Raw genomic sequence first — 230686 nt, forward strand, 5'->3', positions numbered from 1 at the left:
GTCAATGGTACCTGGGCCAATAACACAACCGTTCGGGCTCCTTCTCAAAATAGCAGTAAAGACTATTTTATCTTTGGTCTGACGAATAACGGGGTATCTATCCCCTATACGGCCAGTACAGAAACCATTTTATTCACCTTTCGGAATACGGGCAGTTGTGCAGGTGCTCTTGAGGTATGGGCGAGTACTGACCCATTTAAGCCCAATCCCCCAGTCCAGCCGATCAATGTAGGAAACGACCTGACCGCACAAGGATTTACCCTGGCAGGTGTCAGTAATGCCTGGCTCGGTAATTACGGAGTTGGCGGAGCCAACTGTTCGCTACTGCCTGTTGTGGCAATTCTGAGCCCATCAGCAGCTAGTTTGACCAACCTAACGCCTACTGTGAGTGGCACGGTTACGGCCAATTCGAGCGTAACCCTTACGGCACCGGGTGGTCAGTCATGCGTAGTAAGTGACGGCGGCACGGGCAACTGGTCGTGCAATTCGCTGACATTATTGGCAGGCCCCGTTACGCTGACGGCTGTAGTTCGAAATAGTGTAGGCCCCGGCAATACAGCTACCGTTAGCTTTACGGCGGTAGCCCCTCCTACTATTGTGATCACCAGTCCCGCTCTAAGCGCCCAGACCAATCAGTCACCCATTGTAAGTGGTACGGCTACCAGTGGCGCGAGTGTGACCGTTACCAGCCCCAACGGTTCGTCCTGTGTCACTACGGCCGACGGCAGCGGCAACTGGTCCTGTAGTTCCATCACGGTTCCAACCGGCCCGGTTACCCTTACCGCTACTGCCGGAAACGTGGGTGGACGAACAACAACAACGACGACATTTACGGCTAATCCGCCCCCTACAATCGCGATTCAGAGTCCAACTGCCGGTACCCAAATCAGCAACTCTCCTACCGTAAGCGGTACGGCTACGCCAAGTGCCAGTGTAACCTTACTGGGGCCCAATAGCCAATCGTGCGTTACAACCGCCAATGCCAGCACTGGCGCCTGGTCCTGTAGCTCATTTGCTTTACCAGCAGGTCCGGTTACGCTGACGGCCACAGCCAGCAATATTGGCGGAACCGCTACGGCTACAGCCAGCTATTCGGTACTGACTACGTTAGCCTCATGCGGCCAGACACTAAATTTCCTCTCCTCATTTACCGCTACAGCCCCCCGAACGGTCGACGCGTCAACGGTTCAGGTTGTTTCTCAACCCTCTACAGGCTATATCTATGTAAATAGTGATGGCACGATCCGATTCCAGCCCAACACATCAGCCGCCGGGATAGCTACCTTTACCTTACAGGCAGCCTCCGTTACGTCGACATCCTACATCACATCGTCGGCAGCCAATTTCGATAAAGACCTTACCTGTGCCCTTTGTAGCGTATCAAGTCTCGGCAGTCTGACATCGGCCAGTACAAGCGATTTTGCCACCATCAACCAGACAGTAGCTGTAGCTGGAACGGTATCCGTTCGGGCAAAACTGAACGGCACCGGGCAAAAAGGGGATCTGGCCGGTTTTGTCATCGGCAACAGTGGCTTACTCTCTGTATCCACCTTTCCCACGCTGACCATTCGAACGTACCTGGGTGGTGTCCAGAAAGACAGTTACACGGTGCCCAGCCTGGCTAATGTACAGCTTCTGAGTGGGTCACGCTACGAAATCAGTTTTCCAACCACATCGTCGAATTTTGATGAAGTTGAGTTAAGCGTGAAAGCAGGTTTAGGCTTATTGGCGACAACGGACGTCTATTATGGGTTTGCGAAACCGAATCCCCAGTACCAATCGCTCACCTTCAATGTAGCCTTCCCCGCCAATCTCTGTACGGATGTATTGTCCCAAACAGCCTGCCCTCAGTCGTTCAGCGTGTTGTCGAACGATATTCCCAGTGGGTCAGGAATAGTCGACCCCACTACGGTCAGCATCGTTTCTCAACCGGGCAATGGTACTGCCACCGCCAATACCAATGGGACGATTAACTTCCGACCATCTGACCCTAGTTCCGGAACCGCTGCATTTACCTATCAGGTATGCACGAAAGTAAATCCGACATCGGCACCCAACAATACCACTGTAGGTGTTTCGTCGAGCGGCTTTGTCAGTGCGGCCTGTGTTGGGTGCGCCATCACCAATGTATCGGCAGTGGGCGACGCCGATATAACCAATAGTGCCAGTATTACGACTACCGTTGGTGTATCGGGCTACGGCTACATTCGGGCTAAACTAAGTCGGATGGCTTCGGCTGGCGACTATGCCGGATTTGTCGTCGAAAATACATCACTGGTGCAGGCTACCCTTATCAATTCGCTCACAGTCGTTACCTATAAAGGAACGCTTCTTCAGGAGTTAGTCACCACCAGTGCCCTACTGGATGTATCGATTTTATCGACGGGCAAGTATAAAGTACGATTCCAGACGACCAAAGAATTTGACGAAGTAGAAATTCGCCTGGGGGCCTTAGGCACGATTGGCTCCTTGACAAATATCTACTACGGCTTTGCCGAGTTTGGACAGACCTGTTCCGTATACAACGCGTCGGTCAGTTTCCCGGCAGGGATGGCGTATCAATGTCCGGGTGCCTTTACGTTTGGCAACTGTGCTTCCTCAACGGTCAGCGGTACGCTCATCGTGGGCTATCCTTCTTCGGGCACACTAACGTTCCCATTGACTGTCAATCTGGCGGGAACCACCTCTGTATCTGTAGTGGGTAGTGGCATTACAGGGGTGAGTACCCAAACCATCCTGAGTGGTCAAACGTCGTTTACATTACCATTCAGCTACGATGGCAGCAGCCCGCGTGGGGTGCGGTCATTGACTGTTACGTCAGCCGAAGCAACAGGTAGTTGCTCAACAACCGTTCTGGTTCATGTTATACCCACTGTTGCGATCAATACTCCTACAGCCAGTAGCCAAACCAACCTGACACCGACCGTAAGCGGCACTGTTACAACAGGAGCAAGCGTGACGATTTTAGCCCCCGGCGGTCAATCCTGTACCCCAACCGTCGATGGAAGTGGCAACTGGTTATGTAACTCCCTGACCTTAACGGCTGGCCCAGTAACCTTAACGGCCGTAGCCGTCAATGAAGTGGGCAGTGCTACCGCTACAACAACTTTTCTGGCAGTAGCTCCACCTACCATTGCGATTCAGGTTCCAGCCCCCAATAGCCTGACCAGCCTTACCCCGCTGGTAAGTGGTAGCGTTACGGCCGGGGCATCTGTTACACTGCTGGCTCCTGGAGGGCAATCCTGCCTGCCAACTGTAGTAGGTACCAGTTGGTCATGTAGTTCGCTGGTGCTAACGGCTGGCCCTGTTACGTTAACCGCCATTGCCAGCAACATTGGTGGTACGGCTACAACGACCACTTCGTTTACAGCCATTAATCCACCCACCATTGCGATTCAGGTTCCGGCTCCTAATAGCCTGACCAGCCTTACGCCACTAGTAAGCGGTACCGTTACAGCCGGGGCATCTGTTACGCTGCTGGCCCCCGGTGGGCAATCCTGCCTGCCAACTGTAGCAGGCACCAGTTGGTCATGTAGTTCGCTGGTGTTAACGGCTGGTCCCGTTACGTTAACCGCTATTGCCAGCAATGTTGGTGGTACAGCCACGACGACCACTTCGTTTACGGCCGTTGCTCCCCCAACCATTGTGATCAGCACCCCAGCTGCCAATTCAACTACCTACCTTTATCCAGTAGTTAGCGGAACAGCCACGCCCAATAGCAGTGTGACGGTATTAGCACCCGGCAATGTCCCTTGTGTAGTAGCTGTATCAGGAGCCGGAAGTTGGTCGTGTACTTCGCTTACAATAACCCCTGGCACGGTAAGTGTCACCGCCCTTGTCACCACTATCGGCGGCTCCGCTTCGGCCGTTACGAGCTTCACCGTGGTAGCTCCCCCGTGTACAACGCCATCAGCACTTACATTATCCCCTTCAGCAGTATCGCTCAATATTGGAGAGAGTATTACCATTACAGCACAGGGAGGAACGCCTGGCGTATTGAGTTGGTCAGTCAGTCAGATTTCGGGGATTAGTCCAGCTACCAATGGTACCGGAACACCAACGGCTTCGCTGACCTTTGCTACAGCTGGCTCCTATACAATTTCTTACACAGCCACGAATGGCACCCTGCCGATCAACTGCGACAGTCCAGTAAGCGTTACGGCGAGCACAACCATTACGGTAACCGATCCACTGGTCGTTATTCGTCCTAAGGTGTTCCTGGGTGGGGCATACGATGCCACAACGGGGTTAATGCGCGATAACCTGCGCGAGCGAAATCTTTTACCTTTAATTCAGCCCTACTCTTCTGCTTTGCTTGTTGGTTCTGGATTCACGCACGTAGGTGGAGGAGGCAACGAATCAACCACTTCTGATGTACTCAGTACCACTGGTGCCAATGCCATTGTCGATTGGGTGTTTGTCGAGCTGCGAAGTCCATCCAGTGCGTCGACAGTAATCGCCACGAAGGCGGCACTGGTTCAACGCGACGGTGATGTTGTTGATGCAGATGGCACATCTCCCCTATCGTTCAGTGTCGGCGCGGGTAGCTATTATGTAGCCATCCGCCATCGAAACCACCTGGGTGTAGCCACATTGAATACGCTGGCATTAAGTAGTACAGCCGTAACGGTTGACTTCACCACCCTATCGACACTCACATACGGCACGAATGCCCAGCGGCTTATCAACAGTAAGCAAGTGCTATGGCCAGGTAACACCAATGGAGTCGACGGGTCATCCAAACGACGTGTCATTTATCAAGGCAATGGTAACGATCTCACCAACGTGTTTAGTCAGGTACTTCTGGAAAACGGCAACACACTTTCATTGCCAACTTACATTGTACAACGCTACCAAACAGGCGATGTAAACCTGGATGGCGAAATAAGGTATCAGGGTCCGGATAACGACTTACTGACAATTTTTTCGACTGTGATTCTGTACTCGGCGCTGGACAATACGTACGATATATCCTATATCGTTCAGGAGCAGATTCCCTAACATATGCCATGCCCGAGATACCCCTGTTCAGGCGGGTATCTCGGGCTAAACCATTTTCATTGCTTAACGAACACATAAATAACCTGCTGTACCCAGTTTATACGATGAATACACCAGGCCTACTAACGACCCAAAAATTCTTATGACTAGTTCTATACGGTTAAAGCAGTATCCGAAGCTTCTCCTCTTTTTGCTGATTGGGGCGGGTGGCATGCCGGTTTGTCTGGCTCAGGATGGCATTTATTATGCTGTTAAGCTCCTTCCCGATAAAGTCACTTACCAGGTATCATTAACAAGCACATTAAGCCTTTCGGGAGTCAATCGCCTGACGAACAGCGGCCAGGTGACTATAGTAGCCCCGACTAACAGTTTTACCGTAACCAACCTGCAAAGTAGCAATGGGATCTGGAGCAATAACACAACGGTTCGCCATCCCGTCGAAAATCCGGGCTATGATTATTTCATTTTCGGACTTACCCCAAGTGCACCCATGCTACCTTATAGTGCCACACAGGAGACTGTCCTGTTCACCTTCGCCAATAATGGTGCCTGTACCGGACCGATTGAGATATGGACTGCTAACGACCCATTTCAGCCTAATCCACCAACCCAACCGATCAACGTCGGCAATGATCTGACGGCGCTCGGTTTTGCGTCGAATGGGATGTTGTACAACGCCTGGAAAGGCAACTACAATGTGGGGAGTGCGACTTGTGCCCCTTCGCCCACCATCGCCATTCTAAGTCCAGTCGCCAATTCCACCCTCACCACAACCACCGTAACCGTCAGTGGTACAGCCACGGCAGGAGCTAGTGTAACCCTTCTTGAAGGCGGTAACCAGCTCTGCTCGACCAACGCGGCTCAGGATGGTAGCTGGTCCTGTAGCATTCCGTTTAGCACTGGCCTTCATACCCTTACAGGTCGAGCCAGTACAATAGCGGGCCTGAGTAACCTGGCAACCACAACGTTTACCGTGAGCAATAACTGCCAGCCAAAATGCATCCCTATTGTTATTACGGTACTTCACCGAAGGCGATGAACCTGACCAATAAAAAACAGCCCTTGCTTCTTAGCTATGTAAAGAAGCAAGGGCTGTTTCTATAAAGAGCCGGTCAATGTGCCGGGCTACCAATCAATCGACTATAACTGAGGCTGTTCAGCTACGAGTTTTTCATCGACATGACCAGGCTTGCGATTACGCATCCAGAACCACAGTACAACAAAGGCAACAATCAGGAAGATTGGGAACATGGTCATTTTGGCAAGTGTAGCCTGACCCGCAGCCAGTTCCAAGGCATCTCCAGTTAACCCAGTAGTCGCTTTTTCAACTTTGGCTGAATCAATCCAACCACCAATAATGGGTTGCCAGATGGAGGTAGAGAACATACCTACACCACCAATGATCGACATACCCAGCGCACCACTAGCCGGAATATTTTCGGCAACGAACCCAATCATGGTCGGCCAAAAATAACAGACGCCAATGGCAAAGAAAATAGCAGCCACGTAGGCCATAGATCCTGTTTGCGTGCTGAATAAGTAAATGCCGATAGTTGCAAAAACGGCACCACCCAGCAGTACGCCCGTTTGATTGAGCCGATGGATGATTGGGCCACCAAAATAACGGCCAATGGCCATCAGACCTGTTGTTAGAGCCAGGATATACATCGGCGTAGCACCACTCTTACTCATAATCAGGCCAACCCACTGCTGTGGACCGAATTCTGAAATGGCGGTGAAGGCCATACAAACGAACATAAACAGGAAAAGCGGGGTAAGCATGGCCTGAAAATTACTGCCCAGCGAAGTGGCCTTTACTTCTTTCGAGGTTGGGAACGCCTGGCCAAAAAACAGGAACGCATAAACCACGGTAGGGATCATAATGACCCAAACCTGGGTTTGCCACGACAGACCCGCATCGGTCATGAATTTAGAGAGCAGGCTACCGATCACGATACCACCGGGAAACCACATGTGGAAGCGATTCAGCATCTTGTTCATCTGAGCGCCCGTAAACATATCGGCAATCATCGGATTACAAGCGGCTTCTGTACAGCCATTCCCGATACCAATCAGCAGGGTCGAAATCAGCAGGGTCGAATAACTTCCCGCGTAGATCGTCAGCAGGATCCCCAGCGTATGGCAAAGAAAAGCCACATTCATAATGACCTTGGGCCCTACTGAGTAATAAACCAGCCCACCAACAATCATAGCAATCGGGAAGCCGAAGAACCACATGGAGTTGATGAAACCTAACTGCTCAGCCGATAGCCCAAGTTCGGTACCTAGCTGAGGCAGAATACCAGCCCGAATACTGAACGAAAAGGCAGTTGTGATCAGTGCGAAGCAACTGGCCAGAAACAGTCGCGATGGATTGACGGTTTGATTCATTTTCTACAAGAGAGGATTTAGTGAGTTTAAGTTAATTAACGAACAAAAGGCGAATGAACAGATAAACTCCCCGCTCTTCGACCGTTTTTGTGCAAAATTTCCGAAAAATAAGAGAAAACCGCTAATTTCCAGCCGCGAAAAAAGGGGCGCATGGAAAGACGTTCACCTGGTTCAGGTTGCAAGTTGCAGGTTTAATGAACAAAACGTCAAACTTGAAACCTGAAACTTGCCATAAACTATAGTAAACTGCCCCCTGTAAACCGCTTTTTTACCCTGTTTACTCTCAACTTCATTACCAATGCACAGAAAATTGCGAATGGGTATGGTTGGCGGAGGGCTCGATGCCTTCATTGGCGCTGTTCACCGCCGGGCCGCTAGCCTGGACAACGAAATTGAACTGGTTTGTGGCTGCTTCAGTTCATCGCCCGACAAATCAAAAGCGACTGGTCATGCGTTGTACCTGCCCGAAGACCGGGTTTATTCCTCCTATGAGGAAATGATCCAGAAAGAGAAAGCGCTGCCGGAAGGTGAGCGGATGGATTTTATTTCCATCGTAACGCCCAACCACATGCACTTTCCCCCCGCCAAGATGGCGCTCGAAAATGGGTTCCATGTGATGTGCGACAAACCCATGACCCTCAACCTAGAAGAAGCCAGAGAGCTGGCCGAAATCGTTGAAAAGTCGGGATTGGTATTTGGCTTAACGCATAACTACACGGGCTACCCAATGGTGAAAGAAGCCCGCGACATGGTGCGCAACGGGAAACTGGGAAAGATTCGGAAAGTAGTCGTAGAGTACCCACAGGGCTGGTTGTCGAAAAAAGAAGAAGACAACAACTACAAACAGGCCATCTGGCGTACCGACCCGTCGAAATCAGGAGCTGCGGGTTGTATGGGCGATATTGGTACTCATGCTGAAAACCTGGCCGAATACGTTACGGGGCTGCAAATTGCCGAACTCTGTGCTGATCTGAGCACTTTTGTTCCGGGTCGTCTGCTCGATGACGATGGAAACGTACTGCTTCGCTTCGAAGGTGGTGCCAAAGGAGTTCTGCACGCCAGCCAGATTGCCAATGGCGAAGAAAATGCGCTGAAAATTTTCGTATACGGCGAACTGGGCGGTCTGGAGTGGCACCAGATGGAACCCAATACGCTCAAATACAAAACACAGGAAGGTCAGCGCATCATCCGACCGAACGTCGGTGATCTGTCGGCGGCTGCCAAAGCGCACTGGCGGCTTCCATCGGGCCATCCCGAAGGGTTTTTCGAAGCGTTCGCTAACCTGTATCGCAACTTTGCCTATGCTGTGAAAGCGCACATGGAAGGCCGCGATCCTGACCCGATTTACGACTTCCCTTCGGTAGCGGATGGCGTTCGTGGTCTGGCTTTTATCGACACGGTGATTGCCTCCAGCCAGGACGACACGACTAAGTGGACGAAATTTAAAGAGTGAAAGAGCGAATGAGTGAAAGAGCGATATACAACAAGGAGACTGTAGAGGAACAGGATGAACTCATTCATGAGGCTTGGGTGGATTACGCTGTTCACTCGAAAAGCCAGTTTCTGGATGACCTTGAAAAGCGACTCAAGCTATTTATGCTTCGTTGTGTCAAGGTATATCGCACCCTTTCGAACGAATATGATGCGCAGCATTTTGGTCACCAACTCATTCGTTCATCCTCGTCGGCAGCCGCTAACTTTCGGGCCGTTCGTAGAGGGCGAAGCCAGAAAGAGTATTATGCTAAACTAAGTGTTACAATTGAAGAATTAGACGAATCACTGTTTTGGCTCGAAACTTTAGTTTTTACTGAACTAGTGGTCGAACATCGCTTGGCCGACTTGATGGATGAAGGCTATCAACTATTAAAAATTCTCTCTAAATCCCGTAAAACAGCGAGCGACTGAATTAAAGAGCGAAAGAGCGAATGAGTGAAAGAGTGATAGTGGCGGAAATCGCTCTTTCACTCATTCGCTCTTTCGCTCTTTAAACCGCTCTTTCGCTCTTTAAACCCCTTATGCAAAAAATCAATGTTGGTGTCGTTGGCACCGGATTCATCGGCCCCGCGCATATCGAAGCGCTACGTCGCCTACCCAACACGAATGTCCTTGCCCTTTGTGAAGTAACGCCCGAACTGGCTCGTCAGAAAGCCGACCAGTTAGGCATCGAACGTTCCTGTACGTTTGATGAATTGCTAGCGATGGACGACATCAAAGTCGTTCACATTTGCACCCCTAACTTCCTGCACTACTCGCAGTCGAAAGCGGCTTTGCTGGCAGGCAAGCACGTGGTCTGTGAAAAACCACTGGCCAAAGACCTGCACGAAGCCGAAGAGTTGGTGGCTCTGGCGAAAGAGACCGGCCTGGTCAATGCTGTTCACTTCAACCTACGCTATTACCCACTGGTTCGGCAGATGAAAGTGATGCGCGAGCAAAATGATCTGGGCGACGTGTATTCGGTAATCGGCTCGTACCTACAGGACTGGCTGTTCTACGATACCGATTACAACTGGCGGCTCGAACCCGACAAATCGGGCGATTCGCGAGCTATTGCCGACATTGGTTCACACTTGATGGACAGTCTGGAATACATCACAGGGCTGAAAACAGTAGCGGTTATGGCCGACTTCAACACCATCCATAAAGTACGGAAGAAGCCCCTGAAACCTGTAGAGACCTACTCGGGTAAAATGCTGAAGCCTGAAGATTATGCCGACGTTCCCATCAATACCGAAGACCACGCCAACGTACTGCTGCGGTTCGACAATGGCAACAAGGGTAGCATCACGGTATCGCAGGTATCGGCTGGCCGTAAAAATCAGATGAAACTGGAAATCGCTGGTTCGAAGAAAACCTACGCCTGGAATTCTGAAGCACCTAACGAAATGTGGATCGGTAACCGCGACGGTGCCAACGAAGCCTTCATGCGCGACCCATCGCTGGCCCACCCCGAAGCCCGTTCGGTCATTTCGTTCCCCGGTGGTCACAATGAAGGTTTTCCTGATACATCGAAACAGTTGTTTAAAGAGGTATACGAAGCTGTTGCTGCCGGTAAGATGCCTGAAAACCCAACCTTCCCCACCTTCGCCGACGGCTACCGCGAATTACTCATCTGCGAGAAAATCCTGGAGAGCAATCGCAAACAGGCATGGGTGGAAATTTAAAGAGTGAAAGAGCGAATGAGTGAAAGAACGATATACGACAGCAAGAATCTACAAGAGCAGGAAAACCTTGTTCAGGAGGCTTGGGTAGATTACTCAGGCCAATCGAAAAGTCAGTTTCTGGATGATCTTGAAAAACGACTGAAATTATTTATGCTTCGTTGTGTGAAGGTGTATCGTACCCTTTCGAAAGACTATGATGTCCAACATTTTGGTCATCAGCTTATTCGCTCGTCCTCTTCGGCAGCCGCCAACTTTCGGGCCGTTCGTAGGGGACGAAGCCAGAAGGAGTATTTTGCGAAGCTCAGTGTCACCATCGAAGAGTTAGACGAATCACTCTTTTGGCTCGAAACACTTATTTATACTGAACTGGTACCTGAGCATCGCCTGGCCGACTTAATAGATGAAGGCTATCAAATTCTAAAAATTCTCTCTAAATCTCGTAAATCAGTGAGCGACTGACATAAAGAGCGAAAGAGTGAAAGAGCGAAGTGATCGCGTCAGCTACTCTTTCACTCTTTCGCTCTTTCGCTCTTTAAAAAGGATGAAAACAATGAAAGGTCCGGGCATATTTCTTGCCCAATTTTTAGGCGATACAGAACCCTTCAACTCGCTCGATTCCATTGCCAGATACATGGCCGATCTGGGCTACAAAGGCATTCAGATCCCAACCTGGGATGCCCGTTTGATCGACCTGAAACAGGCGTCGGAGAGCCAAACGTACTGCGACGAGCTGAAAGGTAAACTGGCCGACATCGGCGTTGAAATCACCGAACTGGCTACACACCTGCAAGGGCAGTTAGTGGCTGTACACCCAGCCTATGGCCCCATGTTCGACGGTTTCGGACCAGCCGAACTGGCCGGGAAGCCAAAAGAACAACAAGCCTGGGCTACCGATCAGTTGATCATGACGGCTAAAGCCAGCAAAAACCTGGGTCTTAAAGCTAGCCCAACGTTTTCGGGCGCCCTGTTGTGGCCGTTTATCTACCCGTGGCCACAGCGTCCGGCAGGTCTGGTCGAAACCGGATTTACGGAACTGGCTACTCGCTGGAAGCCGATTCTGGATGCGTACGAAGACGCTGGGGTCGATCTGGCGTACGAATTGCACCCCGGCGAAGACCTGCACGATGGCATAACGTTCGAAATGTTCCTCGAAAAAACAGGGAATCACCCCCGCGTTGGTATCAACTACGATCCTAGCCACTTTGTCTTACAGCAACTTGATTACCTGCAATTCATCGATTTCTATCACGAGCGGATTTTCGCCTATCACGTAAAAGATGCCGAGTTTAACCCAACGGGCAAACAGGGCGTGTATGGTGGCTATCAGGGCTGGGTAGAACGCGCTGGCCGTTTCCGCTCACTGGGCGACGGACAGGTTGACTTCTCAGGTATCTTCTCGAAACTGGCGCAGTATGACTATGACCGCTGGGCGGTACTCGAATGGGAATGTGCCCTGAAACACCCCGAACAGGGAGCCGCCGAAGGAGCACCATTCATCGAAAGTCACATCATCCGCGTCACCGAGCGTGCCTTCGACGATTTCGCCGGAACAGGTGCCGATGAAGCGTTCAATAAAAAGGTACTCGGTCTGTAAGGCTTGATTACCTGTTCCGTTTTTTGTGGTGAAGTTTTTTGTGGTGTCGGGTTCTCAAACCCGACACTTTTTAATTCTACGCTTTTGTAAAATGTTATTGTATTGATGATCGAATCGTGAGTTTGTTATTCCGAGCAAAGGGAGGAATCTCAAGTTTTTATTATTAAAATTACCCCATTAATAGACAATGCTAGAAATCTCAGAGCTACAAATATTTCTAACGGATCAATCTAACATAATAATTGACCTGAATATTTCTATGTCAAATATGAATAGGTTAGTGATTGAAAAATATGAATATGAAAATCAGATAAAAAGGCATGGTTTCTTTGCGCATCATATATACCAGTTGAAATTCATAATGATAATTCAATTGTCAAAAATATTCAGTGATAAAAAAGGGGAGAAACGTAGTTTTCATAAGTTATGCAATAAGTTAGAAAGCTCAGATTATGGGTCTAGTTTAAAGAAACTTTTCGAAGACAATAAAGATAAATTCACGGCCGAAGTTAAGTCAAGAGAGGATCTCTTGACTGTCATAACTGAAGTTCGTTCGCTATTAAATACTCACAATAGCCTGATCAAAAGAGTAGAGGCATTAAGGGACAAAGTTTACGCTCATATTGACAAAAGTGCCCAAGTACAAAATGTAACTTTTGACGAATTAAAACTATTAGTAGAGCTTGCTAATAGAATACATAATTTAGTACGTTTCAGGCTCTTCTTTTGGCAAACCATGTTTGATCATACAAGAGATTGGGACATAGATTATATTTTATGGTATATGTCAGAATTCAGAAAGAAGGATTTGGAAGAACTTGAAAGAAAAAAGAAGGGGACAACTGAAACAAATTAAATGATATTGGAATTTTATTAAAAAACAATAAACACCATGTCAGGACAATCTTCGGGTGAAAATGTATTAGCCACCCTTTGTCGTTTCTTTATTCCGGGATTAGGGCAGTTGTTGCAGGGGCGATTGCTGATGGCCATAATGGCCTACCGATGTCTGTGAAGCCACAGATACCTTTACGTCAGCCATGTTTATTATCCGGAAAGATGTCTGTGTGGGCACAGACACCGGAATTTGCAGAAGCCATTAGACAAAAAATTAGATGATTATCAGGTTGGTCGTGATTAAAGCTAGTCCCCCCCAATAATTCTCCAGTTGATGATTAGCTCAATGAGGCTAATTTTGGTAAAAAGAAAACAGTAAGCGCCCAGAACGAATTACTTGTTAGAAAGTCTACAGACGATGGCTTGGTGGTTTAGGTACCTTGGCCCCATACCCAACCCGAATTACTCATGACAAAACAGCGCATATTTTTTACTGGAGGCTCCGGAAAAGCCGGAAAGCACGTTATTCCTTACCTACTCGATCAGGGGCATACGGTATTGAATGTAGACCTTACCCCCTTGAATCATCCAGGCGTCTATAATCTGATGGCCGATATTACGGATTCCGGGCAAATGTTTAATGCCATGAGTTCGTATGCCGGTCTGGATGAACTGGAGCCGGGTACGGGCGTACCCCGGTTTGATGCGGTTGTTCATTTTGCCGCCATCCCCAGAATTTTAATTAAACCGGATAATGAAACGTTCCGTGTCAACACCATTGGTACTTATAATGTGATTGAAGCGGCCGTTAAACTAGGGATCCCAAAGATCATCATTGCTTCGTCAGAAACCACGTACGGTATCTGTTTTTCTGATGGCCAGACAGACCCCACGTCTCTGCCGCTGGAAGAGGATTATGATGTTGATCCGATGGATAGCTATGGATTATCAAAGGTGGTCAATGAAAAAACAGCCCGTGCCTTCCAGCGCCGGTCAGGGATTGACATCTATGCGCTTCGTATCGGTAATGTGATTGAACCCCACGAATATGCCGACCTGTTTCCCTACTATTTTCGGCACCCTGAAGTACGACGTCGGAACGCCTTCTGCTATATCGACGCCCGTGATCTAGGGCAAATTGTGCATTTATGCTTACAAAAAGACAAGCTTGGTTTTCAGATTTTCAATGCCGGAAACGATCACAATGGGGCCGTCATGCCGAGCAAAGAACTGGCTGAAACATTCTTTCCCGGTGTGCCTATCACGCGCGAGCTGGGCGAACATGAAGCCTTGTTTTCAAACCGTAAAATCCGGGAAGTGCTGGGATTCAGCGAACAACACAACTGGCGAAACTACGTCAACTGGCCATCGTAACCTATTCTCTGGACCGGCATGATCGTGGACTGTAGGTACACAAACCGTGGCGATAAATTGCCTAAATAGATCAACTTTAGTAATAATATAAAACAGCCATCATTATGGCAGGACAGGCTATTTTTGTGGCATGCAAACCTTTCCTGTCTCCTCCTCTATCCTCTCTCCGGCTCATCTCGCACAGTTCCTACAGAAAGCCTACTCGTTTGGTACAGACACTACCTGCCAATTGCTAAAAGCGGGCGTTAATCATTCGTATCTGGTCGTTGATGGCGTCAACAAAGCCGTTTTCCGAATCTACAGCCTGAACTGGCGAACCCAAACCGACATTCTGGAAGAAATCCGACTACTGAAGCTTGTCAAGGATGCAGGTATTTCGGTCTCTTATCCTATTCCAGATGGTACAGGCAACTACATTCAGGAGTTGAATGCCCCTGAGGGAACTCGTTTTGGTGTGCTATTCTCCTATGCTGAAGGCGAAAAGCTACTGACATTCTCGGAAGAACTGCACTACAAAATCGGTCAGATTATGGCTCGGTTTCACCAGTTGACGCACAATCTGACGCTGGATCGAGTGACGTACACCCCAGAGATTCTGCTGGTAGATTCGATTGACAAGTTCAGGCCATTTCTGCCAGCCGATACCCCCGAAATGCAGTTTATGCTCTCTACGCAGCAATATTTGCTGGACCAGTTTGCAGCTATCGACCAATCCCAAACCCGACAGGGTGTTGTTCATCTGGACATCTGGTTCGATAATCTGAACATTGCACAAGACGGCACTGTCACCCTGTTCGACTTTGATTTCTGTGGCAACGGTCTGCTCTGCTTCGACATTGCCTACTATATCCTGCAAATTCACAGCACTGAAACCGATGTGGCGGAGTTCTATAAAAAGAAAGAAAGTTTCCTGCGTGGGTACGAATCCATCACGCCCATTAGCGACGAAGAAAGGCGGCTTTTGCCCATGCTTGGCGAAAGCATCTACTTTTTTTACATCGGTGTGCAATGCGAGCGTTTTGAAAACTGGTCGAACACGTTCCTGAACGAGATGTACCTGAAGCGATTTATTAACTTGCGAATCAAACGCTGGTTCGACTTTAATCAGTTGAGCCAGTAACGCGGCTGGAAATCCGCGATTCATTACTCATAATCGCGGATTTCCAGCCGCGTTACAGCAAACAGATACGTATAGATATGGGTAAATTTCACGATTTCATTAAGCCTGCTCACAAGAAATTCATTGAAGAGCAGCATATTTTTTTCGTTGCTACGGCCCCACTTAGTCCTGCTGGGCACGTCAACCTGTCGCCCAAAGGGCTTGATTGCTTTCGGGTTCTGTCGGAGAGCAAAGTGGCTTATATGGACCTCGTCAGCAGCGGCAACGAAACATCAGCGCACACGCTCGAAAACGGCCGGATTACGTTCATGTTCTGTTCGTTCGAAGGAGCGCCCAATATTCTCCGTTTGTATGGCAAAGGCACTACCATTCTACCCGATACACCGGAGTGGGCCGAATACGCTCCGCACTTTACCATTTACCCCAGCACGCGCCAGCTCATCGTAGCCGATATTCATCTGGTACAAACCTCCTGTGGCTTTGGGGTGCCCCTGTTCGATTATGCGGGCGAACGCGATATTCATTTCGACTGGGCCGAGAAAAAAGGCAAGGATGGTCTTGCCGATTATATGCAGGAAAAGAATCTGGTTAGTCTCGACGGCCTGCCAACTACGCTCGGACTAGTGCCATGAGCCCCACCTTTTTCGCCACTCAGGCTGAATTTCGGGAATGGCTAGCCGACAACTACGATAAGCAGAAAGAGTTACTGGTTGGCTTTTATAAAGTCGGTTCGGGCAAACCCAGCATGACCTGGCCGGAGTCGGTCGATCAGGCGCTTTGTTTTGGCTGGATCGATGGCATCCGCAAATCATACGACGAAACCAGCTATACCATTCGGTTCACTCCCCGAAAATCGAGCAGTATCTGGAGTGCAGTCAATATTCAGAAAGTTGAGGAGTTAACGCGCCAGGGATTGATGCAACCGGCAGGGCTGGCGGCCTTCGAGAAACGACAGGAACATAAGTCGAAAGTATATGCCTATGAACAAGCCGAAGTCGGTTTCTCGGCCGAGTTTGAGCAGGCATTCAGGGCGCAGGAGAAATCCTGGGCATTTTTCAAAAAACAGGCCAACTGGTACCGTAAAGTGATGATAAACTGGGTTATGTCGGCCAAACAACCCGCCACCCGCCAAAATCGGCTCGACAAGCTAATCGCCTATAGCGCCGAAGGGAAACGAATTTAAACATAACGAGTTTAGGGTCAGGCAACCTTTCCTGATGCTCAATCGTATTGGCCGAAAAAAACCGTATATTCGGTACCCGTTTTCCTAACCTGATTAGCGTATTGTAAACGTTATGCTGAGCGGATTACTCCGAACCTCTATCTGGCTTGTTCTCTGCTTGCCTGGCATGGCTATTGGCCAGAATCTGGTTCGGAATGGCAGTTTTGAAACCTTTCGGGATTGTCCTCATCACGACAACCAACTGGAGGAAGCTGTTCCCTGGTACAACCCCAACAAAGCCACCCCCGATTTCTACCATCACTGCTTCGACTTTGGCCAGTTGATACTTCCCCCGCATTCGGGTAATGGGGTCGCACATTTGTTTTTCGACGTCGATTGGGCCGAATACCTGGGTATTGAACTGACGGAGCCGCTTACAGCCAATCAATGCTACTATTTCGAGATGTACATCGCAACCAACACCCCCGGCAAGGTCATTCCCGAAACCGTTGGCGCGTACGTATCCAGCCAGCCGATCAGCGGAACCACAACAGGCATGCTGAAAGCGCGACCGCAAGTGCTCGACCATATCCCCAGAAATAGCATGGGGAATCTGCAATGGCAGCGGGTTTCAGGAGTGATCAATGCCGACGGGGGCGAACGCTACCTGACCATTGGCAGTTTTGTGACCCTACCCGGTTTTCTAGGCTATTATTACCTGTTTGTCGATGATGTATCACTGGTGCAAATCAAGCTCGATCTGGGTCGGGACAGTACCCTGTGCAGCCGGAAAGATACCTACCAACTCGACGCGACTACGCCGGGCGCTATCGACTATCGCTGGCAGGATGGCAGCACGAAACCAACCTTTCTGGTTACCAAGCCTGGCAAATACGCGGTTACAGCCGTTACGGCCTGCCGAACCTTAAAAGATTCCATCACCATCAATTACGCGCTTGATTTCGACCTGGGTAACGACACAACGCTCTGTAATGCACAAACCCTGAGCCTGAAAGTGCCTTACGATTCGGCTTCGACGTATCGTTGGCAGGACGGTTCCAACCAAACGACGTTTACAGTCAAACAGGAGGGCACATACACCATTCGGGTCGAAAAGGCTCAATGCGTAGCCACAGATACCATTCGCGTGCGATTCATACGCCCTCCTACCCTCGACTTAGGCCCCGATACCGAACTCTGTGGTGCTCAGACCTTCACGATCAAGCCCACTGTAACAGACGGAACATTTAGCTGGTTCGACGGTTTTGAAGCCGCCAACCGTACCGTGTCGGCTTCAGGTGTGTATTGGGGGCGTGTAAAAAACGATTGTGCCACCGTGACTGACTCCATCGAGATTGATTATGGTGCCTGCGACTGTTTATTATATGCTCCTAATAGCTTCTCCCCCAATGGCGATGGCCAAAACGATGTGTTTCTGGCATACGGCTGTGGCGATATTACCATTACCTCATTGGCGATTTATAGCCGCTGGGGCGAAGTTATTTTTAAAACGGATCAGGCTCCTTTTCAATGGGACGGCTACTACCGGGGTGACGTTTGTGAGATCGGGGTTTACGCCTGGCATGTTACTTACCGATTGAAAAGCAGACAAAAAGTTAAATATTTGCAGGAACATGGCTCTCTAAGTCTGATTCGGTGAGCCATTCCTAGATGGTTAAGCAAGATCTACACCAGTACGAAGAATTTGTTCGCCGTAAAAGCCGTCGTCCTTTAGTGGATGCGTACAGTGCCTTTCAGCCGTTCAATGAAGCCACAAAGGCCTTTTATCCATTCATTCACTTAGTAAAGGAGCGAATAAAACCCGGTGATGTCATTCTGAATCTTTGGGACCGATCGGGGTGGTTTACCTCCTTGCTGTCAGGCTTGTTTCCAGCCCAGAAAATCCTGACTATCTGGGAAGGCGACCGCGACGTGTTGGGCTACAAAGGCTATGCATTCTGGTTTTCAGGCCCCGAAGCCCCCACAAACGTAGAGGTTCTCTTCCACGATTTACATACTCCTATTCCATTACCCGACCATAGCGCTGCACTGGTTGTGGGTATGGATGTGTTACATCGACACGAGTTAGCTGGCTTTCTGGGTGAATTAACGCGTATCCTACAGGACGATGGTGCCATGATTTTCCCGCATGTCCATTTAGCCAACGCGGAACCGGTGCCCTATTTCAAACGGGGTGGACATTTACGGACGGGACATACTTATGAAGAACTGATTGCACAAGTCAGCCAGATTGGCAACCGCCGAACGTTCATTTTTTCGGAGCCTGATCTATTCACGTTCAATCGAACAGCTTCAGCCGATACTTGCCTATCCTTGCAAAGTACACCTGACACGACAGCCTATAATGCACTGATCGCTGTATTACCAGAAGCCTGGATTGGTAGCTCCCTTACCCCTTTTCGATTTCACGAAGACCCTGATTGGGCAAACGGTCGGATTTTGGTAAATCCTATGGTTTGCCTGAACTATACCTCGGGTCTTGTGCAATGTCGACCCGACCACCTCTCCGGTATTGTCGGTCATCTGCTGGAACGCCATCCGGTCTATCATGAAGTGATTCAGGCGTCCGATGGTTATGTACTTTCTGAACGGGCCTTACAATTGTTGTATTGGGCATCCCGCCAATTGACCGTTGCGGATATGGCGGCTCGGCTAGATGAGTCTCTCGATCAACTACGCCCAGTTGTTGAGGAGTTAGCGAAACGGGATCTGATCCTGTTGGCCCCCGTTAGCGGGTCAGGCGCACGACTGCAACAGTATCTCAGCTTCCAGACCTATGAACTACCCTATCCTGAACAAACGCTCTCCTGGCTTTGGCAACGAGCGGTCAGCCTACATGGTGATCGGCCTGCTTTAGTTAATCTGGACGACGATAGTGCATTTAGTTATGCCGAAGCCGATCAGATAATCAGCCAGATACGAAATCAACTCCAAAATGACGGGCTTAAATCTGGCGACCGCGTACTACTGGTTGCTCCCTTACATATCGAGGGCGTGCTACTAAGCTGGGCTTGCTGGCAATTGGGTTTGATTATCGTTCCGGTCGGTCAGGAAATTACAGATTTGGCCCTGACCACCATTATCGATTCGGTTCAGCCTTCGCTTGTGATAACTACGGCCGATACACCATTTTTTAATAGTAGCACACAGCCCGTCATTTGGCTGGACACCGATTCTGCCACCGAACTCCCCCCAACAGCCCAATGGTTTGCCGACTGGATTACTCAGGAAAATACTGAATCGGAACCTGTCACATGCACGTCGGAGACGATCGCAGCCATTCTGTTCACGTCAGGATCAACGGGTCAGCCTAAGGGCGTTCCGCTGACCCATGGGCAACTTTACCGGAGTGGTCGACTCATAACCGAGACCTTCCTTTGGGATAAAGCAGATCGGTTTTTGGCCACGGGCAATCTCGATGCCATGAGCGGCCTTCGGCATGCGACCAGTGCTCCCGCCGAAATCGGAGCCGCTGTCGTTATTCCAACGGCTGCACAACAGCAATCGGGAGCCGGTTTAGCGGAAGCCATTGCAGCAGGGCAGGCCACCCTACTGGCTACCAACCCGTCTTTATTGCGGCAATGGTTGCATTATAACAAGCGAGTAGTAACGAATTTACGCTCACTTCGGCTCGTGATGAGCACAGGAAGCCCCCTGTCAATAGATTTACGTCAGGCCTTTCACCAGGCTTTTCATCTGCCTATCCTTAACTACTACGGCTTAACCGAAACGGCTGGTATCTGTCTGGCTGAACGACCAGGCCAGGCCCAACTAAATCAGGATACCATTGGCTGGCCAGTTGGCTGTCTGGTACAAATCGTTGATGAGCAGCATCGGCCCGTCCCTACTGGACAGGTTGGAGAGCTACGCGTTTACAGCGAAAACAACATGGCTGGCAGCTACATCGGTGCTTCTACGGATTCACCGAATACAGATGGCTGGCTCTATACCGGCGATCTGGCCGTTGTTAATCCGACTGGAAGCCTCACCCTTTGCGGCCGACGGAGTGACCGCATCAAAAACGCTCACAGCGAGATCGTATATCTGTCGGAGGTGGAAGCTCAATTAATCAATCATCCAGCGATTAGTGATGCCGCCATATGCTCGTATGTACGATACGATACCGAATCCATGGCCGCTTTTGTAACGATTAAACCGACCTGGCCAGCCGACGACAACCTGATTACCGATGTATCGAACTTTCTGCGAGACCGTGTCGGATCTCGTAAATTGCCAACGATTTTCAAAGTTCTGGACACCTTACCCCGAACGGCTGGTGGGAAAGTTTCCAAACAAACCTTACTTAGCTTACTCCACCTGGAATGACCACACCGTCCTCGTATACCAACGCCACAACCTTGTTCGAACGACTCAATGCTCCGTCCAACGCAAACGCTTTATTTGTTGAAACAGCCAGTCAACGGATCACGTATGCCCAATTGAGCGAACGAATTCGTAAAGCAGCTACTTTGTTCGGGCAATATGGACTGGTTGAGGGTGATCGAATTGTTGTATCGATTGCCGATGAACAGGAAACTATCCTGACCTTTCTATCGCTCCTGGCCAACGGCTTAACTGCCATTTTGCTGGATCCAGATACCAAAACCAGTCGTACGGAATCCATACTCCAGATGGCGCAGCCTAAAGGAGTGATTGCCGATGCCGTTTTTTTTGAACAGTTCCCTGGAGCAAACGCCTATTCCATGGCCCTATCGGTGAAACCGGAACAGCTACAAAAAGGCCAGCTTTTTCGGAAACTATTGGGCAAATCAGCCCCAGTTACCAATACAAACGCCTACCCGGCTCTACTCCAGTCACTACCTGTCGGTACATTACCTACTCGGATTGATCCAGGCACGGTAGCGTATATTCTCTTTACATCGGGCACAACCTCCGACATGAAAGGCGTACAAATTACGCATCGGGGTTTATTTAGTCATTTGCAGACACTCAGCCAGGTGTATGGTCTAACTGGCGAATCACGCTTGTTAAACAATTTACTGCTCTACCATGCCGACGGCATCATACAAGGGCCGGTTCTGGCGGCATACACGGCATCGGTATGCGTTCGTCCATTCGGCTTCGAAATCAACCGGATTGGTGAGTTGCTCGATTCCATTTACAAGTATCGGATTACCCATTTTATAGCCGTCCCGACGATGCTGGCCCTGATTCAACGGTTTGCCGATGGCTATGAGGATAGTTTCCAGACCAGCGACTTCCAGTTTATTATCTCGGTCTCCTCGCATCTGGAAGAATCTCTTTGGCGGGCTTTCTCCGAGCGGTATGGTGTTCGAATCGTTAATGTGTATGGCCTGACCGAGACCGTAGCCGGAGGGCTATTCAGCGGCCCATCCGACGACAGTTATCAGATTGGCACCGTAGGCAAACCCGTCGATATGGACGCCCGTATTGTTAACGAAGCTGGCCAGGAAGTGCCCGATGGCGAAGCCGGTGAGCTACTTCTTCGCGGTAGCAATATCATGAAAGGTTACCTGCACAACGAAGCCGCCACAGTAGCCGTACTGCAACAGGGCTGGCTGCACACGGGTGATATAGCCATCCGTACAACCGACGGCTTCTATCGAATTACGGGTCGCCTGAAAAATATCATTGTGTCGGGAGGGGTCAATATCCATCCTGAGGAAGTGACTGAAATAATCAATACCCATCCCGACGTTGTGGAAAGCGTGAGTTTTGGTATTGCCGATGACGTTTTTGGGGAACGCCTGATTAGCTGCGTAGTCCTTAAACCAGATAGTGCACTCAACGAATTGGGCTTAACTGCCTTTTGTCGGGAACACCTGGAAGAACGAAAGATCCCTAGCGCTATTTTTCTATTCGATGATCTGCCGAAAGGTCTGTCGGGAAAAGTTCAGCTCAACGTAATGCGCGATCGAATTCGCCAACTCGATAATCAGGCAGCTTCTACAACCCTTGATTATACAAAACTGGTACTGGAAGCGGCATCACAGGCGTTTAAAGTGCCCGTATCAGCGCTCAAACCAACCGATACCTCCCGAACCATTGCGGGTTGGGATTCAATGGCCCACCTCGATTTTGTAATCCGGCTCGAAAAAGCACTGGGTTTAGAGTTCGACACAGCCGAAATTATGGTGATGAACAGTCTACAAAATGCCGAATCCATTGCCCGTCAAAAAAACAGTTCCCGCTAATCGTCAAATGCCTAGGGTAACGCCACCTTTGTGGGTTTGGGGCCTTACTGGCGTTGGTGCCCTGATCGGCTTTGGTTTGTTGTATATAATGGCCAATCGGTCAGAAAAACAATTGAGCCAGCAATTGGCAACGGACGCCGAAACGGTACTACGCCGGGAGTGGGCTATGCGTTCGGACTCCGTCACTCGTGTAGTTGTTCTGGGCACGTCACTGGTAGAGTATGGTGTGGCAGATACAGGATTTTTCGAGAATCGTTGTGGCAAACGAATACGGGTTATAAAACTGTACCGAGAATCAGTAACTATCAATGCCTTCACTGAAGAGGCCCCGATCTTTAAAATCCTGGAACGCTACCCACCTGACATTCTATGCCTTGAGGAAAACCTGTTGGTATTCCGTCTACCTTATTCCCTTAATCCCATGCTTGAGGCCGTTAATCGACACCTGGTGCTACAGATAAAAGCTGTTAAAACTCAGCTTGGCTGGCGAGCAGCTGATCCTAAGCGAGGATTATTTCAAGGCTTCCCACGGGAGCAGCATGCGCTTAATCAGATGGATACGATAAACCTAGCGACTACCCTTGCTGAAATCAAAAAAAGAGAAGTACGCACACAAACCGAACTACCTGCTCTATATAACTCTCTCCAGCGGCTTCACCAACTTGGCACCCACCTTGTTTTATTGCATTTTCCACGACCAGCTATTTTAGAAGCAGCTATTTATAGTAAAAGTCGGGCACCACAACTACGCGACCTGATGAACTATTACCATCAACGCTACCAACTGGATTACTGGCAATTTAATCGCCCCATGCCGTTTCGCTATTTTGCCGACCAAGCCCATCTAAATCACATTGGCAATCCCATTTATTCGGCCTGGCTAGCCGATAAAATCTGCCAGACAGCCGCACTTCCTCCACGATGACTGAACTTACCTGGATTATGGCGTTTTGTGCAGTAGGGCTAGTCCCAATGGGCTGGCTGCTTCCCAATCGCTGGCAGCTTCCGGCCGTATCAGCACTTACGGCCGGGTTCATGCTGGTATTTTCCCCACTATCAGCGCTTAGTTTGCTCGTTACTGCCAGTTTGAGCTACGGATTGTTTCGAATCAACACCATGACGCCTTCCTGGCGCGTTATCCTATCAATTAGCCAGTCGGTGATCGTCTGGATACTATTCAAATCAGAATGGCTCGTGCACCAGGGGTGGCAAACTTCCGTTGGTGTTCCACTGGGCTTATCCTACTATACGTTCCGGCAGATTCATTACGCCATTGAACGTTACAAACAGACCTTACCCGTTCATACGTTTGTCGACTATTTAACCTATCTGTTCTTCCTACCTACACTCTTGATTGGCCCCATTAATCGGTTTCCCGACTTTTATCGGGATAGCCGTCGCCGACGTTGGGATTCAGCCTTGTTCTCGGCTGGACTGGAACGGGTTCTGTACGGTTATGCCAAGATTGTGATCATCGGAAATTTGCTGTTAACCGATAAGCTGGCCCAGTTCATCCATCATCTACAAGCCCATCATCCATCGGTGGCTACGTATCTCTCCGTAATTCGGTTCGCCACAAATGCCTATGTCCAGTTTGCGGGTTTTTCGGATGTAGCCATCGGCCTCTCGTTGTTGATTGGGATTCGGGTGCCCGAAAACTTTCAGTCGCCATTTCTGGCTTCTAATCTGAATGAGTTCTGGAAACGATACCATATGTCATTGTCTAGCTGGTGTCGAGACTATGTATTTACCCCCTTACTCAGCCTGACCCGACAGCCCGTACTGGCTACATTGGGGGCTATGCTCGTGCTGGGCCTGTGGCACGAATGGTCTAGTCGGTATCTGGTATGGGGGGCTTTGCAGGGGCTGGGTATTCTGATATGGCATCGTTTTAAACAGCCCTCCAGCGAAATTATTCTACCGGCATGGCGCTCGAACATCGTTCATTGGCTGGGTGTTCTGCTAACATTCCATTATTTCTGCCTGACCTGTATCGTTATTCAGAAAACTTCCTGGCAGGCTGTCGGTCAAACCCTGACCCAACTTTTTCTCCTCTGAGGTTATGTATCAGTTTTTACAAAAATATATGGGTCTAAAGGCAGCCGGAATTCTAACGGCCTTATGGTATCTGCTGCTGCTGTTTCTGATCTTCTACTATTATTTTCTGCCCTCAGGCCAGTTCCGCTATGCCAACTGGTAAGCATCAAAGAATACTATTCACAACGGTAGTTTATGGTTTTGGATAGCTTTTGAAGGCGAATACCCAACTTAGTAGAAAACCTATAAGGCACTCATGCTTAGTTGTAAGCTACGTCAGCCCTTCTTTTTCATCTGCTTCTTTAGCTTACTGATCGGGTTTAATTCCTCCGTAGTTGGCCAGCATGAAAAACCTCGCTTTCGGGTCGTAGCCATTGCCGAAAAAGACGGGGGTGTTCATGCTCCGTTTGTAGCCGAAGCCAAAAAGTGGCTCGCTCAGCTAGCTAAAGAAGGTAACTTTACGATTGATTACATTGAAAATACAGACCCCATAAACGAAGCTTTTTTGGCTAAATACCAGCTTTTTCTTCAGTTGAATTATCCACCCTATATGTGGACCGATACGGCTAAAGAGGCTTTTCAGAAATACATTACCGAAGGCAAAGGAGGAGGTTGGGTTGGCCTTCATCACGCGTCTCTCCTAGGTGAATTCGACGGATACGCCATGTGGCCCTGGTTTTCCGAATTTATGGGCGGCATTCGCTACAAGAATTACATTCCGGATTTTGCCAGAGCCACCGTCCATGTCGAAGCGAATAATCACCCCTGCATGAAGGGGTTACCCGCCACGTTTGAGATCGAGAAAGAAGAGTGGTATACCTACAACAAAAACCCAAGACCTAACGTAAAGGTGCTAGCCACTGTGGATGAATCTACCTATACACCCGACTCGAATATCAAAATGGGGGGTGATCATCCGGTGATCTGGTCGAATGAACGCATGAAGGCCAGGAATGTCTATATTTTTATGGGGCACCACCCCAACCTGTTCAAAAACGATGCTTTCGTAACAGTTCTTCGTAACGCTATCTTTTGGGGAGCCGGTCATGACCGGCCCTAGCGTGAAGTTATGCCTTAAAACTCAATATCTTCTTCGGTTAACAAGGCCGCCAGATTGAGTGTGACGTCACGTCATCCAGAACGGGTACGGTGGCATCCCAGTTTTGCGTCAGCCAGGGCGATGTACGAGTAGCTACGAAAATCTTTTGGGGATAGGTTGTAATCCAGATCACTGTTTCGACGCCAAAGTCCAGCAGCCGTTCAGTTTTCGCGTACACATAGCCGGACTCTTTTCCTTCAAACTCTTCCGGTTCGATACGAACGTCTATTTCAATAGCTACCTTTGGCGGTACGCTAAAGTATTTATCAGTCAATACCAGCCCCATCGCTTTGTCGAAAATAGCAATGTCATTGGAGAGGTTGTTGCCTTTGTCGAGGTGAATACCCGATTCGTTGGTCGCTAGCAAATACCGCTTACGGTCAATATGCATGAATAAGAATCCATGTATCAGTGAAACCAACATGGCCTGTAACGAGCTGCTTCCCATAATTTCGGCGGGTTTTTTCTTACCAGACAACACATCCCGGTAACCGCGTCGATAGAGCGGACGTCCATTGAGCGTTTCGTAGATCAGGTAAGCGGGCACACCTGACTTTCTTCGCTTTTGGGGAGTGGTATTAACGGCAATAGTCATAACTTCTATTGGTTAGTCTGGATAACAATACTACGCAATTTGTGCATTAAATCGCATACGTATCAAACGGTTTCCTGCTATAGTGAGCCACTGATGGGGTCGTACTAAGACCTATTTCAATAAACGAGAAGCTTATAATCTATACGGGTTCGCGTTTTTACTCAGGCATTCTCAGAACAATTTCACAATGCGCGAAAGCCCCGCCGAAATGAGTAGAATAAAGGCCACTAAACCCAACCCATAATACAAACCAAACGATTCGGCCACGAAGCCAATAACGGGAGGCCCAGCCAGAAAACCGATGAAACTAAAGGTGGCAAAGGTAGCCAAACCAGCCGCTGGCGGAATACCCGGTACCCGCATCGAAGCGCTGTAAAGTATTGGAGCGCCTAATGAACAGCCAACGCCCAGCAAGGCAAAACCAACTAAGGCCGTTGCCGGATAGGGAAAAGCAATAGCAATTACTAACCCAAGTGCTCCCAAAAAACCACCTACCTGAAGCCAGCGTTTGGCGCCAATGCGGGGAATAATGCCATCGCCCAGAAATCGAAAGCTGGTCATAGTCAGCGAAAAGGCGCCGAACCCCAGCGCAGCTATCTGGCTACTGGCTCCCAGCGTTTCGTGCAGGTATACCGCACTCCAGTCCAGAGCAACTCCTTCGCCCATGGCTACTGCCAGACCGATAAAAATCATCAGCAGCAAATCCAGATTAGGCATCACAAAAGAAGCTCCGGTTTTCTCACCCGATTCGTTCCGGCTACTCGACGGAATGGTGTGTAGTATCGGTTGAAACAAAAACGTAGCGACAAGAATAATTCCCGCCATAATAGCCATGTGCATCGAAGGCGACACATGAAGGGCAATTACTGTACCAGCAATACCAGATCCCAGCAAACCGCCCAGGCTCCACATACCATGACACGACGACATGATTGAAATACCCTGTGAACGCTCCACATTCGTAGCCGATGTATTCATGGCCACATTCAGCAAGGCACTGGTTAAGCCTAGGAAAAATAAGCCCAGCGCCATAATCCCCATGTTGGGTGCGTTGATGGGAATACAGACAGCAAGCGTCAACCCGATTGCCGACCAGAAGCAAGCCTTGGCTTCACCAAGTCGGGATATAATGAGCCCCGTTAGTGGATTCATGATGATGAGCCCAATAGGCATGGCAAAGAGCGTCAGGCCCAATTCTGCATCGGAAAGGTGCAGCCTTTCTTTAACGTGTGGAATATGCGCTACCCAGCTACCAAACAGTAGGCTGTCGGATGCAAACACCAAACCCACAATCAGAGCCTGCCGATTCAGGAAGAACGTTTGCAGGTTTTGAACGAAAAGATTACGTTGAAGTCGATTGATTGTAACTGTTGTATTCATAACACAAAAATAGCCGGTGCGCACCGGCTATTTTAACGATCTATTGCCTTTTACTAATGCTCCATTACCATTTTATTGACTTTATTTAGTCAATCATTGTCAACGACGTATTATTTTTAAGATGCCCCGCCATCGCTTTACGCAATTTTTCGACCTTTGGCAGCGAAACAGAACGGATATACGGTTGATCGGGATGCAGGGCAAAATAGTTCTGGTGATAGGTTTCGGCAGGATAGAATACCGTAAACGGCACCACTTCCGTTACCACCGGATTTGCGTAATGTTTCGATTCGTTGGTCCGTTTGATGGCAGCCAGAATTTCGGCTTTTTCTTCGGGGGTCCGGTAGAAAGCAATCGACCGATAATCCCGGCCTACATCAGGGCCTTGTCGGTTGAGCGTCGTAGGATCATGACCGGCAAAAAAGGCATCTAGCAATTGAGCATAGCTAATGACTTTAGGATCATAATACACCTGAACCGTTTCAGCATGGCCCGTCTCATCAGAACAGACCTGTTCGTAGGTTGGATTTTTGACGGAGCCACCGGCATAACCCGAGATGACTTCCCGAACGCCTTTGAGCTGGTTCATACCTTCTTCCATAGCCCAGAAGCAGCCACCGGCAAAATTCGCGACGGCTTCACCGGGTTTGGGGGCAGGGAGTTTAGCAGGAGTACGATCTTTCGACTGACCTAATGCGCAGCCTGCCAGCAACAGACTCAACGCATAGACAACTATTGATTTCATAGGGTTTTCTGATAGCAGTATGTTGGCATATAAACGTTTAAAATCGATTTGCGGTTTCTTCATTAACCATTTATAACACAGAGATACATGGAGAATACGAGTGCGTCTCTGTGTTAGAATTCCCATGAAACTTCAGTTTGAAAAAATCGAGCCCGAAGTGGGTAGCTCGTTCCGGGTTATTCACAGCACAGAGCCGGAAACCTGCCGGGTCTACTGGCATCACCATCCAGAGTACGAGATTGTCTATATTCCGTTTGGTAATGGCCAGCGCCGAATCGGAACGAATGTATCCTGTTATGAGTCGGGCGAACTGGTGTTTATAGGTCCCGATTTACCGCATCTCAATTTCAGCTATGGCAAAGAAGGGCTGTATGAAGAAATTGTGGTGCAGTTGCGCGAGGACTTTATGGGTGAGCCGTTCTTAGAGAAACCCGAACTCGCTACAGTTAAACGACTGTTCGAACGCGCCCATCTGGGCCTTACGTTCGGCACCCGAACCAAGCAGCAGATTGGTCCCTGGCTGAAAGAGCTTCCTGGTCTCCCCCCCTTTGAGCGGTTTTTACTGCTCCTGCGAATTCTGCAGCACCTGGCCGACACAACAGATGTAGAGTTCTTACATGCTAATGGTGTTCGTTTCGATTTGAATCCAAAAGAACAGCAACGCATCAACCGAATCTGTCAATATGTAGAACATCACTACCCCCAGCCGATAGATATTCGCACAGTGGCCGACCTCGCCAACCTGACCATTCCCGCATTTAGCCGTTACTTCAAGCGAATGACCAACCTGACATTCACCGATTTTGTAAACGAATACCGGGTAAACCAGGCCCGGCAATTGCTACACTCTGCCCGTACCATTGCCGATGTTGGCTTTGCCGTAGGCTTCAACAACCTCTCCCACTTCAATAAAACCTTCCGCGCTGTAACTGGCCAAACACCAACTGCCTATCGGAAAGCATTTGCAGAATAAACAAAACTCCCCGACTGGTCTTAGCCGGGGAGTTTGTACTCTGCTAACTCATTTTAAAACCTATGCAAATTCGGTTTGCCTATCTGATAGTTAGCACCCTGAAAGGCAACAATGTATCTTTAAACGCCTGGATAACCTGGGTTTTGTGGACGCAGATTCGGGTTGTTCAGCATTTCCTGCTTAGGCAGTGGAAGCAGCAGATGCTTTTCCTGTAAGGGCTGATTCGAGCTTAGGTTAACGTGTCCAACGAAGCTATCGAAGCCATTGGTCTTTTCGTTGTACACTTTCCGCAACCGTACCATATCAAACCAGGTGATTTGCTCATAGGCCAGCTCATGCCAGCGCTCCCGCCAAACGGCTTCGCGGAAGGTGGCCTGTGTGTACTCACCCAGAGCGGGCGTGGTCAGTTGAGCCCGATCCCGAATCCGTTTGAAGGCATCGTAAGCAGCTTGTGTAGGTCCACCTACTTCGTTTTGCGCTTCGGCATACAGCAACAGCGTTTCAGCGTAACGAATTTGGGGTACGTTCAGGTTGTTTTGCCGAGTACCAGCAACGCCCGAAGTGCCATTGGCCGTCCGGTTAAAGTGCTTAAACACGTATGGCGCGCCCAGGCTGAACTGAGCCCCGTTACCGTTGGTATAGTAAGTCGTATAGAAATAACCATCCTGATCTTTAGCCCGCAGATCGCCTTTTTCGTACGAGTTGTAGAAGGAAGCCGTTGGTACTGAGCTACCCGTTCCACCAGGACCGTTATAGGTTACTGGCTTAAAGTTCGGATAGAAGTTATCCATTGGGTTACCGGCCACCACCGTATTGTACTGAATCATGAACAGGTGCTCAAGTTGATTCTTCTTCGATTCACTGTGCACGTCGTTGTAGGTCGTAAACAGGTTGATCGTGCTGGGGTTAGCGTTGGCGTAGGTAATCACCTCAAAGGCCTTGTCAGCCGCCAGTTTGTAGTAGGCTGCTCCTTTGTTAAGTGGGAAACCAGCCATGGTCAGGTATACCTTCGACAACTGCGTTTTGATAGCAGCCTGATTGACCCGGCCATTCGTTACATCCATCCATGGTAAACCAGCAGACTCAGCAGCAATCAGATCTTCAACGATCAGCTTATACACATCCTCTACCTTTGACCGCGTTGGCAGGAAATCGGCCGAAGCGGCTGTTTGCGGCTTGGTAATCAGCGGAATATCACCCCAAAGCTGAACGGTCGTAAAATAGGCCGAAGCCCGCAGGAACCGAGCCTCACCAAGAATTCTGGCTTTCTGGGCGGCATCCATAGGTGTGATACCAGGCACCTTATCCAGAACCTGATTCGCCTGGGCAATCACCTTATAGAGACCGTTCCAATAGTTAACGACGTGCCCCGTGTTGCCATCATGTACCAGTCCGTAGAGGTTGTTCAGGTCTGAGTTTTGGGCCGTTTCGGTAGTCGATGTACCGGTAAGAGCTTCCAGCAACTGCCAGTTGCTGGAGAAAATCCCAGCACCACCACCCATAAACCGGAGGTTATCGTACACAGACGCGATGGCCGCTTCGGCATGGTCAGGAATCGTGTAAAAACTAGTGGGTGTGAGGTTCGAAGGGGCCTGTTCTTTCAGGAAATCCGTACAACCGACGGGCCCCATCAACACAATACCGCCTACCAGAACTTTACTTATATTTTTTACGAGTGTATGTCTCATAACTTACTGAGGTATCAATGAATTTGAAAAGATTTTGATCAGTTGCTTTATGTTCTTCCTGAGGCTGACTCTAGCTGACATAAAGCAACTGACGACAAACGACCGTCCCGATTACAAACCAATCTGTAGGCCTAACATATACGTGGTTGGCTTTGGATAGTTATGCCAGATCTGACCTTGCGAGAATGCACTGCTGCCAGTCCCCTGGTTTGTTGGCGTTACTTCTGGATCGCCAACAATTGGATCTTCCAGCAACAGGAAGAAGTTTTGTGCCGACGCATACAGACGGAGCCGGTTTACCTTGATCTTGTTGGTAATAGCCGATGGGAAGTTATAGCCGACCAGCAGGTTTTTACCACGCAGGAATGAACCGTTCTTAATCCAGTGGCTATCTACGTTGGTTACATAACCTGCCCGTGTATCCCGGATTTCAGCAATCATGGTATTCTGGTTCTGTGGCGTCCAGGCATTCAGTACTGACTTGTAGCTGTTAGCTAGTGCCTGCCGGTCTTCGCTGGGGTGCAGGTTCATCAGCATCACATCGTTACCATACATGTACTGCAGTTCAAGCGTAGCGTCGAAATTACCTAGACGGAAATTGTTAGTCAGAGCGCCCCATCCTTTTGGACTACCGTTACCAATGATGCTACGGTCAGCATCGGTAATGGCTTTATCACCGTTCACATCCAGATACTTGATGTCACCAGGCAGCATGGTCAGACCATTCCGGTAACTGGTAAATTGAGCAGCCTGGTCACGTTCCGCTTCACTCCACACACCCACACGGGTCAAGCCCCAGAACGCACCAACTGGCTCACCAATACGAATGATGTTGGTCTGGTTGGTAAAGTTAGGTCCACCTACTCCGAAAATATCTGATGGCGTAGCCAGCGACAGTACTTTGTTGCGGTTCAGCGAAATGTTGAACGTGGTATTCCAGGTAAAACTACCCTTATTGACGTTTACGGTATTTACACTGAATTCAAAGCCTTTGTTCTCCATTGAGCCTACATTACGACGGATGGTTGCATAGCCACTCGTCTGTGGCACAGGCGCATCGAGCAGCATGTCAGTCGTCAGACGGTAGTAGTAATCCATTTCTACATTTACCCGTCCTTTAAACAAGCCAATTTCTACCCCTACATCAGTCTGCGCTGTTTTCTCCCATTTCAGATCCGGGTTAGCCAATCGGTTGATACCCGTTCCACCTACTTTTGTATTGCCATAAACAGCCGCATAGTTCGAGTTTAATGTCGAAAGCGATTGATAAGGCGGAATCTCCGAGTTACCTGTCAAACCATAGCTGGTACGCACTTTCAGGTTGGATATCACCGAGTTACCTTTCAGGAAGTCTTCTTCCGATACACGCCATGCTAAAGCTGCCGAGGGGAAGAAAGCGAATTTGTTATTCTCCCCGAACTTAGATGAACCATCGGCCCGGCCCGTAGCTGTGAACAGGTATTTGTTTCTAAAGCCGTAGTTGATACGACCGAAGTACGAGTTAAAGGCAAACCGCGATGCTCCTGATGAAACAGAGGGGTTGGTAGCACCAGCACCTAAGTTGTTGAAGCCAAAGTAGTCGGTAGCAAATCCGCTCACGCTGGCACCAATCCCAAACGTGTTGGTTTCCTGCCACGAAATACCCAATAAGCCCGTAAAGGAGTGATCCTGGCCAAACTGCTTGTTATACGTCAGGTAGTTTTCCAACGACCAGAATGAGGTACGGTTGTTAGCTGCCGAAGCATTACCGTTACCACCAATGTTCAGCGTGCGAGTCTGCGACTGGTTGATTTCTTGTGTTTGGATGTTAGTACCCAATACCGTACGCATTTCCAGACCTTTAGCGAAGGTGATATTCGTAAACAGGCTACCTAACACCGTCTGTGTATTCTGAATATACTTTCTGTCGAGCAGGCGGTGTACCGAGCTCATCGTTCCTTCTGCGTAGGGGTAATCGCGGTTTTCAGCCAGAACGCCTGTGTCAGGATAGCGTACAGGTAGGAAGGGGAAGTCTTCCACGATCTGACGGGCTACAGCGTCGTTAACATCGACCAGATTTTCTGACTGGTTATTGTAATTCAACGTACCACCGATTTTAAGCCAGCTCTTCACCTGATCGTCGATTGAGAAACGACCAGAATAACGCTTCATGTACGACGTTTTAAGCAGGCCCTGATCATCACGATAGTTAAGCGAGAGCGAGTATTGGGTCCGTTCGTTACCACCGCTGAAACCTAACTGGTGGTTTTGCGAAAGCACACTCTGCGCCGACTCCTTGAACCAGTCGGTATCGTACAATGGATTTAGGTTGGCATCAAATACACCGGGGTGCGCTGCGCTGAAGTCTTTACGACGCTGAACCGGGTTCAGATACGTCCATTTCCCAGCAGCCCAACCAACGGGATCGTATTTCGCCATATTGGCATAGGCCAGATCTTCTACGGCTAAATACTCTTTAGCGTTCAGAACCTGAGGCTTATTTGGCCCAATGGTGTTTACGCTAAACTGAGAATCATACGTAACCCGGCTTTCTCCAGCTTTCCCTTTCTTGGTGCTGATCAGGATAACGCCATTTGCACCCCGAGCTCCATAAATAGCCGTTGACGACGCATCTTTCAATACCTCAACATTAACAATATCGTTCGGGTTGATATAGTCAATTGGGTTGCTAAACTGATCGCCAGTACCCTGTGGAAGCATGACACCATCAACTACATACAGTGGGTTGTTGGACGAGTTGATCGAGCTGAATCCACGAATTCGAACGGTTGTCCGTCCACCTGGGCGACCTGAGTTGGTGTTTACCTGTACGCCTGGCAAACGACCCGACAGCTGCTGGTTGAGCGAAGGCGCAGGGCGTTCGGCCAACTCGGCTTCTTTAACGCCCGATACAGCCCCGGTCAAATCCGATTTACGGGTGGTACCGTAACCGATGACTACAATCTCATCCAGTGTTTTGTTATCGGCTTTCAGACTAACGTTGACCGCTGCCTGACTACCGACATTTACTTCCTGAGAAACATAGCCGACAAATGAGAATACAAGTGTGGCGTTTCCATCTGGCACTTCAATCCGATAACGCCCATCGGCGTCTGTTACAGTACCCCGCTGCGTACCTTTCAACAGGACTGTTACGCCTGGCAGCGCTTCACTTTTTTCATCGGTAACCCGCCCATTAATGGTACGGTCCGCCACATTGGCTAACCGATCACCGGGCAGGTTTAGATTTGGATTTTCCTTAGCATGACTTATGCTTAGGCAACAGGTAACCAGTAAAAGTTGAGTGACAGATAATCGGACAAGCCTGCCAAACAACCGTTGGGGAGGTAGGTGGTTCACCATAGGTAGTTGAGTTAAACGTGAAAAGCTTAGGTTTAAACGATAAGAATTAACACATTCCTAAGAATCTCATGGTAAAACTACCTTGACTTACAGAACTACTCGCTCAGATTATAAAAAAATTAAAAAACCCTTTAAATTCAATTAAAATAGCAACTTAAGTAACAAAGCACAAGCATTTTTTGCAGCCAAAACACACCAGATGCAGTAACTAAATTAGTTTACTCATTAAACAATGCAATTTTTGCAATTTTCAGACAAAGGCTTTTTGCTAGTAGATACAAGCCAGCTTTGAGTATGGTTAAATCAATATTACCATTCAATCATATAATTCTACCACTAGTAATAATAAGTTAAAATACTCATCAAAGATTTAGTCACTCTACCTGACAAGCACTAAAATTAGCTGGATATTTATGGCTCTCAGAACGCTTTAAAGAATATAGCGAACTATAGAATGGGCTATCAGTAAGAATGTTCAGTACTATTAAAACTTCCCCCTATTGAGCAACAAATTTTGTCATGAAAAAAACGTACTACCTACATGCTCTGCTTCTCTGTTTATCTACTGTAGTGGCTCAGGCTCAGCATTGGTACAAAGGCAATTTACACACGCATTCATTATGGAGCGATGGCGATGATTACCCTGAAATGATAATGGACTGGTACAAAGCTAATGGGTATCAGTTCGTTGGCTTATCTGACCATAATGTGATTCAGGACGTCGAGAAGTGGGTCAATGTGCCGCATCAGCAGGACCGACGCCGGACGTTCGACCGTTATCTGCGGACTTTTGGGCCGGATTGGGTCGTGTATAAGAAAGGAGGGAATGATTCACTCCGGGTGCGGCTGAAAAAGCTGGACGAATACCGAAGTTACTTTGAGGAGCCCGGTAAGTTCATGATTATCAAAAGCGAAGAAGTTTCGACCGGGTATCAGGGTAAACCCATCCACATGAATATTACCAACGTGAAAAACCTCGTTCGCCCTCTTCCCGGCAATAGTGTGGCTGAAGTGATGCAGAATAACATTGATATGGTGGTCGCCCAACGTCGGCAGACGGGCCAGCCCATGTTTCCACACATTAACCACCCGAACTTTTACTACGCCATTAAGGCCGAGGATTTGATGCAGCTACGGTACGAGCGCTTTTTTGAGGTGTTCAACGGGCACCATCTGGTAAATAACTATGGCGATAGTACGCACGAAGGTACCGAATCGATGTGGGATAAAATCAACCTCCATTTTGTGCAGCAGGGCCGTCCGCTGATGTATGGGCTTGGCACCGACGATAGCCATAATTACTATTTCTTTGGGCCATCGTTCAGCAATTCAGGTCGGGGTTGGGTAATGGTCAATGCGCCAGAATTAACCCCCAAAGCAATTGTTGAAGCGATGGAAGCTGGTCGGTTCTACGCTAGTTCGGGCGTTACGTTGAAACAACTACCTCAGGTGGGGAATTCGCTGGTTGTGCGCGTCAGTCCGGAGAAAGACGTAACCTATCGCATTCAGTTTTTCGGCATCCGAAAAGGAAGCCAGCAAGCTGAACTGCTTAAGGAATTGGCCGATTCAGCAGCAACCTACACGCTGACGGATGACCTTATACTACTCCGGGCCAAGATCATTTCCAGTAAACCAAAGTACAATCCCTTCATGCCCGGCGATGTCGAAACGGCCTGGACGCAACCCATTGCCAACAAGCAGATACCACAACAGTCAATTGCAAGTATTACGCCGTTGCTCAACGCCCACGCACACAACGATTATGAGCAATCGCGGCCACTGTGGGATGCACTGGAAAATGGGTTTACCAGCGTCGAAGCCGATGTTCATTTGATCGATGATACCCTATATGTGTCGCATGATCGGCCATCTTTTAAAAACGCTGCGGCAACCCTCGAAAATCTGTATCTGAAACCATTAGCAGAACGAATCCGTCAGCATAACGGGCAGGTGTTTCCAGGCTACAAAGGGCCATTTCACCTAATGATCGACGCGAAAACCGGAGCCGATAGTACGTATCAGGCACTCGCTAAACTCCTTCAACGCTATCGCTCGTTAATCGCTTCAGGTGGCAAAAATCAGACAGGGCCAGTGACCATCGTCTTGTCGGGAAATCGGCCTATATCGGCGGTGACGAAGGCAAACAATCACCTGGTAACGCTCGACGGTCGGCCATCCGATTTGGGAAAAGGCTTTTCAAAAACGGTTATGCCGATCATTAGTGATTCGTATCCCAATCAGCTTGGCTGGCGCGGACAAGGCGACATGCCATCGGCTGATTTTCAGAAGCTTCGCCAACTGGTTGACCGAGTGCATCAGGAAGGAAAGAAGATTCGTCTTTGGGCCAGCCCCGAAGATCCGGCAGTCTGGGCTAAGTTGCGCGAAGCGGGAGTTGATTTCCTAAGCACCGATCAGCAGGAACTGGTTCGGGATTTTCTGACAAAAAGAAACGACAATTAAGTATTTACCATTATTAGGTGACAAACTGAGAGGTATCAACTATCTTGCCCATCATTAGATAGGTATTTTAGGCTCTATGGCTAAAAAACAGGCCAACCAGTACGACCGTATTTTTAAGGAAAATATTGAAGCTGTTATTCCCGGTTTAATTGATAAGTTATTAGGGATTAAATCAGTCGTATCCGAAGAACTACCCGATGATATTCAGCATACTAAAGAACGAAAGCCGGATGTCCTAAAGAAAATAACGGATCTTGCTCAGAACACCTTTATTCTTCATCTGGAAATCCAATTGGCCGATGAACCCGATATGGTGTATCGAATGGCTGATTATGATCTGATGCTCCATCGGAAATACCGTTTACCGGTAGAGCAGTACGTTTTTTACATTGGTAGTAAAAAGCCTCAGATGCCGACACGGTATTCGACCAAACGACATCAGTTTGAATTCCCTTTGATTGTTCTGGCTGAAGTGGACTATCATCTCTTTTTGGATTCAGACAACCCAGAAGAAATCGTTTTTGCTATTCTGGGTGATTTCAAGAACGAAAAGCCCTTACAGGCCGTTGAAAATATACTAAATCGGGTTTACGCAACAACGAAAGGGGATTTTGCATTACGAAGGCACCTCGTACAATTGCGTATTTTGGCCCAACTTCGTAAATTGGAAGCAACAACCGAAACGGTCATGGAACGTATAAGCCAGTTTTTCAACGAGGAAAAAGATTTTCTATTTGCTAAAGGTCTCGATAAAGGTATGACGCAGAAAGAGCATGAGAAAAACCTTGCCTTTACAAAATCGCTTATTGTTGAGACTGCTTTTGACAATCAGAAAATTGCAGACCTTGTTGGAGTTCCCATATCGTTTGTCAAACAGGTACGTGAGTCCTTAACTGCTTAATCCTCTTGTTGATCCATCGCTTTTATTCTGTATACTTCCTGTTGGCTAGCCTATTGTTCAATTTTGCGGCCACCGCTCAAATGCGTTCGTCTACTAAAATCAACGACGAATTAATCAACTTCTTTGCCCAAATTCCTGATTTTAGTGGCGTTGTGCTGGTCGCCGACAAAGGTAAACCCGTGTATGAAAAAGCATTTGGCTATCGGGATTTTGAGACAAAATCGCCCATGACGACGGGGGCAATTTTTGAGCTGGCATCCGTCTCCAAGCAGTTTACGGCTATGACCATCCTGATGCTGAAGCAGGAAGGGAAACTAGCCTACGACGATCTGATCGAGAAATACATTCCGGGGTTACCCTACCCAGGCATTACCATTCGGCATCTGCTCAATCATACGTCGGGCCTGCCCGATTATCAGGATGTGATGGATAAGCATTGGGACAAGAGTAAAGTGGCCGGTAATGCTGATAACATTGCGTATCTGATCAAATACCACCCAGCTAAGTCGTTTGAGCCGGGGGCGAAGTACGAATACAGCAACACGGGCTATATGCTCCTGGCGAGTATTGCCGAAAAAGCATCGGGGCAGGATTTTATCCAGTTCTGTCGGACACGCATCTTCAAACCCGTGGGCATGACCCATACCGATATTCGTACCCGCGAGCAGAAAATTATACTACCCAATATAGCCTGGGGGCATATGTATGTGCCCGAAAAAAAACGGTATGTTAGGGCTGATTCGTTTCCCGAATTCAATTATGCCATCTGGCTTGGGAATCGCAAAGGGCCGGGACGTATCAGTTCAACGGCCGAGGATTTACTCAAATGGGATCGCGCGTTGTATACCAACAAACTGGTGAGTCAGCAAACGCTGGCGGAAGCATTTAAGCCCGCCAAGCTGACTACCGGTACGTGGTCACCTTATGGATTTGGCTGGGAGTTAGTACAGAACGATAAACTTGGAAAGGTTGTACAGCATAGTGGTGATAATCCCGGCTACAAAACCGAGATAATCCGTTTTATAGACGCCGATAAAACAATCATTGTTCTCTGCAACAACGCCCATGAAAAAATGCCGGAGGTACTCAAAACTCTTGAGCAGGCAGTTGCTGACCACGCAAAGTGAGCCAGGCAGAATTGAAAAGCAGATTGTGTTCTAAACGGATAAATAACCTTGCTCTGGTTACTGAATCAAATCAGTCAGTTTGCGCCTATTAGTCTGGAGGGACAACTGGCCCTGGCTAGTGTGTTGGTCAGGAAAGAAGTGCCTAAAGGGTATATGCTTCTGGAGCATGGAAAACTATGCAGGCATCTGTATATTTTGGAGAAAGGCTTTGCCCGAGGCTATTACACGCAGGATGGTCGGGACATAAGCCTTTGGTTCGCTTTCGAGGGCGATATACTAGCCTCGCTCTACTCGTTCGTATCGCACAAGCCAAGTTACACCACGATTGAGATTCTGGAAGATAGTGTCATTACCGGCATTAGTTATGACCAGCTACACGAACTCTACCGAAACTACCCCGAGTTTAATCTGATTGGGCGACTAATGACCGAAAAATATTTCATTGAGCTGGAAGAACGTACCCTGTCGTTCCAGTTTCAATCCGCTGCCGAACGCTACCACCAATTGATCGAAAAGCACCCCCAACTCCTGCAAAAAGCGTCGCTGGGGCACATTGCTTCTTTCCTGGGAATTTCGCAGGAAACCTTAAGCCGAATTCGGGCAAAAAAATAACGGGCACATTCCGATTTTGACTTTTGTCAAAAAAAATCTAAAGGCCGACGCTGAACTTTGTCCTGCTATCAGCTTCTGTTGAGACCGAACCGATGTGACGTATACAGCCCGTGGTTTTCTGATTCTAAGGGCATCGGCTGATAGCTAACTAAGCTGCCTCTATTTCGAAACCATGTTTGATTGTTTGACCCCGATTGTAGGGTCAAGCCATACCTCTTATTGTCCAAATGAAACCAGTCAATAACTTCATCTTAACCGGCTCAACGGGTGTTTTAGGGTCGCATATTGTTTACGAACTGATGGTACGCATCCACCAAAGGGGCTATGTCGGTAAACTAATCCTACTGATACGCAGTAAACGTACTAAGTCGGTGCAGGAACGATTTGAGGAGTTACTAAACCCTGATCTGATGCCTGACTATATGAACCAACTGGATATTGATCGGCTGAAAACAGACCATATTGATCTAATCAGCTACGACATCAGTAACGCTTCCGATTTAACGCAGTACCTGGCCGCCACAACGGAAAAATACCACCTGATTCATTGTGCCGCTTCGGTTAATCTGGGCACTACCCCGAGTGCGTGCGAAGAGATCAAAAAGACAAATTATTACGGAACTATCCAGCTAATTAATCAGCTCCAACCCTATATTTTTAAGGTTAGCTACATCAGCACCGCTTTCGCGTTCAGACCACAGTTCCTGAAAGAGCAGAACTTAGCCAGCTACCGAAATCATTACGAATCGTTTAAGGCTAAAATCGAGGAAGATATCCCTAACTTATGTGAACAGTATGGGCTGGAATGGCAAATCCTTCGGCCAAGTATTATTGCTGGTCGATTGATGGATGCGCCATACCACGTCATCTATCGGTTTTTGGTTTTCTATCTTTTTGGCGCCTTTTTTTACCGCGCAAAGGAGATGTATGGGCACATGAATATCCGGATTGCGTTGAATCCGAAAGCCGGATTGAACATGGTTCCCGTCGATTATGCGGCCAAGGTAATTGTACGGGCGTTATCTACAGAAATTAACGATTTGAACATCGTTCACAGTCGGTATGTCCCCAACACCTTTGCCGTGCCTAGAATGCTGGAAGCGGCTGGATGGGCTAATTACGAGTTCGTTACCGAAATCCCGACCGATCAGAACGAAATTGAAAAGCTATACTACCGTACTGCCGGTGCGCAACTCAGCCAGTACCTCCTGGCCGACGATTACACGTTCGACATGCAGATCCTTCGAGAACTGATGCACGATGTGGAAGAACCGAATCTGGAGGAAAATTTCACCGCCCTCTGCCGCTATGCCGCCGACCAAAAGTTTAAGCACATGATGGCCTATTGATTATCCGTTTTAGAGACGTGCTGATTACGGCTTGGGGATCGTGATGTTGGGTTGCCAGTTCCATTCGGGAGGATCTATACCCAGCAGGTGTTTTACGAAGAAATCACGTCGTTTGTGCTCACCATAGTCACCGCCGAGCGAATGGCCCATACCTGGAACCATCAGGAAATCGAAATTTTTATTGGCTTTGATTAGCGCATTGATGAACTGATAGGTCGAGGAGGGGTCTACGTTATCATCCATCTCGCCCAGAATCAATAAGAGTTTGCCTTTCAGGTTTTTAGCATGGGTTGTGTTGGACGATTCGGCATACTGTTCACCTATTGGATAGCCCATCCATTGCTCGTTCCACCATAGTTTATCCATACGGTTATCATGACAGCCCGACGACGAAACAGCCACTTTATAAAAGTCTGGATAGTGGAGCAATGCCGCTGCTGAGCTTTGACCTCCTGCCGAATTCCCCCAGATACCCACCCGGCTCAGGTCCATGTACGGGTACTTCTGGGCAGCTGCTTTCATCCAGGCGATCCGGTCGGGGAAGCCGCTGTCTTTCAGATTTTTCCAGCATACGTCGTGGAACGCTTTGGAACGATTAGCGGTACCCATACCGTCACATTGCACCACAATAAAGCCAAACTCAGCCATTTCGTGCAGGGAACCCCGCGAATCGGTTACGAAACTTTTTGGCACGAATGAATCGTGAGGCCCAGCGTAAATGTATTCGATAACGGGATAGGTTTTCTTCGGGTCAAAATTGGACGGGCGCACAATAATCCCCCAGATGTCTGTTTTGCCATCCCGACCTTTGGCCGCGAACACTTCCGGGAGTTTCCAACCCGTAGCCAATAGCGGCTGAATATCTCCCTTTTCCAGTTCCATCATTACCTTGCCCGTCGAAGTCTGCCGAAGGACGGTAGTGGGCGGTTCGTCGACGCGGGAATAGCTATCAACTACATATTGGTAATCGTCGGAGAAGATGAGTCGATGGTTCCCATTTTCGCGGGTTAAGGCCGTCAGGCCCGTTCCGTCGAAATTGACCCGGTAGAGTTGCGTAAAGTAGGGGTCCTGGCTGGCTTCCCGACCGCTACCTTCAAACAGAATGGTTCGTTTGGCTTCGTCGACATATACCACCCGACGCACCACCCATTCACCTTTGGTAATCTGGTTTTTTACTTTTCCATTTTCATCGTATAGGTACAGGTGGTTCCAGCCATCACGCTCCGACATCCAGATCATTTCCCGGCCATCGGCCAGATCATAGCGGTAGTTTTTCCCACTATAATGAATAAAGGTCTTACTCGTTTCGTCGATCAGGGGTCGCACATTTCCCGCAATATTCATCTCGAAAACGGTATATCGCTGATGCCCACGCTGGTTATATTCGAACGTAAACGCACGGCTGTCGTTCCGCCAGTGTGGCATCGTAATAGTATATTGATCAGGAATAACCGACGCGGGAATTGGAGTCTGTCGTTTCGAATCGATCAGGAACAAGGTAGGGAACCGCTGGGGTAGGGCATCACCCGGCTTCAGGTATTGGCGCGACTGCAATTTAGGCTGTAACTGGTCGGTTGGTGATGACTCGATCAGGTAAATCAGATGTGGAGTATTGGGGCGAACTTTATTGACCACCAGTTTCTTAGAATCGGGCGACCAGGCCATGTAGGTGGAATAAAACTCGCCTTCCGATCCATCGTAACTTAACGCAACTTCCTCGGCAGGACGACGGCTTGGACGAATGTACACGTTGTAATTTTTAATAAACGCTTCATAGACACCATCAGGCGACGGAACGGGTTTTCCTTCCCGTTCATTAACCTGATTACCCCAATACCGATTGGCTGATGGACTAATCACCCCGTTCAGTCGGCATTGGTAGGTATCGAAGGGGCAGGTGAACAAGGAGTCTTTAATTCTGAAGGAGACCTCAGCTGGTTGCAGCGTAATGTCAGAGAAGGGTAATTGATAAGGTAGAACCGGATAGCCTGTTAATTGACTCAGTGAGGTAGCCAGCCGTTTCTGGTCGAAAGCGGGCTCTTTTACGATTTTGTCGGCATCTACTTTGATGAATTCTTTACCGCTGGGTGTTGTCTTAAGGTACCAGAACGAATGCGCTTTGGGCACCCACTGAATCTTGTCGGGCGCATCAAATACCTTGTTTTGAAAAGCGCCGTTCAGCATTTCAGCCCGTTTGTAGTCGGCTAACGTCCCCTGCGTTCGACCTGTAAACGGCAAAAGAAAGGCGATTAAGCAAACAAATACGTGTCGACAGGACGAAGCGACTAGAGAAAGAGGCATAGCATTTGGCAGAGAACGTTCGGTCCTTAAAGATAAGGCATAGGAAGTCATGAACGAACAACCTGTGAAGACGTTAACTGGCTACATCCTATAGCGAAAGCTCTGATCTATAGTTGACCTTCCATTTTCATCGCCTTCAATCCCCAGTCCTGCATGACGTAAATCACAGGCATCAGCGACTCGCCATATTCGGTTAGTTTGTACTCGACGCGGGGCGGAATTTCAGGGTAAATCGTTCGTTCGATAATGCCGTCGTCTTCCAACTCCCGAAGTTGATTGACCAGCATTTGTTTGCTGATAGCGGGAATGGCGCGTTGCAGCTTACTGAACCGATTACAGTTTTTGCTGATACCATATATGATCAGTACTTTCCACTGGCCACCAATTCGGTTCAGACAGTGCGTAACAGGGCAGTTGTGCGGGTTAAAATCTTTGTTTTTGCGCGAATTTGCCATTAGTCTAAAAAGATGTACTAGCTAGTGTAAAACAGACTACTTGCCTCTTTTAGACGAAGGTAACAGCTTTGTGCTTCAACTACAGAAACAATGACAATCGAACAAATCAAACAAGTGATAGCGGGCGGTGAATGGGTTAGTATTGCCCCCGAAGTACGGCCAAGTCTTTCGCGAAACGACGATGGCAGTGCCAAACCTTTTTATTTATCCCGCCGATTTACATACCAGACCGACGATACCTTTACGCTGGAGATCATCAATTTTGCCGATGCCTACGGAAAAGTGCCTTTAGCCAAATTGTTCATTAAAGGCCATGTGCAATGGCAGGGCGACCATCCGATAGCTGCCGGTGCTCAGAAGGTCGATTTCAGCGCCGATGACGCATATGACGTAACGCCATTGCATCCGGGTTTTGTGGGCATTCTGAATCAGGTTGCCAGTGCCGGTTTCGATAAATGGGAGCTAAACAATACACAAAGCATTTTGGGTAAAGCGTTTGCACCGTTTGGCCTGGCCGAAGGGCAAATTTTTAAGGAATATGACCTGATGTATGTCCTGAATAACATGCTGTTCTGGGGAGCGAGGCACGTTGATAGGCGCGGCTTCGACACCGAAGAAAACCGGCCCACTAATTTGCAGATTCCGATGGTACGGACACATTGATTGGGGGAGCGGGTTTGGGAAAATAAGCTGGGTTTGCATACTGATACCCCGCGATTTTGGCGATGGGCAACGCTAAAAATTTAAGCGTTTTCACGACAAATGGCGGTGGTCCTTCTTTCAGATACGAATCGAAATCGCTGCCCCACGCAGCAAGTTGAAGCAGAAAGCGGGGGGAGGAAAAGATAGAAGGATCGTCGTGCATAAGGCCATATAGTTGCGTTAGCATCAATACAAACCCGGCTGGTGCGTCGCCTGTAGCGGTGGCCATCGAATCGGTCTCATTAAAAAATTTGTGATACGTTCCTCGTGGTACCGTAAACGACTCCCCGGCCCGAAGCCGTTTGATTTTACCATTGACCAATAGGGATAATGTCCCCTTAGAAACGGAAAATGGCTCGTCGAAGCCTGTGTGTACGTGTTCGGCAGGGCCTGCTGCGTGAGGGTTCACGTTACCCTGCACCTGAACCCGCCCATTCGCGTACCCCAGAATAATCTCCTCGTTGCCTTGTATGGCACTGCCAAATCGGCTGTTGGGTGTAAATATCTGAGCAAAATCAGGCCGGTTGGTTGGGAGAAATTGACAGATAATCGCTACAACCAGATAACCGGCTAAGGTATAGCCTAAAAAATATAGAGCGGTTTTCATTTGCTTAGTATGGTTGATTTTTGGGCAAACTAAACCAATAGCAGCCTGGTGCTGGCTGTAAAAAAACGACATTACGAAAAGCGGTTGCCCCAGTCGGGCGAAGCCATGTCCTGGGCCAAAAGCATTGAAGGGGGTACTTCGGCAAACTGCCGGAAATCGCGCATCATGTGTGAGTAGTCGAAATAACCACAGGTATAAGCCACGTCGTGCCAGTCGAGTTGGGGTTGTTGTTGTTTCAACTTAAAAGCACGGTCAAACCGGGCAATACGGGCATAAAATTTCGGACTCACGCCCATCCGTTCCTGAAATTTGCGTTCCAACTGCCTCGGACTCAAACAAGCCTGATCGGCCAACCAATCCAGCGAAAGCGGCTGATGCGTGTCTTTTAGTGCCAGAATAACCTTGTCGATGGGTAAAATTTCGGGGCGGAGCCGCGCCAGTTTTTTCAGCAGGTACGCTTCGATGCGGCCTATCATTCGGCCGTAATCGGTTTCTTCCCGCAGTTGCTCGTTGAGGTCTTTCATGCCTGTATCGGTCAGATACTCAGCATTCATTTCCTCATTTTGAAAGGAGTTAATGGGTATTTTGCCCAACAACTTATACAGAAAACCGGGCTGAAAACAGACCTGAATAATCAGATGATCGTCGCCAAACTGGATATTGATGCGCGAAGTCTGCTGGCCTACAAAAATGCTGGCTGCTGATGTACGACTTTCTGCGGTGCTATTGATTATTGCATTGACCGAACTGCGCGGATAAAAAAAGAGCGACTGATCGGCGTCGGGCGGAATGGGCTTGATGCGCTGATTTAGAGGAACCCCGTGCATTTGTACATGAAGCAACAGATAATGCCGCACATACGGACGCAGGGCAGGGTGAGGTGGTATGCGCGGCCGGAAAACCATTGTAAGACAGATAGATAGCTTGCCTAAAGATAACTAATTTCCCATCAATACTTACCTGTATGATAGTTAGCTTTATAGCTTTATGCCTTCTAAAAATTTGTCCTCGCTTGGATGCAGGTGCAGGCTAACTACCTTTCCGGCTGTATCGCGCTGAAACCGAATAAATGTATTGTAAAACGCCCACGAGGCAAACTCATCTTTAGCGTGCCAGAAGACCTCGGTTTTGGGCGAAAACGGTAATGTCATAAAGAGTTGAGCCCGCTCGGCGGTCAGTTCCAGGATGATCGTTTTAGCCGCAAATTCGGGGATATAGCTGGCCCATTCGTCAAATCCGTTGCCTTCGATTCGGAGCGCGTATCGGCCGACGTATTCCCGAAGCACTTTTTCGGGAACCTTGTTGGGCTGTACTGAGTCCAGTGTAATAGGAAATGAGATGGTTGGTGTTGCCGAATTGGTTACCAGCGGCCGGATAATCTGTAGCTGCTCTTCGTGCGTGAGGTAATTCAGAATACCGTCGGTTTTGTTACGTTCTTCACCTTCAAAAAAAAGCTGTGTGACCCGTTCGTGGTAGCCGCGTTTCGAGACTTTGAAGTGGATATGTCTCGCCCGACTCCCGTACAAACCGGGCAAAATGGTTTTGAAGCGGTATTCGCCCCTGGCGTTGGTAATGGCCTGTCCCCAGCCCTGAAAGTTAGGATCTTCCTGCCGTTCTGAATGATCGAATTCGTGCCGATACAGACCGTGGTGATTGGCCGACCAGATTTCGACCACTGCACCGGACAATGGTTTACAGGTTGCATCAGTTACTTTACCTTCCACTACGATGACCTTACCAGCAGCCACCCCCGATTGCCCGGCCATGCGTGTAAGATCAATATCGTGATCGGGCTGGGTTCGGTATTTCATAGTGGGATACGGGCCCAGTTCCAGAATCGGCGTAGGCTGACAACCAGGTTCTGATTTAGGCTCTTCCGACAATGAAATACCTGCTGTTGTGCTGCCTGCAGCCAGTCCAAGCAGTGTTCGTAACCAGTTTCGGCGTTGCATAGTCTACTTTTGGGCTATGATCGGTTTGGCTATTGGTACGTGCAGTAGTAGTCGAAGTTCAGGCTGTAGTCGAAAGGATTTTGGCCGTCGTCGTTGATTGTTCTTTTCGAAGGTGCGGTTACCAATAAACGATAATCATACCGGCAGCTCCATCGCCACCCGAAAGATCGCCACCACCACCTCCCCCGCCGGGGAAACTGCCCGTCTGTCCACGCCCTCCATTGACGGAGAACAGCAATGACGTTGAGTTTGTCAGTGAATACTGCGATCCATAGCCTCCCGGTTGCATACCATATGCGGTACCTCCATCGCCACACTGTACTATAAAAATATAGTCGGTAGCACTTTTCTGTCCATACGACATTTTGGCATTAGACCCATTACCTCCCTGGCAACCAAAGCCCAGATTAGACCCAAATGCAAACCCGCCTTGCTGGTTGGTGGAGCCACCGTAAGCGCCAATTGCCCCTGTAGCGCTATTAATTTGTGAATTCCCGCCATTAGAAGTAGGCGTGGTCCATGAACCACCATTTCCTTTGGCCCCAACTATCAGTGTCAATGCCGTTCCAGGTGTTACCTGCATGTAGCCACGACCATATCCTCCGGCACCTCCTCCCGATGCCGACAACGTTATTCCGTTGGTTTGTGCCCAGGTGCCTCCAGCTCCCGCTCCCCAAACTTCGGCCATAATTAAGGTTACATTAGTAGGTACAATCCATGTAGTACTAGTTGTAAACACCTGGCTATTCTGAAACTGGCTAGTTCCGGTTGAATAGGTGTTTACATATTGCCAGTTACTTCCGGTATGTATAGCCATCCTTTGCTGGTCGGTGTTGAATACCAGATTACCAGCCTGTTGAGGGGGGAGCTTGTTCTGTTCTGACGTAGAGAGTTGAGGAAGTTTAACGCTATTAGCTTTTAAGGCCCAGGCTGTCCGGGCCTGGTCTTCTGCTCTGGTCAGGCCAGTCAGCGTCAGTATAAATGAAGTTGATGTGGCTAAGGAAAAAGGACTACTACCATAGCAAAGGCCGCTTCCCGTGAACACCCCCGCTGTATAACTGAACGCATTACTAGTAGCCGGTGGCAGATTGCCTGTTACGACGGTTCCTGATAGGGTTCTGGCAGTGGTAAAGATGGTTCCATCGGGAGGTTGTGTAGCTGATGGGCTGGGCAATGGCACACTGGCAATCTTGGTGAGGTTAGAAATGCCAACACTGGTGCCTGATGGACATGTAATGGTATAGGAACCCGGCGGCTCGCCCTGATAAAACGTATTAGCCGATAATGTAATAACAGGCGGAGAGGGGGTTTGTGCTAGTAAGTCACCGGTAACAAATAGCCATAACAGAAAGTAGAGTCGCATAGTTGTGAATGGTTATAACCGCTCGGGCCAGAAAGCCACAGCGTTGCCTGAAAATGTAGGCTGGTTCAGCGCCAACTAGCGTAAACCACTTGTGTGCAATTTGCCGCTCATATCACTACGTTCACTGGTAAAAAATCGACATCTTTTGACCGTTCGCTCAAAGTTACCGGGTTGGCTATCTACCCAATTGACAACAGGTTGTATAGGTGCCAAGTCAGTTGGAAAGCCCATTGATTAGCCGCTGATTAGTTTCCGATTGGTAATTGCCGAACTCCCTTAAACATAGGTCATTAAAAAAATGGTTGCCAGACGTTCAGGACGAATAGTTGGAAATACTGCGTGAGGAACCCTATTTTTTGAGTAAGCCTCTACACACTTATGAGTCAGATGCCATCTAATAAGAGCCCCGGACTACTTCAGGTGACTCTTTAAATAGGCCAAAGCAAGGCTAGTCCTTAAAGCCATTGGGGATTATAGTAAGTAAAAGTACTTAGCCATTTTAAGGTAATATGCTTTATAGTGAACGATTTAGTAATAATCTTTTAGTGATCGGTTACGGTACATATACGTAGATTGTGTAAATTTTGGACTAAGAAACCATCGGTCAGTATGCTCCACCTGATTGTGCAACCGCATGAATCGCTGAGACTCTTTGTAAAGGAGTATTTGGTGGTGCATTTCGATTTTGCCAACATGACCGAAATTCCCTCGAAAGTATTTCCACCTCGCGCCGATTCAAGCCTTATTTTTTACCCAACCCATCAGTTCAGGAAAGTGAATCCGCAGTTAGGCCGGCAAGTAGACATTCCCCGTTCGGTGGTGCAGGGGCAATTACTGACCAATTGGTATCATCACTACGCACAGGAGTTCACCTGTGTCAAAATTGTTTTTCAGCCGGGCGGGCTGTATCATTTATTAGGCAAAATGCCCATGACCTACCTACTCGACGAAACCATAGAAGCCGAAAGTGTTGTCGGAAAAGAGGTCAACAGTCTCTTTCAGCAATTGATGGACATAGGCGACTACATGGGCATGATTCGGGCGCTTGAAGCCTACCTGCTTCAGAAATACCAGCGCATCAGACTGGTTATTGAGCCAATTGACAGACTAAGCCGGTTATTTACTAACCCTGGCGCTTATTATTCTCTCGACTATCTGGCTAGTCAGGCATGTTTGAGTATACGGCAGTTTGAACGAAAATTTAAGGAGCGTACTGGCGTAAGCCCCCGATTGTTTACCCGGCTGGTACGGTTCAATCAGGCGTTTGAACTGAAAGACGAACACCCCGACAAAGACTGGCTCGACATTGCTCTTAGCTGTGGTTATGCCGATTATCAGCACATGGTCAAAGATTTCAAACAGTTTGCGGGCCTTACACCGGTAGGGCTGATGCGGGAAAATGAGCAAAGCGTTGACAAACGGCTGGGCATTCCGAAAGTTGTCGTTTTTTGACCAATAGCCACCGTGTTAGGTCGCCTACTTTTGGTACATTACTTTAATCAACCAATTGTATGGAACACCAAACACGTCGAAAGGCACTCAAAAGCCTGTCTGTCGCCGTTGCAGGATCATCGCTCCTTCAAACTTCTTCATTTGCTATGGAAACCAACCCGAATCCGTTTGTATTACGGCAATCCGAAACCCGTTTTGGCGAGGTCTACAACGTCATGGGTATGGACAAATTCCTGAAAATTTCGGGGAAAGACACCAACGGCCAACTGTCGCTTTTCTTTGGCTATTATGTCAAAAATGACAGCGCACCCATGCACGTTCATTACAAAGAAGACGAACAGTTTTATGTCCTGAACGGCGAAGTGTTGTTTCAGGTAGGCGACGACCGGCACACGCTCAAAACCGGCGATCTGGTCTTTCTGCCGCGCAACATTCCGCATACGTATCTGGTCTTGAGCGATACCGCCCAAATGCTTTTTATGACCACGCCAAGCGGCAAAACCGAAGCATTTTTTAAGGCAATTTCACAGCTAAAAGGCCGCCCCTCGCCCGAACAGATGGAGCAGTTTTTTAAAGAGCACGATTTGGGTCTGGTTGGGCCACCGCTAACAAAGTAACTGCGTATAAAGTACCTCGACACTATTGTTCACCGCGAAGGCGCAAAGACGCAAGGATTAAAATATTGATAGTCAATTCTTTGCGCCCTCGCGTCCTTGCGGTGAATCAGTAATCATTCAGCCAGCATGTTCCTATGGGTTGATTCACCCAAAACAAACCTGCCACATCCGTTCAACCAGTGGCTGCCCAGCCAGAAACAGGCCCAGCAGTGGCAGAAATAAACCCAGAAATACAGCCAGTGAAATCAGGTACGGTTTGTAAATTTTCCGGTGAAAGCGTTCATATAGCAACAGTCCACCAATAATGAGCAGGTGCGGTACTCCTGGCGGAAATGGGATTTGTGGCAGTCGACCCAATGCCGGACCAATAAACGGCAGAATGGTCATGACCATAAATCGGGCATGGTAGGCTGGATTGTGTCGGTACGCAATAGCCAGCGCGTAAAACGCAATAAACTGGCTCACATCGAGAATATTGACCAGAAAAATGCCCAGGTGTTTCTGGTGCAACTGCCCAGACCGGGCTACTATTACCAGCAGAATAACCATTACGGGTACAAAGCCATAAGTGGCCTTCCCCAATAAACGGTGCAAGGCTACCTGCTTCCGAACAATCAGAATCGGCTGGATAATCAATAACGAAAGCCAGATGAGTACGGTGACGGCATGAATATGAATGAGACCATGTATGCCCACAAACTTCGGGAACAGCCCAAAATAGGTTTTGTAAAAGGCGACAAACACAAAGAGCAGAACGGCCCCAAACAGGTAACTGACGTTTCGGTAGGCTTTTTCCATGATGATCGAAAAAATTAGATTCAACCGAAACTACAGACAGGCCCTACCCCATTTCCACCTTTTCAATGCCAGCAGCCGAAACCAGCCTGCCAATGGCGGTTCTTTTTAGCGAAATGCTTCCCTCAAAAATCCGGTCGTTCAGCCGCTTCTGCCTACCATTCGCAAAGAAGCTCAAGGATTTACGTCGCTTTCTGTTGATATTCGGGGGTTTCTGACAGGATTAACAGGATGTACAGGATAAACTGCCAGGTCAACGCCTGGGGTAGAATTTTTGCTCATCGTGTTAATCCTGTCAATCCTGTCGAAAAAAATGATGCGGTGGACTCTCTGTCTTTTTCTGGCCTTTACCAGCCTGACGCTAGCGGCCCAATCGGTGCCGCCGGTTGAGGTTGGAAAACAGACGCCACCCCGAAACATTGGGCCATTTACGGAGTTTTTTGAAGATACTTCTGGCGATACACTTCCCCTTTCGGTTATTCAGCAGCAACGGTTTCGGCCCTTTGCCCAGAAACGTAACGAACGCACTACCAACGCTGAACAACCTTTGCTGGTAACCTGGCTCCGCTTTCGGATTCAGAACACCCACCCAACCGATACCATCCGGCTCTTTTACGACTGCTGGCAGGGGCTTTATATCAATGTGTATGAAAACAACCACCAACTGGCGCATGTAGGCGTAGGTGTTGTTCGACCTAAAGGCTCGCCCAATACCTCAGCGGTTTTGGTCCGAATTCCGCCGGGCCAAACCTACATCTATTACGTGCAATCCATCAGTCAGGTGATGAGTGTGCTCCCCATTGTATCGCTGCTATATACACCCGAAGCTATTTACAGGACGACCCTCGAAAACGCCTATCTCGAATCGCCTTTGCTGGTTTACCTATCGCTGTTGACGGGCAGTTTGCTGTTTATGAGCCTGTTTGCATTTTATTCGTACTGGCTCAACCGCGATAAGGCGTTTCTTTACTATGGTCTTTATACGTTAATGGGGTTTTACCTGACGGTTCAGCACATTGATGACCGCTTTGGGCTGGATCTATTCCGGTTACCCCGACTGCCACTGGCCCTGCTCATTGTATTCTACGCCTTTTTTATGAATCACTTGTTGGCTATTCGGTTGCAGCAGCCGCGTATCTGGCCGTGGGTGAAAGCGTTGCTGGGGCTGGCTTTTGTCGAGATTGTCTGGACAGGGCTGGAAGAACTTACGGGCGTCTTATTTCTTAGCAACAACTTCTTATACCGATTTAAACTGCTACCAGCGTGGTTGCTGCTGCTGCTAATTACCCTGGCCTTAATTCGCAGTCAGGTTCCGATCAAAAAGTATCTGTTGGTTGGTGTAGCCACGTTGATTGTATTGGCTTTCGTACCGCAGTTTCTGAATCCGTTTGTCCCAAACCTACCCGCACGAATCGAAATTTTTGTGAACAATCCCGGCTTTTGGAGCCTGACCGGAGTGGCTATCGAATCGCTCTGTTTTGCCATGGCGCTGGCTTATCGGAGCCGCTTGGTCGAACTGGAAAATACCTCGCTACATACGCACTACACGCAGGAGCTTGAAAAACAACTGACCGACCGAACCGCCGAAATTCAGATACAGAGTCAACGGTTGGAAGAACAGCGCATTCGGCAACTCGAACTGAGTTTTGAACAGAAACTGGCCGAAACCGAAATGACGGCCCTACGAGCGCAGATGAACCCGCATTTTATTTTCAACTGCCTGAACTCCATCAAGCTCTATGCTACCGAAAACAATGCCGCCAAAGCCTCCGACTACCTCACCAAATTCAGTCGGTTAATTCGGCTTGTACTCGAAAATTCCCGCTCCGAGCGCGTGACGCTCCGCAATGAACTCGATGCACTCCAGCTTTATCTGGACATGGAAGCCATGCGGTTTAAAACCAAACTGCGCTTTGCCATCGAAGTAGCCGAATCGATTGATACCGAGTTTGTCGAAATCCCGCCCCTACTGCTTCAGCCGTATGTCGAAAACGCCATCTGGCATGGGCTCATGCATAAGCTGGAAGGTGGCAGTGTACAGGTTCGAGTAGAGCAGCCAGCAGATAATCGGTTACGCATAATAATTACAGACGATGGTATCGGCCGGGCAAAGGCCGCCGAGCTCAAGAGTAAATCGGCCATGCCCCAAAAATCGTTTGGTATGAACGTAACAAGCGAGCGAATTGCTCTGATCAACCAGCTTTATAAAACCCAAACCCATATTCAACTCACGGATCTTATCGATCCCGAAGGCCACCCCGCCGGAACCGAAGTCGTTGTGGAGATACCGATTTAAAGAGCGAAAGAATGAAAGAGTGAAAGAGCGAAGCCATCCGGCAGTTTTTTCACTCTTTCACTCTTTCGCTCATTCACTCTTTGAACCATGTTGAAAGCGATCCTTATTGACGACGAACCTGACTGTGTGCGACTACTGGCGCATGAGCTTGGGGTGTATTGCCCACATATTCAGATAATTGGACAAACGACGAGCAGCGAAGATGGTCTACGGTTGATTCAGATTCTACAACCTGACGTGGTATTTCTGGATATTGAAATGCCCCGCATGAATGGGTTTCAGTTGCTGGAGAAGCTTGGCGCCATTTCGTTCAGCCTGATTTTTGTAACAGCTTATAACGAGTTTGCGGTCAAAGCGTTCCGGTTTTCGGCGCTCGACTATTTATTGAAACCCATCGATTCACAGGATTTGCAGGAGGCTGTTCGGAAAGCCGAACGACAGCACCGGGTCGATGTTCGCCAGCTCGACCTGCTCCGGCACCAATTGCAATCGCACCATGTCAGCGATAAAATTGCCGTTCCTTACCAACAGGGGGTTATTTTTCTGCCAATCAATGAGGTTATTTTCTGCGAGTCCGACAGCAATTACACCAAAGTTATTGCTACCCAGAACCGATCTTTTCTACTGACGCGTACCCTTCGCGAGGTGCAGGAGGTGCTGGAAGAACGAAACTTTTTGCGGGTACACCGGCAGTACGTTATCAACCTCGACCACATCAAACTCTTTATGAAAGGCGAAGGTGCTTACCTAGTTATGACCAACGATGTGAGTATTCCCGTTGCCCGCAACCAGAAAGAAAAACTAGCACAGCGGTTTGGGTGGTTGTAGCAAAATGAATCTTTTCGTAATTCAGAGATTGTAATCACCGGATTTATATAAATTTGGTGATTACAATCTCTGAATTTTCAGTTTATACAGTACCATTATTTGACTTTCAATAATCCCGCATCGTACACAATAGCCCCATTCACCATTGTCAGTATACTCTCAGTCTGGAGAAGTTTCGGAACGGGCACTTTAAAAATATTCTGGGATAGAACGGCTAAATCGGCCACTTTGCCAACGGTCAGCGTCCCTTTTTCCTGCTCGGCAAACTCGGCATAGGCGGCTGTGCGCGTATAGGCGATAACGGCCTGCTCCCGGCTGAGCGCTTCACCGGGCCGACGCGGGTGGGTCGTTGCAAACATAATATTCAGGTAGGGATTAAATGGGCCATCAGACCCAATAGCCAGTGGAATATGCTTGTTCAGCAACGTTTTCATAGCCATACCATGTGTAGGCGGTGGCCCCATCGGAACCCCTTCCATCGGTGCAAAATGCGTGGGATTCTGCACAATGATAATGCCCATCTGCTGCGCCTTCCTGATGTATTCGGGTGAATAGTCGATCTCGTCGCCATGCTCAAAGCGTGGCCGCAGTGGTTTCCAGTCTACGGGCATCGATGCCATCAGATCGAGCAATTTGCCAATCGATTTGGTGCCGCCGATATGGAAATGCAACTGGTCCTTACGGTCAATGGCTTCGCGGCACATCCGTTCGATTTCGGGGACAGTGTAATTCATCCGCCCATACCAGCCGGGTCGATTGGGATACGCATCAACCTGTTCGGCACCGCCTTCAATGGGCGTACCTTCGAGCAGCCATTTTGTACCGCTTATTGTCAATAACGGTAAATCTGACGTTGTTCCAGGCTGGTCTTTAGCCGGAATGCTCAGGCTGCCATCAGTGTTCATATCACCCCAGCGAATCAATCGAAGCCGAAACGGTAACCCGGCTTTTTTCCAGATTCGCGCGTAGTCGGCGGCTGTAGCGCCTGTACACATATTCTGATAGCTGGTAATTCCGGCTTTGAGCAACGCCTGAGTCATTCCCCTGAACTCACCAATCATGGCGTTCTCGTCGCGCAGAGAGGCCATTTTTGCATAGCTGGTATGCGGCCAGTAGGCATTCTTTTCATACCCTTTGCCCGTGAGGGTTTTACCATCGGGCATCCGTTCGTAAAAACCACCTTTGGGATCAGGCTGGTCTTCGGCAATACCCATTTCACGAAGCCCTAACGAATTATACAGCCCGACATGCCCCCACCACGAAAGCAGCCGAATTGGATGATTGGGCGCAATTTTATCCAGCACAAATCGGGTAGCCGCTGGCAAATTGGCGATTGAGGGGCCAATAGTACCCTCAATCCATTGGCCTTCGGGCGTTTGTCGAACGGCTTTTCTTATCGAATCCAGGACAGCCTCCCAGGAAGGGTCCATTCCTGCCGATGCAATTTTTGTTGCTTTCAAGCCACCGGGTAAATGGTTGTGGGCATCGTTGAAACCGGGCACAACGAGCATCCCGCCTAAATCGAGTCGTTTGGTTTGTCGGGTCGCCAGTTTTTCTATGTCCACAGTACGGCCAATAGCCGTTATGCGTCCGCTTTTAATCGCCAATGCTTCTACATACAACTGGCTGGTATCCGACGTAAAAATCTGCCCGTTCGTCAGAATCAGGTCGGGTTGTTGCGCAACGGCCCACAAGCTGATTATTTGGATAAGTAATGTGGCCAATACGATTCGCATGGAAAATATGTTTTGGTTTACCAGTCAAAACTATCGCAATGCGTTGGCGTGCCAGATGTAAAAAAACGACATTAATAAAGCGTCTGCCACCGGTCGGGCGAAGCCGTATTTTGTGCCATCAGCATGGTAGGTGACACCTCGGCAAACTGCCGAAAATCCCGCATCAGGTGCGAATAATCAAAATAGCCGCAAGCATAAGCCACATCGAGCCAGTCGAGTTGGGGTTGTTGTTGCTTCAATTTGAAAGCCCGGTCGAAGCGTGCGATACGGGCGTAAAACTTAGGACTCATGCCGAGCCGCTCCTGAAATTTACGTTCTAGTTGACGGCTGCTCAGGCAAGCCTGGTCGGCGAGCCAGTCGAGCGAAAGTGGCCGATTCGTCTCTTTAATGGCCAGAATCACCTTGTCGATGGGCTCGAGTGGCAATGTACGCCGGGCTAATGAATCCATTTTTTTCAGCAGGTACACTTCGATATGGTCAATCATCCGCCGATAATCCGTTTCTTCCCGCAGTCGATTGTTTAATTCGTTTATTTGGGCATCCATCAGGTATTCGGCATCGATTTCTTTTCCCTGAAATTCACCAGCTGGCATTCCGTCGAGCAGTTGATACAAAAATCCAGGCCGGAAGCAAACCTGGATAATCAGGTGATCTTCTCCAAAAAGAATGTTAATACGCGACGTTTGTTGGCCGACAAAAATACTCGACGAGTTGGGCCGGGTCTCTCCGTTTCGGTTGACAACGGTTCTGGATACACTTCGCGGATAAAAGAAGAGCGATTGATCAGCATCGGGCGGAATGGGCTTAATGCGTTGATCGGAAGGTATAGCGCCTAATGGGATATGTAGTAGTAAATAATGCCGCACATAAGGACGGAGAGCCAGGTGGGGTGGTATGTGCGGAAAGAAAACCATGACAAAATAGCGAGCAACTGGTTTGCTTAAAGATACAACATTCCTGACAGGTTTTTGAACGGTTTTTAATCCATTTGGCAGACAAATACGACCGACTGGCAGAACTGGTTTGGGGGTCTGCCCCAAACAGGACAATTTTAATGTTCTTATCCATCAAGCAGTTGTTCTGAATGAAACGATCATTTATCCTTACGCTACACGTTGGCTTTTGGTTATGTTACTGCCTGTTGGTGCTGCTGCTATTGGGCGTATTTTTCCGGAACAATGCCGACGAGGAGCAAGTCAATTACTACTTCGGGCTAATTTTCCGGATGGCTGTTGTTCCATCAGCTATTGGTTTTTACCTGTTCTACGTCTGGGTATTTTCAGCCTATGTGCGTACTCGAAACCTATGGAGTTCGGTTGGTTATGCGTTGCTGGGAGCTATACTGGCTGCCAGTGTTGGTTATATAGGCGTAACAAGCCGGTATGGCACCGCCTGCCTGAGTAAAACCGGGAGCGTGCTGGGTGGCTTTCTGCTTATGGCCTTCGCGGCTTTTGTAAGCGGAGTTGTGGCCCTGGTCATTCGGGGCTTTATTACCTGGTATTCAGAAATTAAGGTGAAAGAGGCCCTGGTGCAGAAAAACCACGAGATGGAACTGGCGCTGATCAAATCACAGCTCGATCCGCACTTTCTGTTCAATACCATCAACAACATTGATGTACTGATTCTGAAAAATGCCACTGCCGCATCGTCCTATCTGAATCAGTTGTCCGACATCATGCGGTTTATGCTCTACGAGACCAAAACAGATGTAATTCCTTTGTCAAAAGAGGTCGAATACATGGAGAAATACATTGCCCTTCAGAAAATCAGAACGGCTAATCCGAACTATATTCATTTCTCGGTGGAGGGGTCGTTATACGGCAAAACGATTGCGCCTATGAGCCTCATTCCGTTTGTTGAAAACGCGTTTAAGCATACCGGAAATAAGAAACTCGACCACGCGATTTCGGTAGCCATCTGTAGCCGTGAGAATGCCATTGAGTTCATCTGCAAAAACAGGACAAATCCTCACAAAACGAGCCTATCAGATGCCAATGGGCTGGGTAACGAGCTGATCCGAAAGCGTTTGAATCTGCTATATGCTGACCGACATACACTCGCTATCAGTCAACAGGAAAATCAGTATCAGGTGCAACTGACCATTAAAACCCCATGATTCATCGCTATACCTGCCTGATTATTGAAGACGAACCACTCGCGCTGGAACGGACGCAGGAGTTTGTCGGCAAAATTCCTTCACTAACGCTGTCTGCTACCTTCGACAATGCGCTCGATGGGCTGGCGTATCTGAAGCAACATCCCATCGACATCCTCTTTCTGGACATCAATATGGATGAACTGTCGGGCATTGAATTGCTGGAGAGTGCCCACATCGCTAGTCAGGTTATCATAACAACGGCCTACCCAGACTATGCGCTGAAAGGGTATGAACTGAATGTTTCCGATTATCTGCTGAAGCCGTTTACATTTAATCGGTTTGTACAGGCGGTCGATAAAGTGCAGGAAAAGCTGGCACTGCGTCGACCGAAACACCAGCCTGATTATATCTTCGTTAAAACCGAAAATCGACTGGAGAAAATTATGCTTTCCGACATTCTGTTCATCGAAGGCATGCGGGATTATCGACGTATTCATACCGTCGATAGGAAGATTATGACCCTGCAAAATTTCAGCGAATTCGAGCAGGTTATTCCGGCTACACTGGTCTGTCGGGTACATAAGTCATACATGGTGGCAATTCAGAAAATTGAGTCGATCGAACGCAGCCGTATCCGCATTGCCAACCAGCTTATTCCTATTTCGGATACCTACAAAGACCTGTTCTTTCAGCTTATCAACAGCACGGCCCAGTAGTGGCTTACCGATTGAAATCGACGGTTGGCAGACATCTCAAGCCCATTGGCATAATCAATTTCCAGCAGCCTAGTCACTCCCAGACATTTGCATAAACCAACAACAGGCTTATGCAAATGATCGACTCCACTAACCTATGGCAAAGAGGCTTCGTTTTGTTGACGATGCTTCTCCTGACGACCACAGGATTTACCCAATCCACTACCTGGGTAACCGAGAAATCGAAAGACGGCACAGTCACGGTACAAAGCTGTGTATCAAAACGAACAGATGCTCAGGGCCATTCCCATACCTGGATGGAATATGTGGCGACGATAACGGCTAATGTACGTGTTTCGGCCTGCGTAGCGGTATTAAAAGACATCGCCCGGCACAAGAATTTCCTGGATGCGAAGGCCAGTCGTCAACTCAGTGTGCTAACCACGGATAGCTGGTTGGTTTACTATTACTTTCATCTGCCCTGGCCCATGCCCGACTCCGATTGCGTAGCCAAAATGCAGATGGTAGAGGATGAACTTACCAAGACGGTAACCTTCACATTGTCGGCAGCCCCCACACTGTTCGAGAAAAAAGCCATCGACCGGATAACGCAGTATAACCTGACTTACCAGTTTAAAGACTTAGGCATTGGCCTAACAGCACTGACCATCACCTCTTCTGTGGTTCCAACAGCACAGGTACCCATCTGGATTATGCGCAACTATTTTCCGGAAGGCCCGGCAGACGTGCTGCATAAGCTTTTGCAAATGGCCAATCAACAGATCATTCATAACTAAAAGCCTACCTGATGACTACTTCACTCAAAACACCCCAATGGGGCAGTATACCCCGTTTCGGTACACACACCATCCGATTATTGGTTTTCCTTCTCTTCATTCTCGGGACAGAACAGGCGTTTTCGCAACAAACTTCGCTTAATCTGCTGCTCAATGGTGTAACCACTCATTTCAATTACGGTAGCCAGAACAGTACCTTAAAAGCGTATGAAAAAGGCGTTTTGGGCGCACAGGTAGGCGTCTCGTTTCAGGCCGGAATTACCGACAGATTCTCGCTGGTACCTGAACTTTATGCGGTGATGAAGGGAGGTAAGTTGCTAGTGAATAATCCGATAACCACCAATCCGTCAACTGTTCGACTATACACGCTGGAGCTGCCTGTGCTGGCACGATTCCACCTTGGCCGCTTTTACCTGAATGGTGGGCCTTATGTGAACTATACACTTGGCGGCAGAATGACGATCGAGGGAAGTGATGTAAGTCCACAAAAAAAGATGACACTCGACTTTGGGCATACCAGCGGGACATTCAATCGTTGGGAAACGGGCGCGCAGGTGGGCATTGGTTACGCCTTTCCCGTCCGACAAAAACGACTGGCTCTCGACCTGCGATACAGTTACGGACTCACCAGCGTATCGAATGGAATCGATCGTTACAACCGATTCCTGAACGTCAGCCTGCTTTTATCCCAGCCCTGGGCCACCAATCCGTTTGGTCGCAGCAGAGAATAAAGCCGCCCCTAATCCCAAATCAACTAATCATTACTGTTAAAGACGATGAAATCGACCCAGGTGCGCGCTACAATTGTCGGTGTGCTGTTTATTAGCGCGGCTGTCACGGCTATTGCAGGCCTCGCGTTATATGACCCTATTCTACATAACCCGACTTATATTCTAAACGGTTCTGCCCACGAAGACCAGGTAATTATGGGCGCCTTTTTTGAGATCCTGCTTGCCTTTTCTGTAATCGGCACATCCATTTCCGTATACCCGGTTCTGAAAATGCAAAACGAGAGTGTTGCCCTTGGCTACGTTTGCGGCCGACTGCTTGAAGCCGCGATCATTATCATTGGCATCATTAGCCTGTTGACCATCGTGAGCTTGAATCATCAATTTGCCACGGCATCAGCGTCTGATACAAATTCGTTGTTGATGGCGGGTAAGGTATTGGTAGCCGTCCACGACTGGACGTTCCTGTTCGGCCCCAATATTGCATTAGGCCCCAATACATTGATGCTAAGCTACCTACTTTACAAGTCAAAGCTCACCCCCCGGTTTATACCGATCCTGGGTTTCATTGGAGGGCCTTTGATTTTTCTGTCTGCTATGTGCGTGATGGCTGGATTGTATCCTCAGATTTCGGTGTGGGGGACTATTTGCGCCATTCCGGTATTTGCGTTTGAAATGTCGCTGGCTGTTCGATTAGTAGCGAAAGGCTTTGGTGTTTCGAAAGGCCATTCAATAGTAAGGCTTCTAGTCGGTTAATACCCGTTCTCGTTCACTGAAACCTGCGTAAGGAGCATGACCAATTTAGGTTTCTGCCACACCAAATACACGCTCGGGCGATTTAGCTTCGGCTTCGTAAAACGCGTTGGGTGTCAATTGAGTAAACTCCTTAAAATCACGCACCAGATGCTGATAATCGTAATACCCTAACTCGACCGCTACACTGAGCCAGTCGAGGTTGGGCCGGGCATTTTTCAGCTTCATTGCGTTTTCGAAACGGGCAATGCGACTATACAGTTTTGGGCTTGCGCCACTGGATTCCACAAACTGCCGGTAAAACTGCCGCTGCGATAAACAGGCCTGATCGGCCAGCCAATCCAGTCCGGGCACACCTGCCGGATAGTTTAGCAGATACTGTGCGGCTTTATCAATGGGTCGTGCGTATTTATGGCGGGCTTTATGGATAAGGTATATCAGAAAATCTTCCACAATCGGAATCATTTCGGTGTAGTGTCTGGTATAACTCAGCCGCTCATTGACCCGCTGGATTTCCGTCGAAAAAATAGCTTCAGCATCAATAAACGTATTGGTCAGCTCCGAAATGGGAAGCCCCGTCAGGCGAAACAAAGCGCCCGGCTGAAACTGGATCTGGAACACCATAAAATCGCGCCCGACATGCCGATTAGTAGCCAGCGTATGTTGGCCATACAATCGCGAGCGTGGACTTTCGAGGGGTTTGCCATCGAAGCCATATTCAATTTTCTCCGGGTCTTTGGGAAACAGTGACAGGCAGTTTTCGGCGCGGGGCCAATAGGCTTTCACTGGCAGAACAGCTAACGACGCCGGAAATTCACAGCCAATAATCTGGAACATACGCACGTATTCGCGTAAGGCCGGGCTGGGGAGTCGATAGTCGTAAATGCCGTTCATAGTGGAGCGGGGCAAAGTGCAGAGAGCTAGGTGCATGGAACAGGGAGCCAATAAATAACGCTCTTGCCCCATGCACCTAGCTCCTGGCCATTTTTATTTCAACGTTAGAGGTGGTCCAATGACGGTCATCCCATGTTCTTTGTGCAGTTTCTGGCTTAACTCCTCTGTCGGTGGGCCTGTCAACTCGTTCATTTTCAGAAAAAAATCTTCCAGTTTACCGGCGGGCTGTACCATGTATATCTGCTTGCCATGATCAGACAACTGAATCCAGGAATGTGGAATACCACGCGGAGCAAATACCGTATCGCCTGCCTTTACCGTGAACTGCTCGTTGCCTACCTGAAACAGATATTCACCCTCAATAATAGAGAACATCTCATCCTGATCGTGGTGAATATGTAGTGAGGGGCCTACCTTCTGATGCCCAATATACTCAAAGACAGCTAATTGACCACCTGTATCTTTGCCAGATATTTTAACGTCGTTGCCATTGATACCCCTATAGGGCGTATGAACGCCAAAACGAGCATCGCCCGATTTCACGACAAACGGTTTGGTAGGTATAATTGAACTAGCTGGCTCCGCCTGAACTAGCAGTACGGGTGTTGCCAGGGTTGATGTGAGAAATGTTCTGCGCTGCATAACTGTCTTTTGATAAGTCGTTATGCAAAATTTGGACACGAGTCAGGCAGTCTGGTGGTAAGAATCGGACATTTTAATGAACATCTAGCTATACAATAACTCTGTTCGGTCTAGCTAAAGCTATGTCGTTTGAATCGACGGACCACTGAGTTCTGTAGCTCGTTGCCAGGCGGCCAAGCCCAGTGCCATCCACGGGAACGCCCATAGGCCAATCATGGCTGGTGGCCGTGCTCCAGTGATAATTAATAAAGGAAACATGAACAGAAACGGAAAGCATCCAACAGCAAGCGGTGTATACCGTTTCCAATCTGTCCAAATCTTCGCTTTTAGAGTGGCAACTCCAACCAGTATCATACTCACTCCATTCATAAAGGCACCAAGTGGGGCGAAAGGAAGCGGCATCCAGGGGCCTAAAAAGTAGATACCGGCACCAATCATGGCTAGTACTAACCATTTTCGTCGTGGCCCAAATCCCGTAGGTTCACCGGCCTTCCAAAGCGAATACGCCCCTATAAACATACTGGCAATAGAAATCGGGGCTACCCAAAAGGTCGGTTCAAGTGAAAAAAGTACTTTGTTTACAAAAAGGAATGGCAATACAAATATCCCGTCCATAGCTTCGTCTTTAGCGCCTAAGAACCAGAACGGGTAACCAAAAATCAGGTAGCCAATTCCGGCCAGTACATAACAGATACCTGCCCTTTTGAGATGGTTAATCGAGTTAGTCATCATCGTGTGTTTTAGGCAAAGCTGAGAAAATGCGACACACAGGACATAGTAAAAAAACGACAACTTTACTCCCGTAAGCTAGCCTGTTCGCAAGCGGAAAAGAATTGCTGAAGTGCCAGCTCGTCGGCAAACAACTGGCTGGGCGTAGTGCCTGCAAATTGCTGAAAATCTTTAACCAGATGATTAGGGTCGTAGTAATCGCAGGCGTAGGCAATGTCGGCCCAGGAGCGGTCGGGGCTTGCTTCGCGGAGTTTATAGGCTTGACCGAATCGGGCGATACGCGTAAACAGTTTAGGGCTAACGCCGACCCGCTCACGGAACTTGCGCTCAAACTGGCGTGGACTGAGGCAGGCATCGTGGGCTAATCGGTCGAGTTGATGATAGGCCGATGAACGGAGCATTTGCCGGGCAACCCAATCAATGGGTAATGCATCCCGTTGGCATTGAGCCGCTTTTTTGAGCAGGAAGGTTTCTACCAACTGAATCATATCGGCATAACTGATGGCTTCAGGCAGTCGCTCGTTTACTTCCTTTAGTGTATGGCTCGTGATCGATTCCAGGTCGGCAACGCCATCAGCCAGCAGATACATCGGCACACCCAGTAACCGAAACAGCGCCCCCGGATGAAAGCTGACTTTGAGCATCAGATAATTGGGGTTGATGGTGATGTTCTGACGAGTGAGCTGCTGCCCGACAATATTACTCGATGCAGCCGACAAAGCCGTTTCGCTGCCAATTGGAACGCTATGGGGTAAATCGAACGGGTAAAAGTACAGGCATTGCTCCGTATTGGGCGGATAGGGTTTGGGCGATGGCGATTGGTTGAGTATGCGTGGGTCAAACTGGATGTGAATAATCCAATAGTGCCGGATGAAGTCGTGCAGGGCGGGGTGAGGAGAATATTCTTTAAAGAAAAACATGGCAGGAACAGCGTTTTCTTAAAGCTACTCACTTATACGTTCGTTTTACCTGCCATAGGTTGGTTATCTTGTTATATATCACGGTTTTTAGTTAACGGTTGGTGGTTTTGAAAATCACCTCACACCTGCCATTGATGCTGCGTATAGGCGTCGTTCCAGAAATACCACTCCAGTTGACTCGAGGTTCTAAATGCATCCCGCATTAGTTTTTGTTCGGTCGTTCCGGCCTGTTGAGCCAGCCGATCTGTAATGGTCAGCATCTGATTGACGGATACATCGAACGCGTCACCTGCATAGGTATCGATCCAGGTCTGGTATGGATTTTCCTGAATGGATCGCTGGTAAATGTGTTTGCCCACCTGCCGATAAATCCAGAAGCAGGGTAATACAGCCGCTGCCCCAACCGCCACGGATTGAAGCGATGTAGTTGCCAGCAGGTAATTGGTGTAGGCAAAGCAGGCAGGCATTTTGGCCGATGCAGGTTCAATACCATAAATCGAAAAATAAGTTTCGTGCAGCGCCCGCTCAACCAGGATGGCATTTTGTGCAAACTGAGTAAACTGCAACCCATCGTCCGTACTAATCGACCGCGCAGCCAGTAGATTGAGCGCACGGCTAAAATCGGCCAGATAGAGGGCGTCCTGCTGAATGTAGTACTGAAACAGGGCAGTTGGTAAGCTTCCTGCCATCAGTTCATCGACAAACCCGTGCTTCAGAATGGAGTCGTAAATAGGGTCGATGTCCTGCCAGAGTTGTTCGGTGAATGTCATACTGCTTATTGCCAGAAGTTATAAAAATGATGAACCGGCCCGTGTCCGTGCCCTAACGGGTAGTCGGCTCCGGCTTGTAGTGCCCCTGTCAGGTAGGTTTTAGCCATTGCAACGGCATCAACGACCGATAACCCTTTGGCCAGACCAGCTGCAATAGCCGACGAAAGCGTACAGCCCGTTCCATGCGAATTATTCGTTGGAATACGTGCTGTTGGAAACCAATGCTGTTCATCGGCCGAAACGTAAAGTAGATCCGTACTTTCATCGTCGGCTAAATGACCACCTTTCACCAGAATAGCACCCGGACAAAGCTTTGCCAGATCTGCAGCCGCAGGCAGCATGTCGGCTTTCGTCTCTACAGATCGGCCCAGCAACACACTGGCTTCGGGGAGGTTTGGCGTGATCACCAATGCGAGCGGTAACAGATACGTTTTCAAGGCATCAACGGCTTCGTCCTGCAAGAGCTTATCGCCACTTTTGGCTACCATAACCGGGTCAAGCACAATGGTCGACACATTGAACCCACGTAACGTTGTGGCTATCTGTTCAATAATATCTGGCGAGTGCAGCATACCGATTTTAATGGCATCAACACCAATGTCGCTCAGTACGGCGTTCAACTGCTCAACAATAAAAGAAGGCTCTACCGGAAAAATGCCCGTAACCGCTTTTGTATTCTGAGCCGTCAGAGCGGTCAGTACCGACATGCCGTAGCAGCCCAGCGCCGAAAAGGTTTTCAGATCGGCTTGAATACCAGCCCCGCCACCACTATCGGAGCCAGCAATGGTCAATGTTCGCGTGTATGTGTTCATAAGTATAAAGAGCGAAAGAGTGAATGAGTGAAAAAGCGAAGAGGTTTGCGTCAGCATTACACTCTTTCACTCATTCACTCTTTCGCTCTTTACTAGTAATTCTCTGCTGGCTTCATACGGCGACGAGTGGCCGCAAATAGCTGATACCACGGCAGCACCCGTTACGCCGGTTTGCATAACCAGTTGAACGTTTTGGGCGTTAATACCGCCAATCGCAAACGTGGGCAGGCTGGTCTGGGAGCAAATTTGCCGAAGCCCTTCCAGACCAAGTAAACTCGATGTGTCCTGTTTGGTGCCTGTTGGAAAAACGGTAGCAATGCCCAGATAGTCGAGTTCGTCGCTGTTAATGCCTTGTAATTCGGTCAGGTTGTTAATCGATAAGCCAATGATTTTATCTGGTCCAATCAGCGAGCGAACCATTGAGTAAGGCATATCGTCCTGACCGACATGAACACCATCCGCATCGAGTGCTAACGCTATATCGACCCGGTCGTTGATGATCAGGTTAGCCCCGTAAGTCTGCGTGATTGCTTTAATTTCAGTGGCAAGCTCCAGAAAAGCTCGTGTAGACAATTCCTTCTCGCGAAGTTGTACCCATCGGACACCCGCCCGACAGGCCTCTTCGACTACGAACGGAAGCGTATGCCCTGCCATTCGCGCTATGGTACTGTCCGTTACCAGATATAAGCGGTCCACGACTAAGCCAGGTTAAGTGTATTGGCAATATCAGCTTCACTCAACTGGTATAGCATATCCAGAAAATTGACCTGTAAACTACCGGGAGCAGCGTTTTTCGATACAGCCAGTTCGCCAGCAATACCCATAACAGCCATGGCATGTGTTGCTGCCTGAAAATAGTTGGTGTTCACAGCGGCAAACGCGCCGGTTAAGGCTGTAGCCGTGCAGCCCATGCCCGTCACTTTGGTCATCAGCGGATGCCCATTGGCAATTTTAGCGGTTTGGTCGCCGTGAATAATGTAGTCAGTTTCACCACTAATTACCACCACCGATCCCCACACCGAACTCAATCGCTGAGCCGCATCGACAGCCGCTTCCGATCCGTACAAACTATCGACCCCTTTGGTTTGGGCGTTCAAACCGGCCAGTGCCATAATTTCGGAGGCATTGCCGCGAATGATGTCAGGAGCCGCCAGCGTCAGTAACTCTTCACTAACCTGATTGCGAAACGAAGTAGCTCCTACGCCAACTGGATCAAAAACAATGGGTTTCCCCAAGGCTTTGGCTTGTTTCATGGCGCGTTTCATCCCGGCCACAAACGTGGCATCGAGCGTACCGATATTAACGACCAGGGCACTTGAAATGGAAACGAATTCTTCGACTTCTTCGGGCGCATGAACCATCGCAGGTGAAGCACCAAGCGCCAGCAGCGCGTTGGCCGTGTTGTTCATAACCACGAAGTTGGTAATGTTGTGAACCAGGGGAACCTGTGCGCGAATGCGTTCGACGTCGGTCCAGATTAGCGTTGCGGGTTCAGTCATGTTGCTGTTTATGAAATACGTATACAGCAACTTTAGAGGAGAGCAAACGAAGCTTCGTTAACTTTTCCCTACGGCAGTACGAACTGCATCAGGTAGTGAGGGTATTCTCTCAGTCTGAGCCGATTCGGTCAGACACCCCTAAAGTTGTGGGGCAAAGATAGTAGATAGTAACGTACCCGCTAATAAAAAACGAGCGACTTTCTCGGGTTTGGAAAGTTTGCAATAGCTTTACAAACCCGAGTCCTATTTCCTGAAACCGATGAAATTAATCACTATTCGTTACCTGTCTTTCCTGCTCCTATCATTAACAACGGTGTCGCAGATTATCGCCCAAGCATCCGGCGATACGTTTATTAATGGTGATCTGTTGCCCAATGCGCCAGAACTGGCGGCTCGTGGAAGCTATCCAGTTGGCGTACGAACCTTAAAACTAGTTCACAAAAATCAGGTGGATGTTCTTCATACAAAAGAGGGCAAGCACCCGCTGTATGATCGTCCACTTACGCTCGAAATCTGGTATCCAGCCCGAACTCCTGACAACAAATCGGCTATTGTACAGTATGAGTCGGTGCTTGGTCGATCGAATGATCCCAAACGCCCCATCGTTCCGTTTACGTTTCCGGGCCGTGCCAGCCGTGATGCCGAACCCGACCGAAGCGGAGGAGCGTACCCACTGGTTATTGTATCGCATGGCTATCCGGGGTCACGGTTATTATTGACCTATCTGACCGAAAATCTGGCCTCAAAAGGATATGTTGTCGTTGCTATCGATCATACCGAATCTACGTATAGCGATTTGGCCGCTTTCCCGAGTACGCTGGTGAATCGCCCGCTCGACGATCTCTTTGTCCTGAACGAAATGGCGCGACTGAGCGCAAAAACCAGTAACACATTTCTGGCTGGGTTGCTCAATGCTGACAATACGGCGCTGATTGGCTATTCGATGGGCGGTTATGGTGTGCTCAACACGACAGGGGCTGGTTTTAGTGCCGAAGCGTTGAAACTGTTTGGACAAATGACCAATGGAAGTACCGCACTGGAGCCCCGGACGATGAATTCACCTGCCTATAAACCAACACTCGACGCACGGATCAAGGCCGTGGTTGCGTTTGCGCCCTGGGGAATGGAAGGGGGTGTATGGGATGCGGCCGGATTAGCCGGGTTGACGTTACCCACACTGTTTGTAGCGGGAAGCAAGGATGATATTTCCGGCTATGAAAAGGGAATCAAAGCTATTTACGATGGGGCCGTCAATGCTGACCGCTACCTGCTCACGTACGTGAATGCCCGACATAATGTAGCACCGAATCCACCCCCAGCGGCAACGCTTCAGCCCGGTGTATCGCCTGAAGAATATGGTCATTATGCCGAGCCGGTCTGGAATGAGCATCGCATCAATAACATCAACCAGCATTTTGTAACCGCCTTTCTCGGCATTCATCTGAAGAAACAAGACTACGCCAGTTACCTGAATCTTCCAGAAACAGATGCTATTGGGCCCTGGGCTGGCTTCAAACCACGTACCTCCATTGGTCTGGAAATGCGTCATGCCAAACCGTAAATAGTGCCTCACCGATTTGTCAGTGAGCCACTGTTCATCAACCACAATTGAATGGTTCAACTACATACTCAACGCCTTCTGCTTCGTCCCTGGCAATCTGCGGATGCGGAGCTGTTTGCGGCTATGAATGCCGACCCAGCCGTAATGGAACACTTTCCCGCTTGCCTGACCCGCGCCGAAAGTGATGCGATGATCGAACGCATCAGCAATCACATAAACGCAAAAGGCTGGGGACTATGGGCGCTTGAAGCGCCAACTCTTGCGCCGTTCATTGGTTTTTGTGGCTTATGGACCGTTTCATTCGACGCTCCATTTACACCTGCGGTTGAGATCGGCTGGCGGCTGGCTCGTCCCTTTTGGGGCAACGGGTATGCGTTTGAAGCGGCACAGGCTGCTCTGGCATTTGGTTTTGATACACTTAGCCTGTCAGAAATTGTATCGTTCACCATTCCGGCCAATATCCGCTCCTGGCGATTGATGGAACGGCTCGGCATGACTCATAATCCCGACGACGATTTCGAACATCCTCGTTTACCCGAGGGCCATCCTATGCGTCCGCACGTTCTGTACCGAAAAACGCGCAGTGATTAGTTCCTGGCCTATCCCATTCTCATAGAAGCTTCTCAAATTCGTACCATATACCCGACCCACCAGGCTGGGCTTTTTCGTATGTGGCTGCGAATAGGGTAAAATAGCTGGCTTGCGGCTTTTTGGATAGAGATTGCCATTCCTTTACCTATGAAAAAAATTAGTATTGCGCTGGCTGTTGGCCTACTTGGCTTGCCGACCACATTCGTACAGGCGCAACAGAAACCGTCGGCTGGTAGTCGCTCCGCCCTGGCTTCTGTCCATTATCAGGATCTGCCATTGGGCGCTATCCGCCCTGAAGGCTGGTTGCAGCAGCAACTGGTAATCATGAAAAATGGAGCCACTGGGCATCTGGACGAATATTATCCGAAAGTAAAAAACGACAACGGCTGGCTGGGTGGCAAAGGCGATGGCTGGGAAGAAACTCCCTACTGGCTGGATGGTGCGTTGCCACTGGCCTATTTGCTCGACGATAAAGACCTGAAAGATAAAGTAGTAAAATACGTCAACTGGACGCTCGACCACCAGCGACCGAGCGGTTTTTTCGGGCCATTGACGAAGAAAGAACTGGAAGGTAAACCAATGGAATCCTGCGCTGATGGGGCCGACTGGTGGCCACGTATGATTATGCTCAAGGTGCTGCAGCAGTATTATACCGCTACGAATGATGCAAGGGTTATTCCGTTCATGACCAAGTACTTTCGCTACCAGTTTGACAACCTGAAAACCTGTCCGCTGAACAAGTGGACAGAGTGGTCGGAGTCGCGGGGGGGCGATAACATCATGAGCGTGTACTGGCTATACGAGCGAACAGGCGACCGTTTTTTGCTGGACCTGGCCGATATTCTCTATAAACAAACCACCGACTGGACCAGCCTGCTGGGCGGACGAAACTGGGCTATCGGGGCAGCCGTAAACCAGACGGGCGAAAAATGGATGGATCGTCATGCCGTCAATGTCGGTATGGGACTGAAAATGCCTGCGGAATATTATCGGGGTAAGAAAGATGTCAACTACCTCAACGCCGTACGGACCGGGTTTCATGACCTGATGACTCTGCATGGCTTACCACACGGTATGTTTTCGGGCGATGAAGATCTGCATGGAAACGAGCCTACCCAGGGCGTTGAACTCTGTGCAATTGTCGAAGCGATGTTCTCCCTCGAAGAAATAATCGGTATCACGGGTGAGCCTGCCTACATGGATGCGCTGGAACGGATAACCTTCAATGCCTTGCCTACCCAAACGACGGACGATTATCGCTCACGACAGTATTTTCAGATCGCCAATCAGGTACAGGTATCGCGGGGGGTATTCGATTTTTCGCTTCCCTTCGGTCGGGGTATGAACAATGTGTTTGGGCCTTACGCAGGCTATACGTGCTGTACCGCCAACATGCATCAGGGCTGGACAAAGTTTGCGTCTCATCTCTGGTATGCCACACCCACCAAAGGCGTTGCTGCGCTGGAGTATGCCCCCAATACATTGAAAACGAAAGTAGCAGGCGGCACTGACGTCACCATTCAGGAAACGACCAATTACCCGTTCGATGATCAGATAACGTTTACGATCAACTTACCCAAACCGACCGCATTTCCACTCGACTTACGCATTCCTGGCTGGTGTACCGAAGCAACCATTTTGTTGAATGGGCAACCGTTGCGTACGGATAAAGGCGGTCAGGTAGTTAGTTTGAATCGTTCCTGGAAGAATGGAGATAAGTTGACCCTGAAACTGCCCATGTCGGTTCGGACCAGCAACTGGGCCAAAAACTCCCGTGCTATTGAGCGTGGTCCTCTGGTCTATGCGCTGAAAATAGAATCGACGGTAGCAGAAAAGACAGAAAAAACGGAGGGGACATATTATGAGTATCAGCCGAAAAGCACCTGGAATTATGGGCTTCCAAAAACAATAATCGAAGATCCTGCCAAGAACACAACGGTGACCATTAAGCCAATGCCTGCTAATTTTGTCTGGAATGAAGCTAGTGCGCCTATCGAGATCAAAACCACGGGTCGGCAAATTCCGAACTGGAAACTGGTGGACGGAGTGGCTCGACAACCCGTTACCACCCGCGAGGGCATTTATCAGGGTGAGGTCGCCAATGAAGTAGAAACGCTAACGTTGATTCCTTATGGTTGTACCAAACTACGGGTAGTAGCGTTTCCGGTGGTGAAATAATGTTTGCTTACTTACCTGTATTAACCGAAACAATAACCAATGCTAATTCCCAAGATGACACGTACAACTTTGTTTTTGATTGCCCTGCTGGCCGGTTCATTCATCAGTCAGGCGCAACCCTTTGGTAAACTGGTTCCGAAAACCCCCGGTATCGTTTCCTATACCTTACGCGAGAAACTTGGCAAGGATGTTCCCGGTACGCTGGACCTGATCAAGTCATGGGGAATTACCGACATTGAGTTTTCGGGACTGTTTGGCAAAACGGCTCCTGAACTTCGTAAGTTACTGGACGAACGCGGGTTGCATTGCAGCAGCTATGGCGTGAGCTATGACGCTATCGATCACAAGCCCGACTCCATTCTGGCCAATGCCAAGGCACTGGGCGTGAAATACATTCGTATCGGCTCCATCCCGCACAAAGGTCCAGCTACGCTCGAAATTATGGATAAAGCCATTGAAGTTTTTAACCGCTTTGGCAAACAGGCGCACGATAAAGGCTTTATGTTTTGCTATCACAATCATGGCTTTGAGTTTCAGCCGTATGAGAACGGTACCTTGTTCGATTACCTGGTCACCAAAACCAATCCTGACCACGTAGGATACGAAATGGATGTTACCTGGACATTTCTACCCGGTCAGGACCCCGCCAAACTGCTGGAAAAATACCCCAAACGGTTCCGGCTCATGCACCTGAAAGATGTGAAAAAAGGTGTTCCCCATAGCGATAAAGGTGGCATGACGGCCGAAGAGTGTGTGGTTATGGGAACTGGGCAAATTGACTGGCCAGCCGTATTGAAAGCCGCCCGTAAATCATCCGTCGATCATTTCTACATCGAAGACGAAAGCCGAATTCCTGAGCAGCAGGTGCCGCAGAGTATGGCTTATCTGAAAAGCTTGTAAGCCTACGTATTATAGACAGGAGCGGATTATGATCTGTTTTGCCTATCATGGAAACAGATCATAATCCGCTCTTCATTATTGTTTTTGTAACCTATCCTTTTGATTTACGGCTGTTATTTCATAAGTTTAGGTTATGATGAGTGAAGAACGAATTCTCGAATTATTGGCCGAAACCCTTCAGCGCATGGATCGCCGTGATGCTGAAATTCAGAGCATTTGGAAACGACTGGAATTGCTTGATCAAAAGACAGATCGGACTATTGAGTTAATTGAACAGCAGGGGGAACGAATTGATCGCCAACAAGATGAGATCAACATGCTGATTGCCCAGATGCTGAAGCACCAGGAGCGACTGGACCGTCATGGCGAAGCTTTTGGGAACCTTCGGGAGCGTACTGAAGCCATACATCAATCCTCCCTTGAACAGCAAAAAGCGTATCAGGCCATTACAGAACTGGTCATGTATCATAACCGGGCGTTGGCGGCTAAAGGAATTTTATAACGCCCATTTAATATATACTGTGCATGATTTTACGGGTCTTTTCGTTAGCTAAGAGCAAAGGGACTTCAGCCTATAAAGAATGCATAGTCTATGAAAGCAACTGTTACGACCGGACTATTACTCATATTCGTTATCGGAATTGCCGTTCTGGCTTGTACGGATACCTCAACAGACCCCATAAACACCGGAAAACTTCGGATTGCGTTTGACAATGTCGTGAGTTCGTCCGATTTAAAACTGGGTACAGGTACGTACCAAAACGCAGCCGGTGAATCCTTCACCATTACAAAATTCAACTACTTCATCAGTAACATCAAGCTCCGTAAAGCAGACGGCAGCGAATACACAATTCCCCAGGATAGCAGCTACTTTCTGATTCAGGAAGAGAAACCAGCCTCTCAAACCATTACGCTTTCTAAAATCCCTACGGGCAATTATACTGGCCTGTCGTTTATGATTGGGGTAGATAGCGCCCGAAGCCTGGCCAATATCAGTCTCCGAACCGGCGCTCTCGATCCTGCCCTCAACGATGGGATGTACTGGGACTGGAATTCAGGCTATATATTTATGAAGATTGAAGGCACTTCACCTGTTGCACCCGCAGCACAGAATAATGCCTTCTTTTATCATATTGGCGGATTTGGTGGTGGGTATAATGGGAAAAAGACGCTCAATAACCTTCGCACCGTTGCCCTTGTTTTTACGGATAGTGGTGCCAATGTGCAGACCAATGCCACCCCTTCGGTTCGAATCGTAACCGACGCCATGAAGATCTTTAACGGGTCAACCAAACTCAGTATTGCCCAGCATCCCTCGGTTATGTTCGACGATTACTCGCCTAATATTGCCAATAACTACGCGCAAATGTTTAGTTACGACCGGACGCTGGCTACCCCATGATTCGGCCCACTTCCATATCGCCTGTACAGATTGGACTCCTGGGTAGTCTGATGGTGTTTCTATTGGTCATCAGTTGCCAGAAAGCCGACAGCCCTGATCCAGACCCTGGTCCTGGCCCAACCGATCCAGGTGGTGGGGGCGTGGTCTATAAACCGACTCCGGTTACGCTTCGCCAGCCCGCTAATTTCCCGGCCATGGTGTATGATCTGAGCCAGAATCCGCTGACTGTGGAAGGTGTTGCCTTAGGCAAAACATTATTTTATGACGCGCAACTCTCACGGGATACCACCGTGAGCTGCGGGTTCTGTCATCAGCAGTTTGCCGGGTTTGGGCATTCCGATCATGCGCTAAGCCATGGAATTGGAAGCCAGTTTGGCACACGTAATGTACCTGGTTTGCAAAATCTGGGTTGGGATCGTGAGTTCTTTTGGGATGGGGGCGTTACGAGCCTCGATGAACTTCCTATTGCGCCTATTCAAAATCCGGTGGAGATGGATTTGAAATTCTCGGAAGCCCTCAGCCGCGTTCAGAAAAGTCCCAAATATCCGCCTATGTTTCAGGCGGCTTTCGGCTCCGATACCGTCACTACAGCTCGATTCCTGAAAGCCATTTCGCAGTTCTTACTGACGCTGGTTTCGGCCGATTCCCGCTATGACAAGTATGTTCGAAAGGAAGCCGGTAGCGATTTGACCAGCGATGAATTGGCTGGCCTGACACTGTTTCAGCAAAAATGTGCTACCTGCCACGCAACGGATTTATTCACCGATAAAAGCTATCGAAACAACGGTTTGCCAGTCAGTTCAATCAACGATCAGGGTCGTTATCGGATTACACTCAACGAATCTGATCGGCTGAAATTCAAAGTGCCAAGCCTTCGCAATGTGGAAAAAACCTTTCCATATATGCACGATGGGCGTTTTACAACGCTGGAACAGGTCATTGAGCATTACCGAACGGGTGTTCAGGATAGCCCCACCCTCGACTCGGCGTTGAAACCTAATGGCCAATTAGGTATTTCCCTGACCGACACACAGAAAAATCAGCTCGTCGCCTTCCTGAAGACTCTGACCGACAATACCTTTATCAGTAACAGAGCATTCAGTCCCAATTAAAACCGGGATTCAACGGATTTTAGGATTAAACAGATTCTGTTCTACTCCGATGAAGCTAAGCAAAATCTGTTTAATCCTAAAATCCGCTGAATCCCGGTTTAGATTAATGCACGTGACTTAGCCGATGCTGGCGAATATTCAGGAAGTGCGTGATGACCAGTCCAGCGGAGGCCAGATAGGCAATGTATTCGAAAACAGGAGCGGTTTCTTCCAGTAAGAGGGCAATGCTGAATAGGCTCAGGAACCCCCAAAGACTCCATTTAACGATCGGCGCAGCAAAATGCCGGGTGGCAAAATAAACAGCTACGATGTTAACCCCGATAAACACATAATCCAGGCTGAGATAACTGACTCGAAGCGTTGAATTCTGCATTAGCGACGTAGTTAAGAGCATAACTGGCGTAATCATGCAGTGAATAATGCATAATATAGAGCCGGTAATACCTATATAGTCAGCTTTGCGGGAAAGAATATCTGTTTTCATAAGCGGATACAAAAGTACGATACGATTAAGAATCGTACGTCTCCTTAACCCACTTTTTTGCAACTAAGTTGCGTAAAGACTGACAAATTGTGAGGGAAATAATCCAGTAGCCAATAGATCAGCGCCTATCAATTGACTTTGGTAAGTACGGATGAGCCGAGCAATTTGCCGTTTTTATTATACGTTTCTGATTTTATGTCAAAAATATTGTTGTCGGTCCGATAGCTCACCACGCGCATAGAGCTGCGGATAGGGATGCCCATAGCTCTGTTTTCAAAACTAACATCCGACGAGATCTTATACGTGTCGAACGTTCCGGCTGGTGTCGTAATCGATTCTTTCCCATCTACTTGTCGGTTTGTCATGGTCATGTTCATGGTCATCATGGTGGTGCCATTGTTTAGCATGTCGGCCTCCATTTTTCCGTCATCCAGTTTCTGCCCCACGCTAAGCTTGGCTGGATACACCAATTTATTGGACTTCAACCGCATTTCCATGTCTTTCATAGTTGACTGCATCGACTGGAGCATGCCCGACATGTCGGCTACCAGTTCATTGCCTGAGCAGGTATACCGAATCGTATAGGGAGGGCGTTGTTTGCCTTTGTCATCTTCAAACAGCGCCGTTATATCTACCACGGTCGATCCGCCTTCCTTGCGAACATCTTTTACCTGATAATTCACCTTACCCGTCAGTTTTTCTTTTGCATTGAAGTGGCTAAGTTCGAAACTCATACCACTTTTAAACGGGATCCCCAGACATTCCTGAGCCTGAGCGTTTATCAGTATTGAAAAAATCAGAAGCAGCGATAACGTGAGCGTTTTCATGCAGATAGAGCCGTTAAGTGTTAAGTCTCAAAGCTAATGAAAGACCGCACCGAATAGTCAAATGCTTTAGGGAACGGCGTAGGAGTTTATGTATGATATAGGATGTATAATGCATGGACGCTACTGATCATACATTATACATCCTATATCATACATAAACTCCTACGCCCACACCATACTAACGATACCCAACAGTATGATAACCTTGCAGAGGTTGCTGAGGTAACCGAAATCTCGACGGGTATCGGCCAGTATGAGCCGGTAAACCAACCAGCCCATTGGTAGGAGCAAAAGCAGGAAAATCAACGTAAGTCGCGGGTTATGGAGAGAGCCAGCGATGACGAAGAGAGAACAGGTAAATAGGCCGATCAGCACATACAATACATATTTGGTTTGGCGTAACCCCAGCACAATGGGCAGAGTACGGCAACCAAATCGAGCATCCCCCCGAATATCCTGCATATCTTTGATGATTTCACGAATAATCGAAATACCAAACGAAAAGAGGGCATACATCAACACCAGATCGGTATTATGCCGATAATAGATGGCCATAACCAGCAGCGAAAGGGCTGACAGGAAGGAAATGACGATATTACCAATCAGCATCTGGCGTTTGAACAGAGCCGAATAAAACCACAATAATGTAACAGCAACTACATCAATCAGGAACACCCATTTGCTCAAATAGAGCCCTATCAGACAGCCAATCACATTCAAAACCTGGTGTACACCCATAGCCACCCGGCGTTTCAAATACCGCCCGATAATGACTCGATCAGGCTTATTAACCAGGTCGATTTTAACATCGAAATAATCATTGATGATATAGCCTGCCGCAGCAATACAGACCGTCGATAGGCAGAGTAGCCAGATACCGGGATCGATCAGAAGCTGTAGGCCCTCCTGACGGGGACCCACTAAAAACAGACGCGCCATTACCTGCATCAGCACAACGATCAACAGATTCTGCAGCCGGATGAGCCGCAAAAAACCGAACGTAAACGCAGAAAAAGTAGCCTGTTGACGCGCAAGCATGATGAGTTATTTGAATCAAAATTAAGGCTTTTAGATGAAAGAGTGATAAACTCTTCCAATGAACATTACCTAACTAACCTGTGGCGATATAAAGACGCTATCATTGCCGAATCGCTGCACTGGGGACTTGTAAAAAACAGCAGCCAGACGTTATTTGTTAACCCTATCGAATCGTTCATTCATTTTCTTTTATATATCCTTCATCACCAATGGGATTCTTTTTGCATCCATTTGTTGTTGAGAGACAAACTCGTTCTCTTGCGCATGAAAATTGGCATTGTGTGCTACCCGACTTTTGGGGGCAGTGGCGTGGTGGCTACCGAACTTGGTAAAGCGTTAGCCAAAAATGGTCACCAGATTCATTTCATTACCTACCAGCAACCACCTCGACTCGACTTTTTCAACGAAAATGTTTTTTATCATGAAGTAAATATACCCTCATACCCACTCTTCCAGTATGCTCCGTATGAATCGGCGCTGGCGAGTGAAATGGTCAATGTGGTTCAGAACGAGAACGTTGATTTATTACATGTTCATTACGCCATTCCCCATGCATCGGCCGCTTACATGGCCAAAATGATTCTTCGTTCGCAGGGGCGGGTTGTACCTGTTGTAACGACGCTTCACGGAACGGACATCACGTTGGTCGGTAAGGATGCTTCCTACGAGCCCGTTGTTACATTTAGTATCAACGAGTCGGATGGTGTTACGTCGGTGTCGGAAGATTTGCGGCAGGATACCTACAAGCATTTCAAGGTCCATCGGGAAATTGAAGTTATTCCAAACTTTATTGATCTGGATCGGTTCAAACGGCAGCAGAAGGAGCATTTCAAAAAAGCGATTTGCCCCAATGGCGAAAAGTTGATTGTGCATACTTCCAACTTCCGGCGTGTGAAACGTATCGACGATGCCGTGATGGCCTTTTACCACATTCAACAGGGCATTCCTGCCAAGCTATTGCTGGTAGGCGATGGACCCGAGCGAGCCCGTATTGAGCGGCTTGTGCGTGATCTGGGTATTTACGATCAGGTACGCTTTCTGGGAAAGCTCGATCAGGTTGAAGAAGTTCTGTCGGTTGCCGATCTGTTTATTATGCCTTCCGAAAACGAAAGTTTTGGATTGGCTGCTCTGGAAGCCATGGCCTGTGAGGTACCGCTGATTACGTCGAATGCGGGTGGATTGCCTGAGTTGAACCTACATGGTATAACAGGATTTCTAAGCCCGGTTGGCGATGTGGAGGACATGGTCAGAAATGCCTTGTATATACTTGACGATAATCATCTGCCAACGTTCAAACAAAATGCCCTGGCAAGGGCTAAAGAGTTTGAGTTATCCCGTATCTTGCCCCGGTACGAAGCGTATTATGAGCGTGTTTTGCAGGAAGTGAAACCGCTGGTTAGTTAATAGGGTTACCAGTTTCGGTTTTCGTTAGCCGATGTGAGAATTAGAGACGCATCAACCATCGAAGATCAAGACTATAATCCGTAAACAGATACCCATGAATCCAAACATACCCCAAACGGATCGCAAACGTGTCGTTATTGTCGGTGCGGGTTTTGGCGGGCTTAAACTAGCTCGAAAATTATCGCATCGAAAAGAGTTTCAGGTAGTTCTTATCAATAAACAGAACTATCACGAATTCCAACCCCTTTATTATCAGGTAGCAACGGCAGGACTGGAAGCCAACTCCATATTATTCCCGTTACGGGCCGTATTTGGTGGCTGTAAAAACGTGCACATCCGGGTAACAACGGTAACGGGCATTCGTACGGCCGATAAAACTGTTGACACAGAGCTTGGTCCTGTCACGTACGATTATCTGGTCATGGCTACCGGGGCCGACACTAACTTTTTCAATCAGCAGAATATAATTGAAAAAGGATTGTCCATGAAGTCAGTGTCGGAAGCGATTGCGCTGCGAAACCGAATGCTTCAGAATTTTGAGGATGCCCTCAGCGTTGAAACGCAGGATGAGCGAGAAGGGTTGATGGATGTGGTCGTAGTAGGCGGAGGACCAACTGGGGTGGAACTCTGTGGCACGTTGGCCGAAATGCGGAGAACAGTGTTACCCGTCGATTATCCAGAACTGGATTTTAAGATGATGGATATTTTCCTCATCGAATCGGGCGGAGAGTTGCTGGGTCCTATGTCGGTACAATCCCAGGAGCACTCGCTGAACTATTTACAGGAGTTAGGCGTAATTGTGAAGCTCAATACCCGGGTAAAAGATTTCGATGGACGTATTGTGACAATGAATGACGGCTCAACGCTCCGTACAAACAACCTCATCTGGGCTGCCGGGGTAAAAGCCAATCCATTAGCAGGCCTACCGCCTGACGTACTGGGGCGAGGAGGGCGTGTGCTGGTAAATCGATATAGTCAGGTTCAGGGCTTTACCGACATCTTTGCCATCGGCGACGTAGCCTTGATGACGGAAGAGAAATGGCCGAACGGGCACCCCCAAGTAGCTCAGCCTGCTATTCAGCAAGGGCGGCACTTGGCAAAAAATCTACTCCACTGGGTACGCAACGAGCAACCTGAAGCGTTTACGTATAACGATCTGGGAACAATGGCTACTATTGGCCGCGGATTAGCTGTGGTTGACCTGCCGTATTTAAAATTTCAAGGATTTTTCGCCTGGTTGACCTGGCTCTTTGTTCACTTAATGTCGATTGTAGGCGTTAAAAACCGTTTATTTATTTTCCTAAACTGGATGGTCAACTATCTGACTTACAGTAACTCATTACGTCTTATCATAAAGCCTAAGCTACCAAAAGGCGATGTAAAGGCCATGCAGGAAAAACTTTCCGATCAGGTGGAAGTTAGGACATAACCAAGATGGTAAACTTATTTTACTATTGAATCGGGGCTAATGAACGGGTTTTCCTATTATTTTTGTGGTGTTAACTGAGTACGACTCTATGGAATCTGAAAAAGAGAAGTTACAGACAATGGCAGGGCATGGAAAAACCCGGCCCAAGAATAGTGGCACAAAACAGCTATTCGACAATCCAATTTTAGAGGCTTTGTCGAGAACGCATATTATGGTGCCTATTTCGATGTGGCTGATTTTATCAGCCTTTCTGGTTTGGTATGCGTTTACGTATACGGATATGGGCAACTGGACAATTGGTGGCCTTTTTGTAGTTGGATTGTTCTCGTTTACCCTGTTCGAGTACATTTTGCATCGGTATCTGTATCATCTGGCTCCCACAACACCGAGCCGTGCTAAAATACAGTACACATTTCATGGTGTTCACCACGAATATCCGAAAGATAAGACCCGGCTGGCTATGCCACCTGCACTAGCTGTTTTTGTTGCAGCCTTCTTTTTTGGCATGTTTTTCCTGTTGATGGGTGAGGCCGCTTATGCCTTCTTTCCTGGTTTTCTAGTGGGTTATTCGGGGTATCTGGCTACGCACTTCATCGTACATGCCTATGCACCGCCGAAGAATTTCTTCAAGCAGTTATGGGTAAACCACAGTGTCCATCACTATAAGAATCCAGAAAGTAACTACGGTGTGTCGTCACCAATGTGGGATTATGTATTTGGATCTTTCCAGAAGTAATTAACTGATTACGAGTCATTCGTGATGAAGCCCGTTCAGGATCCTGAACGGGCTTCGTTGTTTTTAAACATGGTTAACGATTATCGATCAAGGCTTCATGAGAAGACGTTCAAGGATTTGCTTAGTCTGAGGATATGTCAGTATTGTTTCATGCGTAGCCCCGGCCACGGCGACAAACTGGTCTTTGGTATGTGTGTACGGTTGGAGCTTGTACGCAGTGCTGTGGACGTTATCCGTACTGATAATTACCACTGGACGAGAAGCTTTTTGCACATCTTCTTCAGTATGAAAAGTAAATCCATTCACAGACGGCAATGGAAAATAAACCAGATCTGTAAAGCGATCACTAAAATCACCACCAGCCGAAGCAGGATCGATGAGTATGGTGAACTTAGGTCGGTTCGAAGCCGCCAGATGCGCAGCCACCCGGCCACCTAAGGAGTAGCCGCAAATCACAATCTCGTCTGGTGGGTAGCGATGGGCTAAGGAATCATAAACCGTTTGGGCATCACTGTAGAAATTGGTTAAACTGATAGCTCCTTTACTTTTACCATGTTGTCGATAGTCGGAGATCAATACATCATAATTGAATTGAAGAAAGGTTGGCGCTATCGCGCCCCAGTTGGCTAAATTTCCTCCGTTACCTTTCCAGAAGCAGACCACCCCTTTAGCCTGAGGAGCCTTAAAGAGCAAGGCATTTAACGAACCTGCTTTCGGAGTTTGAATGGTTAGCTCCTCAAAGTGTTGAGAAAATGTGTAGCGAAACGCATCCGGCAATGGCGTTGATCGATACCGATTGATCTGCTCATCTTTTCCGACGTAGAGGAATAGATAAATCCCAATGTATAGTAGAAGAATGGTTAGCCCTATCCATGCTCTCTTAAACCATCTTTTTTTAGTAACCATCGACTCAAGAATTCAAAGGAGCCAAATCTAATTGGTTGATAGGTAAATCCTTTCTTAACTAATGTTAAACGGAGCGGTTTAGAATTTTGCATTAACTATCGGTCTTCAAATAGGCTATATGCACGCTTGAGCAGTATATATACTAGGGTTCTGTTGGTAGAAGTAGTCTATTGGGCCATTGATGAAGACGAACCCAAATAAGAATCCGGCTGGTATAGGGGTAAAAAAGCTCAAGCTGCTTCTTTACGTATAGAATCTGACATTAATAAGCCTGGTTTATGAATGTGGTTTTAGTTATCGGGGCGTTATGTTGAGCCAATCGTTCTAACCTGATAACCAACACTCAATAGTTACTGAATCTGTTTATATCTGTTTTATGAATCTATCAGACAACTCAACGCCCAGCCAGAATAGCGAGGGCGCAACAACCCGACGCAAGTTTTTACAGGCTGGCGCTTTGGCTACGGCGGGATTTTTTATTGTTCCGCGCCATGTTCTGGGCGGTAAAGGCTTTATTGCCCCTAGTGATAAACTCAACATTGCCGGTGTTGGCTTTGGTGGTAAAGGGTTTAGCGATACCAATAATTCGTATAACAACGGGGCTAACAACATCGTAGCATTGTGCGATGTAGACTGGGGACTACCCCGCGTGAAGGAAAACTTTACCAAGCATCCGAATGCAAAACGCTATAAGGACTTCCGGGAGATGCTGGATAAAGAAGGAAAAACTATTGATGCCGTAACCGTATCAACAGCCGACCATACCCACGCTGTTGTCGCAATGGCAGCCATGATGCGGGGCAAACACGTGTATGTACAGAAACCACTGACACATAATATTTACGAAGCCCGGATGCTTACCGAAGCAGCTCGTAAATACAAAGTTGTGACTCAAATGGGGAACCAGGGTTCGTCGAATCCGCAGCAGAAGCAAATGGTGGAGTGGTTCGATAAAGGACTTCTGGGCACAGTGCATACTGTAAACCTCTGGACCAACCGGCCTGTTTGGCCACAAGGCATTCCTGTGCCAGCAGCAGTAGATCAGGTTCCCGTTGATCTGGATTGGGATCTCTGGTTAGGGCCCGCGCAGAAAGTTGGCTACACACCTGCTTATCACCCATTTAAATGGCGCGGCTGGTGGAATTTTGGCGCTGGTGCTCTGGGTGACATTGGTTGCCACATTATGGATACGCCATTCCGCGTACTTGGCCTTGGGTATCCAACCGAAGTTGAAACCAGTATTGGGCAGGTATTCATTAAAGACTGGACGCCCGAATACATTCCCGAAGGTTGCCCACCGTCGTCACACGTGGAGTTGAAATTCCCGGCAACGGCTAAAAATAAATCGGTGGTAAAAATGATCTGGGAAGATGGAGGGATTCGACCTTTCCGCCCGGATATGCTACCTGAAGGAGAACCAATGCCCGAAAATGGCGAAAATGGTGTTCTTATCCACGGCGATAAAGGCTTGCTGGTCTGTGGTATGTATGGCGAAGATCCAAAGCTTTATACCAAAGATGGCAAGAAAATAGTAGGTGATCCGAAACCAAAGCCTGCCGACGGCTCCAAGCCCCTGCCCGAAAATGGGCACCAGGTATTATGGACCGAAGCCTGTAAGGCGGGTTTTAATAGCAAAGAGCATAAAGCGCTTACCTCGTCTTTTGACTTTGCTGGCCCTCTAACCGAATCGGTTCTTATGGGTAACCTAGCGATTCGCAGTTATACCGTTCGTACGCCCAAGGCCGATGGAAAAGGCTTTAATTATCCTGGCCGTAAACGATTGACCTGGGATGGCAAAAACATGAAGATCACCAATTTCGACGAAGCGAACCAGTTTGTGAAGCGGGAATACCGCGAAGGCTGGTCGTTGAACGCGTAGGTAGAAAAGTATTGGGAGCGGGGAGTGAGTACCAGGAGTTGCAAACGCATCTTTTCTCCTGATACTCACTCCCCGCTCCCATTACTGCTTTAAACACGTCGTTTAACTAAACTCATCGCCATTGTCCGCAATCGATTATGAGCAATATACGCCCAGATAATGAGCATATACATCGAAAAATCCTGGTACGAAACGGGCAGGGCTGTGTTGTTGACATAGTAACGAGTTGAGGTAAACGTGAGAGTAGGCGTAAAGCCGATCAGGTTCTCGTAACCCAGAATGAGCGTTAAACCTAGCACATAAAACAAGTAGTCAGGCTTGCGAACAGCCCAAAGAACTATGGCCAGTAACGTAGCAGCAAAGCCAGCGTAATGTTTCCAGGTCAGCACTAAGTCGGTTGTTGTGGCCACATAAACCGAGTAAAGTTGTACGGCTAGTAAAGCGATGACAATAAGCCCATAACCATAAAATTCTTTGAGCTGAGAACGTTGCATAAAGTACGTGCGTTACGGTAAATTGAAACAAAAGATGATGTAAATGATAAATATACAATATATACTACTACATACATAGACTAAGAGCATAATTTTGCCTTACCTATTCACATTGGGCTGATTACAAACCCAGACCGAATGATGATATTGCAGGTAATTTTCTAACAATCTATGCGTAATTGTTCGGCGCACATCGTTGACTCCGACACAGCATCGATAATCTCATAATTCAGGGAATTGACTTTTAAACGAGAAACATAAATTAGCTATCCATCTTTTTAAACCACGTATTTGTGAGTACCCCATCCCCTACTCTTCGAACAGTCAACGTCATTCGCTACGTTACGCCGTTGCGTGAAGGTGGTTCGCTACCCGCCCTTGTCGAAGCCGATGACGATTTTTTGTACGTATTGAAGTTTCGCGGAGCTGGCCAGGGCACCAAAGCGTTGATTGCCGAATTGGTTGCGGGTGAAATCGCCCGATTACTGGGTCTCCGCGTGCCGGAAATCGTCTTTATCAATCTGGATGTTGCCTTTGGCCGCAGCGAACCCGACGAAGAAATTCAGGATTTGCTACGAGCGAGTGAAGGGCTGAATCTGGGGCTTCATTACCTGTCGGGAGCTATAACCTTCGACCCGATTCTGAACGACTTATCGCCCCGGCTGGCTTCGCAGATTGTCTGGCTCGATGCCTTTGTGATGAATGTAGACCGAACAGCCCGCAACACGAACATGCTCATGTGGCATAAGGAGTTGTGGCTGATCGATCATGGGGCTTCACTCTACGTACATCATACCGGCCCTACCTGGCCAGAGCAAAGCCGACGACCATTTACCCAGATCAAAGACCATGTATTACTGCCCAAGGCTACCGAACTGGATGCGGTCGATGCCGAATTCCGGCAGCTACTGACCCTAGGCTATATCCAGGCCATTGTATCACTCATACCCGACGACTGGCTGATGAACAATGGCTCAACAGACTCCCCCTCCGACCAGCGGCAGGTATACGCCCGTTTTTTAGAGGACCGACTGGCCTCATCTGAACTATTTGTCAACGAAGCGAAGAATGCCAGAAATGCACTTGTTTGAGTACGCCGTTATCCGGGTGGTTCCCTGCGTTGAGCGGCAGGAGTTTCTGAACGTCGGTGTCATTGTCTACTGCCGGGGGCAGGGCTTTTTACAAACACGATTTGCGCTGAATGAAGCTCGGCTTAAGGCATTTTCAGCGAAATTAGACCTGGACGAACTAACCGGACGGCTACAGGCTTTTGAACGAATCTGCGCAGGCAAAGCTGAGGGTGGCCCAATAGGGAAACTAGCCATTGCCGAACGATTTCGCTGGCTAACAGCAACCCGCAGTACCGTCGTGCAAACTTCGCCTGTACACCCCGGCTTGTGTACCAATGCAGCCGAAACGCTGGACAAACTGTTCGAGCAACTGGTGCTATGATTTCTTTTCGACAGGATTGACAAGATTTACAGGATTTTGCTGACATATTCACATTGTCGACCCCTATTCATCCTGTAAATCTTGTCAATCCTGTCGAAAAACGAATTGGTGTAATCCCTATGAAGCACTTCATCCTGATCCTTTTTCTCTGCCCACTCTTCACTGCGTTTGCGCAGCCCCGAACGGACGCTTTTCTGACGAAGTTACTGGCAACGAACCAAAGTGCTGTTTTTAAGGAAGTAATGCGGCATCCCGACACCTATCGGCTACAAATTATCTATACGCAGATTGATCGTGACAAAGCCAATAAGCCGTCGTTTAAACACTACTACTTTCGCGTCGACAGCACCGAATACTTCAACCCCGCATCGACCGTAAAACTGCCGCTAGCCCTGCTCTCGCTCGAAAAACTGAACCGGCTCAATAAACCCGGTGTCACCAAATACACCGCCATGCAGTTCGACAGTGCCTACAGCAAACAAACCCGAGAATGGACAGATACGACTTCGGAGAGCGGCTATCCATCCATTGCACACTGCATTAAAAAAGCGTTTCTGGTGAGTGAAAACGACCCCTACAGCCGTATGTATGAGTTTGTCGGACAAAGCGAAATCAATCGGTCGCTACACGCCAAAGGGTATCTGGACACGCGCATTACCCACCGATTTGTCCGCATGAACGCCGACGAAAATCGTCATACCAATCCCATCCGGTTTATTCGGCCAGATGGCCGTTTGATTTATGCCCAGCCAGCGGCTTTTAATACCGACCCATTTGATTTCCGACGCGAAGCCCGGCTTGGAACAGGCTATTATATGCGGGATAGTCTGGTGCATGAGCCGTTCAATTTCACCGAGCGGAATAAATTTCCGCTGGAAGCTTTTCAGCAAATTTTGCAATCGGTACTGTTTCCCGAATCGGTTACCCCCAACCAACGATTTAACCTGACTAATGACGACTATCGATTTGTTTACCAATACCTGTCGCAGTATCCGGGCGAGACAAATTATCCGAAATACGACGCCAAACAGTATTACGATAGCTATGTAAAATTTTTCTTTATGGACAGTCTGCACCATCAGATGCCTACCGATGTCCGGGTGTTCAACAAGGTGGGTTGGGCCTATGGTTTCCTGACCGATGCGTCGTATGTGGTGGATTTCAAAAATAAGGTCGAATACATGCTCACGGCCACGATTTATGTAAACAGCGATGGCATTCTGAACGACGACAAATATGAGTACGACACCGTTGGGCACCCGTTTCTGTACCAGTTGGGCCAAACGATCTATCAGTATGAACAAAGCCGCAAACGCCTTTATAAACCTGACCTGAGTAAGTTTAAAATCACTTACGAAAAGCGAATCAACGACAACCGCCCAACCGTAAAAAACGTTGACAATTAAACCGTTACGGAATAAGGCTTTTTACCCGTATGCATCTTCAATCTACTTTTCGCGCCTAGGGTGAGGGCAGATTCTTAAATCTGCCCTTGTGAGGTTTCTCAAAACCGAACGGTATGTCTGACTCGGTTTCGAGAAACCTCACGAGGCAGGTTCTTGCAACCTGCCCCCACTAAATCAAACAGTTCTTTAACTTTATGCATCTTCAATCTACATTTCGCACACTGGCGCTGATCGTGCTGACAGCACTGTCTGTGCAGGCCCAAACTGCCACAAAGCAAAATCCTCCACAATTAACGACAGCGACTCCTGAATCGGCGGGTTTCTCGTCGGAACGACTTAACCGGCTCGACGGGCTCCTTCAGTCGTACATCGACCAGGGAGCTTTTCCGGGCGCATCGGCCATTGTGGTTCGGGATGGCAAAATTGTGTATTACAAAGCCTTTGGCAAATCGGACCTCGACGACAATAAGCCTCTAGCTAAAGACGCCATTTACCGGATTGCGTCGATGACCAAAGCCATCACGTCGCTGGCCGTTATGATGCTGCACGAAGAGGGAAAAATAATGCTCGATGATCCCATCAGCAAATACATCCCTGAATTTACTAAACCCGTTGTGCTTGACAAATTCAACGAAAAAGATAGTACCTATACCACCGTACCAGCCAAGCGGGAAATTACCGTTCGGCATTTGCTGTCGCATATGTCGGGAATCAATTACAACGTCATCGCCAGCGATCCCCGGATGCGGGCTATTTACACCAAAGCGGGCGGTATCCCCGATGCCTTCGTGACTCAGAATTACACGCTCGGACAAATGGTGAAGCAACTGGCCAAACAACCCCTCAATCACCAGCCCGGCGAAAAATGGACCTACGGCCTGAGTATTGATGTGCTTGGTTATCTGGTCGAAGTCGTGTCGGGTCAAAGTCTGGCGCAGTTTTTCGAGAAGCGTATCTTTGAACCACTGGGCATGAAAGACACTTTCTTCTACTTACCCGACACCAAGAAAGACAGGTTGGTGAAATTGTATTCGGAAGACAAAGAGAAAAAGCTGGTCAAAACCTCCAGCCTCAAAACTCTCCCCGTCGATCCCGATTACCCAATTATGGGTGCCAAAACCTACTATTCGGGTGGTGGTGGCTTATCCAGTACAGCCTATGATTACGCTATTTTTCTACAAATGCTACTGAACAATGGCGTCTACAATGGCAAGCGATTCCTGAGCCGTAAAAGTATCGACCTGTTTACGCAAAGCAATCAGACCGGCACGCTGTTTCCAGACCCCGGCAACTACTTTAGCCTGGGCTTCCAGGTTGTTGGTGAAAAAGGGCATAACAATGACCTGAACAGTATTGGCACCTACGCCTGGGGCGGTGCGTTCAGCACACACTACATCGCTGATCCGAAAGAGAAAATTGCCATCGTCCTGATGAAACAGATGTGGGGCACTACTTACGGCGGTGAACTCGACAGAAAATTTGATGTGCTGGTGTATCAGGCACTGGATGATTAGTGCTTGCTAATGCTTTCCGGAAATGTGAAGGCCAATCCTTTTCCGTGAAGTCAGATTCTTAAATCTGACTTCGTGAGGTTTCTCAAACCTTCCCGCCCAAAAGACGGCTATCACGACGCATGTACTATTCGTATTAATCCCACTAAATCCCGAAAACACTTTCTGGCAAGAATCGCTTTCTACAATCAGACGGAAGTCGTAAACGTTACTAATTCAGCCTGGTTGAGTTCGATAGCATTCAGTACATGAAAAAAATAGCCTTTATTGTTCAACGGTATGGATTGGAAGTTAATGGGGGAGCCGAATATTATTGCCGGATTCTGGCCGAACGGTTAGCTGGGACTTACGAAGTGGATGTACTGACCAGTTGCGCACTGGACTACATTACCTGGGCCAACTGGTATCCGCCCGAAACGACAACGATCAATGGAGTCCGGGTTCACCGATTTGCTACCGAATACGAACGACAGGAAAAAGCCTGTGCCCGAGCCGAGCATAAAATCAAGAAATGGTCACGGCCCGAAGAATGGGAAGGCTTTGGCCGGATTCGGATGTGGGGGCGGGCGCTGGTCGGTAAAACCGTTCGGCGGTATAGCTGGTTATGGGCCAAAGCACAGGGGCCTTACGCACCCGATTTGATCACCTATCTACAACGCAACCACCACCAATACGACGCACTGATCTTTATTACGTATCTGTATTATCCAACCATCGTCGGTCTCAATGTTGCTCCGCACAAGTCGATTTTCATTCCAACCGCCCACGACGAAACACCCATTTACATACCTATTTTCCGACCAGTATTTCATAAACCCCGTGCCATTTTATTCCTTACGGAAGGCGAAAAACGCTTTGTTCATCAGTTCTTTAAAAACGAAGCCATTTACAATGATGTGATCGGCGTCGGTATCGAAACTTTACAGATACCGCCAACCGAAACAGCCGCTACGATTCTAAAAACCGATATACCATACCTGATTTATATTGGGCGGATTGCCGAAGCCAAGGGGTGCGATATGTTGTTCGAGTATTTTATTCAGTACAAACAGGCTCACCCATCGTCATTGAAACTCGTGCTAGTCGGTCAGGCGTTTATGACCATTCCTGAGCATCCAGACATTATCACGGCCGGTTTTGTGGACGAAGACGTAAAAGTCGCCTTGCTGAAAGGAGCCAAAGCGCTGGTGATTCCCTCGCAATATGAAAGTCTCTCCATGGTGACGCTGGAAAGCTTTGCCTATGGCATACCCGTGATCGCCAATGAAAAATGCGAGATTCTGAAAGATCATATCGAACTCAGCCAGGGAGGTCTTTTATTTGCCGAATACGACCGTTTTGAACAAGCCGTTCAGGAGTTGTCTGCCAGTAACTCGGACAAAATGGGAGAAAAAGCGCAGGCATACATCGAACAAAATTACACCTGGGATAAAGTGCTAAGCCGTTTCGATAAGGCGGTGAATTATGTAACTCAATAGAACACAGATTAGTATGATGATTATGATTTACACAGATCATAATCATCATACTAATCTGTGTTCTATCACTTTACTGAACCAGCTCCTGCATCATATTCAGTCGTTTATACACGCTATCCTGGCTGTTGATGAGTTCGTAGTGATTACCCCGCTCAATGATTTTCCCCCCTTCCATAATCAGGATTTCGTCGGCCTCTTTAATAGTACTCAGTCGGTGGGCAATCACAAGCGTTGTGCGTCCTTCCATCAGGTTGTTTAGTGCCTCCTGCACCGATTTCTCGGATTCGATATCCAGTGCCGATGTCGCTTCATCCAGGATTAGTATCGAGGGCTTTTTGAATACAGCACGGGCAATGCTTAACCGTTGCCGCTGACCACCACTTAGCCGAAGGCCTCTGTCGCCAATAACGGTATTGTAGCCATCTTCGGTATCCATGATAAACGTATGAGCGTTGGCAATTTTGGCCGCTTCGATTACCTCATCCAGACTGGCATCCGGCCGGCCGAGGGCAATGTTGTTGAAAATCGTGTCGTGAAATAAAATAATCTCCTGTGTAACAAAGCTCATCTGCTGCCGCAACGACTCCATCGTATAATCCCGAACATCAACGCCATCAATTTTTACACTGCCCCTCGTTACTTCATAAAATCGGGGAATCAGGTCGGCAATGGTTGATTTCCCAACCCCTGAAGGCCCTACCAGCGCTATTTTCTGCCCCTTGGCAATTCGGAAATTGATGTTTTTCAACACGGGTTTGTCACCATACTGAAAACTTACATCATCAAAAACAATGTCTCGCCGGAAGCTTTTCAGTTCCTGCGCCGTTGGTTTATCCTGTATTTCGATGGGTTTGTCCAGCAGCTCAATGATGCGTTCGCCCGCAGCCTGCCCCTGTTGAATATTCGTCAGAGCAACCACAATCGCCTTGGCGGGACGAATTACCTGCGAGAAAATAGCGATGAACGCAATGAACGAACTAGCCTGTAAATTGCTCTGGCTGCTTAACACCAGACTACCGCCATACACCAGAATACAGGCCACCACAAACACTCCCGATGCCTCCGAAAACGCTGGAGCCAGTTCGCGACGTTTAAACCCCTCCAGACTCGCCTGCCGATAAAAATCATTCTCCTGACTAAAGCGTTTGAGTACGAAACCCGTTGCGTTGAACGACCGGATAATCCGCATACCGAGCAGGGTTTCGTCCATCAGCGTCAGCATCCGCCCCATCGAGGACTGCACATCCTGCGCTTCTTTTTTGAGTTTTTTGGTCACAGCCGCGATACCAACCGCCGAAATCGGTATAATCACCAGCGTAAACAGAGTGAGTTTTACTGAAATCGCAAACAACGCCACGAAATAGCCAATCAGCAGGTATGGCTCCTTAAATACCACTTCGATAGAACTTCCGGCTACACTTTCGATAGCGTAGACATCGCCGTTCAGCCGGGATAGGAGGTCACCTTTATGCTCTTTGGTAAAATAGCCCAGGTGCAACGAATTGATCTTTTCGAACAGAGCCTCCCGCAATCGTTTGACAAGCAGCGTTCGAGCGTTTAGCAAACAACGCTGGGCCAGAAACCGAAACAGATTGGTCAGCACAACTGACACCACGATCATTCCTGCCAGAAAATAGAGCGCGTGTATAGGATTGGTCGTTTTGAACTGATAAATGAAATGGTAGAACGTATCTTTAAAATACGCTGGCGACAGTTGAAACTCAGGAGCTGAAGCAAACCGGGCGGCATCGGCCGTGTTGATCGGATCGAACAGAAAATTTAGCAACGGAATGATCAGCGCAAACTGAAATACGTTGAAAAACACCCCGATAAGGGTGAACACAAAAAATGGGACAACAAATTTTCCATAAGGCCGGGCGTATGCCATCAGCCGCCTATAAATCTTCATTCAGTGCGGTTCTATTTGCGATTGAGTGCATAAACAAAGAAATCCACCTCGCCTATAAACGTTTTCCCCCGAAGGGGTCATATAAAAGCAGTATAAACTTATTGCTGCTTGCCTATGGTGTCGCTTTCGCTCAATCACTCAATCGCTAATTCACTCAATTAATTATACTAGTGATCGGTACACATTCATATATTTTCGGGCCGAATCCTCCCAGTTAAACTGGGCGCTGTATGCCTTCAGAGCTTCCTTCATCTCGTTACCTGCCCGTTTATACTGCTGCATACCCATCATAAAATCATGATGCATATTGTCGAAGTCCTGGAAGTAAAACGCCAGGTCTTTCCCAATTTCAGGCAGCGCTGTGTGTCTCGATAAAAATACAGGCTTCCCTACCGACATAGCTTCCGTCACGGGCAAGCCAAAACCTTCGGCCAGGGAAGGCATCACCACAGCCTGACAATTGTGGTAATACCACGATTTTTCTTCTTCCGTAATTTCATTGACCAGATGCATCCGATCATCAACCCGTAGCTCCGAGGCATGTTGCCGCAGGAAATGCGCATAATCCTTATCCTCATGGCGCCCAGCCAGAATCAACTCAAGGGAAGGATTTTTTTGCAGTAACGGCAGAATCTGGTGCTGATTTTTCTTTCGGGTAATTACTCCTACGTTGAATAAAAACGGGATTCTGGGCCGATACGAACGAGGCATCAATACGGGCTGATGCAATCGGTTAGTACCGTTATAAATCACATAAACCGGCTTATTTCTTGTATCACAATGGGCCAGTACGTCCTTTTTGGTAAACTCCGAAATGCAAACGATGGCATCGCTCCGGTCAATGTTCTGTTGCAACTGAGCCAGGCAACGCGCTTTTTTATGCTCCGGTTTGTCCTCATGCAGAAAATTAAGGTCATGAATCGTCAGTAACACCTTGATTTTTCTGTTGCGCTGGGGTAGATACTGCGAGCTTTGATAGGTACTATGCCAAATGTTGTACTGACTCACCGATGGCATCAGAAACTTTTGCAGCGAGTGCTGGGCAATGCAGGCTGTTGTTGGCTCAAATGTGGCCCGAAGGTGGTCTGGAATAAAAACGGCCAGCTCCTCACGACTCATTGTATCCCGCAAAGCCTTACCCAAATTCAGACAATAATAGTAAAGCCCCGTGTTGACATACTTCATCCGCTCACAATCAAAAACGACACGCATCATATGATAAACCCTCCTAACGTTGAGATACTGGTTGAACTATTTTATAACTGACAGCCTACTCTTGGCGTTATACGAACAATAAGCAGGTTTTGCGGCCTGTTCGAACAAACCCTAGCCTCTCTGATTGAGGCAATTCAGTAAGAAACTGCGAGAAAAGGTGTAGGTGGTGCAACGAAGGGTTTAGTATTAACGGTACGGGTTGAGCGGGGTAAATGTTGCATAAAACGCAAAAAAGCGATTGTGCGGCCCTATTTCAATCCTCTTTTTAGGCTTATGTCCCGAATTATTTTTGACTGCAATCTGATGAAATTCCCCCATTCTGGCCTGTATCACTATTGCCAGAATCTGGGCGAGCATATCAATAAATTACTGGTGGAAACCGATCAGCCACACATGAGGATGTATTTACCTCCTCGTAAAAAGCTGTCGCTTCATCCAAAGCCGTATCACCTGATTGAGCAGAAGTGGCATAAACTGATTCAGCCGTTTCTGCTCAAGTGTCGGGTGTGGCATGCGCCGTTTCAGTCGGGACGAATTTTGCCCGACAAAAAGCGATTTCCACACCTGAAAGTCGTGCTAACTATTCATGATTTGAATGTACTGCACGAAGGTAAACCCGAAGAGGTTCAACAAAAAAGTCTAGCTCATACTCAATCGTTGATCGACCAGAGCGACGCGATTATCTGTATATCGGAATTCACCAAAAACGATGTACTGACGAATTGCCAGGTTGGCGATAAACCTGTTCATGTTATCCATAACGGGGTCAGTAAACTACCCGATTCTATAGAAGCCGATGCTAGCCAGTACAAGCCCAACCGGGAATTTATGCTGGGCATAGGCTATCTGAATAAAAAGAAGAATTTCCATGTGCTGTTGCCTCTACTCCAGTCGAATCCAGATCTGGAGTTGATTGTCATCGGCTGTCACGACGACCCTGATTACGTAACTGCCATGTGGCAACAGGCACAGCAGCTAGGCGTTACTGACCGGCTGCATCTGCCGGGTATGGTGTCGGAAGCGGCTAAAATCTGGTATCTGCAACACTGCAAAGCCCTGGTACACCCCTCACTGGCCGAAGGCTTTGGCCTCACCGTAATCGAAGCCATGCAGTTCGGTAAGCCTGTTTTCCTATCGCCCCTTACATCTTTACCCGAAGTGGGGGGCGAGGCAGCCTTTTACTTCCCCAGCTTCGACGCCGAGGCCATGCAGGAAACCTTTCGGCAAGGACTAAAAGCGTCCACCTGTTCCAACCATCAGAAAGCCATCTTAAAAAATGCCGCCCGCTTCGGCTGGGAGAAAACTGCTCAGCAATACCTGTCCGTTTACCAATCCATTGCGGGCTAGTTTCCGCTCTCCTAGGCTCGTCCGCAGTTGCATTGCGGACGAGCCTGCTAATCCTGTATGCTGGGCGATTAGAAAAACCTACACGTTCTGCTTTATCTTACCTGTTGGTGCGCATCTGTCAAACGTTTCAATTGGATGAGATTTCTTTTCTGCACATTCTATTGCTGTCTACTGGTCACTGCTGGATTCTCCCAAGCCCAGAAACTACCCGTCTATCAAGCCAACGCCTTTACAGCCGACTGGCTTATTTCACCCGTTACGCAGAAAGCAGGCGTCTATCAGGCCAATAATGGGAAAGATCTGGTTCTATCGAACGGATTAATTACACGTCGGTTCCGAATCAGCCCCAATCTGGCTACTGTCGATTATAAAAATCTGACGACAGGTGAGCAGTTTGTCCGCTCAGTCCGGCCCGAAGCCCTATTGGTTCTTAACGGCAAAACGTATCGGGTTGGCGGGCTTTATGGCCAGAAAGAGCATGCGTATCTGCTCGAAGAATGGGTCGATCAATTTACGGCCAATCCAACTGATTTCCAGTTCAAATCCTTTACTGTAGCCCCCATAAAGGCTTACCTAAACTGGCAGCCACGGACCTGGACTATGAACCGACAGCAGCCAACGGGTCAGGAATTACAACTGGTTTTTACCGCTAATTCGCCTGAGTTGAACGGCCTCGACGTAACAGTCCACTATGCGCTCTACGACGGTATTCCCAGTCTCTGCAAATGGGTAACGCTCGACAATAAATCAAGGGTACCCATCCATATTAATCAGATCATCAGCGAAGTACTCGCAACTCCCGAAGAAGAGTCGGCTGTGGTGGGGAAGCCTGAGCAGATGAAAAAACCGCAGCGGATTTACATAGAAAACAACTTTGCGTTCAACAACGCCATGCGGTACGATCTGTCCGATCAGGCCACGCATTGGCATACTGATTCGCTCTATACATCGCAGGTCAACTATAACTACGAAACACCCTGTCTGCTGGAAGTGTACCCAACTGTCGGGGTGGGTATTGATCTGGCTCCCACGCAAACTTATACCTCCATTCGTACCCACGAATTACTGCTCGACTCCTACGACCGCGAACGTAACGGACTGGCTCGTCGACGGTTTTATCAGGCTGTTGCGCCCTGGACGACGCAGAATCCGATATTTATGCACCTGGTTAGTACCGAACCGGCCGTAGTCAAAAACGCAATCGATCAATGTTCCCAAACGGGATATGAACTGGTCATCCTGAGTTTTGGCAGTGGCCTCAATATGGAAGATACGAGCCAGACCAACATTCAGAAATTTAAAGCCCTGGCCGATTATGCACACAGCAAAGGCATTTTACTAGGCGGCTATTCGCTCTTCAGCAGCCGCCGAATCGACGACGAAACCGACGTGATCGATCCCAAAACCGGGCTACCCGATAAAGGGGCATTTTTCGGTCATGCACCCTGTCTGGCCAGTCAATGGGGCATTCGTTACCTGAACAGCCTGAAAAAATTCATTACCGAAACCGGATTCGATCTGCTCGAACACGATGGCCCCTATCCGGGCGATGTTTGTGCATCGACCAAACACCCTGGTCATAAAGGTCTGGACGATTCGCAATGGGTGCAGATGGAGATGCAAAAGGGATTTTACCGATTCCTGAACGAGCGGGGTGTTTATATCAACGCGCCTGACTGGTATTTCATGGATGGTACCAACAAAATTGCCCTGGGCTATCGGGAAGTCAATTTCTCCCTCTCACGTGACCAGCAAAAACTCCTGAACCGACAGAATATTTTCGACGGAACCTGGGAAAAAACAGCCACCATGAGCTGGGGGTTCGTGCCGCTTACCAAATACCAGGGTGGTGGGCCTGAAGCCGTTCTGGAACCACTTAGTGAACATCTGACCGACTACGAACAACTCATGATGCAATATTATGGCGCGGGGGTTCAGGCTTGCTATCGGGGACCTCGGCTGTACGATACCGAAACGACGAAGCAAACCGTAACACGCGTAATCGACTGGTATAAAAAGTACCGCCTGATTCTGAACGCCGATCTGATTCACCTGCGCCGACCCGATGGCCGCGACTGGGATGGCATCCTGCATGTGAATCCAACAGGCAAAGAAAAAGGGCTGGTCATGCTATACAATCCGCTAAAAACCAGAATGACGCGAACCATAAAACTTCCCTTATATTACACGGGTCTTCGTCAGACAGCCCGGATCAGACAAGGAGAGGGAAAGGCACAACCGTACACCTTAAATCGGCAGTATGAAGTTGAACTGGCCGTTACGATTGAACCCGAAAGTTATGGTTGGTGGGTCATTGAATAATAGAAAATCGCTCGCCGTCCTCGTCAGATTCGCTCAGGGATTCGTGATAAGCTGTGATTTGATAGAGCACGTCTACGGCTATGGCGAAGTTATCTTCCCCAACCAGCGCTTTGTAGGTATCGGTTAGCTTCTTCTGTTCTTTTTTAGCCGTTAGCAACAGCTTTTGCCCTTCTTTGGTTAGCCTGATTTTGGAACTACGGCCATCGCGTTGGCTTCGTTCGGTGGTAATTAGCCCTTCCGCTTCCATCTCTTTTACTGTCCGGCTCATCGCCTGTTTAGGCTGCATGGCACGTCGGGCAAGTTCCTGATTGGTAACACCCTCCAGACTGATATTCGTCAAAAACCGCATAAAGGAGGTTTTGAACGGTATATCGGTTTTCTCGTTCATGGCTCGCTGCATCCACAAATCAGACAGACGCTTCACTACAGCAATCAGCCGCCCCCAATTGCGGTCGTTATGCTGCATATGGTCGGCTAACTCCTTCTCTAATTTCTTTTTTTTCATCTTATCTGGTAAGTGTTCCTGGAACAAATATACGTTCAATATATATAGTCAACAATGATTACTAACTAGTCAACAATTATGACTAATTTTGCTTTTATCGATAGAACGCAGATTTTTATGATTACTATGATTAATTATGATCTCCTACTCAAAACACACTGATTATCAGGGCACCTGTTTTATATCGAAGCTGTTTTAAACTTTTACAAATTGAGCCCCAATAGATGCATTTTTGTCATACTGAGGAACGAAGCATCTTCGGTAGATGGAGTTATAGTAGCTACCAAAGATGCTTCGTTCCTCAGCATGACAACCCAATTTCTGGCCTGAGCAGTAAAGTTTAAGCTACTTCATCATAATAAATCATATCGATCATAAAAATCTGTGTTCCATCATTACTTCGAATCAATCAACCAACACAATGTCGTTTAAACATCTGAATCTGGCTGTACCCGATGTGGTACAAACCAAAACCTTTTTTGAAACCTATTTCGGCTTCCAATGCCAGGAAGTAAAAGGCGATAACGTCATCGCTATTCTGGAAGACCAGGACGGATTTATTCTATCAATTAGTAATTTCTCAAAAAACGAAATTCCGCAGTACCCTACTGATTTTCACGTAGGCTTTGTACAGGATACCCCCGAACAGGTTATGGCAATTTATCAAACCATGAAAGCAGATGGTGTTGCGGTAGGGAAAGAGCCACGCAACTATGGGGGCCGTGGTACCATGTCCTTTTATGTTGAAGCGCCCGGTAAGGTACTGGTCGAAGTGTTATGCATAACGGCCGACTGACCCAATCATGACCTTTTGCTCAATTGATAGTCAATTGCTTGGGCCACATATGTGATAATGAGTACATTGTATCGTAAACCGAACGCACATATTTATGCCTCAACTCGACCAGCTTTTAGCCGAAGTAGCCGCAGCCCGCACGCAATACATAACCGAAGTAGGTAAACTAACCGAAGAGCAGGCGCAATGGAGGCCCTCACCCGATGTATGGAATGCTGTGGATAACACCGAACATTTGTACTGGGCCGAGCATGGGGGTATCTGGGGCATGTGGCGGGCCTATCACGCCCAAAAAGCGGGAACACCCATCTGGGAAGGCGAATTGGTAAATAAGGGCTTAACTGCCGATGAGATTGTTGCCCGAACCTGGCGCGAAAAAGAGCAGGTTCCGGCCATTGCGGCTCCTCGTATGGGGGGTTCATTGGCGTTCTGGCTATCGGCGCTGGATAGCCTACAACAGCCACTAGCCGATCTGGCAAACGCACTGGCTGATGAAGATCTGGAAACCATTATTCATCCCCATGTGCTGTCTGGCCCACTAGACATTCGGCAGCGGTTCCAGTTCCTGCGCTTCCACATCGACCGCCACCGAAATCAGGTTATGGCGCTGGGGTTAGTTTAAACAACTACTCTAAAAACGAATCGGGCGAAGATACCAAACTATCTCCGCCCGACCGTCAATTGGAAACCAAAAACTGTCTTATTAAACCTCTTCTGTCTGCAATTGTTTTTCGTAGAGTTCGCGATAGGCACCATTTAGCGCCAGCAATTCCTCATGTGTACCTTGCTCGATGATTTCGCCATCGTCGAGCATGATGATGTGGTCGGCTAGTTTGGCCGATGAAACCCGGTGCGAAATCACGACCGATGTACGGTCGGCCATGATGCGCTGGAGATTATTCAGAATGATATTTTCGGTGTTCGTATCAACAGCCGACAGGCAATCGTCCAGAATCAGAATTTTGGGGTCGCGGGCGATGGCACGAGCAATACTCAGTCGCTGCTTTTGTCCACCCGAAAGGGTAACGCCCCGTTCGCCCACGCGGGTGTCGAACTGCTCAGGAAAATCGATTACGTTCTGGTAGAGATCAGCGTCGCGGAGGGCCTGTTCAACGCGCTCCTGTGGCAGATCGGGCTTGCCGAAGCGAACGTTATTGCTGATGGTCTCGGAAAACAGAAATACATCCTGCGGCACATAGCCCATCTGTCCGCGTAACGACGTCAGATTGTAGTCTTTGATCGGAATACCATCAACCCTGATCTCGCCAAACGTCACATCGTACATGCGGGTCAGCAGGTTTGCCAGCGTACTCTTACCCGATCCGGTTGTACCCAGAATAGCCACCGTTTCGCCCGCCCGAACGTGCATGGAGAAATCTTTAATGGCCGTAATGCCCGAATCAGGATAAACAAACCGGACATTTTTGAATTCTATTTCACCCTGTATCGTGTGCTCAACATTTTTCTGCGATACGATGTCGGTTTTGATCGTCAGGAATTCGTTGATGCGCTGTTGTGAAGCCGCTGCCCGTTGGGTCTGACTAGTTGTCCAGCCCAGCGCCATCACCGGCCAGGTCAGCATATTTACGTAGAGGATAAACTCGGTGATGTTGCCCGGTGTCAGTTGCCCTGCAATAATTTCCTGACCACCCACATAAATGACCAGCACGTTACTCAGCCCGACGAGGATGGCGACCATCGGAAAAAACAATGAATCGACGCGCGTCAGTCCCAGCGATTTTGCCCGATACTCATCACTTTCAATTTCAAATTTGGCGGCCGAATTGGCTTCCTGCACAAACGATTTCAACACCCGAATACCCGAAAACGCTTCCTGCACATAGGTAGACAACCGCGACAGGCTCTTCTGAATTTCCTCGGACCGTTGAATAATTATGTTATTAACCAGGTAAATCGCTATTGACAAAACCGGCAGAGGCAACAGCACATAGAGCGACAAGCGGGCGTTGATACTCACCATGTAGCTGATCACTAGTATAAATAGCACGATCAGGTTCAAACCGTACATGATACTTGGCCCTATGTACATCCGCACTTTACTCACATCTTCCGAAATACGGGCCATCAAATCGCCCGTGTTATGCTGGCGATAAAAACTAAGCGGCAAGGTCTGGTAGTGTTCGTAAATCTCATTTTTCAGATCATACTCCACATGCCGCGACATCACAATCAGCGTTTGCCGAACCAGAAACAGGAAGAAGCCTTTCATGAGGGCCATGACCAACGTCAGCACGCCAAACAGCAAAATGCTCGTCCCAAATATCTCGTACAGCCCCGATTGCAATGGGGAACCATCATAGAGATAATAGACATCCAGCGTTTCGCGGACCAGATCAAGCGCATACCGAACCAGTTGCGCCGGAAAAATGCCGAACAGATTGGAGACCGCCGTAAAAATCGTCCCCAGAATCAGGTACCACTTGTATTTAAGAAGGTATTTATTAAGATAGGAAAGAGCTTTCACAGAGACCAAACAGCATTTTTTTCGTAACGGCTCAGCCTTCGGAAAAGTTGCAAAGAGCAGGGTGCGTGGGGTAGGGAGCGAGGAGCATGGAGCAAGATGCCAGGAGAGTTATTATAGAACGCTTGCCACACATTACGCCCCTTGCTCCCCGCCCCAGGCACCGCGCTCCTTGCACCTTGCCTAAAAAAGTCGTACTTTTGCACCCATATTCAGTTCTTTAAAATATCGGTAGAATTTAAGATTTAGGCGGATGCTCAACAGGCGACTACTCCGAATAAAGGTCATGCAGGCGTTATACGCACTTCGGCAGGCCGAATTTTCCAATCAACAACTAGCCCTCGACGGCATCAACGAACTCTTCCAACCCGACCTAAACTCGATGCAACCGCAGAATAAGCGGCAACTCGAAGGCTACCGAAAACTGGCCAGTGCGCTTTTTGAAGAAGCCATTAAAACTGGTCAACCTGCCCAGGACGATGATGCTCCCCGACAAGTGTTGAAAGCCGCCAACGACGGTTTTGTCTTTTACCAAAGTCGGACCAAGAAAGATCGTCAGCATATGGCTCAACTGATGATCACGCAGGTCAATGGTATATACGACGATTATCTACGGGTCATGCTGCTATTACCCGAACTGGCCCGTGCAGCCCGTATTGATCGCGAACGCCCCTACCGTGACCCCGACGAGACCCCATTCCCGTTCGAGTCGGACTTTGCCGACAACACGGTTATACAGGCGTTGGCGAACCATCAACCCCTGAAAAATGAAGTTCTTCGACACAACATTTCCTGGGCCGACGATCAGCCGTTCGTTCGGAAAGCGCTGCGTGAAGCGCTGAAAACCGACGAAACCTACCGAGCCTATTGCAGCCAGCAGACGCACACAGCCGACGAAGATCAGGCTTTGGCACAATACGTGTTGCGAACGCTGATATTCAAGCACGATACGATCCGGGATCACCTGGCCGAGATTGACCTGAGCTGGACCGAGAACAGTGAAGTAGTCCGGGGGTTAGCTATCCGTACCTTAAAATCGGTGCAGAGCGCAACAGGCTTACAGCTCGAACCACTGACCGACGACTGGGAAGAAGATGAGTTTTTCCTGAATACACTGTTTCAGAAATCGCTGGAGAACGACGCTGAGTACGAGCAACTCCTGGCCGAACAGCTCCAGAACTGGGATATGGAACGGGTAGCGATGATCGACAAAATCATTCTGAAACTGGCGGTTTGCGAATTAATGAGTTTTCCAAACATTCCAGTCAAAGTTACGATTAATGAATATATTGAGCTGGCAAAGGCCTATAGTACGCCTAAAAGCGGTAAGTTTGTCAATGGGATTTTAGACAATTTATCCGAAAAATTGCAGGCATCCGGTCATTTGCGCAAAAGTGGACGAGGCTTATTGGACAATAAATAGTTTATGGTTATGCGTTTACGGTTTATGGTTTTCAGTTTCAATGGCAGACTGTATTGATATAGTAACCCATTGAGAGCCGAAAACCGAAATCGAAACCCGAAAACTCCACAGAAATGAATAGACTTGGTCGTGACTTAACGTTTTTAGTGACAGGCATAGCTGTCGGGTCACTATTTGGCTTATTGTATGCGCCCGATAAGGGCAAAATTACCCGCGATCGGCTCTCGTTCCGCCTGTCGAAATACAGAGAGCAGATCAATGCATTGCTTCAGGACTTAGGTGGCTCAATCGATCAGCCCGAAAACTCGTCGAAGAATGAGGGCCAGCGCGTCGTAAACGATGCCCGCGAAAAAGCGGAACGGCTGCTCGAAGATGTAGACCGACTGATGGCCCAGATTAAGCAACAGAACGCATAAGAAAAATCGATGAAGCGTTTTTCATTTATAGCATTCATCAATGGAAAACGCTTCATCGTAAACCATACAAAAATGCACCTCAGAAGTTGGCTATTGGTAGCCATTACGGTTGGCGTCGGGTTTGGGCAGATTAGCTGCGACAATCGAAAACAAGGGGAGGCTTCAAAAGAAGTGGCTTCCGAAAAAATGCCGAAAATTACATTTGCCGAGAAAGGTATTTATGACTTCGGTACGCTTACCGAGGGCGACACCGTCGATCATGTGTTTACATTCACCAATACCGGCGAATTCCCTCTGATTATCAACAATATTACGGCATCCTGTGGATGTACCACGCCCGAATGGCCCCGCCAGCCCGTGGCACCGGGCGAAAAGTCGTCGGTACGCGTTCGATTCAATAGTCGGGGCAAAATGGGGCAGCAAAACAAAACCATTACCATCTTTGCCAACACGGAGCCCGCAATGACCGATCTTCAATTTAAAGCGATGGTCAATCCAAAACCTGACTCCGCTAAAAAATCGTAACTAACCTAACAAGACCATGCTTTCAATTTTATTACAGGCTCCGGCCGGCTCCAACACATCCATGATTTATAATGTGTTGCTCTGGGTGGGTATTATTGGTATTTTCTACTTCTTCATGATTCGTCCGCAACAAAAGAAGCAGAAAGATCAAAAGTCATTTATCGACAACCTCAAAAAAGGCGACACGGTGGTCACTATTGGCGGGCTGCACGGCAAAGTTGTTTCGGTAGAAGCCGCCACCGTTACGCTCGAAGTCGATAAAGGTACCAAACTGACTTTCGAACGCACGTCCATCTCGCGGGAAGCCAGTGTTAAGCCAGATGACGAGAAGAAGTAATTTCGAATACAGTATATTGAGGGGCAGTACGTAAACGAGTGTAATAAATGAACGTGCTGCCCTCACTATAGTTATTGCATTGATCCTGTGAATACACACGCACCCGATACCAAATCATTTCAGCCAACGAAGTTGCTACTCTGCCTGTTAGCCGCAACGTTATTCTGGTTTTTGAGTGCGCTTAATAAGCCGGGCTACACGCTCAATGTTGACTATCCGATACGGTTTATATACAATGATTCGCTCTACATTCCAACGACCCCTTTGCCTAAAACGGTACGGGTCAATGTGTCGAGCGATGGCTGGGGTTTATTGCGGCATACGTGGTTACCATTCCGGGTTGAACCTGTAACCTATACAATAAAGGCACCACTTCAGGCAACGACCATCAATACGTCTTTGTTAACAGCCGCATTAGCCGAACACATTAAAAAGCTTCATATCAATTACGTTGTATCGGATAAGCTCGATGTACATTTCGATCGGCGAATGCGGAAAACCATTCCGTTAAAAGCCGATAGTTTGCACATCAATATGCTTCCTCCTTTCGTGGTAACCAGTGTGATCAACTTAACTCCCCGAAATATTGAGGTCGATGGCCCCGCCAGACTGGTACGTGGTTTGCCCGATACATTGTGGGTAAAGATTCCCCGGAAACGTATTTCCGATAACTACGACGATGAGATTCCGCTAAATCAACTTCGCCACCCGCTTCTTCACACGAGTGCCGACCGCGTGGCTGTTAGTTTCGAAGTTGGCGAACTGCTCTCTCCACAACTCAAACTTAATACTGAGCGAGTAAAAGAGCGATAGAGCGAATAGGGAACTTACCCAGCTTCACTCTATCGCTCTTTCACCCCGACTCTGCGCTCCGATTTACGCTTTATGAAATCACCTCTTCAGATCGGTGTCACAGGTGGAATAGGCTCTGGAAAAACCATTGTTTGTCAAGTGTTTCGGGCATTAGGTATTCCCGTATACGAAGCCGATGAACGTGCCAAATGGCTAACCGAACATGACCCAATCCTGAAAGCAGATATTAAACGCGTGCTTGGACCGGAAGCCTATGATGTGTCGGGGCGCTATAATCGGGCTTGGGTGGCTTCACAGGTGTTTGGAAATCCCGAACGATTAACGGCCCTCAACGCTGTAATTCACCCCCGTGTTTTTGCCGATACAGCTTCCTGGATAACCCAGCAAACCGGTAAGTCGTATGTCATTAAAGAAGCCGCCCTGATGAAAGCTGCTGGTGATAACAACTCACTCGACAAAGTGGTGGTGGTTCAGGCGCCGGTTTCGCTGCGCATCGAACGGATTCGGAAACGTGATCCGCACCGACCCGAAAGCGAAATTCAGAACATTATTGCCCGGCAAATTAGTGATGATGACCGGATGAAAATTGCGGACTACGTCCTCGAAAACGACGAAAGCCAGTTACTCCTTCCACAGATTATTCATCTTCACGAGGAATTTCTGCGGATTGCTGCTAACTAATGCCCTTTCGGCTGTAATTTGTGGGCTATCACTCATCAATAGCCCAATCGAATGAAACACCGTTTCCTCTTCTTCGCTGGCTGTGCCAGTAGTTTTCTGCTGGGTGCTTTTGTGGCCAGCGACGATCCTAAAAAACCAATTACCTCCGATGTTGTTGACGTGGCATCTCGCATTTTCGATCTGGAATTTACGTCGGCTGAACGTGATTCGATGCTCGATAATCTGAACAACGCCCGACTGAACTACGAAGCCCTTCGCAAGATCGATTTACCGAACAACATAGCTCCAGCGCTCTATTTCAACCCATTACCAGCCGGTTTTACGATGCCAACCGGACCTTCGTCGTTTAAGGCATCCACACAAGCAAGCGTCACACTTCCCAAAAACCGCGATGAACTAGCCTATTATACCGTGGGCCAACTGGGTCAGTTAATTCGCTCCAAACAAATCAGCTCGGTCGAGTTAACGCAGTTTTTTCTGAATCGACTCAAAGCCTACGACCCAAAACTGCACTGTGTCATTACAACTACCGACGACCTGGCAATGGCTCAGGCTAAACGTGCGGATGCTGAACTGAAAGCAGGGAAATACCGGGGGCCATTACACGGAATTCCTTATGGGGCCAAAGACCTGTTAGCCACCAAAGGCTATAAAACAACCTGGGGCGCAAATCCATATAAAGACCAGACAATTGACATGGACGCCACCGTTATCAAAAAGCTTGAAGAAGCTGGTGCCGTACTATGCGCCAAAATGACACTGGGTGCTTTAGCTATGGGCGACGTATGGTATGGTGGCATGACACGAAATCCCTGGAATCCGGCTACTGGCTCAAGCGGCTCATCGGCAGGTTCAGCTTCCAGTGTATCGGCCGGTTTATTACCGTTTGCCATTGGCACCGAAACATTAGGCTCAATCGTTTCACCTTCAACGATTTGTGGCACCACGGGCCTTCGCCCGACGTTTGGCCGAGTGAGTCGTCATGGCGCGATGGCGTTAAGCTGGAGCATGGATAAAATCGGGCCGATTACCCGTTCGGTAGAGGATTGCGCACTGGTTTTCAACGCGATTTATGGCCCCGATGGCGCCGACCCGACAGTTATGGCTGCGCCTTTCCGGTATGCTCCCTTAACCACGCTGAAAGGTATGCGGATTGGCTATGTAAAAAAGGCGTTTGAAAGCAACTATCCCAATCGCGCCAATGATTCGCTAACGCTGCAAACCCTGCGTGATCTGGGAGCAGAACTGGTTCCCTTCGACTTGCCCACGAGCGTACCTGCCAACCGGATTTCATTTTTGCTGGGCGTTGAAGCGGCCGCAGCTTTCGACGAATTAACCCGCTCAGGTCGGGACGATTTATTGACCCGGCAGACCAAAAATGCCTGGCCCAACTCGTTTCGTTCGTCACGCTTTGTACCCGCCGTTGAATACGTTCAGGCCAACCGGGCCCGTACCAAACTCATCAATGACATGGCAGCCCAGTTAAAAGCGGCCAAGCTGGATGTGTATGTGTCGCCAGCCTACGCTGGTGGAAACCTGACACTAACCAACCTAACGGGTCATCCCTGTGTGGTTCTTCCTAACGGATTTACCAAACAGAATCTGCCGACCAGCATTACGTTTATGGGCCAGCTTTTTGAAGAAGGCAAAGTACTGGCTGTTGCCAAAGCCTATCAGGACGCTACCCAGTGGCATAAAAAGCACCCCGTTCTCTAACAGAGAGCCCTCTGAAAAGCAAACCTTTCCTAGAACAGTTCGTTTAGAAGGCATACTAAATGAACAGCGTTATGAAACGGTTATTGATTGTTGTAAGCTTATTGGCTGCGTCTTTCGGCTGCTCCCCTCGCGTGGCGGTTGATAGCAGTAGTCAAGCGGATTTTAGTAAATATAAAACGTTCGCCTGGATGGACTCAGACGTTAAGGCAGGACAGAATCCGCTCTACTATAATCAGCTGGCTACTGAAAGTGTCGAAAATACGATGAGTGATGTACTACGGCAGAAAGGTCTGACCGAGAGTAACTCGCAACCCGATTTGATAATTGGCTACCATTTCTTCGTAGAAAACAAAACCCGTACCGTTGCCAATCCGACTTCGCCTTTTTATGGTCCTTACCTGGGATGGGGCCGCTGGGGTTATCGCGGATGGGGTCCTGGCTGGTGGGGCTGGGGAGGTACGCAATACACGCAGGAGCAATACCAGGCAGGGACCCTGGTTGTCGATATGGTCGATGCCAGAACACACAAGTTGGTCTGGCGCGGATCGGTTCAAAATGCGGTAGCTGACCCCTCGCGTATTACCGCTCAGCTTACCAAAGAAGCCGAGCGTATTGTCGAAAAATTCCCGGAACGGACTAGTTAATCAATTAACTACTCGCTTTATAAACTGCTGTTGACTGGCTAGTCCGGTCAACAGCAGTTTTTTTATATACGTTTCTGACCAGTTAAAGTATCGATAAACGCCTTTACGTATAAATTCAACGCATGTCCTGTGACTAAAAACAGGCAAAGCGTCTAACTGCGTACCAAGCTCTCCAGTGCCTTAGGTCACCTATAATCGCCCATTCATGACTAGCTATTGCTCTTAACTTGTCGTTCACATGTCGTCCATAAATCTGTTAGAATCAGCCAACAGGTATCTTGACAGCCGCATCGTTAGTCAGGTTAGCAACCTATTGGATGAAAGCCAACAGCACACACAAAAGACATTTGAGGGGGCGCTATCCGCTCTTTTAAGTGGCTTGATTCAAAAATCGTCCGAACCAAGTGGGGCTATTCTAATCATGGATTTACTGGGCGAACTAATGCCGCCAGAGGAAGATGAAATGCTTACCCCCATTGATAACTTAATGAACCAATTAGCTGAATGGCTTATCAATCAGCAGGAATCCAGTAGCGTTATGCAAACGGGAGCAACGCTTGTACAGGGCATTTTTGAAGAAAAAAGCAGGACGTTGACCAACAGACTGGCCGCTTATAGTGGGGTCCGTCAATTCTCGTCTGCCACGATAACGAACCTTACAGCTTCTGTTCTGCTCAGCCTGTTGAGTGAGCAGATGAGCAATGAATACCATGGCCTGTCTGGCTTAACTGATTTGCTCAATAGTCAGGGAGAGTATGTAGCTTCTGCCTTTCCCTCCGGCCTCGGCTCACTACTGGCCAGCGATCCAGAGCTAAACAAGTTGAATGAGTTAATCGATACGGTACCCAGCCCAATACGCTCTGAATCAATTTATAGCGAGGAAGATTCTTCTCCCGGTATGGCTCGCTGGTTACTCTGGCTGCTGGTAGTCTTGGGAGGTATTTCCCTGTCAATTATCATCCGAGCTTACAATTAATATGGTTTATGGTAGCAGATTCAACATAGCTTTTGAATGTGCTACCATAAACCATATATCATAAACCACTTTACCAAAGTTTAGCCGGGTAAGCCCCTTCGTCATGCAGTTTTTTCAGGGCAGCCTGCACCGTTGGCTTATCGTCAGGATAGGTTACCCCAAACCAGGCCGACCGACTACGGAATACTTTACAATGCCCCGTATCGGTTTCGATCAGATTAGTCATCACCGTAGGTATGTAAAACTCAGCCTTTGGTGAGTCGATGTTGGCAATGGCGTAACTCTCAAACTGGTGTTGCACCAGTGGGAATACACTCGGCTTGAAGCCCCAGAAATTCATCGAAACCGGAGTTTCGGGCGATAATGGAGTTAGTCCATCCGCTTCTTCAAAGACAATCTTTGGCTGTTCACCCTTCTCCGTTTCGTAGATTTTCGTCCGCTCGATTACCGAAATCAGGTTGCCATTTTCAGCCACTTCGCAAACACCGCGCGATACCGACCCATTTTCGGAAAGCGTATTCTTAACTTCATAGCCGACCATAGCATGAAGCTCGTCATCCGTATCGGTTGTCAGGAAGTCGCTGATAAGCTGAAACGCTTCGAGGCCATAAAAATCATCGGCATTAATTACCGCAAAAGGTGTTTGCGTATGATTTTTAGCACAGAGCATGGCATGCCCAGTCCCCCAGGGTTTCGTCCGCTTAACAGGGCCAACTTCAGCAGGCACATAGGAGTCGAGTGCCTGAATGGCATAATCTATCTCGATTTTACCGGCCAGCTTCGCGCCAAAAACCTCTTCGAAATCCTGCCGAAGTTCTTCCCGAATAATAAACACAACCTTGCCGAAACCAGCCCGAATTGCATCGAAAAGTGAGTAATCTATGATGGTTTCGCCATTTGGCCCAAACTGATCAAGCTGTTTGATACCTCCGTAGCGGCTACCCATACCAGCCGCCAGAATCAAAAGGGTAGGTTGCATTTCTAGTCGTTAGTTATCTTTTGAGAGAAGGGAATTCCACAAAGATGCTTACCTAAACGATTCAAAGAAGAACGCTGTACATCTCCTTTTCCTCCATGCATCTCTGTGCAAAACCTTATCGCGAATTGAGTTCAGCCCAAAATTAGAAAAAAGGGCTATGTACTATCATCTAAACTGAATTACAACGCACTTTATCCCACAGAACACCATTTAATAGAAATTTTTCTAAACAATATACTATTTAATTTAGTTGTCGTTATAATTGTATGCTAAACAATAGTTGCTACAACAACTAAATATATTTCGAAGAACATGCCTTTTTATCATACCCTCGGCCAGATTCCTCCCAAGCGGCATACGCAGTTCGCTAAGCCCGACGGGCAAGGCTTGTACTACGAACAACTGTTTGGAACCATTGGCTTTGAGGGTATGTCGTCGCTGCTGTACCACGTTCACCGACCGACGATGGTACGTGAAGTGCTCGATAGCGTTGATGTAACGCCAAAACTGGCCGTCGCGAAAAATATGCTGTCGCGGAAGTTGATTGGCTTCACGATCGAACCAGCCGACGATTTTCTGGAAAGCCGGACTCCACTACTGGTTAACAACGATCTGATTTTTGGTCTGGCAGCCCCACGTCAATCGCTGACCAGTTATTTCTACAAAAATGCCGATTCCGATGAACTGCTATTTGTGCATAAAGGCACTGGCCGATTGCGAACGTTGCTGGGAACAATTCCTTTTCAGTATGGCGACTATCTGATTATTCCGCGGGGGATGATTTACCAGATCGAGTTTGATAGCGACAACAACCGATTGTTATATGTTGAATCGCATTCACCGATTTATACCCCCAAACGGTATCGAAATCATTTCGGTCAATTGCTCGAACACGCCCCCTTCTGCGAGCGGGATATTGTACAGCCACGCGATCTTGAAACGCATGATGAAACGGGCGATTTTCTGATCAAAATCAAAAAGCAGGGCGCGCTTCATTCGCTGGTATACGCTTCGCACCCATTCGATGTGGTCGGCTGGGATGGGTACAATTATCCGTATGCCTTCTCCATTTTAAATTTCGAACCCATTACAGGACGCGTTCATCAACCCCCGCCAGTGCATCAGACCTTCCAGACCGATTCGTTTGTCGTCTGTTCGTTTGTGCCCCGGCTGTTCGATTATCATCCACTGGCAATTCCGGCACCTTACAATCATTCCAACATCGACTCCGACGAGGTTATTTATTATGTCGATGGTGATTTTATGAGTCGGAACGACATTGCTCAGGGACACATTACCCTGCATCCCGGTGGTATTCCACACGGCCCGGCACCGGGTGCTATGGAGCGCAGTATTGGCAAGACAGAAACGCAGGAATACGCCGTCATGGTCGATACGTTCCGGCCCCTTATGCTGACCGAACAGGCACTCCGCATTGACGACGGTAAATACTATAAATCATGGCTGGAGTAACGCGGGTGGAAACCCGCGATTTAGCTATAACGTAGCGGGTTTTCACCCGCGCTACAAACATCAACAAACAACTATGGAAACCCTCGAACTCGTAGAACCCCAAACGACTTCTCCAACCAGCCAGGTGGATTTTTTACCCCTCAATGGCACGGATTATCTTGAACTGTACGTAGGCAACGCCCGGCAGTCGGCTCATTATTTCCAGACCGCTTTTGGTTTTCAGCCTGTTGCCCATGCGGGTTTGTCAACAGGATTGCGCGACCGCGAATCGTATGTGGTCCAGCAAGATAAAATCCGACTCGTGCTAACTTCACCCCTACATGACAATAGCGACATAGGCCGCCATATCGACCAGCATGGCGATGGCGTCCGGGTAGTCGCTCTATGGGTCGATGACGCAACCCGGGCTTTTACAGAAACGGTTAACCGGGGAGCCCGGCCATTTATGCAACCTACTCGTGAACAGGATGATACGGGGTACGTTGTCCGTTCAGGCATTCATACCTATGGCGATACGGTGCATATTTTTGTGGAGCGCAACAACTACAAGGGCGTATTTCTGCCGGGCTATGAGACTTGGCAACCTGACTACCATCCAAGCGATGTGGGCTTACAATATGTGGACCATATGGTCGGGAATGTAGGCTGGCACGAGATGAATGTGTGGATGAATTTTTATCACGATGTGATGGGTTTCCAGCAACTCGTTTCGTTCGATGACAAAGATATTTCAACGGAATATACGGCCCTGATGAGCAAGGTAATGAGCAATGGAAACGGTCGCGTCAAATTCCCGATCAACGAACCCGCCGAAGGTAAAAAGAAATCGCAGATTGAAGAGTATCTGGACTTTTATGGCGGACCGGGTGTACAGCACATCGCGGTGGCCACTGACAACATAGTGGAAACGGTACTGGCACTGCGCGAACGGGGAGTTGAGTTCCTGAGCGTACCAAGTTCGTATTACGACGAGCTGGCCCAGCGCGTTGGTAAAATTGACGAAGAAATTGATACCCTACGCCCGTTAGGTATCCTGGCCGACCGCGACGACGAAGGCTACCTGCTTCAGATTTTCACCAAACCCATTTGCCCACGCCCTACGCTTTTCTTCGAAATCATTCAGCGAAAAGGAGCCCGCTCTTTCGGCAAAGGCAACTTCAAAGCCCTCTTCGAAGCCATCGAACGTGAACAAGCCTTACGGGGAACACTTTAACAATGAGTGAAAGAGCGAAAGAGTGAATGAGTGATTCCATTCTATACCCTTCTTTTGCCCCTTCGCTCTTTCATTCTTTCGCTCTTTAAAATGAACCAGACCTATTCCCAGTATACTCCCGACGATCAGGCCGTTTGGCGGCTGTTGTTCGAACGGCAGATGGCCCAGTTGCCCGGTAAGGCAAGTCAGGCGTATCTGGATGGAATTGTTGCGACGGGCTTTCGGGCCGACCGTATACCGGATTTTGAACGGGATTTGAACCCACGATTGAAGGCCCTGACAGATTGGCGGGTTTGCGCTGTTGAAGGATTGATTCCGAACCGGACGTTTTTTGAACTGATGGCCAACCGGAATTTCCCGGCTACAACCTGGCTTCGTCGGCGTGACCAACTGGAGTACCTCCCCGAACCCGATATGTTTCATGATACCTTCGGGCATGTACCCATGCTATCAAATCAGGCGTTCTGTGATTTTCTGGCCGCTCTTAGCCGCATTGCCCTACATCACATCGAGAGCGAAGAAGCGATTGCCATGATTTCCCGACTGTACTGGTATACGGTCGAATTCGGGTTAATTCAGGAAGGCAGCGAACTGCGGATTTATGGCGGGGGAATCCTGTCGTCGCTGGGCGAAACAACGTACAGTTTGTACAGTCCCGTGCCTAAACGCGTGCCGTATAATGTCGAAATCCTGCTCAAAACACCCTATATCATCGACCATTTTCAGGAGCAGTATTTTGTGATCGACAGCTACGAGCAGCTTTATCATTCTGTACCGCAAATTGAATCGGTGCTGGACGAACTCCTGCAAATGAATCGCACGGGCAACCCCGAATGTGTAATGGATAATGTATAATTTTGGACTGCCGATTCAGCTCTTACTTAAATAGAGACTCATAACCAGGCCATTGTACATCGTACATTATTCATTAATCATTAATCGTGACGCATCCATCTGACACGCGTGCTTATTTTTTTAAGATTGATACCACAATCAAGAAGATTCGGAACGCCCTGCAAAAGCAATTCAACGATGCAGGCTTCGATCTAACTGTCGATCAGTGGGTTGTGATTGACCATCTTTATCGAAACCCTGGCATCAGTCAGAATACGATTTCGGAAATAACCACCAAAGATGCGCCGACTGTTACCCGGATTATTGATCTGCTTTCGCAGAAAGGGCTTACCGAACGACGCATGACCGATACGGATCGCCGAAAATTCCTGGTGTACCTGACCGACATGGGAGAGGCCAAATACCATGAAGTTTTACCTGTCGTATCCGCTATGCGACGCAAAGGCTGGGGCGATCTGAGCGACGAAGACTACCAGCATTTCGTCCGAATTATGGATTCGATTTATAGCAATATCAGTGATTGACGTAATGCGGGTGGAAACCCGCGCTTGACAACTACAGTTGCGGGTTTCCACCCGCATTACGCATTACCTATGTACGGCATTTTCAGTTATGGCATTGCTTCGCCCCGCGTCGGGTTCAAACACGGCAATTATGTGCTTGATCTGGAAGTGGTTGGGTTGCTAGGTTATTTCAACGATCTGGCCATTGACCCGGCCGTATTTGCTCAACCGGTACTGAATGCGTTCATCGCCCTGGGGAAGCCTACGCATCTTGCTGTTCGGCAACGACTGAAAGAGCTTTTAGCCGCTGAAGCCCACGCCTTTGCCGATGTGCATGATCAGGTTTTTATTCACCAATCGCGGGTACAGATGCACTTGCCGGTTCGCATTGGCGACTACACTGATTTTTATGCGGGCATCCATCATGCCGAGAATGTAGGGCGTATGTTCCGGCCCAATGCCGAACCGTTGCTATCCAACTATAGGCATATGCCGGTAGCTTACCATGGTCGATCTTCCTCCATCGTGGTATCTGGCACGCCTATTCGCCGACCGAATGGGCAGTTCCTTGGCGATGATAAACAACCCGTTTTCGGACCGTCGCAGAAGCTGGATTTTGAACTGGAACTGGGATTGGTTATTGGAAAATCAAATCCATTGGGCGAACCTATTTCGGTAGCTGAGGCCGAAGATTATATTTTTGGGATTACGCTCTTCAACGACTGGTCGGCCCGTGACATACAGCGGTGGGAGTACCAGCCGCTGGGCCCATTTCTGGGTAAAAATTTTGCCTCCAGTATCTCGGCCTGGGTGGTTCCTTTTGCGGATCTGGAGCCGTTTCGTGTAGCAGGCCCAACGCAGCAACCTACGCCCCTACCCTATCTGCGAAGCCATTACCCGGCTCATTTCGACATTGATCTGGAAATCTGGCTACAACCCGCCGATAGCACCGAAATTTGTATCAGCCGTACTAATACCCGTTATCTTTACTGGAGTTTTGCACAAATGATTGCGCACCATACCGTTAATGGCTGCAACCTGAATGTTGGTGATGTGCTGGCTACGGGTACAATTTCGGGGCCCGAAACGTCGGACCATTTGCCAGGTAGCTACGGTTCACTACTTGAACTAAGCTGGAACGGTGAACATCCGCTGCATATCTCCGAATCTGTAACCCGAACCTTCCTGGTCGATGGCGATCAGGTAACGTTCCGCGCTACAGCTCGAAACAAACATAGTATCATTGAACTTGGTGAAGTAGCAGGTAAACTCTATTCATGAAAACCGTCAACCCCGCCGACTTAGCCCCAAACGAATTTTATCGGTACATGATCGGTACTGTAGGGCCACGGCCCATTGCGTTTGCCAGTACCGTTGATTCGCAAGGCAATGTGAACCTGAGTCCGTTCAGTTTTTTCAATATCGCCGGATACAACCCACCGACGTTGATTTTTATTCCAACCATTAACCGACGTGGACACAAAAAGCACACATTACTCAATCTGGGTGAAGTAGGCGAAGTGGTGATCAATATTGTCAACTATGCGATGGTTGAGCAGATGTCGCTTACTAGTGCCGAATTTGAACGGGGCATCAATGAATTCGAAAAAGGCGGCTTCACAGCCATCCCCTCAGATCGGGTCCGTCCACCCCGCGTTGCCGAATCACCTGCGTCCTACGAATGCCTGGTCCGGCAGATCATTCCGATGAACCAACAGGCCGACTTACCTGGAGCAGGGCATTTAGTCGTCTGCGAAATTGTTATGGCTCATTTTCAGGATACTATTTTCGATGAGGCAGGTCTGATTGATCCTCACCGGATTGATCTGATCGGTCGTATGGGCGGAGACTGGTATGCACGGGCGCAAGGCGACGCCCTATTTGAAGTGACCCGCCCGAAAGTGGGGATTGGCGTTGATCAGCTTCCGGATTCAATTCGAAACAGCGCCATTTTATCCGGCAATGATCTGGGAAAATTGGGCAGTTTTTCGACTCTGCCTACATCAGAGGAAATCAGTACCTATCGGGAATCGGGAATTCTACATGAGTTATTCGAAGAAGCCAGATACGGTTGCCAGTACTTACCCGATTTGCTACACCTTCGGGCTAAAAAATTATTGGCCGATAACAATGTGAAAGACGCCTGGCTGACATTGCTACAACAGGCTTAAATAAATAGAACACAGACTTTTACGATGATTAAGATCTGGGTCAATGATAATCATCATAAAAATCCGTGTTCTATTTATTTGCCAGATAGTCCACCAAATCCTCAATAGTCTTAATCCCCAATTGATTAGCTTGCTCGCGTCGCATCATCAGGCAATAGCTATTGTTAAAGCCTAGCGGCCTCAGCCAATCCAATTGATACTGTTGCTGGAATTGCTGCCGGACATATTGATAAATTGTATCCGATTGCATCGGCAGATGATCCAACACGCTCGCTGAAGGCTGTAAAACCACCAGCAATCCCGTACCTGTGTATTCTGGATAAAAATCAATCGCTCCAGTTCGCAAGGCATCGAAACAGATTTGAGTGCCTCCCAGCCCCGTTTTGGTAACGACCCGAAGTTGTGTATGTCCTTCGATCAATTGCCGGTACATTTCGGCCAGAATGTATTGCTCCGTAAATACTTTCGAACCCATCACAACCGTTTCATCGCGTTCGCCCGGTTGTGGCGGTTTGAATAAGCCAATCTGGTTTAAAAAATTACGCGCCACAGCCTCCGTCGACTGCTTTTGATAATCGACCTGATAATTCAGTGCTGTCATAACCGAATCAGTCAACTGACCAGCCAGCCGATTCAAGATTTGCCCTAACGCTGGGAAACGATTCAATGTTGTCTGTCGAATAACCGGGGCCGCATCGTAGGGTGGAAAGGCATACCGATTATCGGTCAATACCAGCAGATCATACGCTTTAATTCGTCCATCGGTCGAGTAACCACTAATGATATCGACTTGGCCCCGATGAATGGCTTCATACATCAGGTTCTGATCGATCAGGCGCGGGCGAAGGGTCAGACCGTACGTTTTCTGTAAACCAGGGTAGCCATCGGCCCGACCGTAAAACTCATGCGCGAATCCGGCCACCAACTTGTCCTGCTGACCCGATAGCCAGTAAAAAGCGGATAAAAACGGCACAAGTAGTACAAAAACCAATGCACCAACGCGAAGCTTCCGTACCGACAATCGCTGCAATCGGGCGAGAGCCGCATCGAAACCAACCGCTAATAAGGCTGCCGGAATAGCACCCGACAGCATCATATTTACATTGCTAAGGGCAATACCGCTAAAAATAAATTCACCCAATCCACCGGCAGCCACATAAGCTGCCAGCGTAGCTACCCCTACATTTATGACCGTTGCGGTCCGAACTCCCGCGAAAATCACAGGCAGGGCAAGCGGTAACTCCACTTTTGTTAATACCTGCCCATCGGTCATGCCAATACCACGAGCGGCCTCTTTCACCGACGCATCCACTTCCTTAATGCCTACATATGTATTTCGGATTATAGGCAGAAGCGCATACAGAAAAAGCGCCATCAGTGCGGGGCCAACCCCGATACCTAAAACTGGAATCAGGAAACCAAGTAAGGCCACGCTAGGAACCGTTTGTAACACACCGGCAATACCTAATACGCTACCGGCTAATCGTGAGCGACGCGAAATGAGGATACCCAGCGGCACCCCCAACAACAGAGCCAGGAATAAAGACACAGCCGTTAGGCCGATATGCGTCAGCGTTTGCTCCAGCAATTTATCGGCATGCTCCCGAACAAACGTCACGAAATCAGTCATGCAAACGGTGGGGTTTATCGTCCATAAAATCCCGAACGAAATCAGAGACAGGTGATTTCAGCAACGTATCGGGCGTACCTATCTGCACAATCTGCCCAGCATCCATCAGGGCAATGCGGTCGGCCAGTTCCAGCGCTTCATTCACATCATGAGTCACCAGCACCACCGTTGTTTCGCGTAACTCATTCAGGCCGAATAATTCCCGACGAACCTGCCGACGTGTAAAAGGGTCAAGGGCGCCAAACGGCTCATCCATCAGCACAACAGGTGGCCGAACCGCCAATGCCCTCGCCAACCCCACCCGCTGACGCTGGCCCCCACTCAACTCGGCAGGATACCTAGACAACAGCGTTTGAGGTAGCCGCAGTTTATCAATCAATTCGCGAATACGTTCCTGAATAGTTTCTGGTTGCCAGCCAAGTAAGTTAGGGACGGTTGCAATGGCTTCGGCAACTGTATAATGCGGAAATAATCCTCCATCCTGAATAACATACCCAATCCGTCGCCGAAGTTCGAAAGCAGGCTGTTTCCTCACATCAACTCCACCCAAGCTGATTGAACCACTGGTCGGTTCGATCAGCCGATTAATCATTTTGAGTGTAGTGGTTTTGCCGCATCCACTCGTGCCTAATAAAACCAGTGTTTCGCCCTTCGCAACGTTGATCGAGAGATCAAAAACGGCCGTGTGTGTAGCAAACTGTTTGGTGAGGTTCCGAATCTCGATCATGTAGTAGAGCCAGCTTTATATACGTGGATTCGTCAACACTTGTGGCTTAATCACTGGATAGTCGTACATCCAATAAATAACTTTCATAAAAGCTCTACCAAAGCACCCACTTCACAGCAGGCGCCTTTTTTTAGTATTAGAAGTGGGAATGGCGGACGCATACTTTTTTATGTGTCCGCCATTCCCACTTCTAATACTAAACCTTACAGATCACGGGCTTTAACCCGAATGGGTTTTCCATCTCGCTCAATTACCAACGAATCATCTTCCCGTTTTGCCTTTTCTATCAACCGTTTATGAGCAAGTCGAAAACCTTGCATAATTTTCTCAGCCATGTCCTCCTTCTTTGTTTCCGTTTCCATACTTATTCTTCAACGAATTCCATAATACTAAGTTCTGTATTGTCTCACTGGCCAATATGCCGCCTTTTGCCACTTCGATAGGTTCTTCACCGCTATTATTGACGATCAGAAAGAAATCACAAATAGGCAGATACAGCGAAAACAAGTTCATTAATGCCCGCTCGTACCTACGATGAACAACGTCAGTCGGGATATGGTGTCCACCCATTGATACTCTTTTGGCCACTCGGCTAACAGCTAACTCCGCCGAAGATAAATATATAAAAATAAGCGTAACCTGATAACCAGTCCTCTTCGCTCGTTGAATCATTTGCACATACGAACGCGTGGACAGAGTTGTCTCAATAGCAAAATCGACATGTTGATACATAAGTTGTTCAATCCGATTTAGCATAATACGTCCGGCTTCAAACGCAACGTCTTCAACGTTGAATGGAGATAATCCTCTTGCTATCTCATCCGCATTAACAAACTCCCGAACATGTAAGACTTCGGGCAACAGTGTATAGGCAGTTGTTGTTTTCCCGGCTCCATTAGGTCCAGCCAGAATATACAGGTTCGGCATAGGTGCTAGTCCGTTTCTTCGAGCGTAAAGATATGCTCAACCGGTTTACCGAAAACCTGCGCCAGTTTTAGGGCCAATATCGTCGACGGTACGTAACGCCCTGCTTCAATGGAGTTGATCGTTTGGCGGCTCACCCCAATCCGATCAGCCAGATCAGCCTGCGACAGACTTTGCTCGGCTCGTTCAACTTTCAGTCGATTTTTCATAACGTACGATCGTGCTGCCAGACATGAGCCAGCGAAAGCGAATGATAAATACCAGCAACACCGTGAACATGTTGTAAATCATGACATTAAAGAATGCGCCATCATAAAATAACAAAATAGCAATGGCCAAAATAATATAGTTAGCATACACACTCCATTGTAATGACTCAAGTCGAAGCTGACTAATCATTTCGTCTTCCGTTTTCTCGCGCGAGAAAGCAATCAATAGAAGCCCTATAATAACGCCTATCGCTCCTACTTCATCAGTCATGTTATCGCTATTGAAGAAAGCACTCAGGCTATAGTTTTTTTCCTGGGCTAACTCCTTCTTGTTGAAGAGCGCTCCAACCAACGAAAAGATATTAAAATCAGCATATAGAGCAGCCAGCCCAAGAGTAGCTGACGGTACAAAAATCAACCAGCCAATCAGGCGGTATGAATGCGGAAAAAGCCACTTCGTTTTCATTAGCGTGTAAAGTTTGTTTTACACAACAAACGTAAAACGGATTTTCCATATTGTAAAATAAACTTTACATACCAGTAAAAAAATTATGAAATACACAGGATTTCTAAATCAAGGTGAAAATGAAGGATTTTGTCCTTACGACCGTAGGGAGTAGCCTTGAGATTCCTCCTTACAGTCGGAAGGACAAAAAAGAAGCTTTAGAAAATCATGAATAAATTACAGCTTAAATAGCTGGTTCATGAGTACCCATTTTTCGCCGGGTTTGGCCATAGGTAGGGCTTGTTGGTAAGACCACATCAACGTCTCCCACTCTTGCACTTTTGGGTTGGCGGCATCGGCAGCCGCTTTGGCATCAAACGAGAAGGTTTCGTCGGTCTCCATAATCATGAACAATCGATTACCAATCCGGTAAATCTCCATATCGGTAATGCCCGACTCACGAATACTCGCTTCGATTTCGGGGCGGAGACGCTCATGGTAACGTTCGTATTCAGCAATCAGCGTAGGGTCATCTTTCAGATCAAGGGCAAAACAATAGCGCATCAGAACCAGGATTAAACAGATTGATGGATTAAATAGATTTTGTTTTCGACAAAGGAAATGAACAAAATCTGTTTAATCCATCAATCGGCTAAATCCCGGTTCCTGGTTCCGACTTACGGTACATATGTTTCCAATACGGTCATATCGCCATCGGGTACGAGCGTTACGTTATTGATGGATGCCGGAATCAGGGCGCACTGGCCCATTTTGAGCGATACACTGTAGCCGCCGGTTGTTTCGATGGTTAAGCCACCCGCCACGCAGATCAGGATAACGAACGAGTCAATATGCGTATAATCGTGCGCCACTTCCTGATTGAAATTCAGCACATTCGTTACAAAATAGTCGCTTTTTACTGCGTTGACGCTTTCGTTAAGTTTCTTGTCGTACTGGGTTTTATATTGACCGTAATAGTGATAATCAATGGCATCGACGGCCTGTTCTGTATGGAGTTCGCGTTTTTTGCCCGTCGTAGCATCTACCCGGTCGAAGTCGTAAATTCGGTACGTTGTATCGGACGTCTGCTGAATTTCAGCCAGCAATAACCCTTTCCCAATGTAATGAACCCGACCCGCAGGCAGGAAGAATACATCACCAGGTTGAGCGGTTTCGATATTGAGCAAATCCTGAATGGTATTATCCTCAACGGCTTTCACATATTCATCTTTCGTTACCTCCCGATTGAAACCGGAGTTCAGTTTTGCCCCTTCATCGGCCTGCATGATGTACCACATCTCGGTTTTGCCGAAGCCCGTTCCACGCTCCTTCGCCAGCGCATCGTCTGGATGTACCTGAATCGACAGATCGTCGTTGGCATCAATGAATTTAATCAATAGTGGAAAGCGGTTTCCGTATTGCGCGTAGACATGTTCGCCAACCAGTTTTTCCTTGTATTGCTCGACCAGCTCGTGCAGCGATTTCCCTTGTAAGCTACCTTCCTTCACAATCGATTCATTCCCCTCTACATCCGATACTTCCCAGGTTTCACCACAATTGGGCAGTGGCGAAAAGTCTTTATCAAGAATGGTTTTGATTTTCTGTCCCCCCCAGATCTTGTCTTTATAAATCGTTTCGAAGGTTAGCGGATACAACATGAGTAGCGATTAATGGCTAAATGATACATCAAATAATTAACCGGCAAGGTACAGCATTTGTTGCTCGGGGGCAATTACCCATCCTAGAGGCAAAAATTTATCTATTAACAGGTAGATAAGCCCCAGCAGCTCGTTTATGAGAAATAGACAATAAGCATCTGAATAACCGGGGATTACCCCATTATCAAACGTCCGCTTTAGTTCATATTACAAAGCGGCTATTATAGATCGGCATGAAACCCTATTGGTTAGTTGGTATTCTGGGGGCACTTGTAGTAGCAGCTTTTACGGTACGCGGACTTTTCACAACCGAGAAGATTAGCTATAACCAGCACATTCGCCCGATTTTCAATGCCAAATGCATTACCTGTCATGGTGGCATTAAACAAAGCGGTGGTTTCAGTCTGTTGTTTCGTGAAGATGCATTAGGAAAGGCCAAGTCGGGGAAGTACGCTATTGTACCGGGCCACGCCGACGAATCGGAACTGATAAAACGGCTGGTGATCGATGATCCTGAACTGCGAATGCCACTTGAGCATGAACCCCTGACGAAGCAGGAAATCGACCTCATTAGCAACTGGATTGATCAGGGTGCCGAATGGGAAGACCACTGGGCCTACATCCCTCCTGACCGTAGCATTACCCCGCCCAACACAGGCGACTCCTTTGCTAAAAACGGGATTGATCGTTTCGTTTACGAACGATTGCAACAGGAAGGACTTAGCCCCTCGCCCGAAGCCGATAGAGCCACGCTGCTGCGTCGGGTGAGCCTGGATCTGACCGGACTACCGCCCACAACTCAGCAAGCGGCCGAATTTATGGCGGATAAATCACCGAATGCTTACGAAAAACTGGTCGATAAGCTCATTCAATCGCCCCATTTTGGCGAACGTTGGGCATCGATGTGGCTCGATCTGGCCCGGTATGCCGACTCCAAAGGGTACGAAAAAGACCTTGAACGAAGCATCTGGCTCTACCGCGACTGGGTCATTCGGGCGTTTAATCAGGATATGCCGTTTGACCGATTTACAGTCGAGCAACTGGCAGGCGATCTGTTACCGGCGAAGGATGCCCCAACCGCCGATAACCACCTGATTGCAACGGCCTTTCACCGGAATACAATGTCGAACGATGAAGGTGGGACCAACGATGAGGAATTCCGAAACATGGCCCTGATCGACCGGGTGAGTACAACCTGGGAGGTTTGGCAGGGGACGACAATGGCCTGTGTACAATGCCACAGCCACCCCTATGACCCCATCCGGCATGAAGAGTTCTACAAGTTTTTTGCCTATTTCAACAATAGTCAGGATGCCGATCTGTACAACGAAAAACCGAAACTGTACACCTTTACCCCCGAAAACGAACAAAAAGTAAAGGGGTTAATGACCTGGATCCAAACGCTGTCCAACAATCCAGTCGTTCAGTCACTCCATCGCCCGTTGAACCTGAATCTACAGCGTCAGGATTTACTGAGCCAGCTCGGTTACCGAAAAATTGAGGCCGAAGATTTCGACAGCACCAGCCGACACATTGAGCTATACGACAACCAGACCACCATTATGCAGACCACCGAAGGGGCTTTCTGCTCATATAATGATGTGGACTTAACCAACGTATCGAACATAGTTTACCGCTATACGACTTCGTTTCCGTCCTTCGTTGAACTGCACCTCGACCGGCCTGATGGCCCACTCATCAGCCGCGCCCATGTTCCAGCTACTCAGGAAGGTGATCCAGGAGCCTGGTACAAGTGGAAAACCTTTGGCACGTTCCGGGCACCTATCCAAAAAACGGTAGGTCGGCACGCGCTTTTTGTTGTGTTTCATAAGGACAAAGAGTTTCGGAGCGACTTGCTCCATATGGACTGGCTTCAGCTTGAGGTCGAAAACGCGCCTATCAATCGCAATCAAACGCTACGTAAGCTGGTCGATTCACTGGCTTTAATTCCGGCCACCGGCACACCAGTCATTCTCGAACGACCTGCGAGTCGAAGCCGGAAAACGAACGTTTTCATTCGGGGTAACTGGCTTACCAAAGGGAAGCAGGTCAACCCCGATGTTCCCCACTCGATTCGTAGGGAAGCCGGACAATTGGTAGACAATCGGTTAGCTATGGCCCGCTGGATGGTCAGTCAAAATAATCCGCTTACGGCGCGGGTGATGGTCAATCGGTTTTGGGAGCAGCTTTTCGGGTATGGATTAGTGGAAACGCTGGAAGATTTCGGTACGATGGGTGCCAAACCGACCCACCCGGAACTGCTTGATTGGCTGGCCGTGCGGTTTCAGGATGAGTACAAATGGAGTGTAAAAAAACTCCTGCGCGACATGGTGCTTTCGGCTACTTATCGGCAATCGGCTGTGGTTTCGCCCGAACTCCAGAAAAAAGACCCCCGTAATCTCCTGCTGGCTCGCGGCCCCCGCGTTCGCCTGACAGCCGAACAAATCCGCGATCAGGCACTAGCCGTCAGTGGTTTGCTCAATAATAAACTGTACGGCCCCAGTGTCCGACCGTTTAACCCAACCAATGGGTCCTGGAAAGATGAACAACCCGACAATCGCCATCGCCGGGCTTTGTACACCTTCTGGCAGCGCACCAATCCGTATCCGTCGATGGTCACGTTCGATACGCCCCAACGAAACCTTTGTGTATCCCGGCGCGTGCGGACGAATACCCCGTTGCAGGCACTGATTACACTGAACGATACGGTTTATACGGAAGCAGCGCATGGCCTGGCTTCGCTCATGAGTCATCAGAAAGGCGATTTATCCAGAAAGCTCACGTCTGGCTATGAACAAATTATGTATCGTAAACCGTCGGACGAAAAGCTGGCCTTGCTGGAAAAATTTTATCTGGATGCACTCCATCTGAATACGCAAAAAAAGCAATCCAAAACCATCCCGTCAACGCAACCACCTGAGTTCGGTGCGCTATCGATGGTGGCGAATGTGCTGTTGAACCTGGACGAAACACTAACCAAATGAAACGACTTACGCTCTTCGATGAGGCCGTATTGAATCAGGCAACGTTCAACACAAGACGGCATTTTCTGAAACAGTGTACATCGGGTTTAGGCTCGCTGGCGATGCTGTCGTTGCTGGATAGTTGTGGGTTGGGCAGTTCGCCAACCACCAACGAAAATCCGCTGAAGCCGATTAGTCCAATTCAGTCGCCCAAAGCAAAGCGGGTATTGTTTATGCACATGGAAGGAGCACCTTCGCAACTGGAACTGTTTGATTATAAACCCGACCTGGCCAAACTCGACGGACAACTCTGCCCTCCCTCGTTGCTGGAAGGCAAACGGTTCGCATTCATTAAAGGCGTTCCGAAAATGCTGGGGCCGCAGTCCTGCTTTGAGCAGCATGGCCAATCGGGGGCGTGGCTGTCTGACTATTTTCAGCACTGGCCCAAGATTGTTGATGAGCTTACCTTTCTGAAAGCGATGCACACCGACGAGTTCAATCATGCACCCGCTCAGCTGTTTATGCACACGGGTAGTCCACGGTTGGGCCGCCCAAGCCTGGGCGCTTGGGTTACGTATGGGCTAGGCTCCGAAAACCAGAACCTGCCGGGCTATGTGGTGCTGGTATCGGGTCAGGAGCCTAGTGCAGGCAAATCAGTTTGGGGTAGTGGGTTTCTGCCTACGGTATATCAGGGCGTACAATGCCGTTCCATGGGTGAGCCTGTGCTCTATATCAAAAACCCGGCGGAGGTTAGTGATTCGCTTCGCAAAAAATCCATCGACGTCATCAACCAGATCAACGAACTGGAGCATCAGGAAATCGGTGACCCCGAAATTCTGAGCCGGATTTCGCAGTATGAACTGGCCTATCGGATGCAATCGGAAGTTCCCGAAACGATGGATATTACCGATGAACCTCAATGGGTACAGGACTGGTATGGTGCCAAACCGGGCGCAGCTTCCTTTGCCAACAATTGCCTGCTGGCCCGTAAACTGCTGGAAAAAGGGGTTCGATTTGTTCAGCTCTTCGACCGACGCTGGGATTCGCACGGCACCGACGCGGGCAGTGGTGTTGACGAAGGTCTGCGCCGAAATATTCAGGTTATCGACAAGCCTATTACGGCACTGATTCAGGATTTGAAACAACGCGGTCTGCTCGACGACACGTTAGTGGTCTGGGGTGGCGAATTTGGCCGGACGCCCATGATGGAAAACCGGGCGGGGGATAATAATTCACCGTTTAAAGGGCGCGATCACCATATCGACGCGTTTACTATGTGGATGGCGGGTGGTGGTATTAAAGCTGGCTATTCCCACGGCGAAACCGACGAAATTGGTTATTATGGCGTTCGCAACAAAACCCACATTCACGATTTACAGGCCACAATTTTGCACGTACTGGGTTTCAACCACGAGAAATTTACGTTCCCCTTCCAGGGGCGCAACTTCCGGCTTACCGACGTACATGGCAAAGTTATTCACGATATTCTTGCCTAAACTGACCCAGCACCTGCACTGATAATTATCAGGATTCTACCTGTATACGCTCATAATACCAGCCCGAACGATACCCTTCCTTTGCATTGTCAACGTAAGATATTCATGGAAGGCATTAAGTAGATGTCTTCCCAACAAACAAGGTTATGGATCAGGACTTAGCAGGAAAAACAGCCTTAGTAACCGGAGCGGCTTCGGGTATTGGTAAAGCCACCGCCATCTTATACGCTCAACATGGCGCCAATGTAATACTATCGGATGTCGATGAGGTACAGGGCCAACAGGTTACCGAAGAAATACTGGCCAGCGGTGCCAAAGCCCGCTTTTTAAAAGCCGATGTAGGCGACCCAGCCCAGTGCCAGCAATTGATACAGGAAACAATTAAGACTTTTGGCACGCTTGATATTGCTTTCAACAACGCAGGCATTGGTGGTGAGATGAATATGACCGGCGATTACTCGATTGAAGGCTGGCACCACATCATCAATGTTAACCTCAACAGCGTATTCTATTGCCTGAAATACGAACTGGAAGCTATGCTTAGCCAGAATACGGGCGGTTCCATTATCAACATGGCGTCGATTTTAGGGCAGGTCGGTACGGCGTCGGCTCCCGGTTATGTGGCTGCCAAACATGGCATTCTGGGCTTAACCCAAACGGCTGCTATCGAGTATGCGCCCAAAGGTATTCGGATCAATTCGGTGGGTCCGGGTTATATCGATACGCCTTTGTTGCGCATCCTGCCCGACGAAGCCCGCAAGATGCTGGTTGCCCTTCACCCCATTGGTCGGCTGGGCCGGTCCGAAGAAGTGGCCGAACTGGTTGTCTGGCTTTCGTCCGATAAGGCTTCGTTCGTCACAGGCTCCTATTACCCCGTCGATGGCGGGTATCTAGCTCAGTAACGCGAGTGGAAACCCGCGATTGGGTCAACGATCACGGGTCTCCACCCGCGTTACTAGCCTCTAATGCATGCATGGGCTATGCCTCTCATTACTTACTGGGCATTTCACGCTGGAGCGCTTCAATGGCAGTCGTCAGATACACCATTGGGGCGTTCCAGTTGATGGCAATTTCGTTCGACGCATACGAGCACGACTGATCCAGATACACTTCGTCGGCGATGGTTGTGGTATAGCCCGAACACTTATCCTGCCGCGCGGCATTGGCGTTGGTACCACCCGATAGCAGACCGGGAACAGGTGCTTCGATGCCATCGGCTACCGAAGGGCGGTGGTGCGGATTCAGCGTTGACTTATACCCAAAACCCGTTAAAAACGAGTATCCTACGGCATTACGGCCCAATAAATAATCGAGATTGGTCAGGGCATACGTTAGGTATTTTTTATCCGCTGTCTGCCGATACGCCTGAATGAGCGCAATGCCCTGGTTAGCCGCCACCGAACTACTTCCCCAGATAAAATCCTTCGCCGATTTGCCCATAACGGTCCCAAATGCCTGTTCGTCGGTACCCGCAATCAATTCGTCCGCCAGTTTCAGGATATGCTTTCTGGCCGAAACGAGTTCGGTTCGACTCTGAAATGCCTTGTCTTTAGCAAAGCGACCCAGGGTATAATAGGCCAGCGTCCGAACCTGAGGCCAGGCGGGTAAAGGCGTATTATCGTCGGGAAACAGGTTCACGGCTGTGGCATACGTATCCTTTTTTGTCGTAACAAACAGTTCCGTAGCCGCCCAGATCCACTCGTCGCTGGCACTTCGGTCTTCGTAGCTTCCGGTGGTTACGTCGGGGTCGAACTGCTTGTTCATCTCGTTCTGCCGATAATACAGTTCAGGGTTCTTTTGCGCCCACTGCCAGGCTGTTTCAGCGGCTGTCAAGCAGGAGTCGGCCAGGCCGGGGAGTTCTCGGGAAAAGGGCCTATACACGCGGGCAGCTTGAGCCATGACAGCAGCAAAATCGAGGGTGGCCGTTATACTTTTCTGAACCACGTAGCGATCTTTAGTAGCCTTATCGGGCATAACCATCCCATCAAATCCGGCATTGGTCAGTTTATGGTATACACCGCCATCGGCCGGGTCCTGCATGGTCAGCATCCAGCGCAAATTCCAGAGCACTTCATCCAGCAAATCGGGGATGGCGTTCGAACTTTCGGGAATATTCGTTTTCAGAGATTTACAGTAGGCCGGAAAATCTTCGTACAACGACAGAAGCGTACCCATCGTAATGCCGGAATTGACGATGTACTTATTGTAATCACCTGCATCGTACCAACCACGGGGCGACGAAATGGTAGTCCCAACGGGCCGACTGGCCGAAGCCGCTGACGGATGGATGAACACCCGCGTATCGGGATGCCCCGCTGGGCGGCTCCATTTACCAGAAAAGGTTGCCGGTAAGTCAGTCGATACCCGTTGATAATAAAAGCCTTTCAACGACCCAATGGCAGCAGCCCGGTGTACATCCGGTTCAATCCGAAAAGGAGCCGAATGTCCTAGTCCGGGAATACTGACCACAAACGTACCGGCTGTTTTAAGGGCTGAAAAATCAGCCGTATGCGTCTTTTTGCCAGAGATGGCATTCGTCCGGGGTAGGCTGAGCATGCCTTTAAACACGACCTTTTTGCCATCGGAAGTTGTTATCTCAAACGCCCCTGACGCTTGCCCAACGACAATAGCGACCTTTGGTGCGTTTGGGTAAAAACCAAGCTGGTTCAGACGGATTGAATCAGATAAGGACTGCGCAGATACGCTTAACAGATTTCCCACAAGGAGAATCGTCAGCACAACGACAAATGGAGCTTTCACCGGCAATAAGGAAGGGTTTATAATACGCCCGAAAAGCTAAACCTTCCGGGAGAGCTCGCGTATGTTACTCTCGCGACGACGCTTTATAAACACCTACTTCAGCTAACTCTACTGATCCATTTGCATTATTAATGAACAAACGAAGCTTCGTTGATTTCACAGCCGGAAAGCGCAGCAGCCGTTTGTAGCCTACAGTTGTAAAGGTTTGCAGAGGTTGCCAATCGGAGCCATTCCAGTATTCGACCCGGCCACTAGCTATTCGTTGGCCGTTGGCGATATTTTCCTGAATCGAAATCCGGTCGAACTCTGCTTCTTTTCCCAACTCAATAACCAGTGGCTGATTCGCCGATAGAGTCGTAAACGTAGCCAGTTTTTTATCGGTCAGTTTAGGCTGCTTAGCTACCAGATTGGTCTTGAAGGTTTCGTCAAGAATACTCCGAAACTCCTTCAAACTGGCCAGATCAGGCTCCGAGAATAACCCCTCCCGATTGGGCGGCACATTGAGCAGCAGCAAACTGTTCCGGCCAACGGACTGGTAATACAAATTCACCAGGTTCTTACCCGAGCGCACTTTGGTGTCTTCGGATGCATGATAAAACCAGCCCGGACGGATCGATACGTCGGTTTCTGCCGGAACCCATTGCTTACCAGCCGCATCGCCCCGATTGAGGTATTTTGAATCCGCTACGCCCGGAGCCAATCCTTCCGTATTGATGGTCGACCAGCAGGTTTCTCCGGCGTTACCAGCTTCGTTGCCCACCCAGCGTACATCAGGGCCTGCATCGGAAAACATCACCGCATTCGGCTGTAACTCACGAACCAGTGCCCAATAGCCAGCAAAATCGTAGGTCATGTCTTTGGCATTTTCGCCTTTGGCACCATCGAACCAAACCTCCGAAACAGGACCGTAGTTGGTCAACAGTTCTCGAAGCTGGCTTTTATAATAATCGTTGTAAGCGGCTGTACCATAGCGTGGTTCATGACGATCCCAGGGTGAGAGATAAACACCAAATTTCAGCCCGAATTCACGGCAGGCATCGGAAACTTCTTTCACTACATCGCCTTTCCCGTTCTTCCAGGGGCTGTTTTTGACTGAATGTTCGGTCATTTTAGACGGCCACAGGCAAAATCCATCATGGTGTTTGGCGGTAATGATTGCCATCTTAAAACCAGCTTCTTTCAGCGCCTTAATCCACTGCCGGGCATCGAGTTTGGTCGGGTTAAAAATCGCTGGACTTTCGGTTCCGTCACCCCATTCCTTATCCGTAAAAGTATTGACCGTAAAGTGCAGAAATGCAGTGGTTTCGAGGGGTTGCCAAGCTAGTTGGCGAGGGGTAGGTTTAGGTTGTGCGTTTGCCATAAAAGCGGCTAATACCACCACACAACCCATTAAAAAGGAATGACGCATAAAGGAATAGAACTAGTAATCAGTGGTAAATTTTGGCTATAAAAGTACCCAAAAAATAAGATCTCAGCGCTCTGGGCACGCTAGTCACAGCACTTGTTCCAGCATTTGGATGTACCCTTGTACACCCTCATCTATTTCGCGCAGGTAAATAAATTCATCCGCTGAGTGCGAACGGCCCGAATGGCCTGGGCCACACTTGAGCGATGGACAACTTAACAGAGCCTGATCGGAGGTTGTGGGTGAACCGTAGGTGAATCGCCCCAGCGCCAGGCCAGCCTTCACAATCGGATGATCGGCCGGAATGCTGGATGGCTTCAGACGAATAGAGCGGGGCTTCACTTCTGCCTGAATATTTGCCTGGATGGTTTCAATTACTTCTTCTAGGGTGTACTGTTCCGTCACCCGAACATCAATGGTATATGTGCAGGCATCGGGTACTACGTTGTGCTGGGTTCCGGCATTGATGATGGTTACCGATAGCTTAATTGGCCCCAGTGTAGGTGATACTTTAGGAAACTGATAATTGATCAGCCAGTTAATATCCTGGATGGCTTTATAAATCGCATTATCCCCTTCATCACGAGCCGCATGTCCACTTACCCCGTGGGCTGTGCAATCGAGCACAAGTAATCCTTTTTCGGCAATGGCCAACTGCATTTCGGTTGGTTCGCCCACAATGGCAAAATCAATGGGGGGCAGTAATGGCAACACAAGTTCCAGGCCATCCCGTCCCGAAATTTCCTCTTCGGCGGTAGCAGCCATCACCACATTATACGCCATATCGGGGCGATTGTAGAAATAAACGAAGGTTGCCAGTAACGATACCAGACAACCCCCTGCGTCATTACTCCCCAAACCAAACAATTTTTCATCCTGCTCCAACGGCGTAAACGGGTCCAGCGTCCAGGATTTATTTGGCTTTACGGTATCATGGTGTGAATTGAGTAATAGCGTTGGCTTCGTTGCATCGAAATACTGATTCTGAGCCCAAAGGTTATTTTTCAGTCGTTGAAAAGGGATGTGTTTCTCCTGAAAAAACGCTTCGATAAGGGCTGCTGTCTGGGCCTCTTCCCGGCTGAACGAAGGGGTTGAAATCAGTCGTTTGAGCAAGGCGAGCGCTTCTGCCGAAAGAGTAGCCTGCGTTGAGTTGTTCGCGATTAGCTGAGACATAGAATAGAGCGTTGGCCGCCCAAAGATACGACCAATGCTTGATAAGCAGTCAGAACCTGTCAGAAGTAACCGGTTGATTGTTGTCAAGGCTGGAACCTTACAGTCGTCAACCCATTGTCATTCAGCTAGCCTTCGTAATAGTTGACGCCTTTCTCCCGCAGAAACGCTTTTATCACATCGACGTGCACACAACGACCTACGTTCAGAAATGGATAGTTGGAAACACGCCTTTTCCGACCATTAACCAGCACTTCGTGATCTTCAATATCAAAGCCCAGATGGAGGTGAGTCGTGGACGACTGCATACCAAAAATAAGGCCATTCGTATCGAAAAGCGGGCCGCCACTTTGGCCCCGCAATCCGGGCGTACTCATTTCAATACCTAGTACCCCTCGATTATCGGTCGTCAAACGGGTTACAATACCATCGATTGGAAACGACGGCGACAATATCCGTCCAGTTGTATCCCATTCGATATCATCTATGGATGGATTGTAGCGAAAGTTGGTAAACTCAGGAAAGGGGTAGCCTAATCGACACAAACTACGGCCCGGCTTTATGCGCGACGTATCACGCAGAAACGTGGCATAGGAATTATAGAGTACACGCTTATAGCCTTCAAACCGAAGAATTGCCAGATCCTGAGTGGGGTGTCGGTCAATATTGAGTCGCTGAAACTGGTCAACACAGCCAATGAAATTATTGCGGATACGAATAATCGTATCCGGGCTTAACTTGTATTTGGTTTCGAGCTGGCTGATCAGGTGATTCGCGTTTTTCTCCCGTAGTACATCGCGCCGAGCGCCCTGGAATTCACGATAATTCTGAAAAATGGCATCTGCCTGCGCCACTAAATCGGCCACATGCTTGCAGGTAATGGCGCACGCTTCTTCGTTTACAAAAAATAAGGTTGCCGTTCCTGGTATAATACCATCATGTCCGTACAGGCGAACAATCGAATGCAGTGGACGGGTAAATGAATCAACGCGTTCTATGGCGTCAACAAACATAATAAGTCAGTGTACAAGTGCGTAAATAAGGCTGCAAGTTAACCAATACCAAAGCACTCAGACACCAACTTATCGACCAGCCCGATTATTTTTTAGGTTTTACTTCAACCTCGTCGGGTACCACAGCTCCCCCAGCATTAGCACTATCGGGAGGGGCCTGCTCTGGTGCATTCAGCGTGTTGGTCGTCGTATCACTCTGCCAGCCAAATACCGAACTATCACTACCAGTTGTAGCGGTATCGCCCGATGTTTCTTTATTACCTGACGAACAACTCCAGCCTACTAAACTTTAGCCAATCAGTAAGAATGCCCATACCCAGATCCGCATTCGATTACTAATTTGATAGATCATACTTCAACGTTGAGAAAAAGTTGTGTTCCTAATTATCAATTACCTGATTGAAAATTGGCCGGCCGCTCATTACACTAGATGATTAGCGATTTGAGCCAGAAGAGTCACGCGTGCCTAATGGGCCAGATGCCGTTGAGTCGGTCGTTTGCCCATTGGCTTCCTCAATACTCTGTTTGGTAGCGGCCGATGTATCTTCAACGGCATTCGACTCTACGGTCCGGGTCGAGTCCGTGCTAACCCCGTCTGTGCCGTTCTGATTCTGGCTACATTTCTGAATCAACAGCGCCAATACCAGCACAGCAATCGCAACCATAGCCCATCGTAACCAGCGCACGTTTTCGTGACGACGTTCTCCTTCAGGGCTTTTCGGAATATTTGGATTAATGACGTTATTACTCAGATTATCTGTACCCTGCACCTCAGTCTGCGGCCCTGCGGGGGTTACAAGCTCATCAAATCCCATCAGCCTTCCAACCTCTTCCAGACCTTTGGGCAACATCTGACGAAACTCCGTGGCCTGACCCAGTAATAGTGTTTTCAGGTTTTCGGCCGTCAACCCTTTTTCCTGCTCTTGGCGACCCAAAATACCCATCAGAATTGTACTGATCTGCGCCAGCACTTCGAATGCAGACTGCGGTTTAGCTCCGCCATACAAGCTAATCAGCTCAGTAACGTTGGTCAGATTATCGCCAAAAATATGATTTAGAAAATCACGCCCGGATGCAGTAGCCTCGGCAGTTGCCAACTGATTACCAATCACCTGGCTCAGATCTAGTGGTGTATTTCGGTAATCGTTATTATCTAAAAAGTGAATAAGGGCTGTAGCTCCACCCGTAGCCTGAATACGACGAGTGAGACCGCCCAATAGTGTTGGCAGGGCTCCATCGATAACTTTCTGGATTGTAGCCGACGATTCGTTTAGTTCAAGGCCAAGCTGGTCAATTACAGCTGGCGTAAACTGTTCTTTCAGGTATGAAATTAAATGAACGGCCATGAGTTTTTAGTACGTTGAGACCAATAGAACCACTCATATGCCGAAATGTTATTTCTGTAATGTATTTGTCATGGTAAAGGGCCGAAGGAATATCCTGTTGATCAACAGGATATTCCTTCGGCCCTTTACCATGACAAATGTTGAAACGCTATTTTACAGTTGTGGAATCCGCAGAACCTGATCAGGATAGATCTTGTCGGGATCGCTCAACATAGGCTTATTGGCTTCGAAAATAATGCCGTACTTCATTGGGTCGCCATATACTTCCTTCGCGATTTTCGACAGGGAGTCGCCCGATTTTACGGTATAGTATTTTCCTTCAGGAGCTGGTGTGTCTACCGTCAGTTGGTTATCAACAGCCGATACCCCCTCAACGTTACCCACAGCCAATGCAATTTTCTCAGCATCTTCCTGCGTTTTGACTGAGCCTGTTATGGTAACTGTATCTCCTTTGGTTTTTACGGTCAGGCTATTGTACGCAAGTCCAAGTTGCTTCACATGGTCGAGTAATGCCTGTGCCCGAACAGGTTCTACTTTCTCTGCCTGAACTGGATCGGGGGCAGCTTCTTCCTTGTGAAAAATTTTTTCGCCTACTCCTTTGAAAAACGATAAAAGACCCATTGGTTTAGAATGATTTAAAATGAAACATGCAGTAACGGTTGGCAAGTACGCGAACCCATCTCAGACAAACAACAGTTGTGGATGATGGTTTGTTTACTACCTTCCGGTTCATCATTGTCATTTGACGCAGAATGAGTCGACTGGTAACAGAAAGCCGTTACTTTTGCGTTCTTTTTTTACAATTTCTTATTATTCAAATAAACTATACACCCGAATGCATGCTGCTAACCGATTTCGATGGGCTCTTATAGTAACCGTACTGGTTAGTGTAAATGCCTGTACGAATAATGACATTGATCCGAACGGGTCGGGCACAGGCGCTGCTCCGACGAAAGGTTCGGCTGATTTTACGAAGTATGTAGCCGTAGGTAATTCATTGACCTCTGGCTACGCCGACAATGGACTTTACCGCGACAGTCAGCTCAATTCGTATCCGAATATATTGGCAGGTCAATTCAAAACGGTTGGCGGTGGCGATTTTATTCAACCTTTGTTCTCAGAAGCGCAGGCCGCCGGGTCGGGCTATCTCAAGCTGATTAAAGTACCAAACCCTTCAGACCCGACCTCGCTGGCCAGTTCGCTGGGCCAGGTGGCTCCGGCAGCTATTCGGGGAACAAGCCCTGGAAGTGGCGGACCACTTTACACCAAATTTACGGGAGCCAACCAAAATCTGGGTGTCACTGGTATTCGGACGGCCGATATACTGTCACCGGGTTACGGCTCCTCCATTGGTAACCCGTACTTTGAACGCCTGTTGCCCGACCAAAGCTCGACAACCTATTTTCAGTATGCCAGTGATAACTTGAACGGAGCTACATTTTTCACCTGCTGGCTGGGTAACAACGATGCGTTAGGGTATGCGTTGGGGGGTGGAGTAAGTGCCGATAACCTGACCTCCACGACGCTCTTCACCACAAACTTCACCGCCATCATGAACAAACTGACCGAAGGCGGGCGAAAAGGTGTTGTAATTGGTATTCCCAATATCATGATAACCCCGTATTTTACAACCGCCACCGATCAGATTAACGCGTTATTGAAAGTACAGGGCTTATCAGGGCTGGCGATCAGCTCGAAATCGGCACCGGGTGGGGTACGGATGTCCGGATCGGGCGATTATTTTCTACTTTCTATTGCCTCAGTACTAACTAGTTTCATTGCCAAAGGCGTTGGACTTAGTGCCTCTAATCCGGTGCCCGATCAGTATGTGCTGGATGCCAGCGAGGTAACTACCCTGAACACCCGCATCAACGAATTCAATACCATTATGAAAACACAGGCCGATGCTAAAGGATTGGTGTATGTTGATGTGAACCCCATCTTTCAGCAACTGGCACAAACTGGTGGTTATAACCTGAACGGCATCACCTATTCATCAACCTATATTCAGGGGGGTGTTTTTAGTCTCGATGGTATTCACCTGACCCCTGCTGGCTATGCTATGGTGGCCAACGAGATCATAAAGGGCATAAATGCAAAATATAGTTCAACGATTCCTCAGGTCAATCCAGCCAACTACCGTCGGGTGTTGCTGCAACAATAAATTTATGAGATTATACCAGTTTTCATTCGTTCTATTACTTAGCCTGACAACATCGGCAGTAATGGCACAAACGTCGGGTCGTAGTATCGAACTCGGCATCAAAGGAGGAGGTACTTTTACACATGGTTTTACGACTGTCCCCGGCCAAACGGTAGGCAGTGTTAAAATACCGGATCTGGAAAATAAAAATAATGGAATCGGATACGGTTATTCAGGCGGTTTGTGGGTTCGTAAAAATTTTGAGAAATTTTTCATTCAGGCCGAAGTAACCTACAACCGATTTGTACTGAAACAAAAAGCAGCCATTACGGTCGATGTAAATGCCAATGCTGCACTGGCCAATGCACTACCCGTTAGTGTGCAACCGGGCTTACTAAATGCATCGTTAAATGTTGTCTCTGAATCAATTCTGGAAGCGGTAGATGTACCCATTCTGATCGGGAAACGCTGGATGAATGGAAAGCTTCGCGGGTATGCCGGGCCAAACTTTATTTTCGTTCAGAAAGCGCAGGCGAATCGAACCACTAGTGGGGCCATCAACGCCAATTCGAACATCAATTTTCCACAAACTGATATTCCGCCTACTACAGGTAGTACCAACCTACTCAATAAATACGAAGCGCAGAATCTGGAGGTAAAAGATTTCACGTATGCGCTGGAACTGGGAGTAGGTTATACTCCACTGCCATTTCTGGATGTTGATGTCCGTTATGCAGCACCCGTAGGTGGTGTTTATAAAGACTCGGGCATCAAGGGGTTTCTGGGAATAGCCACTGTTTCGCTTGGCTTCAAAGTATTTTAATTCAGATATGCATCAGTCGATAGTCAGCGGTTAAACCATGTATCGACTGATGCGTATAACTTATTCAGGAACAAGCGCATAATTTGGCCCGGCAGGCTGAAGATGATACTGCATCATACGATACCCTCCCGAGGGTTCAGCATTAGCGTCACCATCCTGATAGATCGGGTACTTTCGGCACAAAATATCTCGCTCTACCCAAAGGCTATCGTGTCCCATATAGCCAGGGGTCTTACTTAGTTGCCAGTTAGGTATCGCAATATCCGCTTTGCGTTCGGGCAAAAACTGCCAGGCGTATACCCGGCCAAATGAGCCACTGCCATCGCTGGTGCTATACACGTATAACTCCGGAAAACGGTTACCATCCAAGTCAGCCACTTCGGCCCCAACGACTGCCCCATCAATTCGAACCTGAAAATTGGTAAGCAATAACTCACCCCGGTACGCTTTAATCGTTGCCTGCCGTACCCTCCCGGTATCGGAAGAAGTCACCGAGAAGGTATAGATATTAAACCGAAGTTGTTTGCTGTATTGAGGGGCTACCACCAACGGATCGGCCAGATAAGTCATCGCATCAGCCGAAACCCATTTCGTACCAACGTGCTGTAGCCCGCCTTGCCCCAGTTGGATAAGCCCCAATAGACCCAGAAACAGACAACCCACTTGTATACTCATTGAATCCGCTCACGTTGTCAACTCATAACGACACGAATCCAAAAATAGTTGAATTCGCTGGTCAGGGCTGTAGAAACGCTTCACCAATAGCAGTTAACTCGAGCAAGTGGGGAAATATATGCAAGGTTGTTGCGGTAAGACTATACTCAACACGTGGCGGTACTTCGTTATACGACTTCTTTTCTATAACACCCAGTTCGACCAGTGCTTTAAGTTCCTGTATTAATACTTTTTCGCTCACTTCAGGGATCATACGCCTAAGTTCACCATATCGCCGGGCTTCAGTACCGATTTGATAAATAATGTATAACCGCCACTTTCCACAAATAATATCTAATGTTTTCTTCAGGGCTGGATGGTTAAAAAGATGGGGCTTGGGAGCGTTTATTGGTTCGTTCATGAGGAATCTTAATACTAACCTTTTGGTAAGTTAACTTACTGATTAAAAGGCACTTGTAACATCATGAGCAAATATAGATATTTTAATTTAATCTGCATCACAAACTACATTATGCCCGATTATTTGACCTTAAATCAGACACAGTAACTGTTTGTTTTTCAACAGGCAAATCAATCCAAAAATTGCTAGCATATGGTCCTATGAGAATCAAACTATAAAATGTATGTCCATAATTCCATTTTACAAGAAATAATTAACAGGCTACGGCTTACGTTGGTTTTTACCCCAACCAGTCAGTAAATAATCAACCATGTTGACCCGTTAAGCATAACCCTTTCGATGCTCAGAAAAGCCAAATAGCGCTTTACTTTGCAGCAGCATGTAGGCTTTGCTGTTAATGAAGCCAATCTTGCATACTCCCTTCGTGACAGGGTCAACCAAACGAATGATTTTGTGAAAACATTGCTTGTTATAGCTGGTCCAACAGCCGTCGGGAAAACGGCTCTGTGCGTTCGATTAGCGAAATCATTGCAAACAGATGTCGTATCGGCCGACTCCCGCCAGTTATACCGCGAATTGACCATTGGTACTGCGAAACCCACACCCGACGAAATGGAGGGCGTTCGGCATCATTTTATCAACTCACATTCTATTACCGATGCTGTAAACGCTGGGCGGTATGAACGGGAGTGCCTGGCTGTATTGGCCGACTTATTTCAGCAAAAAGATGTAGTTATTTTATCAGGAGGTACTGGCTTGTATATCAACGCGGTCTGTTTTGGACTCGATGATATGCCTACTGTCGACCCGCTACTCCGCGAGCATCTGTTAAGCCGTTTCCAAAACGAAGGGTTATCTCTGCTCCAGGAGGAGTTACGGCTGCTAGATCCGGTTTATGCCGAAACGGCCGATTTACAAAATCCAATCCGGGTGACGAGAGCACTCGAAGTCTGCTTATCGACGGGGCAACCGTATTCGTCATTTCGTCGTCGGCAGACGACCAAACGACCATTTCACCCGATTATGATTGCTCTTGACCGGCCACGCGACGAGTTATATGCTCGTATCGATGCTCGCATGGACGCCATGCTGGCCGCCGGACTAATTGATGAAGTTCAATCCCTTGCCCCCTATCGTGATCTGCCTGCCTTACAAACGGTAGGGTATCAGGAAATTTTTCCTTACCTCGATGGTACGTATGATTATGATGAAATGGTGCGTCTGCTGAAACGTAATTCCCGGCGTTACGCCAAACGCCAGTTAACCTGGTTTCGTAATCAAGGGAACTATACCTGGGTAGCTCCCGACGATGAGGAAAAAATACTAAGCTGTATGATGTGAGATGTATGCTATATTGAGGTATACATCTCACATCATATAGCATTTACTGTGCCCGATAAGCCAGCATACCACCAATTACATTCCGGACATTATTGAACCCATTTTGCTCCAGAATTTGCTGAGCCATTCCACTACGTTTCCCCGAACGGCAGAGAACAATTACCTCTTCATCTTGCAAGTCTTCAATCTCGTCCAGATTGTAGGGCAGATCGCCAAGTGGAATGAGTCGGGCACCAATATTATCGGCTTCATACTCATGTGGTTCACGCACATCAATCACATGGAGTGTTTCTCCTTTCTCAAGCCGTTCTTTCAATTCCTGTACGGAAATATCCATAATAGTCGATGGTCAGCAGTCAGTAATCAATCGGCACCACTACTTATCCTTAACGGATGGCAATCGATTAATGACTTGGGTTAATGTTGAATGATTAATTTTTGTACCACTGTCCGCTGGTCGGCAAAGAGACGAATCAAGTAAAGGCCATCGGGGAGGTGACTAAGGTCTAACGTTTGTTGCCCCCGACTTGGTTCGACAGACAATAGGGATTGCCCACCCGTATTCATTACCTCCAGCCGAGTCAATTTTGTGTTGTCCCATCGGATCAGACCAGCAGTTGGATTGGGATATACCTGAAGCAGGCTTAATGGTTCGGGCTCTGTAGTCGGAGTCAATACTCCTTTTTTATCCATTACGGGCCGAAGCATAAAAGCGCCGTTTATCTGGAAAGCGCCAAGTGGTTTCCCTGCATTGTCTTTGCGAAGATTTTGCTCCCAGTTGGCCCCTCCATTATAGAAAATATTTTCCCCAAACGGGCTATTCTTGTCAAAACCTATCCGCAACAAGCTTGTATCGGCACTGGCAATCTGCTGATAACCTACATAGAACGTATCCTGAACGATGACGTTTTTCGTAAACTTATAATCGACAAACCCATTCCGGGTTGACGGATACTGCATCGTAAATGATTGCTGATACAAAGCATTACCAGGCTTCCCTTTATTATTACCGTAAATAGAGATGACAAACGACTGTCCTGTCTGATCGGTTGTAAAAGGCACAAGACAGACTCTGACAGCCCCAACCGTATCGGGCTTGTTCAGGGCAAACCGAACCGCTACCTGCTCGCGCTGCCGGATTTGGTAGGCATATTCCCAGGCTCCATCGTCGTAAGCATAGTAATTATCGAGCACAGCTACTGCTGAAATAGTATCGTTACTAAGTAGTGTTTTGGGACTGGCGCTGAAAATTGGGTTTTGGGCATCGGCTGTTTCCAGATCGATTTCATAGCGCAATGAGGCCTTCGGCTGCGTCACATCAATCGTTATAGCTGGCTTTACGGTTCGACGCTGAAAACCATTGACAAACGTTGGTGCAGTAATGCTATTCTGCAATAGGCTACCCGTTAGTTCATCCCGCACAATAAACCGATGCGGTGTCGGTGTCGGGTTATTGATCAGGTTATTAATTACCGTACTTACTGTATCGGCAAGCTCAGCCTGTCCTTTCACTTTAAACTGTGACATGGGCATGGCTGTATACCGCTTTAATAAGGGCGTCAGCGCCTGTTGTGTCGCAATATCGATCATTTCCTTATCGTTCGCATTGCGCCCTTTATTCAAATAGACGTAATCGATATTCCAGGTATCGAACGGTCCAGAACGACGACCATAGGTTCGAAAACGGAATGCAAAAGAACCATGTAGATAATTGGCCGGAACCTGAACAAATGACTGACTAAATACGGTATCGGCCTGCCCACCGGCCTTTGCCCATATTGTTTTCCAGACACCGGCCGCATCCTTAAACTGTAACGTCAGCGAATCGGCCGTTTGAACTACGAGTGTGTCGATGTGAATCCACCGCGAAACACCACTGGCATCGACATATGGCTTGTCGTAGGGAGAGCGCCTGGTAGTTGATGTATCCGGTCTCTGAATTTGAAGAGCACCCGGATCAGGCAGTTCACCCAATCCTTTTGCCTGCCAGTAAAAGCTCAGAAAGACACCACTACTGGTTGTTAGACCCGCCAGATTAATTGGTTTTGATTCCAGCGTATCGGTATACCCTTGTTCAAGCGCAGCATTCCGCACATAAGGACGGCCGTTAGCTTGTAAACCATCGAAGGTGGCCACATTGATGGTTGGATGACCAATAGCCATCGTGTTGTTGATGTAAACCCCGCTACCTGCCACCCAACGCGCCGGATTAGGCTGAGTTGAGCCTGAACGTGCAGACGCAGAGGCAAAATCATCAAAAAATGGAAGTTGTAAGGCCGTCTGAGCCCGGGCCTCCTGGCCTAAAAAATGTATGACAGCCAGCACCAGGCCGCACAACAATTGACGGGAAATAGATGTGTATAGCAGACTACGTAACGAAATTCTCATGTGGCATTCGTGCCGGAAAGCGTTTATTGATCCGGCTCAATTGGACCCACGACCCACAAATCCATTGCTTCTCCAACGCGAATGCGTTCACCAGACCGGGCTTCGGGTCGTTGCCGAACTACTGTTCCTACTTCCTTCTCCGGGTCTTCAACAGAAATAATCGTGCCGACTTTCAGATTCGACCCCTGAATTGTCAGCTTGGCTTCGTCGAGCGGTAACCCTACAACGTTGGGCACCTCAAACATCGTACTTCCCAGGCCATCTCCCACCTCAAGATCGATCGTTGCTCCTTTTGGTACGGGAGTTCCGGGCGCAATTTCTTTACCATTATAGAGTTGCCGAAGAACTGAATTCTTCGCTACATCAGGGACATAAGTTGTTTCACCTTTTTCAAGGCCAAGCGATTTCAGATTTAACTCGGCACTTCGAAGCGTTAAATCTGTCAGATTAGGCATGGACACCATAGGTGCCATACGCTTGATGAGCGTTATGTATATTTTTCGGCCTTCTTTTACTTTAGCATTAGCCCTGGGATATTGCTGAAAAACCGTTAAAGGCTGCCAGCCAGCTACATACGCAGAATCTATTTCGTAACGAAGCCCCCGATCTTCGAGCAGGTTCTGCATTTCTTCGAAGCTAAGCTTGGTAACATCAGGCACTGTGATCGTTTGCCCGTGATTGGTTGTGAAAGGCAGGTAGACAAAGAAAAACCCCAGGAATAAAACTACCAGTAGTGACACAATGATGCCAAGTTGAATCAGCAGGTCAGAGACGGTACGAGTACTGATCTTGATCATTCAGGAGGTATAAGTCGATTTAGTAAAGTAAGTACAGGAAACGGCAACAAAGTCAGTAATTCTCATTTTACGACTTCGCCAGCTACAAAATAAGCGTTTCCCAGCATTTTTTTGATATACTTTCCAACAATATCGAACTCAAGATTAACCCGATCGCCCACAGTAAGGTCACGGAAGGTGGTATGTTCGTATGTGTACGGAATGATAGTAACCCGAAATTGATCGGGCTGTGAATTGAAAACGGTTAAACTAACGCCATTGATACAAATTGACCCTTTTTCGACCGTAATATTACCGGATTCGTCGGGTTCATACTGAAAGTCGAACAGCCAGCTCCCGTTCATATCCTGTATGTTGGTACAAACCCCCGTCTGGTCAACATGCCCCTGCACAATATGCCCATCAAATCGTCCATTAGCTGGCATACAACGTTCCAGGTTAACCCGATCGCCCACTTTCAACTGACCAAGGTTTGTTTTCCTCAGCGTTTCATCGACAGCCGTAACAGTGTAACTGCCATCGCTCACGCTAGTGACGGTCAGGCAAACTCCATTATGACTGACACTCTGATCAATTTTCAATTCGGAGGCCATATTCGATTCTATCCGAAACGTCAAGTTCGTCCCTTCTGATTCAATGGCCGATACAGTACCGGCTGTTTCTACAATACCTGTAAACATAAAATCAATAGTCAATAGCCATCACCGAGCCATTGGATCGGTAACAACTGTTATGAACAGCGAACTTCCGAACGGGGTTCGTTGAAACAGCTTTTGTTCCATTTCTGTGATCCAATACAGTGTTTCATTTAGCCAGGGCGCCGGTAAGTATACATCCGACTGAGCTTCTTCAACCGTACGCCAGCCCATCACCAACTGCAACCGCTGCCATTGCCGCATCAGCAAAATTGGGATGGAAAGCGTGAAACTCCAATAGGTCGAGTCGATAATCCGCATACCCATCTCAGGCATCATTCTGGCGAAATCACTCAAAACAAACCGTCGAATTACTCCCACAGCAATATCATGCTGGCCTTCAAAAGCGTTGAAAGCATTATTGTTGCTCATCAGGATTCCCGCAGGTTTCAAACGCTGCTGAAGTGCCTGTATTAATGGCAATAGATCAGCATCGGTAAAGTAACAAAATACGTCATTACAGATAATGGCATCATACTGAATGTGTGGTTCAAAATGGGCCAGATCATTTAGGTTAAGTGAAGTAACTGGCAGATTGTGTTGTTGGCAAAACGCAATGGCATCCGCAGACCCATCGATACCCCACAAATCGGTATAGCCTTTCTTACGAAGATACGCGAGCATACCACCTGTCCCGCAGCCTGCATCCAGGATTTTTATAGTCTTACGGTCGCCAAACTGCCGACGAAGAGCCGTTTCTACCCGCTTATGCAGACTACGATACCACCATAACTGCCCTTCCAGTCGGGCCATCTTCTCAAATTCTTCCGAATGGCCAATCATAGAGAACGTGTGAATAAGCGAGATGATGCATGAATTAAAGCAACCCGCGGATGTCTATTCTGTTGGTTGTCCGCGCTTTCGTTCTTTTTCAACATAGGCTGGAAGCCCGCTGTAAGCCATAAATAATTTACCGAGGTATTCACCCAATACACCTAAAAAGAGCATTTGTACCCCTAATCCTATTCCGATTGCACACACAATAATCCCCCAGCCAGGAATAGTGACGGACTTCGTGATCCAGCCTATTATGAAAAACAAACCGATGAAAAGACTCACAACAAACAAACCTGCACCAAACACCGTAAAAATTCGAATTGGCCAGAGCGAGTACCCAATAAACACATTCAGAAATAAACTGATAAGTTTCCGAATCGTATAACTAGAGCGCCCCTCAGCTCGCGCATGATGCGGCACTTCAACACTGGCGACATTCCGTGTTACCCGGAAAATAAGTCCGTCGATGTATGGATAAGGCCCTTTGTACCGAATAATTTCGTTGATCACGTCCCGTCGAATCAGTTTAAAGCTCGACAGGTATAAATCGCGTGGCTTGCCAATGGAGTAGGTTGTCAGCGTGTTGACGAGCCAACTGCCCAGGTTTCTGAACCAATGGTGTTCTTTTTGGGCATAGCGGCTGTATACCACATCATAATCACCCTGCTCAGCAGTCGTTACGAGCCTGAGAATTGCTTCTGGCGGATTCTGAAAATCATCGTCGATGATCACGGCATATTTTCCAGAAGCATGATTAAGCCCGCACAGAACCGCATTGAATTCACCAAAATTCGTTCGTAACGACACAAACGTCACGTTCGGATAGCGATTCTCCAGTTGCTGACAGACCGCTTCCGAATTATCCTGACTACCGTCATTGACGAGCACAACGTCAAACTCCTGCCCCAACAGGCAGTCCTGTAAACGCTCAACCAACGGCCCTATGGTTCGTTCGCTGTTGTAGACCGGAATAACGACGGAAAGCTCCATAAAAGAAAAAGCGATATGCTGAGGGCGAAGAAGAGTAGGCTGTAACTACGCAATTTTACTCCCTCCTCATTCACTAAATTGGTTAATCGAATCGATAATATAGGCAACTTCTACATCCGTCAAGGACGGATTGAGCGGTAGACTTAACACCTCCTGATGTAGTTGTTCCGAAATTGGAAACGAGAGGTTACCATACGACTCATAGGCCCGCTGTTTATGGGGTGGGATCGGATAATGAACATCGGTACTAATGCCTCGTCCACGCAGGTACGTCTGCAATTGATTACGTCGTGGATGGCGAATCACGAACAAATGCCAGACATCCTGATCAATCTGATCGGTAGGCGGTAAGCTTACTTCAGGATGCTGAATACCATTCAGGTACTGACGAGCTAGTGCCCGTCTGCGCTCATTATCAGTATCAAGACCAGGGAGTTTAGCGGAGAGGATAGCTGCCTGCAACTCATCCAGTCGACTATTATGTCCCTGATACTCATTGACGTATTTTTTTGCTGAACCATAGTTTCGGAGGGCACGCAAGCGCTGAGCCAATGCATCATCATTGGTCGTAATAGCTCCAGCATCACCCATAGCCCCAAGGTTTTTGCTCGGGTAAAAGCTCCATCCGGCAGCATCGCCCAGACTACCAGCCCGTTCTAGACCATACAACGCCCCATGCGCCTGCGCTGCATCTTCAAGAATCGTCAAGCCATATTGCTCTGCCAGCTTCCTGATAGGCTCCATAGTGCAACACCGACCATACAAATGAACCGGCAATATGGCCCTCGTTCGTTTGGTTATTGCTGCCTCAATACAAGTGGGATCAAGTAAGTAGGTTTGCGGGTCTGGTTCGACCAGTACAGGAGTTAAGCCAGCCAGCGTAATACTAAGCACTGATGCTATATAGGCATTCGACGCTACAATGACTTCGCTACCCGCCGGAAACTCCCAGGCTTTTAGTACGAGCGTCAACGCATCCAGCCCGTTGGCGACCCCAATACAATACTTTGTTTGGCAATAGGCCGCAAACGCTGCTTCAAAGGCTTCCACCTCCCGACCCAGTATGTACCATCCAGATTTCAGGACTCGGTCAGTAGCAGCCTGTATAGCTAATTCGTATGGCTCATTAACACGCTTAAGATCCAGAAAAGGAATCATTCGGAATCGGCCATGATCAGCCGACTATTGGGGTAAGGTTCGTAAATGTAGTCGTCTTTGTCGTAGGTTTCATTCGATACGACCAGCAAAATAGCGTCGCTTGAGAACTCATCCATGATATGCCAGTCTTCTGGCGCTAGCACCAGGCACTGACGGGGCGATTTCAGATGGAATGTAGTTTCTTCGTCTCCATTGTTAGTATAAATCCGGCAGCTGCCATTCAGGCATATAAGCGCATTCCAGGCACGAATATGTCGATGACCAGCCCTTGCCCCCTGGCCAGCTTCATAAATATAAAAAACTCGCTGAATCGCTCCTGGTATAATATCTTCAAAAACGGTAAGATTTCCGTTTCCAGACGTAAATGTTTTCAATTCGTGAAGCTCAGCCATATACGGAATAGAATTATCTACCGTGATGAAGTATCACAATTTTAGCGCATAAAGATATTAAAAAACAATTAAAGACCTCTATACTGATTGTAATGACATTGTAAACTTAACAACCTCTACGATTCAGGCAATGAAATAGCTATCGTCAGGCGATATTACTAATTAAATTATAAATTTTTGTTAGTTAATTATCAGATTATTCTGCTGTTTGTCATTGATCAAAAAGTTTTCAATGGACTGTTCTACATTACCATTCTTTATTTTTACAACCTCCGAGTAACAAATTGGCTTGAAGCTACTACTTAGCATATGATAAAAAATAAATTTTTCCTGGGAGGGCTGTTTCTAATCGCACTTGTGGTTTTATACTATTCATTTTTTGATGGCGGAAACGCATCATCGAATAATGATCTTGACGCAACGGTTAACCCGGAAGCTTATCGTCAGCAACTGGCAGATGCCCGAAAAAAGAAAGACGAGTTTTTTCGCACCGACGGTGAATCTCCTATTAAAGACAAAACCACTTTTCGAGGCCTAAGCTATTTCCCAGTTGATCCCTCCTATCGGGTTGTGGCACGGCTTGAACCGTTTGCTGATAAAACACAAAAATTAGTGGTTCGTATGAGCGACGGTAATGAAGAAGTGTACGACAAGTTTGCCCACGCGGTTTTTAAATTGAATGGCGAAACCTGTCGCCTATTAGTGGTCAAACTTGAGAATACCTATTCTATTTTATTTCGTGATGGTACATCAGGTAAGGAGACGTATGGTGGAGGGCGCTACCTTGAACTAGACCCGGCTCAATTGACCAGCAACGGCGCTATAGTCGATTTCAACAATGCCTATAATCCGTATTGTGCTTATAACCCTACTTATTCCTGCCCGATACCCCCAGCCGAAAATACATTAAGTGTACCTGTAAAGGCTGGAGAAACGTATCATTAAAGGCATCAGGGAATCATAAAGACCAACAGGATGAAAGGCAATACGTTACCTCTTCATCCTTTTTCCTTTCTTCAACTTCCTGCTTTCCTGCTTTCCTCCTTACCTTTGTAACAATTACCTGTTTCGCCTGTGTATGGAAATTTCCTATAAATGGTTACAAGATTTTATTGAATTACCGGAATTACCGGAAGAAGTTGGCAAAATGCTGACTGCAACGGGGCTTGAAGTTGAAGGAGTTGAGAAAATTGAAGCCATACCGGGTGGACTGGAAGGAGTAGTGGTTGGTGAAGTACTGACCTGCACTAAACACCCGGATGCCGATAAATTAAGTCTTACTACCGTGGATGTAGGTACCGGACAACCGTTACCTATTGTTTGTGGAGCACCTAATGTGGCCGCCGGGCAGAAAGTAGTGGTTGCCCTCGTTGGGGCAACGTTACACCCTGCTTCGGGCGAAGCGTTTCAGATCAAAAAAGCAAAAATTCGTGGTGCCGCTTCTGAAGGAATGATTTGTGCCGAAGATGAAATTGGCCTGGGAACATCGCACGCAGGGATTATGGTGCTGGATACTGACCTGCCCAATGGGACACCTGCGGCTCGGTACTTCAACATGGAAGCCGATTATCAGATTGCAATCGGCCTGACTCCTAACCGGATTGATGCCGCTTCGCACTATGGCACAGCCCGTGACCTAAAAGCCGCACTGAATCGTCCCCTTCGTTTACCCTCAGTGGATGCGTTTGCGGTCAACAATACGAACCTGACCCTGGATGTGCGCGTCGACGATACGGCTGCCTGCCCTCGCTATACCGGCCTGACTATTAGTGGGCTCACCGTAGCCGAATCGCCGGAATGGCTTAAACAGCGCCTGATTGCTATTGGCCAGAAACCGATCAACAACGTAGTCGACATTACGAATTTCGTTCTGCATGACCTCGGGCAACCGCTCCACGCGTTCGACGCAGACAGGATAGCCGGAAACCAGGTCATTGTCAAGACCTTGCCGGAAGGAACCCCATTTGTTACCCTTGATGGCGTTGAGCGAAAACTCAGCAGTACGGACCTGATGATCTGTGATGCTGAAAAGCCCATGTGTATTGCCGGTGTATTTGGAGGACAGTACTCGGGGGTTTCGATGCAGACCACCAGCATCTTTCTGGAATCAGCCTACTTCTCGGCCACGTCTGTTCGGAAAACCGCTCAATATCACGGGCTTAAAACCGATGCATCGTTCCGATTTGAGCGTGGGACGGACCCGAATATGCCCGTCTTCGCCCTCAAACGAGCAGCCTTGCTCATTCGGGAAATTGCAGGTGGTACGATCAGTTCGGCGATTACGGATATTTATCCAAATCCAATAGAGCCTTTCCGGGTACCCGTGCGCTATCGGAACATTGATCGACTAATCGGAATACAAATTGCCCATACCGAAATCCACCGCATTCTGGAAGCGCTGGACATTCAGGCAGACGAACGAACGGACGAAGGCTTTATCGCCATTGTTCCTCCGTACCGTGTCGATGTTACGCGTGAGGCAGATGTAATCGAAGAGATTCTGCGTATTTATGGTCTGGATAATGTTCCACTCTCGGTAAACCTGTCTGCTGATTCGCTATCAGAATTTCCGAAAACAGATCCCGACGGCTGGCAGAATCGAGTGGGTCAGTTGATGGCGGCTAATGGATTTTACGAGATTCTGACCTTATCACTTACGCGGCCTGCTTATCACGATGCCATCCGGTCAGCTTTGCCCAACGACGACGTCACCTTACTGAACCCGCTTAGTGATGAACTATCCGTTATGCGCCAGACGCTCCTGTTTTCATCGCTGGAAACGCTGGCTTACAACCTGAACCGGCGGCAGAAAGACCTGAAAACCTTTGAGTTCGGGAAAGTGTATTATAAAGTAAAACTCGAAGATGGCGGCACTAAATATGTGGAGCGTATGCGGTTAAGCCTGGCTATCACAGGTAATGAATCATCGGAAAGCTGGCTACAAAAAGGTCAGCCCGTTGTTTATCATGATTTGGCTACGGCTACCCAGCGTATTCTCAATCTGTTCCGTATTAAATCGTTTGAGACGCAGCCCGCCGACTCAGCCATTTTCCAATATGGTTTGACGTACATAGTCAATAAAAAACCAATTGTTAGTCTGGGATTGGTTCAGCCAAAACTAACTAAGCTGATTGACCTGAAGCAGCCTGTATTTTATGCTGATTTTGACTGGGAAGCGTTGTTAAAATTGGCAACTGGTAAGGTGCGTTATCAGGAAGTATCCCGCTTCCCGGAAGTCCGTCGGGATCTGTCACTGGTTATCGATAAGGGCGTTACGTTTGAGCAAATCAGTCGGCTGGCTCGGCAAACGGAGCGGAAGTTACTACAGTCGATTAATGTTTTCGATGTATATGAAGGCGATAATCTGGGGGCAGGGAAGAAAGCGTATTCGGTCAATTTTATGCTACAGGATTCGACGCAAACCCTTACCGACGCGGCTATTGACAAAACTATGCAGCGGCTCATGGTTGCCTTCGAAAAAGAGCTGGGAGCTGTCATTCGTAAATGATTGAATGATGGAATTGTTGAATGATTGAATAAGCCGGCTTCAACTGTTTTATTCAATCATTCAACAATTCTATCGTTCAACAATTCTATCAACACTGTGGTTAGCGAGCATCAAATTATTGCATTGGTGGAGCGATTTGAGCACAAGCTCAAGTTGCTTACAAATCTGTATGCCGATGCCAAAAACCAGATTGAGCAATTAGAACGGGAGAAAGAGGCCCTGCAGGAAAGCCTTAAAGCCGAGCAGGACCAAGTGAAGGAATTACGAAAAAAATCAACTAAGGCGGAAAATAATACAGCTATTTCAAAAGATAGTGGTATAATTGTAAAAGACAACCTGTTAAGAACAGGTACGAATGCTGAATTAAAACAACAACTCGACGAGTATATCCAGGAATTGGAACGGTGTATAGCTCATTTGAGTAGTTTGTCATAAACCTAAATTGGCTCCGAGGAATAGCCCAACTGAGCCGACTGCAGCGATGGAAGAACTGTCAATTCGCGTAAAAATTGCGGATCGGTACTACAAGTTGTTTGTAGAGCCCGAAGCGGAAGCCGTAGTGCGCGAAGCCGCCAAGCTGATTCAGGATGAACTGAAACAATACCGGGACAAGGGCTTTGCGGAAACACAGGAAGCCCTGGCAATGATAGCCTTCGACTGCTTAGTAACTAAGCTCAGAGGAGAACGTAAAATGCAGCGATTACAACAGATGGTATTTGACAAAATCACTCAATTAGACCAGGTTGTCACGCCGGTCGTTTCGACATAGATAACCTACGGGCTACATACCCGATATAATTTTTCGAGTTCGCGTTCAGGGCACTCGTATCGAAGCAGGTTGAAGGTTTTTTGTTCAACCCTAACGATATAGTCCAATGGACACTTGGTTAACGATTCTGGCTGCTCTCCTTGTTGGGGGTGGCATTGGCATACTAATTGGCCGCCAGATGATGGCGAGCGTTCGTGCAAAACACGAAAAAGAAGCAGAAGAACAGGCAGCTACCATTTTAAAAAACGCTGAATTACAGGCCGAAAACATAAAAAAAGATCGGATACTGGAGGCAAAGGAGAAATACCTTAAACTGAAAGCGGAGTTCGAAGAAACGACCAATCAAAAACGGAATATACTTCTTCAGAACGAGAATAAGCTCAAGCAACGCGAACAGCAACTAGCCCAACAGGCCGACCAGCAGCGGACACGTGAAAACGAATTAAATCAGCAGCGGAACGAAATAAATCAGCAGAAAAATAGCCTCGCCCAACAAGTTGATGCCCTCAACAAACGGAAAGAAGAGGTAGAACGGCGTCAGCAGGAAGCCGACCGGATGCTGGCCGACCAAGTGGCTCAGCTTGAAAAAATTGCAGGTCTCACGGCTGATCAGGCTCGCGACCAACTGATCGAAACCCAGAAAGCCGAAGCCGAAAGCCGGGCCTCTTCCTACATCAAAAGCATCATTGAAGAAGCCAAACTGACCGCCACCAAAGAGGCAAAAAAAGTCGTTATCGAAACCATTCAGCGGACCGCAACCGAACATGCTATCGAAAACTGCGTGTCGGTGTTCAATATCGAGTCCGACGATGTAAAAGGGAAAGTAATTGGGCGTGAAGGCCGCAACATACGGGCTCTGGAAGCCGCAACGGGTGTTGAAATCATTGTAGACGACACCCCCGAAGCGATCATTATTTCTGGATTCGACCCTGTTCGCCGGGAAATAGCCCGCCTGTCGCTTCACCGGCTCGTTCAGGATGGCCGCATTCACCCGGCACGAATCGAAGAAATTGTTGCCAAAACCCGCAAGAATATCGAGGATGAGATTGTTGAAATCGGCGAACGGACCGTTATTGATCTGGGCATTCATGGACTGCATCCTGAGCTAATCAAAATGGTGGGCCGGATGCGTTTCCGGTCAAGTTATGGTCAGAACCTGCTCCAGCACTCACGGGAAGTCGCCAAGCTCTGTGCCACTATGGCGGCAGAGTTAGGGCTGAATGCCAAACTAGCCAAACGAGCAGGTTTGCTTCATGATATTGGCAAGGTATGGCCCGAAGAAGCTGAGCTTCCCCACGCTATTCTGGGTATGGAACTGGCGAAAAAATACAAGGAAAACCCAGAAGTGATCAATGCGATCGGCGCTCACCACGACGAGATCGAGATGACCAGCATGATTTCGCCCATTGTTCAGGTCTGCGATGCGGTATCGGGTTCACGGCCCGGTGCTCGACGCGAAATGATGGAATCGTACATCAAACGGCTGAAAGAACTGGAAGAGTTGGCAGGTAATTTCCCCGGTGTAACAAAATGCTACGCCATTCAGGCAGGCCGCGAACTCCGAATTATGGTCGATGCAGATCACGTTTCCGACGAACGGGCTGGTGTCCTATCGTACGAAATCTCACAGAAGATCGAAAAAGAAATGCAGTACCCCGGTCAGATCAAGGTGACGGTCATCCGGGAAATGCGGGCGGTTGCTTACGCCAAATAGTATTTAGGTAATTTTTTAAAGCGAATGCCGGATAAGAGAAATAGGCTCTCATCCGGCATTCGCTTTTTTATACTCATACTTTCCACTATACACGTTGATGATGCCTGGATGCTACAAAATCTGGCGTAGCGAGTCGGTCATTTACTAATTTTTTTGGGGCCTAAGGGCCAGCAAAGAGAATTCGGCAAAAGTGTCATTCCATAAAACGGATCATTTCTCACTTGAACGATTTGCCATTTTTTAATGGGAATATCCGTAACCAAACAGCATAATCTACAACTTTTACACATAGATATATTCAATTTTTTAACATAATAATTCAATTATTTTCAAACTTGAGCCTCTTTTTCCGGTTAAATTCTGTCGATAACTCCTTTTGATAGCTAAGGGTTATCTGGTGAATACAGGTCTACTAACTGATCGATTCATCAGGCAGAAATTTTACTCAATAGATAAACTACGAGAATGAAAAAGGGGCTACTATTCATGCTATTTATAGGTTTAATCAGCAACACCTGGGCTGCTTACGCCATCAACTGGAATCCGGGTAAGCTTACTCTACGCAACGGTGTTGAGCTTCAGGGTGATCTGAATTTCAATTGGAAAGCCGATATCGTTCAGTATCGTCAGGAGGATAAAGTGAAGGCATACTCAATCGATCAGGTAAGCAATTTCGTGTATTTCGACAACCAGCTCAACAACCTTCGCAAGTTCGTGGCAATCAACGACTGTTACCTACTCCAGCATGGACGACCGCAGTTTCTCGAAGAAATTGCCTCGGGAACCCTCATGGTATACCGGAGCTTGCGGATCACCCATAGTCCTGGCAACGCAGCCAATTTTGACATGGATGGTAAGCTGATGAAAAGTACGAATGCCTTTGTATATGTAGTCCATAGCGGTAGCGAATGGCTTGGCCTGAACGAATTTTACAGCCAGCGCTGGCCACAGTTGATGTCGCTCTATAAAGATGAATTGAAGTACTATATAAAAAATCCCAGAAACGAAGTATCCAGATTAGTCAACCGAATGGTATTGATCTGTAAATACAATGCGTTGATTGCGAAAAAGATAACGCAGGAGCCTTCTTCAGCCAGCTATTTTACAACTGATCAGACGGACGGAAACAACCTCCGGTAAGCCATTCCAATAGAACTCATAAAAGCCTGCCGGGGCCATCAACAGCTGGAATGCTATTGCCTCGTTGCAGTGCATAGCTTCTGGAAGAATCATCTCAATCGCCTTGTTCAAGGATAGTTATCCATTGAGCAAGGCGATTGATTTAGTGAATCATCAGAGCTGGTCGGGCCCCACAAATCCGTTACTTTTGCCACTATACAGGTCTATATACCAGGCTATGCAATGTGTTGAGTGTAGGCCATTATCAATTCCTGCTAAGCGACTGGCATCTTACCATAAAGTCTGTACATTTAACCTACTATGGATTTCTTAACTGCCGTTTTACTTGTACTGCTGGGAGCAGGTGGAGGTGTAGCGCTGGCGAATACCCTTCGAAAACGAACCGGCCTCACTACTGTTCAGCGCGACTCCGTTCTGTTACTCGAACGCATTGAGAAAGTGTTCAAAGTTGTGATGGCGGAAGGATACTTTTCTGAGATTTACAATTATCAGGATCAGAAAAAGATTTTGTACCTGCTCAATGATCCAAAAAAGGCAATGGTTATCGCCAAATCAAAGGTACTGGTCGGCTTCGATTTTGCGAAAGTTCGGTTTCGGGCTCCGGTCAATGGTGAAAAAAAACTGGTCATCGAATCGTTTCCAGAACCGGAAGTGCTTTCGATCGATACGGACTATAAATTTTATGATATCCAGGCTGGTATTTTGAATCACTTCAGTGGTGCTGACTACACACAGATTCTGGAAGAGGCCAAGAAGGCCATGAACGAACGGGCTATGCAAAGCGATCTGCCCAAAATTGCCAACAATCAGATCCAGTACATGATTTACCAGTTGGCCAGTTCGATGGGCTGGCACCTGCAACTTCCCGAAGCTGAACAGCGCGAACTTGATGCCCTGAAAGCAAAGGCCGAAACACAAAGCCAAGCTCCGAAGCTACTGACCGGACGTACCAACGAATAAAAAGCGGCTGAAATCAAGCAGATTTCAACTGATTATCCGTTTAGATGGTAAGTCTTTACACGCCCTTTGTTCTATGAAAATTTTGTACTTCCTGCTTCTCTTTCCACTCCTTACGTACGCCCAGATCGATAATGACGGCGGACAGTTCTGCCGGGCAGGCAAAATACATTACTTTGGCCAACTAGCTACAAATCCGAAAGCGCGAATGGCCTATCCGGGCGATGCCTCGATCGACGTAACGTATTATGGCCTTGATCTACGGTTTACTACATCTCCCGCAAGCATGACCGCAGCCACTACGGTTACGTTTAAAAGTACCGTACCTGGTTTAGCCAGCTTCTTTCTTGACCTGAATTCGACAACGACGGCAAGCACTGGGCTAAAAGTCGATTCGGTTAAAGCAAGTGCCCAAAAGTTAACCTTCCAGCACGCTCAAAATAAGCTTACGATCACACTTAACCAACCCATTTCCAACGGGCAGGTCTTCACTGTAACGGTGTTTTATCATGGCGTACCGGAAAGTGGCACAAACGATAGTTTTTCTTTCGGAAAGCATGAATCAACTAACGATCCAGTGATCTGGAGTCTAAGTGAGCCCTATGGCTCATCAGACTGGTTTCCCTGCCGCGATACGCCTGCCGATAAGGCCGATTCATCGTCCGTACGAATTACGGCTCCTGTCCAACTGGTATCTGTTTCGAATGGTAAGTTGATCAGTACAACCACAAATACGGACGGAACGAAAACCTATCTCTGGAAAAACAGCTACCCGATTGCCCAATATCTGATCTCGATTGCGGTGTCGAATTATGCCCAGTACGACACACCCTACGCATATGGCAATGGGACAATGCCGGTTACACATTATATCTATCCTGAAAACCTTGCTCAGGTACAGACGAATCTTGCTCTCACACCCAGCATGATTCAACTCTTTACTAACCGCTTTGGTGAATATCCATTTCTTCGGGAGAAATACGGGCACGCGCAATTTGCCTACGGCAACGGAGGTATGGAACACCAAACTATTAGCTCGATGGAACTTCGAGCGCTAACCCCAACTACCATTGCGCATGAGCTGGCTCACCAGTGGTTTGGTGATAAAATTACGTGTCGCGATTGGCAGAATATCTGGCTCAACGAGGGTTTTGCCTCATATGGAGAAGCAGTTTATACGGAATCGGCGAGTGGGCAATCTGGTTATCAGTCATATATGAACAATTTCATGACCAGCGCTCGTATTGCCCAAGGCAGTATTTATGTACAGGACATCAGCAATTTTAGCAATATTTTCAATGCAAACCGCAGCTATGCCAAAGGGGCTACGGTCCTGCATATGCTTCGGGGAGTGGTTGGCGATAGTACGTTCTTTCGCATTTTACGTACTTATGCAGCGAGTCCGCTAGTCGCCTATAAAACGGCAGTAACCGAAGATTTTCAGGCCATTGCCCAGCAGGTTTCCGAGAAGAATCTAAATTACTTTTTCAGCCAATGGATCTATGGGGCAGGCTATCCGGCTTATAAAGCGACCATCACTACGGGAGGTTCAACGGCAACGGTTCGGCTTACGCAAACGAATGGCACAGCCTCCAGTCCTGGTTCGTTTACGATGCCTATCCAGATGAAAGTCCAGTCGGCAGCGGGTGATACGACCGTCACCGTTTTCAACGATCAGGCCGATCAGACGTTTACGCTTCCTGCCCGAGGCAAAGTCACCAATGTAGTGATCGACCCTAACAACTGGATTCTGAAAACCCTATCCACAACTACTGAAACGACAACGGTTGTTACAGGTATTACTGAACCCAACGACATCGAATTACGCATTTACCCGAACCCAACTACCGAAACGATTACTGTCGATTTCACCCAGTCAACGGCTGGCACAGCTACTGTGTCGTTGACCAATTTGCTTGGACAACGCGTTCAGACAATGCGTGAAGCCAATTTGCCTTCGGGAAAATATAGCCGGAACCTAAGTCTGCGCGGTCTGGCTAGTGGACGCTATACTGTTACTGTCGAGACTCCGGTAGGGCTTCAGAGTCGGGTAGTACTGGTGAATTGAGCGAATGAGTGATTGAGTGGCCGAACATAAGCTATTTACTCATTCGCTCAATCGCTCAATTATACTTCAATCCGAAACAAATGCATGGGCAGGCTGTATGGGTCAAGCTCCACGTAATTGTGCTCCCCCTGCCAGTTGTAATAAGCTCCCGTCAGCAAATCGTGTACCTGATAATATTGTTCGGGGCCAATGCCTAACTGCCAGATCGGCACCTGTACTACCCCCGCCCGACGGCTATAGGCGTCTGTATTTACAACAATCAGCAATCGATTGGCATCTTTTATTTTCAGATAAGCCATAATTGCATCGTCGTTTACCGGGCAGAACTGGATATTGTTGGTTATCTGCAAGGCTGCGTTTTCGTGCCGTATCCGGTTCACGAGCGTAATCAGATACGTTAACTTATTGGTCCGATCCCAATCCCACAGCCGAATTTCATATTTCTCCGAGTTGAGGTACTCTTCCTTGTTGGGGAACGGAATGTGTTCCATCAGTTCGAAAGATGGGCCATAAATCCCGTAGTTACTGACCAGGGTGGCCGCCAGAAAATACCGGATCAGGAATTGTGGTTCATGCCCCCCCTGCAAGCTATATGGATTAATATCATGCGTGGTCGGCCAGAAATTCGGACGGTAGTAATATTTCATTTCCGTCTGAGTCAGCTCCATCATATACTGCTCCAGCTCATATTTTGTGTTGCGCCAGGTATAGTACGTGTACGATTGAGCAAACCCACGTTTGCCCAGCTCCTGCATAACTTTCGGACGCGTAAAAGCTTCGGCCAGAAACAACATGTCGGGAAACTCCTTCTTCACTTCGGCAATGACCCACTCCCAGAAACCGAACGGCTTGGTATGCGGATTATCGACCCGTACAATTCGGACTCCCCACGATGCCCAGACGATCAGCACGCGTTTTAGTTCTTCCCATAGGTTCTGCCAATCATCAGTCTCGAAATAAACCGGGTAAATATCCTGATACTTTTTGGGCGGATTTTCGGCGTATTGGATGGTGCCATCAGGGCGTTTTTTGAACCATTCGGGATGCTCTTTTGCCCAGGGGTGATCGGGCGAACATTGGATAGCCAGGTCCATCGCCACTTCCATGCCGTAGTTGGCCGCAATAGCGATCAGGTGTTTAAACTCCTCAACCGTACCCAGTTCGGGGTGAATGGCATCGTGCCCACCCTCCGGCGAACCAATGCCATACGGGACACCGGGTTCGCCGGGCTGACAAATAACTGAGTTGTTTTTCCCTTTCCGGTGTGCGGTACCAATGGGGTGAATCGGTGGTAAATAGAGAACATCGAAGCCCATACCCGAAATGCGCGGCAGTAGAGCCTCTACGTCTTTGAAGGTACCATGCCTGCCCTCTACCCGCGAAGCCGAACGGGGAAACAGACAGTACCAGTTGCTAAACCCGGCACGGGCTCTATCAACCTCAACACCCAGTTCGTGACTATATCGGGTTACATGCTGACGTTCGGGGTAGCGACTGGCATAAAATGTAAACTGATCGCTTTCGGCTACGGATACGGCTTCGTTGTAACGGCTTTCATCCCGAAACAAGGCGGCCATTTCCCGAATCGCCTTCGCATCGGCACTTTCCGAAATCGGCTCGCTTTTTGTTTTCGCTCCTTTCCCCTTTCCGCCTTTCTTTTGTTCTGCTACCCCTCCTGCTCGAACCAGCATACCATCCAGATACTGCGCTCCGGCCAGTAGCTCACTGGTAATTCGCTGCCCATCGGCCACTTTCAGATGGACTTCGTGCTGCCACGAACCCGGATGATCGACCCAAGATTCCAGGGTATAGAGATACTTCCCCTGTTTTTCGACCACAAACGATGCCCCCCAGCGATCATTTACGATCGGAGCCATCGCCGTTTCGGTCCAGTTGGCATCATCAATGTGTTTGAAGAGCAGGACAGCCGTCAGGTAATCGTGTCCATCTGCAAAAATATCCGCTTCAACGGCAATGACATCACCCGGTACGGCTTTGATAGGGTACAGTCCGCCATCCAATTCAGGAGATACACGTTCAATAACGACTCGCGACTGACCGGTAAGATTTTCCGAAACATTCATGCAATCATAGGTTTGATGGGTAACTCGCAAATACTAGAGCAATGTTACAAAAAAGCCGGATTCTCAAACCCGGCTTTTCATGAAAATGAAATTTAGCAATTATACGCCATTCCTCATACAATAGACTTATCTGTCCGGTTCATTTTGCCCCATCGGCTTTAGCAGCAGCAACAGCCAACTGGCCGATCGCCGTGCCCAACTTAGCTCCTTCGTCGTTATCGAACCGATAGTGGGTACCTGCATACAAACCTGATAACGATGCTTCGGTGGCCTGAGCCGTCAGTTTGGTAGCATCGCTCGGGAATAGATAGCTTAAGAGGGTTGCGGCTGTACTGGATACCGCTGCCCTATCCGATACATAACTCGGTGTATTCGGAATAACGGTAGCGGTTTTAATCGTTGGGTCAATCTGCGAGGGGCGGGGTACAAAATAGGTGTATTGCGTACGCCAACTGGCCGTAGTAGCATCCTGCATAGCCCGGTTCAGCAAGGAGTAGGTTCGGGCCGCCCGTAGCTCGTTCTGCCCATTTTCCCGAATAAATTCCTCCGTCAGCAAATTCCACAAGCCCGACAAAGAATAGGTGTTGGGGCCATTATCCCAGTAGCTGGCTATACGCGACTGATCACGCGTGCGGGCGGTAGCTATATCGCGTACTTCGCTCAATGCTTTCTGAAAATCGGCAGATGTGGTGGCTGGCGGAGCAGCCGGAACCAGTTTGGCAATGGACGTAGAGTCGTACCATGTTTTCACTTTACCGGCCAGCGGCAGGATAGGTGCACGAGCCGGTATTTCAAGACTGGTCCATTTTTGGTCATAAGGTGCTTTCGCTAATGCCGTTTGCCAGGTATTGGTCGGATCGTTAGCTGCGCCAAAACGATCGGCTTTAACCCGGTCAATGACTTTAGGAGCTAATGTAGCCGCAAGCGCTTCGCCCGCTTTCACATCGCTCGGCACGCTGGCGCCAGCCCATATGCGGCTCTGCTTGTGTTCAGTGGCCTTAGCCTTTAAAAAAGCCTCCTCCTTCGGAAATAAATATGCCAGTACCTGACAGGAAACTTCGGCCACGGCGGCATCCTCCGAGGGATAGGAAGGAACGTCGAGTACAGGCGCCCGCGAAATCACGCCCTGCTGCTCCAGCGATGGCCGATTATACTGAAACTTGGCCCGCCAGGCTACAACCAATGCGTCGTACTGGGCAGCACTCAGCAAGGCATACACCCGAGCGGCATATGGAGGCCCTGCATATGGATTGGCCGATTCAGCGGGTGTTGTCTGTCCGGTTGCATAATCATAACCGGGTGCAACGTTATACTTGGCTACCAACTGTCGGGCAATCTGATTCCAGCGCAGAACAGCCCCATAAGCCCAATAATTAACGGCCGTATTCTGTTCAGGAGTTGCCGCCAGAACGCCGTTTTTCACATCGGCCAACTCCTGCTGATAGGCAGCCGATGTCGTTGCGAGCGGTTGCGGTACACTGATGTCCGTGGCTGCTTTGAGCACAACCGTTTTCCAGCTACCTCCATCGGCATCTGTGGATGTAGGCACAATAAAAGGCAGAACGCCTTCATCGATAGTAGGTTCCGAACAACCCGCTACCCACACCAGCAAAGCCCCTAATGTGATTCTTACAAAAAATAGTCTCATAGTAGTTGCTGTAACGTGGCCCACTGGCTGCATAGATATGTTGTTGTACTTATGCGGCCCAAATGTCCACGTCACTAATTATTGGCCGTCCAATGACCGATTACAAGGCCTGCATTGATTTGGGAACTTTTGCCGACGTTACGCCCGTCGATGATGGTATTGTAGCCAGCCGTCAGACCAAACTGCTTCGCTAAACGAAGATAAGCCGTGGCGCCTAACCGTGTGAAACCCACCGCATTGGTCGGAAATGGAATACCTGGCCCGATGTCGGTTCCTTTTGTGTAAGGCGTTTGCTGCTGCCCCCAGACGTCCAGATTGAGCCATGTGTTCACGTATCCGCCCCGAACAATAATTTCGGTAACGTCGGGTACGTTCACCTTCGAGCCACTATTCGGATTGAGCTGGCTGGGGTCATAATAATTCACCACATGATCGAGCGTAACCTGCCCCCGGCGGATATACCCATACTGCCCAGTTATAAAAAAAGATTTCCCTTTCAGGTGCAGCATCGTACGACCGTCCCAGTTTTTAGAGCCTCGCCCAATGGCAACCATCGCATCATTGACGTAATTCTGAATAGGCATGGAGTAGCCTACCGCAAACAGCCATGAGAGCCTGAGCTTTTTACCCAGTTTGTAGTCGTAGGCCTCCCATCGAAGCGTAGCCGACGCGTCCTGAAACCCTTCCTGTTTGGGGAAATAGCCTGCGCTGGCTTCGGTACGGATATACGGAGCAGCCACGATCAGGTCGAGATCGTACCCCAGACCATACGTTCCGACAGCGGTCAATGCCTGCGTCGTCACCGTTCCCAGATTCGGGTTTTTAGTCTCGGTTTTATTGATGAAATAGGTACTGTAACTTTCCTGAGAACCAATAATGGCCAGGCTGGCTTTTCGATGTCCCTGCATAAACCCGCCAATCATCCATTGGGCCCTGGCCTGACGGGAAATGAACAGCGTTGTTAGTGTAAAAAGGGCAAGAAGTAAAAATCGCATAGGCTACGTTTGCGGCAAAGGTAGTCTTTGGCCCGGCTTCTGGGTTATCCACTGGCCATTTCTGTGCCAACGGCCTTAAAATTACACAGAGTTGTTGGCTCCTACCCGAAAAACGTCAGGGGAAGCAACCTATTGCCAGCAAGTAGTAGATTCGGTAGCTTATAGCGAATAAACCGCTATTTATACTGTTGCGTCTGGGGATGGAACGATCGCCAGCTATGCCAGAACTCCTGGTACGCTTTCGGCATGGCTGATAGCCGACGGCCTTTCAGTGGACCAGTCGTGCAATGCCCACGCCAGGTCCAGACGGACTTCGTTTCCTGATCGATCAGTTGCCGATTCGTATAGTGAAATGTAAGCGTCTGAATACCCATCCGACGATTCCATACACCAAACGATGCGCTATCGGGCGACATCGCTACCAGTACCGGCTCTCCTCCTACTACATCATTGACCACCCGGTTCGTTTGTAATTGATTCCAATCATAGGCTTTTGCAAAACCCGCATGTTCAACACCAATTACCCACGATTTCGGCTTCCACGATGCCGAATCTCGCCGGGTGAGTTTACCCTTCGACAGCCCTTTGTCGTACGTACGCATTCCTTTGAACTCATCGGCAAAGGTTGAATCGGCTTGCAGGACACGCGTATTGGGGTGTTCATGCGCCCATTCGCGAAGCGTCATCTGGCGAGACGATAGAGGCATCAGCGCTTTTCCACGCAACGGTCCGACTACGGCTTCACCCGTTGCCTGCCGCCACCACGTGCCAGTGCGGCTGTCTTCAAACATCGCGTTGAAGTGATCCATACCCACCAGTCGAAACTCGTCGGCCTGCCCCTGCACCAGCGGGTTAAATACACGGCCTGTCCGGCAAACGGTACAATAGGTCACCATAATGAGTTGCCCTCCAACCGTATCCCGCACCTGGTGATGATACCCAATCAATTGAATCGGATACGCCGTTGCCTGCCCCAGCGCTTCGAAGCCTAATACGAGTTTATCGAGCGGAATTTTATTCTGGCTCATAGGCACAACCCGCTTGGTAGTCGGCTGTAGAAACATATGGTCGGCCATCATCTGCTGATGAACCATGTAGAGGACACCTCCATAGACAAGCAATAAAGCAAGAGCAGTGTATCGTTGCCATGCCCGAAGCGGGCGAATCAGAAGTCGGTAAGCGGGGTAGGCCAGCAGCAATAGCCCAATACCTCGCAACCAGCCCATATGCTGATGCAGCCAGTATGCCAATTCAACGCGGCCAAGCGATGTTTCTCCTTCGGCTAAACCCAGCTGGCTACCCGGAAACGGCATAATAAAATAAACACTGGCCGCTTCGAGTGTAATCAATGCGAGTATACAGACTATAAACCAGATAACGTTTTTCATACAGATCGTCGATCTACTACTTTATCTTCAGCCCCTGACTAATTCGTTCCCGCAACTGACGCAGCCGAGGCCGATTCGGCAGGCGGCATGTAGGCATCTTGTGAAGCATAGCCATCGGCAGCTATCCGGGAAGCCCGGTAGCGATACAGATCCGGTTTGTTGGGCGCTTCGGTAGCCAGTCCGTCTACATACCGATTGAACATGCAGAAAGCCGCAGCAATCAGTACTGTATCGTGGATGTCGAGATCGGTAGCTCCTTCAGCACGAGCGGCTGCAATTAGGTCGGGGGTTACAGCTTTACCACTCTGCTGTACGGCGGCAGCTACAGCCAGTAACGCTTTCAGCTTAGGACTGATAGCTGCCTGTTCGGGATTGCATTTAACCGATTGAACTAAACTCCAGTCTTCATCGCCGAGATGATAACTCGCCACGGCACCGTGAATGGTCTGACAAAAAAAGCAATCGTTCAGAGACGATACATAGGTAGCAATCAGTTCACGTTCGCCTTCCGTAAGGCCGGAGTCTGGACGATGGGTATTGTCGCGCAGCAACACATTGACCAGCGCATTGAGTGGATCGGCCGTTTGCGGACTAAACGCCATTGGCCCACGAATTCCAGGTAATCCTTCAGGTAATTGGATATATGGCATAATTTTCGTTTGTTTTGCAACCTAAATAGTACCCCAGTCGTAAAACAACCGGGGACTATGACCAACCTATAATAGATATTTTTGAAGGCTGACAATATTGTCAGCCTTTATTTTGTTGTAGGCACCTGATAACCAAGTGTTCCCATACGCTCGCCCATTGCTTCGTAAGCAGCCGGATCAGTAGGAGTCAGTGTAGCAAGCCCATCGACGTAGCGGTTGTACATACAGAACGAAGCCGCAATCAGCACCGTATCATGAATGTCGCCATCGGTAGCTCCTTCAGCGCGGGCAGCCGCCACCAACTCATTTGAAACGGTACGTGCATCCGCCTGCACATGATCAGCAATGGCTAAAAGTGCTTTCAGCTTCATCGAAATCGACGCGTTATTGGGATCAGCCAGTACGTCGTCAACCAGGTCGCGCTGATCACCGTACAAATAGCGGGACGCAGCGGCATGACTGTTCATGCAAAAAGCCGTACAATTCTGCTTGGAAACAAAGGCTGCGATCAATTCGCGTTCGGCACTGGTCAGTGTGCTATCTGGCGAACCAGATCTTAATAATGCCTGCGCCAGCTCATAAAGTGGCTGACCCGTTTCGGGCCGATATACGGCCAGGCTCCGAATGCCCGGAAGTCCTTCAGGTAATGTGATATGTGGCATATAAATAAAGAGTGAAAGAGCGAAAGAGTGAAAAGGTGAAAAAGTGGTTGGGTTCGCATTTCGCTCTTTCACTCTTTCGCTCTTTCGCTCTTTAGATAAATTGCACTTAAAGCAATCAGAAAAGCGGCTGAAAAAATGACCAGTGCATTGCCGATTCCTCCCAAAACCGTCGTCAGTGTTCCTACAAATAACACTGCCGTAGCCGTAAATAAACGACCTATATTAAAACAGAAACCCGTAGCCGTAGCCCGAATCGAGGCATCAAAAAGTGTTGGCACATAACTCGATAATGACCCCTGACTGATACCCAGAAATAACGACAGTAGTCCCACTTCACTATAGATGATCGGTGAAAACGTCCGATTGCTGAGAAAGAGTATGGTACAGGCCAGAATACAGCCTACAAAGGTGAGCAACAGGGTATAGCGAGGCCCAATGCGTCGAACCAGAAATCCTGATGCAATACCCCCTACAATGCCGCCCATACCCAATAACATCATCATGATACCTCGTTCCGTTTGTCCACTCTCACCTGCGGGCAGTAGTGATTGCACCCAGGTAGGCAACCAGGAAAAGATTCCCCAGAGACCGATCAAGACAGCTCCAAAAATGAGTGCCCCATTTATAACATTCGGCTTATTTTCAGCACTGAACAAATTAGGCTTGTTCCCTTCATGGCCGTTTTTTCCAAGCTGCCAACTAGCCGACTCCGGCAAAAACAGACCAATCAGGATAGCAACCAGTATCGGAATCAGACCGATATAGAACGCCATACGCCAATTGCTGAAACCACTCGCCAAACCACCCGTAGCTACAATACCTACCGGAAACGCAGTAGCTAGTACGCCTAGTATAACAGGTCGCGACGGCCCAGTCCATACTTCAGACAGATAGACCGTCGATACCAGTAAAATCCCACCGACACCTGCGCCTGTCAGCGCCCGAAGGCCAATCAATACGTAAATATCGGCCACAAAAGCCGTTGCCAGCATGGCGCCACCACACAGGCCTGTAGCCAGTACCAATGCCCGAACCCGACCAATCCGATCTGCCAAAGGCCCAAACAAAAAACCTCCGATCATCCAGCCGTACAGAAATGCGGCACTCACCCAGGCTCCCGTATTGGCAATTTCACTGGCCGATGCGTTTGCACCGAGTAATTGTGGAATAGCAATGGGTAAATACGTAGCCATCAGCGTACTGGCCGTTCCGCCAAATAGATAGGCGATCATACAGAGGCCAAAACTGCCCCAGGGCAAGGCTATACGCGGCTGCTCATCGATTGAAAGTACTTTCGTTTCCATCGCCTTTGACAGTTTGAGTTTATCGATAATTCTGGTCGAACGTGAGCGATACATAGTATAAACCACCAACAGCTGGTGATCCATACGCCTGCACGATATATTGGTTGGTCAGATTCGACGCGCCAATTTTCAGCAGGGTTTTATAGGCAGGCAGTTTCAACGTCACCTGGGCATCGATCAGGTTATAGGCCTGAATTCGACCCGGACGCAGCTCGTTGAACGATCCTACCCAATCGAAGGCTTCCAGCCAATGCCAGGCGACGTTAAAGCCAAGATTTCTGGCAATGTTCCGGTGGCCGATGGTCACGTTCGATTTGAATCGGGGGGTATTAAACGCCGGAATATTATTCGGGTCCGCGTTTTGCAGGTTGAACGCCGACCAGGTGCCATTGCCTGTCACAATATAGCCACCAGACGTCGTGTAGTTTACACCTAACGTAGCGCCTTTTGCTGTTACCCGGTCGGGGGCATTCGTGTATAACTGGAAGGCCTGATAGGTCGAGTTCAGAATATCCTGAGCAGCCGCCGGACTGATCGTTCCATCGCTTCCCAGCACTGGGCTATTGGGCCGAATCACAACCGTATTCAGGATGAAATTGCGATAAGCCCCAAAATAGTAATTGGCATCGAGCGATAAGCGGCTGGTGAGCAAGGCCCGGTAACCCACTTCAAAACTTTGGACTCGTTCGGGCGCAATGTATGGCACGTTCGATTTGACCAACTTATCCTTATTATTCAGTACTGCCTGCTGAGGCCCCACTTTGTTGACATCGGCCAGGAACCCGTTTACGAAGCCGCCAATGCTGGTGGAGTTAAACGAGTTTTCATACACATTCATGCCTGCACTGTTGCTGGGCGCTCCACCCAGAATAGTAATCGGCCCCACATTAAGCTTGATAAACTGGTCGCTGGGCGTTGGATTACGATATCCCGATTGGAACGATGCCCGGAAATGATGCCGATCGCTGGGCGAAAACACAGCCGATGCACGAGGGGTAAAATAGCCAGCAAAATTCTGGTTCTTATCGTACCGTCCCGATACCGTCAGTTTCAGTTTATTGGCCAGGAATGCTTTACTCAACTGGGCAAAGGTGCCAAATTCGTTGTATTTGATTCGCCCGCCTTTATCGTCAAACAGGGTTCCGTTGGTAAATAAGCTGTACTCCCGGAAATTACCACCGATCAGCAATTCAGTCCCGGTCAGCCCGGCCGATGCCAATGCTGAGGTCAGGTTATACTGTGCATCGGCATGATACATATTCGTCTGGCTCAGAATACCGGCTCCTGCCAGACCCTGTACGCCAATCAGTCTGGCTTTCTGCTGCTCGTACTCAGCCGAACCAGGCAGCAAACGTCCCTGATCGGCAAACTGACGAGCCGTAGCATTGTCGCTGGCGGTTACTCCCTGTATTTTGCCCTGATAGGCGGCTGTATACCGATCGAACCAGGTTTGATCGGCTACGTTGGGCGCTACCACATTACCATTCAGATCGCGCACCCAGGTCCGATCAATCTGCTGGCCCAACGAACGGGTATTGTAGGAGTCATGTGAATCTTCCTGGTTGGTATAACCTCGTACGAAAAAGTTAGCCCCCCGTAATTCGATCCGATGCTGAAGCAGCGAAAAGCCATCCACAGCGAATCGGTTGCTTCCCGTATAGTTGCTGGTTCCCTTGGCGTAATTATAGGAATAAATCGCTTCCAGCTTGGGCGTAATCCGGTAGTGAATAGCCCCGTTCAGCTTCAGGCTGTAGACGTTATAATCCGTCAAATCTTTCTCCAGATAACCCGTCCGCGACACTTTACCAATACCTGTAATGGTCCGGTTGATTTCATCACCATATACATTAAGGCCATTGTATGCCGGATTGCTGGGCCCCCGTTTTTCGGGCGACGTGGTTGCATCTACATCCGTGTAGTCGGTAGCAAACCAGTCCAGTCCTTTCATGTACGAAGCCACCAGCTTGATCGCCAGTTTATTGCCAAAAACCTTCGCATAGCGTAGGCCATAATCCTGATACAAAGCTGCTCCCGTGTTGGAGTCATTCAGGTGGTTAACACCCATCTTGACCTCTGCACTTAATCCCTGATAGCGGAACGGGTCTTTACTCGTCATCAGCAAGGCACCGTTGAAAGCCGCCGGACCGTATAGGGCCGAAGCCGCACCAGGGACTAATTCGGCACTTTCGGCATCCAGATCGCTCAGACCGAATAAGTTACCCATCGAAAAGCCAAACCCAGCGGGTTGATTGTCGATCCCATCGATCAGTTGCAGGAAACGGCTGTTGCCGGTACTGGCGAAACCGCGTGTGTTGATCTGCCGATAGGTTAATCCACTCGTTACCATATCAACCCCTTTGAGGTTGTTCAGCCCTTCATAAAAAGATGCCGAAGGCGTTTCGCGAATGGCACGGGCATCCATTTTTTCGACCGTTACGGGTGCCCGCAACAGGCTTTCTTCTACCCGCGAAGCAGCGACAACTACATCCTGCAAGGCGTTTGTGGCTTGTCGAAGGTTGACGGTTATCGACTGATTATCGTTATCGACAACGACTGACTGGGCTTCGTGGCCGACCATCGAGACAATCAACGTGAGTGCCCCACGCTGATTGGTCGTTAATGTGAACTTTCCGTCATTATTCACAACGGCACCCGTCAACTGGCCTTTTACCAGCACACTGGCCCCAGCCAGCGACTGGCCAGTTTCAGCATCCCGCACCGTACCCGACACTTGCCGCGATTGGGCAAAAGCCGATACCGACACGGACAAAGCCAGCGCCAGAAGTAGTATACTTTGTTTTATAGTCATTTGAATTGAATCAAGTAGGTAAACGAAGAGCCTGTCCGACCAAAAACACTTGATTTTCAGTCGGCTATTCACCCTTCAGGAAATGAAAAATTTGATTTTCCAGACGATCAGGTCAATACAACCTGACACGAATCAACTAATGGGTTTGAACAGGATATCCACCCGGCGGACGCACATACCCCCTACCCGTAATACGCTCACCCAGCATCTGGTAAAACGCCGGATCGGAAGGAGCAATGGTCGCCAGACCATCTACATACTTATTATACAGGCAGAACAGAGCCGCAATCAACACGGTATCGTGAATTTCGCGGTCGGTTGCGCCAGCTTCACGGGCGCGAGAAACAGCTTCCGAGGTCACGGCACTACCATTTTGCTGGGTAAGGGCCGCAATCTGAAGTAAGGCTTTCATTTTCTCGCTTACGGGAGCCGTTTCAACGTCCTGCTTCACAGCTCTGGCCGTTTCATCGTCACCAAGCAGAATATCGGCCGCTTTTGTATGGGCAGCCTCGCAGAAGGCCGTACAATTACGCGACGATACCAGGGCCGCAATGAGTTCACGCTCGCCAGTCGTTAACGTAGACTCTCCCCGCAGTAAAATCTGCGTAAGCTCCCGAATCGGCATGGCGGTATCCAACCGGTACTCGAGCAGACCGGTAATACCTGGCAGTTGCTCAGGCAGTGGTATATGTGGCATATCTAAAGAGCGAAAGAGTGAATGAGTGAAAGAATGAATGAACGATTTCGGAATGAGGTTAAATCGCTCATTCGTTCTGTCACTCGTTTAATTATAGTCCTGATCCGTCCGCTTTACCACGATTTACGGCATACGTACCGATGTTCTTACCGCATTCGAGCCCTACTGTGCAATCGAAACGATAGTGAATCAGTCCATAAATCCGGGAGTTTGACGCTTCCTGCGCCTGTGCCCAGAACTCATTGGCCTGATCGGGGAAGATGCTGCCCAGCACAGTAGCCGCAGCCGCCGAGAAAGTTGAGTGGCCGGAGGTGTACGACGGGAAGTTTGGCAACCCAACCGATGTTTTCACACCGAACTGCTGGGGACGTGGATAGTAGTAGTAATACTTCGTATCCCAGCAGCAGATACCGGCATCCATGAGCGATGTACCAACCAGAGCCAACGTACGGGCCATACGAACCTCGCTATATTTGGCTTCGCTGGCCGCATTGGCAGCCGTACGCAGCCAGTGACCGGGTGGAGTGTAAGTTCCGGCACCATCGGCCCAGTAGTTGGCAATACGAGCCTGTTCGCGCGTTTGGCTTTTGTTGATGGCTTTCAGTTCATCCAACGCTTTGGTAAACTCAGCACTATTTAACGCGGGTGGTGGGCCAGGGCGAAGCTTCACTTTCGTAGCAGCATCGAAGTTCCAGGGCGTTACAGCGCCATAGTTTGGCAGCATAGGGGGACGAAGAGGGCTTTCCTGACTTACCCATACCTCAGTAAGTCCCTGCGCTTTCGCCACTTCGATCATACCGGCCGTAAGTGCCTGGTTGTTGGCTGCGCTCATGCCATCAGTCTTCGCACGCGCCATCACTTTAGCAGCAACCTGATTACCCAAATCAGCACCCGCCGTCAGATCACTCTGTACATTCATACCTGCCCACAAGCGGCTGTTTTGATGTTCGGCCAGTTTGGCGTCCAGGAAAGGCACTTCGCCGGGGAACATGGCTTTCAGCACAACATAAGACGCAGCCGCTACTACCGCATCTTCCGACGGATAGGTAGGAATCGTCGACGTAGGTAAGGCCACCCGAACCGTAGCATCCACTTTCGACGGAGCCGACCGCTTGAACTGGTATTTATAATTCCAGGCGGCTACCAGCGCATCATACTGGGCAACGCTCAGATAGGCCAATGCACGAGCGGCATACGGTGGATTGGCAAACGGAAATTTCGGATCGGCCAGTGGATTAGCCGCATCAGGAACGGGGTATTTACCATCGGCCGTAGAGGCAGGTGGAATGTTATACCGAGCGGCCAGCTCACGGGCAATTTCGTTCCAGCGATACACTGCTCCAGCGCCCCAATACACGACGGCTTCCTGCTGTTCCTGGGTTAAGCTAGCTGATTTCGATTTCAGATCGGTCAGTTCAGCCTGGTATTCTGCCGATGAGGTAGCCTTAGGAGCTGCTACGGTCACATCGGTTGGCGATGTCAGAACATAGGTTTTCCAGCTGCCCGCTTTTTCATCGACGTTGGCGGGGGTATATCCTACGCGCTGCGGTTCGGATATACTTTTATCACAGGAAATAATCGAAACAGATAGCCCAGCAACCAGACTACCGATAGCCAGAATTTTATATGCGTTTTTCATCTCGTGTTACGGCTTATTTATTAAAATTGATTTGATACAGCAGACCAACCATATAGCTGGTGCTCTGCCCTACATTCATACCATCGAGTACATAACCGACACGGGCATTGACACCGATGTTGCGTGGCTGTACTTTTCCATACCAGCCTACGGTAGTAGCCTGCATGTTGTTAGTTGGGAACGGCATATCGTTCCGACGGATGTTGTCACCACTCAGGCAGGAGCTACGTTCAGCCCACACTTCCGTTTGCCAGCCTTTCCGCTGAACGCCCAGCCGAACAGCAGCATCGTACGTATTAGGTACCCGTACCTGATCGGTGTTATAGACCCGGTCATCTGCCTGATACGAATTCTGATCGATGGTGATGTTGCTCCGCCAGCCATAGCTTCCGTGTGCGGTCAGATAGACGCCCGTTTTAGGCTCTCTATAGCTCGCCAGCAACCGGCCGGTAAAGGTGCGACACTGTAACCCAATCGACATCGGAAGGAAACTCGGCACATAATTCCCAATGGGAACTGACCCACCCACGATGGCATTGAGCGAAAAGCCTCCCGCTTTTACCACCTTAAATTTCAGCCAAGCCGCTAAATCCTGAATGCCATGCTGCCCCATCAGGTTACCGGCACTAGTGCTCGTCCAAACGTATGGCAGGCTCAGAATCACATTGACCCGGTTGCTGATACCATAGGCCGGCATGACCATCACACTTTGTGTGGTATGGGTCCCGATGTTAAAATTTTCTCGTTTGAGGGTATTTTCCCAGTATTGGCTCCAGGAGCTATACCCATACATCCCTGCTACGCAGAGTTGTTTTTTACCCATGTAAATGGCATCGTTCGGCATCTGTGCTTTCGCTACAAATGGTGCCATTAATCCAGCCACAGCAAGGCTTTTCAGTATTGTTTTCATCGTGTACAATTACGTTCCGTAATGATTAAGAAATAGTTAGTGAGGACAATAGCGGATCGCCAACCTCTTCAAAAGCGATGTATGCAGAAAGTTTAGAACCAGCGGGATATGTTGACCGACACCAGATAATCGGCAAAAGCAGCATCCCCCTGCCGCACACCCAGTGGGTCTAACCGATCGGAGTAGCTTTTGATCCGGTTCCGGTAAACAGCCCAGGGCATCGTAGCGGCTATCGACGTTTTATTGTGCATGTACGAAAGGCCAGGCTCGACAGAAACGATATAACCTGGACGCCGGAAACCCGAACTTCCGCCAAAAGCATCGATGGCCGGTACACCTTCCACACGTCCACCAAGCATAACGGCCAGCCCAGGAATGGCTTTGATTGACTGGCTTAAACCGATGCGGGCAGCAAACTGATCAGCGACGGAGAACGTCCCCGTAACCAGATCGATCGTTGTAGCAGTCGGGTTCCGCACCACACCGTTGGTTTCGCGTGGATTGAACAGGTAAAAGCCATTAGCATAAGCTGTCAAGGTGCTGTTGAGAGAGGCATAGCCCTGTAACTCAACGCTTACTCCTACTCCACCATCGCCCAGTTGGATCGATTGGTCGACGGGTTGATTGATCGTGTAATCCTGCCCTTCTTTAGTTAGCTTGTGAAAGTTATCGGTTACTCCATAGTTGCCTGTTGGTAGTTTCACGCCCAATCCGGCCGCAATGTTTGCCTTAGGCAATTTTACAGGGTTAATTAGCCAGTAGCTACCCGAGATCCGAAGGTCTCCAATACCCTGCGACCCGGTATGAAACCGCTTCTGTTCAGGGTTTTGAGCGACTGAATTGCCATAGTGTTCGTACAACGACGAACGATCGTAGTATTGAATAGGAAGGTTGACCGAAAATGACAACCGATTATTGACCATGTAGGTAATGCCCAGGTCTACGGCGTGCGATACGTTGATGACGTTAGTGCCCTGTTCAACGCGTTGGGTTTGCTCTACATCGCCAACAAAATGCTTATACGAACGGAAATAGCGATAACCTGCCGACACCTGCCAGTGGCCATTGCGTTGTTTAAAATAATCGGCTGAACCTGCCGGAGCTGCGCAACTCATGTGCCGAACGGCCACGCATCCCTGCGCCTGAGTTGTCGTGTTAGAAAGTGTTATACAGGCTACCGCCAGAACGAGGGTAGAGGTCGTTTTCATGCCTGAAAAATATCTGAATAGAAATTGACTAAACTAATGAAGATGGCATACGACAGAACAGAACGCAGCCACAAGCTGACTTATAAGCCAACTTCAACCACGATCGAGCTTGTTCGTAGGATTAGTTAAGAATCAACCGTGTAGAGGCAGAATCAGCTATCGATGGAGTAGTTCCTTGCAAATGGCAAGCCAGCAAACGATGTATATATCCTTTTGAAGGGTACTACACGAGCTAGTAAAACCGAATGAAAGGTGCACATTTAGTCGCAACGGTCACTCATCCTGCCGGTTTATTCCACAACAGGACACGTTGAACCCGCAACAGCCCAATGACTCCGTCTACACGATCGGCAATTTCCCTCAGATTTCGGGCGGGGGCGAATGAACAGGAAGGGCGCGGGCAGCCAGCACAAACAGATGTTCGGGGATGCGAATTGATTCACGCCATTGGGGAGGTAAAAAACTAAAGACAATACGCGGACTTGGCGAGTATTCTTTCAGCAGGAATTTCAGGAGTTGATTGGCTTTCCGGCTCGACTCAGTAGTACCGGATACATGTTTATTCAGGAACGACAGCAGATCGCTTTGCCAGATTGATCGATTCTCCGTTTCCAGAGCTGCAATATGGAGTTGGTCCCCCTGAATTTCCAGACTTACCACTGAGTAATAATGCCCACGGTAGCTAAACCCATCGGAAGTAGTTCGGCTGATGGTACTGGCATCGAGCTTGTCTTTCAGCGGAATTTCAAACTCAACGATACTGTCGACTGAACGATAGACCGAAAGCCGCTCCGACAAATCGTGCTCTGCCTGCCACCAGCTACCAACAAACACAAGCACATAGGCCAGTGTGTGGTACACTAGAAGCGAAAAGAGGCCGATGGAAACTACTTTCTTCAACTGCGTTCAGTAAATTTTTCCCAAAAATAATACTAAATTCTAAACAAAACTTGTGCCATCCAACAGTAAATATCTTTTTCTTGCTTCAAACCCGTTCTCGATTCTGTTCATCAACAGCATTTGCCATAATTCTATCGACATTACAGACAAATTAATAAACACGTCTTAGGGCATAGGTGTATATAACCAGACACCAATCTCCGATAAATCGAAATTTGCTGCCCAGGTAACTTGTAAAAGGTGTAGGTAACGGTGGTCCTGTTGCGGATTTCGAATCAGATTCTGAAACATATACCCCATCTCGATCTTCCCAAATTTTCGGGTGTTGTAGCCTAACCCTCCGTAAAGCCAGTTTTCGCCATAGAAGGCATTTTTTGAACTGATCGGACTGTTGATTGCCCCCGTCAGACAAAGAAAGGATTCATTGGATGCGGATGCGTAAAACCCCGTCTTGTTAACCTTTGGATCATAAAGAGGATAACTAGCTCCAATCTGATACCGAAATAGTGTCGCGTATGACCACTGGTTACTCTTCATGTTCAATGGGTAACGCTCTTCATACCGCAATCGGTGTGATAGTTTGAGTCTACCCAGGGCAGGAACATCGTGCGTAGCCACTGCCTGAATCCACAAGCGATTCTCATTAACGTGCAGACCAAACAGGTTGTGTTTCACATAGGCATAGCCCACTCCAATCTGAACATTTGGCAATAGTCGGTAACTTAAACTGGGCTGTAAATAATACTGTAAGGCGGTTGCCGGATAGTTTTTTTCAGCAATTGTCTGATGAAAGGCATCAATCGTTGATGAGATATAGACATTGTATTGAAGCTTCTTTCCTATATTGCCAGACTGCGAAATAGCTGGAAAGAAACCGTAAAAAGTCCAGTCCTGCGCCAAACAAAGGCAACTGTTTAACAGTAAATAGAGAAGTATACCTATTCGCATTAAGTCACGGGATTGAGCGTCCGGTAACCTATCTTCCCAAAATGTGTGCCAACTTAGTCATGATAGCTGGCACAATGTTTATGGTATAGAAATGCGCGTAAATTCAACTGGGTCCGTCGGTACGCTGAAGAAGCAATAATCCCGGAATCGCAAATAGAATACTGTAGGTCAATTGCCGTTCTAAACCTAAAGAACTATTACTGACCTTTATCGTCATTAAAGCCAGTTTATCCCCCCATTTAAGCTAGTATGAAATTTTTAAGCTTAGCCTTTTTAATCAGCCTGTTCGGTGCAGGTGTCTGGTACGTTCGCAGTCGAATACCCGAACCCGTCGTGGGCGTTCAACTAACTGGTAATCTACCCCCACAAACAGCTCTCTCACCTACACCCCGCTCGCGGTTCAATCCCAGTACGCGAAAAGGGTATTACACCCTAGATGTCGTCAGTGATTTTACAGTGCCTTCTACCAAATCCATTACGTTTTGTGGAGCCGGGCGAAACCTTTATGTCAAGCAGGACCCGACCAAGATCTTCCGGCGGGGGTTTACGGCCGTAGAACGGAGCCGGATGGTTCCAAACGTAGAAATCTGGGGGGGCGACTCCTACCCTCCCAGCGGTTGGAAAAGTACGTTACAGATCAGTCAGCGAGCTAGTATTCTCTACCGGGGATATTTTAGAGATTCGTTTGGGTTAGGCTGGTCGGAAGACAATGGGAAAGCCGACCAAACGCTTTATCGAGTAGCTGCACCGCGTTCTAATGCGCCAGTCAATCGCCAAACGGTTTTCCAATCGGCTCTTGAACTAAATGGCAATTGCGTTGGCTTCGGTGATTGCCCATCGACCGGCTGGAAAAGTACGTATGGACTGATTTTTCTGGATATTGAGAACAACTACGGGATCAAAAATCTCCAGGAGCAGGTAAACTTATATACTTATCTGGTGAAGACCATCAAGGAAAACGCCAGTCCTCAAACGCTGGTTGGCTCCATTGATCCGGTGGCACATAACAGCTATGGGTACTCCCGCACGTCGGATTATCAGGCTGGTGTCGATGAATTTCTGACAATGCCCGTTCGGCATACGGCCTCCAGCCGCCAGCGTGGATTACCCGACAATCTGATCGGTAAAACCTATTCCGACTACGCCGATTTTCTAATGCCCGGCACCTATTATTTATACCCTGAACTGGACTATTCGGCCCAACACAACAGCGACGGCGATCGGCACTGGTTGGCGGCTTTACTAGGCGAACAGGAGGTAAATATGAAGCTATCGCCCAAAAAACGGATTGCCTGGCACTGGCTGTTCAACACCCAGAATGCTGAATTTCCGGGTAGTGCCAAAGCCGAACACCCAACCCCACCTGCCGTTTCGGAAGGCATGGGAATCTTTTACTGGTTTACGGGTGCCTATGGCGTTTTATTCTGGGACGATCATACCGACCTGATTCCCGATCAACCCGCTCCGAGCGATCCCTCCCAGACAGGCCTTGGCAACGACCGGAATTATGCCTGTTATGAGCATTACGTACATGGTCTCTGGCGATTGTTCAAACATCATAGCGATCTGTTCAATGGACGCGAAACCTATCTGAATGAAGCCACGGAGTGCTCCTACGACGGGGGGCGGACCTGGTATAAATACAATGCCAATCAACTCAAAACCCGCGACTTACCTTTTGTTCGGGCTATTGTCAACGGAAATCAGATTCTGATAGCGGCTACAAAAGCTTACGCCCGGCCTAACCAGACTAGCCAGGTGATGGTGCGCTATGTTGACAATGGGTATCGGTTTTATACCACACTCACCCTGAAAGGGGATGAGATCTATTTGGGCCGGGCTGCCATGCCACGCGGCTAATTGGCTTTCGGATATGCAATCAAAATCGGTATTTTTGTGTTAGTCCCGTACGCATGATTTACGACAACCATAATCGCCCCATTACGTACCTTCGACTGGCCGTAACCGATCGCTGCAACCTGCGGTGTTTTTACTGCATGCCCGAAGAAGGCATCAAGTACTTGCCCAAGCATCAGGTACTTAGTTATGAAGAAATGGAGCGGCTGGTACGTATACTGGCCCAGTTAGGGGTTCAGAAAGTGCGGATTACGGGCGGAGAGCCTTTTGTTCGGGCCGGTTTAATGCCGTTTCTGCATCGACTGGCAGCTCTTGATGGATTAACCGACCTATCACTAACCACCAATGGCGTTCTGACCGCTCCACATGTTGCAGACATGGCCGCTCTGGGCGTGCGGTCGGTGAATTTAAGCTTGGATACCCTTGATCGCGAACGCTTTCGAAAAATTACCCGTCGCGACGAATTACCCGCTGTCCTGAAGACACTCGACGCCCTCCTGAAATCCGGTATCCAGACGAAAATCAATGCCGTAGTGATGGATGGTCAGAACATCGAAGATCTCATCCCGCTGACCGAGCTCACCCGCCACCTACCCGTTGATGTTCGATTCATTGAAGAGATGCCCTTTAACGGGGAAGGTAGTCATTACCCGGTTCTTAACTGGACGCATCAGCGAATCATCCGTGAAATCCGCGAGCACTTTCCCAACATCGAAAAACTGCCGGACCCGCCATTTTCCACGTCGTCTAATTATCAGATTCCGGGTCATCAGGGCACGATTGGCGTGATTGCTGCCTTCAGTAGGACGTTTTGTGGCACCTGCAACCGAATTCGTCTGACAGCGCAGGGTACACTGAAAACCTGCCTCTACGACAACGGTGTGCTGGATGTTCGGGCTATGCTTCGTACTGGGGCAACCGACGAAGAGTTAACTGCCGCCTTTCTACAGGCATTTGCACATCGCCCCCGCAATGGTTTCGAAGCCGAAAACCAACGGGCAACCGTAACCGAGTCGATGGCTACCATTGGAGGCTGATCAGTCAACTATTTTCCGCTGCTGTATGCGATACCCAATGAACACGTGTGGCCTGCTTCAGTGGCTCTGGTTTGTTCTTTTTCTGGGTAGCGTCAGCTTCGCAAACGCTCAGTTTACCAGCCGAATTGACTGCTTATTCCCGGCAGGTTGGGATGGTAAAGAAACCAAGCTGATCCGTAAATCAATTGACCAAACACTACAGATTGATACGGCTATCATTGTCAATCGACAGGCAACTTTTACGGTCACTACCACCGATCTTTGTTCAGCATATATATGGGTAGAAGGCAATGCTGACGACATTAACTTTCTGATCGATTCCCCAAAAATCAATATAGCATTTGATCCACAAGCCAGCTTACCCATCGTTATTTCTGGCTCACCCAGTAGTGACATCTGGCGGCAACAGCGCGATTTATTACACCAGTTAAACGAAGCACAAGAGGATTGGCAGCCCACATTTAACAGTCAGGTGACTTCCGACGACTCGCTGATGAGTTACGTTCAGCATGCAGATTCGGTGCGGGAAGCCTATACCAACGTAGTAGCCAATCTGATCGAAAATAACCCGTCCTTAACGTCAAGCTGGTATTTGTTTGCTACTCAGTACGCTAGCTTCCCTTATGCGCAAGCGCATAAACTATTCGGGCAATTAACTACCTTCAAAAATTATCCCTCTTATCAGAAACTGGCGGCTGATCTATTGGCTAAACAGCCCGGGAAAATGGCTATTGATTTTACGTTGCCCGATTTATCAGAAAAACCCATTACGCTGTCTAAGCTAACCCGTAAATTTATACTGATCGACTTTTCAGACGCTCATCTGATTTCCTGTCGGCAAAGGCATGAAAAGCTAAAGAAGATTTACAAGGCTTATCAGCCTGCGGGCCTGGAAATCCTTACGATTTATAGCGTTTATGGCCAGCAAGCGCCTAAAGAGCTGTTCCAAAAAGAGAAATTACCCTGGTTGGTGACCATCGATGATGGTGTGAGTGTGCTCACTAATTATCACATTGAACGAACTCCTGACAACGTATTACTTAATGAGCATAAAAAGGTTATTGCCCATGATCTATCGCCCGATGAATTAGCAACTACCTTAAGTGAACTCGTCAAGAAATAGTAGTCTACAGCCGAATACCAGCCGTAATACCTTCTAAAAACTTATTGGTAAACAGAGCGTCAACATCCATCCGCTGAATGAGTTCGCCTTTAGCGTCGGTGAGCATCCGATTGCGAATCATCCAGTTGACAAACGATAACCAGATGGTTCGGTGCATAAAACCCCATTGCCCTTCGCCATCCAGGTAATAGCCCGAAACCATCTGCTGGCTCTGCTCTATAAAATTGCGATTTTTCAGGGTAGGATGATTGGCCGTTTTGATCAGGATACGAGCGGATTCATCAGGGTTTTTCATGGCAAACCGGAAACCTGCGGCCGTAGCTTCCAGAAATCGGTGTAATGCATCGGCATTCTGCTCGGCCCAGTCCTGATGTGCCGTCAACACAGGGTTATAGCCATAGGGAATCTCATACTCGTCGAACAGGAATTGATTCAGGTCGATACCATCAATGTCCGCTTTCACGCCCTCCCAGGTCAGCCAGCACCAGGCCGCATCCACTTCGCGGGTTACCAGCGCTCGCCAGATATTCGCCCAGGGTGATTTATGAGGCACAAATTGCCCCCGTCCATCGTCATTCTGAATTAATTGGCGAATAATATCTTCCTCATACCGCGCTCCATACGACGCATAGACTTTGCCGTCCAGTTCACGCGGATGTTCAATGCCGCTCTCTTTCAGGGTCATAATAGCGCTCACATCCCGCGCCAATAGGGTGGCCACGGCAATAAGCGGCACGCCATTAGTCTGATAACTTACTACACTCTCGGAAGGAGTAACAGCCAGGTGAGCATCGCTCTGGGCAACGCGTCGGGAGGGGGCTATCTGATAATTTTCCTGATCAGGTGAGATAAATGTTACATCAAGACCAGCCTGCTCGTAAGCTCCTTTAGCCAAGGCTACATAAAAGCCCGTGTGGTTCGTATTTGGCGTCCGATCGAGGGCTAAACGAATTTTCGTATTCATACGGCGCGGTAGTGTTCCGGCTATGTTAACCATGCAACTGGTTTAAGGTTTGCAGAAAACAATGGCCAGGCAGTTCTGAAGGTCAAAAGTACACTTTTAAGACGAATTGATGTGCGATTTGTAACGATTCGCGGATAGGTATCTATGCCGTAAACAGCGACTCGGTTTCCAGCGCTTTTTCGTATTTTTCTTTATCGAACCGATATAAATAAGGCGATTTGTGGGCGCCACCGGTTTTTCGTTCGTCCAGTCGCTCCAGAATACCGTAGCTAAGCATGCGTTTCTGGAAATTCCGTCGATCCATCGATTCACCCAGAATAGTTTCATAAAGCTGCTGCAAGTCGGGCATGGTAAACTTTTCGGGCAATAAATTATAGCCGATGGGTTGATAGCTCAATTGGCGACGTAGAGTTTTCAGCGCCAGCGTGATCATCTCGTTATGATCGAACAGGAGCGCTGGAATCTGCTGAACATCCCACCAACGGCATTCGTCGGTCAATAAATCGGGGGTAGGGACCACATTCGCAAATTCGACCAGCGCATAGTAGCCAACCGAAATATCCCGGCTGATAACCTCTCTCGCAACATCTTCAGGTAGCCCCAGTTTTGCCATTGTTTCGCTTTGGCTGTAGTGTCGGTATCGATTTATGTCGCCAAAGGTGTGAAACTGCTGTAGAAAAATCTCATGGAGCCCGGTTCGCTCGCGCAAACTCCGGTGAGCCGCTGCATCCATGTTTTCATCTTTACGAATCCGGCCGCCGGGCAAACACCAGTCATCCGTATTTTTCCAGCGTAACAACAACACTTTCAGCTGTCCTTGATGAAATCCAAAGATGACGCAGTCAATAGAAACTGATGGCAGATGGTTGGTTTTAATATCGACAATAAGTCGTTGCAGCTCTTTTTTGTATTCCATAAAGAAAATCTACAAGTAAACATAGTGTGTATCGGATACACATTGAATAAATAGCTGTATCATTGTATTTAAATGCCCCTCCTGCTATGATACGGCTTTTCATCGCCTGTTACCGTATCGGCTGGTGGCACTTTTCGCAGTACCGTTCTGTCGTCAACTGATCTGATTGTATCCCTCATGTCTCAAACGCGTCGTCAATTTCTAAATCAACTTGGCATGGCAGCCGCCGGAGCTAGTCTTTCATCGGCTTTATCAACCGAAACGTTTGCCAATATGGCCCCTAAAAAGTTCTCCTTCGAGATTTCACTGGCTGAGTTCTCCTTTTTCCCCGAAATCATGTCGGGTAAAATGACCAACCTCGATTTTCCGGCCCGTGCCAAAAAAGACTTTGGTATCAATGTGCTGGAATATGTATCGATGTTTTTCAACAACAAACATACCGATCAGGCTTATCTGAAAGACCTCAAGCAACGTTGCGATGACCTCGGCGTGAAAAATAACCTGATTATGGTAGACGGAGCGAACATTGCCGATCTGGATGCGGCCAAGCGACAGAAAGCCGTTGAAGATCACTATGCCTGGGTCGATGCGGCTAAATACCTCGGCTGTGCGGCCATTCGGGTAAATCTGGGCGATTCGTCCAAAGCCCTTACGGGCGTACCCGACGATCCAGCCGAAGAAGCCGCCAAATCGGCTGCCGACGGGTATCATAAGCTGCTCGAATATGCCGCCAAACAAAACATAAACGTCATCGTGGAAAACCACTTCGGCAACTCCACCGACATTGACTGGCTGGTAGGCGTTTTGAAAGCAGTGAATATGCCTAACGCCGGTTTGTTACCGGATTTTGGTAACTTCTGCCGCCAACGAAGCAAACCCGAAACCAACGATATTAAGGGTATTATGGCCACCAAATGCCTGCAGGAATACGACCGATACGAAGGTGTAAAAAAAATGATGCCCTACGCCAAAGGCATCAGCGCCAAAACGCATAAGTTCGACGCCAGTGGCAACGAAACCGAAACCGACTTCCGGCGTATGTTCAAGATTATCAAAGATGCCGGGTTCAAAGGCTATGTAGGTATCGAATACGAAGGTGGCCTGATGAATATGTACAATTCAACGGCGGGTTATCTACCAGTTGCCGACGGCATCAAAGCCACCAAAACACTGCTCGAACGCGTTCGAACCGAGCTGGCGTAAGCAACGACTACCGGATAATGCATTATCCGGCAGGATTAATGGGTAATAGCTACTGAATAATGGCTTTTCCAGTCTAAGCCTAGTTCAGTAACTAGTACCCATTATTCATTACGTATTGCTGAGCCTTTTATGAAAACTGTTCTATTATCTCTTCTGGCCTTCCTGCCGACCTTCACCCCATCAACTCCTCTACCCAAAGCCGGAAAGGCAGCGACGGTAACCCTGACGAAAACCGCTCTTCAGAACAAGATAAAAGGCGGTTGGGCCGGGCAGGTTATCGGTTGCACGTTTGGTGGCCCTACCGAATTCCGGTTTACGGGTACCATGATCAACGACTACCAGCCCATTCCGTGGTATGATGGGTACATCAAAAAAACCATGATCGAAAATCCTGGCCTGTACGATGACCTCTACATGGACTTGACCTTTGTCGATGTTTTCGAGAAAAAGGGAATCGATGCCCCCGTTGCCGAGCACGCTAATGCCTACGCCCATGCCGATTATATGCTCTGGCACGCTAACCAGGCGGGTCGATACAATATCCTGAACGGCATGAAAGCTCCCGAATCGGGGCATTGGCTGAACAATCCACATGCCGATGACATTGATTTTCAGATTGAAGCGGATTTTTCGGGGCTGATGGCTCCGGGGATGCCAAACACAGCCGTTCAGATTGGCGATCCGATTGGTCATATCATGAACTACGGTGATGGCTGGTATGGTGGCGCTTACGTAGGCGCTATGTATGCCTTGGCGTTTGTTTCCAGTGATGTAAACTATGTGGTCAACGAGGGTCTGAAAGTAATTCCGGCCCAAAGCACGTTCCATCAGTGCATTTCCGACGTGATCAAATGGCATCAGCAGTTCCCCAACGACTGGAAACGGAATTGGTTCGAAATTCAGCGGAAATGGTCTGACGAGGTAGGCTGTCCGGATGGCGTGTTCCGTTCCTTCGACATCGACGCCAAAATCAACTCCGCTTATATTGTCCTGGGATTATTATACGGCAAAGGTGATTTCACGAAAACAATGGAAATTAGTACCCGTGCGGGACAGGATTCGGACTGTAACCCAGCTTCGGCAGGTGGTATTCTAGGGACGATACTCGGTTATGATAAGATTCCTGCCTACTGGAAACAAGGATTGAAAGAGGCCGAAGATATTGACTTCAAATACACAACTATGTCGCTGAACGATGTGTATGCCATGAGTTTGAAACATGCCTTGCAGGTTATCGAGCGAAACAGTGGCAAAGTAGCTGGCGATCAGATTACTATTGCCAGCCAAATCCCTAAAGCGGTTCGGCTGGAGCAATCGTTTCCGGGGCATTATCCAGTACAGGCAAAAGTTATCAACAAAGAGATTGGTAACGAATACAGTTTTGATTTTGATGGAATCGGTTTTGCTCTTCGAGGGGAGGCTAAACCCAAAGGCAAAAGCACCTGGGAGTCCACCAGCCGGTTTGTGTTCGATACTGAGCTGTACATTGATGGTCAGAAAGTAGAAACAGCGAAACTACCTACCGATTTCACCCATCGCCGACACGAGCTGTTCTGGAAGTACCAATTGCCCAAAGGAAAACATACCGTGCAGATTAAAGTCCTGAATCCGGATAAAGATCACCTCATCCATATGGGTGACCTGCTCGTTTACAGCGACAAATCGATTACTAACTAACGGTTTACGATTTTTCACCCTATACGTATGCCTGCATTCCGGTTTTGTCTGCTCCTGCTGTTTACCATACCGGCATTTGCTCAGAAACCCGTTCCGCCCGGATTACACCCTGATCCGGCTGGGGCCTTGCAGACGTATCGGGAGAGCTTGACACGGCTTCGGAAAGAGTATCCCAACCAGCATAAACTCCCAGATCTGAAGTTTTTTTTGTTTGGCATGGGCGATCGACTAAAGCTCATTTACCGTAACGGGCGATTATTGAACGCACTAACGGGCAATATAGAAGAGCAATGGCGCGTAAAGGAGGAGCTTATTGTGCCGTCCGAATACTTGGTTCAGCTAACCCTTCCCGATGAGCAGATCATTCAGATTCGGGAAGACGAAACGGGAGTTTGGCTTCTTCAATCGGGAAAACGGCCACGCCTGATCCCCGGCACGCGAAGCCCCGTAAGCTTACCCCGTTTTGCCTCGCATCCGTATGGCCCTATCTTACGCGTGCTGCACCAGGAAGTGCTGATCAACGTGGTTAACGGTCGGCCTCTGCCAAACTTTCTGGTTTATATCAAACCCTGGTATCGGGATGCCGCCATGATGGCCATGGTACTGAAAGCAACGGAAAATCTGCACCTGATCCGTGACTGGATCATGGCTATTCGCGATCCGTTTGATCAAAACAATCAGCGGGAAGTCGATAATCTGGGAGAGGTACTGTTCTTGGTATCGCTAGTCTCCGACAAGAGCCATCCAGTGGTACCAGTCGTGCTGGATTCAGCCAGGCGTTTTCAGAAAGGGGGCGGCATCCTTGGCAAAACCGACAACGTCGAACACCCTGTTTACCAGACTAAATGGCTCAAATACGGCCTAAAATCGCTTGCTGTTCCCGATCCGTATAGTATTCCCCGACAGTACGACAGCTATTCTTCAGTCTTCTGGCTCGACTATAAGCTGGAGTATGTCCCAGCCAGGTCTGCCGACGAAAAACAGCCCGATGACAATTTCGCCAATAATCCGTTTTTTGGCTGGGCCGAAGACCATTTTTATGGACAGAACGCCAATTCGGCAAAACGCGGGATGGTAGGTACAATTGATTACCCGCTCAGTTGGCAACAACGGGACATTGATGCCCATTACCCCGGTGAAACTGTACTCGACCGCGAACTGGTCAAACAGAAACTGGCGTTTCCCCATGCCTGGCACGCAGCCGAAATGTTTCTACTGTTGAAAGAGTTGTAGCAACGCGTACATCTTCCGTTATAGGTAAGATGTACGCGTTGCTACTTTTTATCGTCCACCAAAACGCAAACCAGCCTTGATGGTATAATAGGAATTGCTACCCGTGAGTGTAAGGCCTGTTGATGTGTTTCGGACACTGGTATCTCCAACAAAATCATAGGCTCCTTCCAGATGCGCAATACCAAATTTAACCCCTAAGCGAGCGATACCTCCCAGATTGATGGTGGTAGGCAGCGGATATGTAGCGATGGTAGTACCAATGGTATACGTAGGGTTACTGGATTGAACATAATACAACCCAATACCTGTCCCAATATACGGTTTCAGCGCTCCCGATACATTGAATGTGTAGTTGGCCGTGGCAACAAGCGACATAGTGAACTTGGCCAGCGCCGACTTGTAATAGGTTTTATCAATGTACTCAGGACGTTGAATAAATGCCTGCTCGATTCGGGCACCCAAATCCACGTTTTTGGCGATTTCATACTGTGGTTCAAGGCTATACACAAACCCGGCTTTACCAAGTGATTTATTCCCCGACAAATCGACAGGCGACGCGTAGCCTACTGAAGCAAGCACTTTAAACGGCCGGGCAGGTTTGGATGGCAACAATGCTGTTGCTGTTTGGGCATGAGTAGTGTAGGCAATCAGAAGAAGGACAAATATGAAAAGCTTACGCATAATAAATTGATTTAATGAAAGTCGAACGTGTCACAACGTTTGCCGATCAGCCCTGCAGGCAGTCGATTCCTGCTTTAGGCTGGCATTCGTTGCAAATCTATACAACCAAAGTCGCCTTTGCGTTGCAACCCGACATTAAAAAATGCTAATCTGAGCGTTTCAACTATTTATCCCAAAAAATGATACCCGTCCGAGTGATCCAGGCATGGGTTGTCGATTCATACCGATCAATCTGGTCACCACCTCCATTGAGTCGAGGATCATGTTCATCGTTCATCCAACGCTCCAAACGCTCTTGTAAATCTTTTTTTACGCTGGCAAGCTGAGCATCATTGGCCCGATTGTTCAGGTTATAAGGGTCGCCTTTGAGTACGTATAACTCTTCGGCAGGTCGCCTGGCAAAACCTAACGCAAACAGCGATTTTACGGCCGCATCGTTCCGGTGATCCATCATGTATACTTTTGTAGGCCCACCATCCACATCGCCAAATACGGAGGGCGTATTTGGAATGTTTTCGTCACCGGCTGGCATACGATTAGGCCGAAAATTGCGGATATACAGGTAATCGGCGGTTCGGATAGCTCGCATAGGATAACCCGCACCGGAGTCCATTTCGGCCCGACACAGGCAGTGCCGCTCACGCTCCAGAAATACTTCCGATCGGTGGGTAGTGGTTTGTCCAGTCAGCACCGGAACGAGGCTTTTCCCATCAACTTTAGGCCGTTCCTTCACGCCAACCCAATCCAGAAAAGTGGGCATCAGGTCGATTAGATTGACAAAAGAATCGTTTCGTTTGGGTTGCGTTTCATTGTCCGAAAACCGACTGATCAATAGCGGCACACGAGTACCGTAGTCGTACAGATTCGCCTTGGCGTGCGGAAAAGGCATCCCATTATCCGATGCCACTACAATAATGGTATTAGCCAGTTTACCCGATGTTTCCAGTTTCTTTAGCAGATCACCAATTTCCAGGTCGAGACGCTCCACTTCCGACAGATAATCGGCCACGTCACCTCTAACCTCCGGTACGTCGGGCAGGAACTTCGGCAAATGAATTTTCTGCGGGTCGATACCTGCTTTTTTCCCATTTCCCAAATCGAACGGGCGGTGAGGATCATTGGTCCCGAACCAGAAAAAGAACGGCTGATCCTTCGGCAGCTGATCGAGAAACGGGCCAAAGCCTAGCTTAGCCGAATCGCCCGCCGGATTCTGCCTGTAGCCCATCTTCAGAAAATCGCCTGGTGCCCATCCTTTCCGATCAAAGGCCACCGCATAACCCTCTTTTTTCAGGAGTTGCACATAGGTAGGAACGCTGTAGTCGAGCCGCCCACAAAGATTGACCCCTTCTCCCAGATTGTGTGGGTAACGACCCGTCAGCATGGCCGCCCGCGATGGCGTACAGGAAGGCGAGGCACAATACGCATTGGTGAAGACTGTTCCATGCTGAGCCAGCCTGTCGAGATTTGGCGTTTTGATCGTATGATCGCCATACATACCGGCATAGGGATAACTCCAGTCATCGGCCAGAATGAACAGGATGTTCGGGCGAGCTGGCTTATCTTCTTTGCAAGCCGATACACTTAGCACAATAAGTGCTAACCAACCGATCAGGTAATGGCATGTTTTCATAGAGGAACGGTAATTTCCCGAAAAATAATCGAAAACACGCTCTACTTTACGATATCGAACACAGATGAGTAGGATTCGTATGATCGATTAAGATTTGTGTCAATCACACGAATCCGCGTTCCATTCGATTACTTCGCTACGTCAAAAGCCAGCAGCACATTTCCGGGCATTTCGCCAAACTGCCCGTAACCCGAGTTAACAAACAGCATGCCATCCGCTACGACAGGTGCAGCTCCGTCAAGCGATCCGCCTTTGCCATCTACACCGTTCACGGTCTGGTAGCTATGAGCGGTATCATAATCCCACAAAATCTTCCCATCGACGGTTGAATAGGCCCGAATATGCCCATCCAATGCGCCAGCAAATACAACGCCCGGAATAACCGTAGGGGCAGCCGAGTTCGCTTCAAGGCAACCCGCTTTGCCGTCGCACGATGGCGCGGCTGCTTTCCAGACTATGTTACCTTTCGCAACATCGAGGGCAAAGATGCCAGGCTCGGGTTTCACCAACGAATCAACTTTAGGATTGATCCCGTATTTATTATCGGCATTAGCAGCATACACCAAGTTACCATCGGTCGCCATGCCCCAGTGGATACCGCCCAGCGCCCCTCCCCGACCGATGCGGGTTTGCCAGACCACCTTACCCGTTTCGGGTGACAGACCGTATACAAACCCCGCTTTTTGCCCAACCACCAGCAGATCATTGCCCGACGGTTGTTTGACCAGAATGGGTGCCATACCAAAATCAAAGTCGGGACCAATCTTTTCAGGACAGTTCGGATTTCCCGGACAAGCCAGATTCCAGGTATCACCCTGCGTCGCCTGAAATGTCCAGACCAATTTTCCGGTTTTCAGATTCAGCGCCTGAATGGCGTCGCTGGTTGTAGTAGCGGGGGCCGTATAGTTCTCGCCAGTCCCGAAATAGAGCAATCCTCGTTTGGCATCAACTGTCGGGCTACACCAGACAATAGCCCCCGACGGGCCATAAAAGGGTGCTCCGTTCTTCTTTTTCCCAACTTCCTTCGCCGGTTCGTTAATGACCCGGTGTCGCCAGACAATCTTTCCCAAACGGGCATCCATCGCGACGATTTCACCCGACGATGAACAACAGGGATACGTAGGATCTAATACCGAAGCCACTTCAATAGAGGTGATGGGCACATAAACCAAGTTATCATACACAGCCACGGAGCCCGTATTTCCCGATTGTGGATGTTCGCCAGCTTTACTTTCCCAAATTAGTTTGCCAGTTTTCACATCAAGCGCATAAACATTGGTATTGTTATCGCAGAAAAAGGCCTGTATGTTTTTCCCGGTTTGTATGACCGCAATTGCACCCCGAACCGCGCTTTTCGCCAAGAATCGCCAACCGATTTTACCTGTCTGTTTGTTCAGACAATATACTTCACCAAACTGACTGCCAATAATCAGCCAATCGCCCACGATAGCGGGTTTGCTGCGCACCTGATTAGCTTCGGGGAAGGCAAACGCCCATTTGAGTTTCAACTGACCGACACTCGTTGCCGACAGACCAGCCTGTTCGGCTGAGCGGTATCCGGTTCCCTCCAGATTCCCTCCCCAACCCGAGTGGCGGACTAACCCTTTCGCATTGGCAGGTACTGAAAACGATGTGTAGGCTTCCTGCGGCATGGCCGTTTCCTTAATAGCTTTACCCGTAAGCCAATGCGCTACGGCTTTCCGCTGCTCGTCGGTGAGGTCTTTAGCCTGTACCCGCATTTTACCCGTTTCCAAAGCCGCGACTATAGCTCGTGGCGGCATTTGCGCCAGTACCAGATAGCCCGGTGCCCCTACACCTGCGTCGGCCTTATGACAGTTGTTGCAGGTAGCCATGTACACTTTTTGCCCTTCGGCAAGAATCGTAGGGAGGGGTTTCTGGCTGTAAACCGGCGAAAAAATAAGAAGAAACGATACCAGGGCTACGGTATTCGGTAGCCAACCAGTCTGATTGAACGTTTTCATCGGGCAAGGTTAGTTTAGTTCGTTACGAAGGCGATTTTGCCAACGAACTCAAATAGGCCATCAGCCTAATAGAATCAAAATTAGGCCGTTGCTGACAGTCCCATCAATTTTTATGATGAATCACCACACTACAGGTGTGAAGGCCATATTATGCAGGATGAACTTCAGTAAACACCGCCAGTACGCGAAGGCGCAAAGAATTATAAAGACTAGCCTTTGCGCCTTCGCGTCCTCGCGGTTCAGTTTAATCTACTTCGCCGAGATGATCAGAGCCAGCCCTAACACATAGCATAACCCCATCAGCATCAGGTATCGATTGGACGTTGACGGAGCACCCCGAAATTCATGCCAGATAAATACGCCCCAGAGTACGGCAATAATTGTAGCGCCCTGCCCTAGCCCGTAGCTGATCGCATACCCGGCGGCACCCGAAGCCAGCAAACTCGACGCCATACCCAGGCACCAGACCATCCCCCCCAGAATCCCAATCTGATGATTCCGACGACTTACATCGCTGTACAGTATCTCCCCGTCGGCCGGTTTACTGGCAAATCGACGCAGGACGGGCAGAAAAATGGGCGTGCTGATAACAACCCCAACGGCAAATAGCACCAAAGCGGTGTAGGGCGTGAGCAAGCCCGGCGAGGGGTTAACAAAGTCGGCGGTCATGGATTTAACCACGAAATAGAAAAAGAAACTCATCAAAAACCCACCAGCCAGCGAGCTAATCAACCCCTGTGTGCTAACCGATGCATCGGTACGGCTCTTCGATCGGTACGCCAGCGCACTGAACACAACAGCCAGAAAAATTGAAAAAACCCCACCTGACAATAGCCCGACATGACCCACTGGCGATTGAATGTAATTGACCACTACACCCAGAATAAGCGCCAGGCCAATACCAACCGGCATAGCGACCGACAAACCGGCCAGCTCAATACCAACCACAATCAGGATATTGGCAATATTAAACACGAACCCACCGATCAGCGCATAAACCAGGTTTTGCGTATCGCCCTGTTTCAGATCAGTAGTAAATGACCGCCCTGCTTCACCAAAACTGCCAAAGGTAAAAGCCAACAGCAGACTTAGCAGTAAAATACCGTAGGTATAGTCGCGGTAGAAGATGGTGGTAGGAACGGACTGGGTGGTAAGCTTCTGTGTATTAGCCCAGGACCCCCAGCAAAGCATTGTTACGAAGCAGACGACAACAGCTAATGGGTAATGAGTAATGATGAACATTGAGCGAAGGCTGTTTAGGTAAGGAATGGTGAAGCAAGCTACAAAAGATACCATTCACTTCAAAACGTTCACTCCAACGAAAAAACATGTAACCATTAACGTGACGGACGCCCTTTGGCTACCTTTGTATCATGAATTACATCTATCTGATTTTTGCGTTTATTGTTGGCCTGGCCATCACGGTTCAGGCAGGGGTTAATGCGAACTTACGGCAGGCGATGGCCAATCCAATTCTGGCGGCAGTCATCTCATTTGGTTCAGGGCTTATTGCTCTGGTATTGATGTTTTTGTCAACGGGTGGCGTTGTTCCTCCCCTCGATACCATCCGACAGGTTAGCTGGTGGAAATGGACAGGGGGCATTATGGGAGCCATCTACATGATCACCGTTATTGTTAGTGTACAAAAAATTGGAACAGCCAACATGGTGAGCCTGAGTGTGGCCGGTCAGCTAACAGCCGCCATCATTCTCGACCACTATGGCCTGATGGGGTTCGCTCACCATCCGGCTAATGTCTGGCGGCTACTCGGCATTATCCTGATCGTAGGCGGAGTATTGCTGGTTGTAAAAAACTAAGTCTGACGTTTGCAGTTTACAGTATGCACCGACCCACCACATGGTATGAACTGTAACCTAAAGCCATGATCAACTACCGCTTCTACCCGTCGTTACTGAATGTGTTTTCCCGCTACATGCGCGGTGGAAATCTATCGGCCCAGGAATTGATCGATGCCATCAATCGGGTACCGACACCAACCACAGCCGCTCAGGAACGGGGTATTTCGTTTGAAGAAGCGGTCGTAAAAGGTACCGACGAAGACCGATTCGACCCGGAGCTTCTCAAAAAAGTTCGTAAGCTGCTCCCCCGCCCGATTGTCGATACGCAGGTGTATTGCCAGTGGCAGATCGAAGATGTGCTGTTTTATGGTTATGTCGATCTGATTGGCAAATTCAAAGCAGTCGATCTGAAAACAACAGCTTCGTATCAGCCGGGGCGGTATGTACATAACCACCAGAATTTATACCTCCACGCCCTCAAAGGCAAGGGCATTAAATTGATGGAGTATGTGATTGTAGCTTTTGAATCTGATGGCCAAACGGAGGTGCATGTGGAAAGCTATGCGTTAACGCATCCGATAGAGAAGCAATTGGAAGAGATTCGGCTATTTAAGGCTTTTCTGGAAGAACACCGTCCGTTAATCACCGATCCAAAGGTATTTGTCGCCCCCGGCGAAGAGCCCAGTGCCCGACGGAGACCGCATTCGTGAAGCAACCATTTTTGTAAACTTATTCTTTCACTACCGCAATAAGAAGCATCCGCTGCTTACGATTCGTTGTAACTTGCAGGCATGCTTCAGCGGACACTTCATCTGTATCAACGCGCCTATCAGGGCCTATCGCCATCAGTTTGGCTACTGGCCATAGTGATGCTGATCAACCGTTGTGGTACGATGGTGCTGCCCTTCATGACCCTTTACCTGACCCAGCATTTGCATTACTCCGTCACCGACGCGGGTATCATTATGGCTTTGTTTGGCGCAGGAGCTTTTATCGGTACGTTCATCGGTGGGCGGCTGACGGATCGATTTGGGTTTTATTACATTCAGCTTTTCAGCCTCATGTTCGGAGGTTTTGCGCTCATCGGTCTTCAGTTCGTCACTAATTTTTACCTGCTCTGCGGGAGCATCTTTACGTTTACCCTATTCGGCGATTCGTTCCGACCCGCTAATCAGGCGGCTATTGCGCATTACTCCGATCCAGAAACCCGAACGCGAGCCTTTTCACTGAATCGTCTGGCCATCAATCTCGGCTGGGCGGTTGGAGGTGCGTTGGGCGGTTGGCTGGCAAGTATCGATTATAGCCTACTGTTTTGGGTGGATGGACTTACTTGCCTGGTGGCCAGTATCGTACTCTGGATTTCTTTACCCGTTCCGAGCCGCCCGAAAGCGAAGGTAATGCAATCAATAACGTCCGACTTATCGGACCCAGTAGCCACGAGCCAAAGTCCTTATCAGGATACGCTGTTCATCGGTTTTGTAGTCTGCTCGGCTTTGTATCTGATGGTATTCATGCAGTTGTTTTCAATCGTACCTCTGTTCTTCAAAGAAGTTCTCGGCCTGAACGAACAATTGATTGGCAGGCTGATGGCCCTGAACGGTATTCTGATTGTGCTATTCGAAATGGCCCTGGTGTATAGCCTGGAGCAGCAGAAACGCCCTAAAACCACGCTAATTATTGTGGGAAGTCTCCTAACCGCCCTGGCCTATCTTGCGCTGGCTCTACCAATAAATACGTTTCTATCGGGAATACATATTGCTTTGCTTTTTATTCTGTTTGCCACGCTGGGCGAAATGCTGTCTATCCCATTTCTTCAATCGTTCACCGTAGAACGGTCAAATCCGGCAACGCGCGGCCAATACCTGGCACTATATGGCATGGGAGCTTCCTTTGCCCAGACAACCGCGCCGATTTTTGGCTCCTTTCTGGTTGCGCAGGCTGGCTTTTCAGTACATTGGCCAATTGCCGCTAGCCTTATTCTGGCGTCGTCCTGTGGCTTTTTGTGGCTGGGGAAGGTGTTAAAACAGAAAGAAGCACGGGAACTTTCGATGGAGCAAAGCTCTGAATCATCTTCTTAGAATTGCCCTCCCAACTTTCTTTACGACCTTTGCCCCAATTTAAGGAGTGAAAGAGCGAATGACCGGACTGTCGAACCAGTGAATGAGTGACATCCGGAACAATCGCTCTTTCACTCATTCACTCTTTCGCTCTTTAAACTTTGAAACTCTGGCAAAAAGAAGGCGTTACCACTGCCGAACAAATAGAACGCTTCACCGTCGGTCGCGACCGTGAAATGGACCTGTATCTGGCCCCTTTCGATGTATTGGGCAACCTCGCCCATGCGCAGATGCTCGAAACCATCAATCTGCTTACTCCAGAGGAGTTAACACAGCTAAAGACCGAGTTAAAAGCTATTTACGGTCAAATTGAAGCCGGGCAGTTCGTTATTGAAGACGGTATCGAAGATGTCCATTCGCAGGTCGAGTTAATACTGACCCGCGTGCTGGGCGATGTGGGCAAAAAAATTCACTCGGGACGCTCCCGAAACGATCAGGTACTCGTCGATCTGAAGCTCTTCACCCGCGACCGGCTCTGGCAGGTAGCTCAAGCTGTTCAACGCGTATTCGACCGACTCATTAGCCGTTCCGAACAGCACAAAGACGACCTATTACCTGGGTACACACATCTTCAGATCGCCATGCCTTCGTCGTTTGGGCTTTGGTTTGGCGCCTACGCCGAGGCCCTCTCCGACGATATGCTGACGCTGCAAACCGCCTATCGACTTGCCAATCGGAATCCACTGGGGTCAGGGGCAGGATACGGCTCATCATTTCCCCTCAATCGGACGCTCACGACCGAGCTATTGGGCTTCGAAGGCATGCACGTCAACGTAGTGTACGCACAGATGAGCCGGGGAAAAACCGAACAAACGGCACTCACGGCATTGGCAGCTATAGCAGCTACCCTCTCGCGGATGGCCATGGATATTTGCCTGTATAACAGCCAGAATTTCGGTTTCCTGGTTCTGCCGGATGCGCTTACGACGGGGTCAAGCATTATGCCACACAAGAAAAACCCTGATGTGGCTGAATTACTACGGGCCAAGACGAATCGGATGAAGGCTTTACCGATGGAAGTAACGCTGGTTATGAGCAATTTACCATCGGGCTATCACCGTGATATGCAACTGCTGAAAGAAATTCTGATGCCTGCGTTCGACGAGATTCTGGACTGCCTCGACATCACCGATTTCATGCTCGAACACCTACAGGTAAAACCCAATTTGCTCGACGACCCAAAGTACGATCTGCTGTTCAGTGTAGAGCGGGTAAATGAGCTAGTCTTACAGGGCGTACCCTTCCGCGAAGCCTACCGAACGGTCGGGAAGGAAATTGCCGAGCATACCTATGTTCCACCCCGCGTGCTTCATCATACCCACGAAGGCAGCATTGGCAACCTGGGGAACGATCTTATTGTTAACCAGATGAAACAGACCCTGGATGGCTTTGGCGCTGGGAACGTACAGGAAGCCATAACGCGGTTACTTTCTTAAAAAAGCGTTATCTAGACCTGTAATGGAAGGCTGTATCCTCAATATTAAAACATTACTGGACGAAGAAGGCATCGATTATTAGCTCCGTTATGCAAGTAAATACAGTCGATGAACAGCTACGACTATACTTACTTGCATAACGACACCGTTCCAGTTATTCCACTCGGTACGCCACCAGGCTATTCTTGTAAAACGTCGGAACAATCAGCAGTTTTTTCTTCGATACGTAGTCGATATCAGCCGAGTTGATCTTATTGCTGCGGGTATCCAGCAACTGCTCTTTGGTACCGTCGGCGTTTACATGGAAAATCTGACCATTCCAGTCCGATACAAAAAAGGAACCTTTTCCTTCCGACACAATGCCATCAGTGGCAGCCATGCCATCCGCTACTTTCGTTATCGTTTTCGTTTCGACATCCACCACCTGCAACGCACCGATTTTCGTACTGCCGATCATCAGCTTGTTTTTGCCAACGGCTAGTAAACCATTCGGTTTGTTCAACTGCTCGCCCTCCATCCAGACCTCCAGCTTATCGTCTTTGAGCCGGTAAATCTTGTCGTTGCGATTGTCTGAAACATACACGATACCATCACTGGTTACGGTTACGTCGTTCAGGAAAGCATCTTTACCGACACCATCCCATGTTTTTTCGGCCTGACCATTTTCAGTATTGATGCAAACTAATCGGTACATGTCGGTCACGTACAACCGCTTTTTATAGATGCCCATCCCTTTCGGTGCATTTAGTCCCGATGTCCAGCGCAGGTTTTCAATCTTGCCGTCGAGCGACACTTTTGAAATGAACCCACTGCCATCCAGCCCGTCGGGCTTACCGTCAATATTACTGACATAAATTGTGTTCTTACCGTCGTAAAGCACTGATTCAGGAATACGCAAAGTCGTATCCGTCTCCCATACTTTCACCAGTTTCATCGGTTTGGGAGCAGGCAATGGGGGCGACAGCGCCAGTAGCACAGCGCTACCAACAAAGACTCCGAACAGCGTAAGCGCTTGTTTCATAAGCTAATGGAGATTCAGAATTAAAAAACACTAAAAAAAATTGTTGTAACATATTGGGTCAACAATTACCCTACAAACCACATGTACAACATATAATATAATTTTTCCAACGTCCTGTTCAACAGGTGTGTATACGTAGAAAACAATCTAAAATTACATCCTGTTTATCATCACGCGCACTAAAAATACAGGTCAATGGAAAACAAACGGTCCTTCGCTTCGCAGGTACAGACACCAATCGGGCAACTCAAGGATAGCATCCGTGACATGATACGGCTGCAACGTGAATACCATCTCTCAGACGAACTCTTCTGGGAAATTTTCAACTCACGTGTACTGCTTAACGAGCAGATAGACGTCAATTCCTTTCTCCGCGATCTTTCTACCCCGATCGCTCAAAATTAACTCCATTTTGAACTTCCCGAAACAAACCAGCCGAGCCGCATCGACTCAGAGGGTACCTTGTTTCGGGAAGTTTATTGTACCCCTTTCTCAGTTTAATCGCACGGCAAATAACTCCTTCGATCGGGCATACACATAAGTGACTACCACAAGGGTCACAACGCCCCCCAATGCTACTGATGGTACTGTTCCCAATAGCCGCGCCAGTAATCCCGATTCAAATGCACCGATTTCGTTTGACGAACTGACGAAGATGCCATTGACTGCGGCCACTCGTCCACGCATGTGATCGGGTGGAAAAATCTGTAGGATCGTTTGCCGGATCACAACACTTACACTGTCAAAAGCACCCGTCAGCGCCAACATAATGAGCGACAGGTAAAAATTAGTTGAGAAGGCAAATACGATGGTCGCCACACCAAAGCCTAACACGGCCAGCAACATATTTCGCCAGGCATTCTGCGTAGGCGGAAAGCGAGTCATAAACGCCATCGTCAGCAGGGCACCAACCGATGGAGCCGCTCGCAGAAAACCGAGCCCTTCGGCCCCTACATGCAAAATATCTTCGGCAAAAACGGGCAAAATAGCGACGACGCCACCAAACAGGACAGAAAACAGGTCAAGCGAAATGGCATAGAGTACGATCTGGGTTTTGAAGACAAACCGAAATCCTTCTTTCAAACTTTCCCGAAGTCCCAACATCGGTTCGTTGCTTACCGGAACAGGCTTCCGTTTGATCAGAGAAAGCAACAGAAAGCAGAAAACAAACAAGACAATGATTACAATCAGGGTATTATCGAAGCCGAACCAGTTGTAGAAAAAACCGGCCAGACCCGGCCCTACAATAGCCCCCGCCTGCCAGAACGAACTATACCAGGTAGCAGAATTGGCGTATAATTCACGCGGTACCAGAAAAGGTTTTAGCGATGAACTGGCCGGAGAATAAAACCCCTTCGCGGTACCAATCAGCATTAGTACCCCATAAATAGTAGCCAATCGGGCTGTTGTTGATAGCTTGGCAACGACAGATGGCTGAAAAACGAAATATAGAATAACAGAACCCAGGATTATGACCAATAAACTCCATTGCAGAATCCTTTTTTTATCACGCCGGTCGGCCAGGTGCCCCCCAAAGAGCGACAAAATAATGAACGGTATGGCTTCAGCCAGTCCGACCAACCCAAGCATAAGCGGATCGTGGGTGATCTTATACAGCTCATACCCCAGAATCACTTCCTGAATCAGCAACGTGACCGTAATCAGAAAACTGTTCATCACGAAGTAGCGAAATTCGGCAATTCGGAGCGAGGCAAATGTGTCGTTAGGAGAGTGTTGCACCATACTATGGACGGCGAATCGTATGTTTGTCGCCTGATCTTTAGCTTGTCAACCTAAAATAGTAGAATCTGTGTTCCGTACGCGCGTAAAAATTTGCTGCATCAGCAGTCTAGACGAAGCACGACTCGCCATCTGGTTCGGTGCTGACGCACTCGGATTAGTCGGTCAAATGCCTAGTGGCCCCGGTGTAGTACTGGACGAACTGGCCGCCGAAATTGTCCGGGCAGTGCCTCCGCCTATAACCACATTTATGCTAACGAGCGAAACCGCTGTGGATGCCATTATCGCTCATCAGCATCGGGTTAAAGCCAATACGATCCAGCTTGTCGATGCCGTACCGGCCGACACCTATACTCAACTTCACGCGGCACTACCATCGGTTAACGTCGTTCAGGTAATCCATGTGATCGATGAGCAAAATCTGGACGAAGCTTTACAAGCTGTTGACAATGGAGCCGACGCCCTCCTGCTCGACTCGGGCAATCCAAATCTGGCCATTAAGGAATTGGGCGGAACAGGCCGGGTGCATAACTGGCTGGTAAGCCGAAAAATTGTCGAGCAATCGCGGATACCTGTCTTTCTGGCGGGAGGGTTGCACGCCGGTAATGTTCAGCAGGCTCTTGATACTGTCCAGCCATTTGGCCTTGACATCTGTAGTGGTGTTCGAACCAGCGGCCAACTGGACGAACAGAAACTTGACACATTTTTGCGTCAAGTGTGGCGGTAAATTTTTGTGTCCTTACACCCCTATCCAAAACTAAAAAGGCCCACACCAATTGGCGTAGGCCTTTCCTATTGAATTACAGTACAATCACTTATTTGTACACCTCGCTATCGACCTTCGCTTAGGCAATAGCAATCTCCTTTACCTGCTTCTCTTCTTTCACCTCAATTTTGGGCAATTCAACCGTCAGAATCCCATCGGTATAAGCGGCCTTGATAGCATCAGCATTTACCGTTTTAGGCAGGCGGAAACTCCTTTCGAAGGACGTAAATCCGAACTCCTGACGAGTGAATTTTTCTGTATTTTCTTCGCTTTTCACTTCCGACTGATAACCAATCGTCAGTTTATTAGCCTCTACATTTATTTTCAAATCTTCTTTCTTCAGACCAGGAGCAGCTAGCTCCAGAACAAATTCGGTTTCGGTTTCTTTCACATTAACAGCTGGTACATTAGGTGTGGTATTGTGAAACCGATTGATGACCGGACGGTTGTAAAATGGGTTGAAGAATGTAGGAAAGTTGTTATATCGAACTAAGGTTGCCATTGTCTTATTTGGTTTTATTTGGGGTTTCAAGATCAAATACATTCACGTTATGTCAAATGATGTACCAAAGCCCAACAACCAACCAATAACTGACATTATGACCGAAAAAGACAGCTTCCTCTTCCAAAATAAGACATAATGTCATTTTTCAATCCATTTATTATATACACTACGTGCCAATTTGTGCTTACAACCTCTTTTAGCCAGCTAAGTCGATCAGCAACAGGACCATTCCCTTACTTTTAATAACAATCCTACTTGGCTAAGCAGCGAGAATCGGCTAATTTTAGCCGCTCATTGCGAGACTGACTTACCTAAAACTTTATATCTACTTTATATGAAGCGACATTTACTGCCGCTGGTTACCTGTGCATTTTGCGCCAGTTTAACTTTTTCTGCCACTGCCCAGCAAACCGCCGTCGACTACTTTGAAAGTGGCATTACCAAGAGCAAAGCCAATGATTTTACGGGGGCTCTACAAGCCTTTAGTATGGCTATTACCATGAACCCCGAAAACTCGGCCAGCTATTACAACCGGGGACTTGCTAAAGCGAACCTGAAAGATCACCGGGGAGCCATACTAGATTATGACCGTGCCATCGAACTCAATGGGAAAGACGCTCTGGCTTACCTAAGCCGTGGAGTCAGTAAAAGCCGACAGGACGACCATCGGGGCGCCTTACTTGACTTTAGCCGCTCCATCGAATTGAATCCCGATGATCCACAAGCCTATTATAACAGAGGTCTAAGTCGTAGCCGGATTGAACAGTATCGGGGAGCACTGGCCGATTTCAACAAAACGATTGAACTTGACCCTGGCAATGCACAGGCGTATTATGTACGCGGCATAACAAAGCAAAAGTTGGAAGATTTTGCCGGCAGCTTACCTGACTTTACAAAAGTAATCGATCTAACACCGAAACGGGCGCAAGCCTATGCAGGCCGGGGTATTTCCAAAACGGAACTAAATGACTTTACCGGGGCCGTAACCGATCTGAACAAAGCCATCGAGCTTAGCCCGGAAGATGGAGAATCCTATTTTTATCGGGGTTATGCAAAAGGCAAACTAGAGGATTACAAAGGCGCATTACCGGATTATGACAAAGCAATAGGGCTCAAAGCCGACAACTACCGGGCCTATTACGGACGAGGTTTTTGCAAAAGCAAACTAGGCGATCAGAAAGGTGCTGTTCTGGACTTCAACCAGGCCATTGAGATGAATAACGTCAACGCTACTGATGCTAAACTAGTTTACAGTGGTCGTATCAACCGCGCTACGCTGGATAAGCTGCGGGATGTTGTCCAGGAACGGAATAAGATTAATGAGCTGGGAACCGAACGGGCTGAAGCCTATTTTAGCCGGGGTATCAGCAAGAATAAGCAGGGGGATCAAAAATCGGCCATTATCGACCTGAATAAAGCCATTGAACTTAGCCCTACTTACGCCGAAGCGTATTTTAGCCGGGGTCTGATCAAGTCGGCGCAGGGCGACCAACGGGCCGCTATTATGGATTGCAACAGTGCTATCAAGTTGAATCCCCGATACGCTGAGGTGTATTACATCCGGGGCATTATCAAACATAGCCTGGGTGATGAAAATGGCGGTTGTCTGGATCTCTCTAAAGCAGGTGAATTAGGATACAACCCCTCCTACAAAGTTATCAGCGACTATTGCAATTAGGAAGATACACAATGAGTAAGGGGCGACAGAATAATAACTAAATTCTGCTGCCCCTTACCATTGTATGCTGTAAACTTATTTTAATCGCTCCTGAATCAGTGTGACAAGCTGATCAAACCGCTGATTCATTTCCTGCCGTAGACTCCCAATTTCGTGGTCAATTTTTTGATTAACTTCATCGAATCGCAGGTCTACACCAACGAATTTTTGACTGACTTCATCAAATCGTTGATCGACATCAGCAAACTTCTGATTAACACCTGCAAAGTTCTGATTGACTTCATCAAACTTCTGATTGACTTCATCAAATCTCTGATCGACACCAGCAAAGTTTTGATTGACTTCGTCAAATTGCTGGTCAACTCCGTCGAATCGCAGGTTAACCTCATCAAATTTCAGGTCTACCCGGTCAAATTTCTGATCAATCGCAATAAATCCCATCTGCATTTCCTGCCGAAGTTCATTGATCTGCTGTTGTTGCTGATCAAATTGTAACCCCATTTGAACTGTCAGATTGGCAAGTCCTTTAGCAGTCGTATCAGCCTTTTGATCTGCATGGGTGGCAATTTCCAGAATTTGCCCCTGGCCTTCAATAAGCCGATCAATTTTTTGAAGCGATTCAGCCATTAATGGCTCAAGCTGGTCAAGTCGTTGGTTAGGTGTCATGATGTAAAGATAGAAAATCACTTAATCAACGCAAGTTACTTTGTAAGTAAAAAATCAAAAAATACATACAAATAGCTACCCGACTTTTACTAACTCATGTAAACCGATTGATAGCTACTCGAATCGTAAGTGTTTTACTGAATCGCCAGATGATTCAAGCTCGACCAGTGCGTCGATACCGATTTCCAGATGGACATTCACAAACTGACTGGTCACGCGTTTGTCGCTTTCTTCCGTTTTTACGCCTTCGGGAACCAACGGATTATCAGAAACCAGCAATAAGGCTCCGTGCGGAATGGAATTAACAAAGCCAACCGTGAAAATCGTTGCCGTTTCCATATCGATAGCCATCGTTCGGATTTCGCGCAGGTAATCCTTAAACTGCTCATCATGTTCCCAGATACGCCGATTTGTGGTGTATACAGTGCCCGTCCAGTAATCCAGTTCGTATTTCTTAATCGTTGACGAAACGGCTCGTTGTAGTCGGAACGAAGGAAGGGCCGGAATCTCAGGCCGCATGTAGTCGTTACTGGTACCATCCCCCCGAATAGCCGCAATGGGTAAAATCAAATCCCCTATCTGTGTTTTTTTCAAGCCTCCACACTTACCCAGAAACAGGACCGCTTTTGGATTTACAGCCGACAGCAAATCCATCACCGTAGCAGCCATGGCGCTACCCATACCAAAATTGATAATCGTGATATTATTGGCCGTTGCCGTTTGCATAGCTCGACCAATACCAAAAATTTCAACGTCGAATTTCTTCGCAAATAGCTCAACGTAATTGATAAAATTGGTCAGCAAAATATATTCACCGAACTGTTCGATGGGGGTTCCGGTATAACGAGGAAGCCAGTTCTGAACGATTTCTTCTTTTGTTTTCATTGATAAAGGGCGAAAGAGTGAGTGGTCGGGCAGCGTACAAGCGAAAGGAATGGTAAAAAGAATCACTCTTTCGCTCATTCACTCTTTCGCTCTTTCGTAACTTCGTGGTATGGTCCCATTGAACCTGCCAGCCTTTGATTGCAAAACTAAGCAAGTCGAAGGAAAACCGTATATTTTTGACTTGATCCGCCGAAAGTATGTGCGTCTATCGCCCGAAGAGTGGGTTCGTCAGCACGTCATCAATCTGCTGTTAACGCATTATGCCTATCCCAAAGCACTGATCAAAACCGAGGGTGGGCTAACCCTCAACCAGACTCAGAAACGAACTGATATTGTTGTTTTTAACCGGGAAGGCAACCCATTTTTACTGGTTGAGTGTAAAGCGCCCCATATTACATTGACGCAAACCGTTTTCGATCAGATAGCCCGTTATAATCACGTCCATCGGGCACCGTACCTTGTTGTTTCGAATGGACTGATGCATTACTGCTGCTCCGTCAACCACACTACTGCCGAGATTGCCTTTCTGGATGACTTCCCGGCATTTGTTTAGCCATTTCTAACCAATTGCCAAACAAAAATCCCCGTCACCAGATAGGTAACGGGGATTTGTAGAATCCACTATCGCGTACAATTATTGTTGCTTCACCAGCTCGCCCGTTGCCCGGATAGCAATTTCGTCACTAACAACGGCCGTAGGCGCAGTACCCAGCGAGAAATCAGCCCGTTTTACTTCGCCTGTCACTTTAAAACCAGCCTTGGTTTGCTTGTTCTGCGGGTTTGTAACCGGACCATTGATAACGGCATCCAGCGTTACAGGCTTGGTAACACCGTGCATGGTCAGGTCGCCCACCAGTTTGTACTTGTTGCCCGATACTTTGCTGATCGACTTGCTCTTGAACGATAGGGTCGGATATTTAGCAGCATCGAAGAAATCAGGGCTTTTCAGGTGCGTATCCCGACGATCCTGGTTCGTGTTCACGCTGTTTACATCAGCAGTCAGGTCGATTTGCGCGTCTGAGAAATCATCTTTCGATGAATTCATTTTAACGTCGAAGTTGGTGAATTTACCGTCTACTTCGGCCAGCATCATGTGTGTTACGGTGAAGCCCAGGTTTGAGTGAGCTTTGTCGAGCCCCCAGTTTTGAGCGAAAGCGCTCACAGAAGACAATAAGAGAGCTGCAAAAAAAGTTGCCTTTTTCATTGGTTGTAAATGGATGATTAAAAATTGAAAAAAATAAAAAGTAAAGTAGACAAGTGAATTCGTTAGCCGCGAAGCTTATCTAACAACTGGCTTAGGTATACGGCCTCATCTTCAGTGAGTTTGCAACGCTGATGCTGATCCCACTCATTTTGATGTGTATCCAATTGTTTGAGCAACTCAAGCCCTTTTTCAGTAATGACGACATCAACTGCCCGTCGGTCACTGGGGCACTCCGTGCGTAAGACTAATTTTTTAGCAACCAGCTTATCGACCAGCCGGGATGCATTCGACATTTTATCGAGCATACGCTCAGTAATGTCACTCACTTTCACGGGCGAAGGATATTGTCCGCGTAAGATGCGCAACACATTATATTGCTGCAAGGTTAGCCCCGATGGCTTTAGCAATTGGGTCTGAGCCGCTGTTACCCAGTTGCTTGTATAGAACAAGTTCACCATAACCCGATGATAGGGGGTTTTAAATGGTGTTGTTTGCTTGATGTCAGTTTCGATGGACATACCACAAAGATAAAGTATTTGTATTTAATGTAACAACATTAAATACAAATAAATTCATTATTGGTAGGGGATGATTTGAGGAGCCGATAAATCAAAGTCGCGGAACCGCAATGTAGGCACACCTTCAAATACCTGACGGAAGGGTATTGTATTATTGGGTATGTTCGGATAATAGGCTAACCGGATCTGAAAACTATTGAATGTCAGGTTTTCATTTCGGAGCCGAAAGCCAATGCCATATCCTTGGTAAAGCGGTCCGCTCAACAACGGACGATCGGGAAAACTGACAAGCCCAAGGTTAACAAATGTGATAAATGCCACCCGGAAACCAATCAGATTAAGTTTAGAAAACAGAATATTCTCGTAATTAATGAACCACCGCTTGGTGCCAATGAGGGCATCGCTATTTACCCCTATACCGTCAGTATTTATGCCGCTACCCGTACTACCCAACGAGATATATTCATTAGCAAATCGACCGATGCCAGTTGTGTAACGTGTATTGAAGAAATGACGCATATTGCCCCAGTGGCTTTTTACAAGAGGACTGAAGTAGTTGGATTCAAGCGAAAATACGCCCTGCTCAATTGTGTTTGACCGAATGTATCCCCCCAGGCTGACCAATCCATAGAGATACCCCATCTGCCGCACGTAATTGCCCTGCGAAAAATTCAGGCCCATATATTTTCGTCGGCCCAGTTCAGCATCATCAAACCCAGTAATAAGCGCAATTGATTCACCCGTAGGAACGTCCTCAGTACGTCCGAATCCATAAATCAACACATCGCGAACATACTTACGACGCGAATAGCCAACACTGAATAAAGTTGTACGACTGTCCTGGTAAATCTGGTTGGTATCGGCCGTTACCGTAGGACGTCGGCTATAGGAATAATCTGTATTCCGCAGGGCAATAATGAGTCGTGAACGGCCTTTCTTCTCAATATCATTATCGTTTTCCCGGTAAAACAGGCGGAACGAACGGCCAATCCAGATATCGGTATAGTTGTAGGAAAGAGGCACGAAGAGCACCGTATCATTACGCGTAATCAACCGATTATTCACCTGTGTGTGGTTTAACTCAATAGACCCGGCATATTTAGTATCTGGTGTCAGAAAAGGGCGATAAATTTTGGCAGATATCTGTTTAAGGTCGCGTAGATATAACAGATCAGCCTGCGCTGTCAGAAATGTTTTTGCGATGAACGGTACCTTATAGTGTGCCTGATACTCCATCGTTTGGCGGGGGTCGGTACCATTATAGGCTACCTGAGTCCAAAGCTGATGCCCCAGACCTCTGAAATTCAACTGGTTAAACCCAACACTAAAGTTCTGAAAACCACCAAAACCGCCAATGGGCAATAACGACCAAACGTCCTGCGTAATCACATAGACGTCAACAAACTGGCGGCTTCCAGATCGGGGAACGATCAGAATACGGGCATCGTGAAAAATTGACGTGGTTCGTAAGAGCCGCTCATTATCGCGCAACACCGTGGGGTTTACCACATCGCCCTGCTGAAAAAGCAGGTAGGATCGCCGGATGACATGCTCGCGTGTGTTGGTATGCAAACGCCCTCCTAATCGCTCAATCCAGTTTCCGGGTTGGCGAAGTGTATCATACACCGTCTGCCCGAACACGCTCAACCGCCGAATATAGATATTCCCAATAATCCGCCCTTCAAAGGGCTTGAAGGGATTGGTTTCAATCTGATTAACTTCTCCTGTTTTTAAGCGACTGTTGTATACATCCTGAAAAACAGCATCGTATAACTGCCGAGTCAGCCGATGCCGATACATCCGTTCTTTCAGGCGGCTATAAAAAATGCTATCCCGCAGGAGTGAGCTGTCTGTAACGGCCGTCAATTTAATGGCCATCAGCGAGTCGGTAGGCCCATATTGTATCGATTTGGGCTGTAGGCTATCTACCCGAACCCGGTCTGGATTCAACCGGAACCGTGTGCTGTCTGTCCGTTGCCGATTTGTATCCTGCTGCGCCCTTACCTCTACCACATAACCGACAAATAGTATCAGGTACACTGCAAAACAGCGTAGCCTAACTACATATCTATTCGGATATACCTGATACATGGACTGACGAGCTGGCACTTAGAGTATGATGAGCCAAAATAGTTTAATACTGATAACTCCCGATCAAGAACGCTTGAGGCTATATTTCTTAATTATAATGCTATTAAAACCCGATTCAACATACGTACGCAGACAAACCTGTTCAGGTTTCGGATCAACCGTGAACCCAAAAACTGATCTGTTAGTCAACTTAAATCAACTAGTAGCACCCGATCACCCTACCAATTAACCAACTAAGTAGTCAACTGTTTTTGAAGCCAGTAATCTCGCTGACGCTCGGCACCAAACTGAAAATAATGGAAACCCAGTCGCTCGAAGCCCATTTTCTGGTAGAACGCTATGGCCCGTACGTTACGCTCCCATACCCCTAGCCAGACGGATGTATACCCCTGATTACGCGCCCACTCAAGACAGTGATGCATAAGCATACGGCCCTGCCCTTGCCCGAGTTGCGTTTGTAACAGATAAATACGCTGAATTTCGATGGCGTTCCGGTCTTTCATTCGGCGAGGTGGGCGGCCACGGCGGAGCTTGGCATACCCAACCGGGTGTCCATCAGGCGTTTCCATCACAAAGAAAAATGACTTAGGGTCAGCCAACTCAGCTTTCATAATCGGCAACGAAAAGGCCGACTGGATGTATTCCTCAACCAGTTCGGCAGGGTTATATGGCGGTCCAAACGTATCACGCATGGTTACCGCCGACATATCAGTAAGCAGGGCCGTATCGGCCAGCGTAGCAGGGCGGATTGTCAAAGGAATTACGATTAATAGTATACGATGTGCGATTATAGCCCGAAATTCGCTTTATTGTTCATCATTTATTGTTTGGCCGTTGCAAATGCAATTAGTTTATCCCCTTGTACTGGCATCCGGTTCGCCCCGACGGAAGCAACTCATGACCGATGCCGGTTTTTCATTTTCCATCGAAACCCGACCAACCGACGAACTTTTTCCGGCAACCATGCCCGTCGATGAGGTAGCTGAATACCTGGCCTGTGAGAAAGCGACTCAATTCCAGGCTGATTTAGGCAATCGAATCATTCTGTGTGCCGATACGGTCGTTATTCTGGATGATCAGATTCTGAACAAGCCCCAGGATGAAGCCGATGCCCAGCGAATGTTACGTAGCCTGGCTGGTCGCACCCATCGCGTCCGGACGGGCGTTGCGATTCTATCACCTAATAGGCTGGAGTCATTTACAGATGAAACTATTGTGCAGTTTGCCAACTTATCCGACGCCGAAATCGCGTATTACATCCGTACCTGCCACCCCTTCGATAAAGCCGGTTCTTACGGCGCCCAGGATTTCATCGGGCTGGTTGGTATCGAGCGGCTGGAAGGCTCTTTTTATACCGTAATGGGATTGCCTACGCACCGCGTTTATCAGGCATTGAAACGATTTTTAAAGGGTGAAAGTGCGAAATACTGACGCAAGCTACTGTTCGCTCTTTCACTCTTTCGCTCCGATTCGGCGTTCCGATTCACTCTTTATGCATCTCCCTATTGGCCATACTGGCGTTCATTATGAAATTTTCGTCCGGTCGTTTGCTGATTCTAACGGCGACGGCATTGGCGACCTCAACGGCCTTACGGCCAACCTTGATTATCTGAAAGACCTGGGCATTTCGGCCATCTGGCTCATGCCTATTAGTCCATCGCCCAGCTACCATAAATACGATGTTACGGACTATTACAGCATTGACCCGGAATATGGCACGCTGGATGATTTCAAACGACTGATTCGAGAAGCTCACCAGCGGGGTATTGCCATCATTATCGATCTGGTTTTACACCATACCAGCGTGCAGCATCCCTGGTTTCGGGAGGCAGCCAAAGGACCTCAGAACCCCTACTGGAATTTTTACAAATGGCTTCGCCCCAACGAAATCAAGGCGCGCAACCTGGCCACCCGCGATATTACAGCCGACTCCGACGAACGGAATCCCTGGCATTCAGTGCCTGGTGCCAGATACCCCGAGAGATACTACGGGATGTTCTGGCAGGGGATGCCCGACCTGAATTTCGACTACCAACCCGTACGCGACGAAGTTTTTAACATTGTGCGTTACTGGCTCAATGACATCGGTGTAGATGGTTTTCGGCTCGATGCAGCCCGACACCTCTACCGCGATTATGAGGAAACCAAAAATCATGATTTCTGGGAAGAGTTTGGCCGGGAGGTCGAAGCAGCCAAGCCGGGTGCTTATACGGTGGGTGAAGTCTGGACTCGACCCGAACGCATTGCCCCATATTATCGGGGGTTGAAAGCCAACTTCAATTTCGATCTGCGGCTGATGATTGAAGAAATTGTTCGGCAGGAAAACGATACGGAAGATATGATTCAGTTTATGGCGTATGTCCATGCTGCTTTCTGCCATGTAAACCCACAGTTTATCGATGCCCTGATTTTGTCGAACCACGATCAGAACCGGATCGGCAGTTTGCTGAAAGGCAATCCAAACCATCTGAAAGTGGCGGCCAGTCTGCTGCTAACCTTGCCGGGTCTGCCGTATCTGTATTATGGCGAGGAAATTGGCATGCGAGGGGTAAAGCCCGACGAAAATATCCGGGAACCCTTTCTTTGGGATACCCGTGACCGTGACAAACAGCGCACTTACTGGCGACGCGGGCGCTACAGCACTAGCCGCAGCATTCGTCCTCTGGCCCAGCAGAAGGTCGATCCAGACTCGTTGTTCGCCCATTACAAACGACTGATTCATTATCGAAACAGTCATCCGGTGCTGAATAACAACCTGAGCCGGTTAAAGCAATCGGGCATTCGCCAGAAAGGTACAGTTGCCTTTGTCCGCTATCTGGAAAATGGACCACGGGTTCTGATTATTCATAACCTCACCAAAGAACCCATTGATGTTGTGCTTTCACCCGATGAATACTGGTGTCATCAAATCGTGTTTGATACCGTACCAGGTAGTCAATTTAGCAAAGATCGGATTCAGATACCGGCCTATGGGTGCGTAGTACTGGAATAAAGACGATCGCCCTTGTTAACGTAGTTGTACACCAATACCATCACTAATTTATCTAGCCAGCCTGGTTAGATACGCTTAAAAAGTATTCATGAAATTCTATCTTTTTTTTCCACTGCTTTTACTATCCACATCGCTGTTCGGGCAGGAACCATCAGCAAAACAAATTAACCAACACATTCGCTACCTGGCTTCCGACAAGATGCAGGGACGCGGGACCGGTAGCCCCGAGAATGCAAAAGCCGCTCACTACGTTGAAAAACTATTTAAAAAATACAAGCTGGCCCCGTTGGGGTCCGATGGATATTACCAGTCCTTCACGGCCAAAGTCAGGCGGGTCATTGTGCCAGACAGTCTGCGGGACGCCCGAAACGTAATTGGTTTTCTGGACAACAGCGCACCCTATACCATTGTGATTGGGGCCCATTATGACCACCTGGGTTTAGGCCGACAGGGTAGTTCGAAGGATTCGATACCGGAGGGTAAAATTCATAATGGAGCCGACGACAATGCATCGGGCGTAGCCGGACTGCTGGAAATGGCCCGTTACTTCAGCCAAAACCAGGTAAAGGAACCGTATAATTTTCTGTTTATCGCCTTTGGTGCAGAAGAGCTGGGGTTGCAGGGCTCGCGCTATTTTCTGAACAATCCAACGCTACCGCTCGACAAGATGAATTGTATGGTTTGTATGGACATGATTGGCCGCTACAATCCCGAACGAGGTGTGGGTATCGGCGGATATGGCACCAGCGATGCCTGGCCTACTGTTTTTAAGGGCGTTGAGAGCAGCATTAAATTCTTTACGGATCGAGCTGGAAATGGAGGTTCCGACAATGCGGCTTTTTACGCCAAACAGATTCCGGTACTGTTTTTTCATACGGGCGGCCATCCCGATTACCATATGCCTTCCGACGATTCGGAGAAAATTGACATAAACGCTGAAGAAGCCATTCTCCGGCTGGAAATCAAGCTCCTGGAAAATGCCATGCAGTTACCTAAAATGACGTTTACCCCCGTCAAGTAAGGCGGGAGGGAACCCGTCATTTAGTATAAACCTTGTGGATTCCACCGCAATGGCAGCCTTTCCGCCCTACCGTTATGACAAAATACATTCTTTCAATCCTTCTTCTTGCTCCGTTTTATACTAACGCGCAAAACCGTCCGGCAACTCGTCCGAATATCATTTTCATTCTGGCCGACGACCTCGGCTACGGCGATGTAGGTATCAACGGACAGAAACTGATAAAGACGCCCAACATTGATCGACTAGCCCGCGAAGGCATGCAGTTTACGCAGTTCTATGCCGGTACGTCGGTCTGTGCCCCTTCACGGTCATCCCTTTTGACCGGAAAACATACAGGGCATACCTATATCCGAGGCAACAAAAGTGTTGAACCTGAGGGGCAGGAACCCATTGCCGATTCGGTGACGACGGTTGCCGAGTTATTGCAAAAGTCCGGCTATACAACAGCGGCTTTTGGCAAATGGGGCCTTGGCCCGGTTGGCTCTACGGGTGACCCAAACAAACAAGGGTTCGACCGATTTTATGGCTACAACTGCCAGTCTCTAGCCCATCGATATTACCCCGATCATCTCTGGGATAACGCCAAAAAGATTGCGCTACCTGGGAATAAGGATTTACGTGAGGCAAACGAATACGCTCCCGATCTGATTCAGAAACAGGCACTGCGTTTTCTGGATGACCGTGACGGCAAGCAGCCTTTTTTTCTGTTTCTGCCCTACATTTTACCCCACGCTGAATTGTTGGTGCCTAACGATAGCCTTCTGGCTTATTACAAAGGCAAGTTTCCTGAAAAACCATATAAGGGAGCCGACTACGGCCCCGATGCAAAAACAGGTGGTTATACATCGCAGGAGTATCCCCGCGCTACATTTGCAGCTATGGTGGCCCGGTTGGATCTATACGTTGGTCAGGTAATGGCGAAGCTGAAAGAAAAAGGACTCGATCAAAACACGCTGGTCATTTTTACGAGCGACAATGGTCCTCACACCGAAGGCGGAGCCGACCCGGCCTTTTTTAACAGTGGCGGAAATCTGCGCGGTGTCAAGCGGGATTTGTATGAAGGCGGCATCCGGGAACCGTTTTTTGCCCGCTGGCCGGGTACCATTCAATCGGGCTCGAAAAGCGACTACATCGGAGCGTTCTGGGATTTGTTGCCAACGTTCACGCAATTAGCTGATGATCAAACGCCTGTAGGCATTGATGGTCTTTCGTTCGTACCAACACTGACGGGCAAAGGCATACAGAAAAAGCATGATTTTCTGTATTGGGAATTTCACGAAAATGGTGGTCGGCAGGCCGTTCGGCAGGGAAACTGGAAAGCTGTTCGCTTGCAGGCCATCAATAACCCGACTGGTCCGGTCGAATTATATGATCTGAGTAAAGACCCTGCCGAAGCGCATAATCTGGCCGCCCAATACCCCGATAAGGCGAAGGAGCTTAGTCGTCTGATGGCTCAGTCGCACATCGAATCGCCCCTATTCCCGTTTGCGAAACAATAACGCATACAGCCAGGCAGATTCACCCCATTTTCTGGATTGTTCATCCCATTTCGCCCACACGCCTGTCGGTTCCACCTAGTTTTGACCCAAACTTAATTCTATGTGGAACCTTACCTTCCTTCGCCGTTTTGAGCCGCTATTCTTTATTGTCATAGCGATTATTTACGTTGTCCGACGTCTTTTCCAGGAGGTTCACCGGCTCGACCAGATGATTGAACAGGTACAAAGACTTCGATTACCTGCTTCGACAATCTGGCATGACGTGGGGGACTACAATTATATCCTGAATAACAATATTCCCCTGATTGCGGGGGTGTGTTTCTTTCTGGCAGGCTGGTATAGTTTTCATCAGCGGGCCTATCCTCAGCTGAGCTTATCCATTCAGGATCAAAAGGGATGGGTGTCCCTTGCACAGGCTCTTTTACTGCTGTTTGCCAGCGCGTTCAGCTATCATTATCTTAAGCAGTACGTCCGTTTTCGACATGACACCATGCATCAGATCATCGGGCTGAAAGTTTATTCGTTGTACCGAAAACGTACGGTTCTGGCTGATACAATCGGGCTAGGCATTGTTGTACTGGCCTACGAATTGGTTTTCCAGTTCTATTCATTCCTGAACCAGAAAATAGAGCAGGAAACGCAGCGCTATTTACAGCCACTTAGTTACGTGTTTCTGGGCGGAGCTGGTCTGTTTCTGCTCAGTTTTGCATTGGATGGTAACCTCCCTCCTACATTATGGCAATTCCATCTACAGAATACGCTCACCCTACTGACACTATTTATCCAGGTCTATTTCTTGCATATCTATTGTTTCAGGTATATTCTTCCCAATATTCGCAATCCCTCCCCTTCCTTCCCTTACCATCTGCTTATTTATGTCCTGCTTGGTCTGGCAGGGCCACTACTCATCTGGTTTGCTTCGCCCTCCTTCCATTATTTTGGCAATATTGTTCTGTTTCTGCTGGTCAGTTACGTTGGTTCTTTTTCCATCGCCTATCTGCGAGAAACATTTTCGGCTGAAAAAACCGTACTTCAAACACAGATATCTTCGAAAGCTGCCGAACTGGCCAGCCTTCGGGCACAGATCAATCCGCATTTTCTGTTCAATGCCCTCAACAGTCTATATGCTACTGCATTGAAAGAAAATAGCGAAAAAACAGCCGATGGTATTCAGAAATTGGGTGACATGATGCGGTTTATGCTCCAGGAAAATAACCGTGAACGGATTCCTCTAAGCAAAGAGATTGCCTATCTGCAAGATTATATTCAGCTCCAGCGGATGCGGCTGGATGAATCGCACAACATCGAAATTCGGGTGACGATTCAGGAGCCTGAACGAGAGATTTATCTGGCTCCCATGATGCTGGTTCCGTTCGTCGAAAATGCGTTTAAGCATGGCATCAGCCTTCGCTATCCGTCGTGGATTTACACTACCCTCACTCTCGACGCTACCCATCTGTATTTCAAAGTTCATAACTCCCTGCATCCCAAACACGCGAATGATCCCGAAGACGAACAATCGGGATTGGGACTCGACAATGTTCGGAAACGCCTAGAGTTGATTTATCCCGGTCGGCACCAGCTTACCATTCAGCAGTCAGAACAGGACTATTTTGTAGGGCTCACGCTCGTGTTTTGGTAGCCCCTTCTCCTGACTTCCTAAAGATTCTAATATGTAGACCTGTTGTAACGCAGACGTTTCGTCGTTGCGATGGAAGCCTGCAATTTTCAATCAACTAGCGCGGGTTTCCACCCGCGTTACATTTAAATCGCTGATCATCATGAGACAATTCGCTGTTGCCCTACTGTTGATGTTACTGGTTGCCAAAGTCGTGATCGGCCAACCGCTTTCACCAGCCGTTTATTTGGCCCCTGGGAGCACCCATATCGGCTATGCAAGTTGTATTTACAGTTATGCTAAAACAAACCAGGGTAGTGTACGTATGACCAGCCAAAATCAGCACATCGGCGTGGTTATCGAACGAATAAGTAGCTTATTCTATGCGCTGGACTGTACTGATTTTAAATTAATTACCAAAAAACTGGTTCGTTTATCTTCTAAAAAACTAGCCGCTTTTACCAGACAGTACATACCTCACAATCGTCTGGTCTACATTCGGCAACTCATGCGCAAAGGCCACATCGTTACGAGAAACCAGTTTTGGAAGCAAATCCAATATACGCTCTGTCATGAATCGAATATCGCTTTGTTCGTAAAAAAACATAGCGACCGCTTTACCTTTGAACGCCTGTCTGACAAGAACCTTATTCGTGCAGGTCATCAGGTGGAATCAAAATGATTGAACATGCAGTACCGCTGACGCAATGACACTAACCGCAATCGCTATCGACGACGAACCACAGGCGCTGGAAGTGATCCGGCTCCATGCCGCCCGAGTAAATTTTTTGGCCCTCAAAGCCACGTTTACCGACGCGTTCGAAGCTATTACCTGGCTACAGACCCATAAAGTGGACTTGCTCTTTCTGGACATAAAAATGCCCGACATTTCCGGCATTGATGTGGTCAAGTGCCTGTCCAGAGTACCGATGATTATCTTCACAACCGCCTATTCGAGCTATGCCGTTGAAGGGTTCAATCTGGACGCAATCGACTATCTGTTAAAACCGTTTCCACTGACACGGTTTTTGAAAGCCTGCAATAAGGCGCTAGAGTATAAAACCGCACACATCGGCACAGAACCCGCCTTTCTGTTCATCAAAACAGGGTACGACGAAGAAAAGGTTATGCTGGAGGATATTTTATACATCGAAGCCGATGGGAATTACCTGACGTTTGTGCTCAAAGCCCGAAAGCTCCTGAGCCGACAAACCATGACCGAGCTTCAGCAACTCTTGCCTGCGGATCAATTTGTCCGGGTTCATCGTTCCTATCTGATTGCCATTCATAAAATTGATAAAATCGGTCGCCAGGAGCTTACAATAGCAGGCAAACAAATTCCTATCGGGGCTTCCTATGAAGAAGCGGTAGCGGGCATACGCGCCAGAATTACCCAGCAGTGAAATCCGTGCCCCAAATAAATCTGGTAATCAACCGATTACTGAATTTCTTGCAGAGAAGTAGGAGGCAATGCGGTTAATACGATTCGGTTTACCGACATGAGCCTTATCTTTGCCCGATTTTTACCCGTATCAATCGCATGGCCCAATCGCTCAGCGTCCGCCATTTGGTGGGCATCAAAGACCTGACCGAGTCTGATATTCAGCTCATTCTGGAAACGGCCAGTCAGTTTAAGGAAGTCATCAATCGACCGATCAAAAAAGTCCCGTCCCTGCGCGATGTGACGATTGCCAACGTTTTTTTCGAAAATTCGACCCGTACACGACTCTCGTTTGAGTTAGCCGAAAAAAGACTCTCGGCCGATGTGGTCAATTTTTCGGCGTCGGGGAGTTCGGTCAAAAAAGGTGAAACTCTGCTAGATACGGTCAATAACATTCTGGCGATGAAGGTCGATATGGTGGTGATGCGGCACAGCAGCCCCGGCGCTCCTCATTACCTGACCCGGCACATCAAAGCCAATGTCGTCAACGCGGGCGATGGCACCCACGAGCACCCCACCCAAGCCCTGCTCGACTCGTTTTCGATCCGCGAAAAACTGGGCGATGTAGCCGGAAAACGGATTGCGATCATTGGCGATATTACGCACTCCCGCGTAGCGTTATCCAACATTTTCTGTTTGCAGAAACAGGGAGCCGAGGTAATGGTTTGTGGCCCCAAAACACTGATTCCTAAATACATTGAAGCACTAGGCGTAAAAGTCGGGCATGATGTTCGGGCAGCACTGGCCTGGTGCGATGTCGCCAACGTACTACGCATTCAGTTAGAACGGCAGCAAATCAAATATTTTCCTTCACTTCGGGAATATTCGCTGTTTTTTGGCATCTCTAAACAGATGCTCGACGACCTCGACCGACCTATCGTACTGATGCATCCTGGCCCCATCAACCGGGGTGTCGAACTGACTTCTGATGCCGCAGATTCGGCGCACAGCATCATTCTCGACCAGGTCGAAAACGGTGTAGCGGTTCGGATGGCAGTACTGTACCTGCTGGCACAGTTGTAATCGTGTTTTGCATTAAATTTTGATTTAATTCATGTGCTAACGGGCTTATCGCAAAAACGAAATAAGCCTTCTGAGGTTTAAGGGATTACCCAATAATTCCGTCAACAACAAACCTCAGAAATGTCATGAAAACGATCTGTGCTTCGCTCATTTTTGTGAGCTTATCGGTGCCTATAGCGTCAATGTGTTCGGCTAGTCCGGGAATAAACCAGCCCCTCAATAATCCGATCTATTCAAGTCGTAATTACAAGCAGGTGTATTCTTCCAAATGGCAGGACCAGTCAACACTTACGAGCACTACCTGGGCTCATTACAATACCAGAATAGCTGATTACAAACATTCAATAGCTGAAACCAATCTGGCCATTGGTAGCTTAGCTTCCAATGCATCGACGAGTAGCCTCGTCAACCGAAATTATAAAACGCAGCATGAGTCAACCTGGCAATTATCCCCTACACAGGAGAACCATCCTGTGAGAAAGCACCATAAACATCATCACAATACAGTAGGGAGTTAATGGTTGGTCGTGCAGTATGCAAATTCGGTAAGCAGCGTGGCTTTTGAGGCTACGCTGCTTTGTTTTATGGCTATAAATGCGCTAATTCAACCGATTGCTTCTCTTCTTAACTAACAATGGCTGAATGAAACAGTACTCCTCTTTGACAAGCCTATTACTCACTTTCCTGATCGGTCACATTTGTCTGGCTCAGGCCCCGCAGGAAGACCTTTTCAAAAAACTTCAGGAAATCGCCATCATTGAGCAGAAAGTTATGATGCCCATGCGCGATGGCGTCCGGCTCGCTACCGACATTTACCGCCCTAAAACCGACCAAAAAGTCCCAATTATTTTCTCCAAAACGCCCTATAACTTCAACGCCTGGGGCGATGGCGAACAACACCAAAATGCCTACCAGGCAGCGCTGGATGCCGTAAAACGAGGCTACGCGTATGTTGTTCAGAATGAACGTGGTAAGTTTTTCTCCGAAGGCGAATGGGATATTCTTGGCCCGCCCACAACCGATGGGTATGATGCCTTTAGCTGGATGGCCAAACAACCCTGGTCGAATGGCAAGATTGGCACCTACGGCTGCTCATCTACAGCCGAATGGCAAATGGCGGTAGCGGCTCTGGATCACCCAGCACATGCCGCCATGGTTCCGATGGGTTTTGGCGCTGGCGTAGGGCGGGTAGGGTCGTTTTATGAGCAGGGCAACTGGTACCGGGGTGGCGCTCAGCAGATGCTGTTTACAACCTGGCTATACGGCACACAAACCGATGCATTTGCCCGGCCACTCTTCCCCAAAACCGCTACCAGTGAAGACTTAACCCGTGTATCGCGCTTTTATGACTTAGCTCCCGAAATGCCCCGCGTCGATTGGGCGCAAGGCCTGAAGCATTTACCCGTTCAGGACATCATCAAAAATGTGAATGGTCCGAAGGGCGTTTACGAAAAGATGATTGTTCGCAAACCGAACGACCCCGAATGGTATAAAGGAGGTCTGTACCATGATAACATGCCGTTTGGCGTGCCCAGTTACTGGTTCGCATCCTGGTATGATGTTTCTACAGGGCCGAATCTGGCGCTGTTCAATCACGTTCGAAAAAACGCAACCGATCCACAAGTACGCGACAATCAGTATTTAGTAATTGCTCCGACCCTGCATTGCGCTTACAAACGCGCCACCGAAAACACCGTAGTAGGCGAACGTAGTGTTGGCGATGCTCGACTGGACTATGACGGTCTGATTTATGGCTGGTTCGATTATTGGCTCAAAGGTGAGGCCAACGATGTATTGAAAAAGACTCCGCACGTTCGCTACTATACGATGGGTTCGAACAAGTGGCAAACGGCCGATACCTGGCCCCCAGCCAATGCCGAACTGACGACCTATTACCTCTCCAGCAACGGACGAGCCAACAGCTTGTATGGCGATGGCAAACTCAGTCTGAAACCTCTGGGCAAAGACGAAAAACCCGATGCCTTCACATACGATCCGATGTATCCCGTGCCGTCTTACGGCGGTAACGTTTGCTGCGCGGGCAATTCTGTACAGGGTGGCTCGTTCGATCAGCATCAGATGGAAACCCGCCAGGACATTCTGGTCTATACCACCGAACCGTTTGCCGATGGCGTTGAAGTAACGGGATCGATCGAGTCGACACTCTATGTTTCGTCTGATGCGAAAGACACCGATTTTACCGTTAAGTTGATTGATGTATATCCCGACGGCAAAGCTTATAATCTGGACGAAACCATCCTGCGGGCCCGCTACCGCGAAGGGTTCGACAAAGAAGTCTGGATGGACAAAGGGAAAGTTTATAAACTCACCCTAAGCCCGATGTCGACCAGTAATTATTTTGCACCGGGGCATCGGATTCGGGTTGAAATAGCGAGCAGTAATTTTCCCCGATTTGATCGAAACCTTAATACAGGTGGCAATAACTACGACGAAACCAAGGCTGTTGTAGCCCACAATCAAGTGTTCCATTCGGCACAATATCCATCCCAAATCCGTTTACCTATTGTGAAGAAGTAAGACGAACAAATCCGCAAACCATACTGTTCTCTGAACAGTCCATTAGCTCTATTCACACATTCACTCTTTCGAAATTCACTCTTTCGCTCTTTAACAATGAAAGGCTTTCAATTTTCCGACTATATACCGCCCGAGCAGAAAGGAGGCAGCAACTTCGATAAGCTGCTCAATATATTTCAGCAACTACTGCTGATGACCTCCGGCGATGTGGAACAGGCCATGTCGTGGATGAGTCAGCTCGACCGGCAGTATGGCCTCACCGATGATAAGTACGGCATCGGTAACTTCTTCGACGACCTCAAAGAAAAGGGGTATATCACCGACGAAAATCAGGAAGGCCGTATTGTGATGACACCAAAAAGTGAGCAAACCATTCGGCGAAGTGCGCTGGAAGAAATTTTCGGTAAGCTCAAACGCTCCAAATCGGGGGGCAACCACAATACGCCCTATACCGGTACTGGCGACGAACTAAGCAGTGACCTCCGCAGCTACCAGTTTGGCGATACGCTGGAACAGATTTCGATGACCGAATCGATCAAAAATGCGCAGATCAACAGCGGTGTCGAGGAATTTCGATTGATGGAGCGCGATCTGGAGGTTACGGAAAAAGAGCAGAAAACCCAGACATCGACCGTGCTGATGATCGACATTAGCCACTCGATGATTCTGTATGGCGAAGACCGGATTACACCCGCCAAAAAAGTAGCGCTGGCCCTGGTCGAACTGGTTAAACAGAAGTACCCGAAAGACACGCTCGATATTGTCGTTTTCGGCAACGATGCCTGGCAGATTCAGGCGAAAGAGTTGCCCTATCTGGAAGTTGGCCCTTATCATACCAACACCGTAGCCGGACTTGAACTATCGATGGACCTGCTTCGTCGGCGGAAGAACAAGAACAAGCAGATTTTCATGATCACCGACGGCAAACCGACCTGTTTAAAAGAAGGCATCAAATACTACAAAAACTCGTTCGGACTAGACCGAAAAGTAGTTAGTAAAACCCTGACGCTGGCAGCCCAATGTCGCCGGTTGGATATACCGATTACTACGTTCATGATTGCTTCTGACCCCTACTTAAAACAATTCGTGCAGGAATTCACGAAGGTCAATAATGGTCGGGCCTATTACAGCGGCTTACAGGGTCTGGGCAACATGATGTTTGAAGATTTTCAGCGCAACCGCCGGAAAAACATTAAGTAAAGGGCTATCTGATTCACTGCTATTTGGTAATCTTTCTGCCATTCCTCCTATCGCCGGAATGACAGCAAACAAAGTCGGGATTAGAGGCCCGACTTTGTTTTTATCCCCCAATAACCCTATGTCAACCTTTGCTGATCAGGCGATTGCCTATTATAATTCCCTTGCCGCTCCAACGAATCTTCCGGCTAGTGTAGACGTTTTGAATCCCTACCAAACCCCGGATGTACGTCGGATTGTCGAGGAGTTTTACGGCAATTTTTTCAACGACAATCATCCGCGCGTATTTGTATTAGGTATCAATCCGGGTCGGTTTGGTGCGGGCGTAACTGGCATTTCATTTACCACTCCCCAGAACCTGCGTCGCTATTGCCACATTGCCAATACCCTCGCCGACACACCCGAACTATCGAGCCGATTTATTTATCAGGTTGTAGACGCATTTGGCGGAGCTGAGGCTTTTTACGGGCAATTTTTTCTAACCTCACTGTTTCCTCTTGCCCTGACGAAGAGCGGAAAAAACTATAACTTTTACGACGACCGTGCCACCACCAAAGCGCTGTGGCCGATTATTACCGAAACCGTTCGGACACAGATCAACTTTGGATGCGACCGCCGGGTGGCCGTATGCCTGGGAAAGAAAAATGAAACCTATCTGAAACGATTGAACGACGAGCAAGGCTTTTTCGGACGAATCGTAACCCTCGACCACCCACGTTATATTTTGCAGTACAGAACAAAAGATGCACCACTGTATCTGGAAAAATACATCACTACTCTGCACGATTGCCTTCAATAATCCATAAAAAAGCCGATCGGCTATGAATAGCCGATCGACCGATACTTGATATACTAATTGTTTAATGAAATCAGCCCTACACCTTCGTTAATTCCATCGTGTACGTATACGTCTCATCTTTGCCATCGCCATCCAGATCTTCAGACTCCTGGCTCGACAATTTCAATGTATTACCACTTACCGTTGCCGTATAGACCGACGTGTCGGTACCGCTGGTAATTGTCAGTTTAGTTCCGTCCAGTTTCCAGGTCGAATTATCCTCAATTGGATTCACATCATCCGTCGACGTGTTGCATTTGGGCCCTGCTTTACCCGTTATTTTACCACCGCTATTGAACGTGACTACCGTGGTTGTCAGACAATCGACAATGTCGTTGCCGCTGGGGTATAATCTGTAAATACTCAGTAAGTCATTCGTTTTCTGACCATTTCCGAGATCGATAGACGGATCAATTTTATACCCTGAAATCCGCCAGCTTCCTTCTACGGCCGATGTCGACGGAGTCACATTGGTATCACCACCGTTTTTACAGCTACTAAACCATAGGGGCAAAGCGAGTACCAGCGCCCATGCCATCAACCGAATTGCATTCGTATTTTTCATAGTTCATTAATAATGTTTGGGCCAAAAGTAGAAGGGCCTTTAGACGACAGAAAATCATGTTGAGCAAGCGGTCGAGAACGGCTTTAGCACTTATTGAGCGGTCGAAGACATAAAACCGATGCCTTTCCCTACTAGCTCAATCAGGCTATCAACCGCTGCCTGGCTAAAGGTCGGACCCATTGCCTTACGTGTACATCCAGCCTAAACTTGTACATGATGCGTTTCGTTTACAGTGGGGCGGACGCATAATTGCTTTTACAATGGCCACCCCGTAAACGGAAAACCGTATACTGAAGACATTTTATAACTTTACATTCCAAAACTGTCTTCCCCCTCAACAATGCTAATAACAACTACGCCTAATATTGAACACAAACAAATCACAAAATACATTGGCCTGGTCAATGGTGAAGCCATCATTGGTGCCAACCTCGTAAAAGACTTTTTCACCTCTATAAAAGATGTGGTCGGTGGTCATAGCGGGGCCTATGTACAAGCCTTGCGCGAAGCCAAAAGTATTGCCATTAAAGAAATGATTGATCAGGCATCCCGGCTTGGAGCCAATGCCATTATCGGTGTCGATTTAGATTATCAGACTATTGGTAGTAATGGAGCCATGCTTATGGTCAGTGCCAATGGTACTGCTGTAGTCGTCGAATAGTCTGTAATGTGTTTGGAAATACGCCCTGTCCTGCTAAAAATCTCCACTCCCAAGCATAATCCAATCAATCTGCTTATCGGTAAACTATAAAAATCAGATGAAGGTACAGAGTCCTGAGCGTCTATGTACCTTCATCTGATCTTCTATAAGAAAAGGACTTTAAATACCCTATATTTAATTATTAATACATATTTAATTATATTTTATAGATCAATCTGCAACGTTGTATAAAATTTGTAGGTAGTGTTCTGTGTATTTAGCTCACTACGCTATGAAAATGGTCATTATTGGCGGTTGTCATGTCGGCAATTACGCCATACCTCCTCAGCTTGGTTTTGTTCAAAAATGGATAGAGCATGTAGAACATCTGACAGGTGATCCTGTCCAAACCATATGTCATAGTATGGTTAGCCTCAACCAGGTAGCTGATTTGATTACGCAACACAAAGTCGAACTGATGCAGGCCGACCAGATTGTTCTTCAACTAGGCCATTATGAGCTTTCATGGCGCAAATGTTTTCGGGAGATTTTTCAGCAACAACCGTTTACAATAACGCCAAAGCCCTATCAGCCCAAGCCCTTACCAAGCGTTGCCGGAACGGCCCCGACTCCCTATCACCAACAGCTAAAAAATTGGTTCAAAGCGGCCATACTGACCCTGTACAAAGCCCAGAACGGCCAGCTGCCTTATTTAAAGCAGTTCGACCAACGGCTAATGCAAATGCTGGCTTTATTAGCTCCGTACGGCGATAAAGTGATTGTTATGACCCCTTTCCCTAGTTTACACCCTGTAGATCAGTGGCTTCGGCGGGAAAGTATCCCCACTATGTACACGTGTGCTCGGCAAAATGGGTTTCGGCTGGTCGATACGTTTAGCGCCATTCCCCGACAGGCAGCTTATTTTCTAGCCGATGGGGCACACCTGAATGCACAGGGCCATGCGGTCGTTGCGCTTCTTTTGAGCCAACTCCCTGTTTACACGGCCCTCCTGGAAGAAATCAATTGTCTATAATCTATACGAAAGGGCGCTCAAAGGGTCAAAAAATCCCCTGTGAGCGCCCTCTAAGGAAAACATCGCAACCACACTCAGCCAATTACAGGCTTAGTATCGGTCATCATCTTCTTCATCTTCCTCTTCACCAAAGTTTTGGCCTGGATTAAACATCGAGCCAAGTAAATCTTTAAACGACTGGCCAGTATCCATCGCTTTTTTACCAACCAGCGAATGCTCTGCCAAACCATGCAGGGCAAACTCCATCATAAACAGTTTTTCAGGTTTACTCAGCCGGGAATGAAACTGGTCGACAACATCATCCAGACCGTCAATGGTTCGCAAACGAGCCTCGTAGTCGCGGTTACTCAGGTCGTTCAGGATGTCCATCGTGTTACCATCGCCAAACCAGTCTGTTATTTTCTTGTATGGATTGCCCCGCTTGTCTTTTTTAGCTTTCTCCGGATTAGGGAAATACTGCAAAAACTGATTTCGGATGGCCTTACCAATCAGATTCTGCGCCACAATTACCGGGCCCTCTACTTCCCCCTCATACACCAGTTCGACTTTACCACAAATCGCCGGAACAACCCCGTACAGATCAGCTATACGCACATACGTATCGCGTTCGCCATTGAGTAACGCCCGTCGCTCGGCCGATGAAAGAAGATTTTCATAAGCCGAAATAGTCATCCGGGCTGAAACACCGCTCTTCGAATCAACATATTCACTCTCACGGGCTTCCAGGGCTACCTGCTCAATCAAATCAGCGATCAGATCGTTGGTTTTCACCATACCTTTCTGCTCCGTTTTGACAATAGCTTCCTGCATCGTGATTTTCTTCCCAATTTCGATCGATTTCGGATAGTGCGTTACAATCTGTGAATCAATCCGGTCTTTCAAGGGTGTAACAATACTGCCCCGGTTGGTATAATCTTCGGGGTTAGCCGTAAACACGAACTGAATATCGAGCGGCAAACGGAGCTTGAAACCACGTATCTGAATATCACCTTCCTGCAGAATGTTGAATAACGACACCTGAATACGAGCCTGTAAGTCAGGCAATTCGTTAATTACGAAAATACAGCGGTGCGAGCGAGGTATCAGTCCGAAGTGAATCGTCCGTTCATCGGAATAGGGCAATTTGAGCGTAGCAGCTTTGATCGGGTCCACATCGCCAATCAGGTCGGCTACCGATACATCAGGTGTAGCCAGCTTCTCGGTATAACGATCGTTCCGATGAAGCCATGCAATGGGTGTCTGATCGCCTTTTTCAGCAATCAGGTCGACCGAATACCGTGAAATGGGGTTCAGGGGATCATCGTTGAGTTCGGAACCAGCCACCACCGGAATATATTCATCCAGTAAGTTGACCATCATCCGGGCAATCCGGGTTTTAGCCTGTCCACGCAAGCCCAGCAGGTTTATGTGGTGCATGGATAGAATAGCCCGTTCTACATCGGGGATTACTGTATCTTCATACCCCCATATACCCGGAAAAACAACTTCCTTTTCCTTGATTCGCTCAATTAAATTTTCCCGCAACTCCTGCTTGATTGAGCGGGATTCATACCCGGCCGCTTTCAGCTCACCGAGTGTAGTAATGGCCAATAGTTTTGATGATTTCAGATTGCGGTAGTTCATTCTGTTTGTAATGGATAATGTATTATGGACAATGTATAATGAAGGTTAGGAGCCGGGTGGTCATTATTCATTTTACATTATTCATTGTTCATTAAGTCTAACAGGCTTTCGAAAGAAATGGTTTTTGGACGCTTAAAATGACTAATTTTACCAATTATACGCGCCGGGAAGATAAGCCCGTTGCTATCTATGAACTCGACACGAACACGCTTTATTCTCTTTCTTGTACTTATTGGCCTGGTGGGCTGTCGCGTACAAAACAACCCTCCTGAACTTATCAGCATCGCTCCCAAAGAGGCTTTTGTAAGCGATAGTGTTCGATTAAAGGGGTATCAGTTTGGCTCAAATCCGGTTGTAACATTTAGCACCTCCAAGTCGATTGTGACGGCCCCTATCCAAAGTTATGATGACAATACAATCCTCATTCGGGTGCCTACAACTACTCCCGATATAAATCAGGTCAGAGTTCAAACGGATCAGGGTATATCGGATCCACTTCCCTTTACCGTCAAACAACCCCCACCGAGGTTGACCACAGTAACCCCTACCAACGGCTTGCCGGGTACAGTTGTGACCATTACAGGCAATTTTCTTAACCAGATTACCCGCATTCGCTTCGATAACATCGATGCAATTGTAAAAGATAGTACATCAAATCAACTAACAGTTATTGTCCCGCCAAACACGCCACGCGGCCCATCAGCCCTCGCCGTTGAAACAAAAGGGGGCAATCTTACCACAAGATTTATTGTTGCCGGAACCCCACAAATTACCCGGATCAATCCTACACAAGCTAAAGCAGGAACGGCACTGATAGTACAGGGCAAAAATTTAACCGACGGTATTCTAAGTATAAATGGGCTCGTTACGGATAAAGCCGTCACAACGGTCACCGATACAGTAATCCGCACAACGATTCCGGCTACAGCTACCTCTGGCCTGGTGTCGGTTCGGGTTTTCGAAACCCTCGTTGCCACCAGTACCGATTCGCTAAAGATTATTGCACAGCCGTTTATTACCAACCTACTGGCGCGTGACGGCATTGCTGGCGATAAACTCATTATTCAGGGCCTGAATCTATCGAGTGTAACAAGCGTGTCGTTTGGCAGCGTGGTTGTTCCCTTCCGAATTCTTAGCAGTACCCAAATAGAAGCCACCGTACCCGCATTAACTAGTTCGGGCAACGTCACAATTTCGGCCACTAGCGTTGGAGGCACAGCTACGGCTACCGACCCTTTTTTCTTTTACCTGCCTCCTTCGAATCTGTCTTTAACCCCAGCCCGACAATTGAATGGACGCCCGTTAACCGTTTCGGGTAAAAATCTGTATCGGATTACAGACGTGAAAGTGAGCGGTATAGCCGTACCCATTACCAGCCGCAATGAAGGCATCGATTTATTGATTGGCATACCCGACAATGCCGTTAGTGGCTCTGTCACCGTAACCAGCCGGGCGGGTTCGGCATCTGTACCAATCATTATTGTTCAAAAACCAGTGGTTACGAGTTTGCTTCCGGCCAAAGCGAGAGCGGGCGAACGGATTGTCTTAAACGGTGATTTCCTCCAGGATGCACAGATTTATTTTACTGGCTCAGCCAGTCCGGCAGCCGATGGTGGCAAAAATACCGATACCGAACGATGGGTACTGGTTCCTGCCGATGCGCAGGTCGGCCCGTTGCGGATTGTGAACATAGCGGGCGACGTCACAACAACGAGTTCGTTTACCCCCATTCGCCTGGCTACCATCACCGACTTTACGCCCAAAAGTGCAGCAGTTGGAGCCGAAGTTACTATAACAGGGCAAAATCTATCAACGATTACCGCTGTTCGATTCAGTGGAGGGAACTCTGCTCCTGCTACGTTCCGGCTATCGGGCAGTTCGCTCATTGCTACAGTGCCCACTGGAGCTACCACAGGGCAAATCTGTCTCACCAACGATGCAGGTACAAGTTGCACGAGTTCAAACCTTACAGTAACGAAGTAATGTATTGGCAGGCATCGGAAACAGTCGTGCCTACCAATACTAATGGTTACCGATTAACGCTATCAACCAATTGCTTCACGAGGACTTCATTGATTCGTACATAGCTTTCATGGGTCCAGCCAGCAACGTGTGGGGTTAACACGACTCGGTCCGATTGGCGAAGGTAGTTGAAGCTAACCTGTTGATCGGGTGTCAATTTGGCCAGTTTTTCATTTTCCAGAACATCCAGAGTAGCTCCCCGGATTTTGCCACTTTCGAGTCCGCGCACAACAGCTGCCAGCGATACGATTTCGCCCCGAGCTATGTTGTTGAGGTAAAACGGTTTGGCAACCTGCTCAATAAACGCATCATTCACCCACATTCGGGTTTCATCGGTCAGGGGAATATGTAAACTGATTATATCCGCTTCTGCCATAACCTGCACCAGCGTTGCTTCTTCGGCAAATTCATCGCCGTAGTTGGTCAGAAACTTATCGTAAGCCAATACCCGGCATCCGAAACCGCTCAGCCGTTTTGCCGTGGCACGACCGTTGTTCCCATACCCAATTAGCCCGACGGTCAGGCTCCCGAGTTCATAGCCACGGTTTCCTTCGCGATCCCAGATGCCTTGTCGCACCTCCCGATCGGCTTTAAGAATATTGGCTAACAAGGCCAGAAGCATACCTACTGTATGTTCGGCTACCGCGTCCCGATTTCCGGTACCGGCATGAAACACGACAATACCTCGCTTTTCGGCAGCCTCCAGATCAATTAAATCCAGGCCTGCTCCGGCCCGCCCAATAAACCGTAGATTAGGGGCATGGCTCAACAATTCTTGATCGACCGTAGTTTTGCTTCGGATAATCAGTCCTTCAAATGGCTCAAGAGCAGTTATTAATTCAGCACGGCTGATTTTTGGTTGATAATCATATTGAAAGCCAGCTTCAGTGAGCATGGCAAAAAGCGACGGGTGCATCTCGTCGGCAATGAGAATAGATCGTTGACTCTGGAACATCCGGGGTTATTCGTAACTTGCAGCACGCATTAAGTAATTGACAATGAATAATGGATAATGAACATTGAATAATTGTATGGACAACCCATCCAATTCATGCATGACTTGCATTATCTATTAGTCATTTTACATTATTCATTAATTCTTGGCGAAACTACAAAAAGTACATGGAACAACGCCAACCCAACGAATCAAACCAACCCCGCACCAACCCATCAAACGGGTCGAAGTCTGATGCACGTCCTGCCGAAGCTCAGTCGCAGCCATCGACTGAACAACGGCCTGGCCATCAACACCCTAACAACCGTCAGGGTGCTCCTTCCCGAGATAATCGTTCAGGGAACAACACGCCCGACACAGACCCAACTAATCGGCCCGAAAGACCTCAAAAGCCCGTTCAGAATCAGCGTGAGAATCGGCAACAGAACGGGCGGCCAGACGATCAGCGTCAAAAAAACCAGCAGAATCAACGGGAAAATCGGCACGAAAACCGACAACCCAATCCGAATCAGCGGCCTAATGAAGCCCGGCAACGCGACGACAATCGACCCAGTCGGGAGCAAGCGCTTCCCCTGCCCCGCGTACAGGAATCGCTCCTGGGCGAAGCCACACTGCGCGATTTGAACAACCAGCCGAACCAACCGGCCGAACATACCAGTCGTGAAGAACGATTAGTGATTGGCATTTCCCTGGGCGATTATAATGGCATTGGGCCCGAAGTTATTCTGAAGGCGTTACAGTACAACCGATTACAGAAAATCTGTACACCCGTTATTTACGGCTCCATGAGGATTTTGAATCGCTATCGCAATCTGCTCAATTTCAAAGATTGGAATCTGAACGGGGCTCAGTCGATAGGCCAGATCAGCCATAAACTAACCAACGTCATTACATGCTGGCCCGATCAGAATCAGGATATCCAGCCGGGTCACGTAACTCCCGAAGCAGGGCAGGCTGCGTTTGTCTGTCTACAGCGAGCCGTCGATGACCTGAAAGCCGGTAAGTTGGATGCACTCGTAACGGCCCCCATCAACAAGTACAATATTCAGTCGGAAGAATTTAAATTTCCGGGACATACAGAATACCTCGCTCAGGAATTTGACGTTCAGGACAACCTAATGTTTATGGTCAGTGGAACCTTACGCGTTGGGGTCGTAACGGGTCATATCCCGTTGGGGCGGGTTCGCCAGAATATTACGCGGGATCGCATTGCCCAAAAACTTGCTCTGATGATGAAGTCATTACGACAGGATTTTGGCATCGACAGACCCCGAATTGCGGTATTAGGGCTTAACCCACATGCTGGCGAAGAGGGACTGCTGGGAAACGAGGAGCAGGAAATAATTAAACCGCTGCTTGCCGATTTACTGGACAAGGGCGAACTCGTATTTGGTCCCTATCCCGCCGACGGCTTCTTTGGCACAAGGGCTTACAAACACTTTGATGCCGTACTGGCCATGTATCACGATCAGGGACTGATTCCGTTTAAGGCAATTGCTTTCGAAGAAGGGGTCAACTTTACCGCTGGAATGCCCGCAGTCAGAACCTCTCCCGACCACGGCACGGCCTACGATATTGCGGGAAAAAATCTTGCCGATGAAACGTCTATGTTACAGGCTATTTATACCGCCATCGACGTAGCCCGACATCGTAAAGAGTTTATTGAATTGGAGGAAGGCGCACTCAAATAAGTTATGTCGTTTACAGTTTTCGGTTTATAGTTGGCTAACGCAGGAAAGTAAGAACTTGATAGCCAGCTGTAAACCGAAACCTGTAGCCAGAAAACTATATATCGAATGTTAAAATCAATGACTGGCTTCGGTAATGCAACAGTAGAGGCTGGAGGCCTGTCTGTCACGGCTGAAGTTAAAACCCTGAATTCAAAATTCCTGGACATTTACTGTCGAATTCCGCGTCAATTCTCGGATAAAGAAATTGAGCTACGTGCCCTACTAACCCAGCACCTGGAACGTGGTAAGGTAGAGCTTTCCATTAACCTTACCCGAACGAATGTGGTACGGCCGGGTGTAACCATCAATCGCCCGCTGGTTCAGGCTTACGTTAGCGATTTAAAGGAAACGGCCAATACCATGCTTATGAGTATTCCCGACAGCAATATTCTGCAACTAGCTCTCCAGCAGCCCAATGCGTATCTGACTGAGTCGGCCGATCCAGCCGCCGATGCTTCGGACTGGACAACGGTACAGACTGCCGTTCAGGAGGCTATTCGCCGTTGCGATGCCTTTCGGAAACAGGATGGAGCCATGCTCGAAGGCAAGTTCCAGGAGTACATTCAAATTATTACCGATCGGCTGGCCGATGTAGAAGAACAGGATGTCCGACGGATTCCGGCCGTCCGTGATCGAATGCGCAATTCGGTTAAAGAATTGCTCGACAGTGAAACCTTCGATCAGAATCGGTTTGAGCAGGAATTAGTTTACTACGTGGAGAAGTTCGACATATCGGAGGAAAAAGTTCGGCTCAAGAATCACCTGGCCTACTTCCTTGAGGTTCTGATGGGCGAGGAAGCCAATGGCAAGAAACTGAATTTTATCTCCCAGGAAATTGGCCGCGAAATCAATACCATTGGCTCGAAAGCCAACGATGCAGCCATTCAGCGGCTGGTTGTCCAGATGAAAGATGAACTGGAGAAAATTAAGGAGCAGACAATGAATGTAATTTGATATACACTCCCCATAAATTCGCCTACATTCGAAGGTTACCTATTCCTTTCATTGTCCTTTTTCATGTGTAGAACTCGTCTGTTCGGTTTTGGATTGTTAATCTGTTGTTTTCTTTCCAGTTGTACGAAGTACGCTTTTCATTTTATATCACCCGATTATAGGCCTGAACTGTTAAACCAGACTGCTGTAATAACCCCTTATCTATATCAAGGAATTATTCAATCTGGTAATAAGGTCGAGTTGAAAGACTCCTTAAATTATCAGGTTGCTACCTTGCTGGAAGAACAGCTTCCAAAGTATTTGACAGGCATAGAAAACATGCTGCCCATTAGTCTTTCTCCAAAAACTCGCCGTGATCTGGAAAAATATTTATTCAGCGTTCGGCTCGACAATGAGTATAATCTAAAGAAAACAAGACGGGTTAGGGTTCCTGAGCAAATTTGTGAAGAAATCCAGCAGGATGGAAGCCGATTTGTTATCGTGTTTGTCAGTGATGGCTTCTCTCGAACAATGAACAATTACAGTAGTTTAGCCTCATTAGAAAGAGTTACCAAGACAGCATTATCAGCGTCAGCGATGGTTCTTTCACCTTATCGTACAGGTATGACCAGTAGACGGTCTATTCAACCGCATTCTAGTAGCTTGGAATTATTTGTACTAGATGTACTAAAGCAGGAGATTCTGAAATACCAACGGGATAGACTTGATTTACCACCAACGAATCCTTTCACCATCAGACAACATCTAACAGCGCTCTTTTTAGAATAAACACTGGTAATAGCTGTCTAGATCAATCACTATGACTAAGCTCCCTCTTGAATTCTACCAATCCCACGACACGCTTACGTTAGCCCAGTTGTTACTGGGTTGCGAGCTGGTGCATGAATCGGTAGAGGGCACAACGGCGGGTATTATTGTTGAAACAGAGGGGTATCTGACGGGCGACCCGGCCTGTCATGCGTACCGACGGCAAACGATCCGCAATGCTGCCATGTTTGGCCCTTCCGGTACACTCTACGTCTATCAGATTTACAATCACTACAATTGCATCAACGTCGTGACCGGGCCACAAGGCGTGGGTGAAGCGATACTGATTCGGGCTCTTGAACCTACTGAAGGCATTGACCTGATGGGACTTCGGCGAAACGAAGCGTTCAAAACCGGTTTTGCCCGCTACCGCAATAATGTCCTTGACCCAACTACTGCCCAAGGCCAGCGGAATCTGGCAAATGGCCCCAGCAAACTAACCATTGCTATGGGAATTGACCGGGCGCGGGATAATGGAGTATCGCTGACAAACGGGCCTCTCTACATACGCGGCCCCGTGCTACACGACTTCGATATGGTTACAACCACGCGAATCGGTATAACCCACGGGGCCGATTTACCGTATCGATACTACATCAAAGAGAATCCGTTTGTCAGCAAGAAATAATCGGTGACCCTACATATTCACCAGCGCATTGCCACGCAATACGGGCACAACATCGTACAGATCATGCTGGAGGCAGTAGGGAATATCTTTTTGGATACCCAATCGCTGGAGTCTACGGATGTGTGAGGCATTTGCCATGTAGGCCACCAGGTTGTCTTTCCCCTGAGCATACAGCCGCCAGGCCATAATGGCGCTGTCTTCGGCCATGGCATAACTATCTTTCAAGCGGTCGACCAGGGCACCGGCAAAGAGCGTATCTTCCAGATTCACCCGACCCTTCCAGCCTGCACAAAGCACCATGACATCGTAGCCCTCGGTTTTGAGGTAACGCACGATGGCATCCAGGTTCAGAAATGAGCCCACCAGCACTTTCACCGCCGACCGCGATCGGGTGATGGCCAGCGTACCATTGGTGGTCGTCATAGCGATATTAGCGCCCCGAATCCGCTCGTCCATGTAGGTAAACGGAGAATTGTCCAGCTCGAACCCGTCTACCTTACGGGCATTGCGTTCGGCAGCGGCCAGATAGCCGCGCTCCTGTAATTCCTTACATTCCTCGACTGTAGCGACGGGAATAATGCTGTTGACACCATACGCAAAGGCTGTCACCATGCACGAAGTAGCCCGAAATACATCTGCCACTACCACGATGGTATTTTCAACCGTGTGCAGATGGAGTAAATCGGGGGTAAAGCAAACGTCAATTTGTTTCATATTGTCTGAACCTGGATTTATAGGATTTAACTGACCGGCCTTGACTGACTTTCGTTGAAAGCTATCTACTCAATTAAGGTTAGTCTGTTAAATCCTGGAAACCCAGCCGGATCGCCGGAGC

208 protein-coding genes and 1 riboswitch (1 of these 209 running past the window's edge) are annotated in these 230686 nt (G+C 48.3%); of the genes, 118 read left to right on the plus strand and 90 right to left on the minus strand.

Annotated features, from left to right (window positions below; genetic code table 11):
- Positions 1 to 5001: the 3' portion of an S-layer family protein gene (locus BGO59_RS01845; RefSeq protein WP_293679617.1), read on the plus strand. 255 nt of this gene lie to the left of the window's left edge; 5001 of the gene's 5256 nt are visible here — the last part of the coding sequence; its start codon lies beyond the left edge, outside the window; its stop codon occupies positions 4999 to 5001.
- Positions 5002 to 5143: 142 nt separating this feature from the next.
- On the plus strand, positions 5144 to 6040 hold the full coding sequence (locus tag BGO59_RS01850; RefSeq protein WP_293679620.1) for an Ig-like domain-containing protein: 897 nt from the start codon (positions 5144 to 5146) through the stop codon (positions 6038 to 6040).
- A 101-nt stretch (positions 6041 to 6141) separates the two neighbouring features.
- On the opposite strand, the gene BGO59_RS01855 is transcribed toward BGO59_RS01850, so the two are convergent.
- Entirely contained in the window at positions 6142 to 7392 is a 1251-nt protein-coding gene (locus BGO59_RS01855; protein ID WP_293679622.1) for a sugar MFS transporter, read from the minus strand.
- A 316-nt stretch (positions 7393 to 7708) separates the two neighbouring features.
- On the opposite strand from BGO59_RS01855, the gene BGO59_RS01860 reads away from it, so the two are divergent.
- The 18 genes from BGO59_RS01860 to BGO59_RS01945 all read left to right on the plus strand — a co-directional run bounded on the left by BGO59_RS01860 (position 7709) and on the right by BGO59_RS01945 (position 25934).
- Positions 7709 to 8845: a Gfo/Idh/MocA family oxidoreductase gene (locus BGO59_RS01860; protein ID WP_293680253.1), complete on the plus strand. Its 1137-nt coding sequence runs from the start codon at positions 7709 to 7711 to the stop codon at positions 8843 to 8845.
- Positions 8846 to 8853: 8 nt separating this feature from the next.
- Complete coding sequence (locus BGO59_RS01865) at positions 8854 to 9297, plus strand: four helix bundle protein (protein WP_293679625.1); 444 nt, start codon at positions 8854 to 8856, stop codon at positions 9295 to 9297.
- A 110-nt stretch (positions 9298 to 9407) separates the two neighbouring features.
- Positions 9408 to 10553, plus strand: a complete 1146-nt coding sequence (locus tag BGO59_RS01870; protein WP_293679627.1) for a Gfo/Idh/MocA family oxidoreductase — start codon at positions 9408 to 9410, stop codon at positions 10551 to 10553.
- 15 nt (positions 10554 to 10568) lie between these two features.
- Positions 10569 to 11012: a four helix bundle protein gene (locus tag BGO59_RS01875; protein WP_293679629.1), complete on the plus strand. Its 444-nt coding sequence runs from the start codon at positions 10569 to 10571 to the stop codon at positions 11010 to 11012.
- A gap of 82 nt (positions 11013 to 11094) precedes the next feature.
- Positions 11095 to 12147 carry a sugar phosphate isomerase/epimerase gene (locus BGO59_RS01880; protein WP_080054755.1) on the plus strand — a complete coding sequence of 351 codons (1053 nt, stop codon included), beginning with the start codon at positions 11095 to 11097 and terminating at the stop codon, positions 12145 to 12147.
- A gap of 187 nt (positions 12148 to 12334) precedes the next feature.
- Complete coding sequence (locus BGO59_RS01885; RefSeq protein ID WP_293679633.1) at positions 12335 to 13003, plus strand: hypothetical protein; 669 nt, start codon at positions 12335 to 12337, stop codon at positions 13001 to 13003.
- A gap of 36 nt (positions 13004 to 13039) precedes the next feature.
- The gene (locus BGO59_RS01890) at positions 13040 to 13162 is read left to right on the plus strand and encodes a hypothetical protein (protein WP_293679636.1); all 123 of its coding nucleotides are present in this window, start codon (positions 13040 to 13042) and stop codon (positions 13160 to 13162) included.
- A gap of 290 nt (positions 13163 to 13452) precedes the next feature.
- The gene (locus BGO59_RS01895) at positions 13453 to 14358 is read left to right on the plus strand and encodes an NAD(P)-dependent oxidoreductase (protein ID WP_293679639.1); all 906 of its coding nucleotides are present in this window, start codon (positions 13453 to 13455) and stop codon (positions 14356 to 14358) included.
- A 130-nt stretch (positions 14359 to 14488) separates the two neighbouring features.
- A complete protein-coding gene (locus BGO59_RS01900) occupies positions 14489 to 15478 on the plus strand; it encodes a phosphotransferase (RefSeq protein ID WP_293679641.1) in 990 nt (329 codons plus the stop codon).
- 77 nt (positions 15479 to 15555) lie between these two features.
- A complete protein-coding gene (locus tag BGO59_RS01905; RefSeq protein ID WP_293679643.1) occupies positions 15556 to 16110 on the plus strand; it encodes a pyridoxamine 5'-phosphate oxidase family protein in 555 nt (184 codons plus the stop codon).
- Positions 16107 to 16661, plus strand: coding sequence for a YdeI family protein (locus BGO59_RS01910; RefSeq protein ID WP_293679645.1), 555 nt, complete (start codon positions 16107 to 16109; stop codon positions 16659 to 16661). The genes BGO59_RS01905 and BGO59_RS01910 overlap by 4 nt, the downstream gene beginning before the upstream one ends.
- Before the next feature lie 112 nt (positions 16662 to 16773).
- Positions 16774 to 18300, plus strand: a complete 1527-nt coding sequence (locus BGO59_RS01915; RefSeq protein WP_293679648.1) for a gliding motility-associated C-terminal domain-containing protein — start codon at positions 16774 to 16776, stop codon at positions 18298 to 18300.
- Between the two features lie 11 nt (positions 18301 to 18311).
- Positions 18312 to 20987, plus strand: a complete 2676-nt coding sequence (locus BGO59_RS01920) for a class I adenylate-forming enzyme family protein (RefSeq protein ID WP_293679651.1) — start codon at positions 18312 to 18314, stop codon at positions 20985 to 20987.
- A complete protein-coding gene (locus BGO59_RS01925; RefSeq protein WP_293679652.1) occupies positions 20984 to 22837 on the plus strand; it encodes an AMP-binding protein in 1854 nt (617 codons plus the stop codon). The genes BGO59_RS01920 and BGO59_RS01925 overlap by 4 nt, the downstream gene beginning before the upstream one ends.
- 7 nt (positions 22838 to 22844) lie before the next feature.
- Positions 22845 to 23762 carry a hypothetical protein gene (locus BGO59_RS01930; protein WP_293679655.1) on the plus strand — a complete coding sequence of 306 codons (918 nt, stop codon included), beginning with the start codon at positions 22845 to 22847 and terminating at the stop codon, positions 23760 to 23762.
- Positions 23759 to 24895, plus strand: coding sequence for an MBOAT family O-acyltransferase (locus tag BGO59_RS01935; RefSeq protein ID WP_293679657.1), 1137 nt, complete (start codon positions 23759 to 23761; stop codon positions 24893 to 24895). Before BGO59_RS01930 ends, BGO59_RS01935 begins: the two co-directional genes overlap by 4 nt.
- Positions 24896 to 24899: 4 nt before the next feature.
- A complete protein-coding gene (locus tag BGO59_RS01940; RefSeq protein ID WP_155297190.1) occupies positions 24900 to 25037 on the plus strand; it encodes a hypothetical protein in 138 nt (45 codons plus the stop codon).
- 93 nt (positions 25038 to 25130) lie between these two features.
- A complete protein-coding gene (locus BGO59_RS01945) occupies positions 25131 to 25934 on the plus strand; it encodes a ThuA domain-containing protein (protein ID WP_293679663.1) in 804 nt (267 codons plus the stop codon).
- A 37-nt stretch (positions 25935 to 25971) separates the two neighbouring features.
- Here the strand turns inward: BGO59_RS01945 and BGO59_RS01950 are convergent, their stop codons facing one another.
- The 3 genes from BGO59_RS01950 to msrA form a co-directional block, all read right to left on the minus strand.
- Positions 25972 to 26568, minus strand: coding sequence for a Uma2 family endonuclease (locus tag BGO59_RS01950; protein ID WP_365981571.1), 597 nt, complete (start codon positions 26566 to 26568; stop codon positions 25972 to 25974).
- Positions 26569 to 26739: 171 nt separating this feature from the next.
- On the minus strand, positions 26740 to 27948 hold the full coding sequence (locus BGO59_RS01955) for an MFS transporter (protein WP_293679665.1): 1209 nt from the start codon (positions 27946 to 27948) through the stop codon (positions 26740 to 26742).
- Positions 27949 to 28033: 85 nt separating this feature from the next.
- Positions 28034 to 28693 (minus strand): peptide-methionine (S)-S-oxide reductase MsrA, encoded by a 660-nt coding sequence (msrA, locus tag BGO59_RS01960; protein ID WP_293679668.1) that lies wholly within the window; start codon positions 28691 to 28693, stop codon positions 28034 to 28036.
- 124 nt (positions 28694 to 28817) lie between these two features.
- Here msrA and BGO59_RS01965 point away from each other — a divergent pair, with 124 nt between their 5' ends.
- Positions 28818 to 29666: an AraC family transcriptional regulator gene (locus BGO59_RS01965; RefSeq protein ID WP_293679671.1), complete on the plus strand. Its 849-nt coding sequence runs from the start codon at positions 28818 to 28820 to the stop codon at positions 29664 to 29666.
- A 119-nt stretch (positions 29667 to 29785) separates the two neighbouring features.
- On the opposite strand, the gene BGO59_RS01970 is transcribed toward BGO59_RS01965, so the two are convergent.
- Together BGO59_RS01970 and BGO59_RS01975 are read right to left on the minus strand one after the other, a co-directional pair.
- Complete coding sequence (locus tag BGO59_RS01970) at positions 29786 to 31354, minus strand: RagB/SusD family nutrient uptake outer membrane protein (RefSeq protein WP_293679674.1); 1569 nt, start codon at positions 31352 to 31354, stop codon at positions 29786 to 29788.
- Positions 31355 to 31465: 111 nt separating this feature from the next.
- Entirely contained in the window at positions 31466 to 34696 is a 3231-nt protein-coding gene (locus BGO59_RS01975) for a TonB-dependent receptor (RefSeq protein WP_293679677.1), read from the minus strand.
- 519 nt (positions 34697 to 35215) lie between these two features.
- On the opposite strand from BGO59_RS01975, the gene BGO59_RS01980 reads away from it, so the two are divergent.
- From BGO59_RS01980 to BGO59_RS02000, 5 genes are all read left to right on the plus strand, one after another.
- Positions 35216 to 37156 (plus strand): histidinol-phosphatase, encoded by a 1941-nt coding sequence (locus BGO59_RS01980; protein WP_293679680.1) that lies wholly within the window; start codon positions 35216 to 35218, stop codon positions 37154 to 37156.
- A gap of 76 nt (positions 37157 to 37232) precedes the next feature.
- Complete coding sequence (locus BGO59_RS01985) at positions 37233 to 38057, plus strand: hypothetical protein (RefSeq protein WP_293679683.1); 825 nt, start codon at positions 37233 to 37235, stop codon at positions 38055 to 38057.
- A gap of 80 nt (positions 38058 to 38137) precedes the next feature.
- Positions 38138 to 39184, plus strand: a complete 1047-nt coding sequence (locus BGO59_RS01990) for a serine hydrolase (RefSeq protein ID WP_293679685.1) — start codon at positions 38138 to 38140, stop codon at positions 39182 to 39184.
- A gap of 48 nt (positions 39185 to 39232) precedes the next feature.
- Complete coding sequence (locus BGO59_RS01995) at positions 39233 to 39796, plus strand: Crp/Fnr family transcriptional regulator (protein WP_293679687.1); 564 nt, start codon at positions 39233 to 39235, stop codon at positions 39794 to 39796.
- Positions 39797 to 40023: 227 nt separating this feature from the next.
- Positions 40024 to 41145, plus strand: coding sequence for an SDR family oxidoreductase (locus tag BGO59_RS02000; protein WP_293679690.1), 1122 nt, complete (start codon positions 40024 to 40026; stop codon positions 41143 to 41145).
- Between the two features lie 24 nt (positions 41146 to 41169).
- On the opposite strand, the gene BGO59_RS02005 is transcribed toward BGO59_RS02000, so the two are convergent.
- Together BGO59_RS02005 and BGO59_RS02010 are read right to left on the minus strand one after the other, a co-directional pair.
- Positions 41170 to 43446, minus strand: coding sequence for a S9 family peptidase (locus BGO59_RS02005; protein ID WP_293679691.1), 2277 nt, complete (start codon positions 43444 to 43446; stop codon positions 41170 to 41172).
- Positions 43447 to 43553: 107 nt separating this feature from the next.
- On the minus strand, positions 43554 to 43901 hold the full coding sequence (locus BGO59_RS02010) for a helix-turn-helix domain-containing protein (protein ID WP_293679694.1): 348 nt from the start codon (positions 43899 to 43901) through the stop codon (positions 43554 to 43556).
- Positions 43902 to 43991: 90 nt separating this feature from the next.
- On the opposite strand from BGO59_RS02010, the gene BGO59_RS02015 reads away from it, so the two are divergent.
- Entirely contained in the window at positions 43992 to 44564 is a 573-nt protein-coding gene (locus BGO59_RS02015; RefSeq protein ID WP_293679695.1) for a hypothetical protein, read from the plus strand.
- Here the strand turns inward: BGO59_RS02015 and BGO59_RS02020 are convergent.
- The 4 genes from BGO59_RS02020 to BGO59_RS02035 form a co-directional block, all read right to left on the minus strand.
- On the minus strand, positions 44530 to 45210 hold the full coding sequence (locus BGO59_RS02020; protein ID WP_293679698.1) for a cupin domain-containing protein: 681 nt from the start codon (positions 45208 to 45210) through the stop codon (positions 44530 to 44532). The two genes, BGO59_RS02015 and BGO59_RS02020, sit on opposite strands and share 35 nt — an antisense overlap.
- Positions 45211 to 45281: 71 nt before the next feature.
- On the minus strand, positions 45282 to 46115 hold the full coding sequence (locus BGO59_RS02025; protein ID WP_293679700.1) for a helix-turn-helix domain-containing protein: 834 nt from the start codon (positions 46113 to 46115) through the stop codon (positions 45282 to 45284).
- A gap of 72 nt (positions 46116 to 46187) precedes the next feature.
- Entirely contained in the window at positions 46188 to 47162 is a 975-nt protein-coding gene (locus BGO59_RS02030; RefSeq protein WP_293679702.1) for an intradiol ring-cleavage dioxygenase, read from the minus strand.
- A 118-nt stretch (positions 47163 to 47280) separates the two neighbouring features.
- A complete protein-coding gene (locus BGO59_RS02035) occupies positions 47281 to 48525 on the minus strand; it encodes a hypothetical protein (RefSeq protein WP_293679704.1) in 1245 nt (414 codons plus the stop codon).
- A gap of 609 nt (positions 48526 to 49134) precedes the next feature.
- Between BGO59_RS02035 and BGO59_RS02040 the strand changes: the two genes are divergently transcribed.
- Together BGO59_RS02040 and BGO59_RS02045 are read left to right on the plus strand one after the other, a co-directional pair.
- On the plus strand, positions 49135 to 49977 hold the full coding sequence (locus BGO59_RS02040) for a helix-turn-helix domain-containing protein (protein ID WP_293679706.1): 843 nt from the start codon (positions 49135 to 49137) through the stop codon (positions 49975 to 49977).
- A 59-nt stretch (positions 49978 to 50036) separates the two neighbouring features.
- Positions 50037 to 50594, plus strand: coding sequence for a cupin domain-containing protein (locus tag BGO59_RS02045; RefSeq protein ID WP_293679709.1), 558 nt, complete (start codon positions 50037 to 50039; stop codon positions 50592 to 50594).
- A 144-nt stretch (positions 50595 to 50738) separates the two neighbouring features.
- On the opposite strand, the gene BGO59_RS02050 is transcribed toward BGO59_RS02045, so the two are convergent.
- Positions 50739 to 51392 carry a hypothetical protein gene (locus BGO59_RS02050; RefSeq protein ID WP_293679712.1) on the minus strand — a complete coding sequence of 218 codons (654 nt, stop codon included), beginning with the start codon at positions 51390 to 51392 and terminating at the stop codon, positions 50739 to 50741.
- 310 nt (positions 51393 to 51702) lie between these two features.
- On the opposite strand from BGO59_RS02050, the gene BGO59_RS02055 reads away from it, so the two are divergent.
- Both BGO59_RS02055 and BGO59_RS02060 read left to right on the plus strand, forming a co-directional pair.
- On the plus strand, positions 51703 to 53685 hold the full coding sequence (locus tag BGO59_RS02055; RefSeq protein ID WP_293679715.1) for a sensor histidine kinase: 1983 nt from the start codon (positions 51703 to 51705) through the stop codon (positions 53683 to 53685).
- Positions 53686 to 53772: 87 nt separating this feature from the next.
- Entirely contained in the window at positions 53773 to 54513 is a 741-nt protein-coding gene (locus BGO59_RS02060) for a LytTR family DNA-binding domain-containing protein (protein WP_293679717.1), read from the plus strand.
- 95 nt (positions 54514 to 54608) lie between these two features.
- On the opposite strand, the gene BGO59_RS02065 is transcribed toward BGO59_RS02060, so the two are convergent.
- On the minus strand, positions 54609 to 56249 hold the full coding sequence (locus tag BGO59_RS02065) for an amidohydrolase family protein (protein ID WP_293679720.1): 1641 nt from the start codon (positions 56247 to 56249) through the stop codon (positions 54609 to 54611).
- Positions 56250 to 56320: 71 nt separating this feature from the next.
- Complete coding sequence (locus tag BGO59_RS02070) at positions 56321 to 57163, minus strand: helix-turn-helix domain-containing protein (RefSeq protein WP_293679722.1); 843 nt, start codon at positions 57161 to 57163, stop codon at positions 56321 to 56323.
- 170 nt (positions 57164 to 57333) lie between these two features.
- Between BGO59_RS02070 and BGO59_RS02075 the strand changes: the two genes are divergently transcribed.
- From BGO59_RS02075 to BGO59_RS02095, 5 genes are all read left to right on the plus strand, one after another.
- Positions 57334 to 58365, plus strand: a complete 1032-nt coding sequence (locus BGO59_RS02075; RefSeq protein WP_293679725.1) for a sensor histidine kinase — start codon at positions 57334 to 57336, stop codon at positions 58363 to 58365.
- A complete protein-coding gene (locus tag BGO59_RS02080) occupies positions 58362 to 59063 on the plus strand; it encodes a LytTR family DNA-binding domain-containing protein (RefSeq protein WP_293679727.1) in 702 nt (233 codons plus the stop codon). The genes BGO59_RS02075 and BGO59_RS02080 overlap by 4 nt, the downstream gene beginning before the upstream one ends.
- Before the next feature lie 110 nt (positions 59064 to 59173).
- Positions 59174 to 59839 (plus strand): hypothetical protein, encoded by a 666-nt coding sequence (locus tag BGO59_RS02085; RefSeq protein ID WP_293679729.1) that lies wholly within the window; start codon positions 59174 to 59176, stop codon positions 59837 to 59839.
- 11 nt (positions 59840 to 59850) lie between these two features.
- A complete protein-coding gene (locus BGO59_RS02090; RefSeq protein WP_293679731.1) occupies positions 59851 to 60570 on the plus strand; it encodes a porin family protein in 720 nt (239 codons plus the stop codon).
- 45 nt (positions 60571 to 60615) lie between these two features.
- Positions 60616 to 61323, plus strand: a complete 708-nt coding sequence (locus tag BGO59_RS02095) for a DUF4386 domain-containing protein (protein ID WP_293679733.1) — start codon at positions 60616 to 60618, stop codon at positions 61321 to 61323.
- Between the two features lie 45 nt (positions 61324 to 61368).
- Here BGO59_RS02095 and BGO59_RS02100 read toward each other — a convergent pair whose 3' ends face one another.
- From BGO59_RS02100 to thiM, 8 genes are all read right to left on the minus strand, one after another.
- Positions 61369 to 62214 (minus strand): helix-turn-helix domain-containing protein, encoded by an 846-nt coding sequence (locus BGO59_RS02100; protein ID WP_293679736.1) that lies wholly within the window; start codon positions 62212 to 62214, stop codon positions 61369 to 61371.
- A 93-nt stretch (positions 62215 to 62307) separates the two neighbouring features.
- Complete coding sequence (locus BGO59_RS02105; RefSeq protein ID WP_293679738.1) at positions 62308 to 62856, minus strand: cupin domain-containing protein; 549 nt, start codon at positions 62854 to 62856, stop codon at positions 62308 to 62310.
- A 120-nt stretch (positions 62857 to 62976) separates the two neighbouring features.
- Positions 62977 to 63588: a hypothetical protein gene (locus tag BGO59_RS02110; protein ID WP_293679740.1), complete on the minus strand. Its 612-nt coding sequence runs from the start codon at positions 63586 to 63588 to the stop codon at positions 62977 to 62979.
- A 62-nt stretch (positions 63589 to 63650) separates the two neighbouring features.
- Entirely contained in the window at positions 63651 to 64505 is an 855-nt protein-coding gene (locus BGO59_RS02115) for a helix-turn-helix domain-containing protein (protein ID WP_293679743.1), read from the minus strand.
- A 119-nt stretch (positions 64506 to 64624) separates the two neighbouring features.
- Positions 64625 to 65275, minus strand: a complete 651-nt coding sequence (gene tenA / locus BGO59_RS02120) for a thiaminase II (protein ID WP_293679746.1) — start codon at positions 65273 to 65275, stop codon at positions 64625 to 64627.
- A 5-nt stretch (positions 65276 to 65280) separates the two neighbouring features.
- Positions 65281 to 66087 carry a bifunctional hydroxymethylpyrimidine kinase/phosphomethylpyrimidine kinase gene (gene thiD, locus BGO59_RS02125; protein WP_293679749.1) on the minus strand — a complete coding sequence of 269 codons (807 nt, stop codon included), beginning with the start codon at positions 66085 to 66087 and terminating at the stop codon, positions 65281 to 65283.
- A gap of 66 nt (positions 66088 to 66153) precedes the next feature.
- Entirely contained in the window at positions 66154 to 66783 is a 630-nt protein-coding gene (gene thiE / locus BGO59_RS02130; protein WP_293679752.1) for a thiamine phosphate synthase, read from the minus strand.
- A 2-nt stretch (positions 66784 to 66785) separates the two neighbouring features.
- On the minus strand, positions 66786 to 67586 hold the full coding sequence (gene thiM, locus BGO59_RS02135; RefSeq protein WP_293679756.1) for a hydroxyethylthiazole kinase: 801 nt from the start codon (positions 67584 to 67586) through the stop codon (positions 66786 to 66788).
- Positions 67587 to 67634: 48 nt separating this feature from the next.
- Positions 67635 to 67736: riboswitch (TPP riboswitch) on the minus strand.
- Positions 67737 to 67845: 109 nt separating this feature from the next.
- Here thiM and BGO59_RS02140 point away from each other — a divergent pair.
- The 7 genes from BGO59_RS02140 to BGO59_RS02170 all read left to right on the plus strand — a co-directional run bounded on the left by BGO59_RS02140 (position 67846) and on the right by BGO59_RS02170 (position 75330).
- Positions 67846 to 69147, plus strand: coding sequence for an alpha/beta fold hydrolase (locus BGO59_RS02140; RefSeq protein WP_293679759.1), 1302 nt, complete (start codon positions 67846 to 67848; stop codon positions 69145 to 69147).
- A 51-nt stretch (positions 69148 to 69198) separates the two neighbouring features.
- A complete protein-coding gene (locus BGO59_RS02145) occupies positions 69199 to 69738 on the plus strand; it encodes a GNAT family N-acetyltransferase (RefSeq protein ID WP_293679761.1) in 540 nt (179 codons plus the stop codon).
- 147 nt (positions 69739 to 69885) lie between these two features.
- Positions 69886 to 71916 carry a beta-L-arabinofuranosidase domain-containing protein gene (locus tag BGO59_RS02150; protein ID WP_293679763.1) on the plus strand — a complete coding sequence of 677 codons (2031 nt, stop codon included), beginning with the start codon at positions 69886 to 69888 and terminating at the stop codon, positions 71914 to 71916.
- Positions 71917 to 71970: 54 nt separating this feature from the next.
- Complete coding sequence (locus BGO59_RS02155; protein WP_080060090.1) at positions 71971 to 72816, plus strand: sugar phosphate isomerase/epimerase; 846 nt, start codon at positions 71971 to 71973, stop codon at positions 72814 to 72816.
- A gap of 133 nt (positions 72817 to 72949) precedes the next feature.
- A complete protein-coding gene (locus BGO59_RS02160) occupies positions 72950 to 73318 on the plus strand; it encodes a hypothetical protein (protein WP_293679765.1) in 369 nt (122 codons plus the stop codon).
- 90 nt (positions 73319 to 73408) lie between these two features.
- The gene (locus BGO59_RS02165; RefSeq protein WP_293679766.1) at positions 73409 to 74218 is read left to right on the plus strand and encodes an MbnP family protein; all 810 of its coding nucleotides are present in this window, start codon (positions 73409 to 73411) and stop codon (positions 74216 to 74218) included.
- Positions 74215 to 75330 carry a cytochrome c peroxidase gene (locus BGO59_RS02170; RefSeq protein ID WP_293679768.1) on the plus strand — a complete coding sequence of 372 codons (1116 nt, stop codon included), beginning with the start codon at positions 74215 to 74217 and terminating at the stop codon, positions 75328 to 75330. The genes BGO59_RS02165 and BGO59_RS02170 overlap by 4 nt, the downstream gene beginning before the upstream one ends.
- A gap of 103 nt (positions 75331 to 75433) precedes the next feature.
- Here the strand turns inward: BGO59_RS02170 and BGO59_RS02175 are convergent, their stop codons facing one another.
- The 3 genes from BGO59_RS02175 to BGO59_RS02185 all read right to left on the minus strand — a co-directional run bounded on the left by BGO59_RS02175 (position 75434) and on the right by BGO59_RS02185 (position 77679).
- Positions 75434 to 75814, minus strand: a complete 381-nt coding sequence (locus BGO59_RS02175; RefSeq protein WP_293679769.1) for a MerC domain-containing protein — start codon at positions 75812 to 75814, stop codon at positions 75434 to 75436.
- Between the two features lie 128 nt (positions 75815 to 75942).
- The gene (locus BGO59_RS02180) at positions 75943 to 76641 is read right to left on the minus strand and encodes a hypothetical protein (RefSeq protein ID WP_293679771.1); all 699 of its coding nucleotides are present in this window, start codon (positions 76639 to 76641) and stop codon (positions 75943 to 75945) included.
- A gap of 162 nt (positions 76642 to 76803) precedes the next feature.
- Positions 76804 to 77679: a geranylgeranylglycerol-phosphate geranylgeranyltransferase gene (locus BGO59_RS02185; protein ID WP_293679772.1), complete on the minus strand. Its 876-nt coding sequence runs from the start codon at positions 77677 to 77679 to the stop codon at positions 76804 to 76806.
- Between the two features lie 264 nt (positions 77680 to 77943).
- On the opposite strand from BGO59_RS02185, the gene bshA reads away from it, so the two are divergent.
- The 3 genes from bshA (at position 77944) to BGO59_RS02200 (ending at position 81248) form a co-directional block, all read left to right on the plus strand.
- Positions 77944 to 79083, plus strand: a complete 1140-nt coding sequence (bshA, locus tag BGO59_RS02190; protein ID WP_293679774.1) for an N-acetyl-alpha-D-glucosaminyl L-malate synthase BshA — start codon at positions 77944 to 77946, stop codon at positions 79081 to 79083.
- Positions 79084 to 79177: 94 nt separating this feature from the next.
- Positions 79178 to 80512, plus strand: coding sequence for an NAD(P)/FAD-dependent oxidoreductase (locus BGO59_RS02195; RefSeq protein WP_293679776.1), 1335 nt, complete (start codon positions 79178 to 79180; stop codon positions 80510 to 80512).
- An 88-nt stretch (positions 80513 to 80600) separates the two neighbouring features.
- Positions 80601 to 81248, plus strand: a complete 648-nt coding sequence (locus BGO59_RS02200; RefSeq protein WP_293679778.1) for a sterol desaturase family protein — start codon at positions 80601 to 80603, stop codon at positions 81246 to 81248.
- A gap of 87 nt (positions 81249 to 81335) precedes the next feature.
- Here the strand turns inward: BGO59_RS02200 and BGO59_RS02205 are convergent, their stop codons facing one another.
- Complete coding sequence (locus tag BGO59_RS02205) at positions 81336 to 82154, minus strand: alpha/beta fold hydrolase (protein WP_293679780.1); 819 nt, start codon at positions 82152 to 82154, stop codon at positions 81336 to 81338.
- Positions 82155 to 82530: 376 nt separating this feature from the next.
- Here BGO59_RS02205 and BGO59_RS02210 point away from each other — a divergent pair, with 376 nt between their 5' ends.
- Positions 82531 to 84033, plus strand: a complete 1503-nt coding sequence (locus BGO59_RS02210) for a Gfo/Idh/MocA family oxidoreductase (protein WP_293679782.1) — start codon at positions 82531 to 82533, stop codon at positions 84031 to 84033.
- 89 nt (positions 84034 to 84122) lie between these two features.
- Here BGO59_RS02210 and BGO59_RS02215 read toward each other — a convergent pair whose 3' ends face one another.
- Entirely contained in the window at positions 84123 to 84527 is a 405-nt protein-coding gene (locus tag BGO59_RS02215) for a hypothetical protein (RefSeq protein WP_293679784.1), read from the minus strand.
- A 293-nt stretch (positions 84528 to 84820) separates the two neighbouring features.
- Between BGO59_RS02215 and BGO59_RS02220 the strand changes: the two genes are divergently transcribed.
- From BGO59_RS02220 to BGO59_RS02240, 5 genes are all read left to right on the plus strand, one after another.
- Positions 84821 to 85618 (plus strand): HipA family kinase, encoded by a 798-nt coding sequence (locus BGO59_RS02220; protein WP_293679785.1) that lies wholly within the window; start codon positions 84821 to 84823, stop codon positions 85616 to 85618.
- Complete coding sequence (locus BGO59_RS02225; RefSeq protein WP_293679786.1) at positions 85596 to 85979, plus strand: DUF3037 domain-containing protein; 384 nt, start codon at positions 85596 to 85598, stop codon at positions 85977 to 85979. The genes BGO59_RS02220 and BGO59_RS02225 overlap by 23 nt, the downstream gene beginning before the upstream one ends.
- A gap of 119 nt (positions 85980 to 86098) precedes the next feature.
- Positions 86099 to 87385 (plus strand): serine hydrolase, encoded by a 1287-nt coding sequence (locus BGO59_RS02230; protein WP_293679788.1) that lies wholly within the window; start codon positions 86099 to 86101, stop codon positions 87383 to 87385.
- A 194-nt stretch (positions 87386 to 87579) separates the two neighbouring features.
- Positions 87580 to 88899 (plus strand): serine hydrolase, encoded by a 1320-nt coding sequence (locus BGO59_RS02235; protein WP_293679789.1) that lies wholly within the window; start codon positions 87580 to 87582, stop codon positions 88897 to 88899.
- 245 nt (positions 88900 to 89144) lie between these two features.
- Entirely contained in the window at positions 89145 to 90374 is a 1230-nt protein-coding gene (locus BGO59_RS02240) for a glycosyltransferase family 4 protein (RefSeq protein ID WP_293679791.1), read from the plus strand.
- Between the two features lie 70 nt (positions 90375 to 90444).
- Here BGO59_RS02240 and BGO59_RS02245 read toward each other — a convergent pair whose 3' ends face one another.
- Both BGO59_RS02245 and BGO59_RS02250 read right to left on the minus strand, forming a co-directional pair.
- Positions 90445 to 92283 (minus strand): ABC transporter ATP-binding protein, encoded by a 1839-nt coding sequence (locus tag BGO59_RS02245; RefSeq protein WP_293679792.1) that lies wholly within the window; start codon positions 92281 to 92283, stop codon positions 90445 to 90447.
- A 162-nt stretch (positions 92284 to 92445) separates the two neighbouring features.
- Positions 92446 to 93498, minus strand: a complete 1053-nt coding sequence (locus tag BGO59_RS02250; RefSeq protein WP_293679794.1) for a glycosyltransferase family 1 protein — start codon at positions 93496 to 93498, stop codon at positions 92446 to 92448.
- A gap of 273 nt (positions 93499 to 93771) precedes the next feature.
- Here BGO59_RS02250 and BGO59_RS02255 point away from each other — a divergent pair, with 273 nt between their 5' ends.
- Both BGO59_RS02255 and BGO59_RS02260 read left to right on the plus strand, forming a co-directional pair.
- Positions 93772 to 94845 (plus strand): glycosyltransferase family 1 protein, encoded by a 1074-nt coding sequence (locus tag BGO59_RS02255; protein ID WP_293679795.1) that lies wholly within the window; start codon positions 93772 to 93774, stop codon positions 94843 to 94845.
- 135 nt (positions 94846 to 94980) lie between these two features.
- Entirely contained in the window at positions 94981 to 97167 is a 2187-nt protein-coding gene (locus BGO59_RS02260) for an alpha-galactosidase (RefSeq protein ID WP_293679796.1), read from the plus strand.
- Here the strand turns inward: BGO59_RS02260 and BGO59_RS02265 are convergent.
- On the minus strand, positions 97157 to 97672 hold the full coding sequence (locus BGO59_RS02265; protein WP_293679798.1) for a MarR family transcriptional regulator: 516 nt from the start codon (positions 97670 to 97672) through the stop codon (positions 97157 to 97159). The two genes, BGO59_RS02260 and BGO59_RS02265, sit on opposite strands and share 11 nt — an antisense overlap.
- 421 nt (positions 97673 to 98093) lie before the next feature.
- Between BGO59_RS02265 and BGO59_RS02270 the strand changes: the two genes are divergently transcribed.
- Positions 98094 to 98468 (plus strand): VOC family protein, encoded by a 375-nt coding sequence (locus BGO59_RS02270; RefSeq protein ID WP_293679800.1) that lies wholly within the window; start codon positions 98094 to 98096, stop codon positions 98466 to 98468.
- Positions 98469 to 98562: 94 nt separating this feature from the next.
- Positions 98563 to 99090 carry a DinB family protein gene (locus BGO59_RS02275; RefSeq protein ID WP_293679802.1) on the plus strand — a complete coding sequence of 176 codons (528 nt, stop codon included), beginning with the start codon at positions 98563 to 98565 and terminating at the stop codon, positions 99088 to 99090.
- Between the two features lie 81 nt (positions 99091 to 99171).
- Here the strand turns inward: BGO59_RS02275 and BGO59_RS02280 are convergent, their stop codons facing one another.
- The gene (locus BGO59_RS02280; RefSeq protein ID WP_293679803.1) at positions 99172 to 100953 is read right to left on the minus strand and encodes an ABC transporter ATP-binding protein; all 1782 of its coding nucleotides are present in this window, start codon (positions 100951 to 100953) and stop codon (positions 99172 to 99174) included.
- Between the two features lie 283 nt (positions 100954 to 101236).
- On the opposite strand from BGO59_RS02280, the gene nusB reads away from it, so the two are divergent.
- The 9 genes from nusB to BGO59_RS02325 all read left to right on the plus strand — a co-directional run bounded on the left by nusB (position 101237) and on the right by BGO59_RS02325 (position 108481).
- Positions 101237 to 102373, plus strand: a complete 1137-nt coding sequence (gene nusB / locus BGO59_RS02285) for a transcription antitermination factor NusB (RefSeq protein ID WP_293679806.1) — start codon at positions 101237 to 101239, stop codon at positions 102371 to 102373.
- Positions 102374 to 102486: 113 nt separating this feature from the next.
- Complete coding sequence (locus tag BGO59_RS02290; RefSeq protein ID WP_293679808.1) at positions 102487 to 102789, plus strand: YtxH domain-containing protein; 303 nt, start codon at positions 102487 to 102489, stop codon at positions 102787 to 102789.
- Positions 102790 to 102861: 72 nt separating this feature from the next.
- Positions 102862 to 103314 carry a DUF1573 domain-containing protein gene (locus BGO59_RS02295; RefSeq protein ID WP_293679810.1) on the plus strand — a complete coding sequence of 151 codons (453 nt, stop codon included), beginning with the start codon at positions 102862 to 102864 and terminating at the stop codon, positions 103312 to 103314.
- Between the two features lie 16 nt (positions 103315 to 103330).
- Positions 103331 to 103651 carry a preprotein translocase subunit YajC gene (yajC, locus tag BGO59_RS02300; RefSeq protein WP_293679812.1) on the plus strand — a complete coding sequence of 107 codons (321 nt, stop codon included), beginning with the start codon at positions 103331 to 103333 and terminating at the stop codon, positions 103649 to 103651.
- 87 nt (positions 103652 to 103738) lie between these two features.
- Positions 103739 to 104464, plus strand: a complete 726-nt coding sequence (locus tag BGO59_RS02305; RefSeq protein ID WP_293679815.1) for a hypothetical protein — start codon at positions 103739 to 103741, stop codon at positions 104462 to 104464.
- A 72-nt stretch (positions 104465 to 104536) separates the two neighbouring features.
- A complete protein-coding gene (coaE, locus tag BGO59_RS02310; RefSeq protein WP_293679816.1) occupies positions 104537 to 105145 on the plus strand; it encodes a dephospho-CoA kinase in 609 nt (202 codons plus the stop codon).
- Positions 105146 to 105196: 51 nt separating this feature from the next.
- On the plus strand, positions 105197 to 106861 hold the full coding sequence (locus BGO59_RS02315) for an amidase (RefSeq protein ID WP_293679818.1): 1665 nt from the start codon (positions 105197 to 105199) through the stop codon (positions 106859 to 106861).
- Positions 106862 to 106932: 71 nt separating this feature from the next.
- The gene (locus BGO59_RS02320) at positions 106933 to 107505 is read left to right on the plus strand and encodes a DUF4136 domain-containing protein (RefSeq protein WP_293679821.1); all 573 of its coding nucleotides are present in this window, start codon (positions 106933 to 106935) and stop codon (positions 107503 to 107505) included.
- A 238-nt stretch (positions 107506 to 107743) separates the two neighbouring features.
- Entirely contained in the window at positions 107744 to 108481 is a 738-nt protein-coding gene (locus BGO59_RS02325; RefSeq protein ID WP_293679823.1) for a DUF937 domain-containing protein, read from the plus strand.
- Positions 108482 to 108551: 70 nt separating this feature from the next.
- Here BGO59_RS02325 and BGO59_RS02330 read toward each other — a convergent pair whose 3' ends face one another.
- Positions 108552 to 109460 carry a sugar phosphate nucleotidyltransferase gene (locus BGO59_RS02330; RefSeq protein ID WP_293679825.1) on the minus strand — a complete coding sequence of 303 codons (909 nt, stop codon included), beginning with the start codon at positions 109458 to 109460 and terminating at the stop codon, positions 108552 to 108554.
- Positions 109461 to 109772: 312 nt separating this feature from the next.
- Here BGO59_RS02330 and BGO59_RS02335 point away from each other — a divergent pair, with 312 nt between their 5' ends.
- The 6 genes from BGO59_RS02335 to BGO59_RS02360 all read left to right on the plus strand — a co-directional run bounded on the left by BGO59_RS02335 (position 109773) and on the right by BGO59_RS02360 (position 115675).
- The gene (locus tag BGO59_RS02335; RefSeq protein ID WP_293679827.1) at positions 109773 to 110933 is read left to right on the plus strand and encodes a homogentisate 1,2-dioxygenase; all 1161 of its coding nucleotides are present in this window, start codon (positions 109773 to 109775) and stop codon (positions 110931 to 110933) included.
- Positions 110934 to 111006: 73 nt separating this feature from the next.
- Positions 111007 to 112146: a 4-hydroxyphenylpyruvate dioxygenase gene (hppD, locus tag BGO59_RS02340; protein ID WP_293679830.1), complete on the plus strand. Its 1140-nt coding sequence runs from the start codon at positions 111007 to 111009 to the stop codon at positions 112144 to 112146.
- 90 nt (positions 112147 to 112236) lie between these two features.
- Complete coding sequence (phhA, locus tag BGO59_RS02345; protein ID WP_293679832.1) at positions 112237 to 113001, plus strand: phenylalanine 4-monooxygenase; 765 nt, start codon at positions 112237 to 112239, stop codon at positions 112999 to 113001.
- 86 nt (positions 113002 to 113087) lie between these two features.
- Positions 113088 to 113525, plus strand: coding sequence for a MarR family winged helix-turn-helix transcriptional regulator (locus BGO59_RS02350; RefSeq protein ID WP_293679835.1), 438 nt, complete (start codon positions 113088 to 113090; stop codon positions 113523 to 113525).
- A 24-nt stretch (positions 113526 to 113549) separates the two neighbouring features.
- Positions 113550 to 114785, plus strand: coding sequence for a fumarylacetoacetase (gene fahA, locus BGO59_RS02355; protein ID WP_367120173.1), 1236 nt, complete (start codon positions 113550 to 113552; stop codon positions 114783 to 114785).
- Positions 114782 to 115675, plus strand: a complete 894-nt coding sequence (locus BGO59_RS02360; RefSeq protein ID WP_293679838.1) for a flavin reductase family protein — start codon at positions 114782 to 114784, stop codon at positions 115673 to 115675. Before fahA ends, BGO59_RS02360 begins: the two co-directional genes overlap by 4 nt.
- Before the next feature lie 70 nt (positions 115676 to 115745).
- Here BGO59_RS02360 and BGO59_RS02365 read toward each other — a convergent pair whose 3' ends face one another.
- From BGO59_RS02365 to BGO59_RS02400, 8 genes are all read right to left on the minus strand, one after another.
- A complete protein-coding gene (locus BGO59_RS02365) occupies positions 115746 to 117305 on the minus strand; it encodes an ABC transporter permease/substrate-binding protein (RefSeq protein ID WP_293679841.1) in 1560 nt (519 codons plus the stop codon).
- The gene (locus BGO59_RS02370; protein WP_293679843.1) at positions 117298 to 118032 is read right to left on the minus strand and encodes an ABC transporter ATP-binding protein; all 735 of its coding nucleotides are present in this window, start codon (positions 118030 to 118032) and stop codon (positions 117298 to 117300) included. Before BGO59_RS02370 ends, BGO59_RS02365 begins: the two co-directional genes overlap by 8 nt.
- 203 nt (positions 118033 to 118235) lie before the next feature.
- A complete protein-coding gene (locus BGO59_RS02375; protein WP_293679846.1) occupies positions 118236 to 118367 on the minus strand; it encodes a hypothetical protein in 132 nt (43 codons plus the stop codon).
- Positions 118360 to 118959, minus strand: coding sequence for a zeta toxin family protein (locus BGO59_RS02380; RefSeq protein ID WP_293679849.1), 600 nt, complete (start codon positions 118957 to 118959; stop codon positions 118360 to 118362). The genes BGO59_RS02375 and BGO59_RS02380 overlap by 8 nt, the downstream gene beginning before the upstream one ends.
- A gap of 5 nt (positions 118960 to 118964) precedes the next feature.
- Positions 118965 to 119165, minus strand: coding sequence for a helix-turn-helix transcriptional regulator (locus BGO59_RS02385; RefSeq protein ID WP_293679851.1), 201 nt, complete (start codon positions 119163 to 119165; stop codon positions 118965 to 118967).
- Positions 119143 to 119631 (minus strand): hypothetical protein, encoded by a 489-nt coding sequence (locus BGO59_RS02390; protein ID WP_293679854.1) that lies wholly within the window; start codon positions 119629 to 119631, stop codon positions 119143 to 119145. Before BGO59_RS02390 ends, BGO59_RS02385 begins: the two co-directional genes overlap by 23 nt.
- A 216-nt stretch (positions 119632 to 119847) precedes the next feature.
- Positions 119848 to 120174: an L-rhamnose mutarotase gene (locus BGO59_RS02395; protein ID WP_293679856.1), complete on the minus strand. Its 327-nt coding sequence runs from the start codon at positions 120172 to 120174 to the stop codon at positions 119848 to 119850.
- 113 nt (positions 120175 to 120287) lie between these two features.
- On the minus strand, positions 120288 to 121268 hold the full coding sequence (locus BGO59_RS02400; protein WP_293679859.1) for a type I phosphomannose isomerase catalytic subunit: 981 nt from the start codon (positions 121266 to 121268) through the stop codon (positions 120288 to 120290).
- Positions 121269 to 121501: 233 nt separating this feature from the next.
- Here BGO59_RS02400 and BGO59_RS02405 point away from each other — a divergent pair, with 233 nt between their 5' ends.
- From BGO59_RS02405 to BGO59_RS02415, 3 genes are all read left to right on the plus strand, one after another.
- Complete coding sequence (locus BGO59_RS02405; RefSeq protein WP_293679861.1) at positions 121502 to 124252, plus strand: DUF1553 domain-containing protein; 2751 nt, start codon at positions 121502 to 121504, stop codon at positions 124250 to 124252.
- The gene (locus BGO59_RS02410; protein WP_293679864.1) at positions 124249 to 125727 is read left to right on the plus strand and encodes a DUF1501 domain-containing protein; all 1479 of its coding nucleotides are present in this window, start codon (positions 124249 to 124251) and stop codon (positions 125725 to 125727) included. Before BGO59_RS02405 ends, BGO59_RS02410 begins: the two co-directional genes overlap by 4 nt.
- Before the next feature lie 146 nt (positions 125728 to 125873).
- Entirely contained in the window at positions 125874 to 126629 is a 756-nt protein-coding gene (locus BGO59_RS02415; protein ID WP_293679866.1) for an SDR family oxidoreductase, read from the plus strand.
- An 88-nt stretch (positions 126630 to 126717) separates the two neighbouring features.
- Here BGO59_RS02415 and BGO59_RS02420 read toward each other — a convergent pair whose 3' ends face one another.
- The 6 genes from BGO59_RS02420 to lysM form a co-directional block, all read right to left on the minus strand.
- Positions 126718 to 128487, minus strand: coding sequence for a glycoside hydrolase family 9 protein (locus BGO59_RS02420; protein WP_293679869.1), 1770 nt, complete (start codon positions 128485 to 128487; stop codon positions 126718 to 126720).
- Between the two features lie 64 nt (positions 128488 to 128551).
- Positions 128552 to 129895, minus strand: a complete 1344-nt coding sequence (locus tag BGO59_RS02425) for an alpha-L-fucosidase (RefSeq protein WP_293679872.1) — start codon at positions 129893 to 129895, stop codon at positions 128552 to 128554.
- A gap of 84 nt (positions 129896 to 129979) precedes the next feature.
- On the minus strand, positions 129980 to 131065 hold the full coding sequence (locus BGO59_RS02430) for a M20 family metallo-hydrolase (RefSeq protein WP_293679875.1): 1086 nt from the start codon (positions 131063 to 131065) through the stop codon (positions 129980 to 129982).
- A 125-nt stretch (positions 131066 to 131190) separates the two neighbouring features.
- Positions 131191 to 132075: a trypsin-like peptidase domain-containing protein gene (locus BGO59_RS02435; protein WP_293679878.1), complete on the minus strand. Its 885-nt coding sequence runs from the start codon at positions 132073 to 132075 to the stop codon at positions 131191 to 131193.
- A 434-nt stretch (positions 132076 to 132509) separates the two neighbouring features.
- On the minus strand, positions 132510 to 133421 hold the full coding sequence (locus BGO59_RS02440) for a DUF937 domain-containing protein (protein WP_293679881.1): 912 nt from the start codon (positions 133419 to 133421) through the stop codon (positions 132510 to 132512).
- Positions 133422 to 133574: 153 nt separating this feature from the next.
- Positions 133575 to 134042, minus strand: coding sequence for a peptidoglycan-binding protein LysM (lysM, locus tag BGO59_RS02445; RefSeq protein ID WP_293679884.1), 468 nt, complete (start codon positions 134040 to 134042; stop codon positions 133575 to 133577).
- A gap of 214 nt (positions 134043 to 134256) precedes the next feature.
- On the opposite strand from lysM, the gene BGO59_RS02450 reads away from it, so the two are divergent.
- On the plus strand, positions 134257 to 135585 hold the full coding sequence (locus BGO59_RS02450) for an SGNH/GDSL hydrolase family protein (protein WP_293679887.1): 1329 nt from the start codon (positions 134257 to 134259) through the stop codon (positions 135583 to 135585).
- A 4-nt stretch (positions 135586 to 135589) separates the two neighbouring features.
- Positions 135590 to 136387, plus strand: a complete 798-nt coding sequence (locus BGO59_RS02455; protein ID WP_293679890.1) for an outer membrane beta-barrel protein — start codon at positions 135590 to 135592, stop codon at positions 136385 to 136387.
- Between the two features lie 60 nt (positions 136388 to 136447).
- On the opposite strand, the gene BGO59_RS02460 is transcribed toward BGO59_RS02455, so the two are convergent.
- Together BGO59_RS02460 and BGO59_RS02465 are read right to left on the minus strand one after the other, a co-directional pair.
- Complete coding sequence (locus tag BGO59_RS02460) at positions 136448 to 137062, minus strand: PliI family lysozyme inhibitor of I-type lysozyme (protein ID WP_293679892.1); 615 nt, start codon at positions 137060 to 137062, stop codon at positions 136448 to 136450.
- Positions 137063 to 137123: 61 nt separating this feature from the next.
- Positions 137124 to 137462 (minus strand): helix-turn-helix domain-containing protein, encoded by a 339-nt coding sequence (locus BGO59_RS02465; RefSeq protein ID WP_293679895.1) that lies wholly within the window; start codon positions 137460 to 137462, stop codon positions 137124 to 137126.
- Positions 137463 to 137915: 453 nt separating this feature from the next.
- Between BGO59_RS02465 and miaA the strand changes: the two genes are divergently transcribed.
- Positions 137916 to 138803 carry a tRNA (adenosine(37)-N6)-dimethylallyltransferase MiaA gene (gene miaA / locus BGO59_RS02470; RefSeq protein ID WP_293679897.1) on the plus strand — a complete coding sequence of 296 codons (888 nt, stop codon included), beginning with the start codon at positions 137916 to 137918 and terminating at the stop codon, positions 138801 to 138803.
- 43 nt (positions 138804 to 138846) lie between these two features.
- Here the strand turns inward: miaA and BGO59_RS02475 are convergent, their stop codons facing one another.
- From BGO59_RS02475 to BGO59_RS02510, 8 genes are all read right to left on the minus strand, one after another.
- Positions 138847 to 139140 carry a rhodanese-like domain-containing protein gene (locus BGO59_RS02475; RefSeq protein WP_293679900.1) on the minus strand — a complete coding sequence of 98 codons (294 nt, stop codon included), beginning with the start codon at positions 139138 to 139140 and terminating at the stop codon, positions 138847 to 138849.
- Positions 139141 to 139220: 80 nt separating this feature from the next.
- Complete coding sequence (locus BGO59_RS02480) at positions 139221 to 141191, minus strand: T9SS type A sorting domain-containing protein (protein ID WP_293679903.1); 1971 nt, start codon at positions 141189 to 141191, stop codon at positions 139221 to 139223.
- Between the two features lie 23 nt (positions 141192 to 141214).
- Positions 141215 to 141988: a PASTA domain-containing protein gene (locus BGO59_RS02485; RefSeq protein WP_293679905.1), complete on the minus strand. Its 774-nt coding sequence runs from the start codon at positions 141986 to 141988 to the stop codon at positions 141215 to 141217.
- 62 nt (positions 141989 to 142050) lie between these two features.
- Positions 142051 to 142668 carry a riboflavin synthase gene (locus BGO59_RS02490; protein ID WP_293679908.1) on the minus strand — a complete coding sequence of 206 codons (618 nt, stop codon included), beginning with the start codon at positions 142666 to 142668 and terminating at the stop codon, positions 142051 to 142053.
- Positions 142669 to 142689: 21 nt separating this feature from the next.
- Entirely contained in the window at positions 142690 to 143466 is a 777-nt protein-coding gene (locus BGO59_RS02495) for a class I SAM-dependent methyltransferase (protein WP_293679911.1), read from the minus strand.
- 54 nt (positions 143467 to 143520) lie between these two features.
- Positions 143521 to 144450: a glycosyltransferase gene (locus BGO59_RS02500; protein ID WP_293679914.1), complete on the minus strand. Its 930-nt coding sequence runs from the start codon at positions 144448 to 144450 to the stop codon at positions 143521 to 143523.
- A 66-nt stretch (positions 144451 to 144516) separates the two neighbouring features.
- A complete protein-coding gene (locus tag BGO59_RS02505; protein WP_293679917.1) occupies positions 144517 to 145608 on the minus strand; it encodes a DegT/DnrJ/EryC1/StrS aminotransferase family protein in 1092 nt (363 codons plus the stop codon).
- Positions 145605 to 146000 carry an FdtA/QdtA family cupin domain-containing protein gene (locus tag BGO59_RS02510; RefSeq protein WP_293679920.1) on the minus strand — a complete coding sequence of 132 codons (396 nt, stop codon included), beginning with the start codon at positions 145998 to 146000 and terminating at the stop codon, positions 145605 to 145607. Before BGO59_RS02510 ends, BGO59_RS02505 begins: the two co-directional genes overlap by 4 nt.
- Positions 146001 to 146309: 309 nt before the next feature.
- Between BGO59_RS02510 and BGO59_RS02515 the strand changes: the two genes are divergently transcribed.
- The 8 genes from BGO59_RS02515 (at position 146310) to BGO59_RS02550 (ending at position 156156) form a co-directional block, all read left to right on the plus strand.
- A complete protein-coding gene (locus tag BGO59_RS02515) occupies positions 146310 to 146945 on the plus strand; it encodes a DUF1684 domain-containing protein (protein ID WP_293679923.1) in 636 nt (211 codons plus the stop codon).
- Positions 146946 to 147078: 133 nt separating this feature from the next.
- A complete protein-coding gene (gene pheT, locus BGO59_RS02520; RefSeq protein ID WP_293679926.1) occupies positions 147079 to 149508 on the plus strand; it encodes a phenylalanine--tRNA ligase subunit beta in 2430 nt (809 codons plus the stop codon).
- A gap of 96 nt (positions 149509 to 149604) precedes the next feature.
- A complete protein-coding gene (locus BGO59_RS02525; protein ID WP_293679929.1) occupies positions 149605 to 149943 on the plus strand; it encodes a hypothetical protein in 339 nt (112 codons plus the stop codon).
- A 46-nt stretch (positions 149944 to 149989) separates the two neighbouring features.
- Positions 149990 to 150277, plus strand: coding sequence for a cell division protein ZapA (locus BGO59_RS02530; protein WP_293679931.1), 288 nt, complete (start codon positions 149990 to 149992; stop codon positions 150275 to 150277).
- A gap of 106 nt (positions 150278 to 150383) precedes the next feature.
- Positions 150384 to 151991 carry a ribonuclease Y gene (rny, locus tag BGO59_RS02535; protein ID WP_293679934.1) on the plus strand — a complete coding sequence of 536 codons (1608 nt, stop codon included), beginning with the start codon at positions 150384 to 150386 and terminating at the stop codon, positions 151989 to 151991.
- A gap of 465 nt (positions 151992 to 152456) precedes the next feature.
- Positions 152457 to 153131, plus strand: a complete 675-nt coding sequence (locus tag BGO59_RS02540; protein WP_293679936.1) for a hypothetical protein — start codon at positions 152457 to 152459, stop codon at positions 153129 to 153131.
- 300 nt (positions 153132 to 153431) lie between these two features.
- Positions 153432 to 154091 carry a DUF4230 domain-containing protein gene (locus tag BGO59_RS02545; RefSeq protein WP_293679939.1) on the plus strand — a complete coding sequence of 220 codons (660 nt, stop codon included), beginning with the start codon at positions 153432 to 153434 and terminating at the stop codon, positions 154089 to 154091.
- 73 nt (positions 154092 to 154164) lie between these two features.
- Entirely contained in the window at positions 154165 to 156156 is a 1992-nt protein-coding gene (locus tag BGO59_RS02550) for a M1 family aminopeptidase (protein ID WP_293679941.1), read from the plus strand.
- Positions 156157 to 156215: 59 nt separating this feature from the next.
- Here the strand turns inward: BGO59_RS02550 and BGO59_RS02555 are convergent, their stop codons facing one another.
- The 14 genes from BGO59_RS02555 to BGO59_RS02620 all read right to left on the minus strand — a co-directional run bounded on the left by BGO59_RS02555 (position 156216) and on the right by BGO59_RS02620 (position 173998).
- Positions 156216 to 158240: an alpha-1,4-glucan--maltose-1-phosphate maltosyltransferase gene (locus BGO59_RS02555; RefSeq protein WP_293679943.1), complete on the minus strand. Its 2025-nt coding sequence runs from the start codon at positions 158238 to 158240 to the stop codon at positions 156216 to 156218.
- Positions 158241 to 158379: 139 nt separating this feature from the next.
- Positions 158380 to 159888, minus strand: coding sequence for a phosphatase PAP2 family protein (locus BGO59_RS02560; RefSeq protein ID WP_293679946.1), 1509 nt, complete (start codon positions 159886 to 159888; stop codon positions 158380 to 158382).
- A 74-nt stretch (positions 159889 to 159962) separates the two neighbouring features.
- Complete coding sequence (locus tag BGO59_RS02565) at positions 159963 to 160883, minus strand: hypothetical protein (RefSeq protein ID WP_293679949.1); 921 nt, start codon at positions 160881 to 160883, stop codon at positions 159963 to 159965.
- Between the two features lie 176 nt (positions 160884 to 161059).
- Positions 161060 to 162271 (minus strand): DUF3179 domain-containing (seleno)protein, encoded by a 1212-nt coding sequence (locus BGO59_RS02570; RefSeq protein ID WP_293679952.1) that lies wholly within the window; start codon positions 162269 to 162271, stop codon positions 161060 to 161062.
- A 38-nt stretch (positions 162272 to 162309) separates the two neighbouring features.
- A complete protein-coding gene (locus BGO59_RS02575; protein WP_293679955.1) occupies positions 162310 to 162921 on the minus strand; it encodes a carboxymuconolactone decarboxylase family protein in 612 nt (203 codons plus the stop codon).
- Between the two features lie 107 nt (positions 162922 to 163028).
- A complete protein-coding gene (locus BGO59_RS02580; RefSeq protein ID WP_293679957.1) occupies positions 163029 to 163583 on the minus strand; it encodes a carboxymuconolactone decarboxylase in 555 nt (184 codons plus the stop codon).
- A gap of 68 nt (positions 163584 to 163651) precedes the next feature.
- Positions 163652 to 164887 (minus strand): MFS transporter, encoded by a 1236-nt coding sequence (locus BGO59_RS02585; RefSeq protein WP_293679959.1) that lies wholly within the window; start codon positions 164885 to 164887, stop codon positions 163652 to 163654.
- Positions 164888 to 164906: 19 nt separating this feature from the next.
- Positions 164907 to 167696: a TonB-dependent receptor gene (locus tag BGO59_RS02590; protein WP_293679961.1), complete on the minus strand. Its 2790-nt coding sequence runs from the start codon at positions 167694 to 167696 to the stop codon at positions 164907 to 164909.
- A 136-nt stretch (positions 167697 to 167832) separates the two neighbouring features.
- Positions 167833 to 168393, minus strand: a complete 561-nt coding sequence (locus tag BGO59_RS02595; protein ID WP_293679963.1) for a carboxymuconolactone decarboxylase — start codon at positions 168391 to 168393, stop codon at positions 167833 to 167835.
- Between the two features lie 91 nt (positions 168394 to 168484).
- The gene (locus BGO59_RS02600; protein WP_293679965.1) at positions 168485 to 170032 is read right to left on the minus strand and encodes a phosphatase PAP2 family protein; all 1548 of its coding nucleotides are present in this window, start codon (positions 170030 to 170032) and stop codon (positions 168485 to 168487) included.
- A 13-nt stretch (positions 170033 to 170045) separates the two neighbouring features.
- Entirely contained in the window at positions 170046 to 170942 is an 897-nt protein-coding gene (locus BGO59_RS02605) for a hypothetical protein (protein ID WP_293679967.1), read from the minus strand.
- Between the two features lie 92 nt (positions 170943 to 171034).
- A complete protein-coding gene (locus tag BGO59_RS02610; protein ID WP_293679969.1) occupies positions 171035 to 172150 on the minus strand; it encodes a hypothetical protein in 1116 nt (371 codons plus the stop codon).
- Positions 172151 to 172510: 360 nt separating this feature from the next.
- Positions 172511 to 173050: a hypothetical protein gene (locus BGO59_RS02615; RefSeq protein WP_293679971.1), complete on the minus strand. Its 540-nt coding sequence runs from the start codon at positions 173048 to 173050 to the stop codon at positions 172511 to 172513.
- A gap of 165 nt (positions 173051 to 173215) precedes the next feature.
- Positions 173216 to 173998: a DUF2490 domain-containing protein gene (locus BGO59_RS02620; RefSeq protein ID WP_293679972.1), complete on the minus strand. Its 783-nt coding sequence runs from the start codon at positions 173996 to 173998 to the stop codon at positions 173216 to 173218.
- A 249-nt stretch (positions 173999 to 174247) separates the two neighbouring features.
- On the opposite strand from BGO59_RS02620, the gene BGO59_RS02625 reads away from it, so the two are divergent.
- Genes BGO59_RS02625 through BGO59_RS02635 form a run of 3 tightly spaced genes read left to right on the plus strand, consistent with a single transcriptional unit; the run spans position 174248 to position 178015 of the window.
- Positions 174248 to 175858, plus strand: coding sequence for a hypothetical protein (locus BGO59_RS02625; RefSeq protein ID WP_293679975.1), 1611 nt, complete (start codon positions 174248 to 174250; stop codon positions 175856 to 175858).
- 53 nt (positions 175859 to 175911) lie between these two features.
- Positions 175912 to 176892, plus strand: coding sequence for a GTP 3',8-cyclase MoaA (moaA, locus tag BGO59_RS02630; RefSeq protein ID WP_293679977.1), 981 nt, complete (start codon positions 175912 to 175914; stop codon positions 176890 to 176892).
- A gap of 37 nt (positions 176893 to 176929) precedes the next feature.
- Positions 176930 to 178015: a TlpA disulfide reductase family protein gene (locus BGO59_RS02635; protein ID WP_293679979.1), complete on the plus strand. Its 1086-nt coding sequence runs from the start codon at positions 176930 to 176932 to the stop codon at positions 178013 to 178015.
- Positions 178016 to 178019: 4 nt separating this feature from the next.
- On the opposite strand, the gene BGO59_RS02640 is transcribed toward BGO59_RS02635, so the two are convergent.
- On the minus strand, positions 178020 to 178979 hold the full coding sequence (locus BGO59_RS02640) for an ABC transporter substrate-binding protein (RefSeq protein ID WP_293679982.1): 960 nt from the start codon (positions 178977 to 178979) through the stop codon (positions 178020 to 178022).
- Between the two features lie 142 nt (positions 178980 to 179121).
- Positions 179122 to 179895, minus strand: a complete 774-nt coding sequence (locus BGO59_RS02645) for an NUDIX domain-containing protein (protein WP_293679984.1) — start codon at positions 179893 to 179895, stop codon at positions 179122 to 179124.
- Between the two features lie 177 nt (positions 179896 to 180072).
- Between BGO59_RS02645 and BGO59_RS02650 the strand changes: the two genes are divergently transcribed.
- The 3 genes from BGO59_RS02650 to BGO59_RS02660 all read left to right on the plus strand — a co-directional run bounded on the left by BGO59_RS02650 (position 180073) and on the right by BGO59_RS02660 (position 184008).
- Positions 180073 to 181098, plus strand: coding sequence for a sugar phosphate isomerase/epimerase (locus tag BGO59_RS02650; RefSeq protein ID WP_293679987.1), 1026 nt, complete (start codon positions 180073 to 180075; stop codon positions 181096 to 181098).
- 129 nt (positions 181099 to 181227) lie between these two features.
- The gene (locus BGO59_RS02655) at positions 181228 to 182775 is read left to right on the plus strand and encodes an ADP-ribosylglycohydrolase family protein (RefSeq protein WP_293679989.1); all 1548 of its coding nucleotides are present in this window, start codon (positions 181228 to 181230) and stop codon (positions 182773 to 182775) included.
- 27 nt (positions 182776 to 182802) lie between these two features.
- Positions 182803 to 184008, plus strand: coding sequence for a hypothetical protein (locus BGO59_RS02660; protein WP_293679991.1), 1206 nt, complete (start codon positions 182803 to 182805; stop codon positions 184006 to 184008).
- A gap of 48 nt (positions 184009 to 184056) precedes the next feature.
- On the opposite strand, the gene BGO59_RS02665 is transcribed toward BGO59_RS02660, so the two are convergent.
- Positions 184057 to 184689 carry a hypothetical protein gene (locus BGO59_RS02665; RefSeq protein ID WP_293679994.1) on the minus strand — a complete coding sequence of 211 codons (633 nt, stop codon included), beginning with the start codon at positions 184687 to 184689 and terminating at the stop codon, positions 184057 to 184059.
- 14 nt (positions 184690 to 184703) lie between these two features.
- Here BGO59_RS02665 and BGO59_RS02670 point away from each other — a divergent pair, with 14 nt between their 5' ends.
- Positions 184704 to 184838: a hypothetical protein gene (locus tag BGO59_RS02670; protein ID WP_293679996.1), complete on the plus strand. Its 135-nt coding sequence runs from the start codon at positions 184704 to 184706 to the stop codon at positions 184836 to 184838.
- Positions 184839 to 184852: 14 nt separating this feature from the next.
- On the opposite strand, the gene BGO59_RS02675 is transcribed toward BGO59_RS02670, so the two are convergent.
- The 3 genes from BGO59_RS02675 to BGO59_RS02685 form a co-directional block, all read right to left on the minus strand.
- Positions 184853 to 186319 (minus strand): sulfatase, encoded by a 1467-nt coding sequence (locus tag BGO59_RS02675; RefSeq protein ID WP_293679998.1) that lies wholly within the window; start codon positions 186317 to 186319, stop codon positions 184853 to 184855.
- A 128-nt stretch (positions 186320 to 186447) separates the two neighbouring features.
- Entirely contained in the window at positions 186448 to 188301 is a 1854-nt protein-coding gene (locus tag BGO59_RS02680) for a PQQ-binding-like beta-propeller repeat protein (RefSeq protein ID WP_293680000.1), read from the minus strand.
- Between the two features lie 249 nt (positions 188302 to 188550).
- On the minus strand, positions 188551 to 189543 hold the full coding sequence (locus BGO59_RS02685; protein ID WP_293680002.1) for a GRP family sugar transporter: 993 nt from the start codon (positions 189541 to 189543) through the stop codon (positions 188551 to 188553).
- A gap of 131 nt (positions 189544 to 189674) precedes the next feature.
- Here BGO59_RS02685 and BGO59_RS02690 point away from each other — a divergent pair, with 131 nt between their 5' ends.
- From BGO59_RS02690 to argH, 4 genes are all read left to right on the plus strand, one after another.
- Complete coding sequence (locus tag BGO59_RS02690; protein WP_293680005.1) at positions 189675 to 190118, plus strand: DMT family transporter; 444 nt, start codon at positions 189675 to 189677, stop codon at positions 190116 to 190118.
- Between the two features lie 65 nt (positions 190119 to 190183).
- Positions 190184 to 190810: a hypothetical protein gene (locus tag BGO59_RS02695; protein WP_293680007.1), complete on the plus strand. Its 627-nt coding sequence runs from the start codon at positions 190184 to 190186 to the stop codon at positions 190808 to 190810.
- An 81-nt stretch (positions 190811 to 190891) separates the two neighbouring features.
- Positions 190892 to 192178, plus strand: coding sequence for an MFS transporter (locus BGO59_RS02700; RefSeq protein WP_293680009.1), 1287 nt, complete (start codon positions 190892 to 190894; stop codon positions 192176 to 192178).
- A gap of 140 nt (positions 192179 to 192318) precedes the next feature.
- Positions 192319 to 193653, plus strand: a complete 1335-nt coding sequence (gene argH / locus BGO59_RS02705) for an argininosuccinate lyase (protein ID WP_293680012.1) — start codon at positions 192319 to 192321, stop codon at positions 193651 to 193653.
- 154 nt (positions 193654 to 193807) lie between these two features.
- Here the strand turns inward: argH and BGO59_RS02710 are convergent, their stop codons facing one another.
- Together BGO59_RS02710 and BGO59_RS02715 are read right to left on the minus strand one after the other, a co-directional pair.
- Positions 193808 to 194587: an ATP-binding protein gene (locus tag BGO59_RS02710; RefSeq protein ID WP_293680259.1), complete on the minus strand. Its 780-nt coding sequence runs from the start codon at positions 194585 to 194587 to the stop codon at positions 193808 to 193810.
- A gap of 579 nt (positions 194588 to 195166) precedes the next feature.
- Positions 195167 to 196417 carry an MFS transporter gene (locus BGO59_RS02715; protein ID WP_293680014.1) on the minus strand — a complete coding sequence of 417 codons (1251 nt, stop codon included), beginning with the start codon at positions 196415 to 196417 and terminating at the stop codon, positions 195167 to 195169.
- Between the two features lie 67 nt (positions 196418 to 196484).
- On the opposite strand from BGO59_RS02715, the gene BGO59_RS02720 reads away from it, so the two are divergent.
- Positions 196485 to 197141, plus strand: a complete 657-nt coding sequence (locus tag BGO59_RS02720; RefSeq protein WP_293680016.1) for a phosphoribosylanthranilate isomerase — start codon at positions 196485 to 196487, stop codon at positions 197139 to 197141.
- Between the two features lie 118 nt (positions 197142 to 197259).
- On the opposite strand, the gene BGO59_RS02725 is transcribed toward BGO59_RS02720, so the two are convergent.
- A complete protein-coding gene (locus BGO59_RS02725; protein WP_293680018.1) occupies positions 197260 to 197682 on the minus strand; it encodes an Hsp20/alpha crystallin family protein in 423 nt (140 codons plus the stop codon).
- Positions 197683 to 198019: 337 nt separating this feature from the next.
- Here BGO59_RS02725 and BGO59_RS02730 point away from each other — a divergent pair, with 337 nt between their 5' ends.
- The gene (locus BGO59_RS02730; protein ID WP_293680021.1) at positions 198020 to 199363 is read left to right on the plus strand and encodes a tetratricopeptide repeat protein; all 1344 of its coding nucleotides are present in this window, start codon (positions 198020 to 198022) and stop codon (positions 199361 to 199363) included.
- A gap of 75 nt (positions 199364 to 199438) precedes the next feature.
- On the opposite strand, the gene BGO59_RS02735 is transcribed toward BGO59_RS02730, so the two are convergent.
- Positions 199439 to 200029 (minus strand): hypothetical protein, encoded by a 591-nt coding sequence (locus tag BGO59_RS02735; protein ID WP_293680023.1) that lies wholly within the window; start codon positions 200027 to 200029, stop codon positions 199439 to 199441.
- 114 nt (positions 200030 to 200143) lie between these two features.
- Positions 200144 to 200914, minus strand: a complete 771-nt coding sequence (locus BGO59_RS02740; protein WP_020600589.1) for an AMP nucleosidase — start codon at positions 200912 to 200914, stop codon at positions 200144 to 200146.
- A 109-nt stretch (positions 200915 to 201023) separates the two neighbouring features.
- Between BGO59_RS02740 and BGO59_RS02745 the strand changes: the two genes are divergently transcribed.
- Entirely contained in the window at positions 201024 to 201467 is a 444-nt protein-coding gene (locus BGO59_RS02745) for a type I restriction enzyme HsdR N-terminal domain-containing protein (protein ID WP_293680033.1), read from the plus strand.
- An 81-nt stretch (positions 201468 to 201548) separates the two neighbouring features.
- Here the strand turns inward: BGO59_RS02745 and BGO59_RS02750 are convergent, their stop codons facing one another.
- The 4 genes from BGO59_RS02750 to BGO59_RS02765 form a co-directional block, all read right to left on the minus strand.
- Complete coding sequence (locus tag BGO59_RS02750) at positions 201549 to 202118, minus strand: YceI family protein (RefSeq protein WP_080058633.1); 570 nt, start codon at positions 202116 to 202118, stop codon at positions 201549 to 201551.
- A gap of 62 nt (positions 202119 to 202180) precedes the next feature.
- Positions 202181 to 202636: a MarR family winged helix-turn-helix transcriptional regulator gene (locus BGO59_RS02755; RefSeq protein ID WP_293680040.1), complete on the minus strand. Its 456-nt coding sequence runs from the start codon at positions 202634 to 202636 to the stop codon at positions 202181 to 202183.
- 57 nt (positions 202637 to 202693) lie between these two features.
- Entirely contained in the window at positions 202694 to 204727 is a 2034-nt protein-coding gene (locus BGO59_RS02760) for a hypothetical protein (RefSeq protein ID WP_293680262.1), read from the minus strand.
- A 233-nt stretch (positions 204728 to 204960) separates the two neighbouring features.
- Entirely contained in the window at positions 204961 to 205482 is a 522-nt protein-coding gene (locus tag BGO59_RS02765; protein ID WP_293680042.1) for a GNAT family N-acetyltransferase, read from the minus strand.
- A gap of 85 nt (positions 205483 to 205567) precedes the next feature.
- On the opposite strand from BGO59_RS02765, the gene BGO59_RS02770 reads away from it, so the two are divergent.
- The 12 genes from BGO59_RS02770 (at position 205568) to BGO59_RS02825 (ending at position 218855) form a co-directional block, all read left to right on the plus strand.
- Positions 205568 to 206158: a nucleoside triphosphate pyrophosphatase gene (locus tag BGO59_RS02770; RefSeq protein WP_293680045.1), complete on the plus strand. Its 591-nt coding sequence runs from the start codon at positions 205568 to 205570 to the stop codon at positions 206156 to 206158.
- A 61-nt stretch (positions 206159 to 206219) separates the two neighbouring features.
- Positions 206220 to 207719, plus strand: a complete 1500-nt coding sequence (locus tag BGO59_RS02775) for an alpha-amylase family glycosyl hydrolase (protein WP_293680047.1) — start codon at positions 206220 to 206222, stop codon at positions 207717 to 207719.
- 88 nt (positions 207720 to 207807) lie between these two features.
- Positions 207808 to 208740 carry a M20/M25/M40 family metallo-hydrolase gene (locus tag BGO59_RS02780; protein ID WP_293680050.1) on the plus strand — a complete coding sequence of 311 codons (933 nt, stop codon included), beginning with the start codon at positions 207808 to 207810 and terminating at the stop codon, positions 208738 to 208740.
- Positions 208741 to 208814: 74 nt separating this feature from the next.
- Positions 208815 to 210239, plus strand: coding sequence for an arylsulfatase (locus BGO59_RS02785; RefSeq protein ID WP_293680051.1), 1425 nt, complete (start codon positions 208815 to 208817; stop codon positions 210237 to 210239).
- Positions 210240 to 210339: 100 nt separating this feature from the next.
- Positions 210340 to 211881 carry a sensor histidine kinase gene (locus BGO59_RS02790; protein ID WP_293680054.1) on the plus strand — a complete coding sequence of 514 codons (1542 nt, stop codon included), beginning with the start codon at positions 210340 to 210342 and terminating at the stop codon, positions 211879 to 211881.
- A 64-nt stretch (positions 211882 to 211945) separates the two neighbouring features.
- Positions 211946 to 212539, plus strand: a complete 594-nt coding sequence (locus tag BGO59_RS02795; protein WP_293680057.1) for a hypothetical protein — start codon at positions 211946 to 211948, stop codon at positions 212537 to 212539.
- A 25-nt stretch (positions 212540 to 212564) separates the two neighbouring features.
- Positions 212565 to 213260, plus strand: a complete 696-nt coding sequence (locus BGO59_RS02800) for a LytTR family DNA-binding domain-containing protein (protein ID WP_293680060.1) — start codon at positions 212565 to 212567, stop codon at positions 213258 to 213260.
- Between the two features lie 137 nt (positions 213261 to 213397).
- Positions 213398 to 214321, plus strand: coding sequence for an aspartate carbamoyltransferase catalytic subunit (locus tag BGO59_RS02805; protein WP_080058644.1), 924 nt, complete (start codon positions 213398 to 213400; stop codon positions 214319 to 214321).
- 125 nt (positions 214322 to 214446) lie between these two features.
- On the plus strand, positions 214447 to 214839 hold the full coding sequence (locus tag BGO59_RS02810) for a hypothetical protein (protein ID WP_293680066.1): 393 nt from the start codon (positions 214447 to 214449) through the stop codon (positions 214837 to 214839).
- A 124-nt stretch (positions 214840 to 214963) separates the two neighbouring features.
- The gene (locus BGO59_RS02815; protein WP_293680069.1) at positions 214964 to 216859 is read left to right on the plus strand and encodes a CocE/NonD family hydrolase; all 1896 of its coding nucleotides are present in this window, start codon (positions 214964 to 214966) and stop codon (positions 216857 to 216859) included.
- Positions 216860 to 216955: 96 nt separating this feature from the next.
- On the plus strand, positions 216956 to 218059 hold the full coding sequence (locus BGO59_RS02820; RefSeq protein ID WP_293680071.1) for a VWA domain-containing protein: 1104 nt from the start codon (positions 216956 to 216958) through the stop codon (positions 218057 to 218059).
- Between the two features lie 118 nt (positions 218060 to 218177).
- A complete protein-coding gene (locus BGO59_RS02825; protein ID WP_293680073.1) occupies positions 218178 to 218855 on the plus strand; it encodes a uracil-DNA glycosylase family protein in 678 nt (225 codons plus the stop codon).
- Positions 218856 to 218931: 76 nt separating this feature from the next.
- On the opposite strand, the gene BGO59_RS02830 is transcribed toward BGO59_RS02825, so the two are convergent.
- Complete coding sequence (locus BGO59_RS02830) at positions 218932 to 219459, minus strand: lipocalin family protein (protein WP_293680076.1); 528 nt, start codon at positions 219457 to 219459, stop codon at positions 218932 to 218934.
- Between the two features lie 340 nt (positions 219460 to 219799).
- On the opposite strand from BGO59_RS02830, the gene BGO59_RS02835 reads away from it, so the two are divergent.
- Positions 219800 to 220120: a heavy metal-binding domain-containing protein gene (locus BGO59_RS02835; RefSeq protein ID WP_080058652.1), complete on the plus strand. Its 321-nt coding sequence runs from the start codon at positions 219800 to 219802 to the stop codon at positions 220118 to 220120.
- 271 nt (positions 220121 to 220391) lie between these two features.
- A complete protein-coding gene (locus BGO59_RS02840) occupies positions 220392 to 221132 on the plus strand; it encodes an SGNH/GDSL hydrolase family protein (protein ID WP_293680081.1) in 741 nt (246 codons plus the stop codon).
- A gap of 90 nt (positions 221133 to 221222) precedes the next feature.
- Here BGO59_RS02840 and BGO59_RS02845 read toward each other — a convergent pair whose 3' ends face one another.
- Entirely contained in the window at positions 221223 to 222755 is a 1533-nt protein-coding gene (locus BGO59_RS02845; protein ID WP_293680084.1) for a magnesium chelatase, read from the minus strand.
- A 189-nt stretch (positions 222756 to 222944) separates the two neighbouring features.
- On the opposite strand from BGO59_RS02845, the gene BGO59_RS02850 reads away from it, so the two are divergent.
- A complete protein-coding gene (locus tag BGO59_RS02850; RefSeq protein ID WP_293680086.1) occupies positions 222945 to 224738 on the plus strand; it encodes an IPT/TIG domain-containing protein in 1794 nt (597 codons plus the stop codon).
- Positions 224739 to 224784: 46 nt separating this feature from the next.
- On the opposite strand, the gene BGO59_RS02855 is transcribed toward BGO59_RS02850, so the two are convergent.
- A complete protein-coding gene (locus BGO59_RS02855; RefSeq protein ID WP_293680089.1) occupies positions 224785 to 225732 on the minus strand; it encodes a 2-hydroxyacid dehydrogenase in 948 nt (315 codons plus the stop codon).
- A 167-nt stretch (positions 225733 to 225899) separates the two neighbouring features.
- Between BGO59_RS02855 and pdxA the strand changes: the two genes are divergently transcribed.
- The 4 genes from pdxA to BGO59_RS02875 all read left to right on the plus strand — a co-directional run bounded on the left by pdxA (position 225900) and on the right by BGO59_RS02875 (position 229851).
- Positions 225900 to 227423 carry a 4-hydroxythreonine-4-phosphate dehydrogenase PdxA gene (gene pdxA / locus BGO59_RS02860; RefSeq protein WP_293680091.1) on the plus strand — a complete coding sequence of 508 codons (1524 nt, stop codon included), beginning with the start codon at positions 225900 to 225902 and terminating at the stop codon, positions 227421 to 227423.
- A gap of 105 nt (positions 227424 to 227528) precedes the next feature.
- Complete coding sequence (locus BGO59_RS02865; RefSeq protein ID WP_293680095.1) at positions 227529 to 228416, plus strand: YicC/YloC family endoribonuclease; 888 nt, start codon at positions 227529 to 227531, stop codon at positions 228414 to 228416.
- A 240-nt stretch (positions 228417 to 228656) separates the two neighbouring features.
- On the plus strand, positions 228657 to 229184 hold the full coding sequence (locus tag BGO59_RS02870) for a hypothetical protein (protein WP_293680098.1): 528 nt from the start codon (positions 228657 to 228659) through the stop codon (positions 229182 to 229184).
- Between the two features lie 31 nt (positions 229185 to 229215).
- Positions 229216 to 229851: a DNA-3-methyladenine glycosylase gene (locus BGO59_RS02875; protein WP_293680101.1), complete on the plus strand. Its 636-nt coding sequence runs from the start codon at positions 229216 to 229218 to the stop codon at positions 229849 to 229851.
- 9 nt (positions 229852 to 229860) lie between these two features.
- On the opposite strand, the gene BGO59_RS02880 is transcribed toward BGO59_RS02875, so the two are convergent.
- Positions 229861 to 230565 (minus strand): 2-phosphosulfolactate phosphatase, encoded by a 705-nt coding sequence (locus BGO59_RS02880; RefSeq protein WP_080058660.1) that lies wholly within the window; start codon positions 230563 to 230565, stop codon positions 229861 to 229863.
- Positions 230566 to 230686 lie beyond the last annotated feature (121 nt).

This window comes from Spirosoma sp. 48-14 (assembly GCF_001898575.1).
Lineage (GTDB): Bacteria > Bacteroidota > Bacteroidia > Cytophagales > Spirosomataceae > Spirosoma.

Bases quoted from the DNA above. Each gene is read 5' to 3' on its own strand.
- BGO59_RS02740 (WP_020600589.1), bottom strand. From the start codon at position 200,914: ATGAAAACAAAAGAAGAAATCGTTCAGAACTGGCTTCCTCGTTATACC.
- BGO59_RS02570 (WP_293679952.1), bottom strand. From the start codon at position 162,271: ATGAAAAACGTTATCTGGTTTATAGTCTGTATACTCGCATTGATTACA.
- BGO59_RS02785 (WP_293680051.1), top strand. From the start codon at position 208,815: ATGACAAAATACATTCTTTCAATCCTTCTTCTTGCTCCGTTTTATACT.
- BGO59_RS02780 (WP_293680050.1), top strand. From the start codon at position 207,808: ATGAAATTCTATCTTTTTTTTCCACTGCTTTTACTATCCACATCGCTG.
- BGO59_RS02730 (WP_293680021.1), top strand. From the start codon at position 198,020: ATGAAGCGACATTTACTGCCGCTGGTTACCTGTGCATTTTGCGCCAGT.
- BGO59_RS02770 (WP_293680045.1), top strand. From the start codon at position 205,568: ATGCAATTAGTTTATCCCCTTGTACTGGCATCCGGTTCGCCCCGACGG.
- BGO59_RS02075 (WP_293679725.1), top strand. From the start codon at position 57,334: ATGAAACGATCATTTATCCTTACGCTACACGTTGGCTTTTGGTTATGT.
- BGO59_RS02760 (WP_293680262.1), bottom strand. From the start codon at position 204,727: ATGTATCAGGTATATCCGAATAGATATGTAGTTAGGCTACGCTGTTTT.
- BGO59_RS02180 (WP_293679771.1), bottom strand. From the start codon at position 76,641: ATGAAAACGCTCACGTTATCGCTGCTTCTGATTTTTTCAATACTGATA.
- BGO59_RS02750 (WP_080058633.1), bottom strand. From the start codon at position 202,118: ATGAAAAAGGCAACTTTTTTTGCAGCTCTCTTATTGTCTTCTGTGAGC.
- BGO59_RS02640 (WP_293679982.1), bottom strand. From the start codon at position 178,979: ATGAATACGAAAATTCGTTTAGCCCTCGATCGGACGCCAAATACGAAC.
- BGO59_RS02210 (WP_293679782.1), top strand. From the start codon at position 82,531: ATGAATCTATCAGACAACTCAACGCCCAGCCAGAATAGCGAGGGCGCA.
- BGO59_RS02015 (WP_293679695.1), top strand. From the start codon at position 43,992: ATGACAATCGAACAAATCAAACAAGTGATAGCGGGCGGTGAATGGGTT.
- BGO59_RS02255 (WP_293679795.1), top strand. From the start codon at position 93,772: ATGTCCCGAATTATTTTTGACTGCAATCTGATGAAATTCCCCCATTCT.
- BGO59_RS02065 (WP_293679720.1), bottom strand. From the start codon at position 56,249: ATGCGAATCGTATTGGCCACATTACTTATCCAAATAATCAGCTTGTGG.
- BGO59_RS01850 (WP_293679620.1), top strand. From the start codon at position 5,144: ATGACTAGTTCTATACGGTTAAAGCAGTATCCGAAGCTTCTCCTCTTT.
- BGO59_RS02415 (WP_293679866.1), top strand. From the start codon at position 125,874: ATGGATCAGGACTTAGCAGGAAAAACAGCCTTAGTAACCGGAGCGGCT.
- BGO59_RS02330 (WP_293679825.1), bottom strand. From the start codon at position 109,460: ATGCAACCTACCCTTTTGATTCTGGCGGCTGGTATGGGTAGCCGCTAC.
- BGO59_RS02845 (WP_293680084.1), bottom strand. From the start codon at position 222,755: ATGAACTACCGCAATCTGAAATCATCAAAACTATTGGCCATTACTACA.
- BGO59_RS02455 (WP_293679890.1), top strand. From the start codon at position 135,590: ATGAGATTATACCAGTTTTCATTCGTTCTATTACTTAGCCTGACAACA.
- BGO59_RS02645 (WP_293679984.1), bottom strand. From the start codon at position 179,895: ATGGAATACAAAAAAGAGCTGCAACGACTTATTGTCGATATTAAAACC.
- BGO59_RS01890 (WP_293679636.1), top strand. From the start codon at position 13,040: ATGTCAGGACAATCTTCGGGTGAAAATGTATTAGCCACCCTTTGTCGT.
- BGO59_RS02775 (WP_293680047.1), top strand. From the start codon at position 206,220: ATGCATCTCCCTATTGGCCATACTGGCGTTCATTATGAAATTTTCGTC.
- BGO59_RS01980 (WP_293679680.1), top strand. From the start codon at position 35,216: ATGAAAAAAACGTACTACCTACATGCTCTGCTTCTCTGTTTATCTACT.
- BGO59_RS02045 (WP_293679709.1), top strand. From the start codon at position 50,037: ATGGAACACCAAACACGTCGAAAGGCACTCAAAAGCCTGTCTGTCGCC.
- BGO59_RS02375 (WP_293679846.1), bottom strand. From the start codon at position 118,367: ATGGCTGAGAAAATTATGCAAGGTTTTCGACTTGCTCATAAACGGTTG.
- BGO59_RS02495 (WP_293679911.1), bottom strand. From the start codon at position 143,466: ATGATTGGCCATTCGGAAGAATTTGAGAAGATGGCCCGACTGGAAGGG.
- BGO59_RS01985 (WP_293679683.1), top strand. From the start codon at position 37,233: ATGGCTAAAAAACAGGCCAACCAGTACGACCGTATTTTTAAGGAAAAT.
- BGO59_RS02390 (WP_293679854.1), bottom strand. From the start codon at position 119,631: ATGAAAACGAAGTGGCTTTTTCCGCATTCATACCGCCTGATTGGCTGG.
- BGO59_RS02480 (WP_293679903.1), bottom strand. From the start codon at position 141,191: ATGAGAATTTCGTTACGTAGTCTGCTATACACATCTATTTCCCGTCAA.
- BGO59_RS02805 (WP_080058644.1), top strand. From the start codon at position 213,398: ATGGCCCAATCGCTCAGCGTCCGCCATTTGGTGGGCATCAAAGACCTG.
- BGO59_RS02850 (WP_293680086.1), top strand. From the start codon at position 222,945: ATGAACTCGACACGAACACGCTTTATTCTCTTTCTTGTACTTATTGGC.
- rny (WP_293679934.1), top strand. From the start codon at position 150,384: ATGGACACTTGGTTAACGATTCTGGCTGCTCTCCTTGTTGGGGGTGGC.
- BGO59_RS02650 (WP_293679987.1), top strand. From the start codon at position 180,073: ATGTCTCAAACGCGTCGTCAATTTCTAAATCAACTTGGCATGGCAGCC.
- BGO59_RS02635 (WP_293679979.1), top strand. From the start codon at position 176,930: ATGAACACGTGTGGCCTGCTTCAGTGGCTCTGGTTTGTTCTTTTTCTG.
- BGO59_RS01930 (WP_293679655.1), top strand. From the start codon at position 22,845: ATGCCTAGGGTAACGCCACCTTTGTGGGTTTGGGGCCTTACTGGCGTT.
- BGO59_RS02490 (WP_293679908.1), bottom strand. From the start codon at position 142,668: ATGTTTACAGGTATTGTAGAAACAGCCGGTACTGTATCGGCCATTGAA.
- BGO59_RS02175 (WP_293679769.1), bottom strand. From the start codon at position 75,814: ATGAAAACAGATATTCTTTCCCGCAAAGCTGACTATATAGGTATTACC.
- BGO59_RS02055 (WP_293679715.1), top strand. From the start codon at position 51,703: ATGATGCGGTGGACTCTCTGTCTTTTTCTGGCCTTTACCAGCCTGACG.
- BGO59_RS02205 (WP_293679780.1), bottom strand. From the start codon at position 82,154: ATGGTTACTAAAAAAAGATGGTTTAAGAGAGCATGGATAGGGCTAACC.
- BGO59_RS02110 (WP_293679740.1), bottom strand. From the start codon at position 63,588: ATGATGACTAACTCGATTAACCATCTCAAAAGGGCAGGTATCTGTTAT.
- BGO59_RS02095 (WP_293679733.1), top strand. From the start codon at position 60,616: ATGAAATCGACCCAGGTGCGCGCTACAATTGTCGGTGTGCTGTTTATT.
- BGO59_RS02325 (WP_293679823.1), top strand. From the start codon at position 107,744: ATGTCGTCCATAAATCTGTTAGAATCAGCCAACAGGTATCTTGACAGC.
- BGO59_RS02825 (WP_293680073.1), top strand. From the start codon at position 218,178: ATGTCAACCTTTGCTGATCAGGCGATTGCCTATTATAATTCCCTTGCC.
- moaA (WP_293679977.1), top strand. From the start codon at position 175,912: ATGATTTACGACAACCATAATCGCCCCATTACGTACCTTCGACTGGCC.
- BGO59_RS02025 (WP_293679700.1), bottom strand. From the start codon at position 46,115: ATGGTTTTCCGGCCGCGCATACCACCTCACCCTGCCCTGCGTCCGTAT.
- BGO59_RS02370 (WP_293679843.1), bottom strand. From the start codon at position 118,032: ATGATCGAGATTCGGAACCTCACCAAACAGTTTGCTACACACACGGCC.
- BGO59_RS02475 (WP_293679900.1), bottom strand. From the start codon at position 139,140: ATGGATATTTCCGTACAGGAATTGAAAGAACGGCTTGAGAAAGGAGAA.
- BGO59_RS02385 (WP_293679851.1), bottom strand. From the start codon at position 119,165: ATGAAAAATCGACTGAAAGTTGAACGAGCCGAGCAAAGTCTGTCGCAG.
- BGO59_RS02500 (WP_293679914.1), bottom strand. From the start codon at position 144,450: ATGGAGCTTTCCGTCGTTATTCCGGTCTACAACAGCGAACGAACCATA.
- BGO59_RS02020 (WP_293679698.1), bottom strand. From the start codon at position 45,210: ATGAAAACCGCTCTATATTTTTTAGGCTATACCTTAGCCGGTTATCTG.
- BGO59_RS01950 (WP_365981571.1), bottom strand. From the start codon at position 26,568: ATGACTATTGCCGTTAATACCACTCCCCAAAAGCGAAGAAAGTCAGGT.
- BGO59_RS02530 (WP_293679931.1), top strand. From the start codon at position 149,990: ATGGAAGAACTGTCAATTCGCGTAAAAATTGCGGATCGGTACTACAAG.
- BGO59_RS02555 (WP_293679943.1), bottom strand. From the start codon at position 158,240: ATGAATGTTTCGGAAAATCTTACCGGTCAGTCGCGAGTCGTTATTGAA.
- nusB (WP_293679806.1), top strand. From the start codon at position 101,237: ATGCAGGCGTTATACGCACTTCGGCAGGCCGAATTTTCCAATCAACAA.
- BGO59_RS01935 (WP_293679657.1), top strand. From the start codon at position 23,759: ATGACTGAACTTACCTGGATTATGGCGTTTTGTGCAGTAGGGCTAGTC.
- BGO59_RS01970 (WP_293679674.1), bottom strand. From the start codon at position 31,354: ATGAGACATACACTCGTAAAAAATATAAGTAAAGTTCTGGTAGGCGGT.
- BGO59_RS01915 (WP_293679648.1), top strand. From the start codon at position 16,774: ATGCTGAGCGGATTACTCCGAACCTCTATCTGGCTTGTTCTCTGCTTG.
- BGO59_RS02800 (WP_293680060.1), top strand. From the start codon at position 212,565: ATGACACTAACCGCAATCGCTATCGACGACGAACCACAGGCGCTGGAA.
- BGO59_RS02360 (WP_293679838.1), top strand. From the start codon at position 114,782: ATGAAAACCGTCAACCCCGCCGACTTAGCCCCAAACGAATTTTATCGG.
- BGO59_RS02195 (WP_293679776.1), top strand. From the start codon at position 79,178: ATGAATCCAAACATACCCCAAACGGATCGCAAACGTGTCGTTATTGTC.
- BGO59_RS02620 (WP_293679972.1), bottom strand. From the start codon at position 173,998: ATGCGAATAGGTATACTTCTCTATTTACTGTTAAACAGTTGCCTTTGT.
- BGO59_RS02030 (WP_293679702.1), bottom strand. From the start codon at position 47,162: ATGCAACGCCGAAACTGGTTACGAACACTGCTTGGACTGGCTGCAGGC.
- BGO59_RS02510 (WP_293679920.1), bottom strand. From the start codon at position 146,000: ATGGCTGAGCTTCACGAATTGAAAACATTTACGTCTGGAAACGGAAAT.
- BGO59_RS02315 (WP_293679818.1), top strand. From the start codon at position 105,197: ATGAAACACCGTTTCCTCTTCTTCGCTGGCTGTGCCAGTAGTTTTCTG.
- BGO59_RS02685 (WP_293680002.1), bottom strand. From the start codon at position 189,543: ATGTTCATCATTACTCATTACCCATTAGCTGTTGTCGTCTGCTTCGTA.
- BGO59_RS02150 (WP_293679763.1), top strand. From the start codon at position 69,886: ATGAAAAAAATTAGTATTGCGCTGGCTGTTGGCCTACTTGGCTTGCCG.
- BGO59_RS02235 (WP_293679789.1), top strand. From the start codon at position 87,580: ATGCATCTTCAATCTACATTTCGCACACTGGCGCTGATCGTGCTGACA.
- BGO59_RS02605 (WP_293679967.1), bottom strand. From the start codon at position 170,942: ATGAAAACAATACTGAAAAGCCTTGCTGTGGCTGGATTAATGGCACCA.
- BGO59_RS02575 (WP_293679955.1), bottom strand. From the start codon at position 162,921: ATGCCATATATCCAATTACCTGAAGGATTACCTGGAATTCGTGGGCCA.
- yajC (WP_293679812.1), top strand. From the start codon at position 103,331: ATGCTTTCAATTTTATTACAGGCTCCGGCCGGCTCCAACACATCCATG.
- BGO59_RS02320 (WP_293679821.1), top strand. From the start codon at position 106,933: ATGAAACGGTTATTGATTGTTGTAAGCTTATTGGCTGCGTCTTTCGGC.
- BGO59_RS02270 (WP_293679800.1), top strand. From the start codon at position 98,094: ATGTCGTTTAAACATCTGAATCTGGCTGTACCCGATGTGGTACAAACC.
- BGO59_RS01905 (WP_293679643.1), top strand. From the start codon at position 15,556: ATGGGTAAATTTCACGATTTCATTAAGCCTGCTCACAAGAAATTCATT.
- BGO59_RS02405 (WP_293679861.1), top strand. From the start codon at position 121,502: ATGAAACCCTATTGGTTAGTTGGTATTCTGGGGGCACTTGTAGTAGCA.
- lysM (WP_293679884.1), bottom strand. From the start codon at position 134,042: ATGGGTCTTTTATCGTTTTTCAAAGGAGTAGGCGAAAAAATTTTTCAC.
- msrA (WP_293679668.1), bottom strand. From the start codon at position 28,693: ATGAAATCAATAGTTGTCTATGCGTTGAGTCTGTTGCTGGCAGGCTGC.
- BGO59_RS02755 (WP_293680040.1), bottom strand. From the start codon at position 202,636: ATGTCCATCGAAACTGACATCAAGCAAACAACACCATTTAAAACCCCC.
- BGO59_RS02550 (WP_293679941.1), top strand. From the start codon at position 154,165: ATGAAAATTTTGTACTTCCTGCTTCTCTTTCCACTCCTTACGTACGCC.
- BGO59_RS02225 (WP_293679786.1), top strand. From the start codon at position 85,596: ATGCCAGAAATGCACTTGTTTGAGTACGCCGTTATCCGGGTGGTTCCC.
- BGO59_RS01965 (WP_293679671.1), top strand. From the start codon at position 28,818: ATGAAACTTCAGTTTGAAAAAATCGAGCCCGAAGTGGGTAGCTCGTTC.
- BGO59_RS02105 (WP_293679738.1), bottom strand. From the start codon at position 62,856: ATGCAGCGCAGAACATTTCTCACATCAACCCTGGCAACACCCGTACTG.
- BGO59_RS02865 (WP_293680095.1), top strand. From the start codon at position 227,529: ATGTTAAAATCAATGACTGGCTTCGGTAATGCAACAGTAGAGGCTGGA.
- BGO59_RS01975 (WP_293679677.1), bottom strand. From the start codon at position 34,696: ATGGTGAACCACCTACCTCCCCAACGGTTGTTTGGCAGGCTTGTCCGA.
- BGO59_RS02275 (WP_293679802.1), top strand. From the start codon at position 98,563: ATGCCTCAACTCGACCAGCTTTTAGCCGAAGTAGCCGCAGCCCGCACG.
- BGO59_RS02000 (WP_293679690.1), top strand. From the start codon at position 40,024: ATGAAACCAGTCAATAACTTCATCTTAACCGGCTCAACGGGTGTTTTA.
- BGO59_RS02115 (WP_293679743.1), bottom strand. From the start codon at position 64,505: ATGTTTTTCTTTAAAGAATATTCTCCTCACCCCGCCCTGCACGACTTC.
- BGO59_RS01870 (WP_293679627.1), top strand. From the start codon at position 9,408: ATGCAAAAAATCAATGTTGGTGTCGTTGGCACCGGATTCATCGGCCCC.
- BGO59_RS02200 (WP_293679778.1), top strand. From the start codon at position 80,601: ATGGAATCTGAAAAAGAGAAGTTACAGACAATGGCAGGGCATGGAAAA.
- BGO59_RS02005 (WP_293679691.1), bottom strand. From the start codon at position 43,446: ATGCCTCTTTCTCTAGTCGCTTCGTCCTGTCGACACGTATTTGTTTGC.
- BGO59_RS02880 (WP_080058660.1), bottom strand. From the start codon at position 230,565: ATGAAACAAATTGACGTTTGCTTTACCCCCGATTTACTCCATCTGCAC.
- BGO59_RS02540 (WP_293679936.1), top strand. From the start codon at position 152,457: ATGAAAAAGGGGCTACTATTCATGCTATTTATAGGTTTAATCAGCAAC.
- phhA (WP_293679832.1), top strand. From the start codon at position 112,237: ATGAACCAGACCTATTCCCAGTATACTCCCGACGATCAGGCCGTTTGG.
- BGO59_RS02085 (WP_293679729.1), top strand. From the start codon at position 59,174: ATGCAAATGATCGACTCCACTAACCTATGGCAAAGAGGCTTCGTTTTG.
- BGO59_RS02380 (WP_293679849.1), bottom strand. From the start codon at position 118,959: ATGCCGAACCTGTATATTCTGGCTGGACCTAATGGAGCCGGGAAAACA.
- BGO59_RS01880 (WP_080054755.1), top strand. From the start codon at position 11,095: ATGAAAACAATGAAAGGTCCGGGCATATTTCTTGCCCAATTTTTAGGC.
- hppD (WP_293679830.1), top strand. From the start codon at position 111,007: ATGGAAACCCTCGAACTCGTAGAACCCCAAACGACTTCTCCAACCAGC.
- BGO59_RS02260 (WP_293679796.1), top strand. From the start codon at position 94,981: ATGAGATTTCTTTTCTGCACATTCTATTGCTGTCTACTGGTCACTGCT.
- BGO59_RS02290 (WP_293679808.1), top strand. From the start codon at position 102,487: ATGAATAGACTTGGTCGTGACTTAACGTTTTTAGTGACAGGCATAGCT.
- BGO59_RS02675 (WP_293679998.1), bottom strand. From the start codon at position 186,319: ATGAAAACATGCCATTACCTGATCGGTTGGTTAGCACTTATTGTGCTA.
- BGO59_RS02140 (WP_293679759.1), top strand. From the start codon at position 67,846: ATGAAATTAATCACTATTCGTTACCTGTCTTTCCTGCTCCTATCATTA.
- BGO59_RS02365 (WP_293679841.1), bottom strand. From the start codon at position 117,305: ATGACTGATTTCGTGACGTTTGTTCGGGAGCATGCCGATAAATTGCTG.
- BGO59_RS02690 (WP_293680005.1), top strand. From the start codon at position 189,675: ATGAATTACATCTATCTGATTTTTGCGTTTATTGTTGGCCTGGCCATC.
- BGO59_RS02745 (WP_293680033.1), top strand. From the start codon at position 201,024: ATGGTCCCATTGAACCTGCCAGCCTTTGATTGCAAAACTAAGCAAGTC.
- BGO59_RS02100 (WP_293679736.1), bottom strand. From the start codon at position 62,214: ATGAACGGCATTTACGACTATCGACTCCCCAGCCCGGCCTTACGCGAA.
- BGO59_RS02465 (WP_293679895.1), bottom strand. From the start codon at position 137,462: ATGAACGAACCAATAAACGCTCCCAAGCCCCATCTTTTTAACCATCCA.
- BGO59_RS02485 (WP_293679905.1), bottom strand. From the start codon at position 141,988: ATGATCAAGATCAGTACTCGTACCGTCTCTGACCTGCTGATTCAACTT.
- BGO59_RS02830 (WP_293680076.1), bottom strand. From the start codon at position 219,459: ATGAAAAATACGAATGCAATTCGGTTGATGGCATGGGCGCTGGTACTC.
- pdxA (WP_293680091.1), top strand. From the start codon at position 225,900: ATGGAACAACGCCAACCCAACGAATCAAACCAACCCCGCACCAACCCA.
- BGO59_RS02710 (WP_293680259.1), bottom strand. From the start codon at position 194,587: ATGAAACTGGTGAAAGTATGGGAGACGGATACGACTTTGCGTATTCCT.
- BGO59_RS02395 (WP_293679856.1), bottom strand. From the start codon at position 120,174: ATGCGCTATTGTTTTGCCCTTGATCTGAAAGATGACCCTACGCTGATT.
- BGO59_RS02680 (WP_293680000.1), bottom strand. From the start codon at position 188,301: ATGAAAACGTTCAATCAGACTGGTTGGCTACCGAATACCGTAGCCCTG.
- BGO59_RS01860 (WP_293680253.1), top strand. From the start codon at position 7,709: ATGGGTATGGTTGGCGGAGGGCTCGATGCCTTCATTGGCGCTGTTCAC.
- BGO59_RS02440 (WP_293679881.1), bottom strand. From the start codon at position 133,421: ATGGCCGTTCATTTAATTTCATACCTGAAAGAACAGTTTACGCCAGCT.
- BGO59_RS02660 (WP_293679991.1), top strand. From the start codon at position 182,803: ATGCCTGCATTCCGGTTTTGTCTGCTCCTGCTGTTTACCATACCGGCA.
- BGO59_RS02610 (WP_293679969.1), bottom strand. From the start codon at position 172,150: ATGAAAACGACCTCTACCCTCGTTCTGGCGGTAGCCTGTATAACACTT.
- BGO59_RS02435 (WP_293679878.1), bottom strand. From the start codon at position 132,075: ATGTTTGTTGACGCCATAGAACGCGTTGATTCATTTACCCGTCCACTG.
- BGO59_RS02670 (WP_293679996.1), top strand. From the start codon at position 184,704: ATGAAAGTCGAACGTGTCACAACGTTTGCCGATCAGCCCTGCAGGCAG.
- BGO59_RS02295 (WP_293679810.1), top strand. From the start codon at position 102,862: ATGCACCTCAGAAGTTGGCTATTGGTAGCCATTACGGTTGGCGTCGGG.
- BGO59_RS02505 (WP_293679917.1), bottom strand. From the start codon at position 145,608: ATGATTCCTTTTCTGGATCTTAAGCGTGTTAATGAGCCATACGAATTA.
- BGO59_RS02545 (WP_293679939.1), top strand. From the start codon at position 153,432: ATGGATTTCTTAACTGCCGTTTTACTTGTACTGCTGGGAGCAGGTGGA.
- BGO59_RS02715 (WP_293680014.1), bottom strand. From the start codon at position 196,417: ATGGTGCAACACTCTCCTAACGACACATTTGCCTCGCTCCGAATTGCC.
- BGO59_RS02160 (WP_293679765.1), top strand. From the start codon at position 72,950: ATGATGAGTGAAGAACGAATTCTCGAATTATTGGCCGAAACCCTTCAG.
- BGO59_RS02820 (WP_293680071.1), top strand. From the start codon at position 216,956: ATGAAAGGCTTTCAATTTTCCGACTATATACCGCCCGAGCAGAAAGGA.
- BGO59_RS02595 (WP_293679963.1), bottom strand. From the start codon at position 168,393: ATGCCACATATACCACTGCCTGAGCAACTGCCAGGTATTACCGGTCTG.
- BGO59_RS02155 (WP_080060090.1), top strand. From the start codon at position 71,971: ATGACACGTACAACTTTGTTTTTGATTGCCCTGCTGGCCGGTTCATTC.
- BGO59_RS02700 (WP_293680009.1), top strand. From the start codon at position 190,892: ATGCTTCAGCGGACACTTCATCTGTATCAACGCGCCTATCAGGGCCTA.
- BGO59_RS01940 (WP_155297190.1), top strand. From the start codon at position 24,900: ATGTATCAGTTTTTACAAAAATATATGGGTCTAAAGGCAGCCGGAATT.
- BGO59_RS02625 (WP_293679975.1), top strand. From the start codon at position 174,248: ATGAAATTTTTAAGCTTAGCCTTTTTAATCAGCCTGTTCGGTGCAGGT.
- BGO59_RS02335 (WP_293679827.1), top strand. From the start codon at position 109,773: ATGCCTTTTTATCATACCCTCGGCCAGATTCCTCCCAAGCGGCATACG.
- BGO59_RS02725 (WP_293680018.1), bottom strand. From the start codon at position 197,682: ATGGCAACCTTAGTTCGATATAACAACTTTCCTACATTCTTCAACCCA.
- BGO59_RS02425 (WP_293679872.1), bottom strand. From the start codon at position 129,895: ATGCGTCATTCCTTTTTAATGGGTTGTGTGGTGGTATTAGCCGCTTTT.
- BGO59_RS02010 (WP_293679694.1), bottom strand. From the start codon at position 43,901: ATGGCAAATTCGCGCAAAAACAAAGATTTTAACCCGCACAACTGCCCT.
- BGO59_RS02735 (WP_293680023.1), bottom strand. From the start codon at position 200,029: ATGACACCTAACCAACGACTTGACCAGCTTGAGCCATTAATGGCTGAA.
- BGO59_RS02245 (WP_293679792.1), bottom strand. From the start codon at position 92,283: ATGAAGATTTATAGGCGGCTGATGGCATACGCCCGGCCTTATGGAAAA.
- BGO59_RS02450 (WP_293679887.1), top strand. From the start codon at position 134,257: ATGCATGCTGCTAACCGATTTCGATGGGCTCTTATAGTAACCGTACTG.
- BGO59_RS01875 (WP_293679629.1), top strand. From the start codon at position 10,569: ATGAGTGAAAGAACGATATACGACAGCAAGAATCTACAAGAGCAGGAA.
- BGO59_RS01920 (WP_293679651.1), top strand. From the start codon at position 18,312: ATGGTTAAGCAAGATCTACACCAGTACGAAGAATTTGTTCGCCGTAAA.
- BGO59_RS02410 (WP_293679864.1), top strand. From the start codon at position 124,249: ATGAAACGACTTACGCTCTTCGATGAGGCCGTATTGAATCAGGCAACG.
- BGO59_RS02240 (WP_293679791.1), top strand. From the start codon at position 89,145: ATGAAAAAAATAGCCTTTATTGTTCAACGGTATGGATTGGAAGTTAAT.
- BGO59_RS01990 (WP_293679685.1), top strand. From the start codon at position 38,138: ATGCGTTCGTCTACTAAAATCAACGACGAATTAATCAACTTCTTTGCC.
- BGO59_RS02580 (WP_293679957.1), bottom strand. From the start codon at position 163,583: ATGCCACATATCACATTACCTGAAGGACTTCCGGGCATTCGGAGCCTG.
- BGO59_RS02250 (WP_293679794.1), bottom strand. From the start codon at position 93,498: ATGATGCGTGTCGTTTTTGATTGTGAGCGGATGAAGTATGTCAACACG.
- BGO59_RS02400 (WP_293679859.1), bottom strand. From the start codon at position 121,268: ATGTTGTATCCGCTAACCTTCGAAACGATTTATAAAGACAAGATCTGG.
- BGO59_RS02835 (WP_080058652.1), top strand. From the start codon at position 219,800: ATGCTAATAACAACTACGCCTAATATTGAACACAAACAAATCACAAAA.
- coaE (WP_293679816.1), top strand. From the start codon at position 104,537: ATGAAATCACCTCTTCAGATCGGTGTCACAGGTGGAATAGGCTCTGGA.
- pheT (WP_293679926.1), top strand. From the start codon at position 147,079: ATGGAAATTTCCTATAAATGGTTACAAGATTTTATTGAATTACCGGAA.
- BGO59_RS02875 (WP_293680101.1), top strand. From the start codon at position 229,216: ATGACTAAGCTCCCTCTTGAATTCTACCAATCCCACGACACGCTTACG.
- BGO59_RS02265 (WP_293679798.1), bottom strand. From the start codon at position 97,672: ATGAAAAAAAAGAAATTAGAGAAGGAGTTAGCCGACCATATGCAGCAT.
- BGO59_RS02790 (WP_293680054.1), top strand. From the start codon at position 210,340: ATGTGGAACCTTACCTTCCTTCGCCGTTTTGAGCCGCTATTCTTTATT.
- BGO59_RS02655 (WP_293679989.1), top strand. From the start codon at position 181,228: ATGAAAACTGTTCTATTATCTCTTCTGGCCTTCCTGCCGACCTTCACC.
- BGO59_RS01900 (WP_293679641.1), top strand. From the start codon at position 14,489: ATGCAAACCTTTCCTGTCTCCTCCTCTATCCTCTCTCCGGCTCATCTC.
- BGO59_RS02080 (WP_293679727.1), top strand. From the start codon at position 58,362: ATGATTCATCGCTATACCTGCCTGATTATTGAAGACGAACCACTCGCG.
- BGO59_RS02170 (WP_293679768.1), top strand. From the start codon at position 74,215: ATGATTCGGCCCACTTCCATATCGCCTGTACAGATTGGACTCCTGGGT.
- BGO59_RS01955 (WP_293679665.1), bottom strand. From the start codon at position 27,948: ATGAATACAACAGTTACAATCAATCGACTTCAACGTAATCTTTTCGTT.
- BGO59_RS02815 (WP_293680069.1), top strand. From the start codon at position 214,964: ATGAAACAGTACTCCTCTTTGACAAGCCTATTACTCACTTTCCTGATC.
- BGO59_RS02515 (WP_293679923.1), top strand. From the start codon at position 146,310: ATGATAAAAAATAAATTTTTCCTGGGAGGGCTGTTTCTAATCGCACTT.
- BGO59_RS02590 (WP_293679961.1), bottom strand. From the start codon at position 167,696: ATGACTATAAAACAAAGTATACTACTTCTGGCGCTGGCTTTGTCCGTG.
- thiM (WP_293679756.1), bottom strand. From the start codon at position 67,586: ATGACTGAACCCGCAACGCTAATCTGGACCGACGTCGAACGCATTCGC.
- BGO59_RS02090 (WP_293679731.1), top strand. From the start codon at position 59,851: ATGACTACTTCACTCAAAACACCCCAATGGGGCAGTATACCCCGTTTC.
- BGO59_RS02560 (WP_293679946.1), bottom strand. From the start codon at position 159,888: ATGAGACTATTTTTTGTAAGAATCACATTAGGGGCTTTGCTGGTGTGG.
- BGO59_RS02460 (WP_293679892.1), bottom strand. From the start codon at position 137,062: ATGAGTATACAAGTGGGTTGTCTGTTTCTGGGTCTATTGGGGCTTATC.
- BGO59_RS01895 (WP_293679639.1), top strand. From the start codon at position 13,453: ATGACAAAACAGCGCATATTTTTTACTGGAGGCTCCGGAAAAGCCGGA.
- BGO59_RS02840 (WP_293680081.1), top strand. From the start codon at position 220,392: ATGAAAATGGTCATTATTGGCGGTTGTCATGTCGGCAATTACGCCATA.
- BGO59_RS02585 (WP_293679959.1), bottom strand. From the start codon at position 164,887: ATGGAAACGAAAGTACTTTCAATCGATGAGCAGCCGCGTATAGCCTTG.
- BGO59_RS02145 (WP_293679761.1), top strand. From the start codon at position 69,199: ATGGTTCAACTACATACTCAACGCCTTCTGCTTCGTCCCTGGCAATCT.
- BGO59_RS02695 (WP_293680007.1), top strand. From the start codon at position 190,184: ATGATCAACTACCGCTTCTACCCGTCGTTACTGAATGTGTTTTCCCGC.
- tenA (WP_293679746.1), bottom strand. From the start codon at position 65,275: ATGACATTCACCGAACAACTCTGGCAGGACATCGACCCTATTTACGAC.
- bshA (WP_293679774.1), top strand. From the start codon at position 77,944: ATGAAAATTGGCATTGTGTGCTACCCGACTTTTGGGGGCAGTGGCGTG.
- BGO59_RS02810 (WP_293680066.1), top strand. From the start codon at position 214,447: ATGAAAACGATCTGTGCTTCGCTCATTTTTGTGAGCTTATCGGTGCCT.
- BGO59_RS02035 (WP_293679704.1), bottom strand. From the start codon at position 48,525: ATGCGACTCTACTTTCTGTTATGGCTATTTGTTACCGGTGACTTACTA.
- BGO59_RS01885 (WP_293679633.1), top strand. From the start codon at position 12,335: ATGCTAGAAATCTCAGAGCTACAAATATTTCTAACGGATCAATCTAAC.
- BGO59_RS01865 (WP_293679625.1), top strand. From the start codon at position 8,854: ATGAGTGAAAGAGCGATATACAACAAGGAGACTGTAGAGGAACAGGAT.
- BGO59_RS02430 (WP_293679875.1), bottom strand. From the start codon at position 131,065: ATGTCTCAGCTAATCGCGAACAACTCAACGCAGGCTACTCTTTCGGCA.
- BGO59_RS01910 (WP_293679645.1), top strand. From the start codon at position 16,107: ATGAGCCCCACCTTTTTCGCCACTCAGGCTGAATTTCGGGAATGGCTA.
- BGO59_RS02040 (WP_293679706.1), top strand. From the start codon at position 49,135: ATGCTCCACCTGATTGTGCAACCGCATGAATCGCTGAGACTCTTTGTA.
- BGO59_RS01945 (WP_293679663.1), top strand. From the start codon at position 25,131: ATGCTTAGTTGTAAGCTACGTCAGCCCTTCTTTTTCATCTGCTTCTTT.
- BGO59_RS02665 (WP_293679994.1), bottom strand. From the start codon at position 184,689: ATGCGTAAGCTTTTCATATTTGTCCTTCTTCTGATTGCCTACACTACT.
- BGO59_RS02600 (WP_293679965.1), bottom strand. From the start codon at position 170,032: ATGAAAAACGCATATAAAATTCTGGCTATCGGTAGTCTGGTTGCTGGG.
- BGO59_RS02215 (WP_293679784.1), bottom strand. From the start codon at position 84,527: ATGCAACGTTCTCAGCTCAAAGAATTTTATGGTTATGGGCTTATTGTC.
- BGO59_RS02855 (WP_293680089.1), bottom strand. From the start codon at position 225,732: ATGTTCCAGAGTCAACGATCTATTCTCATTGCCGACGAGATGCACCCG.
- BGO59_RS02230 (WP_293679788.1), top strand. From the start codon at position 86,099: ATGAAGCACTTCATCCTGATCCTTTTTCTCTGCCCACTCTTCACTGCG.
- thiD (WP_293679749.1), bottom strand. From the start codon at position 66,087: ATGAACACATACACGCGAACATTGACCATTGCTGGCTCCGATAGTGGT.
- BGO59_RS02185 (WP_293679772.1), bottom strand. From the start codon at position 77,679: ATGCTTGCGCGTCAACAGGCTACTTTTTCTGCGTTTACGTTCGGTTTT.
- BGO59_RS02070 (WP_293679722.1), bottom strand. From the start codon at position 57,163: ATGGTTTTCTTTCCGCACATACCACCCCACCTGGCTCTCCGTCCTTAT.
- BGO59_RS01855 (WP_293679622.1), bottom strand. From the start codon at position 7,392: ATGAATCAAACCGTCAATCCATCGCGACTGTTTCTGGCCAGTTGCTTC.
- BGO59_RS01925 (WP_293679652.1), top strand. From the start codon at position 20,984: ATGACCACACCGTCCTCGTATACCAACGCCACAACCTTGTTCGAACGA.
- BGO59_RS02565 (WP_293679949.1), bottom strand. From the start codon at position 160,883: ATGCGATTTTTACTTCTTGCCCTTTTTACACTAACAACGCTGTTCATT.
- BGO59_RS02050 (WP_293679712.1), bottom strand. From the start codon at position 51,392: ATGGAAAAAGCCTACCGAAACGTCAGTTACCTGTTTGGGGCCGTTCTG.
- BGO59_RS02060 (WP_293679717.1), top strand. From the start codon at position 53,773: ATGTTGAAAGCGATCCTTATTGACGACGAACCTGACTGTGTGCGACTA.
- BGO59_RS02165 (WP_293679766.1), top strand. From the start codon at position 73,409: ATGAAAGCAACTGTTACGACCGGACTATTACTCATATTCGTTATCGGA.